Genomic DNA, 227,871 nt, shown 5'->3' on the forward strand with positions numbered 1-227,871 from the left:
TCACTACGCCGCTCGCGCGCTCAGACATTGCATGCTCGCGTGCGCGGTTGTTCTCAAATACTTCTTTCTGCGCGCCACTCAGCGTGGTTAGCATTTCGCCGACGTGAGTGCTGAGCGTCTCCAACGTCGCCTGCAATTTCTGGTCTGTCTCTGACTGAGACGTTGCAACCAACTGGCGCAGCTGCTCAACGAACGCAGCCGATTGCGCGTTCATTGCCTCCTGTCGCGACTCCATCTTTTCAATGGCCTCCGCCATGCGCTGCGCCATCGCATCCGTCGAACGCTGACTCGAAGCCTCGATGTTCGCGACCAGGGTGTGCAGCGCGCTCACAGCCTGCTGAATGCTCTGGGCCGTTTGTTGATTAAGCTCGGTGAGGCCTGAAATTTGGCCACCGAACAAGTCATTCAACCGTTGGCTGAAGCTCGTCATTACGTCCTGCAACATCCGCCCAGCACTTGCGCTTTGGTCACCGCTGGCGGTTTTAACGGTCGCTGCGATTTCATCGAGTGGGCCTTTGAGGCCCTGTTGGATGCTCTCGGCAATAACCTGTCCGAGAGCGACGTTATTCTGGCGCCCCGCCTCTGCGGCGAGTGCATGTTGTTCTTTGCTCGCTTCGATTTGCGCGCTAGTCAACTCGCGCAGCAGCTCACCCATCTCCTTGACGAGAGCGTCCTTCAAAATTTTGGATTGGCTTGCCGACTCCTCTGATGCTTTTACTAGACGTGCCAGGTATTCTTCTCCGGCACCCGCCTCAAAGGAAGCATCAATCGCATGTGCAATTTCTTCCGTACGTCGGTACAGCGAGGCAAGGAGAAATTTTTCGAAGAGCGTGGTTAGCATTGCCGCGGCGATTGCCGATGCAGACACAAGAAACGCCTCACCCACCGAATGCATAAGTGATTCAAGACTACCGCGAACAGTTGCAGCGTTCTCGCTTACCTGAAACGCGTGAAGGCCTTCTATGAGTCCGCTGAACGTCCCGATGATGCCAATACCAGTGAAAATGCCGGGGACGTGCTTAAAAAACTCGGTGCGCAAGCGGCTGTCGACAACAACCTGACTGTTGAAGTACACCTCGGCCGGCGCGGTGGCCCGTACGGCGCGCACGACCATTTGTCCGTCCCGCTCTTCCCGCTGAACGTGCAATGATTCGGCATACTCGTTCCAGAGATGGGCGAGCCGACGGTCGCTCGCGAATACCGCTTCAAACTGCGAAGAGAAGTCTCCGCTTTCGAAGCTTCCGATGCGACGCTGAATAGCGCGCAGCCGAAGCAGGTGACGTATCGCTGGGCCGAAGAAAAACACAACGACAATAACGACAAGGATGGCCAAAAACGCGCCCGTGATAAGTGCAGGCATCGGCACGCCAGCAAGTAATGACTGGATGTTCAACTTCGGTCTCCCCGGCAAAGGGTTTGTTTTCTTATGGCAGCCTAGGCGTGCCCCAAACGCACAGCTGACAACCAACTGACGGGCACCTCGTCAAGCACCGACTGGCCGTCGTGTCCATGCGGCTAATATTACGGCATATTCCCCGTGAGGATTAATGGGGAAGGACTCGAACCTGAAGGTTCGAGCGCGTTAATGACGGGATTACTACGATACGACCTTCGGCGCCAGTTCGACCCGCACAGGTACCGACGTCGCTCAGTCGGTCGTGGTCAGCGCGTGCGCGACAACAATTGGGTAGTGTCAAAGAATTCTGGCAGGCCAAGTGCTCTGCTCGAAGGCAATCGACTTACGCAAACAACGACAAAACATGAATCATGGCCTCCCCGCCGATGATGCCGCACCGGCTCACTGGCTTGAGCACCTGTCCGAAGGCCTGGCAGGCCTCACTGCCGATGCCCGCCGCATCGCCTATTCGCTCTTACATTCACCTTGGAAATGTTCGCATGATGACGTGCTCAAGCATGTGCCGTCGCCATTGGGCGATTCAATCGTTTTCTTGCAACAGAGCGTCTCGCGACATGTCTTTCGGCAGCGGTCCCGTTCGAGTCTAAGCACCGCCGTTCTTGATGTAGGGATTGGTGCATTCACACAAGGACCGAACGGCTCGCGTGAGGCAATGGGACTCAATACAGTCATCGCGGTCGACGCATACCTTGGGCTAGCCAAGGAAGACCTGGCAAAGGAGAACATTCGATGGAGTGAATTATCCGGACCGGCTCGAGCCTCGCTCCTAGCGCTCTATGCCAAATGCGAGGTTGCTGTGCACTTGATGACCGGTATGTTCGAGACCGCCAGGGACGCCGGCCGCACTATGCATTACGTCATCCCTACTCGGTTGCATGCCGCACGCAAGATGCGTTGGTTCTCGTTGTACTGGGCGCAACAGAGCAACATCGCGGACGCTCACAATGCTCGACTGGTGGCGCGCGGCCTTCACCAATCTGACGGACCGGCAAGAGGGACTGAGCTTTTTCAGGCTTGGGTCGATTACATCCTTGATAAGTTTGTGTGTTTGCACCGGCGCTACATCCCAAAGCTCCTGCAGACAACGAACGGGGCTGCGGTTTCGAAACTGTGGGCACGCGCTGAGCTTCTGTGCTTTATCGGGCTGCATTCTCTTGCGACTCGTCAGAGCGTTGATGACTTCTCGCAGGTAGTCTTGGAAGAACGGCCACTTGCCTCAATCTCTCGCGAGCGCTTGCGGCAAGCTGGGTTCGACAATGCGGAAATCGATTCGCTATTGATTGATTCTGTCGCGCAACCTCCCGGTGACCAGTTTATTACTCAATCGGACGACCCAGGGCACTTGCACGTCCACAATCTCAATCTGAAATTCGCGATGCAACGTTATGTGCGGTCGCAATTCAGAGAAATCGGCTCCCCCATTGGACACTGGTTCGAACGCGACTACATTCTCCAATATATCCAGGACCGACTAGATAGCTCGCGCTTCAAAGCCTGGCCTGAATTCAAGGACATGGATGCCAAATACGACGCAGACATCATCATTTATGACAAAGCGACGCATCTTTTTTACTTCTGCCAAATCAAACATCGGACGCAGGTACTTCAACCATACTTGCGCGACGAACTCAACGAGTTCGACCGCGGTGAAAACATCAATCACGGAATCGAGCAACTCAGCCGCCTCCGTGAGCTGATAGATACAGAGCAGGTCCGCAAACGTCTGGTGAGTAAGCTTGGAAAGAAGTTGGTCGGCGTAGCGCCCCTGAGCGAGAGAAGTCGCTTTCTTCTTGTTCACACCGTTGAAAATTTCGACATGTGCACACGACGCGGAATTGCCATGTATGAGTGGAATACATTTCGAAATCTCCTCCAGGGCCAGATGCTGTTCGCGCGGCAGGACGTCGACGGTGCTATGCAATACGAAACGGACGAGCTGGACTTCTCTAATCTCGTAGCGGTTCAACAACACCTGATGGGGGTTACGGCGCGCTTGTCCAAGGATATGGCGGACCATCCAACACCTGCGGACATATATGCAGTTCTGCAGCGCGCGGAACTCTCGCTTCAATATCGGAAGGCACTTTGGTTAAACGAAAAATCGATAGGCAGATTGAGAGCGAAAATGCTACGAGCTCCACTATTATAAATTAACTCGACCAATTGTTCGTTCGAGGTTGGCCGTGGCTATAACAGGATTCAATTACAGGGCCGTGCTGAGTTGCTGCTGGTCGAGAGAAATGGTTGCAATGATGGATTCGAACTCCACCATCAAGTCCGGATGGTGCTGGGCAACGTATTGCCGAGCAGACTCGTTTTCGAGGAGCTTGGCCAGATATCCCTTTGCGAGCACCAAATTCAACACGTCCTGGCCGTATGTCTGTTCCACGAGCTTGTACTGCGCCTGCAGATTACTCATCTCCCGCTCCATTCTGGCCATCTGCTCCGGGCTAACGCCGCTGAGTTTACGTGGCTTCTTTTCACCTACAAGACGCGCCGCAGGCGTTGCCACCAACAACGCCTCTGCGTAGGCGACTGACACATTGTTCGCAGCCACCATCAGTTCAACACATTCGACCTGCCGCGTCGGTTTCATTTTGCGAAGCGCGCGGACAAGCTCTGGTGAGAATTGCCGGTCTCCCAGGAGCTCAGCCGCTTCCGGACAAATGCCGTCGAGCAATGACATCTTCTTCACTATCTGCGACACATTGACGGAAAGAGCCTTCGCCAATCGTTCGGGTGATACGCCGCGGTCAATCACTCGCCGAATCATGTGATGCTCCTGCACTGTGGAGAGGCGGTTAACACGATTGTTATAGGTGTAGCTCTCGTCGTCGGTCGCGACAAGACAAGCAACCTGCTCGTGGCCCAACTCCTGGATAGCAAGCAAACGTAGATGCCCGTCTAGCAGGACGTGCTGCCCGGACGACTGGCTTACCGGCGTTACCGAGAGCGGTTCGATAAGGCCTACCTCCTCGATGGAGGCCTTTATCTGCTTGAATTTTCGCGATTCAACCACGGGTGTCGGTACTCTGCGCGAAGGCAAGATGCCGGTGACCGGCAGCGACAATGGCTCGGGGATGAACCCAAGAATTACGCCTGTCATGTGGCACTCCCGCTTGGCCAGACGCGTTCCGCAAGATACTTCGGCAGACTTGCCAGTCCCTCCGCGCGCAACAGGTTAACGAAGTTCTCGTCGGCAAACAGTTGCCGCAATGCGCCGACCACAAATAGCAACCGCTGCTGCGCGAACTCAGCTTTTCTCACCATCGACTTCTGACGCTCGACCTCGCGTTCATACGTCCGCACAAGGCTCGACGTCGTGACGGCGGCGGACTTGCTCGACATATTGTGCGCGGTACTCTTCCCGAGTGCTTTTCTGCGCTCGATGACGCGGCGAGCACTCATCAGTTGCTTGCCCCGCAATTTTCCCGACTCATAGGCCTCTTGGAGCGCTGCCTGTATTTCAGCGTCATCGTCGCCGGCACCAACAATCATGAGAGCCGCATTGAGGGGAACGAGGCCTTTCTCCACTGCAACGACAAGTCGCTCTTCTCCCTGGCGCAGTAGCGTGAGAATGCCGTGAACGTAGGTCGATGTAAGACCCGTTTTTTCGGCAATGACTTTCGGTGCATAACCCTGCTCCTGCAGTAGCCGAATGCCGGCAAGCCGCTCGATGGGCCGACATTGTCTGCGCGCGATGTTTTCCGTCAGACTCATTACGTACGCATCCTCATCGCTCACATGCACCACGAGTGCGGGAATAGTCGCTTCCCCAAGCGTGCGAAATGCCTTCAATCGCCCCTCGCCACATACAAGCAGGTATTTTTCTATACCCGCAGCCGTCACTCGCGGAGTGACCAGGATAGGTTTCTTCAGGCCGATGGTCTTGATATTGTCGACGATTTCGTTGAAGACCCGACCGTTGCGCTCTCTCGGATTAATGACTTCAATCTGAGAGACCGGAATCATCCGAATTTCTCCAGGCTGCTGTCGCGGGTTCACGCTACTCTCCTGAGACGAGCACGCTCGGCCATTCCATACAAGTAATCCAGCGTGTCAAAGCGATAGCTCTCGAACTCGATTGAATTTTGGTCGGCGAGATGAATACGCGGTTGCCCAAAATCGAGACGCGGCAAAAGGTAGTAGTCGAGCGTCGATGCGTTCGCATGGTCAAGCCGAACCGCAACAGTAATGTCCGGCAGAAGACTCGTATCGAAGCGCACCTTCCAATGATTTCGGCCATTGCCATGCGCCTGGCACCGTGCGAGCACAATACAGGCTGTGAACTCGTCGTTCACTGTCAGTAGGTCGGTTGCGGTGTCGCGTATCATCGTGCCGCCCAAATCGGCTATTTTCTTCTCCGTCTGCGCGACAATTTCTGGATGTAATTGTCGCAAGAAGCGATTGGTCTCAATGTAACGATAGTCTCGACCAGGAGTGAAACCGACAGTCTGATAGGCACGAATTAAACTGCCAAAGCGATAAACATAGACCGACGTGGAAGGCATGCCGTCTGTTTCGTCAATCACCACACCAGACAGGAAACCGCGGGCACGGTACAGGTTGCGCAATCGCTCAATTAACTCCTCATTTGAGTAGTGACGTGCTCTCGCTCTCATGATGCCCTGAGCGGTATAGAAGGTCTCGCTCGGAACAAGTGCCTGAAATGCTCCCTCCTTTCGAATCCACATGTCGGGGGTGTTCATCACACGCATCTTTTTAAGCTTGAATGACACCCGGTTGTATACGTTATTGCCAATGTATTTTTCGTTGGTCAATACCTCCCGTACCGTCGCCCGCGTCCACTCGCGGTCAAGGTCAGTGCGTACATTCATTCCGTTAAGGCGAGCTGCAATCTCGTATTCGTCGAGCGATTCGTCGATAAACCAGTTATAGATTAAATTGACAATTCGCACCTCGCTTTCCGGCCCCGGCATCAGGACAACCCTGTCCGTCTGCAGGCTTTTATGTTCGCCTCGATGCAGCTCCGCTTTCATGAGACCGTGCTCGTCGACCAATACTCGACGCAACCCATAGCCTGCTGGGCCTCCTTGCCGGAAACCCATTTCAATCAAACGACACTGGCCGGCAAACACCTTCGCAGACAGTTCTCGGCTGTACTCGCCGGCCATTGCGCGCTTCACCCCCTTCACAATGGTCGAGACTGGCGACCCGTCGTTCTCGAACTGCTCGGCGCAGTACGCAACCTGAATTCCTGCACGGCGGCAAATGTATTCGTAGTACGCACTCTCGTCGGCATCCTGAAATCTGCCCCAACGACTCACGTCATAGACGAGGATTATGCAGAAATCTGCCTTTCCATTCGTCACATCGGAAATGAGATTCTGAAGTGCTTGGCGACCGTCGATTCGAAGACCGCTTTTCCCTTCATCGGCATATGTGCGCACGATGTCGAATCCGCGACGGGTTGCGTAGTCTCGAATCCGGTCGCGCTGATTCTCAGTCGAATACTGTTGGTGTTCCGTGGACATGCGGACGTACTCAGCTGCCCGTCCTGCCAGGGAGCTGGCTACGCTCGGTGCACCTGCGCTGTTGAATGACATTCTCCGCTCCACAACTCAGACACAGACACGCAGCAGGCACCATGCGCAGGGAGAAGCCCGAATGCGAACGCCGCGTCCTCAAATCGGGGCGTGGCGCTCTATGTAGTGGTCAACCAACCCCGGACACTGCGTTAAGTTTTTCTTCCGCAACAGCCGGCGCCAGTCCGTCATTGAACTGATGCGGCCGTATCCAGTTGTACCGATGCATCAGGTAGTGGCTGATATCCCGGTGTGCTTCCTGCGCCGACATGTAACCCACTGACGGCAGCCATTCTGTCTTGAAGCTGCGGAACAGCCTCTCCATCGGAGAATTGTCCCAACAGTTTCCGCGACGGCTCATGCTCTGCTGTATCCGATAGCGCCACAGGCGCTGACGGAATTTCCGACTCGCATACTGACCGCCCTGATCCGAGTGGAATAGCAACCCTTGTGGCCGACCACGCTGCTCATAGGCCATGTCCAGCGCCTGCACGACCAGATCGGCATCCGGGCGTGTCGAGAACGCCCAGCCGACGACTCGGCGCGTGAACAAATCAAGTACGGCGGCCAGGTAATGCCAACGGCCTTGCGCCCAGACATACGTGATGTCGCCACACCAGACCTGATTCGGCGCATCAACCTCGAACTGACGGTTGAGATGGTTCGGAATATCGATCCGCTCGACCGTAGCTTGCTTGTACGCATGGCTGCCGGGCTGCTTGCAGATCAACCCCAGCTCTTCCATCAAGCGACTTACCTTGAAGCGGCCAATCGCCGTGCCTTCCTCGCGCATCATGCCCATGATGCTGCGGCTGCCAGCAGAGCTTCGACTCTCGACGAACAGTTCGTGCACCCGGTGGCGCAACGCCATACGCTCGGCATCTACGCGCTGGGCACGCTCCCGGTACGCATACAGACAGGACCGCGATACGTCGAATACCGCGCACATCAGTTCGACTGATTCGCCTGCGCAGATCTGATCAATTACTTCGTACGTTCTATGCCTTCCGACATCAAGAGCGCGGTAGCCTTTTTTAAAATGGCCTTCTCACGCTCGAGGCGTTCGATACGCGCCTCGAGTTCCTGAATGCGTTGCTGATCCGGCGTGATTGCCTTGCCCTGCGGCGTGACACCCTGACGCTCCATTTGAAGCTGGTGCACCCAGCGGCGCAGTACCGTCTCGCCGACGCCGACCGAGCGACTCGCCTCCATATGGCTATAGCCCTGGTCGAGCACCAGACACGCGGCTTGCTGTTTGAACTCCGGGGAAAACGTACGACGTCGCTTGGTCATTAGACACCTCTTCATGGCGAGCATTCTCGCCTAAATCAGTGTCCGGGTTCATTAGACCACTACACTAAAGCGAACGGTGACAAGGCAAAGGTAGCAGGCCGGACGCCTACGCGTAACACGTCATCTCTTTGCAATCAGACCGGCGGCGCCGGCGGCGCAGACAGCACGGTTATATGGACGGTCCACGCGTCCATCTTTGCAACGTTGGCGTCATCCGCGTGGCACAGGACGTAGAAGCCCGAGCCTAGGGACTGCGGACGCCCTGACACGTCCATCTTTGCAACCGCCCTGAAATTCCGCCGTTCGTTGCGCGTCTGCTGCATGCTGCTATTGCGCTCGCGATACGCCGAATGCGAGGCTCGATATTCGCGCCAGTAGCCTGAGTGCCCCGCGCACCATCTGGCCTGCGCCCGTGCCTGGTTGTCGCGATAGTCGCTGTCGATACGGAGCCGGTGGTTCTGCCAGTCACGTCGACGGGCTCGCTGACAGGATTCCGATGAGCAATAGCGCTGACGGGGAACGTGCGGCAGCGGCACGAACGCGGTGCCACAGGCGAGACAGAGGCGTGGGGATTTCATGAGTGCCCTCCAGGCCAGGTTGCGACGAGCCGACGCCGGCGCCTCGACCAGCCACCGACGGCACCGGCGCGGGCCGAGATAGAGAGGGGCTTATTCAGTAGCTGCTTCGTTAATCGGCCAGCGCGATTTGCTTGGCGTGTTTGTAGGCCGGTCTCCGAAACTTGGACATTTCTTGACTGCCGACGTGCAAGGAGAGGCTTCGTCCGCCAGCACAAATCGCTTAAATTGCCTTGCCGGACGCGCAGTTTTTTGCGGTAGCTTGTACAAAGCCGAGAGAGCGATGCTGGTGGGATAGGACCCGTCCTGTCACAAGCCCAGGCTCGAGTCCGAGGTGGTCTGGACGGTTCGTCTCGACTTATGCGTCCATTTTCTCGCCTTATGGGTCCACCCTCAGCTGGAAGCCCTTATCCCGTAAGGCGCATTTTCTCGGGTTATGAGTCTGTCTACACAGGCTCAAAGTGACCTCATAGCGCGAGAAAGTCGGACCCATAAGTCGAGAGATTTATGGGTCTTTTTATAAGAGCCGTCCCCCACACTCACCAGCTTAAGAAGTAATATTCTCGACGTCCGCGACATATTTGTCTCGGGATGCTCCACGAATCAGGGGTGCTTGTTTTCCGAACACGCATATAACGATGGCAAAAGAGAAGAAAGACATCGCTTCAATATTTCGCTACATGGGACCTGCATTAGATGCGCTAAGGGCGCTTGGCGGGTCCGGTACGCCGGACGAAGTTGTGGAGCGTATTGCTCAAGATCTCGATATTTCAGACGAGGCGCAGAACGAAATTCTGTCCTCAGGCGAAGGACGCTTCCGCAATCGGATACGATGGGCAAGGCTCTATCTTGTGAGGGAGGGTTTAGTTGATTCGTCGAGACGTGGGGTCTGGGCGCTCACCGAAACCGGTCGTCGCACGAGCCTTTCGATAGATCAGTCTCGCAACTTAGCTACAAAATGGAACCGCATTTTTGCCGAGGAGCGTCGAGCGCGGGCTGATAGCTCCGAGCCCATCGCAGAGGAAGGCTTGGAGCCCGCAAACGTAGTCACAAACGACTACCGCTACCAACTCATTCAAATACTTAAGAATTTGCCAGCATCCGGCTTTGAACGGTTATCTCAACGACTTCTTCGTGAGGCCGGCTTTGTGCAAGTCGTTGTAACAGGTAGCAGCGGTGATGGGGGTATCGATGGGCACGGTACGCTACAAATCAATCCACTCGTGTCGTTTAAAGTCCTCTTTCAATGCAAACGCTACGCGAAGTCGGTGTCGCCGTCGCAAGTTCGTGACTTCCGTGGAGCAATGTCTGGGCGAACCGACAAAGGCATAATCATCACAACCGGAACATTTACGGCGGAAGCACGTCGTGAAGCAAGCCGCGACGGCGTCCCGCCAATTGAACTTATCGATGGTGAGAAGCTTGTTGACATGCTCGAACATCTTGAGCTCGGACTGCGGCCTGTACAAACCTACGTTGTCGACACAACTTTCTTTGACGAGTTCAAGAACTAGCTCGGCCATTCATGTTGATGCACCAGCCTGCGGTGGCACTTTGGGTGGCAAAGCTACCTGATGATATGTCGAGTCGAAAACCATAACGGAACGCTTCGTCACTGTTCAAGAGTCAGCGCGCCATCATTCCTTGTGTAAGCGCCCGAGCAGTACCGTAGTGCAGGTTGTTGACTGCGGAGCTCTGCGACGCTATCGGATGGGGTCGACGCGAGCAGTAGGCGGCAGCGACGGCGCCACGTTCCACGGCAGCAGCTCGTCGACGCGGTTAGCCGGATAGTCGGCGATGCGCTCGAGCACGTAGGCGAGATACGCCTCGGGATCGAGGCCGTTTAAGCGCGCCGTGCCAATCAGGCTATACATCGCGGCGGCACGTTCGCCACCGGAGTCGGCGCCGGCGAACAGATAGTTCCGCCGTCCGAGAGCGACGGCTCGCAATGCTCGCTCGGCAATCAGGTTGTCGATCTCCGCACACCCATCGCTGCAGTAGTAGACGAGCGCTGGCCAGCGATTCAGCGCGTACCGAATCGCCTTGGTCGTGTCAGATTTTGCAGAGAGGTTGGCGAGCGTCGCTTCGAACCAACGCTTCATGTCGTCGAGCAGCGGCACCGCCCGCGCTTGGCGCACACTGCGCCGTTCGTCGGGCGGCTTGCCGCGGATCTGCTCTTCGATCTTGTAGAGCGCGCCGATCCGGCGCAGCGCCTCCTCCGTCACGGCGTTGGGGCGCACCGCATGCAGGTCGTGGATCTTCCGGCGCGCGTGAGCCATACATGCGGCTTCCTGGACGCGCCCGTCGAGATATAGCTCGGCATAGCCCGCGAACGCATCGGCCTGCAGCACACCAGTGAAGTCAGCGAGATGTCGCTGCGGATGCTCACCGCGGCGATCTGACGTGTAGGCGAACCAGGCCGCCGGCGGTTCGTCGGAGCCGCTCGGCCGATCATCGCGCACGTAGACCCAGAGACGTCCTGTCTTCGTTCGACCGTTGCCCGGCGCCAGCACCGGCAGCGGAGTGTCGTCCGCATGCACCTTACCGCAGGCCAGCGTGTAGCGGCGCACGGCGTCGACCAACGGTGCGAGCAGCGCCGTGATGCTGCCCATCCAGTAGCCCATCGCGCCGGGATCGATCTCGACGCCGTCACGCGCGTACATCACCGCCTGGCGGTGCAGCGGAAGGTGGTACGCGAACTTCGACACGGCGATGTGGGCGAGCAGCGCCGGACCCGGGATGCCCCGATCGATCGGGCGGCTCGGCGCCGCAGCCTGCACGATGCGATCGCAGCGCGCGCAGGCCAGCTTCGGGCGGCGATGACGGATCACACGGAAGTGCGCACGCACGTATTCGAGTTGCTCCGCGACGTCTTCGCCCAACGGCTTGAGCTGTCCACCGCAATCGGGGCAGTCATCATCGGCGGGCAGATGGACGCGCTCTTCGCGTTCAAGATGTTCGGGTAGCGGCTTGCGGCTCGGACCTTCGCGGCGCGGCCGCTTTGCCTCGGGAGCGGCTGCTACATCGGCGGCGCCTTCGTCGGCCTGCAGATCCTCCAGCCGCAATTCGAGCTGCTCGATCTGACGATCCAGCTTCTCCGATTTACGGCCGAACTGCATGCGGCGCAGTTTCGCGATCGTGAGCTTTAGGTGCTCGATCTCAAGTGAGCGCGACGAGAGTTGCTGCCGCAGCTCGGCGACCTGGGCGTCGCGCTCACGCAGCAACGCTTTCAAAGCGTCGATGTCGTCGGGCAGCGCGGTCGAGGTCGATTCCATGAGGACAGTTTACGACTGCCCATGATCACGCGAGCACCAGTTAACAATGGTTTACAGCGCGCTGCGTGGGCGCGCGGCTTCGACCGGCTGCCGCCAATCGAAACCCTCGAGCAAGAGCGACAGTTGGGCGGTTGTGAGCGCGACCACGCCGGCGTCAGCACGCGGCCACGCAAAACGCCCCTTCTCGAGCCGCTTCGCCAATAAACATAGCCCGCCGTCGCTCCAATACAAGCACTTCAGCAGGTCACCGCGCTTGCCCCGGAACACGAACACGTGTCCAGAGAACGGATCTTTCTCCAGCACCGTCTGTACCTTCGTACGCGGTCTTTTAACGACGCCCCTCAGTGGTTGAGGGCAGCAGGCATTCTCCAAGGCATGAGATCGGCGTAGTCGTCGGCAGTTGCAGCGAGCGGCAACCTGGTGAACAGCCAGACCAGATAGCGATACGGCTCGATGCCGTTCGCCTTGCACGTCTCGACGAGGGAGTACAGGTTGGCACTGGCCTGCGCGCCGGCGACAGTATCGGAGAACAGCCAGCCCTTGCGGCCGACGACGAACGGCCGGATCGCGTTCTCGCACAGGTTGTTCGAGATCGGCCAGTTGCCGTTACCGACGTAGCGGACCAGCTTGGGCCACTGTCCGCTCATGTACTGCAATGCCTTGCCGAGCAGACTCGACGGCACGACGCCTGGCAGATGCTCGACCAGCATGCGCTCGATGATGGTGAGCACGCGGGCGCTGTACCGGGCACGCAGTCGCTGCCGGCGTTCAGACTTCCACTTCGCGCTGCGCGCCTCGGCCGCGAACAGCTTGCCGATCAGCACGACGAAGCGCGTCGCCAGTAGGTCCGGCGAGCGTGCCGCCTTCGGCACCGACTCCTCGGCCTTGATGAAGCCGCGGCGCACGTGTGCCCAGCATCCGAGATGCACGAGCTGGTGATCGTGGGCGATGCCGTTGTAGAGCTCGTACCCGTCAGTCATCAGCACGGTGCCAGGCTGCACGCCGGCATAGAGCTTCTGCGCATGCTGGGCGCCGCGCCCCGGCGAGTACGAGAACATCCGCACAGGCGGCCCCGAGCTGTTGACCTGCGCCCACAGGTAACTCTTCGCCTGCGGCCTTCGTCCCGGCTCCTTCAGCACCTGGAACGTTGTCTCGTCGCCGTAGATCAGGTCCGATTCGAGCAGCGCGTCGCGCATCAGATTGATCACCGGCTGCGTGGCGAGCCCCACCCGCACTACGCTGGCGGCCAGCGTGTTCGACGAGATGGCGCCGCCGAAGCGACGCAGCAGCGTGGCCTGGCGATACAGCGGCATGCCGTACTGGTACTTGCCGGTGATGATCCACGCCAGCGCGGATTCCGTGAGCAGCCCGCGAGGGATGATACGCGCCGGTGCGGGCGTGACCTTGATACCGAGATCGCAGCATGGGCACGCGTATTTGACCCGTTGGTGCTGAACGACGCACACTTGCTCGGGAATCACGTCGAGCTGTTCGCTCGTTTCCACGCCGATCTCGACGAGAGCATGGCCATCATGCGCGCAGAACCGTTCGGACTCGGGCAACTCGTGTCGCACGACCTCGCGCGGCAGGTTCGGATCGAGTGGTTTGCGCCCACGCTTGCCGCGCGTGTGAGCGGCGACCGATGTGCCGGGCATATCCTCGCGCGCGGGCGCGTCGGTAGTCGTCGCCAGCGCCTCGGCTTCGTTGAACAGACCGAGCTGGTCAGCATGGCGCGCTTCGCTCGATGCGCCGAACAGTTCGTGCTTGTAGGCCCGCAGTTTCTCCTCGGCCAGATCGCGCTGAGCCGTCACGAGTCGAAGCTCACCGCGCAGCGCATCGCGTTCGGCGCTCGCGGCAATCAGCGCCTCGTACTCCTCGGCGCTCAACATGACGGGATTGTTCGGCATGGCCGGTTAGACCATGTCGCCCTCGTCGTGTTCAGCTCATCCGCGCGTAATATCGCTGGGGATGCTTCTGGATCACGGCCAGGTCGATTCCGTCGAGCAGCCAGTGCAACTGCTCAGCGCTGAGCGTGATCGTGTCGCCTCCGTTCGGCCAGACGAAGCGGTCGGCTTCGAGTCGCTTGAGCAGCAACCAGAAGCCGTTGCCGCCCCAGCCGAGAATCTTGATGCGATCGCGTCGTCGGTTGCCGAACACGAACAGCGCCGAGGTCATCAGATTCAGGCGCATCGCCTGTTCGACCAGAATCGACAACCCGTTGATGCCCATGCGGAAGTCGACTGGATCGCGATGCAGATAAACCTTCAGCTCTTCGTCGAACCGGAACACGGCAGCCTCCCGAGCATCTGGATCACCGTGGCCAGCTCATCGACACTCGCCTCGCCGAGATCAAATTCGACACCATTGGACAAGCGCACATGTAACGAGAGCGCCATCAACGACGGGGCTGGTGGCAGTACTGGGGAAACGGCAGGCACGGTCGACGCAGTCGTGACGACAGGAACGAATGCCCGCGCTTCACTCATCGGAACCCGACGGGCAGTGCCCGGAATGTCGATCGATACGCCGTCGATCACCAGCGGGTCCGGCCTCGTTGGGGTTTGCAGCGTATGCTGCTGATGGCGCGAGATCCAGCGGCGCAACTGATTCGGATTGACGTCATGGTCCATAGCCGCCCGGGCGATCGATACCCCCGGCTTCAGGCAAAACTCGACCAGCTCCCGCACGGCATCTTCATCAAATTCCCGCCGGCCATCCCGTCGTTGGCCAACTACCAGTCTGCTTCGAAGGTCCTGTTTCTCTGTCATCATGGTCTGAGTGCATGTGTCCACGCGGACACTTAGCATCTGACCTTATGCCTACCATTGGTAGGGCGTCGTTTATTGACGGCTTACGTACCTTCGCGGCCAACGAATTGAAGCCGCATCGCATATCGGTGACGCCCGCCGCGATCCAGATCCGCGTGTTTTGAGGCAGACCGATCATCGTAAAATGCGATCGAGAACAGAACGCAGCACGTCCGGGTCTGGCGCGCCTTCGATGCGAATCGACGTCTTGCCATGCTGGATCTGGATCGAGCCGGACGGTATGTTGTCGGTCGCAGTCGGCACCTCGAGCGCCATCGACGGCTGAGACGGTTCGTTGACGACAACCGGCAGCATTGCGTCTGGAATCGCATCGTCCGTTAGCAGGCCTTGCGCATGGAGGCGACGCCATGCCCACACCTGATTGGCATTGATGCCGTTCTCGCGAGCAACACGGGCGACCGATGCGCCGGGCTCGAATGTCAGCGCGACGATGGTCCGCTTCCATTCCGTGGGATGTCGGCGAGTTTGCCGTTTCGGCGGGATCTCGACTGTCTGAGTCACTCTGTCCACAACTCCTATCGTGGACACGACTGGTCATTCGTGTCCTTCACAGGACATCATGGCACTCGTCACCGAGCGTTCACAGACGGTACTGGTCTCGTGCTTACTTCCTTGTCTAGGGTCCTTCGTGCCATCAGAGAGCACCGGAGGCTCAACACGACGTATTTCCCGTGGATCAAAATAGCGGGAGTATGGCTTGAGGACGCGGGATTCGAGGCTGGAGAACGCGTCCGGATTACCGTCGAGGACAAGCGACTCATCATCACGCCGATGTGATCGGCGCATTGCCAATGGTGGGCGGCGCAAGTCACTATCCGTCTGGAAACTCGGCACCCGATGCTCCATACCGTTAGTAACTGTGACAAGCAACGATTGTTCTGAAACTGCGGCGGACCGGTCACTCAGGTCCGCTGCCGCATAGCCTTTCAGGATGTGCCGCAATCCATGCCGCGCACCGCACACATTTCCGCCGCCGAAATGCAAAAACCCCCGCCTTTCGGGCGGGGGTTCCTGGCTTAGGGAGCCTGACGATTACCTACTTTCACACGGGAATCCGCACTATCATCGGCGTAGAGTCGTTTCACGGTCCTGTTCGGGATGGGAAGGGGTGGGACCGACTCGCTATGGTCATCAGGCAAAGGGGGTTGTTGTGCTGGCTTCGCAGCGCAACCAATCTTGGAAGAAGCAGTAATTTAGGTTGTGTGTATCACACACGAGAATCCAACTTGTCTCGTCTTGCTACGCAGGTCACCGGTACTTCAACCGGCGCGCCGCATCGATCAGCTTCGCTGCTCGACGCTCTGCGTGGGATGCTCGTAAGTGCTGAAGCACTAACGATCATCGACACAAGGCAGACTTGTTATAGGATCAAGCCTTACGGGCAATTAGTATCAGTTAGCTGAACGCATTACTGCGCTTACACACCTGACCTATCAACGTCCTGGTCTCGAACGACCCTTCAAGGGGATCTAGTCCCCAGGGATATCTCATCTTAAGGCGAGTTTCCCGCTTAGATGCTTTCAGCGGTTATCTCTTCCGAACATAGCTACCCGGCGATGCCACTGGCGTGACAACCGGTACACCAGAGGTTCGTCCACTCCGGTCCTCTCGTACTAGGAGCAGCCCCCTTCAAATATCCAACGCCCACGGCAGATAGGGACCAAACTGTCTCACGACGTTTTAAACCCAGCTCACGTACCTCTTTAAATGGCGAACAGCCATACCCTTGGGACCGGCTACAGCCCCAGGATGAGATGAGCCGACATCGAGGTGCCAAACACCGCCGTCGATATGAACTCTTGGGCGGTATCAGCCTGTTATCCCCAGAGTACCTTTTATCCGTTGAGCGATGGCCCTTCCATACAGAACCACCGGATCACTATGACCTGCTTTCGCACCTGCTCGACTTGTCGGTCTCGCAGTTAAGCACGCTTATGCCATTGCACTATCAGCACGATTTCCGACCGTACCTAGCGTACCTTCGTACTCCTCCGTTACGCTTTGGGAGGAGACCGCCCCAGTCAAACTGCCTACCATGCACTGTCCCCGACCCGGATCACGGGCCAAGGTTAGAACCTCAAACAAACCAGGGTGGTATTTCAAGGACGGCTCCACCGAAACTAGCGTTCCGGTTTCATAGCCTCCCACCTATCCTACACAGATCGGTTCAAAGTCCAATGCAAAGCTACAGTAAAGGTTCATGGGGTCTTTCCGTCTAGCCGCGGGTAGATTGCATCATCACAAACACTTCAACTTCGCTGAGTCTCGGGAGGAGACAGTGTGGCCATCGTTACGCCATTCGTGCAGGTCGGAACTTACCCGACAAGGAATTTCGCTACCTTAGGACCGTTATAGTTACGGCCGCCGTTTACCGGGACTTCAATCAAGAGCTTGCACCCCATCATTTAATCTTCCGGCACCGGGCAGGCGTCACACCCTATACGTCCACTTTCGTGTTTGCAGAGTGCTGTGTTTTTATTAAACAGTCGCAGCCACCAGTTTATTGCAACCCCTTCACCCTCCTGGCGCAGGCCAGTCAAGCTACAAGGGCGTACCTTATCCCGAAGTTACGGTACCAATTTGCCGAGTTCCTTCTCCCGAGTTCTCTCAAGCGCCTTAGAATACTCATCTCGCCCACCTGTGTCGGTTTGCGGTACGGTCATCGTTAGACTGAAGCTTAGAGGCTTTTCTTGGAACCACTTCCAATTGCTTCGCTCCCTAAGGAGCTCGCGCCACACCCTTGAATTGCGCACCCGGATTTGCCTAAGTGCCTTCTCCAATGCAGCGACCGGGACTTCCAACACCCGGACAACCTTCCGCGATCCGTCCCCCCATCGCATCTAACAATGGTGCAGGAATATTGACCTGCTTCCCATCAGCTACGCATTTCTGCCTCGCCTTAGGGGCCGACTCACCCTACGCCGATGAACGTTGCGTAGGAAACCTTGGGCTTACGGCGAGGGGGCCTTTCACCCCCTTTATCGCTACTCATGTCAGCATTCGCACTTCCGATACCTCCAGCACGCTTTTCAACGCACCTTCGCAGGCTTACGGAACGCTCTCCTACCATGCGAGCAAAGCTCGCATCCGCAGCTTCGGTATATAGCTTAGCCCCGTTACATCTTCCGCGCAGGACGACTCGATCAGTGAGCTATTACGCTTTCTTTAAAGGGTGGCTGCTTCTAAGCCAACCTCCTGACTGTTTTAGCCTTCCCACTTCGTTTCCCACTTAGCTATATTTGGGGACCTTAGCTGGCGGTCTGGGTTGTTTCCCTCTTGACACCGGACGTTAGCACCCGATGTCTGTCTCCCGTGATTGCACTCTTCGGTATTCGGAGTTTGCTATGGCGGGGTAATCTGCAATAGACCCCCCAACCATGACAGTGCTCTACCCCCGAAGGTGAGACACGAGGCACTACCTAAATAGTTTTCGGAGAGAACCAGCTATTTCCAGGTTTGTTTAGCCTTTCACCCCTATCCACAGCTCATCCCCTAACTTTTCAACGTTAGTGGGTTCGGACCTCCAGTACGTGTTACCGCACCTTCATCCTGGCCATGGATAGATCACCTGGTTTCGGGTCTACGCCCAGCAACTGAACGCCCTATTCGGACTCGCTTTCGCTACGCCTGCCCTATACGGTTAAGCTTGCTACTGAACGTAAGTCGCTGACCCATTATACAAAAGGTACGCCGTCACCCCTTACGAGGCTCCGACTGTTTGTATGCATGCGGTTTCAGGATCTATTTCACTCCCCTCCCGGGGTTCTTTTCGCCTTTCCCTCACGGTACTGGTTCACTATCGGTCGATCACGAGTATTTAGCCTTGGAGGATGGTCCCCCCATCTTCAGACAGGATTTCACGTGTCCCGCCCTACTTGTCGCACACCTAGTTCTTTCATACTGTTTTCGCCTACAGGGCTATCACCTGCTATGGCCGCACTTTCCAGAGCGTTCGGCTAACAATACAAATAAAGAGTGCAAGGCTCATCCCATTTCGCTCGCCACTACTTTGGGAATCTCGGTTGATTTCTTTTCCTGCGGTTACTTAGATGTTTCAGTTCACCGCGTTCGCTTCACTGGACCTATGTATTCAGTCCAGGATGACCCAAAAGGGCCGGGTTTCCCCATTCGGACATCTACGGATCAAAGCTCGTTTGCCAGCTCCCCGTAGCTTTTCGCAGGCTACCGCGTCCTTCATCGCCTGTGATCGCCAAGGCATCCACCACATGCACTTGTTCGCTTGACCCTATAACGAGTCTGTCTCTCGACAGCCGCTACAGGTTGAGTTCTCGCGTTGTGCCGTATTCCAATTGAGTCAAACATAGAGTTCGAATCATCTTGAGATACATCGATACAATCACAACCCGGATAGTTTACACGTCCATCTCAAGACGCTTCCGCTATCCAAATTACTTACTTCTTCCAGATTGTTAAAGAACGACAGCCGATATCTGTTGATATCCTCTGACTGGCTCAATCGCCAATGAAAAAGACTCGAATCGAACTTCATTCGAATATTTTTCATTGAAGATTATCGAAAGCGGCCGGCATTATAACCGATAAAACCGCTAACAGACAGTCTTTCTGTCTTTATCAACAGCCGATAAGCGTGAGCGCTCAACTTGTGCGAGAAGCTCTGGAAAGGAGGTGATCCAGCCGCACCTTCCGATACGGCTACCTTGTTACGACTTCACCCCAGTCATGAATCCTACCGTGGTGACCGTCCTCCTTGCGGTTAGACTAGCCACTTCTGGTAAAACCCACTCCCATGGTGTGACGGGCGGTGTGTACAAGACCCGGGAACGTATTCACCGCGGCATGCTGATCCGCGATTACTAGCGATTCCAGCTTCATGCACTCGAGTTGCAGAGTGCAATCCGGACTACGATCGGTTTTCTGGGATTAGCTCCCCCTCGCGGGTTGGCAACCCTCTGTTCCGACCATTGTATGACGTGTGAAGCCCTACCCATAAGGGCCATGAGGACTTGACGTCATCCCCACCTTCCTCCGGTTTGTCACCGGCAGTCTCCTTAGAGTGCTCTTGCGTAGCAACTAAGGACAAGGGTTGCGCTCGTTGCGGGACTTAACCCAACATCTCACGACACGAGCTGACGACAGCCATGCAGCACCTGTGCGCCGGTTCTCTTTCGAGCACTCCCACCTCTCAGCAGGATTCCGACCATGTCAAGGGTAGGTAAGGTTTTTCGCGTTGCATCGAATTAATCCACATCATCCACCGCTTGTGCGGGTCCCCGTCAATTCCTTTGAGTTTTAATCTTGCGACCGTACTCCCCAGGCGGTCAACTTCACGCGTTAGCTACGTTACTAAGGAAATGAATCCCCAACAACTAGTTGACATCGTTTAGGGCGTGGACTACCAGGGTATCTAATCCTGTTTGCTCCCCACGCTTTCGTGCATGAGCGTCAGTATTGGCCCAGGGGGCTGCCTTCGCCATCGGTATTCCTCCACATCTCTACGCATTTCACTGCTACACGTGGAATTCTACCCCCCTCTGCCATACTCTAGCCTGCCAGTCACCAATGCAGTTCCCAGGTTGAGCCCGGGGATTTCACATCGGTCTTAGCAAACCGCCTGCGCACGCTTTACGCCCAGTAATTCCGATTAACGCTTGCACCCTACGTATTACCGCGGCTGCTGGCACGTAGTTAGCCGGTGCTTATTCTTCCGGTACCGTCATCCCCCGACTGTATTAGAGCCAAGGATTTCTTTCCGGACAAAAGTGCTTTACAACCCGAAGGCCTTCTTCACACACGCGGCATTGCTGGATCAGGCTTTCGCCCATTGTCCAAAATTCCCCACTGCTGCCTCCCGTAGGAGTCTGGGCCGTGTCTCAGTCCCAGTGTGGCTGGTCGTCCTCTCAGACCAGCTACTGATCGTCGCCTTGGTAGGCCTTTACCCCACCAACTAGCTAATCAGCCATCGGCCAACCCTATAGCGCGAGGCCCGAAGGTCCCCCGCTTTCATCCAAAGATCGTATGCGGTATTAATCCGGCTTTCGCCGGGCTATCCCCCACTACAGGACATGTTCCGATGTATTACTCACCCGTTCGCCACTCGCCACCAGGTGCAAGCACCCGTGCTGCCGTTCGACTTGCATGTGTAAGGCATGCCGCCAGCGTTCAATCTGAGCCAGGATCAAACTCTTCAGTTTAAACCTGTTACTGTTTTCGGTTCGGTTAAGAACCGGTCGCTCACTCAAAGCTGACAGGAATATGAATCACTTCATAAACCTGACTTACTTTAGTGTGAGACTCTTGATACTTTCGCTATCTGATCCGAGGATCAGCTCGCTGTCATCAAGCGCCCACACTTATCGGCTGTTAATTTTTAAAGAGCAATCTGCGAGGAACATCGTGTTTCCCGGCAGCGCTGCGTTTTCAGCAGCAGAGAAGCGAGATTATCAACCGTTTTTTGAGACTCGTCAACAACTTTTTTAACTACTTCGTTGCGACGACTGCGGTTTAATTTCGCGTGCACTGGAATCGATAAAACCGACTTCAACAGCACCGCTTCCCTCTTCTTCCCCCGCGCCGTGTTTCCGTTAGCGCGAAAGAGGCGTGATTCTATGCATCTGCCCCGGTCTCCGCAACCCCTTTTGTGAAATATTTTTGACATGCTAGGCCGGGGGCCGCTGAGCCTTCCCGGTGCCCGTATACACGCGACACGGCGGGCGCAGCCTCGGTCGCCCTTGAACAGCCCCGCCGCATCGAACGCAACTTCCGTCGATTACCGCCCCACCATCGCCCTCACCACGCCGTCCCGCCGAATCAGCCCGTGATACAGCGCCGCCGCAAAGTGCGCGAGGAACGTCAGGAAGAACAGATACGCGAGCACGCGATGCGCGACCCGGAGCCACGCGAATGTCACCGGATCAGCCGACACCAGCGCCGGCAGCTGCACGCCGCCGCCCAGCGTCACCGGATACCCGCCCGCCGACAGCATCGCCCAGCCGATCAGCGGCATCGCCACCATCAGCGCATACAGCACGAGATGCGACCCGTGCGCGGCCGCCTTCTGCCACCACGGCAGATCCTCGGGTAACGCCGGCGGCTTCGACAGCACCCGCACCACGATCCGTACGCACACGAGCACCAGCACGGCCACACCCAGCGGCTTGTGAATCGCCACCAGGATCTCGTGCCGTTCGGAAACGGACGCCACCATCCCCACCCCGATGAACAGCATCGCGAGGATCATCGCGGCCATCACCCAGTGCAGCACTCGCGCCGGCAAACCAAACGTCGTAGAAGCCTTCATCACCGTCCCTCCGAACTCAACCTGGCCACGCCGGCCACCCCGGCCTCTTCACTCGTGCGCCGCAGATACGAATCCGCATACGCGGCCGAGCGCGCCGCCAGCAGCGGATCGCCCGACACCTGGATCCCTTGCGGCAGCACCGTCGGGTCGTAATTCACGTCGCGGCACGGGCCGCTGTCCTGTGCCTCGACGCGGTCGAGCACGAGCGTGCCCGCGTCGATCGTCGTGCGCTGCGCGGGCCAGACCTTCGTCGCGTCGTCCACCGGATCGCCGGGCTCCGCCAGCGTGACCAGCAGCTTCCACTTCTGCGGGCCAGCCGCGATGCGCTGCGTCACGTCCTGCTGCAGCACGTTCGGATCCGCGGCCGTCGCGACGTCGCCGGCGCCGGCCGTCTGCTCCGGCACGACGCGCCACCGCACCGCCTGGCGCTTGCCGGCCGCGTCGACGAAGTAGAACGCGTTCAACCCGTAATAGCTTTCGGTGACGTAGCTCGCGCTCGGCTTCGCACTCTTCACCCATTGCAGGAACGCGCCCGCCTCCGGATGCGCGCCAAAGAACGCCTTCACTTTCGCCGGATCGGGCTTGCCAGTCTTCGGATCAGGGCGGGTCGCGAGCGTCTGCTCATAGAATGCCTGCGGCGTCGCGACCGGAAACACCGGCATCGCGTTCATCCCGGTCCGCCATTGCTCGCCGTCCGGCGCGGTGAGCTTCAGCGCGAGGCTGCGGATCGGCACGCTGCTGTCGGGCGCATACGGATTCCCGCCCGGCAGCGCGAAGCGCCCGACCACCGGCGTGCGCACCGCGTTGAAGAACGGCGCGACCGAATACGCGCTCGCGGCGCCGTTGCCCTCGAAGTAGCCGGTCACGCACACGCCCTTCGCGTGATTGCGCCGGAAGCCGGGATGGACGCCGCTGTTGGTCTGCAGCGCGTCGACGAGCCGCTGCGGGGTCAGACGGGCCGGCGCGAGCCAGCCGCCCGCATAACCGAACGCGACGGCCACGCCGGCCACCGCGCCGCCGATCACGGCCCAGCGCCACCACTCGCGCCCGGGCTCGCGCTGCGGCGAAGAAGAGGAAGATTGCTTCATGAATGCGCTCCCGATCGTCAGATCATTGTCGAACCCGCGTAGGACGCCGCCCGCGCCACTTTATTCCACGAAAAAATTTTTCCTATGCTGGAGGGAATAATCGATGCCGGCCGACGTCCTACGCGGCATCCACGACCCTTTCGGCAACCGGCCCGGCCATGCCCTCCACCGCCCTCGACGACGAAGCATTACGCGAACTCATCCCCAGGCTGCGACGCTTCGCGCTCTGGCTGGCGCGCGATGTCCATGCGGCCGACGATCTCGTCCAGTCGACGCTCGAGCGCGCGCTGTCGCGCTGGACGAGCCGTCGCGACGACGCATCGCTGCGCAGCTGGCTCTTCACGATCCTGTATCGGCAATTCCTCGACGGGAAACGCAGCGCGAAGCGCTACGCGTGGCTGCTCGGCCGTATCCAGGACGACGACGAAGCGCACTGGCCCTCCGCCGAACGCGAATTCACGGCACGCGCGACGCTCGAAGCGTTTGGCCGGCTCCCGGACGAGCAGCGCAGCCTGTTGCTGCTCGTCGCGGTCGAGGGCTTCACCTATCAGGAAGCCGCCGACCTGCTCGAGGTGCCGATCGGCACCGTGATGTCGCGGCTCTCCCGCGCGCGCCAGGCGCTGCGCCAGCTCAGCGACGGCGAGCTTCCCGCTCCTTCCTTGCGATTGATGAAGAAATGAACACGCCTCCGAACGAACACGACCTTCACGCCTATGTCGACGGCCAGCTCGACGACGATGCGCGCGCCGCGGTCGAGCGCTATCTCGCGCTGCATCCGGAGCGCGCGGAACAGGTGAAGCAATGGCAGCAGGATGCGCAGCGGTTGCGGGCCGCGCTGGAAAGCGTGCGGATGCCGCCCGACAACCCCGCGCTGGATCCGGCGGCGATTCGCGGCCGGCGCGCGGAACGCTCGCGGATGCGGTTCGCGATGGCGGCTTCGTTCGTGTTCTGCGTCGGGCTCGGGACGTTCGGCGGATGGCAGGCGCGCGGGTGGAACGCGGCGCCGCCCATCGCGCCGATGAGCGATGCGGTCAAGGCTTACCGGATGATGGTGGTCGATCGGACGGCCAAGGTCGACTACCGGCCGACCGGTGCGGGCGATTTGCAGGGATGGCTCACCAAAGGCGTGGGCGCGTCGGCGAAGCTGCCGGATTTGAGCGCGGCGGGGTTCCGGCCGGTCGGTGGGCGGTTGTTCACGACGGACAGCGGCGCCACGGCCGCGATGGTGCTCTATCAGAATGACGCCGGGCAGACGCTGAGCTTCTATCTCCGGCCGGCGGAATCGGAACATCGGCTGCTGCCGAATGGGCAACGCATGGATGGCGCGCTGCTCGCGCGGTATGGGTCGGTGAACGGGCTCAACTATGCGGTGGTCGGGCCGGCGGGGAGTCTCGGGGAAAAGGCGGTCGTGCAGGCGCTTGATCAGCAGACTTGAGGGTACGATGCGCGCCCGGCTGGAGATCGGTGGTTGGCGGCAGGGCCTTATGTGGTGTGGCTCGGCGGGCTTGGATGCGACAACGCTCACCGGTTGATTGCACAGCGTTCCAACTGACTTTGCTGGTTGGTTTTCCATATCGAAGGGGCGCGTTCGGTACTCTCGCCTTTGGAATCACAGGGTTTCAAGTTGCCGCGGAGCGGGATGTCCACATCGATCATAGTGGCGCTCCGTGCGGACATCGATCGGTCCACTCACTTTGGGTCTGCACAGCGTTTCGGGTTGTTTGGGTGCGCGATATCCACAACCCGTGAGATAACGCGAACATCCGCACCGAATTCGCTTACCCTCACCCATTGGCTGCACAGGATTTCGAGTGTCTTGGCTGCTCGATATCCACAAGGCGTTCAATCACCGCGAACACGCTCCACACCACCAGCTCCATTCCGGCAAATCCTTGTCAGAAAAGGCGTTCTGGCTGATTCGCGTAGCCGAATGCAAGGCGCTCACCTGTTCGATGCACAGCAATTCGACTGGTCGAGTGCGTGAGTTGTCCACATACGGGCCGCCGACAAGCGTACGAGACACGACGCACATTCCGCATGCGTCCAGGTAGTCGAGTCGGCCGTCTCCATCCAGTTGTGCGCTCGCGCATTCGGTTCGGCTCTTCACGGTCAGAATTCACCGAAATCCACGCCTGGCCTGCGATCCGGCTGCACGCTCACCTTCTGCTTTCACAGCGTTTCGCATCGTTTTGTGCCTTGGTTATCCACATGCGAAGGCCGATCACCTCCACCGTCTCCGAAGTCACTTGGTCAAATAAGTCCCGAGAATCCCGCCCGTCTCCGGCGAAATGACGTAATGGATCGACTTCCCGAGCCGGTTTGCGTCGCCAAGCCCCCGCATGCCGGGAATCAGTTTCGCCATGAACGTAATGCCGATGACGTGATCCTCCGGTTTGGGATCGACCCTCGCTGCACCTTCGTCCTCGAGGTAGATCTCGAAGTTGCGCAGGTCCTGCCCGGTCTTCGCAAAGTCCTCATAGGCGGCCTTCGGGCCGAGCAGCGTCGCGGTATTGAGCTGGACTGAGCATCGATCAACCACGCCGAAATTCAATTGGGTCATCGCCCCTCCCCGAAGTCGCCACACTTCTACCCTGCATCCTGCCCGGCCATCAATTCCCTCAGGCATTCAACACACGTTGCCGTCAACAATCCGATCGCTGTTTCCATCGACTCGTCGTCGTCGAACCGATAGACGCCTCCTCCTTCACGCGTCCCACCCAATTCAAGCAGTTTCGTCTCTTCGGATTCGAGCATGTAGCCAGGAAACTCGATCTCATCGCGCACCAGCGTTAGCGGCACGACCCTGCGGCCGCCCTTCCAGTTGCCACGATCGTTGACGAGATCGGACACGGCACGAGTCACGAGCTCGCCTCCGACATGTCCGTGATATGAACAATTCACCAGCGGCATCATTTCACCTTTGATTTCCAATCCGGTCGCCCGGATATCTCATTCCTTCTTTACCTTTGCCTTGAAACCCAGCTTTCCGAGATATCTCATCTGACCCAAGGGCCCCTTCGGAACATCCGCTCCCCCGGCTCGAAGCACATTCGCGACATGGTCGACACAACTGTTCGTGCGCTCGTCATACTCGCCAAGCGTCTTTCCGATCTGAGACTGCTGATAGGCCATGGCTGCCTTTGCGTCAGGCAACGGAACCTCGGCGGTATGCAGAATCGGGTCACCGGTCATATAGCGCTCACGCCTCTCGTTCACGATCTTGGTGGTTCCGGCCGCATTGTCCGTCACCTGATGCGTGTGAACCGACATATAGCCGCTCTCAACCTCTACGGTGTAATGCCCGGTCGCCGAATCGGTGTCGTAGTGCCGGATAATCGCCTTGCCGCCGCAGTTGCAACAAGGATCTTCGCTCAGCCCCAGCGGATCGACCCACCCGGTCGGCGCCAACACATAGCGATATTGATTGACGCCCCCCAACAAGCCAATGGGATCGGCACTGACATAGCGTGCCGTCGCGGCGTCGTAGTAGCGGTGACGGTTATAGGCGAGCCCGGTCTCGTCATCCAGTTGCTGCCCCTGAAAACGAATCGCGTTCCGCACCGCGTGCCCGGATGCGCGCGAGACGCGTGAAACAATTTCCTTCGCTTCACCCCACGCCTTGTAAGTCGCCTCCCACACAACCTCACCGAGTTCGTCGGTCAGCATCAATGGCGTGCCGACTTGATCGCAGTGGTAGTAATACAGGTGAGCGTCCGCCTCCGAGACCGGAATCCGCTGCAATGGATCGTCTTCGGACGCATAACGTGCCGAACCATCACGCGTCGGAGTCGGGATTCCACCGACAGGTACGCTGACGTATTGTGCAAGCGGCACAAAGGAATTCGCTTCGTACACATAGTGCGTACTGCGCTCGCGATCGCTCTCATAAGCGAGCCGGTTGCCGTCCCAACCGAATATCGTCGCGATCCCGTCGACCTCCTTCGCGATTCGTCTGCCCGCGGCATCGTAGAAATACCGCGCATCGGTCTGGCGCGCCGGCGATTCGATTCGTGCACGAACCAATCGATTGAACGCATCCCATTCAAAGCGTTGCACGCTTTCCGGCGTTCGTTTCTCGGTGACATTCCCTTGCGGGTCGTAACTGAAGCGCGAACCGGCATATTCCCTCAGCAGGTTGCCGAGCACTTTCGGCACCGCAGGAGGCAGCGTGCTGACCGATCGAACCGGGCTCGGCGGCGCTGACGTGCGCGCATGTTCCGGGCTGCCGGCATCGACAAGGTTGCCGGCAGGGTCGAAGGCAAAACGCTCGGCACTGCCGTGCCCTGTCGCTTCGATCAACCGCCCGACCGGATCGTATCGATAGTCGAACAACCCTCGCCGGCTGTCCTCAATATGGGTGATCTGGCTCGCGGCGTCGTAGCGATAATGCCGGGCCATCAACGGCGCGGGGGCCTTCTCGCGATGGAGCGTCCAGTTCAGCAAGCGGCCGGCCGGGTCATATTCGGTCCGCTGTTCGAGCTTGCTCGCGTAGGTTCGTTGAACTTCGCGATATAAATCATCGCGTTCAAAATTCACGCGCGCTTCGTTGTCGAGCAACATCCCGTGGACGTGCCCTGATCCATACGTGAGCCAGTCGATCCTGTGTCCATCCGGCCGCACCGTACCGATACGCGTGCCCAATTGGTCGTACGTGTGATGCCAGACGTAACTGCGCTGTTCGCCGAAAAGATCATATGCGTGATGCTCCCGCACCAGGTTTCCCGCGGGATCGAAGAAATGCTGGATGCGACTGCAGGCATTTTGCGCGTCGACGAGTCGACCGAGCGCATCGTAGGCGAACCGCTCTTCGTTACCATCGCACGTCCGTCGTACCAGCCGGCCTCCGCGATCGAATTCGACGTGGGTGATCTTCCCGGCTACATCGATGGCAGATACATAGCCGGTGTCTTCACTGTAGACATAGCGCGTTTCCGTACCGTCGAAGCCGACGGTCTCGAGCAGCCGGCCAACGGGATCGTACATGCACTGATAGGTCGCATGATTCGAGTCGGTCAATCTCACCAGACGCCCGAGCCTGTCGTAGCCGTAACTCAGCGTGTTCCCCAGCGCATCGGTGCGCACCGCGACGCGCCCCGCAACGTCATAGCTGTAGCGCGATGTACGCTCCATCGGGTCCGTGATCGCAAGCAGGCGTCCTTCGGCGTCGTATTGAACACGTCGAGTACCGGCTGCCGTGCGAATTGCTTCGAGCCGCCCATTGCTGCCATATCGATACGCGATTACCCCGCCTGACGCATCCGTCTCTTCGGTCAATCGACCCTGCACGTCATAGGCCCAGGTCGTCGTCTTGCCCGAGCAGTCCGTATGTGAGATCAACCGGCCCGCGTCGTCATACGCCATGACCTTGACGCCACCCTTGGCATCGGTCACCTCTACCGGCAAGCCTTGTGCGTTGTAGCTATATGTCGTCTTGTGTCCGAGCGGATCGGTTTCGACGGTGACGCGCCCCGCGTCGTCATATTCACGCAACCACACGGCACCCTGGGGATCGACGATTCGAACCATATGGTCCTTGTCGTCGTAGTCCATCTCGGTCACGCTTCCGTCTACACGAACATGCCGGACAAGGTTGTCGTGTTCGTTATAGGACATGCGTTCCACGCCACCGTCCGGATAGGTATGCTGTACGAGATTATGATAAGCATCCCGATACATCCATTCCTCTCGACCATCCGGATGGACGATGCGGAACGTGTAGCCATGCAGATCGTAATAATGCTTCGTTACGTTGCCGAGCGCGTCCGTCACGCTGACCATGCGGAAGTCGGGATGCCATGCAAGTCGCGTGTCGAAGCTGCCGTCATCCGCATACTCGCGAACACATTTCGATTTCGGCCCCGTACCGTCCCACTCTAGGTTCATCGCACGGTCGGTTCGATCCGTATAGCGTGTAATGAGGTGGTGACGGTACACGTATTCGCGACGACCTCCATTCCGGTCGATCGCCACGATGAGATCGCCGTCCGTGTCATACATATAACGTGCCAGCGTATCGATACGCTTGCCATCGGCATCATGATGGGTTGCCTCGACGATCCGCCCTTTTTCGTCGTAATGGAAGGCAACGATCGCAGTCGGCGTAATCAACCGCGTCAGTCGATGACGATCGTCGTAGTCGAGCGTGACCTGGTTGCCCGACTGGTCCTTGACGAAGGCGAGACGAAATGCGTCGCCGCGAAATTCATAGGCCTCAAGCAGTTCATGTCCCCGCGTCAACGTGATCCACGTGTCGTCGAGGCGCAACAACGTCACACCCTCGCTCCGGTCAACATGGGCGTCGCCAGGCACAAGCGGTGGATAGTCGATGCTGCGGCCTGTCGCGTCGTGGTACGTAAATCGATCCCGATGCGCATCGATACGCGTGGTGTATGCCGTAATCCAGCGTGCACCAAGCTCTCCGCCCGAATCATTCGCGTCGAAAAACGATCGATAAGTCCGTGTCCAGGTAATGGGAAGAACACCGGGCAACGTGAAATCGTGGTGCTCGAGTCGCTCGTCGCCCAGCGCAAATCCCACCGAACGCTTCGTCGCAACCGGCGGCGAAGGTCGCGGACAGATCAGCTTGCTATCGTTCGGCCCCGGATGTTGGGCCGGTTCCGTATGCCTGACCGTCTCCTTCTGCCCCTCACCTTCATGACGATGAACTTTCGTCGTGCCCTGTTCCTTGATGCCAGTCGAATGCACTTTCTGCTTACGCAACGCATCGCGCTTCTTGTCGATGGCAGTCTGGATAAGGTTGATCAACCAGCCGATCTTGCCGGCGTCTATACCGCCCAGCGCGAGGATTTTCTCCTTGACCACCGGGATCATGGTGCGCAACGCCTTCGCAACGTTCAGCAACGGCTCGCGATACTTGAGATCGAGCACTTTCGCCGCCTGCGTCCCGGTGTTGATGAGCTCCTTTGCTTCGATCTTCACAAAGTCGACGATCAAATGACCGAGCCCCGCAAACGTCTTGCGTGCATCATGCGCCGCGAAGCCAGATGCAACCTGGCCCGCATGCTGCCCAACCGCCCGCACATTGTGCGCGACACTCAATTGCTTCTCGCCCGCCACCTCCTCGAACAGGCGCGCGAAGCCGATCATGAATTTCTCGATGTAATCGGCGCAGGTCTTGAGCAGGTTGTCCAGCTCCTTCTTCACGCCATCGACGAAACTCTGAATACGGCCGGCGAACTGCTCGCTCAGACTATCGATCAGTGCCTGCAGCAGTGCGGTCTGCATGACCTGCAATGTCGCTTCACCGAGTGCCTTGCCGCTTTCGACGACCTTCTGCCGCACCAGCTTCATCACCGGACGCACACCCATCCGGAATTCGGCAGTACCGGGCGGAATCGGGATGATGCCGATCAGGTCCAGACCGAGGTTCAGATAATCGAACACATCGGGATGCTTGCCACTCTGTCCATGCTCGATCATGTCCTTGATATCGAGCACGAGATCGACGGCTGCCATGATATTCGCCACCACCGGCAGCGCGTTGGCAACCATCTCGAGCCGCTCGATGGTGATGAAGTCGTGGCTGATGGCACGCAACCATCGGTCACAAGCCTTGACGCCAGCCTTTACATCGATGGTCTCGATCTGCAGCAACGGCGCGACGTAGACCTCGGTCGGCTTGGGAAGAATGACGCCCGAAGAAGCGGTCATGATTGTTCTTTATTCGAAAGTGGTGGGTCGCGCCTTGCGCGAGCGGATACTCAGAGAACCTTCAGCGCAGGCACAGCACTGCGCGCGGCTTGGGCGAGCGCACCGACCTGCTGGGCTGCGGCGCCGAGTTGGCTGGCCTGCGAAAGGGCCGCACTGGCACCAGACGGCAACGCACTGCCAAGGGCACCTTTGGCGAGGCTCATCGCCTGACCCACACCTCCCTGGGCAACCTGCCCCGCCATGCCGGCCAGTTGGGTCGCCCCCGACACCGCACCCATCGCGCCCGACGGCAACACGTTTGCGAGCGCCCCCTGCGCGAGCCCCATCGCCTGTCCGCTCAACGCCTTCCCGATACCACCTTGCGCGGCCTGCCCCGCGATAGCCGCCAACTTCGTCGCAGCCGGTAGTGCCCCGGGCGGCAGCAGACCGCCGAGTTGAGACATCGCCGTCGCGGTCGGATCCGCTCCCTGCATCGGTTTTGCTGGCCATTGCGCCGTCTTGAATACGCTCGACGGATCGTACTGATTGCGCGGATCCTCGCCGAACTGGACCTGCACAGCGCCGGCCGGCAAGCCGCTCACGATCGTATGTCCCTTCGCATCAAGCGCGCCTTCCCGCAACACGCCGCCGCTGGCGTCCAGCACCGTGAACTTGCCGCCCTTGAAACCCTCGCCGTTGGCGTACTGATGCAGCAACTCCAGCTGCCCCGGCTGATCCGGCCGCGGGCTCGGCAACGGATACCCCATGCTCGCCGGACCCGCGAACGTATGAGACGCACCCTTCACGTCGATCTTTCCGGGCGCATGGACCTCGACATTGCCATCCTTGATCCGGATGTATGCCCCGCCGCTCGTCAGCAGAATCCCCTGATCGGCCGCGATCTCGATGCGATCCGTCGCCGACACGACCTTCACCGCCTTCTGCGCGGTCACCTCGATGTTGTCCGACTGCGCCTGGATCTCCACCTTGCCCTTGCCCGCGAACAGCTTCATCCCCGCGTTCTGCACGAACAGGCTCAGCTTCTGCCCGATGCTCCCGATCAGCGACTTGCCCGCCGCGACATGCACGCTCTGCCCGCTCGCCACGTTCACATGATCGTTCGCGACGACATGCACCGACTGCTGCGTCGACATCCCGATTCCCGACGGGCTGCCGAACAGCATCACCGGTTCCTTGAACGCGTTCGCGTTACCCGTGCCGCCGCCTGCCGTGCGCCCGCCGGATGCGCTGCCCGACTTGCTGTCCTGCGTCGCGTCGGTGAACGCGCGCATCGTGTCGTGCGCTTCCTTCAGGCTTTCCGCCTGATGCTGCTCGCTCACACCCGACATCGCTTCGACGAGGCTTTCACCCGTCACGAGCTGCTGCTGCGCTTCCTTCACGTCGAGCGGCTGGCTGTTCGGCGCCTTCGGGTGCGTCGTCACGTAAAGGCCCTGGCTCGCCCGCACCGCGCCGTACGCATCCGAGCGCAAGTCGAACCCGCTGCCGAGATACGAGCCGCGCGAATTGCCGTTCTGGTCGATGATGTAGCCGAGGTGCAGCAGGCTGTTCGCGCTGCTGCTCATCAACTGCACGCGGTTCTGCCCGGTCGCGTCGTCCATCACGAGCTGGTTGTAGCCGCCGCCCGAATACTCCTTCGACCGGTAGCCGGAGAGGATCCCGTCGCTGTGCCACTGCGGCTGGTTCGCGCCGTTGTACACGCGCCCGACGGCCAGCGGCCGGTCGCAGTCGCCGCCCACGTAATCGATCAGCACTTCCTCGCCGATACGCGGCACGTGCACGCCGCCGTAGCCGCCGCCCGTATCGGATTGCACCACGCGCACCCAGCAAGACGCATTCTCGTTACCCGGGTTCAGGCGGTCCCACACGAACTGCACGCGGATCCGGTTCAGCGAGTCGGTATAGACCTCCTCGCCCTGCGGCCCGACGACGATTGCCGTCTCGAGATGCATCTCCGGCTTCTTGTGCTCGAACGGGCTGCGATACGGCACGCTCACGCGCTGCGCCTCGACCTCGACCAGATAGAAACCGACCGATCCGTCGTCATGTGATACCTGAAGCCCAGGCGTGTTTTCGTAACGTGCTCGCGTCCGGTCGAGCGAGCGTTTCAAGCTGTGCGGGAAATCCGAATCGCTACCGGATACGGGCAGGTTGTTCTCGATCCACCACGCGACCTCGATTGCGGCAAACTCGCGCTGATCGGCGGAATCACGATCATGCTCGGGATGGTCTGCCAGCGTGAAGCGCCGACCGGCATCGATCGCGCGCACGCCGCCCGCGGCATGGAAGCGCTTTGCCTGCGACTCCCATCCCTCCATCTTGACCTTCGCAAGATGATCACCACGGGCCTGGTCCAGATACGTATAAGCGCCGGTGTACTCGTAGACTTCGAGTTGATCCGGCAACTCGCCCTGGCCGGCCATCGTCGGCAACGACGTGCCCTTCGGGTTCGACGGCTGTGCAGGATTCTTGTAATCGAATGTGCGCGTCGTGAGCGTCACACTCTGCAGCGTGCGTGTGCCTGACCATTGCGTGAACGCGTCCGCTTCGCCCGCCGTGCCGCCGCGGTAGAAGCGCACGATTTCCGGCGACAGCGGCGCGAACGCCTGCAGGTTGTCGGTGATCACGAGCGTATGCGACTTGCCGTCGTCGGCTTGCTGCCACGCGCAGTAAAGCCCCTCCTCTTCCATCAACCGATGTACGAAGTTCCAGTCCGTCTCGCTCTGTCGCGTGTACGAACGGTTCGCCAAAGGCTGTGACAAGGCAAAGCGGAACCGCCCGCGCGCTTCCGGATGCATGCCAAGTACGTCGGAAATGATTTCCTCGACGTTCTTGTCGATCCAGATCTTCTCGTCCCGGCGAAACCGGAGCACGTGCATCCAGGCGCGCAACTCGAGCTGATAGGTCGTCAACCCACCGTTCGCGCCAAGCCGGCGCGCGGTGTAGATGTAGCCGCTGACCGGCCGATATGCGCTGTTCCCGAGCCGAATCCAGAGCGTCGCAGGCTGAGCAATCAGCTTCTTGAGTTCAAGGCTGTCATTGCTCGATACGACGTCGAGCGTAAACGAATAGTCCCTGCCGATCTGCGATCGGCCGACTGCGCGCTGTACGGCAAGTGCGTTGCCCCCCAGCGGGGTGTCCAACTTGAGCAAACGATCCTGCTGAAGCAAGCCGCCGCGAAGCGCGGCGCCGATGTCCGGCATGTTCATGATGCAGCCCTTTTTTTATTTCAGCACCCTCGGATGGTGTCTGTGACTCTGTCGGGCGGGATTTTACCGTTTAAGCAGGACGTTATGGTTAATCGTCGGACCAAGAAAAGAAACATGACCAGAACACGCGCCACACGATCCATGATGCGGATCGCACCTGCCGTTGTCGCATCGTTCGGTTCACGCCAGCATGTCGTCGCTGCCCAGGCCGCTGTGCTTCAACGTCTCTCGCAGACAGCACCTGCCAATCAACTCGCCCGCTTCCCACTATTTCCGGAAACCCGCATCGTCATCGAGCCTGAGCGCCACGGCCCGGATCCTCGTACCGAGCCGGTGCGTGAGCATCTCCCGCATTGCTCGGCTTTTTCTTCGATTTCATCGCGCCGGTTTTCACCTTCGTCGATCAGGGTTCGAAGTCGACTGTCATCCGGCGTGACGAGAAATACGCGGTGATCGCTGAAATCACGGCCTGGCGTGTGACGGCATCGATCGTCTTTTCATCATGTCCTGGGTCCACGTGCTTCATCGAGTCGACGTAGACGACGAATGCAGGACTGTTGTCCGCAGTCGGCAGCAGCGCTTCGCCAAATACGCGGACGACGTGCACGCCATCGGATAAATCGATCGCTCCGCGCGAGACCATCAGTACTTTGTACGTCATCACTGTACCTCGTGCGGTTCAGTCATCAACGAACGGCTTCCCCTGGATGCCAGCGATTCTACAAATGTGACGGCTCACGTATCACCCAAGCGCTTCACAGCTTCCCGCTTCGTTCCTCTGCTCGCTGCACGCAGTGCATATCCCGAGCAGATCACAGTCGACGGACTGTGCTTATCCAAAGGTGTTAACAGGGTTCGTATATATACGTAGTGATAGTTAACAAGTCCTGTGGCCCACAGTGGATAACCTCCGTAACGCACTGAATTTTCAACATGAAGCGAAATGCATAACCCTGGGTGAGCGACGTGAACAGCGCCCGGTAGCACAGAACAACTTTTCGTCGATTCGCCGCTTCGCCGACCTATCCTCAATCGTTCCACTGTGAATCCAGAGGCTTGCCGGACGGTTATCCAGAGGGCAATGTGGATAACACCACAGCGCATCGACGCGTTTTGCTGTGACGCGAGCACGTGAAGCCAACGTTCCCGGCATCGCCAGGCACCATCGATCGTCAGCGTCCACACGCGCCGTTTCAAAAAATTTTCACGAAGGGGCTTGTGCTCCTCAAAAACCCTCTCTATAATTCGCGGCTTCTTAGGCTCGTAGCTCAGTTGGTTAGAGCACCACCTTGACATGGTGGGGGTCGTTGGTTCGAATCCAATCGAGCCTACCAACGAACAAAATGAAGGGGTCCGGCAGCACAACTTGCCTACAGGCAACGCGGCTCGCCAAACATACAAACGCCACGCGGCAACATCGCGTGGCGTTTTTCTTTTCCGGTCCGAAACAACGCATGAAGCCCCGATGCGTTGCGCGAATCGCGGCATCACATTCTCTCCGGCGTCCCGACCTGCCATGCAACGGTCGCTGTACGGCGCGTAGAATCGTCTGCGCATCGACGTGGCGGCTTCGCCCATCGCCCGATTTCCACCGCATCAGAACAACCACGCGCGCTCCGCGCGACTGAGAGCACACGACCATGTCCGAGGTCACGACCGCCGGATCGTCCGCAAGCAACGACGAAATCGCCGCTTACGTCGGCAAGAATGCCGCCTGGTTCGAGCGCAAATGGGCGATCGCCGAAGCGCGCAAGAGCCGGCAGTCATGGAACTGGGCCGCGTGCTTCCTCGGCCCGGTCTGGATGGCGTATCGATGCATGTACTGGCAGGCGGCCGCCGTGCTTGCCGCCACGCTCGGCATCACGCTGGTCGAGCTGCTGTACTTTCCGAACTACTTCGAATCGAGCATGCTCGACCCGGTCACGATTGCGATCGCGGTCTCGCTCGGCTGGTGCGGGAACAGCCTCTACAAGCGGCACGTCGAACGCAGGATCGAAAAACTGCGCCCCAGCGCGACATCCCGCGAATCGTTGCTCACGCTGCTCGAAGCGCAAGGTGGCACGAACTGGCTGGCGGCGGCCGGTTTCGCCGTCGCGACGCCGCTGCTCGGCGTACTGATGTTCACCACCGTAGGCGCGATGTACTGATTGCTGTAGCCGGCGATCGGTGAAGCAGAAAGAAGAGGGCGGCCGGCGCCGTCGCCATGCATCCGCATGGCGGACGGCGCCGGCTCGCGTCACCTTCAGTGCAGATGCTTCAATTTGTCAGGATTCCGCACGACATAGATCGCGACGATCTTGCCGTCGTCGATCTCCAGCGCGGTGGTCTGCAGCTCGCCATCCGCTTCCAGCGTGACGAATCCCGGCAGCCCGTTGATGAACCCGGCCCGCACGAGCTTCGACGCATGCGTCGCGAATAGCTCCGCCAGGTACGCGTGCACCTTCATCACGAGTTCGAAGCCGAACACCGGCTTGCCGGCTGCCGTGCGCTTGCCGCCGCCGTCGGAATGCAGGCTCACGTCCTCGGCGAGCATCGCGCCGAGCGCACGCATGTCGCCGCTGCGCGACGCCGCGAAGAACGCCTCGGCCAGCTCGATCCCGCGCTGCTTCTCGACATGAAACCGCGGCCGCGCCTCGCGCACGTGCGTTCGCGCCCGCGCGGCAAGTTGCCGGCACGCGGCCGCGTCGCGCTGGATCGTCGTCGCCACTTCGTCGAACTCGAGACCGAACACGTCGTGCAGCAGGAACGCCGCGCGTTCGAGCGGCGACAGCCGTTCGAGCGCGAGCAGCAGCGGCAGCGTGACGTCGTCCTGTTCGTCTTCCTCGATGACCGGCTCGGGCAGCCACGGGCCGATGTAAGTCTCGCGCTGATGCCGCGCGGACTTCAGCTGGTCGAGGCACATGCGCATCACCATGCGGCGCAGGAACGCCTCGGGCACGCGCACCTCCGTACGGTCGACGTCCATCCAGCGGATGAACGCGTCCTGCACCACGTCCTCGGCATCCGCGACGGAACCGAGCATCCGGTACGCAACGCGGATCAGCGTGCGGCGCAGCGGGTCGAAGCTCGCCGCCGCATCGGCCCGTGCTTCGGCGCTGCCCGTGGCCGGGGCGTGGTCCGTCATCAGGCCACCATTTTCGCGGCGGCGGCCTTTGCATCGGCCGGCTCGATCCACAGCCCGAAGCCGACGGCGAGCCGGTTCCAGCCGTTGATCACGTTGATCATCAGCGTGAGTTTCACCTGTTCCTCCTGGCTGAAATGATCGTTCAGCGCCGCATAGGCCGCTTCATGCGCGGCGTGGCCCTCCGACAGCCGCGTGAGCGCCTCGGTCCAGCCGAGCGCCGCGCGTTCGCGGTCGGTATAGCAGGGTGCTTCGCGCCACGCGGCAAGCAAGTAGATGCGTTGCTCGGTCTCGCCGTGCTCGCGCGCCTCGGCGGTGTGCATGTTAATGCAGTTCGCACACGCGTTGATCTGCGACGCGCGGATCTTGACGAGCTCGATCAGCGTCGGCTCGAGGCTCCCGGCAGCGGCGACCGATACGGCCATCCAGTTCTTCATCAGCGCGGGGGCGGCGGCAAACGGATTGAGTTTCGCAGTCATGGTTCCTTCTCCTTTCGTGTGGGTTCCGGTGACATGACGAGCGAGCCCCCGCGCGTGTGACATCGACTCAGAAAATTTTTCGAATCACGCACGGATGGAGATCGCAAGCGAAGGGCCGAGCGATTCAACACCGTGCCGATGACCGTACACGACGGCGTTCGTCAGACAAACTCGCACGCCACGCGGCTGTCATGGGCCGTCAGTAGCACGCCGCGCAGGCTGGCATCCGGCAAAGCCCGCCCGGGCGGGCATCCCCGCGTCGTCACGCATCCGGCACATGCGCACCCGATGCTTTCATTTGTCTTTCTTTCGCGTTTCATCGGCATCCCGATTCGCAGCATTCACATTTCTGGACCATACTGTTCTGCACGGGCAGATGAAGTGACGCCGCATCCGCGGCCCGGCGCGCGCGCCGGCTGCCCGACGACGCAGCAGGTCGCACGTCAGCCGCGCGCATCATGCGCAAGGCTTTCCTTTTTCCGGCAACGCAACGCAGCGCATCGCGCCGTGGACGGTAAACCGATGAGCCTTCTTGCCTCGCAGCTTCAGCGCCGTTACCAGGACGTGCGCTCCCATAGCGTCGCGCTGACCGCGACGCTGTCCGCCGAAGACCAGGCCGTGCAGTCGATGCCCGACGCGAGTCCGACGAAATGGCATCTCGCGCATACGACTTGGTTCTTCGAAACCGTCGTGCTGATGCGCCGTGTGCCCGGCTACGCGCCGTTCGACGACGCGTTCCAGTTCCTCTTCAATTCCTATTACGAAGCGCTTGGTCCGCGCCATCCGCGGCCGCAGCGCGGGTTGCTCACGCGCCCGTCGCTCGACGAGGTGCACGCGTACCGGCAATACGTCGACGACGCGATGCTGCGCGCGCTGGCCGGCGCCGATGCGGCGCTGCTCGACGCGATCGCGCCCGAGGTCGTGCTCGGCCTGCATCACGAGCAGCAGCACCAGGAACTGATCGTCACCGACATGCTGCATGCGTTCTCGTGCAACCCGCTGAAGCCGGCGTTCCGGCCGCGCAACGGGATGGACGGCGATGCGATGGCGACCGGCGACGCCGGCGCGCTGCGCTGGCTGCATCAGCCGGGCGGGCTCGTCGAGATCGGCCACGACGGCGACGCGTTCTCGTTCGACAACGAACGGCCGCGCCACACGGCGCTCGTGCGGCCGTACGAAATCGCGAACCGGCTCGTGACGAATGCGGAGTTCGCGGCGTTCGTCGCCGATGGCGGTTACACACGCCCCGAGTTCTGGCTGTCCGACGGCTGGGCCACGGTGCAGCGGGAAGGGTGGCAAGGGCCCGCGTACTGGATGCCCGACGACGACGATGCGGCCGCCACGCGCGTGCGGCGCACGTTCGGCCTGCACGGCGTCGAGCCGCTCGCGCCGGACGCGCCGGTGTGCCACGTGAGCTTCTACGAAGCGGCCGCGTATGCGGAATGGGCCGGCGCGCGGCTGCCGACCGAATTCGAATGGGAAACCGCGTTTGCCGCCGAAGGTATCCGGCAGATGCTCGGGCACGTATGGCAGTGGACGCGCTCGTCCTACGAGCCGTATCCGGGCTTTCGGCCGCTCGCGGGTGTCGCGGCCGAATACAACGGCAAGTTCATGGTCGGCCAGCAGGTCCTGCGCGGCAGCAGCATCGCGACGCCGCCCGGGCACGAACGGCCGACGTACCGCAATTTCTTTCCGCCGGCGGCACGCTGGCAATTCACGGGAGTGCGACTTGCGCGAGACGTCTGAGCAGACGGCCACGAGCGGTGGCCAGCAACCCGCCCGCGATGCGCGGCCGAGCGCGTTCGAGCGCGACCTGATCGACGGACTGTCGCGCACGCCGCGCAGCATTTCGCCGAAATACTTCTACGATGCGGCCGGCTCCGCGCTGTTCGACCGCATCTGCGAACTGCCGGAGTATTACCCAACGCGTACCGAGCTCGGCATCCTGCGCGATCGCGCGGCCGAGATCGTGCGGCGCGTCGGCCCGCATGCGGAACTCGTCGAATTCGGCGCCGGCTCGCTCGAGAAGATCCGCGTGCTGCTCGACGCATTCGCGGGCAACTATGCGAACGCGCCGGCACGCTATGTGCCGGTCGACATCTCGGCGGACTACCTGCACGGCGCGGCCGCGCGACTGCGGTCGGCCTATCCGTGGCTCGACGTCGCGCCGCTCGCGGCCGACTATACGAAGGCCGAGCAACTGGCCGCGCTGACCGCGACACCGGCGCGGCGCATCGGTTTCTTTCCCGGCTCGACGATCGGCAATTTCTCGCGGGAAGAAGCCGACGCGTTCCTGCGCGATGCCGCGCGGCTGCTGCGCGGTGGCGGCCTGCTGGTCGGCGTCGATCTCGTGAAGGACGAGCGCACGCTGCACGACGCGTACAACGATGCGCAGGGCGTGACCGCGCAGTTCAACCTGAACCTGCTGGTGCGCGCGAACGCGGAGCTCGGCGCGGACTTCGACATCGCTGCGTTCTCGCATTGCGCGTTCTACGACCGCGATCGGCAGCGCATCGAGATGCATCTCGTCAGCGACGTCGCGCAAACCGTGCACGTGCGCGGCCATGCGTTCCGCTTCGAAGCCGGCGAGCGCATCCATACGGAGAACTCGCACAAGTTCACGATCGACGGCTTCCAGGCGATCGCGCGCCGCGCCGGGTTCGAGCCCGATACCGTGTGGACCGACGCGGACAACCTGTTCAGCGTGCACTGGCTGCGCAGCGTCGACGACATCCGCGCTTGACCCGCGCGTTGGCGAACCGCTCGCGCCGCGCGGTGCGGGCGGTTCGCATCCCGCGCACGCCGGCCGGCCCGATCGAATCGCCCGGTTTCGTGCCGAAACGCCCTTTTTACCGGTGCGAGGCACCGTCGCAACGGTGTTTCGAGTGCGGCCTCCCCCTTGTCCCGCAAGGGTTTGCGGCTCTTCGTAAACGTCCGTTACCTGTCTCGCATGCCCGTTTCACCTGTGTCCGTGTCCGGTGCCTAGACTCCGAACCGTATTCACATGACGCACGACACGTGCAGGGAGTCGCGAGATGAGCAAGAAACTTATTCTCGGTGCAGTTCTCGGTGTAGCGGCGCTGGCAGCTTCGGGCGTCGCGTCGGCCCACGTCGACCTGTCGGTCGGCATCGGCGTGCCGGGCGTCTACGCGGCGCCGGCACCGGTCTACGTCGCGCCGCCGCCGCCCGTCGTGTACGCGCCGGTCGGCTACCGCGATGACGGCTGGCGTGGCGATGGCTGGCGCCAGCGCGAATGGCGCGAACACGAGTGGCGCCGCCGTGAATGGCGCGAGCACGAGTGGCGTGACCGCGGCGGCTGGCGCGGCGGCCGCTGGGACTGAGCGGCCCGGTTGATTGCCACGAGAGGAGAGTGACAACATGAAACCCATTCGACACATCAGCGTGTATGCTGCGGCCGCTGCCGTGGCGCTCGCAACGATCGGCAACGCGCACGCGGCGGGCTGCATGAAGGGGGCGGTGGTCGGCGGGGTCGCCGGCCACTACGCGGGCCACCACGCGGTCGTCGGTGCGGTCGGCGGCTGTGTCGTCGGCCACCACATGGCGAAGAAGCAGGCGCAGGAGCAGGCCGCTCAGCACCGGGCGGCCGCGCAGGGCACGCAGCCGGCGCAATAAGACTTCATCACCGGGGCGGCGCCGAGGCGCCGCCACCGCCTGTTTCGTTTCCCGTTCACGCAGGACCCGGATTGATCCGACGAATGCGCGCCACGCGCGCCGTTACGATCATTTACAACGTCGTGCGGCGCGAATTTTGCGCGTTCATAGAATGCAGTCACACGAACGCGCTCCAGGGAGTACCAGATGAAACAGCCACGATATCTGTCCGTATTGACGGCCGCGCTGCTCGCGCTCGGCTCGGTGTCCGCGTACGCGGCGGCCGGCGGCAATGGCGGTGGCAACGGCGGCGGTCATGGCGCAGGCGGCTCGGGCGGCAACGCGGGCGGCATGTCCGGCGGCCACATGAGCGGTCAGGCGCTGAGCAACTCGAACGGCATGCGCGCGGGCGACCGCGACAAGGGCCTGTCGCGCGCAGCCGACCGCTCCGACACGATCGCCGACCGCGCCGGCGTGCAGCCGGGCCGCGGTCATACGCACGGGCATGCGCCAGGCCATACCGCGCATGCGTCGACGTCCGCGCATCGTTCGCATCACAACGCATTCGGCCGCACGCTGTAAGTACGGCGCACGCATGCGGGAAAAGGGAGAAGGGCGCTTCGGCGCCCTTTTTTCATGGCGGAAACGCAACGCCCCTGTTGCGCCGGAAGCTCGAGCCGACCCGATTTGCAACCAGCCGTAACCGCATGGCGCGCAGGCGAGAATACGGATCGCCTTCAAGCGGTCGGCAAAAGCGGAATCGATACGCGGCGCGCGCGTCGCAACGGCACCCGGCACGATCGACCGACGCAGAAAAAAGGGCGGCTCGCCGCCGCCCTTCGTCTTACCGCCCGGCGCCCGCCGGCGGCACCGCAGGCTCGAACAACGCGTCGGCCTGCCGCACGCGCACGAAGCGCGCCGCGCCGTCGCCGTCCACCAGCGCGCGGAAATGCGCTTCGCCGCACGCGAGCTTCGCGCGTTCGTGCTCGCTCGGCACCTGGCCGTCCGCATTCGGCGTATCGACGACGAAGTACAGCCGCTCGCCGCCGTCCTGTTCCGCGAGCACGGCCCAGTCGGGGTGATAGCTGCCGAGCGGTGTCTGCACGCGGAACCACGCGGGCAGCTTCGCGTACAGCTTCACGCCGTCGTGCGCCTCGAGCGCGTCGGCGAACGCGCGCTCCGCGTCCGTCTCGCACACGACCGCTTCGTGAATCGACTTCCGCGCATCGGGCCGCAGGTTGCGCAGATAACCGGTCAGCGCCTCGCTCTCGAACGATTCGAGCGCATGCACGTGGCGCTCGCCGAGCTTGCGGTACGCGATGCCCGCGACGAGCGCGTGGCGCTTGCAGCGGTTGATCGCCTCGGCCGCGACCGCGATGAACTGCTGCGGATTCACGCGGAAATCCTCGAGCCGGCCGCTGTCGGCCAGGATCGTCGCGAGCGAACGGCGCGTGAGCTGCGTGCGGTCCTGCAGCTCGGTGAGCAGGTCGGGCAGCGGCAGCTCGCCTTCGTCGATCAGCACCGTGCCGGCGCCGGCCACCTCGATCGCCTCGATGCCGGCCTTGCCGATGTCGATCTCGGCCTTGCGCCACTGCAGCCGCGCACGCGCGATGTCCGGCGCATCGCGCAAGGCGGCCGCGCAGTCGCGCACGAGTTTCGCGTTGTCGAACTCGACGCGGTACACGGTGCGATGGCGAATCCGGTCCCACAGCGACCGGAAATCCTCGCCGAACACGACGGCCTTGCCCGACGCATCGCGCCGCAACGCGATCGCGCGGCGCTCGTCGGCGTTGCGCACCGTGAAGCGGCCCGACAGCTTGCGCAGCGTCGCGACGATCGGCGCACGCAGCCTCTCGAACGCCTCGGGCAGCACCAGCGCGCTCTGGCGCAGTGCATCCTTCAGCCGGTCGAGCACCTTGCCCTGCGCGTCGACGTAGCCCTGCTCATGCAGGTGGTTCCACAGCACGCGCGACAGCTCGATGCCGAGCGCGTGCGCGGGCCCGTCGGCTTCCTGCACGGGCAGCGCCGCGAACTGGTGTTCCTCGACGATCCCGAAACGGATGCCCGTATCGGCCTCGATTTCCTTCTGCAGGTTTTCCGCGAACGACTCGTAGCGCTCGGTCGCGATCACGGTGAGCGTGTTCACGCCCGCGTCGCGCACGCGTTCGCCGTCCTGGTCGACCGCGAGGCGCAGCCCGCGGCCGAGCGTCTGGCGGCGCTCGCGCTCGGTCTGAATGTCGCGCAGCGTGCAGATCTGGAACACGTTCGGGTTGTCCCAGCCTTCCTTCAGCGCCGAGTGCGAGAAGATGAACTTCAGCGGCGTGTCGAACGACAGCAGCGCTTCCTTCTCGCGCATGATCAGGCCGTACGCGCGCTCCGCGTTCTCGCGCGCCGCCGCGCTGCTTTCGCTCGTGTCGGTCCAGCCGCCCTTGCGGTCGATCGAGAAGTAGCCGTTGTGCGCGCGCCCGACTTCGAGCGCGACGTCGACGCCGTCGAACAGCGCACGGTAGGCCGGCACGCGTGCCGCGCGCGCATATTCCTCCTCGAAGATCAGCGCGTAGTCGCCCTTCACGGGCATCCCGTTCTCGTCGTAGCGGCGATAACGCTCGACCGAATCGACGAAGAACAGCGACAGCACCTTCACGCCGCGCTCCGCGAGGCGCAGCTCCTTGTCGAGATGCTCGCGGATCGTGCGGCGGATCATCTCGCGCTGCACGGCGAGCGTGTCGATGTCGCCGAACGCCTCGCCGAGCGACAGGAACGCCTCGCCTTCCGGATGGCGCAGCTCGACGTACTCGGCACCCTTCACCGCGTGCACTTCGCCGATCCGCAGCCCCGCATACAGCGCGCGCCGGGTCAGGCGTTCGAGATCGTCGCCGTCGGTGACCGTCACGATCTGGCGCTTCACGCCGGCCGCCGTCGCGACGTCGAGCTCGACGCGCGCGCTGATCGCGCCGCGCCGGTTCGACACGCCGACGAGCCGCACGTACGGCTTGTTGTGCGCATCCTCGACGATCGCCGACGCGATCTCGATCTGCTTGACGAGCTTGCGCTCGTACGCGTCGACCGCGTCGAGCCGGTACACCATGTGGTGACGGTCGACGTGCGTGGCCGAGTAGCGCAGCGTGCAGAGCGGCGCCATCGCGGCGAGCGCTTCGCGGCCGCGCCCTTCGAGCCCGCCGTCGACGCTCTGCGGCTCGTCGACGATCACGATCGGCCGCGTCGCGCGGATCAGGTCGATCGGCTTCTCGCCGCCGGTCTTCTCGCTGTCCTTGTAGAGGTTGTTGATTTCCTTCTTGTTGATCGCGGCAACCGTCATCACCATGATCTGGATCGCCGCGCTCGCCGCGAAGTGGCGCACCTGGCCGAGCTTCGCCGAGTCGTACAGGAAGTAGTCGTACGGCACGCCCGCGTACAGCGCGCGGAAGTGATCCTCGGTGATGGACAGCGTCTTGTGCACGCCTTCCTTGATCGCGATCGACGGCACGACGATCACGAACTTCGTGAAGCCGTAGCGGCGGTTCAGCTCGAAGATCGTGCGCAGGTACACGTAGGTCTTGCCGGTGCCGGTCTCCATCTCGACGGTGAAGTCGCGCGAGCCGGGCAGGCCGGACGGCGGCAGGCCGCCGCGCAGCTGCACGTCGGCGAGATTGCGCGCGAGCGCGTCGTCGGTCAGCGACAGCCGGTTGCCGACCCCTTGCTCCGACACCGCGAAGCCGAGCGAACCTTGCGCCGCGGCCGTCGTGCCGGGCGCGGCGTTCGCGAGCACGCTGAAGTCGCCGCGATACGATTCCTGGCCGCGAAACAGGTCGCAGACGGCGTCGATCGCCTCGCGCTGGTAGTCGAGATCCGCTTCGAAATGCAGCCGCATCACAGGCTCCGCACGCGCTTCACGCCGTGCTGTTCGAGCAGCGCGGCGAGATTGAGCTTCGCGACGTCGTCGACGAAGCCGCTGTCGCGGAACAGGCACGTGACGTCGCGCGTCGCGCCGGTTGCGTCGAGCAGGTCGACGATGCCGTCGGCGAGCGGGCCCGCGTCGTCGCGCGCGATGCGCGCATCGAAGCACGCGACGATCGCGCGGCCGATCAGGTGCACGGTCTTGCCCGCCACCTGGTGATGCTCGACCGGCGTGCACAGGTCGAGGCCGAGCTTCAGCGTCAGCTCCGCGAGCAGGTCGTCCTCGGTGCGGCCGGTCTTCACGTGCTCGACGGATGCGAAAAGGGCGTGGTCGAAATCGTCGCGGCGCGGATCCCACTCGATCACGTTGGTGGTGTCGAGCCGGTACACGCGAAAGCCCAGGTCGCCATAACTTTCCGGATAGTCGCGCGCGACCTGCTGCGCGGCGCGGCGCAGGCGCTCCTTGGTCACTTCGGCGAGCGTCAGCGGCTTTTTCAGCTTCGCGCAGAAATCGGCGGCCGCCTGCTGCGTCTTGTCGCGGCGGTCGAGCGCCTCGGGCAGCTGCACGAGGATGTAGCGGCGCGCGCCGCCGTCGGTGGCGTTCACCTGCATCACCGCGTGGCCGGTCGAGCCGGAGCCCGCGAAGCAGTCGAGCACGATGTCGTCGCCGCGCGTGCACCAGCCGATCACGGCCGCCGCGAAATCGACCGGCTTCGGCAGGTCGAACGGGATGCCGAGCGTCTTCAGGAGCGCGTCGTCGGAGCCGGCGAACGGCAGCACCGACGGCACGTTCTCGTACATGTTCTCGTCGAGGTAGTAGATCCGCTGCGGCTGCGTGGTCTCGTCCGCGCCGAATTCGATCTGGCCGCGCTCGATCAGCGCCTGCATCGTCGCGGGCGGGTTGCGCCAGCCGCGCGCGGGCATCGCGCACGGCTTGCCGGTGACCGGATGGATCAGCGGCGTGAAATACTCTTCCGGCGCCTTCTTCTTGTTCGGCCAGGCCATCGACACGAGGCGGTACACGCGGCCTTCCTCCGACAGCCGGTCGTACATCACTTCGCCGCCGGACAGGTTGGTCTGCGCCTTCATCCACGCGCGATACGCCTTCTGCGCGTCCTTCGCGTTGCCGCTGCGGTACATGGCGTCGTGCGCGGCATCGAGCATGCGCTGGGCGTTGCGCTTCGGGCGCTTGAGCGGCGCGCGTTCGAGCAGCGTCTCGGCGTTGCGCGCGAACAGCACCAGCGATTCGTGCTGGTATGCGACGCCGCGCGCGTCGCCCTTCGGATTGCGCTTGTCCCACACGGCCACGCCGAGCTCGTTCTCCTCGCCGAAGATCTCGCGCAGCATCAGCACGAGCGCATGCACTTCATGCTCGTCGATGTGCACCGCGATCAGCCCTTCGTCGGACAGCAGCGCGTGCGCGAGCTTCAGGCGCGGATACATCATGTTCAGCCAGTCGGTGTGGAACCGGCCGTTCGCCTCGGTGTTGGTGCTGCGCTTCACGCCGCCCTGGGTCTGCCCGGTCATCGCCAGGTAGTGGCGGATGCTGTCGCTGAAGTCGTCCGGATAGACGAAATCGCTGCCGGTGTTGTACGGCGGGTCGATGTAGACGAGCTTCACCTTGCCGGCATAACTCTTGTGCAGCAGCTTCATCACGTCGAGGTTGTCGCCCTCGATCACGAGGTGGCGCGTGTCGTCCCACGCGACGCTGTCGTCGGGGCAGGGCCGCAGCGTGCCGGTCGACGGCGTGAGCGCGGCCTGGCGCGCGCCGCGCTTGCCGTGCCAGTGGAAGCCGTAGCGCTCGTCGGCGTCGCCGACCGTGCGTTCGCCGACCAGCGCCTGGAGCACGTCGACGTCGACCGACGCGCCGTCCGGCCCTTCGGTCACGAGTTCGGGGAACAGCGCCTTCAGGCGCGCGACGTTGTCGGCGGTGAAATCCGTCGACATCGCCTGCGGGCTGGCCGCATCGAGTTTCTGCATCGTCTTTTCCATCGGAGCCCGGCCGCGCGCGCCAGGACGTCGGGCGCGCTCACGGCACCGGCGGCAATAGCCACCCGGGCAAACCCGAAACGCTAGCGAGTCGGTCGGCGCAGGTCAAGCGCCGATGTGGGCCGAGCGTGCGCGCATCGGCCGCGATCGCCCGCCGGACGGGCCGCCAGCGGATTCGGGCCGGTTGTCGCACGCAGCGGCCGGCGGCCGTGCCGCGGGCGTTCAGCGGCGCGCTGGAAAGCACGAAAAAAAGGGCACGGTTGGCGTCTGGCGCCGGCGTGCCCGCATGGAGAATCCCGGATGGAGGGTGCGGCGGGGCCCGGCAGGCCCCGCCCGGATGGCCGGCGCTCAGATCAGAAGCGCGTGCGGATGCCCGACGTCAGTTCGAGCTGGTTCTTCGCGCCGAACGTCGACGACACCGTGTAGCCGCCGTGCAGCTTCATGTAGTCGCCGGCCAGGTACACCTCGGTGCGCTTGCTCAGGTGATAGAACACCGACCCGTAGATCGTCTCCTTGAAGCCGTTGGCGACGCCGTTGGTCAGGCTGAACGCGCCGAGGTTCGCGTTCGGCGTGAAGCCGTCCGCGTTGTTCGCGGCATTCTTGACGCGCATCTGCTGGTAGCCGAGCTCGTAGTCGAGCGCGCCCGGCGGCGCCACCTTCACCGACACCGTCCACGAATCGTCGTGGCGCTGGCCGAGCGAGCCCTGGTCGCCGTTGTAGCGGAAGTAGCCGGCATTCAGGCGCACGATGCTGAACGTGTAGTTGCCGCCGACCGAGAACGTCTGGTTCCGGAAGCCGTTGTGGTTCACGTGGTTGTAGAAGCCCGACACGTTGAACGGCCCGCCGTTGTAGCCGAGCGCGGCCTGGTACGCGGAGCCGGTCGCGAACGAGGTCGAGTTGCTGAACTGGTAGCCGGCGCTCGCGAAGATGCCGTTGCTGAACAGCTTCTTCCACGCGATGCCGTTGTTGTAGCGCGTACCGGTCGGGCCGGCCGCGTAGAAGATCATCTGCTTGAAGTTGTTCGAGTTGGTCCAGCCGCCTTCCTCGGTCGACAGCTTCGCGGAACCGTACGGGTCGCCGTAGATCGCGGCCGAATCGCGCGCGATCGTGTTCTGGAAGCCGGCCGTCAGCTTGCCGAAGCGCTCGTCCTCGACACCCACCCATGCGTCGCGGTCGAAAATCTGGCCTTCGTCTTCCATCTGGCCGTTCGCGACCACGAATTCGCTTTCGAGGCGGAAGATGACCTTGGTGCCGCCGCCGATGTCTTCGGCGCCGCGCAGGCCCCAGCGGCTGCCGCTGAACCACGGCTCGCCTTCGTTGCCCATCCCGATCACGTGATTGCCGTTCGCGTCGGCGTGGGTCCGGTAGGTCGGAAAGCTCAGGTCCATCAGCCCGTAGAGCTGCACGCTCGACTGCGCATGCGCCTGGGTGCCGGCGCACAGGCCGGCCGCCGCGATGGAAAGGGCAAGGGTTTTTCGTTTCAAGATCGTCTCCTCCGAGCTGCCGCATTGAAATCTGGTCGTTGGCAGTACGTAATGTATGCCTATGCCGACTCTTGCCGGCCACAGCGAGAGGGCCGACGCGTAGCATCGTAGAGCGTGCAATCCTTCACGACGCTTTCCCGGACGCAACAATCGGATCGGTGAAAACACCGAACGCGCGACCATCACGGATCGGGCGGGCGCGCGCAAGCGGGCCTGCCGGGCATCCGGCTGGCCTGGTCAACCTTTCGTGCTACGAATCGACGTTTCGTGCGACGGGAGCGCGCCCGTCAGTCCTGCGTGCTCTTCATGCGCAGGATGTAACCGAGCCCGCGCAACGTGATGATTTCGGCCGTGCTGCCCGCGAGATGCTTGCGCAGCCGGTGGATGTAGATGTCGATCGCGTCGGCGCTCGGCTCGTCGTCGAGCGCGAACACGCTGTCCATCAGCCGCGCCTTCGACACCGTCTTGTTCTGCTGCAGCATCAGCGTTTCGAGGATCGCATGCTCGCGGCGGCGCAGCGCCAGCACCGTTTCGCCGCAGCGGAATTCGCGCGTGCCGAATGCGTAGACGAGGTCGCCGCACACGAGCTGCGTCGTGCCGACGCCGGCCTGCCGGCGGATCAGCGCGCGGATTCTCGCGACGAGTTCGCGCGACTCGAACGGCTTCACGACGTAATCGTCGGCGCCCGCGCCGAAGCAGTCGACCTTGTCGTCGACCGAACCGTGCGCGGTCAGCATCAGCACCGGCACGTTGTCGTTGCGGCGCCGCAGCCGCGCGAGCACCTCCTTGCCGCTGATGCCGGGCAGCCGCATGTCGAGCAGCACGGCGTCGTAGCGTTCGGTCTTCAGCACGGTGTCCGCGCGTTCGCCGTCGCCGACGCAGTCGACCGCGAAATCCTCGCCGCGCAGCAGGTTCACGATCCAGTGCGCGAGTTCGGCGTTGTCTTCGACCAGCAGGAGTTTCATGACGGCTTTCTCTTCAATCGTAGGCGGGCAGCCGTACGGTCACGACGATACCGCGATTGCCGGGCCCCGGCGCAAGCGACGCGCTGCCGCCGTGCGCCTGCGCGATCTCGCGCACGATCGCGAGCCCGAGGCCCGAGCCCTCGGTGTCGGCCGACACGCGGTAGAACCGCTTGAACACGTGCGGCCGCGCTTCGGCCGGGATGCCGGGGCCGTTGTCGACCACGTCGAGCACGACCGCGTCGCCGTCGCGCCGCGCGCAGACGGTCACGCAGCCGCCCGGCTGCGTGTAGCGCACCGCGTTGTCGACGAGGTTCATCACCAGCGCGGTCAGCAGGCTGTCGCTGCCGGCGACGTCGAGCCGCTCGCCGAGATCGGCGCCGAGGTCGATGTCGCGCCGCTGCGCAAGCACGATCGTCTCCTCCAGCACGCTCGACACCACGGCCGCGAGATCGACGCGATGGGTCAGGAGCGTCGACGGCGTCGCTTCCGCATGCGCGAGCAGCAGCAGCTTGTCGGTCACGTCGGCCATCTTGCGGCTGCTGCGCTGCATGCTGTCGAGCACCGTCGCCAGCTCAGGATCGTCGTGCCCGCGCTGCTGCGCATACTGGATCTGCGTATCGAGCACCGCGATCGGCGTGCGCAGCTGGTGCGCCGCATCCGCGATGAAGCGGCGCTGCGTGGCGGTGTGCATGTTCAGCCGCGCGATGCACTGGTTGATCGCGTCGACGATCGGCCGCAGTTCGTGCTGCAACCGCTCGGGGCGGATCGGCTCCAGCTCCATCGGCCCGCGGTCGGCCACGTCGTCCTTCAGCTTCATCAGCGGGCGCAGCTCGAACGTGAGGCCGAGAGTCACGAGCACCACCGCGAGCACCAGCATCAGCGACAGCCGCACGAGCTGCGGCCGCCAGATCGTCGCGACCATCGCGCCGTGCGAGCGCGTCGTCTTCGCGACGACCACCGTGACCGTCTCGACCTGTCCCTCGTCGTACAGCTGGCGATCGTAGGCCACCGCGCGCAGCGGCACGCCGTCGAGCGACGTGTCGTACAGCGTCGGCTCGACGCCGTGCCGCGCGGGCAGCTCGAGGGCCGGATTGCCGGCGAGCAGGCGCTCGTGGCCGTCGATCACCTTGTAGAACACCGAATCGCCCGACGGCGACTCGAAGATCTCCAGCGCGGCCGGCGGCACGTCGGCCATCGGCCGTCCATTGCGCCATTCAACGTCCTCGCCGATCGTGCGCGCCGATGCGACGAGCGCGCTGTCCTGCACGAGCCCGGCCGTGGTCCGCGCGGTGTCGTACGACATCGCGCCCGCGATCAGCACGAACACCGCGAGCGGCAGCAGCAGCCACCACAGCAGCCGCCCGCGCAGGCTGTGCGCCATCCCGTTGTGCTCCTTCTCCGCAATGCCGAACCGCGCCGGGGTCGCCGGCGCGGTCGGAAGTGTCATGTCAGGCGTGCACCGGCGGCGTTCAGAACGCCGCGGGCCGCCACTTCAACAGCCGCTTCTCGAGCCAGGTCAGCAGGTAGTCGGCGGCCAGCGCGACCACGGCCAGCACGATCATCGCCGCGAACACGCCGCTCGCGTTGAACGCGCCCTGGGCGGTGGAGATTAGCAGCCCGATGCCCTGCTTGGAACCCAGGAATTCGCCGACCACCGCGCCGACCAGCGCGAAACCGAAACTCACGTGCAGGCTCGCGAGAATCCAGCTCAGCGCGGACGGGATCACGACGGCCGTGGTGATCTGCCGGCGCGACGCACCGAGGATCTGCGCATTCGCGATCAGGTAGCGGTCGGCTTCGCGCACGCCCTGGAACGCGTTGCCGAACACGACGAAGAACACCATCACGACGGCCAGCGCGATCTTCGACGCCATCCCGAGGCCGAGCGCGATCACGAAGATCGAGCCGAGCACGACGCGCGGGATCGAGTTCGCGATCTGGATGTACAGGCCGAACACGTCGGCCATCAGCTTGTTGCGGCCGAGCACGATCCCGCAGATCACGCCGGCGACCGAGCCGATCACGAAGCCGATCCCGGTTTCCTCGAGGGTGACCCATACCTGCGTGAGCAGCGGGCCCTGCGACGTGCCGTTCACGAACCAGTCGCGGATCTGCTCGAAGATCAGCGACGGCATCGAGAAGAAGAACGGATCGATCCACTTGAGCCGTGCGGCGAGTTCCCACCCGCCCAGCACGACGACCAGCACGGCGATCCGCAGCGTGACGATCAGGTTGCGCCGGCGTCGCAGCCGGCGTTGCGCGGCGCGCTCGTCGTCCTCGAGCGTCGTCGCCGGAATGGCGGTGGGGGGAAGCGTCATGTCGGTCATGCTCCTGTCCTTGCTGTCCTTGCCGTGCGGCGTATGCGTCAGCCGATCTGCACTTCTTCGCGCAGGTCGTGCCAGATGTCCTTGGAAATTTCGATGAAGCGCGTGTCGTAGCGGATCTCCGACGTGACGCGCGGGCGCGGCAGGTCGATCTCGTATACGCGCTTGAGCGTCGCGGGGCGCGCGGTCAGCACGAACACGCGGTCGGCGAGCGCGATCGCCTCTTCGAGATCGTGCGTGACGAACACGACCGAGCCCTTGTTCGCGGACCAGAGCTGCAGCAGCTCGTCCTGCATCAGCGTGCGCGTCTGCATGTCGAGCGCGGAGAACGGCTCGTCCATCAGCAGGATTTCCGGCTGGTTGATGAAGGTCTGCGCGAGCGCGACGCGCTTCCTCATCCCGCCGGACAACTGGTGCGGGTAGTGCTTCGTGAACTTGTCGAGGCCGACCTTGCGGATCCATTCCTCGGCCTGCGCATACGCGACGTCCTTCGAGCGGCCGCGAAACAGCGGGCCCGCCGCGACGTTGTCGATCACGTTGCGCCACGGGAACACCGCGTCGGCCTGGAACACGAAGCCGATGCGCGGGTCGATCCCGTCGACCGGACGCCCCATCACGCGCACTTCGCCCGACACGGGCTCGAGCAGCCCGGTGATCAGGTTCAGCGTCGTGGACTTGCCGCAGCCGGTCGGCCCGACGATCGCGATGAACTCGCCGCGCGCGACGCTCATGCTGAAGTCGCGCAGCGCGACGGTGGCCTTGCCTTCCGGCGAAATGAAGCGGCACGACACGTTGCGAAACTCGATCGCCGGTGTGCTCGGGGAGACTGCCTGGTTCATCGCATTCGTCCTGCGGGTGAAGAGGGCGTCGCAGCGTGACGACGCCGGGCCGGCCAGCCGGACCGGAACGGGGAGCGCACGGCGGCGGGATCGCCGCCGCCGGCGCCGCGCGTTACTTCGCGTTCACGAAATCGTTCGTGAAGGTGCGCGCGAGGTCGATGTGCTTGCCCTTCACCGACGGGTTGAACGCGGACAGCACCTTCAGCACGGTCGCCGGGCCGTCGGCCGGCATCCTGCCGTCGGCCGTATACATCGGCAGCGACGCCTTCAGCGCGGACACGTACAGCGCCTTGTCCTTCTGGTAGTCGGCCGGCATCTTCGCGGCGATGTCCTCGGCGCTGTGCGTGTGGATGAACTGCATCGTCTTCGCGAACGCGTGCGCGAGCTTGGTCGCTTCCGCCTTGTGCGCATCGGCCCACGCGGACTGCACGTACAGGCTTGCGGCCGGGTAGGTGCCGCCGAGCGCGGCGCGCGTGCCTTCCAGCGTGCGCAGGTCGACCAGCACCTTCGCGTCGCCCATCTTCTCGAGCGCGGACACCGTCGGCTCGGTCGTCATGCCGGCATCGATGCGGCCCTGCTTGATCGCGGCGATGAAGCTCGCGTCGGCGCCGACCGGCAGCATCGTGTACTGCGTCGACGGCACGCCGTGCTGCAGTGCAAGGTATTGCGTGAGGAAGCTCGTCGACGAGCCGAGGCCCGTCACGCCGAGCGTCTTGCCCTTCGCGTCGGCCATCGACTTGAACGTCGGCGCGGCCTTGGTCGACACCATCTCGACTTCGCCCGGCACCTGGCCGAACACGGCGATCGCCTTCACGTCCTTGCCCTTGCTCTGCAGGTCGATCGTGTGGTCGTAGAAGCCGACGACGCCCTGTACGGCGCCCGCCAGCAGCTCGTTCTCGGCGTCGACGCCGGCCGGCTGCGACAGCAGCTCGACATCGAGCCCTTCGGCCTTGAAGTAGCCGAGCTCCTGCGTGAGCCGCGCGGGCAGGTAGATCAGCTTCGCGATCCCGCCGACCATGATCGTGATCTTGCCGCCGTCGTCGGCGAAAGCGGGGTGAGCGGCAAGCGCGCAGCTCAGGCTGGCTGCCACGGCGAGGGTGCGCAGGATGGGTCGCATCGGGTCGTCTCCGTTCGTTGTATTCGTCTGGCGCGATGCGTGCTGCATCGTCACGACGAGTATAGGGACGCGAAACCTTCCGCTACCTTTCGCGGGCCGGCGATTCCTTTAGGGGTTTTCCAGCAACGGGGGCCGGATGCGGCTAGCGCCAGCCGGTCAGAGTCCGCCCCATCGCATCGAGCCCCATGTCGAACAGGTGCGACACGAACGGCACGAGGTTCGGGATCATCAGTTGCACGAGCAACAGCCCGACGAGCATCGTGACGGGGAAGCCGACCTGGAATACGCCGATCTGCGGCGCCGCGCGGTTCAGGATGCCGAGCGCGAGGTTCGCGATCAGCAGCGCGGTGACGACCGGCAGCGCGAGCAGCAGCCCCATCTCGAACACGGTCGCGCCGAACGCGGCGAGCGTGCGCCAGCCGGGCGCGTGCAGCAGGTCGGCCGACACCGGCAGCGACTGGAACGATGCGGCGAGCGCCGCGAACACCTGCAGGTGGCCGTCCACCGCGAGGAACGCGAGCATCGCGATCGCGTTCAGGAAGCGGCCCAGCACCGGTGTCGCCCCGTTCGAATGCGGATCGAAGAAAGTCGCGAAACCGAGCCCCATCGACAGCCCGATGAAGTCGCCGGCCGCCTCGACGGCCGCGAACACGAGCTGCATCGTGAAGCCCATCGCGATGCCGATCAGGAACTGCGTGACGACGATCCAGATGCCCTGCGCGGAGAACACGGTGACGTCCGGCATCGCGCCGAGCGTCGGCGCGACGACCAGCGCCATGAATGCGGCAATGCCGATCTTCACGCGCACGGGCACCGACGCGTGGCCGACGACGGGCGCCGTCGCGACGAGCGCGAGCATCCGCACGAACGGCCACAGGAAGGCGGTGAGCCAGCCGTTGAGCTGCGCGTAGGTAACCGAGAACATGGCCGCCGGGCGGTGCGCGCGGCTCAGCCGGCGCCGAGCGTCGCGACGTGCAGCAGCGTCTGGCGCAGGTAGTCGAGCATCGTCGTCAGCATCCACGGGCCGGCGATCACGAGCGTCGCGGCGACCGCGAGCAGCTTCGGGATGAACGACAGCGTCGATTCGTTGATCTGCGTCGCGGCCTGGAACAGGCTCACGACGAGGCCGACCACGAGCGCGACCAGCAGCAGCGGGGCCGCGAGCAGCAGGCCGATCATCATCGCCTGGTGCGCGAGGGTCATCACTTGTTCGGGCGTCATCGCGCGAATCCTCCGTCGCTTACGTGAAGCTCTGCGCGAGCGAGCCGATCAGCAGCTGCCAGCCGTCGACCAGCACGAACAGCATTAGCTTGAACGGCAGCGACACGGTGGACGGCGACACCATCATCATCCCCATCGACATCAGCACGCTCGCGACGACCATGTCGATGATCAGGAACGGGATGAAGACCGTGAAGCCGATCTGGAAGCCGGTCTTCAGTTCGCTCGTGACGAACGCGGGCACCAGCAGCGACAGCGGCACGTCCTCGGGGCCCTGCATCGGCGCGGCCTTCGAGATCTTCGCGAACAGCGCGAGGTCGGTCTCGCGGGTCTGCTTCAGCATGAAGGTCTTGAACGGCGCGACGCCGCGCTGCACGGCCTGCTCCATCGGCATCGAGCCGTCGGAGAACGGCTTGTAGCCGTCGTTGTACGCACGGTCGAGCACCGGCGACATCACGAAGAAGGTGAGGAACATCGCGAGGCCGACGAGCACCTGGTTCGGCGGCGTCGTCGCGGTGCCGAGCGCCTGGCGCAGCAGCGACAGCACGATGATGATGCGCGTGAAGCTCGTCATCATCAGCAGCATCGCCGGCAGGAACGACAGCATCGTGAGCAGCAGCATCGTCTGCACGCTCAGCGAATAGGTGGTGCCGCCATGCGGGCCCGGGCTCGCGTTGAACGCGGGCAGGCCGTTCGCCTGCGCGCAGGCGAGCGCCGGGGCGAGGCAGAGGATCAGCACGGGCGCGACGCGCGCCGCGCGACGCAGGAATGCGTGTTTCATCGGAATGCGGAGACGGAAAGAGGGCGCGGCGCCATGTCAGCGGTCCTTGCCGCGACCGAGGCGCTTCACGGCTTCGCCCGCGAGCGCGTCGCGGAACCGCGAGCCGAACGTGCCGGGCAGGCCGCCGTCGGACGGGTTGCCGCCGGCGGGCGCGTCGGCCGAAGCCGGCGCCGTTGCAGTGGCCGAAGCCGAGCCGGCCGGCAGCGTATGCAGCAGGCGCACGCTGCCCGGTGCGACGCCGAGCACGAGCCAGGTGTCGCCGATCTCGACGATCGTCGCGTTTTCCTTCGCGCCGACCGCGACGCTCGACACGACCTTCAGCGGGCCGCCGCGCCGCGCGGGCTGGAAGCCGAAGCGGCGCGCGAGCCACGCGCAGGCGAACACGAGGCCGATCACGACCGCGAGCCCGACGAGCGTCTGCAGCACCGCGCCGATGCCGAGCGACGGCGCGGCCGAGCCGACCATCACGCTCGATGCGATCGAGCCGGCATGGTTCACCGCGTTCATGTCGGCGGCCCCGGCCGGCGTGCACGCGAGCGATGCGGCGACGGCAGGCGCCGCCGCTGCAATCGCGTTGCGCACGCGGCGGCCGGGCTTCACGACGGTCATCGATTCAGCTTCCGGATGCGTTCGGCCGGCGTGATGATGTCGGTCAGGCGGATGCCGAACTTGTCGTTGACGACCACGACCTCGCCCTGCGCGATCAGGCAGCCGTTCACGAGCACGTCCATCGGCTCGCCGGCGAGGCCGTCGAGCTCGACGACGGAACCCTGCGCGAGCTGCAGCAGGTTGCGGATCGCGATCTTCGTGCGGCCGAGCTCCACGGTCATCTTGACCGGGATGTCGAGGATCATCTCGATGTCGTTGTGCGTCGAGCTCGCGGCGGCCTTCGACAGCGGCTGGAACACGCCGGCGCCCGTCGCGCCCGCCTGCACCGGCTGCTGGTTCTGCTCGGCGAGTGCGGCCGCCCAGTCGTCCAGGCCGGGATCTTCCTCCGCCGCGGCCGGGGCCGCCTGCGCGTCGCCGGCCGAAGCCGCGAGGGCCGCGTCGGCCATCGCCTGGATGTCGTCGTCGGGCGTCTGGTTCAGCTCACTCATATCCACCTTCCTTCATCGTATCGCCCGCGCTGATCATCTTCTGCACGCGCAATGCGTATTGACCATTGAAAATTCCGTAGCCGCATTCCATCACCGGCACGCCGTCGACCTTCGCGGTGATCGTGTCCTCGATCTCCAGCGGCAGCACGTCGCCCGCGCGCAGGTTCAGGATCTTCTCGAAGGTCGACGAGATCTCGGCGAGATTCGCGGTCAGCTCGACCTCGGCGGCCTGCACCTGCTGCGACAGCACGCGCACCCAGCGGCGGTCGACTTCGAGCGCCTCGCCCTGGATCGGCGACGCGAGCACGTCGCGGATCGGCTCGACCATCGAATACGGCATGCAGATGTGCAGCGTGCCGCCCGTCGGCCCGAACTCGATCGAGAACTGCGTGACGATCACGATCTCGTTCGGCGTCGCGACGTTCGCGAACTGCGTGTGCATTTCCGAGCGCACGAATTCGAACTGCAGCGGCCGCACGCTCTTCCATGCGGTCGTGTAGTGCTCGAACACGAGGTTCAGCAGCTTGCCGATGATCCGCTGCTCGGTGGCCGTGAAGTCGCGGCCCTCGACGCGCGTGTGGAAGCGCCCGTCGCCGCCGAACAGGTTGTCGACGACGAAGAACACGAGGTTCGGGTCGAACACGAACAGCGACGTGCCGCGCAGCGGCTTCACGTGCACCAGGTTCAGGTTCGTCGGGATCGGCAGGTTGCGGGTGAACTCGCTGTACTTCTGCACCTTCACCTGGCTGACGGAGATTTCCGCCGTGCGCCGCATGAAGTTGAAGATGCCGATCCGCAGCAGGCGCGCGAAGCGGTCGTTGATGATCTCGAGGCCGGGCATCCGGCCGCGGACGATCCGCTCCTGCGTCGCGATGTTGTAGGGGCGGACGCCCGATGTGTCGCGCTGCTCGTCGACCGAATCGGCTTCGCCCGTGACGCCCTTGAGGAGGGCATCGACCTCCTCCTGGGACATGAACTCCTGGTGACCCATACGCGCTCCTTTGGCGGCCGCGTTACTGGACGACGAATTCGGTGAACAGCACGTCGTCGACCTTCGCGCGCTGGTTGCCCGGCTGCGTCGGCTGCTCGATCAGGTCCCGCAGTTCCTTCGCGAGCGAGCGTTTGCCGTCCGGCGTCGCGAGTTCCTCGGGATGCTTGTTCGACAGCGCGAGCAGGATCCGGCTGCGGATCTCCGGCATCCGCGCGGTCAGTTGCTCCTGCGCCTTCGGATCGGTGAGCTTCAGCGACAGGCCGACGCGCAGGTAGTGCTGCATGCCGTCGTCGGACTGCAGGTTCACGGTCAGCGGGTCGAGCGGGAAGAACACCGGCGCGGCCAGCGGCGGCGGCTCGGCCGGCGCGCTCGCATGGCCGACGCCCGCCTTGCTCAGGAACACGTACATGCCGCCGGCGGCGGCGGCAGCCGCGCCCAGCGCGATGACGGCGATGAGCGCGATGCGCTTGAACTTGCCGGACGAAGCCGGCTTGTCGGCGGTCGGGTTTGCAGTCGTGGAGGCCATGTGAATGCGTGCGTGATGTCTCGTAGCATGCATTGTTCGGCATCCGGGCCGAGCCCGATGGGCGGAAAAGAGGGGGGATTTGCGGCTATCTCAGCCGATTGTCGGCCGGGTGTCGGCCGGATGCTGGGCAGCGGGGCCGGCGGAGCGCGGCGGGACGGCGCGCCGGGCGGGCGTCGGCCGGCCGGCGCGGGGGTGTCAGATCGGCAGCAGCGTGAGCAGCGGCGCGATCAGCACCATCGCGACGCCCGCGATCATCATCGTCAGGCTCGACACGACGCCTTCCTCGCTGCCGATCTCGCGCGCCTTCGCGGTGCCCACGCCGTGGGCGGCCGCGCCGAACAGCGCGCCGCGCGCGAGCCGGGTGCGCATCGGCACGAGTGCGAGCACGAGCTCGCCGAGCAGCATCCCGCAGAGGCCGGTCGCGATCACGAAGAGGGCCGTGAGATCCTTCGGCGCGTGGATCTTGTCCGACACGGCGAGCGCGAACGGCGTCGACACCGAGCGCGTCATCAGCGAGCGCTGCAGCTCGGGCGACAGGTGCAGCAGCTTCGCGAGCAGCAGCGACCCGCATACGCCCGCGGTGATCCCGACCGCGACGCCGACCGACAGCGACAGCCAGTGGCGGCGGATCAGGTCGCGATATTCATAGATCGGCACCGCGAACGCGATCGTCGCCGGCCCGAGCAGCCACATCAGCCAGCGCGTATCGCGGAAGTAGACCGAATACGGGATGCCGGTCAGCAGCACCAGCAGCACCAGCACGCCCGGCACGAACACGAGCGGCGAGAACAGCAGTGTCTTCTTGTACGCATAGAGCCGCTTCGACACGAAGTACAGCACGACCGTCAGCACGAAGCAGCCGAGGGAGATCGCGGTGTTCACGCGGTCGGCGGGCAGGTTCGATAGCGCGGCGAGCATGGTCGGCTCCGGCTCAGTGCGCGGACACGGCGCTCAGGCGCGCGCGGCGGCGTTCGGCGAACACGCGCTGCGCGGCGAACCGGCGTTCGAGCTTTGCGGCGAGATCGACCGCGACGGCCACCGCCACCATCACGAACGCGGTGCCGGCGAGCATCACCAGCGCGATGCGCCAGCCGTCCTCGCGGAACAGCCCGCCGTACTGCACGGCCGCGACGGCGGCCGGCACGAAGAACAGCAGCATGTCGGACAGCAGCCAGTTCGCGCCGTCCTTCACCCACGCGGGCGCGACGCGGCCCGAGAACAGCAGCACGAGGAGCACCGCGAGGCCGATCACGCCGGACGGAATCGGCAGGCCGACCTTGCGCACGGCCCAGTCGACGGCCATCCACAGCGCGCCGAGCGCGGCGGCCTGCAGCGCGATCCGGCCCGTATGCGCAAGGCTGCCGGAAGCGGCAGGGCGGGCGGCGGCAGCGGCGGTCGGCTTGGTCATGGCGGGCTCCATACGGAATAGTGCGTCGATGGTGTGAGTATAGGGTTTCCCCTAACCATAAATAAAATGACTTGTCTCTATCCTTATCATTCCAATTCGGAATTCGGTTTGGGCTTTCCGCACCAATTTGGGGAGATGTCGATGGAATTGCGCGCGCTGCGGTACTTCGTCGAGGTGGTTCGCCAGCAGAGCTTCACGGCGGCGGCCGACAAGCTGTTCGTCACGCAGCCGACCATCAGCAAGATGGTGAAGGCGCTCGAGGACGAGATCGGTTCGCCGCTGCTGCTGCGCGACGGCCGCCAGATGGTGCTGACCGATGCGGGGCGGATCGTGTTCCAGCGCGGCCAGGACGTGCTCGCCGCGCAGGCGCAGCTGCAGTCGGAGCTGAACGATCTCGGCACGCTCGGCCGCGGCGAGCTGACGATCGGCATCCCGCCGCTCGGCGGCTCGCTGTTCACGCCGATCATCGCCGCATACAAGCAGCGCTATCCGAACATCGAGCTGAAGCTGTTCGAACAGGGCGCACGGATGATCGAGGCCGCGCTCACGTCGGGCGAGCTGGAGCTCGGTGGGTTGCTGGAACCGGTCGATCCCGGCACGTTCGAGCGGCTGCCGATGGTGCGCGCGCCGCTGTGGCTCGTCGCGCCGCGCGAGTCGCGCTGGGAGGACCACGCGGCCGTGCCGCTCGCCGACCTGGCGCGCGAGTCGTTCGTGTTCTATGCGGAGAGCCTCGCGCTGCACGACGCGGTGCTCGATGCGTGCCGGCAGGCGGGCTTCACGCCGTCGATCGTGAGCCGCAGCGGCCACTGGGATTTCATGGCCGCGCTCGTGCATGCGGGCGTCGGCATCGCGCTGCTGCCCGAGCCGTATTGCCGGCGGCTCGACGTGGGCCAGTTCACGTGCCGGCCGATCGTCGAGCCGGAAATCACGTGGGCGATCGCGCTCGGCTGGCTGAAGAAGGGCTACCTGTCGCACGCGGCGCGTGCGTGGCTCGACGTCGCTCGGGCGACGCTGCCGATCGCGCCCGGCGACGATCTGGCGTTCGGCGGGCTGCGGGCGCGGGATTGACGGCCGGCCCTGCGTGCGGCGCGATCGGACGTGTCGAATCGGGCCCGGATACCGGGCCACCGTGGGGTCGTGCGTGAGTCGCGTGATGCCTTCCGAAGCCGCCTGGGCAACCAGCAGCCGGTCGAACGGGTCGCGATGCCGCCGTCAGTGCCCCATCGCCGGCCCCGCGCCCTTCCTCGGTTTCGTGATCCACACGAGCGCCGCCAGCGCGATGAACATCACCGCCGACAGGTGGAAGAAGTCGTTGGTGGCCATCATGAAGCCCTGCTGCGTGACGAGCTGGTTGAGCTGCGCGTTGGCCGTCTGCCCGACGATGCCGAGCTGCGCGAGCGCGCCCTGGTAGTCGGTCGTGTTCTGCGCGTAGATGCTCACCGATTCCGACAGCCGCGCATGATGGTAGATCGCGTCGTTCTCCCAGAACGTCGAGCTGGCCGCGGTGCCGATCGCGCCGGACAGCGTGCGCAGGAAGTTCGACAGCCCCGACGCGCTCGCGAGCCGCTCGTCGGAGATGCTCGACAGCGTGATCGTCGTCATCGGCACGAAGAAGCACGCGACGCCGATCCCCTGCACGAGCCGCGGCAGGATCACGTGGTTGAACGGCACGTCGAGCGTGAACGTCGCGTTCCACAGCGACACGCCCGCGAACACGATGAACGCGAAGCTCGCGACCATCCGCAGGTCGAGCCGGTGCATGTTGCGCCCGATCAGCGGCGACAGCACGAGCGCGAGCAGCCCGACGGGCGCGGTCGCGAGGCCGGCCTTGCCGGCCGTGTAGCCCATCACGGTCTGCAGCCACAGCGGGAAGATCACGACCGAGCCGAAGAACGCCATGAAGCCGAACGAGATGATCAGCGCACCGAGCGCGAAGTTGCGGTCCTTGAAGAGCGACAGGTCGACCACCGGCTCCTTCTCGGTCGCCTCCCACACGAGCATGAACGCGAGCGACACGACGGCGATCAGCGCGAGCGCGACGATGAACGACGAGTTGAACCAGTCTCGGTCCTTGCCGAGGTCGAGCATCATCTGCAGGCACGACACGCCGATCACGAGCAGCGCGAGGCCGATCGCGTCGATCCGCTGCTTCGACGTCTTCGTCTCGCGGCCGCGCAGCAGGAAATACGCGCAGGCCGCGGAGAAGACGCCGATCGGCAGGTTGATGTAGAAGATCCACGGCCACGTGTAGTTGTCGCTGATCCAGCCGCCCAGCAACGGGCCGAAGATCGGCGCGACGATCACCGTCATCGCCCATAGCCCGAGCGCGAGCCCGCGCTTCGCGGGCGGGTAGCTGCGCATCAGGATCGTCTGCGACAGCGGCACCATCGGCCCCGACACGAGGCCCTGCAGCAGCCGGAACGCGATCAGCGTCTCGAAGTTGGTCGCGAAGCCGCACAGCGCCGACGCGATCGTGAACGCGAGCACCGACAGCGTGAACAGCCGCACCTCGCCGACCCGCCGCGCGAGCCAGCCGGTGAGCGGCACCGCGATCGCGGACGCGACCGAATACGACGAGATCACCCACGTGCCTTCGCTGGTCGCGACGCCGAGGCTGCCCGAGATGGTCGGCACCGCGACGTTCGCGATCGACGTGTCGAGCACTTCCATGAAGGTGCCGAGCGCGAGCCCGATGGTGAGCAGCGCGAGCGTCCCGCCGGACAGCGGCGCGGGTTCGGCGGCGGGGGAGGCGGCGGATGCCGTGGTGGCGGACATCGGAATCTCCTAGAGGCGGCGCGCACGACGCGCCGGCACAACGCACGGGCGTGCGACGCAGCGCAACCCGGCCGGGTGGAACGAAAAAGGGGAAAAGCGCAGCGCGTGTCCTGTCATCTTCTGCCCAGACAGAGAAATAAGCGAATGCTTAACCTAGACATGGGGCCTCCGCGCGCGTCAGGCGTCTTCGTCGGGTTTCGGGCAGCCGGTTGAGCTGGGCCCGTTGGCGATGAAGCGCTGCAGCAGGCCGGTGAGCGTCGCGAGTTCGTCGGCCGAGAAGCCGTCGAGCTGCGCGTTGAGCACGGTCGCGACCAGCGACGGCAGCGCGCGGGCCGCGTCGGCGCCGCGCTCGGTCAGCGTCAGCTCGATCATCCGGCGATCCTGCTCGCTGCGCGAGCGGGCGATCAGCCCCTTGCGTTCGAGCCGGTCGAGCATGCGCGTCATCGAGCCGCTGTCGTACGACATCTTGCGCGACAGCTCGAACGGCGTGCGCGCATAACCGCGCGACAGCAGCAGGATCACGCCGATCTGCTGCGCGGTGAGGTCGAGCGGCTCGAGCGCGCGATCCATCCGCTCGACGAGCGCCTGCTTCGCCTTCGACAGGTAATAGCCGAGGCTCGTTTCCAGCGCGATGTTCTCGGGATCGTAGAGGCCGCCGGTCATACGATTGCGCGCGCAGCAATAGTGCGTTTCAGGTTAAAACGCGCCCAGTATCTTGAAAAATGATTGCTTAGTCAATATTATTTGAGGCAACCAGTTACGACGTGCATGTTGCACTGCCGGAGACTATGTTCTGACCGATGCGCCCGCGCTGCCGGGCACCCGAGGATGTTCGCGATGCTGTTCCTGAAAAATGCCGCCGGCGCGCTGCGCCGCAACCTGACCGATACCGCTCATCATGTGTTTTCCGGGCCGCACCGCGGCTGGAAGATCGCGCTGTACGTGACGATGCTGGTCGTGCCGGGCGGCTCGCTCGCGGCGCTCGGGTTCGCCTGGTTCGATCATCGCCGGCAGCGCAACGCGAAGGGCGGCGCCCGCCGCACGAGCCAGCCGGCCGCCACGGAGCCGTCGACATGGCGCGCCGCCGCCGAGCCCATCCCGGTGCCGGCGCGCTGCCACTGACGTCGCCCCGCCCCCGTTTTCCCGTCTGATCCGGCCGGGCGCCCGCCGCGCCACGCGTGGCCGGCGCCGCACGCCCGTCTTCCCGCAAGCGATCCGTAATGGCCGGTAAACCGGCCGGCCGCGCCGGTAACACAATCCGGCCCGCGCGCACCGTACCCTTAGGGCTGCGCGGCTTCCCCGCCGTCAGTTACCATTTGTCCGCCAGCGGCATGACGACCGCATCGCGCGACGCCGCTCGCCGGCCGTCACGCCCAGACAGGAAAACCACCATGCCGTACGCCTCCCTCCCGCGCGCCCTTCGCCCGCTGAGCGCCGCCGTCGCCGTCGCGACGGCCGTGCTGCTCGCCGGCTGCGCCGTCGGGCCCGACTACCACCGGCCCGACACGTCGATTCCCGCAGCCTTCAAGGAAGCGCCGGCCGGCTGGAAGGTCGCGCAACCGGCCGACCGCACCGACCGCGGCCCGTGGTGGACGGTCTACAACGATCCGCAGCTCGACGCGCTGATCGGCAAGCTCAACGCCTCGAACCAGACCATCGCGCAATCGGCGGCCGCCTACCGGCAGGCACGCGCGCTCGTCACCGAAGCCCGCGCCGCGTATTTCCCGACGGTCGGGCTGACCGCGTCGGGCTCGCGCGCCCGCACGCCGCGCACGTCGGTGTCCTCGGGCTCGTCGAGTTTCGGCAGCGGGTCGTCCGGGTCGATCAACAACAGCTACAGCGTCGGCCTCGATGCGAGCTGGGAGCCCGACCTGTGGGGCAAGGTGAGCCGCACCGTCAGCGCGCAGCGCGCCGGCGAAGCGGCGGCGGCGGCCGATCTCGCGAACGCGCGGCTGTCGCAGCAGGCGCTGCTCGCGCAGACCTATTTCCAGCTGCGCACGTCCGACGCGCTGCAAAAGCTGCTCGACGACACCGTGAAGTCGTACGAACAGTCGCTGAAGCTCACGCAGAACCAGTACGCGCAGGGCGTCGCCGCGCGCGCGGACGTGATCCAGGCGCAGACGCAGCTGCAGAGCGCGCAGGCCGCGCAGATCGACAATGGCGTCGCACGCGCGCAGTACGAGCACGCGATCGCGACGCTGATCGGCGAACCGGCGTCGACCTTCTCGCTGCCGCCGAACCCGCTCGCGGCCGAGCCGCCGATCACGCCGGTCGACGTGCCGTCCACGATCCTCGAACGCCGGCCCGACATCGCGGCGGCCGAACGCCGCGCGGCGGCCGCGAACGAGCAGATCGGCGTCGCGATCGCGGCGTTCTTCCCCACCCTCACGCTGTCGGCCACCGGCGGCTTCCAGAGCACGGTGTGGTCGCAGCTGTTCACGCTGCCGGCGCGTTTCTGGACGGTCGGCCCGCAGCTCGCGGCCACGCTGTTCGATGCCGGTCTGCGCGCCGCGCAGACCGATGCCGCGCGCGCGACCTACGACCAGGATGTCGCCGCGTATCGCCTCGCGGTGCTCACCGCCTTCCAGGACGTCGAGGACAACCTCGCGTCGCAGCGCATCCTCGCGCAGGAAATCGACGTGCAGCGGCAGGCCGTCGACAGCGCCGAACACTCGCTCGCGATCGTCACGAACCAGTACAAGGCCGGCACGGTCGCGTACCTGAACGTGCTGACCGCGCAGACCACCGCGTTCACCGCGCAGCAGAAGCTCGCGACGATCGCCGGCCAGCGGATGGTGTCGTCGGTCGGGCTCGTGAAGGCGCTCGGCGGCGGCTGGGACGTGTCGGACCTCGCGCGCGAGAACGGCGGCATGGCGGCGCCGGCCCCCCTGCCGGCATCCGGCGCGGCCGCGACGCCGCTCGCGCAGAAGTAAGGGCAGCGGGCGACGCGCGCGTCAGCGCTGCGCGTCGCCGAAGATCAGCGACACCGCGTTGTTGCCGATCGGGTGGCCGAGCAGGTTCAGCAGCCCGGCGAGGTTCGCCTGCTGCTCGGGCGCCGCATGCGCGGTGCCGCGGAACGATCCCTGGCCGGGGCCGAAGCTGCCGTGGCCGTCGAGAAACAGCGGGCCCTGCGTCGTCGACAGGTCGAGATCGGCGCCCGCGCCCTTCGCCTGCAGCACCGCGCGGTACGAACCGAGCGGCTTCACGCGCGACACGCGCGAACTCATCGAGTCGATCGTCACCGTCAGCTGGCCGAACGCGTTGCTGCCGAACAGGCGCCAGTCGCTCCAGCCGATCCGCACGTCGCCCTGCAGGTCGAGCGTGTTGAACGGCGTGCCGAGCCCCGCGAGCAGCGATGCGGGCACGGCCATCGTGCCCGCCGACAGCACCGCGCCGCGCCATGTCGCATCGAGCGTCACGGCATCGGGCATCGCCTCGGTCTGCCGCATGCGCATCTGCACGCGCCCCGTCAGCAGCGGCCAGAAGCGCGTGGTCCATTCGACCCGGCCCGGCAGCAGCGTCGCCGCGCTCTGGTCGGCGCCCGGCGCGAGCATCAGCGTGCCCGAGCCGTGCCACAGCGACCCGTCCGGGTCGACGAGATTCACGTGTCCGCCGGTCGCGCGCGCGAACTGCGGCGCGATCCATGCCGCCGGCGCGAGCGCGACGAGCGTCACCGCCGTCGCCAACCCGCCCGCCAGTGCCCACGGCAATACGGCGGCGAGCCGTCTGATCCCCGGCCTCATCGGCCGACCGCCGCTTGCGTCATCCACTGCGTCATTTATTTCTGTACGGAAGGTTGCATCACGGCCGTCAGGTCGACCTGGCCGTCGTCCTTCAGCGCGGTCGCGTGCGCCTCGCCGACCTGCACCTTGAACTGCCGGCGCGCATCGTCGAGCCACTGCGTCCACGCCGGGAACGACACGTTCTTCATCTGCACCTGCACGCCGTTACCGACGATCTGCACCTGCGCCCCCTGCAGCCCGTGATCGGACAACGACGCGGTCAGCGCGTCCTTCAGCGCGAGGCCGGTCGGCGCGACGCCCTGCGCGGCGGCCGCCAGCGACTTCGCCTCGTTCGCCTGCGCGGTCATCTGCGCGAGTTCGTGACGCATCGCCGGCAGCTCCCGCTGGATTCGTGCGCGGCCTTCCTGCGCGGGCGACCACAGCACCGAATACGCGATCGCAACGGCCAGCACGGCGCCGCCCCAGCCGAGCAGCATCTTCTCGCGCGGCGAGCGCTCACCCCAGAACTGGGCCAGCGTCTGGTTCAGTTGTTCGGTTTTCATGAGCGGCTCCGGATCGTCCATTTGCCCGTGTTGCTGTCGACTTCGCCGGACAGTCCGTTGCGCGCGAGGCGCTGCGTGAAATCGGGATCGACCTTGACCTCAGGCTTGAAGCCGACGTCGAGCCGCCGGTCGTGATAGTCGAGCGACGCGATGCCGTTCAGCGGCAGCGCGCCCATCGAACGCGACAGCCCGCTCGCCAGCGCGAGGAAATCGTTCGGCGACAGCTCGCCGGCCGCCAGGCGAAGCTGGTCGAGCTGGCGCTGCATCTGCGCGGGCGGATCGAGCACCGTCGTCGTCTTCGGGAACGCGGACAGCAGCGTTTCGGTGATCTGCGCGGACAGCGCATCGCGCTCGCGCGACAGCTTCCACCAGTGCAGGTTCATGCCGATCACCGCGACGCCGAGCGTCGCCGCGAGGAGCGCGAGCGGCACGCGCAGCCGCTTCACCGTCGCGCGGTCGAAGCGCCACGGCTGCGACTCGAATTCGAACTGGCACAGATCGAACTTCTCGGTGAGCGCGCGGCGCGCGAACGTGTCGAACGGCAGCGGGGCGGCGCCCGGCAGCAGCGCCGCGTCGGACCGGCCGACCGACGCGAGCCGCGGCTCCGCACCCGGTTCGCCGAGTTCGTACAGTTCGACGTCGCCGCCGCGGGCGAGCGCGGCCAGCGTGCCGGCCGCGCGCGCCGCGGGCGCCGCGAAGCCTTCACCGAGTGCGCCGCGCGCCACCGCGAGTTCCAGGCGCGGCGCACCGGCCGCGGCCGGCTGCGCGCCGGCTTCGACGAGCACCGGTTCGACCGACGTCGCGAGTCCGAGCACCGCGGCGACCGTCGCCGGGCGGGCGGCCGGCTCGAGCGCCTCCGTGGCGAGCGCGGCGGCATCGGCCGGCGCGACCGGTGCCGGTTCGGCCGACGCGCGCGGCGCCGGCAGGCAGCGCGTCGCGGGCACCGCGCTCAGGTGCCGGTGGCCGGCCGCCGTGAACGCTTCGCAGATCGTGCGGAACCACGCGCGATCGACAACGGCCAGCACGCGGCGCCCGTCGGGCAGCGCGACCGGATCGAGCGCGATGTGGCAGCCGAGCGGATCCTGGATCAGCTGGTCCTCGACGATGTTGGGCAGCGCCTGGCGCAGCTTCGGCCCCTTCAGCGGCGGCACGGCCGTGGCCAGCAGCAGCACGTCGCGCGCGGCGACGATCAGCACCGTCGCATTCGCGCGCGGCAGCAGCGCGAGCGCGGCGCGTCCGGCGCGCTGCACCTGGCCGGCCTTGTCGACGAGCGTGAACGGCAGTTCGGGCCACTGCCATTCCTGCAACGGCACGGCAGGCTCGCGCGGCGGCAAAGAAACAATCAACGTGCTCACAAGAGCTCCTCTCCCGATTGGCGTCGTTATAGCTGGTCGCGGATACGCACGACCCGCGTCGAGTGCGTGGTCGGATCACGATACACGAGCGAGGTGCGGTCGACCTCCGCCCGGTCGTGCTGGATCCGGCCATGCACGATGAAATAACTCGAATTGACGTCGACGAGGCTCGAGTCGATCGTCACGTTCGGCGCGCCGGCGCCGCGCAGCGCAAGCTGCACGTCGCCGACGTTCCGGAAAAACACGGTCTCGCGGCGCGACACGAGCGCCTGCGCGGACGACACGCTCATCCCCGGCACCAGCGACGCGATCACTTCGGCCGGCGCGGTGTTCATGTTCACCGGTGTCGTGGTCGGCAGCACGGTGACGAACGGGCGCAGCCGCGCGACCATCTCGGGCGTCACGCCGTCGACGTCGAGCAGACTGTCGACGCTCGTCATCATCAGCGGCGCCGGCCCGCGGTCGCCGCCGGCCATACCGGGATCGTCGGTGAAGCCGCCGCCGCCCTGGTCGGTCGTGACCGGCGCGGTCACGGCGTTCGCCGCGGTACCGCCGCCACCGGGCAGGTTCGGCATCTGGAAACGCGTCGCCGAATGCAGCAGGCCCGCGCGCACCTGCAGCGCGATGCGCTTCGCGAATGCGCCGTCGTAGCCGAGCGTCGTCAGGAGGCGCTGGAAGGCCTGGAGCTGCGTGACGTTCAGTTGCAGCACGCCGGGCGCCGGCGACGACACGAGGTTGCGCAGGTTGAACTTCGCCTGCGCGTCCTCGATCGAGCCGGAGATATAGGTGTCTTCGCCGCCGCTGTCGTTGGGCGCGCCGATCCTGCCGAGGAAATCCGACAGCTTCGTCTTCGCGATCGGCACGCCCCAGATCCCGCCGAGATAGGTGATGCCGGGCGCCGTGTCGCCTTCGGAGCGCAGGATCATCCGCGTCCAGTCGAGCGCGCCGCGCGCGACCCACTGCGCCTGCGCGATCACCCGCTGGTTCTCGATGCGGCGGATCTGCACCTGCTGGCGCCACAGCATTCCCGAGACGAGGATCGCGGACAGCGCGACGACGAGCAGCGCCGTGATGATCGCCGCGCCGCGCTCGCGGCGGGCACGCGTGCGACCGGCGGCGGGGTTGCCGCGGTTGCGGAAGGGCGGACGTGAGCGGCGCGCGCGCATCGTCATTCCCCGACGAGGAAGATGCGCGTGACGGGCACGCGCAGCGACGTCGCGCCGATGCTGACCTGCAGCCCCGTCACCGCGCGCGTCGGCGGCGCGTTGCCGATCTGCGGCACCTTGAGCGCGTCGTTGTTCTGCGCGAGCGCGTCGTCGGCCGTCTGCAGGTTGGTGGTCCAGCCCACGCGCGGCACGTACAGTTTCGCGTCGATCGCGCCGACGCCGCCCATCAGCGCGACCCAGCTCCAGCCTTCGACGCTGCTGTCCTTCAGCATCGTGCGCAGCCGGTTCGCGTCGTCGATCGGCGGCGACACATAGCGCACGACGCGCCCGCCGGCGATCCGGTAGCGGACCACCTGCAGCCGCGGCGCGGCGCCCGGCACCTCGAGTTCGCGCACGATCTGCAGCGTGTTGCCGGCGACGCCGATCGCCGGCTGGCCGGCTTCGTCGTCGGTCGCGGCGAGCCGCGCGTCGATGCGCATCTGGTCGAACATCTGCGCGAACACGCGCTCGTCTTCCATCGCGGCCGCGACCTTGTCGCGGCCGCGCATGATCTGGTCGAGCCCGCGCCACGCGAGGATCGCGACCACCGCGAGGATCGCGATCGCGATCATCAGCTCGATCAGCGTGAAGCCGCGGACGCGGCGGGCGGACGGGCGGCGCATCGGCGCGTCAGAGCGGACGGCTGGTTTCATTCGCGACCACCGTCACCATCTGCGCGAGCACGCCGGATTGGCCGGGCATGCTCACCGAAATCCGGACGCGCCGGAACACCGGGTTCGGCGTCGTGCTCACACGCTGCGTGCAGACGAGCTGCACGTTGCCTTGCGAGCAGTCGAAGCTCTGCTCGCCGACCTCCGGCCATGCGTGCGTGAGCCGCAACTGCGCGAGCGCGTTGTCGGCGCTCCAGCCGGCCAGCAGCCGGCGATGCAGGTCGGACGCGTTGGTCGCCATCGTGCCGACCGCACGGATCGACGCGGCGAGCGCGACCGCGATGATCGCGAGGGCGACGAGCACCTCGATCATCGTGAAACCGCGCGATGAAGAAACGGAACAGGGCAGGCGACGACGCATCGTCATTGCACCTCGTAGCGGCCGTTGCCGGTGCCGACGATCGTCGCGCTGCCGGCGGCCGAATGCAGCGTCACGCGCACCGGCGTGTCGATGCTCTCGGTGCCGAACACGACGCGGCTCGCCTGCGTGTCGGAGCCCGGATAGTCGATCTCGGCGCCGGTGACGCCGCCGTCCCAGTCGCGCGGGCGCAGCAGGTCGTCGCGCAGCGTGCGCCAGCCGTCGGGCGAACTCACGTCGAAACGGAAACCGTGCTCGGTCGGCTGCCACGCGATCGGCCGCGCGCGCACCTGCGCTTCGTCGCCGGCCGTCTCGAACAGCAGCGCGACGCGCTGCGCTTCTTCACGCAGGTCGGTGCGCGGATTGCGCGTCAGCGACAGCGACGCGAGCGACACCAGCAGCCCCGCGATCACCAGCACGACCAGCATTTCGAGCAGCGTGAAGCCGCGCGTGCGACGACGCGGCGCGCGGCGGTTCACCGGCCCGCCGCCGGCACGTGCCGGTACGGCCGACACCGCGCCGCGACGCGCACGGCGATCGCGACCGCAGCGGGAGGTCGTGCGAATGGCGGGCATGAAGAACGGGAGTGAAACGCCGGGCCGATCAGTGCCGGCTTATTGCCACGAACCGATGTCGGTATCGTTGCCTTCGCCGCCTTCCTTGCCGTCGGCGCCGTAGCTGAACACGTCGACCTCGCCGTGCACGCCCGGGTTCAGGTACTTGTAGCCGTTGCCCCACGGGTCGTTCGGCAGGCGCTCCAGGTAGCCGCCGTCCTTCCAGTTGTTCGGGATCGGATCGGTGGTCGGCTTCTGGATCAGCGAATTCAGGCCCTGCTCCTGGGTCGGATAACGGCCGTTGTCGAGCCGGTACAGCTTGAGCGCCTGCATGATCGTGCCGATGTCCTGCTTCGCGGCGATGCGGCGGGCCTCGTCCGGGCGGCTCATGATCTTCGGCACGATCAGCGCCGCCAGGATCCCGAGGATCGCGACCACCACCATGATCTCGATCAGCGTGAAACCGCGCTGACGACGCACGGCCGCGTTGCGGCGAGTGATCCACGTTTGCATGACTGACTACCTCTTCCAAAAAATGTCGTCGATTGAGTGACGCACCCCGCGCACCGGACGATTGCCTGACAGCAAGCTTCCGGTCCCGCGGGCGCGGAGCACGCATTGTAAGGCGCGCATCGTCGAGGGCTTTCACCCAACGCAAATTTCATATACATCCGTACAATAGCGCGCATGAACGCGCTCTCGATCCGGATCCTTTCCCTCGCCCTCTTCGCGGGTTTGTGCGCGACGGCCACCTACTGGGTCGTCACGCTGTCGGCCCGCGAAGCGCCGCTGCCCGCCGCCGCCGCGCGGCTGCCGATCCGCACCGAGGACGCCGCGGCGCTCTTCGGCGGCCAGCTCGACAAGAATCCCGTCCAGGACATCCACCTGTTCGGCATTCTCGCGCTCGACCATGGCGGTGCCGCGATCGTCGGCGTCGGCGGCGAACCGCCGCGCGCCGTATCGCTCGGCGCGGACGTCACGCCGGGCGCGAAGCTCGCCGAGGTCCGCCCGCGCTCGATCATCGTCGACCGCAACGGCGCCCGCGCCGAAATCCAGCTCCCGGCGAACACGCCGTCCCCCGCGATCTACATGCGCTGAACGGCGACGGCCTGACCGTCAGGCCGCCACGTCACTGCACCATGTTGTTCAGCTCGATGATCGGCAGCATCACCGCCAGCACGATCACGAGCACGATGCCGCCCATCGCCAGGATCAGGAGCGGCTCCAGCAGGCTCGTCAGGAACATCGTGCGGCGTTCGAGCTCGCGCGCCTCGCCTTCGGCCGCGCGATCCAGCATCGTCGTCACGTCGCCCGTCGCTTCGCCGGAGCGGATCAGGTGCACGAGCACCGGCGGAAACGTCTTCACGTTGTTCAGCGCCCGCGACAGCGCGGAGCCCTCGCGCACGCGCACGATCGCATCGTCGATGTTCGCGCGCATCGCGCGGTTCGACAGCGTCTCGCCGGCCGCCTGCAGCGCGCGCAGGATCGGCACGCCGGCCGCGGTGAGAATGCCGAGCGTGCTCGCGAAGCGCACCGTGTTGTAGCCGCGCACGAGCTTGCCCGCGAGCGGTGCGGTCAGCACCCAGCGGTCGAACGCGAGCCTCGGCCCGTCGCGCGACAGCGTCGCCTTCACGAACCACACGACCAGCACGACAGCGATCAGGATTGCCCACCACCAGTGCCGCACGAAATCCGACAGCGCCATCATCACGACCGTGAGGATCGGCAGTTGCTGTTTCGTGCTCGCGAACACGTTGACGACCTGCGGGACGACGTAACTCAGCAGGAACGTGACGATGCCGAACGCGATCAGCGTGACGATCCCCGGATAGGTGAAGGCCAGCAGGATCTTCTGCTTCAGCGCGTTGCTCTGCTCGATGTAGTCGGCCAGACGCGACAGCACGATGCCGAGCTTGCCGGTGTGTTCGCCGGCCGCGACGAGCGCGCGATAGATTTCCGGAAAATCGCGCGGGTGCTGGCCCAGCGCATTGGCGAGCGAATGGCCGCCGAGCACCTCGGCGCGGATCGCGGCCATCAGTTCGCGGATGTAGTCGCGCTCGGCCTGCTCGGTCAGCACGCCGAGCGCCTCGTCGAGCGGCAGCCCGGCGATCAGCAGGCTCGCGAGCTGGCGCGTGAGGATCGCCTGTTCGCGCTGCGACAGCTTGCGGCCGAACGCGAGCCGCTGCGAACGCGCCCCGCGCGTCGCGCTGGCGGCCGGCTCGACGACGAGCGGGGTGAGCCCCTGCGTGCGCAGCTGGCCGCGCGCGGCACGTGCGCTGTCGGCGTCGATGACGCCTTTCTGCGCACGTCCCGCCGCATCGATTGCTTCGAAACGGAATGCCGGCATCGCGCTATGCGCCTCCCGTCACGCGCAGCACTTCCTCGAGCGACGTCGCGCCTGACGCGAGCCAGCGCTCGGCGTCGTCGCGCAGCGTGCGCATTCCTTCCGCGCGGCCGGCGGCGAGAATCTCGGCATCGGCCGCGTTGCGATGGATCAGCGAGCGGATCGATTCGTCGACCAGCAGCAGTTCGTATACGCCGCGCCGGCCCGCGTAACCCGAATGCCCGCACTTGTCGCAGCCGACCGGATGCCACACGGTGCGGCCGTCCTCGTGCCGCTCTTCCTTGCAGACGGGGCAGAGCTGGCGCACGAGACGCTGCGCGAGCACGCCGAGCAGCGACGACGCGAGCAGGTAGGGCTCGACGCCCATGTCGGTCAGGCGCGTGACGGCGGACGCCGCATCGTTCGTGTGCAGCGTCGCGAGCACCAGGTGGCCCGTCAGCGATGCCTGCACCGCGATCTGCGCGGTTTCGAGGTCGCGGATTTCGCCGATCATGATCACGTCCGGGTCCTGGCGCAGGATCGAGCGCAGCGCACGGGCAAAGGTCATCCCGATCCGCTCGTTCACCTGCGTCTGGCCGATGCCGCCGAGGTCGTATTCGATCGGGTCCTCGACGGTCATGATGTTGGTCGTCGCGGTTTCGAGCCGCGACATCGACGCATACAGCGTGGTCGTCTTGCCCGAGCCGGTCGGCCCCGTGACGAGCACGATGCCGTGCGGGCGGGCGATCAGCTTGTCGAACTGCACGAGCGTGTCGCGGCCCATCCCGAGTGCCTCGAGGTTCAGGCGCTGCGCATCCTTTTCCAGCAGACGCAGCACCGCGCGCTCGCCGTGCCCGGTCGGCAGCGTCGACACGCGCACGTCGACCGGCCGGCCGCCGACGCGCAGCGTGATGCGGCCGTCCTGCGGCAGGCGTTTCTCCGCGATGTCGAGCTGCGCCATGATCTTGATCCGCGAGATCAGCGCGCCGTGCAGCGCCTTCTTCGGGCGGACGACGTCGCGCAGCGTGCCGTCGACGCGAAAGCGCACGACCGACGCGTTCTCGAACGGCTCGATGTGGATGTCCGACGCCTGTTCGCGCGCCGCTTGCGTGAGCAGCGCGTTGATCATCCGGATGATCGGCGCGTCGTCTTCCGACTCGAGCAGATCCTCGACTTCGGGGATGTCCTGCATCAGCCGCGACAGGTCGACTTCGCCTTCGACCTCGCCGACCACCTGCGCGGCGCTGCCGTCCTGGCGCGCATAGGCCTGGTTGATCGCCTGCGCGAGCTCGTCGGCCGGCACGTGGTGCACGGCAATCGAGCCGAAGTTGCGCGCGATCTCCGCGAGCGCGGCATCGCTCGTGCGTTCGCTGATCCACACCTCGAGCGTGTCGTCGAGCTGGTGCGCGATCAGCACCTGGCCGCTTTTCGCGAAGCCGTACGGCAACAGCCGCGCGGCGAGCGGCGACGGCGGCTGGCGTTCGCCCGGCGCGCCGTCGTGGGCGGAAGACGCGAGCACGTCGCTCACTGCGAGGCTCCCGGCGTGGCGGTCAGCGGCTGTTGCGGCACCGCCTGCTGCGGCACGCTCTGCGGCTGCGCGGGCGTCGCCTCGGGCAACGGCTGGGCCGGCACCGGCACCACCTGGCGCTGTACCTGCTGGCGACGCATCTTGTCGAGATCGAACAGGTTGCCCGCGGCCGTGCCGCCCTGGCTCGGGCCGATCGGCATCGGCGGGACGACCGGATCGTCCTTGTCGCGGATCACGTTGTTGTCCGACTTGTACGCGCCCGTCACGCCCTGGATATAGTCGTAACGATTGGCCGTGACTTCCTGCGCGGTGCTGCGATCGGAAATGATGACCGGGCGCAGGAACACCATCAGGTTGGTTTTCGCGCGCACCTTCGATTCGGAACGGAACAGCTGGCCGATCCACGGGATGTCGCCGAGCAGCGGCACCTTGCTGTTCGACACCTGGTAGTTGTCCTGCATCAAGCCGCCGAGCACAATGATCTCGCCGTTGTCGGCCAGGATCGTCGACTGGATCGAGCGTTTCGTGAAGGTCGGGCCGGTCTGCGCGTTGGTGGTGCCGCTGACGACCGCCGAATCCTCGGTATAGAGCTGCAGCTTCAGGATCCCGCCGTCGGTGATCTGCGGCTTCACGTGCAGCGTCAGGCCGACGTCGCGGCGGTCGTACGTATTGAACGCATTGCTCGTCGTGCCGCTCGTCAGGTTCGAATACGAACCCGTCGCGATCGGCACGTTCTGTCCGACGACGATCTTCGCTTCCTCGTTGTCGAGCGTGATCAGGTTCGGCGTCGACAGCACGTTCGCGTCGCTCACGCCCGCGAAATACTGCAGCAGCGCGCCGAGCCCCTGCACGCCGAACATGTTGTGCAGCCAGCCGATGTTGAGCCCTTGGGACAACTGCCCGAGATTGGAGGCCAGGCCGCCGCCGGTGATCCCGCCGGCGGCGTTGGTCAAACCGCCGGCCGTCAGGTTGACGATGCTGTTGCCCAGGCCCAGCCCGGGGTTCAGGTTCGTGCCGCCGAGAAACTGGCCGCTCGCCACCTGCCACTGGATGCCGAGGTTGCCCTGCGTCGTCGAGTTCAGCTCGACGATCAGCGCTTCGATGTAGACCTGCGCACGCCGCGCGTCGAGCTGGTCGATCACCGAGCGCAGGTTGCGGTAAACCGGATCGGACGCGGTGATGATCAGCGAGTTGGTCGCCGCGTCGGCCTGGATCATCCCGCCCGGCTGGTTGTCGTCGCCCTTGTCCTTGTCGCCGCCGAGCAGGCCGCCCGTGCCGAGACCGCCGCCGCCGGACGAGCCGCCGTACGACGAGGACGAAGACGAACCGCCGAGGCCGCCCGACGGCAGCGGCGGGGTACCGGACGTGCCGGTCGAGAAGTTGCCGCTCGACGACGAGCCGCCGTTCTGGTTGAAGCTGTTCGCGTCGTTGGACGAAGCGGACGAGCCGCTGTCGTTGCCGCCCTTGCCGAGCATCCCGCGCAGCGTCTTCGCGAGCTTCACCGCATCCGCGTTGCGCAGCGGCACGACGTGCATGTTGCCGGGCACCGCGCTCGGCGCGTCGAGCTGCTGCACGAGGCGCTTCGCGGCCGCGAGGCGCGAGGCGTTCGACGCACGCAGCAGCAATGCATTGGTCCGCGGGTCGGCCGTGACCGACACCTTCAGCGTGGCGTCGCTGTTGCCGATCGCGCCCGGATCGAGCATTTTCTGCAGCTGCGCGGCAAGGTCGATCGCGTTCGCGTTGCGCAGCGGCACGACCTGCACCTGCGCGCCCGCGGCGCTGTCGATGCCGGAGATGATCTGCGCGATGCGGCGCACGTTGTCCGCATAGTCGGTCACGACGATCGTGTTGTTCGCCGGGTAGGCCGTCACCGTGTTGTTCGGCGAGATCAGCGGGCGCAGCACGGGCAGCAGGTTGTTCGCCGATTCGTTGTGCAGCTCGAACACCTGCGTGATCACCTGGTCGCCGCGGGCCTGCGGCACATTGCCGACATAGGTCGGCACGCCCTGCAGCTTCGCGTCGGCTTCCGGCACGACCTTCAGCACGCCGTGATCCTGCACGAGCGCGAAGCCCTGCATGCGCAGCGCCGACTGCAGCGTCTTCAGCGCCTGGTCTTCCGGTACCGGCCGTTCGGCCACGAGGTTGAGCTGCCCCTTCACGCGGGGGTCGACGATGATGGTCTTGCCGGTCGCGGCGCCGATCGCTTTCGCGACCTGGTCGATATCCGCATTCACGAAATTGAGCGTGACCTGAGCGTAGGCGGCCTGCGAGACGATGATGCCGGCGACGAGGAGGGTCGTGGCAATGCGCCGCATAACGAAGCGATTTCTTGTCATGGATGAATGGGTCGATGCCGGCTCAGGCCACTTCCGGCGGTAGTGCTGGGATCCAAGTCCGAAAGAGGCGACATTAGCAGTTTTTCATGTCCGAAATATCACATTGATCCGAGGACTGTCTCACATACGACAGGGATCCGGCGAATCGTATGCAATATGTAAGGATGGGGCGGCCCGCCGCATGTCGGCCATCGCCCCCGATTCGCGACGAACCGACATGAAAATGCGGTATAACCGGGCTGCCGTATTCCTGCATGTCGCAATCTGACGGTCTGCCGGTATGATACGGTCGGCGCGTTTCTCGTCGCACTAATAACAGGCACGGGTTTTCCCCGACCTTCGCGCAATTCCTTTTCGTTTTCGCACGATGAACAGACGACGGTTCGCTTCGATCGCGTTGATCGCCGCTGGCGCGTGGTTCGCCAGCGCAAACGCTCGTGCGGATTGTTTCGACGAAGCGGCCAGATACCAGCAGGTCAATCCGCTGATCCTGCGCGCGATCGCGTGGCAGGAATCGCGCAACCGCCCCGGCGCGCTGAACAAGAATACGAACGGCTCGGTCGACTACGGCCTGATGCAGATCAATTCGATTCACCTGCCCGCGCTGTCGCGCTACGGCATCGGCCGCGACACGCTGATGGAACCGTGCAAGAACGTCTACATCGCCGCGTGGCATCTGAAGCAGAAGATGAACCGTTACGGCAACACGTGGCAGGCCGTCGGCGCCTATCATTCGGAAACCCCGTCGCTGCGCGACAAGTATGCGCGGCAGATCGCCGGCATCCTGTCGCAGTGGAAGCTGCTGCCGCCCGTGCAATGACGTGGCGCCGCGTCGCGGCCCGACCCGGTGCCGGCCGGCCGGCGCCCGTTTGATGCACAATGCGGATCTCGCGCCGCAACTTCGCCCGTCCGCGGGCCGATCGCGCCCCGGAAGGGCGCCGCGGCCGCTTTTTCATCTTTTCCGTTGGTGCATATCATCATGAATCCGGCAATGAACCAGCCGTTGCCCGTCACCGTGCTGTCCGGCTTCCTCGGCGCCGGCAAGACCACGTTGCTCAATCACGTCCTCGCGAACCGCGCGGGCCTGAAAGTCGCGGTGATCGTCAACGATCTCGCGGCGGTCAACATCGATGCGTCGCTCGTGCGCGATGCGCAGGCGCTGTCGCACGTCGAGGAACGCCTCGTCGAAATGTCGAACGGCTGCATCTGCTGCACGCTGCGCGACGACCTGCTCGTCGAAATCCGCAACCTTGCATCCGAAGGCCGCTTCGACGCGATCATGATCGAATCGACCGGTATCGCGGAGCCGATGCCGATCGCCGAAACGTTCACGTTCGTCGACGACGACGGGACGTCGCTGTCGTCGATCGCGCGGCTCGACACGCTCGTCACCGTGGTCGACGCCTACAACTTCCTGCGCGACTACGGCTCCGACGACGCGCTCGCGACGCGCGGCATCGCCGCGTCGGAAGACGACGACCGCACGCTCGTCGAGCTGCTGATCGAGCAGATCGAATTCTGCGACGTGCTGGTGATCAACAAGGCGGACCTCGTCGGCGCCGACGATCTCGCCCGCCTGCAGCACATTCTCGCGCGGCTCAATCCGCGCGCGCACCAGGTCGTGTCGACGTTCGGCAACGTGCCGCTCGACGAAGTGCTGAACACGGGCCGCTTCGATTTCGACGAAGCGGCGAACGCACCGGGCTGGCTCGCATCGCTCGATCACGATCACACGCAGTGCGACGACCCCGACTGCCATGACGCACATCATGCGCACGTGCACGGCGAAGCCGACGAATTCGGCATCGGTAATTTTGTTTACCGCGCGCGCCGGCCGTTTCACCCGGCCCGCCTCTGGGCGCTGCTGCATCAGGAGTGGCCGGGCGTGCTGCGCAGCAAGGGCTTCTTCTGGCTCGCGACGCGCAACGACATCGCCGGTTCGCTGTCGCAGGCTGGCGGCGTCTGCCGACATGGGCCGGCCGGGCTGTGGTGGGCCGCGCAGGATCGCGCGGAATGGCCGGACGATGACGAACTGCTCGGCGAAATCCGCGCCGAATGGCTGGGCGATCTCGACGATCGCGCGGTCGGCGATCGCCGGCAGGAACTGGTGCTGATCGGCATCGCGCTCGACGCCGATGCGTGGCGCGCGAAACTCGACGCGTGCCTGCTGACCGATGCGGAGTTCGCGGTCGGCGCGGCGGGTTGGGTCGCGTTCGACGATCCGTTCCCGGCATGGGACGTCGATTCGCACGACGACGACGATCACGGCAACACGCAGATCGTGCACGACTGACCGCGTCGTAACGGCTTGTAAAAGTAACCGTTAACTTTTGCAAGAGCGGCGCGGACTGTGGCGAAAATGCCGCGCGCGCCCAACAAAAAACCCGCCGAAAGGCGGGTTTTTCTTGGAACAGGCGCTGGTTTAACGCTTGTTGACGGCGTCCTTGAACGCCTTGCCAGCCGTGAACTTGACCGTCTTGGCTGCCGGGATCTTGATGGTTTCGCCCGTCTTCGGGTTGCGGCCCGTACGTGCTGCGCGCTTGCCCGAACCGAAGCTGCCGAAGCCGATCAGCTGAACCGCATCACCCTTCGACACGGCCTTCTTGATGACTTCGAGCAGCGTGTCCAGCGTTTCGCCGGTTTGAGCCTTGCTGGCGCCCGTTTGGGCGGCGACGGCGTCGATCAGTTCCTGTTTGTTCATTAAGGTTCCTTTATCAGGTTAGGTTGACACGAACAGCGCGAACGCGCCGATTATACGTGCGCGAACCGTGCCGTCGAGAGTCAGACTCCGACGGCACAGCGCCGAATCCTGGCCCGCGCGACGCGCCCTCCGGCTTGCCGGCGGCCACCCCGCGGTACGGCGTTGCTATGATAGCGCAGCGCAAACCCAATAACGACAAGGGTTTCAAAGATTTTCATCGGTATTTCGCCGAATGAATCGTCGATTGCCCGTTTTTTGACCTGCGCCAACCGGACAGGATACGCAGCGCGGTCCGCCCGTGCGCCGCCCCGTTGCCCTTTTCCAACGGCCGGTCGGACGGCTCCGCGCAATCCCTTGCCAGGCTTGGCTGCCACGTTTTTTGTTTCGCATGCCCGACCGACTTGTACCCGCCACGCTCGCGCCTCGCGACGACGGCACGCTCGTCTCGCCCGAGTTCGGCGAGCTCCATCGCAGTGCGTCAGGCGCGCTCGCGCATCACGCGTTCATCGCGGAAAACGGGCTGCCGGCACGCTGGCGACAGCGTCGCACCTTCACGATCGTCGCGACGGAATTCGGCACGGGCGCCGGCTTCCTCGCGACCTGGGCCGCGTGGCGCGACGATCCGTCGCGCTGCGAGCGGCTCCATTTCGTCGCGGTCGAACCGCATCCGTTTTCGCGCGAAGACCTGCGTCGCGCGGTTTCCCATATCGTTGCGAACACAACCATATCAGCGGATGCCGATGCATTGATCGACGCATGGCCGATGCTCGTGCCCGGCCTGCACCGGCTCGAATTCGACGAAGGGCGCGTGGTGCTCACGCTCGCCTTCGGCGATACGGCCGACATGCTGAAGAAGCTGGTCGTGCGGGCCGACGCGTTCTATCTCGACGGCGCCGCGTCATCGACCGACGTGATCCGCGCGCTCGCGAAGATGGCTGGCGACGCCGCGACGTTTGCAACGCGTGCACGTTCCGACGAGATGAAGCACGCACTCGGCGAAACAGGTTTCATTTTTCGCGAAGTCGACGATCGGCTCGTCGGCGAATATGCGCCGCGCTGGCGCGCGCGCCGGCATGAACCGCCGCGCGCGCTGGCGGTTGCCACGCGTCGCGCGCTGGTGATCGGCGCGGGCCTGGCCGGTTGCGCGGTCGTCGAACGCCTGGCCGCGCGCGGCTGGGACGTCACGCTGATCGAGCGGCACGAACGGATCGCGAGCGAAGCATCGGGCAATCCGGCCGGCGTATTCCATCCGCTGATGACGCGCGACGACAACGTCGCGAGCCGCCTCACGCGCAGCGGCTTCCTGCACGCGATCGCACGCTGGCGCGCACTCGAACGCGCGGGTCATGCGTTCGCGCGCAGCACGCACGGCATGATTCATCTCGCCGAATCGGCCGACGACTTCGCGCGGATGCGCGACGCATTCGACGCGTTCGGCGCGCCGTCCGACTATGTGACGCTGCTCGATGCCGACGCCGCGCGTGCGCATCTGAACCTGCCGGTCGCACATGGCGGCCTGCTGTTTCCGCACGGCGGCGCCGTCTGGCCGGCCGCGCTGTGCGCGGCGCAGTACGCGGCGGCTGGCGAGCGCGTACGCCTGCTTGCCTCCACCGGCGTCGCGCGGCTCGAGCGGCACGGCGATGCATGGCACGCGCTCGACGATACGGGTGCGACGCTCGCCGAAGCGCCCGTCGTCGTGCTCGCGAACGCGGGTGACGCCGCGCGTCTTGCCGGGCTGCAGCATGTCGCGCTGCAGCCGGTACGCGGCCAGCTCACGCTGCTGCCGCCGGGCACCGCGGCGCCGCTGCCGTGCCCGACGATCGGCGACGGATATGCGGTGCCGCTCGACGACGGCACGCTGCTGATCGGCGCCACGTTCGAGCCCGACGACGTCGATCCGGCGCTGCGCGCGGCCGGTCACGTTGAAAACCTCGATCGTGTGCGGCACCTGCTGCCCGGCCTGATCGGCGAGCTGCCGGATCCCGCCACGCTGCGCGGCCGCGTCGCATTCCGCTGGGTCGTCGGGGACCGCCTGCCGCTCTTCGGCCCGCTGGCCGACGAAACGCGAGCGCTCGCGAACGCCCGCGCGCTGGGCGGTGCGCAGGCACGCGATTTGCCGCGTACGCCCGGCCTCTACGGCGCATTCGGCTTCGGCTCGCGCGGCCTCGTGTGGGCCGCGCTCGGCGCCGAACTGATCGCATCGCAACTCGAAGGCGAACCCTGGCCGCTCGAGCGCGAACTCGCCGACGCCGTCGACCCCGCACGCTTCCTGATCCGCGCACTGCGCGCACGCCGCGTCGGCTCCGCCGGCTGACCGGCACGCGAATCGCGCACAGTCTCCCGATTTTTTCGCGCAAGGTTATCCACGCCACGCTGTGGATAACCGCGCGGAATCCGCACGCACTTCGTGTGTAATCACAGTGGACGTAAACTGGGCAACTCCGCACAGCTGTGCAACGGCCCGAAAGTTGCTCAACTCAAACGACTGTGCACGAACAGCCTGTGCAACCGGTTATGGTTTCGCCAACGCCTTGATCCGTCAGCGTAAACCGAAGTTATCCACAGAACTGTGCGTCCTTTGTTAACTTCTACTACGTATATATACAAGTAAACCTTTGAAACCAAAGACCTGTGGTGCCGCACAGCGCCGCGAGTCGATTCAATCGGTTCCGGAACGAAAAAGCTGTGGCACAATCGGTTTCCTTCGCGTTCGTCCGGCCAGGCGCCGGACATGCTTCAATGGAACGGTCCGCACGATTTCGAATCTGAATCTTCGAGACTGCGCAGTCCGTTCACACATCAGGCCGACAATCCAGATCGGCAACCTGAACGACGTTCCGCCCTGTGGCGGAACAGGCGGATCCCATGTCCCGCCGCCGTCGACCACAACAATCACATTCGGGGCGATACCCAGCCGGCGCGCATCCATTTCTGACGCTTGACCCCGCGTCGCTGGCGGTTGCTTCCAAAGGAGAAGTCACCACGATGAAGTCGGCGTTCTCATTCCTGCCCAACTGGCCGCTCGCGCCGGATGCCGTGTTCTGGGCCGGGCTCGCGTTGTTCGCGGCCGGCCTGTGCGGCGAGCTGTGCTACCGCGCGTGGCGTCTGCCGCGCATCACCGGTTATGCGGTGATCGGTCTCATTGCCGGTTCGTTCGGATTCGGCGTGATCGATACCAGCACCGACGAAACGTCGCGGCTGCTGATGGATGTCGCGCTCGGCCTGCTGCTGTTCGAACTCGGCAGCCGCCTCGACCTGCGCTGGATCCGGCGCAATCCGTGGCTCGTCGCGTCGAGCCTCGCCGAAGCCACGCTGACGTTCGTGCTCGTGCTGTTCGTGATGCTCGCGCTCGGCGTGTCGGGGATGGTCGCGCTCGTGCTGTCGGCGATCGCGATCGCGACGTCGCCGTCGATGGTGATCCAGCTCAAGACCGAACTGCGCGCGGAAGGGCAGGTGTCGCAACGACTCATCACGCTCACCGCGCTCAACAGCGTGTACGCGATCGTGCTGACCAAGCTCGTGACGAGCTGGCTTCACCAGGAAGCGTACGGCAACGTGTTCGCGACGATCCTGCAACCCGTGTACCTGATCGCCGGCTCGTTCATCGTCGCGTATCTCGTCGCGCGTTCGTGCAACTACCTGTTCCGCCACATGACCGCGACGATGCGCGACGAGCATTCGTTCGTCGCGCTGTTCGGGCTCGTGATGCTCGCGATCGCGGTCGCACAGGCGTTGAAGCTGTCGACGCTGCTCACGCTGCTGCTCGCCGGCATCATCGTGAAGAACCTCGAGGCGCGGCCGCAGCTGTGGCCCGAGCATTTCGGCACGGCCGGCTGGCTGCTGACGGTGGTCCTGTTCGTGCTGACGCTCACGTCGTTCACGTGGGGCGACATCGCGCTCGGCGGGCTGCTCGCGATCGTGCTGATCGTCACGCGGCTCGTCGCGAAGCTGGCCGGCGTCGTTGCGTTCGCGAAACCGAGCGGCCTCGGGATGAAGCAGGGCATTGCGCTCGGCATCGCGCTGACGCCGATGTCCGCGCTGTCGTACCTGCTCGTCGACGACACGTACCAGCTCTACCCGAATTTCGACCCGCACCTGCGCGCGATCGTGATGTGCTCGATCGTGATCCTGCAGCTCGTGAGCCCGTTCGTTGTCTACCGCTGCCTGTCGGCGGTCGGCGAACGCAGCGACAGCAACTGATTCCGGAACCTGCCATGGCACTCGAAACCTTCGTCAATTCCGAACCGTTCACGTTCGGCGTCGAACTGGAGATCCAGGTCGTCAACACGCACAACTACGACCTGACCAAGGCGGCATCCGACCTGATGCGCCTGATCCAGGGCGAGACCTTTCCGGGCAACATCACGCCGGAAATCACCGAGAGCATGATCGAGCTGTCGACCGGCATCTGCCATTCGCACGAGCAGGCCGTCAGCGAGCTGCATGCGATCCGCGACGTGCTCGTGAAGGCGGCCGACCAGCTCAACGTCGGGTTGGCCGGCGGCGGCACGCATGCGTTCCAGCAATGGAGCGACCGGCAGATCTACGACGCGCCGCGCTTCCAGTACATCTCCGAGCTGTACGGCTATCTGGCGAAGCAGTTCACGGTGTTCGGCCAGCACGTGCACATCGGCTGTCCCGATGCGGACAGCGCGCTGTTCCTGCTGCACTCGATGTCGCGCTTCATTCCGCACTTCATCGCACTGTCCGCGTCGTCGCCGTTCGTGCAGAACGTCGACACGGGCTTCCATTCGGCACGCCTGAATTCGGTGTTCGCGTTCCCGCTGTCGGGCCGCGCGCCGTTCGTGCTGACCTGGGACAGCTTCGAGGAGTACTTCACGAAGATGGTGAACACGGGCGTCGTCAACTCGATGAAGGATTTCTACTGGGACATCCGCCCGAAGCCCGGCTTCGGCACGATCGAGGTGCGCGTGATGGACACGCCGCTGTCGGTCGACCGCGCCGCGGCGATCGCCTGCTACATCCAGACGCTCGCGCGCTACCTGCTGACCGACCGGCCGCTGAAGCTGTCGGAGGACGACTACCTCGTCTACACGTTCAACCGTTTCGAAGCGTGCCGCTTCGGGCTCGAGGGCACGTGCGTGAATCCTCAGACGGGTGAACGCCGCACGATCGCGGAAGACATTCTCGACACGCTCGACCGGATCGCGCCGCATGCGGCCGCGCTCGGCTCGCGCGCGGCGCTCGACGAGATCGGCGCGCTCGCGAAAGCCCGCGTGAACGACGCATCGTGGTTGAGAACCGTTTTCAAACAGGAAAAATCGCTGAACGAGACGGTCCGGCAGCAGTGCTTACGTTGGCGTGAGTGAAAAAATGTTTTGCAGATTGCAGGCTCGACCGCGTCGCGATTCGCTGAATGACGGTTGGCGCCATGTCCGGCCGAAATCGGTGCCGGTCGTCCTGAAAATCTGTGGATAACCTAATATTCCGCTGCAAAGTCAATGATCTGTGCGCGGGATAACCCGGTGGATCAATGCCATTCGACCGATGGCCGATCCGAACAGGAAAATGCTGGCGCGCCCCGTTGCGCGGGCGCGCGGCATTGCGGGCACAACGAAAAATTTCAGTTATCCAGTGATTTTCCACAGAATGCAGGGGATAACTTAGCTGTGCGATTTTCCGCTCTCGCTTAGAATGTCGGCTTTGCGGACACCGGAACGGCGTGTGTCATTCCGGTCGCCGCGAACGCGACCGCCGCGTGTGCCTCGTGACGGCCGTGATGACGCACTCGAGAGAGCGCGTTTGTTTTGAGATAGACATTCGATCTCCACACTACGGCCGCTCGGCAATCCGGGCGGCGGCAAAGCGAAAAGACTATGAGCGAAGGCGTTTACGGGAACCAGGCTTCGGGACGTGTGACCCACAGCCTGCTGCGGTTGAGCACGGCCATGCGGAGCCAGGCATGGGATTGGGCGGAAGGCGCTGGCCTCACGCCGACGCAGGGCGAGATTCTCGTGCTGCTGCTGCAGCGCAAGGGCCCGATGCGGCTCGGCGAGATCGCGCGCGAGACGCAGCTCACCGCGGCGACCACGAGCGATGCGGTCAGCACGCTCGAGACGAAGGGGCTCGTCGAGAAGCGCCGTGCGCTGGACGACGGCCGTGCACTGGCCGTGCGCCTGTCGGCGCGTGGCCGTACGGCCGCGAAGAAGGCGCTGCAATGGCCTGAATTCCTGACGAAAGCCGTCGGCAAGCTCGGCGCGGACGAGCAGGGCACGCTGTACCGCGCGCTGCTGAAGACGCTGCGCGAGCTGCAGGTGGCCGGTGCGACGCCGCCGCAGCGCATGTGCCTGACGTGCGCGCATTTCCAGCCGGGCAAGTTGTCGAAGAAGACCGTGCATCACTGCGCGGCGCTCGACATCTCGATGTCGGACAGCGATCTGCGTCTCGACTGCTCGGTGCAGGAAGAAGCCGACGCGGCGACGCAGAAGAAGACCTGGAAGATTTTCGCAGGCTGACGTCCGTCGATCGACCGGGAGGCCGATGATGAACGCTGAAGTCGTGGCGATCCGCCATGTGCATTTCGAGGATCTCGGGAGCTTCGAGCAGGTGCTCGGCGAACGGGGGAGGCGGGTGCGTTATGTCGACGTCGGATCGTCGCGGGTCGAGGTGCTCAACGTGCTGGAGCCGTCGCTGTTGGTCGTGCTCGGCGGGCCGATCAGCGTGTACGACGATGCGCAGTATCCGTCGATCGCGCCGCTCCTGGCGCTCGTCCGGCAGCGCATCGACGCGGGGCTGCCGATCCTCGGCATCTGCCTCGGCGCGCAGTTCATCGCGCGGGCGCTCGGCGCACGTGTCTATCCGGCCGCGCAGCACGAACTCGGCTGGGCGCCGCTGGCGCTCACCGATGCCGGCCGCGCGTCGCCGCTGCGTCACCTCGATGGCGCGGCGACGTCGATGCTCCATTGGCACGGCGATACGTTCGACCTGCCGGGCGGGGCAATCCATCTCGCGTCGACACCGGCGTGCCGCCACCAGGCATTCGCGTGGGGGCAGCACGTGCTGGCGCTGCAATGCCACCCGGAAATCCGTACCGACCGCTTCGAACCCTGGCTGATCGCGAACGCCGGTGAAATCGCGGCGACGCCCGGCATCGACGCGCGCCGGTTGCGTGCCGATACGGTGCAGCACGGCCCCGTGCTCGAAACGGCCGCGCGGCGCATGTTCGCGGAGTGGCTCGACAGCGTCGGGCTATAGCGCCGCGGGCGGCTCCGCCCGCCGCGAAGGTCTGGCCCGGCCCGCATCCGTCGCAGGCCGGCGCATTGCCGTATGCCCTGCATTTTCCGCATCGCCGGCACGCTGTTGCCGGCCGTACCTGACCATCCGCTTACTGCCGGTTGCGCCGTCTGCACGCTTCCAGCCTGCGTGCTACGCTCGTCCGCTCTTTCCCTTTCCTGGCGAGCGGCTTCCATGACTGCGCTGTTTTCTCCGTTCACGCTGCGCGGCGTGACCCTTCCGAACCGGATCGTGATCTCCCCGATGTGCCAGTACTCGGCCGAACGCGGCGAAGCGACCGACTGGCACATGATTCACCTCGGCCATCTCGCGCTGTCGGGCGCCGGGCTGCTCTGCATCGAGGCGACCGCGGTCGAACCCGACGGGCGCATCACGCACGCCGACCTCGGCCTCTGGGACGACGTGACCGAAGCCGCGCTGAAACCGGTACTGGCCGCGATCCGCAAGCATTCGCCGGTGCGCATCGCGATGCAGTTGTCGCATGCGGGACGCAAGGCGTCGAGCGCGGTGCCGTGGGAGGGCGGGCAACTGGTATCGGTCGCCGACGGCGGCTGGTTGCCGCACGGCCCGTCGGCCGTGCCGCACAAGGACAGCGAGACGCCGCCGCTCGCGCTCGATGCCGCGGGCCTGAACCGCATCCGCGAGGCCTTCGCCGCGTCGGCGAAGCGTGCGGCGCGGCTCGGCATCGACGCGATCGAAGTGCATGCGGCGCATGGCTACCTGCTGCACCAGTTTCTGTCGCCGCTCGCGAACCGGCGTACCGACGAATACGGCGGCTCGCTCGAAAACCGGATGCGTTTTCCGCTCGAGATCTTCGAGATCGTGCGTGCCGCGTTTCCGGAGGACCGGCCGGTCGGCGTACGCGTGTCCGCGACCGACTGGGTCGAAGGCGGCTGGGAGCTCGACGATACGATCGCGTTCGCCCACGCGCTGAAACAGCGCGGCTGCGACTGGATCGACGTGTCGTCCGGCGGCGTGTCGCCGCTGCAGAAGATCCCGCTGTCGCCCGGTTATCAGGTGCCGTTCGCGCAGGCGGTGAAGCGCGCGGTCGGCATGCCGACGATAGCGGTGGGCCTGATCAACGAGCCCGAGCATGCGAACCGGTTGATCGAGGCCGGCGATGCCGACCTCGTCGCGATGGCGCGCGCGATGCTGTACGACCCGCGCTGGCCGTGGCACGCGGCGGCCGAGCTCGGCGCGCAGGTGACGGCGCCGCCGCAATACTGGCGTTCGCAGCCGCGCGAGCACAAGGCGTTGTTCGGCGACATCGCATTCGGCCAGCGTTGAGCATCCCGCATGCAATATTGCGTGCGATGTTGAACGAAGCAATCGTGAACGTGTAGGATGCGGGTGATCCGCCGCATGCCCCGACGCGGCACCACCCGGTGCCGCGTTTTCGTTTGGCGCGACGCCGGGCCGCGATCGCGGCCGCTTCCATTCAAGTCGTCTTCACAAGGATTCGTTCGATGAGTTCACGCAGGATCGCGGTGCGCCGCTCGGGAGTACACGGCAAGGGCGTGTTCGCCGTGGCGCCGATCAAGGCCGGCGAGCGCGTAGTGGAATACAAGGGCGAGCGAATCTCGTGGAAGGAAGCGCTGCGCCGCCACCCGCACGACCCGAGCGAGCCGAACCATACGTTCTACTTCGCACTCGACGAAGGCGGCGTGATCGACGGCAAGATCGACGGCAACAGCGCGCGCTGGATCAACCATTCGTGCGCGCCGAACTGCGAGGCCGAGGAAGTCAAAGGGCGCGTGTTCATTCACGCGCTGCGCGACATCGGGCCGGAAGAGGAGCTGTTCTACGACTACGGCCTCGTGATCGATGCGAAGCTGACGAAGAAGCTCAAGCGCGAATACGCGTGCCACTGCGGCGCGGTGTCATGTCGCGGCACGCTGCTCGCGACGTCGGACGAAGGCGGGAAGAAGAAAAAGAAGAAGGACAGGAAGGACGGCAAGTCCGAGTCGAAGCCGAAGGACAAGAAGAGCAAGAAGTAAGACAGGCGGCGGCGCACCTAGCGCCGCCGCTGTCGTTCGGGCCTCGGGGCGGCGAGTCGCTCGCCGCGAATCGCTCAGTGCGTCGAGGCCGCCGCCGGCGTTTCGCTGGCCGGCTTCTCCGGATGCGCGGCGAGCGGCACCCTCACCACGAAGCGCGAACCGCCGTCGGGCGCATCCTCGTACGACACGGTGCCGCCATGCATCGCGATGATGTCGTGCACGATCGCGAGCCCGAGCCCGGCACCCGTCTCGACGCCGTTGCCGCTTTGCGCGTCGCCGCGGAAGAAGCGCTTGAACAGGTCGGCCTGCTGGTTCGCGGGCACGCCGGGGCCGTTGTCTTCCACGACGATCTCGGCGGCCGGCTGGCCGTCCTCGAGCGCGCTGCGCGCGACGTTCACCGTGATCCGCGCACCGTCCGGCCGGGCAAGCGGCACGTATTTCAGCGCATTGTCGAGCAGGTTCGCGATCACCTCGCGCAGCAGCACGGGGTTGCCGCGCACGATCAGCTTCTCGTCGTCGTCCGCGCCGTCGGCGCGCTGGAAACCGAGATCGACGTGCGACGCGAGGGCACGCGGCACCCATTCGGCACCCGTCTCGAACGCCATCGCCGCGAGGTCGACATCGACGAAGCGTGCGGCCTGCTCACCCGGTTCCGCGCGGGCAAGCGACAGCAACTGGTTGGACAGTCGCACCGCACGGTCGGCGGCCGCACGCAGTTCGCGTACCGCCGCATAGGTCTGGTGCGGATCGCGCGCGACGGCGGCCTGTTCCGCATGCAGCTTCACGGCCGTGAGCGGCGTGCGCAACTGGTGCGCGGCGTCGGCGATGAACTTGCGCTGCGCGTCCAGCGCGGTCTTCAGGCGGCCGAGCAGCGCGTTCATCGCGCTCGTCAGCGGCCGGATCTCCAGCGGCACCTCGGTTTCGTCGACCGGTTCCAGCGACGTGTGGGTCTGCCGGTTCAGCGAATCGGCGAGATGCGTGAGCGGGCCCAGCTGCTGGTTCACGACGCGCCACACGATGCCCCAGCCCGCGAGCAGCAGCAGCAACAGGGGCATCATGATCGCGACGAGGAATTCGGCCGCGATCCGGTAGCGGTGCCGCACCGGCTGCGCGACTTCGACGACCATCGGCTTGCCGCCCTCGACGTTGTCGACACGCACCTGTGCGACGCGCACCGCGCGGTTGTCGTACTCCGCCTCGAACACGTACGCGTGGTGCATGCGGCGCACGTTGATGCCCTGCAGCGGCAGTTTCGGATCGCCGGCGAGTTCCTGCTCGCCGTCGCTGATCCGGTAGATCAGCGCTTCGGCGGGATCGGAGAACATCGCCTGCGCGAGCGGCGGCACCGTGAACGGCGCGTCGGGGCCGGCGATCTGGATCTGTTTGGAGATGGCGGTGGCGAGATCGGCGAGCGAGCGGTCGATCACATGCTGCGTGTACTGCCACGCGAGCCAGTAGGCGATCAGGCCGCTCATCAGCGCGAGCATCGACAGCGGGGCGGCGAGGCGCCGGAGCAGCGAACGGCGCAGGCTGGTGGTCACAGCCGGATCAGGAGACATTTCGACGGGCAAATGGATAAGCGCCGCTCACGGGGAGCGGCGCGGTCGTACGCCGGGCGGCGCAACGGAGCGGGCGGCGCACACGCCGGCGGCACCTGGCCGGCCGGCATGCGGCGCCGCTCAGACGCTCGCCGTCTGGCGGATTTCCTGCAGCAGGTAGCCGAAGCCGCGCACCGTGACGATTTCGACACGGCACTGCTCGAGTTTCTTGCGCACCCGGTGCACGTAGACTTCGATCGCGGTGTCGCCGAGATCGCCGCCGAAGTGCGTGAGGTGATCTTGCAGCTGGGCCTTGCTGACGACGCGGCCGTGACGCAGCAGCAGCATCTCGAGCACCGCGAATTCGCGCGGCGACAGCTCGAGCGGCTTGTCGTCGTTGAAGATGCGGCGGTCGACGCCCGACAGGCGGACGCCGCCGAGCGACACTTCCGGCCGCGGCATGTCGCTGTGCGGGCCGCTGCGGCGCATCACCGCGCGGATGCGCGCCTCGAGCTCGGCCGGCTCGAACGGCTTGAGCATGTAATCGTCGGCACCGGAGTTCAGGCCCTGGATCCGGTCGTTCAGCTCGTCGCGTGCGGTCAGCACGATCACGGGCGTGTGGCGGTTGGTCTGGCGGAAACGCGTGAGCAGCGTCATCCCGTCGATGCCCGGCAGGCCGAGGTCGAGGATCACGAGTTCGTGGCGGTTCTGTGCCAGCGCCTGCTCGGCAAAGATGCCGTCATGCACCATGTCGACGGTGAAGCCAGCCTGCTCGAGGCTGCTCTGGATGCCGCGTGCGATGGGGCGGTCGTCTTCGATCAGAAGGAGTCGCATGAAGTTCGCTCAAGTACAATGGGTTGGCGGTTCAGGCACGCGGACAGCACGACGCCGTTTCCACAGGGGCGCCGCCTTACCTGACAATCAAGCATGGCGGCCAGCGAACGATTAAATCCAATCATGTCCGATATTTCGATCCACGACCTAGAAGCCGCGATCAATTTCTGGCGCGCCCGCTCGCCGTCGAGCGGCGACGAACTCAAACTCTGCGAAGAGGCCAGCGCGCTCTCCAAGCCGTATGCGCTGCTGATTGTACAGCGCGAAAGCGCGTTGCAACTGGAAGGTTTGGACCCCAAGGCACGGAAAGCGTATGAGACTTACGTGCGCCTTAAGGATGGCTTGGAAAGCTGAAGGCTTTCGCTGAGTACATCCTAGAAAACGTTCATCGAAATGAAAAGTTGACGCGCCGCGCACCAAAAGACGCGCGGCGGTAGAGGAAAGCGTCAGGCGGACGGTTGCGCGTGCGCGCCGGCGCGGTCGATGAACAGCGCGAGTTCGATGTCGCGTTCGGTCAGGCCGTCGGCGTCGTGGGTCGACAGCGTGACGTCGACGCGGTTGTACACGTTGAACCATTCCGGATGGTGGTTCATCTCCTGCGCCTTGATCGCGACGCGCGTCATGAAGCCGAACGCTTCGTTGAAATCGGCGAAGCGCAGGCTGCGCTGGATGGCGTCGCGGCCCGGCACGGCCGTCCAGAGCGGCAGGCCTGCGAGCCGGATCTTGCGTTCTTCTGATGTGAGCTTGTGGATCATCTTGCACCTCTCGTTCGGTAACGGCGCCCGCGCGCGGCTGCGCCGCGCGGCACGGCCGGCGCCGTTCATTGTTTCATAGTTGCGGGCAGGGTGACGGGCACCGGCCTCGGCGCCCCGGCGTGTCACGCGTCGGCGTCGTCGGGCCAGCCTTCGCCCGTGCCGCGGTGCAGCACGCGATCGCTATCGAGCACCGCGCCGGCCGCGAATTCGGGCAGCGCCGCGAGCCGGTCGGCCAGCGCACGGCCGTCGACGCCGGCGAGCGCGAACAGCTGCGCGAAATCGTCGATCACGAAGTAGGTCTTCTGGAACGTGTCGATCCGGTACTTCGTGCGCATCACGCGTTCGAGGTCGAAACCGAGCCGGTTCGGCGCCGCGCTTTCGAGGCTGTACAGGCTTTCGCCCTTGCTCGACACGATCCCGGCGCCGTAGATCGACAGCCCGTTCGGGCCGCGCGGATCGCGGATCAGCCCGAATTCCACCGTATACCAGTAGAGCCGTGCGAGCCGCGCCAGCGCGGCCTCGTCGTCGGCGACCGCGAGCGCGGTGCGGCCGTACGCCTGCATGTAGTCGGCGAACACCGGGTCGATCAGCAGCGGCACGTGGCCGAACAGGTCGTGGAAGCAGTCGGGTTCCTGCAGGTAGTCGAGCTGGTCGGGCCGGCGCATCCACCAGGTGACCGGGAAACGGCGGTTCGCGAGATGCTCGAAGAACACGCGGTCGGGCACGAGGCCCGGCACCGCGACGATCTCCCAGCCGGTCGCGGGCTTCAGCTGGCGGTTCACGTCGGCGAACGACGGCACGCGGTCGGCCGGCAGGTCGATCTTGCCGAGCCCGGCGACGAACGCGTCGCACGCGCGCCCGCGCAGCAGCGCCGACTGGCGCGCATAGAGCTGCTTCCACACCGCGTGGTCGACCTGGCCGTAGCGCCGCAGCGGCTGGTCGATGGTGAAATCGGCGCGGGTTTCGAGGCCCGCGTCGAACTGCTCCTGCAGTTTCGCGGTGACGACGGTGGACATGATCAGGCTCTGCACGCTGGGGTGGGTAACCATGCAAGTGTAGAGCGGGCCGCGCGCGGAAAGGGCGCATCGTTGGCGCTGATTTGATGGTTGATGCGATAATCGTGCATCAAATCACGAATCAATGCGGAGAATGCTCATGCTGGAACTCGATCACTTCGATCTCGCGCTGCTGGACGTGCTGCAGCGCTTCGGTCGCGCGACGCATCAGCAGCTCGGCGAGGAGGTGCCGCTGTCGCCGTCGCAGATCGGCCGGCGGCTGCAGCGGCTCGAGGCGGCCGGCGTGATCGAAGGCTATCGCGTGATGCTCCGCCCGGAAAGGCTCGGGCTCGGCGTCACCGCGTTCACGAGCCTGAAGCTCAAGCACCACGGCGATTCGATCATCGAGCAGTTCCAGCAGCAGATCGACGTGCTGCCCGAAGTGCTCGAATGCCACGCGGTGGTGGGCGATGCCGACTACCTGCTGCGGATCGTCGCGCCCGACCTGAACGCGCTGTCGCAGTTCGTGATGAAGAAGCTGATGCGCGTGCCGGGCGTCGACAGCGTGCGCTCGAACATCGTGCTGACGACCTTCAAGCGCAACGGCGCGCTGCCGCTCGCGCACCTGGCGCCCGGCGCCGCATGACGCAATGACGGGGCGGCGGCAGGGCTGAAGGCGGGCCGCGCTGCGCGGCCGCCGAAGGGCCGGATCAGGCCGTTTCGTACTGCGTATCGGCGTTCAGCAGGTCGACGTACGCGACCGCGACGAGATCGTCCTGCGCCACGCCGAGCTTCGCGAACACGTCGTGCGCTTCGGCTTCGCCGCCGGCCTCGTCGTCGTCCGGGCCGAGCACGACTTCCAGTTCGATGAAATCGCCGAGGCCGTCGACGCGGTCGAGATGGATGCGCGTGCGACCCGCAAGGTACACGTGCCGTTCCTTCGTCACGATCCCGCGGGTGGTCAGCGCGGTCGCGAGCAGCGCGTGCATCGCGTCGGGGTTCGTCACCGGGCTGCGCGTGTAGTACGACGCCTTCGGGCCGTCGCGGTCGTCGCGCTGGTAGAAGATCAGTTCGGCCGGCGTGCCGTCCTCGAAACGGCGCAGCTTGAGCCGGCCGCGCGGCACGTCGTAGAAGAAATCCTGCTGGCGGTAGAACAGCGGCGCTTCGGTCGCGAGCTTGGCAGCCTGTTCGCGCAGCCGGTCGAATTCGCGGGCGCGGGCTTTGATCTCGATGTTGCGGGCCATGCGGGTCTCCTTCAATCGGGGTCTCGCGGTGTGCGAACGCACAATCTAGCAAAAACGCGAAGACGATGGCGTGACCTCCGGTGTAGCGGGATGACGCGTGCGGGCCGTCACGCCACCTTCATCAGCACGGCTCATATCGCCCACTGGGCCTCGATCAGCCGCAGCGCGGCCGCGATCGCCGGTTCGTCGCGCCGCTCGGCGAGCGTCACGAACGTCAGCTCGGTCGGCACCGTCACGCGTTCGACGATCGTCAGCGCGTGGGCGTGCGCTTCGGCCAGCGCGGTCGAGTCGCGCGCGAGCGTCAGTCCGATCCCCGATTTGACGAGGTCGAGCATCGACTGCTCCTGGTCGACCTCGGCGACCTTCACCGGCTGCGCGCCGGCGTTGGCGAAGCGCCGCGACAGCAGCCGGTGGTGCGCGGACGCCGGCGGCGTCCAGATCCACGGCAGCGCGGCGAGCGCACGCCAGTCGTGCGCGCGCTGCACGCGTTCCTTCCAGCCGGCCGGCGCGAGCACGCGGTACTGGAAATGCGTGAGCGTGACGGTGTGGAACAGTGTGCCGTCGAGCGAATCGTCCTCGCCCGGCCGGCCGATGTAGTAGCCGACATCGAGCGCCCGCGTGCGCACCTGTTCGATCACCCAGCCCGACATCCCGTGCCGCAGCGCCGTCTCGATCTGCGGATGGGTCTCGACCAGCGCGCGCAGGAAGCCGCCGAGCCGCAGGAAACCCGGATCGAGGATCGTGCCGATCCGCAGCCGGCCGCGCACTTCGTGCCGCAGCGCGGCAGCGGCGCGCTGCACGTCGGCGGCCGCGGCGAGCGCGCGTTCCGCATGCGGCAGCAGTGTCTGGCCGTCGCGCGTGAGCGCGAGCCCGCGCGACGTGCGCGTGAACAGCGTGACGCCGAGCGTCTCCTGCAGATGCTTGATCTGCAGGCTGACGGCCGGCTGTGTCACGTGCAGCTGCGCGGCGGCGCGCGTCAGGTTGCCTTCGCGCGCGACCGTCGCGAACGCGCGGAGCAGGGTGAGATCCATCGTCGTGATATGAGCGTGGCTTATAACGCGGTTCAGCATAACTCATTGGATCGGCTGCCGGCCGCGGGAGTACGCTTGCTCGGGTCATGGTGTGCGCGGCCGCCTGCATGGCCCGCGACGCACTATGCTGAAAATGCGCGCGGCATCGCGCCGCGCGGCGCACAACAAGGAAGAAGGGGACACGCCGTGAGTACTCCACGTACGCTCGAAGGCGAATTCGATTACGTGATCGTCGGCGCGGGCACCGCGGGCTGCGTGCTCGCGAACCGCCTGACCGAGGATCCCGACATCCGCGTCCTGCTGCTGGAAGCCGGCGGCAAGGACGACTATCACTGGATCCATATTCCGGTCGGCTATCTGTACTGCATCGGCAACCCGCGCACCGACTGGCTGTACAAGACGCAACCCGAGGCGGCGCTCAACGGGCGCGCGCTGTCGTATCCGCGCGGCCGCGTGCTCGGCGGCTGCTCGTCGATCAACGGGATGATCTACATGCGCGGCCAGCGCGAGGATTACGACAGCTGGGCCGAGGCCACCGGCGACGCAGGCTGGTCGTGGGACAGCGTGCTGCCGATCTTCAAGCGCAGCGAGGATCACCATGCGGGCGCGAGCGACGCGCACGGCGCGGGCGGCTACTGGCGCGTCGAGAAGCAGCGTCTGCGCTGGGAGATCCTCGAATCGTTCGCGCAGGCCGCACAGCAGTCCGGCATTCCCGCGACCGACGATTTCAACCGCGGCGACAATACCGGGGTCGGCTATTTCGAGGTGAACCAGAAGCGCGGCGTGCGCTGGAATACGTCGAAGGCATTCCTGCGGCCCGCGATGGCGCGGCCGAACCTGACCGTGATCACCGGCGCGCAGGCGCAGCGCGTGATCTTCGACGGGCGGCGCGCCGTCGGCGTCGAGTATCGCGGCGGCGGCACCGACTACGTCGCGCGGGCCCGCGCGGAAGTGCTGCTGACGTCCGGCGCGGTGAATTCGCCGCAGCTGCTCGAGCTGTCGGGAATCGGCGACGGCCGGCGATTGCAGGCGCTCGGCATCGACGTCGTGCAGGATCTGCCGGGCGTCGGCGAAAACCTGCAGGATCATCTGCAGTTGCGGATGGCGTTTCGCGTCGAAGGCGTGCGCACGCTCAACACGCTGTCCGCGCACTGGTGGGGCAAGCTGATGATCGGCGCCGAATATGCGTTGCTGCAGCGCGGGCCGATGTCGATGGCGCCGTCGCAGCTCGGCGCATTCGCGAAATCGGATCCGGACGATCCCGCGCTCACGCGCCCCGATCTCGAATACCACGTGCAGCCGTTGTCGCTCGAACGCTTCGGCGAACCGCTGCACAGCTTCAACGCATTCACGGCGTCGGTGTGTCATCTGCGGCCGACCTCGCGTGGCAGCGTGCACGTCACGAGCGCCGATCCGGGCATCGCGCCGGCGATCGCGCCGAACTATCTGTCGACCGATCACGATCGCCATGTCGCCGCGAACGCGCTGCGCCTGACGCGCCGGATCGCGTCCGCGCCGGCGCTCGCGCGCTATCGTCCCGCGGAAATCCTGCCGGGCACGCAATACCGGAGCGAAGCCGAGCTGATCGAGGCGGCCGGCGCCGTCGGCACGACGATCTTCCATCCGGTCGGCACCTGCCGGATGGGACGGGCCGACGACGAACGCGCGGTGGTCGACAGCCGGTTGCGCGTACGCGGCATCGCCGGGCTGCGGATCGTCGACGCGTCGGTGATGCCGTTCATCACGTCGGGCAACACCAATTCGCCGACGCTGATGATCGCCGAGCGCGCGAGCGACATGATCCGCGCCGATCGCCGCGCGGCGCGCGAGGCGACGCCGGTGCGAACCGACGCTGCGGCGTCGGTTGCGTGACGGCCCGCTGACGCGCGCGACAGCGGGCCGTCATGCACGCGGCCGCTGATTCGCTATGCGAAACAAGCCGTCGCCGCGGCCGCGCGAGCGGCACGATCCATGCTCGATGCAGGCCGCGCAGTCGCGCGGCTTGTTTCATCGCGCGTGCCGGGTGTGGCGGAAGGTCAACGCGCGATGATGCACGTGTCAAAAAAGCATGGCGAAAAATCGCGTTCGGCCGCGTGCGACAGGGCGGTCAGCCCTATAAGTGCAAATCCCGATGATTGCACTGCACCAACGGCGCGACAATGTTGCGCAATGTGCATACGCGTCGGCGCGGGAGACCAACCCTCGAGGCGTACCACGGCGCCCGGGGGCAGCCCGCTGATCCGCTGACCTGTTCGCGGCCGCTTGCGCCAGGCATCCCGGTGCTTCGCCTGACTTCGTACGGAAGGGAACATGATTCTCGGCGACACGATTCTGGAAACACGCGGACTGACGAAGGAATTCAGGGGCTTCACCGCCGTGAACGGCGTCAACCTGCGTGTGCGCCGCGGTGCGATCCACGCATTGATCGGGCCCAACGGCGCGGGCAAGACCACCTGCTTCAACCTTCTCACCAAGTTCCTGACACCGACGGCCGGCCAGATCGTCTTCAACGGCATCGACATCACCGACGAGCGGCCCGCGCAGGTCGCGCGGCGCGGCATCATCCGTTCGTTCCAGATCTCGGCCGTGTTCCCGCACCTGACCGCGCTGCAGAACGTGCGCATCGGCCTGCAGCGCGCGCTCGGCACCGAATTCCATTTTTGGCGCAGCGAACGCACGCTGAAGCGGCTCGACGACCGCGCGATGGATCTCCTCACGCAGGTCGGCCTCACCGATTTCGCGCACGTGCCGACCGTCGAGCTCGCGTACGGCCGCAAGCGCGCGCTCGAGATCGCGACGACGCTCGCGATGGAGCCCGAACTGATGCTGCTCGACGAGCCCACGCAGGGGATGGGCCACGAGGACGTCGATCGCGTGACCGCGCTGATCAAGAAGGTCGCGAGCGGCCGCACGATCCTGATGGTGGAACACAACATGAACGTGATCGCGGGCATCTCCGACACGATTACCGTCCTGCAACGCGGTGAGGTGCTGGCCGAAGGCTCGTATGCGGAGGTCTCGAAGAATCCGCTCGTCATCGAAGCCTACATGGGCAGCGCCGACGCGGCGCTCGCGGGGGCGCACGCATGAAGCACAGCGAACGGGAGGAACGCGAATTGAGCGGCGTCGAGAGCGGTACGCCCGCGCTGGAGATCACGGGCCTGGAGGCCTGGTACGGGGAGTCCCACATATTGCACGGTGTCGACCTGACCGTGCATCGCGGCGAGGTCGTCACGCTGCTCGGCCGCAACGGCGCGGGCCGCACGACGACGCTGCGCGCGATCATGGGCCTCACGGGCCGCCGCAGCGGGTCGATCAAGGTCGCGGGCCACGAGACGATCGGCCTCGCGACGCACCGCATCGCGCATTTCGGCATCGGCTACTGCCCGGAGGAGCGCGGGATCTTCTCGAGCCTGTCGTGCGAGGAGAACCTGATGCTGCCGCCGCTGATCGGGCCGCGCGAGCACGCGATGTCGCTCGACGAGATCTACGCGATGTTCCCGAACCTCGCGTCGCGCCGGCAGAGCCAGGGCACGCGGCTGTCCGGCGGCGAGCAGCAGATGCTCGCGGTCGCGCGGATCCTGCGCACCGGCGCGAACCTGCTGCTGCTCGACGAGATTTCCGAAGGCCTCGCACCGGTGATCGTGCAGGCGCTCGCGCGGATGATCGTCGCGCTGAAGGCGCGCGGCTACACGATCGTGATGGTCGAACAGAATTTCCGCTTTGCCGCGCCGCTCGCCGACCGCTTCTACGTGATGGAGCACGGCACCATCGTCGAGCATTTCCAGGCGGCCGAACTGGAAAGCAAGATGCCGACCCTGCACGACCTGCTTGGGGTGTGACGCCGCCCCGTTGCCCTTGCCGCTAGCCGTGGCGGCCCTCGAACAACCACAACGCATCAGAACAACAGGAGACGTCAATGAAAATGAAGACCCTCGCACAGGCCTGTCTCGCACTCGCGGCCGCCGCGTTCACCGCCGGCGCCGCACACGCGGCGGATACCGTGAAGATCGGCTTCATCACCGACATGTCGGGGCTTTACGCGGATATCGACGGGCAGGGCGGCCTCGAGGCGATCCGCATGGCGGTCGCCGATTTCGGCGGCAAGGTGCTCGGCAAGCCGATCGAGGTCGTCTACGCCGATCACCAGAACAAGGCCGACATTGCCGCATCGAAGGCGCGCGAATGGATGGACCGCGGCGGGCTCGACCTGCTGGTCGGCGGCACGAACTCGGCCACCGCGCTGTCGATGAACCAGGTCGCGGCCGAGAAGAAGAAGGTCTACATCAACATCGGCGCGGGCGCCGACACGCTGACCAACGAGCAGTGCACGCCGTACACGGTCCACTATGCATACGACACGATGGCGCTCGCGAAAGGCACCGGTTCGGCGGTGGTGAAGCAGGGCGGCAAGTCGTGGTTCTTCCTGACGGCCGACTACGCGTTCGGCAAGGCGCTCGAGAAGAACACGTCGGACGTCGTGAAGGCGAACGGCGGGCAGGTGCTCGGCGCGGTGCGCCACCCGCTGTCGGCATCGGATTTCTCGTCGTTCCTGCTGCAGGCGCAGGCGTCGAAGGCGCAGATTCTCGGCCTCGCGAACGCCGGCGGCGACACGATCAACTCGATCAAGGCCGCGAAGGAATTCGGCATCATGAAGACGATGAAGCTCGCCGCGCTGCTGATGTTCATCGACGACGTGCACAGCCTCGGCCTCGAGACGACGCAGGGCCTCGTGCTGACCGACAGCTGGTACTGGAACCGCGACGCCGCGTCGCGCCAGTGGGCGCAGCGCTACTTCGGCAAGATGAAGAAGATGCCGTCGAGCCTGCAGGCGGCCGACTACTCGTCGGTGACGACCTACCTGAAGGCCGTGCAAGCCGCCGGGACGACCGACTCCGACAAGGTGATGGCCGAGCTGAAGAAGATCAAGATCAACGACTTCTACGCGAAGGGCTACATCCGCACGGACGGCAGCATGATCCACGACATGTACCTGATGGAAGTGAAGAAGCCGTCGGAATCGAAGGAGCCGTGGGATTACTACAAGGTGCTCGCGACGATTCCGGGCGAACAGGCGTTCGGGACCAAGCAGGAGACGCGCTGCGCGTTGTGGAAGTAAGCAGGGCGTAGCGGCGCGCACGGGCGCGCCGCTCGGTGGCGGCTGCCGCGATGTGCCCGCTGCGCCGCCCGCGTGCGTGGCGCCTGAAAGTTGCGCACGCAACGAAACTCATTCTGACGGCTAAGTCGATGGAAATCTTTGGCATTCCGTTGCCGGCGATGCTGAGCCAGTTGCTGCTCGGGCTCGTCAACGGCTCGTTCTACGCGATCCTGAGCCTCGGGCTCGCGGTGATCTTCGGGCTGCTCAACGTGATCAACTTCGCGCACGGCGCGCTGTTCATGCTGGGCGCGATGCTCGCGTGGATGGGCCTGTCGTACTTCGGGCTGCCGTACTGGGCGATGCTCGTGCTGGCGCCGCTGGTGGTCGGCGCGTTCGGGATCGCGATCGAACGCTCGATGCTGCGCTGGCTGTACAAGCTCGATCACCTGTACGGGCTGCTGCTCACGTTCGGCCTCACGCTGGTCGTCGAAGGCGTGTTCCGGTCGATCTACGGATCGTCGGGCCAGCCGTACGACGTGCCGTCGCAGCTGTCGGGCGCGACCAACCTCGGCTTCATGTTCCTGCCGAACTATCGCGCGTGGGTCGTCGTCGCGTCGCTCGCGGTGTGTCTCGCGACGTGGTTCGTGATCGAGAAGACACGTCTGGGTGCCTACCTGCGCGCGGGCACCGAGAACCCGAAGCTCGTCGAGGCGTTCGGCGTGAACGTGCCGATGATGATCACGCTCACCTACGGCTTCGGCGTCGCGCTCGCCGCGTTCGCCGGCGTGCTGGCCGCGCCGGTGATCCAGGTGTCGCCGCTGATGGGCCAGCCGATGATCATCACCGTGTTCGCGGTGGTCGTGATCGGCGGGATGGGCTCGATCCTCGGCTCGATCGTCACGGGCCTGCTGCTCGGCGTGATCGAAGGCTTCACGCGCGTGTTCTATCCGGAAGCGTCGGCCACCGTCGTGTTCGTGATCATGGCGATCGTGCTGCTGTTCCGCCCGGCGGGCCTCTTCGGCAAGGAAAAATGATGCAGAGAAAAGTGCTCTACGGCGTGCTGCTCGCCGCACTGCTCGCCGCGCCGTTCATCGGCGCGTATCCGGTGTTCGTGATGAAGGTGCTGACGTTCGCGCTGTTCGCGGCCGCGTTCAACCTGCTGATCGGCTATACGGGACTGCTGTCGTTCGGCCATGCGATGTTCCTCGCGACGGCCGGCTACGCGACCGGCTATTCGATGCAGACGCTCGGCTTCACGCCGGAGCTCGGCGTGCTGGTCGGCACCGTCGCCGCGACGCTGCTCGGGCTCGTCGTCGGGCTGTTCGCGATCCGCCGGCAGGGCATCTACTTCGCGATGATCACGCTCGCGTTCGCGCAGATGGTCTACTTCATCTACCTGCAGGCGCCGTTCACGCACGGCGAGGACGGCCTGCAGGGCGTGCCGCGCGGCCGCCTGTTCGGGCTGCTCGACCTGTCGAACGACGTCGCGCTGTACTACGTCGTGCTGGCAGTGGTCGTCGCCGCATGCGCGTTCATCGTGCGGGTCGTCCATTCGCCGTTCGGCCAGGTGCTCGTCGCCATCAAGGAAAACGAAGCGCGCGCCATCTCGCTCGGCTACGACACCGACCGCTTCAAGCTGCTCGCGTTCATCCTGTCGGCCGGGCTCGCGGGGCTGGCCGGCTCGCTGAAGGTGCTCGTGCTCGGTTTCGAGACGCTGTCCGACGCACACTGGACGATGTCGGGCCTGGTCGTGCTGATGACGCTCGTCGGCGGGATGGGCACCCTGTTCGGGCCGCTTCTCGGCGCCGCGCTGATCGTCGCGCTGGAAGACCGGCTCGGCGACATCGGAGAATGGCTCGCGTCGGCCACGGGCGTCGCGTGGTTCCATTCGCTCGGCGAATCGGCGACGATCGTCACCGGGCTGATCTTCATCGCATGCGTGCTGGCATTCCGGCGCGGCATCGTCGGCGAGATGGTTGCGCGGATCAAGCCGCTCAGGGCATCGCCCTGAGCGCAGGCCGTACGCATCGCCGCCCGCTGATGCGCAGCACCATCCCGCATGCGCCGAAAAGGGTATTGCGGCCGGCTCGGGCCGGCGCCGCGCGACAGGCTGGTGCCCCATTTTCGTGCGGCAATGCACCATAGGGGTAAATGCTAAGTTGTCGTGGTGCTTAAGCCTCTTTAAGATTCACTCTAGTTCTGATGCACCGCGAAACGAATTTGCAGGTGGAGAACGAGGAGACAATCGAGGCACAAAGTGCCCGGACCCCAAAGCGCTGTTGGACGGAATCCAACAGCGCTTTTTCATTTGCGTGCACGGATTTCCCCCGATGGTGCATCGGCCTGCGCGATAGTCGTGCCCCGCGCCTGCATGCGCACCGCATCGCTTCCGCGCTTCGCCGCGTTCTCCGTTTTTCCCGTTCCCGACATTCGTTTGCAGACAGCGCGCCGTTGCGCACATGCTGTCCGGGCTTACCCGGTTGGCGTGCGCGAATCGCGTCCGTTACACTCAGCTTTCGCCGACCGAGCGGTCGGGAAAACGGTCGGCAGTTCTCCTACAAGCAGAATGCAGAAGAGGGAGTACGGTTGGATGAGCAGCGCGGGACGATGGTTCGGGGCAGGAAAGGCGGCTGGCGCCGCCCGTTCGTCGCGGGGTGTGGCAACGGTCAGCGCGGCCTTCCCGGGCCGTTCTGCGGCCTGTACGCGCGCTGCGACGCCATCGCGGGTCGTTGCGTTCGCATCCGTATCCGCATTCTCATGAGCCGCCGTTTTTTCGACGTTTCACCGCGCGCATACCTGGCCGTATCCGGCCGGCGCGGCGTGCGTTCCCGCCATCGTTGCGCATGCATCGATCGTTCGCACGATCCCGTATTTCTTCGCCACCTTCATCCTGACGACACTGCTGCTGCGCATCGTGACGGGCGAACGGCCGTGTCAGGCGGCAGGCGGCGGGTGTGCGGGGTTTCACGGGAAAACGAGCGTAGGCGCGGCCAGGCGAGATAGTTAAATTATTAACTTGTTTTGGGGGACCGGGAGCCGCCCGAGCGACCCGTGGCTTTTTCGAGCAGCGTTTGGAGACAACGTAAATGAAGATGAATCGATGGATGGAGGCCGTGCTTGCCGCGGGCCTCGTGTGCGCGGCGGCAACGGCGTCGGCGCAGGTGAAGATCGGCGTGACGCTGTCGGCCACCGGGCCGGCCGCGTCGCTCGGGATCCCGGAAAAGAACACGATCGCGCTGCTGCCCAAGCAAATCGCGGGCAAGAGCGTGCAGTACATCGTGCTGGATGACGCCTCCGACACGAGCCGTGCGGTGCAGAACGTGCGCAAGCTGGTCGACGAGGACCACGTCGACGCGATCATCGGCTCGTCCGTCACGCCGAACTCGCTCGCGATGCTCGACCCGGTATCGCAGGGCAAGACGCCGACGATCTCGCTCGCCGCGAGCGCGCAGATCATCTCGCCGATGGACGCGAAGCGCGCGTGGATGTTCAAGGTGCCGCAGAATGACCAGCTGATGGCCGATGCGATCGCCGGCTACATGGCGAAGCACGGCGTGAAGACGGTCGGCTTCGTCGGCTTTGCCGATGCGTACGGCGACAGCTGGTACAACACGTTCAACGCGGCGGCCGCGAAGAACGGCCTGAAGGTCGTATCGAACGAGCGCTACAACCGCACCGACGCGTCGGTGATGGGGCAGGTGCTGAAGCTGCTGGGCTCGAACCCGGATGCGGTGCTGATCGCGGGCTCCGGCACGCCGGCGGCGCTGCCGGCCAAGACGCTGAAGGAGCGTGGCTACAAGGGCAAGGTGTACCAGACGCACGGCGTCGCGAACAACGACTTCCTGCGCGTGTGCGGCAAGGATTGCGAAGGCGAGATCCTGCCGGCCGGCCCGGTGCTCGTGACCGACCAGCTGCCTGATTCGAACCCGGTGAAGAAGCCGGCGCTCGGTTACAAGGCCGCGTACGAGAAGGCCTACGGCGCGGGCTCGCTGTCGACGTTCGGCGGCCATGCGTGGGATGCGGGGCTGTTGCTGCAGCGTGCGATTCCGGAGGCGCTGAAGAAGGGCCAGCCGGGCACCGAGGCGTTCCGCGAGGCGCTGCGTGCGTCGCTCGAAAGCGTGAAGGACCTTCCCGTGTCGCACGGCGTGATCAACATGACGGCAACCGATCACAACGGCTTCGACACGCGTGCGCGCGTGATGGTGCAGATCGTCGACGGCAAGTGGAAGCTGCAGGCCGAGTAAGCATCACGTGAAACCGGCATGCGCGGCGCGAACGGCGCCGCGCATGCCGTCGGCAGGGCGCCGGGCCTGACGGGCCGCGCCCCGGGCTGCCTGGAACGTCCGGGGGCCGACACATGGCGCGTGACGCGCCTGCCGTGTCGCCCATGCCCCGCGGCGTTTCCGCCTTTCGTTTCTCCGCAGCATTCTCGATACACGAAACGTATGGATCTCTCGATTGCGGCGATCCTCGCGCAAGACGGCATCACGACGGGCGCCATTTATGCATTGCTGTCCTTGGCGCTCGTGCTGGTGTTTTCCGTCACGCGGGTGATCTTCATTCCCCAGGGCGAATTCGTCGCCTACGGTGCGCTGACGCTTGCCGCGTTGCAGGCGCAGAAATTTCCCGCCACCTGCTGGCTGCTGTTCGTGATGGGCATCGCGTGCTTCCTGCTCGAAGTCGGCGGCCTGATCCGGCATCGCGAGCGCCGCCATCAGCTCGGCCGCACGCTCGCGACGCTCGGCAGCCGCTACATCCTGCTGCCGCTCGCGGTGTTCGCGATCACGCGCAGCTTTGCCGCGCAGCCGATGCCGATGCTCGCGCAGATCGCGCTGACGCTTGCGATCGTCGTGCCGATGGGGCCGTTCGTCTACCGGCTCGTGTACCAGCCGATCGCCGAAGGCACGACGCTGCTGCTGTTGATCGTGTCGGTCGCCGTCCACTTCGCGATGGTCGGCCTCGGGCTCGTGATGTTCGGCGCGGAAGGCTCGCGTACCAACGGATTCTCGGACGCGTCGCTGGCGATCGGCAGCATGACGATCTCGGTGCAGAGCATCCTGGTCGTCGCCACGGCGCTCGTGCTGATCGGTGCGCTCTACGTGTACTTCGGCCGCACGATCGCCGGCAAGGCGCTGCGTGCGACGTCGGTGAACCGGCTCGGCGCTCGGCTCGTCGGCATCGGCACGACGGAAGCGGGGCGGCTCGCGTTTACGTTTGCGGCGGGGCTCGGCGTGCTGTCCGGGATCCTCGTCGGCCCGCTGACGACGATCTACTACGACTCGGGCTTCCTGATCGGTCTGAAGGGTTTCGTCGGCGCGATCATCGGCGGGCTCGTCAGCTATCCGCTCGCGGCCGCCGGCTCGCTGCTGGTTGGCGTGCTCGAATCGTATTCGTCGTTCTGGGCGAGCGCGTACAAGGAGGTGATCGTGTTCACGCTGATCATTCCGGTGCTGCTGTGGCGGAGCTTCGTGACGCCGCATGCGGAAGAGGAAGAGGAGTGACGCGATGAAGACGATGGTACGCAACAAGACCTTCTGGGTGTTTCTCGTGGTGTTGTTCGCGCTGCCGGTGCTGCCCGGCGCGCTGCACGTGCCCGAGTACTGGATCACGCTGCTGAACTACATCGGCCTCTATGCGATCGTCGCGATCGGGCTCGTGCTGCTGACGGGCGTTGGCGGGATGACGAGCTTCGGACAGGCCGCGTTCGTCGGCATCGGCGCGTATGCGACCGCGTTCCTGACGACGCGCTACGGCGTTTCGCCGTGGCTCGCGCTGATCGTCGGCGTCGTGCTGACGGCGCTCGTCGCGCTCGTGCTGGGTGCGGTCACGATGCGGCTGTCCGGGCACTTCCTGCCGCTCGGCACGATCGCGTGGGGCCTCGCGCTGTTCTACCTGTTCGGCAACCTCGAGCTGCTCGGCAAGTACGACGGGATCAACGGCATTCCGGCGCTGAACCTGTTCGGCCTCGCGCTCGAAAGCGGCCGCAGCCTGTACTTCCTGATCTGGGCCGTCGTGCTGGCCGCAATCGTGTCGGTGCAGAACCTGCTGAACAGCCGCCCGGGCCGCGCGATCCGCGCACTGCGCGGCGGCGGCGTGATGGCCGAGGCGATGGGCGTGAACACGGCATGGATGCGCGTGGTGATCTTCGTCTACGCAGCCGTGCTGGCGGCCGTGTCGGGCTTCCTGTACGCGCATCTGCAGCGTGCGGTGAACCCGACCCCGTTCGGGTTGAATCACGGGATCGAGTTCCTGTTCATGGCCGTGGTCGGCGGCGTGTCGCACGTGTGGGGCGCGGTGCTCGGTGCAGCGATCCTTACGGTGCTGCAGGACTACCTGCAGACGCTGCTGCCGAAGCTGCTCGGCTCGGAAGGCAACTTCGAGATCATCGTGTTCGGCGTGCTGATGGTGCTGCTGCTGCAGTACGCCCGCCAGGGCGTGTGGCCGTTCGTTGCCCGGCTGTTCCCGCGCGGGCCGAGCGCGCACGTGCCCGAGCAGGCCGATCCGCTGCCGCAGCGTGCGAAGCCGGCGGCCGGTGAGCCGCTGCTCGTCGTCGACAATGCACGCAAGCAGTTCGGCGGGCTCGTGGCCGTCAACGACGTCAGCTTCGACGTGAAAGCGGGGCAGATCATCGGGCTGATCGGTCCGAACGGCGCCGGCAAGTCGACCACGTTCAACCTCGTGACGGGCGTGCTGAAGCCGACGGGCGGCACGATCACGTTCCGTGGCGAGCGGATCGACGGGCTCACGTCGCGCCAGATCGTCCGCCGCGGCATCGGCCGTACCTTCCAGCACGTGAAGCTGCTGCCCGCGATGACGGTGCTCGAGAACGTCGCGATCGGTGCGCATCTGCGCGGCCATACGGGCGTCTGGCGCAGCATCGCGCGGCTCAATGCACACGAGGAGGCGCAACTGCTGGCCGAAGCCGCACGCCAGATCCGCCGCGTGGGGCTCGAGAAGCACATGTACGACGAAGCGGGCAGCCTCGCGCTCGGCCAGCAGCGGATTCTCGAAATCGCCCGCGCGCTGTGCTGCGATCCGACGCTGCTGCTGCTCGACGAGCCGGCTGCGGGGCTGCGTTACCAGGAGAAGCAACAGCTCGCCGACCTGCTGCGACGGCTAAAGGCGGAAGGCATGAGCGTGTTGCTCGTGGAACATGACATGGATTTCGTGATGAATCTCACCGACCGGCTGGTGGTGATGGAGTTCGGCACGCGGATCGCGGAAGGGTTGCCGCAGGATGTGCAGCAGGACCCGGCCGTGCTTGAAGCGTATCTGGGCGGGGTGGAGTGATGACGGACACGACGATGCCGATTCTCGAAGTGCGCGGGCTGGCAGTCCGGTACGGGAAGGTGGAGGCACTGCACGGTGCGGCGATCAAGGTCGGTGCGGGGCAGATCGTCAGCGTGATCGGCCCGAACGGTGCCGGCAAGTCGACGCTGCTGAACGCGATCATGGGCGCGTTGCCGGTTACGGGGCATGCGTCGGGCGCGGTCGTGTACCGCGGCAGCGACGTCGGTGCGTTGCCGGTCGAGCAGCGTGTCGCGCGCGGGATGTGCCTCGTACCGGAAAAGCGCGAGCTGTTCAGCACGATGACGGTCGAGGACAACCTTGTGCTGGGTGCATATCGCCGCAAGCAGGCTGGCGAATCGAACTTCCTCGACCAGCTCGACCACGTGTTCGTGCTGTTCCCGCGGCTGAAGGAGCGCCGCAAGCAGGCGGCCGGCACGCTGTCGGGCGGCGAGCGGCAGATGCTTGCGGTCGGCCGCGCGCTGATGGGCAAGCCCGACCTGTTGATGCTCGACGAGCCGAGCCTCGGGCTCGCGCCGCTGATCGTGAAGGAGATCTTTCATATCATCAGCGCGTTGCGCGGTACGGGGGTGGCGACGTTGCTGATCGAACAGAACGCGCGGGCCGCGTTGCAGATCTCGGATTACGGCTATGTGCTGGAGACCGGTGAGGTTGCGCTGGAAGGGCCGGCCGCCGAGCTTGCGCAGAATCCGCGCGTGATCGAAACGTACCTGGGGCTGGCGAAGAAGACGGCTTGATGGCCCGAGCGGTTGGCGGGAAACGAACGGCGTGTTTCACGTGAAACACGCCGTTTTTATTTGCCGGTGAGGCCTTGTTGGCTCGAGGTCTGGGGATAAGCGCCGGAGGAATCGTCTTAAGTCCTGTGCGGTGGTGGCTCGTTCCACAGGCCGATGATGTGTGGAACCTCGGTGGACAAGGGTGAGAGCAACCGGCAGAAATGCTGTGAAGAGAAGGGGGCACAGCATGTCGTGTTCGCGCGGCCTCGCGGGCCACAGATATCGATCGGGTCATATTCCGCCTGCGGCGTTCTCGCCAGTCAGGTTTTTTGCACAGGTGCAGCGATGTACGGCAAACCGTGCTCGGGCTTTGCCTGAACAGGCTCGGCACCCTGGATTCTCCCGTCCACGGCCCAAAAATCGACGAAATGCACAGACCCTACCATTCGGACGGCATTCGGGTGAAAAGCGAACCCGCTATAATTCGGCCCATACATTTCTCTGATAGGTTCGTGCGCAGCTCGGCGTGCGGAATCCACCATGCTTTTTCCCACAGAATTTGACGTCATCGTCGTCGGTGGCGGTCATGCCGGCACGGAAGCCGCGCTGGCGTCCGCCCGTATGGGCGCGAAGACGCTGCTGCTGACCCACAATATCGAAACGCTCGGGCAGATGAGCTGCAATCCGTCGATCGGCGGCATCGGCAAGGGCCATCTGGTCAAGGAAGTCGACGCGCTGGGCGGCGCAATGGCCGCCGCGACGGACGAGAGCGGTATTCAGTTCCGGATCCTCAATTCGTCGAAGGGCCCGGCCGTGCGCGCGACGCGTGCGCAGGCCGACCGCATCCTGTACAAGGCCGCGATCCGCCACCGGCTCGAGAACCAGCCGAACCTGTGGCTGTTCCAGCAGGCCGTCGACGACCTGATGGTCGAAGGCGACCGCGTGGTGGGCGCCGTCACGCAGATCGGTATCCGCTTCCGTTCGCGTGCGGTCGTGCTGACGGCCGGCACGTTCCTCGACGGCAAGATCCACGTCGGCCTGAACAACTACACGGGCGGCCGCGCCGGCGATCCGGCAGCCGTGTCGCTGTCGTCGCGCCTGAAGGAGCTGAGGCTGCCGCAGGGCCGGTTGAAGACCGGTACGCCCCCGCGTATCGACGGCCGGACGATCGACTTCTCGAAGCTCGACGAGCAGCCGGGCGACCTCGATCCGATTCCCGTGTTTTCGTTCCTGGGCCGCGCGGAGCAGCATCCGCAGCAGCTGCCGTGCTGGGTCACGCATACGAACGAACGCACGCACGACATCATTCGCGGCGGCCTCGACCGTTCGCCTATGTATACAGGCGTGATCGAAGGCGTCGGGCCGCGTTATTGCCCGTCGATCGAGGACAAGATCCACCGGTTCGCGTCGAAGGAATCGCACCAGATCTTTCTCGAGCCGGAAGGGCTGACGACCAACGAGTTCTACCCGAACGGGATCTCGACGAGCCTGCCGTTCGATGTCCAGCTCGAGCTCGTGCATTCGATGCGCGGCCTCGAGAACGCGCACATCCTGCGCCCGGGTTATGCGATCGAGTACGACTATTTCGACCCGCGCGCGCTGAAGGCGTCGCTCGAGACCAAGGCGATCAACGGGTTGTTCTTTGCGGGCCAGATCAACGGCACGACCGGCTATGAAGAGGCGGCCGCGCAGGGCTTGCTGGCCGGCCTCAATGCGGGGCGCTATGTGCAGGAGAAGGACGCGTGGTGCCCGCGTCGTGACCAGGCCTATCTGGGCGTGCTGGTCGACGATCTCGTGACGCGTGGCGTGGCCGAGCCGTACCGGATGTTCACGAGCCGTGCCGAGTATCGCCTGAGCCTGCGTGAAGACAATGCCGACATGCGCCTGACCGAGATCGGCCGCGAGCTGGGGCTCGTCGACGACGCGCGCTGGGACGCATTCAGCCGGAAGCGCGACGCTGTTTCACGTGAAACCGAACGCCTGAAGTCGACGTGGGTCACGCCGAAGACGCTGCCGCCGGAAGAGGCGACCGCGCTGCTCGGCAAGGCGATCGATCACGAATACAGCCTCGCCGAACTGCTGCGTCGTCCGGGCATCAGCTACGACGGCGTATGCGGGCTAAAGGGTGGTGAATGCGGTCCCGCGGAGCCGCTGACCGACGATCCGGTGCTGCTCGAGCAGATCAAGGAGCAGGTCGAGATTGGTATCAAGTATCAGGGCTATATCGAGCGCCAGGCATCCGAGATCGAACGCAACGACGCGAACGAGAACACGCGCTTGCCCGACGGTATCGATTACCGTGAAGTGCGCGGGCTGTCGTTCGAAGTGAGCCAGAAGCTCAACGAGTTCCGGCCGGAAACGATCGGGCAGGCATCGCGCATCTCGGGCGTCACGCCGGCGGCAATCTCGCTGCTGATGGTGCACCTGAAGCGTCGCGGGCTGGGCCGTCGGAATGGCACGGCCGCCGAGGCAACGGAGCAGGGGGACGGCGCCGTCCCGACGCAACAATGACGGCGCGTCGCGCGCCGGCGGTTAATCGGGACGTACTGGAACAGATGCTCGTCGAAGGCACGGCGGCGCTCGACCTCACGCTGACGGATGCTCAGCGCAACCAGTTGCTCGACTATGTCGCGCTGCTCGGCAAGTGGAACGCGGTCTACAACCTGACCGCGATCCGCGACCCGAAGCAGATGCTGATCCAGCACATCCTCGATTCGCTTTCGATCGTCCCGCATCTGCGCGGCCGTGCGTCGGCGCGTGTGCTCGACGTCGGTTCGGGCGGCGGGTTGCCCGGCATCGTGCTCGCGATCGTCGAGCCGGACTGGCAGGTCACGCTGAACGATATCGTGCAGAAGAAGTCTGCATTCCAGACGCAGATGCGCGCGGAACTGAAGCTCGCGAACCTGTCGGTCGTCACCGGGCGGGTCGAATCGCTGCAGCCGGGCGTCGAAGTGCCGGAAAAATTCGACATGATCGTATCCCGCGCTTTCGCGGATCTGTCCGACTTCGTTAAACTTGCTCGACATCTGGTTGCGCCGGGTGGATCGATCTGGGCAATGAAGGGCGTTCACCCGGATGATGAAATTGCGCGTTTGCCGGAAGGCAGCCGCGTGAAGCAGACGATCCGGCTGGCGGTGCCGATGCTCGATGCCGAGCGGCATCTGTTCGAAGTGGCCGTCGACGACGCGAATTGAAGGCGCGCGGTAGCGCGCCGTTTGTTTGAAGGTAAAGGGAACACACCAACGATGGCAAAGATCTTCTGCGTTGCGAACCAGAAGGGGGGCGTCGGCAAGACGACGACATCGGTCAATCTCGCCGCAAGCCTTGCAGCGCAGGAGCAACGAGTCCTGCTGATCGATCTCGACCCGCAGGGCAACGCGACGATGGGCAGCGGGATCGACAAGGCCGCCTGTGAGGCGACCGTGTACGAAGTGCTGGTCGATGGCGTGTCGGTCGCCGATGCGCGCATCCGCCCGGACGGCGTCACCTACGACGTGCTGCCCGCGAACCGCGAGCTGTCCGGTGCCGAGATCGAACTGATCAGCATCGACAACCGCGAGCGCCGGCTGAAAGCAGCGCTCGAACGCGTGGCCGACGACTACGATTTCGTGCTGATCGATTGCCCGCCGACGCTGTCGCTGCTGACGCTGAACGGGTTGTGCGCGGCACATGGCGTCGTGATCCCGATGCAGTGCGAGTACTTCGCGCTGGAAGGGTTGTCGGACCTCGTCAACACGATCAAGCAGGTTCACGCGAACATGAACCGCGACCTGAAGATCATCGGCTTGCTGCGTGTGATGTTCGATCCGCGCATCACGCTGCAGCAGCAAGTCTCCGATCAACTGAAAGCGCACTTTGGCGACAAGGTGTTCGACGCGGTGATTCCGCGCAACGTGCGCCTGGCGGAAGCGCCGAGTTACGGGTTGCCGGGCGTCGTGTTCGACCGCAGCTCGCGCGGTGCGCAGGCGTATCTCCAGTTCGGTGCCGAGATGATCGAACGCGTCCGCGCGTTCGAGGTGTCGTGATCCGGACATGAGCGAAGCGAGGAAGAAAGACATGAACGCGGTACCAAAGAAGAAGGGCTTGGGACGTGGCCTCGAAGCGCTGCTCGGCGGCAGCGCCGATATCACCGAAGCGGTGAAGATCGAAGGGGCGCCGAACACGCTCGCGCTCGGCAAGCTGCAGGCCGGCAAGTACCAGCCGCGGACGCGGATGGACGAGGGCAGCCTGCAGGAGCTCGCGGCCAGCATTCGCGCTCAGGGCGTGATGCAGCCGATCCTGGTACGGCCCATTTCATCAGACAAATACGAGATCATTGCAGGCGAGCGGCGGTTCCGCGCGGCGCGCCTGGCCGGTCTCGATGAAGTGCCGGTGCTCGTAAAGGACGTGTCCGATCAGGCTGCCGCCGCGATGGCGCTGATCGAGAACATCCAGCGCGAGGACCTGAACCCGCTTGAAGAAGCGCACGGTATCCAGCGCCTGCTCGACGAGTTCGGTTTCACGCACGAGCAGGCGGCCGAATCGGTCGGCCGTTCGCGCAGCGCGGTGTCGAACCTGCTGCGCCTGCTGAACCTCGCGTCGCCGGTGCAGACGATGCTGCTGGCCGGCGATCTCGACATGGGGCACGCGCGCGCGCTGCTCGCCGTCGATGCGGCCACGCAGATCACGCTCGCGCATCAGGTCGTCAACAAGCGCATGTCGGTGCGCGAAACCGAGAAGCTCGTCGCACATACGACGAAGGAAGCGCCGGCCGTGAAGGCGCGCGCGAAGGACGACGGCGGCCGCGATACGCGCCGTCTCGAAGAGGAGTTGTCCGACCTGCTCGCGTCGACGGTGAAGATCAAGCTCGGCCGCCGCGGGCGCGGGCAGGTGACGATCGACTTCGGCAACCTCGATGCGCTCGAGGGCATTCTCGCGCGGCTGCGCGGCAACGTCGCAACCGAAGAGTAAGGACAGTCAATGGAGAAGACGGGCGCACCGGCGCCGCGCCGGTGGCTCGGATGGCTTGCGCAGGAACCGGTACTGTCGGTGCTTGCACTCGGCCTGATCGTGCTGCAATGGGTGCGTCCGCAACCATTTTCGGTGCTTGCAGGTCGCGTCGACTGGCAGACGGTCGCGACGCTCGCGGGCCTGCTGATGCTGACCAAGGCACTCGAGCTGTCCGGTTGCCTGATGTGGCTCGCGCACCGCATTGTGCATCACGTGCATTCCGAACGCGGGCTCGCGATGCTGCTGGTCGGATTCGCCGCGGTACTGTCGATGTGGCTCACCAACGACGTCGCGCTGTTCGTCGTCGTGCCGTTGATGGTGTCGCTGCGTGCACTGACGCCGCTACCGTTCCGGCGGCTCGTGATCGTCGTCGCGCTGGCCGTCAACGCGGGGTCCGTCGCGACACCGCTCGGCAATCCCCAGAATCTTTTCCTGTGGCAATTGAGCGGCGTGTCGTTCGGCCGCTTCGTGGTTACGCTCGGGCCGCTGGCGCTTGCGTTGATGGCGTTGCTGCTCGTGCTGACCGCGTTCATGTTTCGCGCGAAGCCGCTCGATCTGTCCGGCGACGCCATCGCGTTACCGGTACAGCGCATGCACGCGCTGATCGCGGCAGTGCTGTTCGCTGCATTCGTACTGCTCGCCGATGCCCACCATCCGCTGCCGGGCCTCGTCGGCGTCGCCATCGTCCTGCTCGCAGTCAAACGCAACGCAGTCCTGAAGATCGACTGGCTGCTGCTGCTGATCTTCGTGCTGATGTTCGTCGTGCTGCGCAGCGCGGCCGCGCTGCCCGTCGTGCACGACACGATCGCGAATGCGCGGCTCGATTCGCCGCTGCGCGTCTATGCCGCGGGCGCCGTGCTGTCACAGGTGATCAGCAATGTGCCGGCGGCGATCCTGCTGTCGGAATTCACGCACGACTGGCGTGCGCTGGCGTTCGGCGTATCGGTCGGCGGTTTCGGTTTTGCCATCGGTTCGCTTGCGAACCTGATCGCGGTGCGTCTCGCGAAGGAGCCGCGCATGTGGCTGCCGTTTCATCTGGTGTCGATTCCGTTCGCGCTCGTGAGCGCGGCACTTGGCGCGTGGTTGCTCGTTCACGGTTGAGCAAGGCGGGTGCGCGGCACAGGTGTGCGATTCGAGGGGCGGGGAGGGGTGCAGTGTTCGCGGTGGTTATAGGCTGTTGATAAGTGCCGCAACCCACAGTCGAACACCTGTGGTGGCGCGACAACTGATTGGACGTATCGATGCGCGAGCGTCCGGTCGAATTTCACCCGTCGCGCACGACCGATCGGCCAGGGCGCTTCGCGTGTTCCGGGCCGTCGTGCCAAGTCATTCCGGGCGAGTGTTTCACCGCGCATTTCCCGCGGCGATCGTGCCGCTCCGCCCGGACCCGTACCGGGCATCGTTTCCCCGTCATTCCCCCCTGCCGCCGGCGTTTTACGCGCAAGAAATACCGGTGCAAGAAATCGACCTTACAACTGTCATCGTACGTCGTCGAATCGGGTGTTTTTTCACATGATGAGGCGTCGTTTTATGCAGGTTTTTGTCGCGTCTAAAGCCTTGAATCACTTGCAACTATCGCTTACAATCGCCCGGATTTGTTAGCTAGGCACCCCTGAAAGCTTTCAGAAAGCTTGGGGTCGGGTTCAAGGACTTTGCGGAAGATTGCGATGGCGGGTCAGGCGCCGGACGACAGGCACGATGATCAGCGCACGCAACGCCCCGCTTCGGCGGCCGGTGAGTGGCGCGAATCCGACGACTGGGATGTCGAGCAGCAAGATAACAACATCGTTCCGCTTACACGGACGGAAGCCGAGAGGCTGTTCGGTCCGAACGTGAGCAAGCCCTCGCGCGTGACCCCCTACAAGGTGGTGTTCGCGCAAGTGGTCCTGTCCCTGGTTGCAACGCTGGCGTGGTGGCTGTTTTCGAAGTCGCCGGGCGCCGCTGCGCAATCCGCGTTTCTGGGCGGAGCGATTGGCTGGGTGCCAAGTGCGGTATTCGTGGCACGACTGAAGGCAGGTGGCTCGGCCACCGTGATGAGCTGGGTGATGGGCGAAGCCCTGAAGCTCGCTCTGACGATCGGGATGTTCACCGCAGTGGCGTTCGGCTGGGCCGGCGTGCACTGGGTGCCGTTCCTCGTCACGTACCTCGTCGTGCTGAAGACCTACTGGATCGCGCTGGCCTGGCGGTAAGGAACAAGCAGCGTGCGGTTTCGACAGCGAACCGCACCGGCCCGTTCCCGCAATAGCGTGTTGCGGAACAGGCAAAACGATTTTCGACAATTTGGGTGGCATTAACGATATGGCAGCTAGCGAAGGCACGCGCGGTCCGGATCCGTCCGAGTACATTGCGCACCACTTGCAGAATTTCTCCACCTCGCATCAGACGTCGATTTTCGACATCCACGTCTGGAATCTCGACACGCTGTTCTGGTCGATCGTGTGCGGCATCGTGACGATCGTCCTGCTGCGTCTGGCCGCCCGCAAGGCGACGTCGGGCGTGCCGGGCCGCTTCCAGTGCGCGATCGAGATGCTCGTCGAAATGGTCGAAGACCAGTCGAAGGCCATCGTCCACGGCAATCGTACCTTCATCGCTCCGCTCGCCCTCACGGTGTTCGTGTGGGTCGCGCTGATGAACTCCCTCGACTTCCTCCCGGTCGACCTGCCGGGCCGCGTGATCGGCCTGCTCGGTCTGTCGGACGTGATTTCCCACCATCGCATCGTCCCGACGGCCGACCTGAACGGCACGCTCGGCATCGCGCTCGGCGTGTTCGTCCTGATGATCTACTACAGCATCAAGATCAAGGGCGCGGGCGGCTTCGTGCACGAGCTGCTGTCGGCACCGTTCGGCGCACACCCGCTGCTGTGGATCCCGAACCTCGCGCTCAACATTGTCGAATATCTCGCGAAGACCGTTTCTCTCGGTATGCGGCTGTTCGGCAACATGTACGCGGGTGAGCTGTTGTTCCTGTTGATCGCCCTGCTCGGCAGCATGTGGAGCTTCGGTGGCGACGCAACGTTCCTCGGCTTCGTTGGTCATGTGATCGCGGGTAGCGTCTGGGCAATCTTCCACATCCTGATTGTTCTGTTGCAGGCATTCATTTTCATGATGCTGACGCTGGTGTATCTCGGCCAGGCGCACGACAAGCACTAAGCGCGGCGTGCAAGAAAGAGTCTTCGTTTTAGTTTTTTAAATCTCAGTTCCAAGTCTTTTCACAAAGGAGTGATCATGCAAGCTTACATCGCCAACATCCAGGGTCTGACCGCCATCGGTATCGGCATCATCATCGGCCTGGGTGCAATCGGCGCCTGTATCGGTATCGCGCTGATGGGTGGCAAGTACATCGAAGCCTGCGCGCGTCAGCCGGAACTCATCAACCCGCTGCAAACGAAGATGTTCCTGCTGGCTGGCCTGATCGACGCTGCATTCCTGATCGGCGTTGGTGTCGCAATGCTGTTCGCGTTCGCGAACCCGCTCCTGTCGAAGCTCGCAGGCTAAGGTTCCTCGGAAATATGCGTCCGGCGTGAGCCGGCGCAGGGCGGAACGGAGACTTGGGGCGCTGATCGAATGCAACTCGATGAGCGCCTTACCGTTTCATTTTTCCGGAATAGCAGATAAGGAAACACCGTGAATCTCAACGCAACTCTGTTTGCGCAAATGGTCGTGTTCCTGGTCCTCGCGTGGTTCACGATGAAATTCGTGTGGCCGCCGTTGATCAACGCCCTCGACGAACGTTCGAAGAAGATCGCCGACGGCCTCGCCGCCGCGGAGAAGGGCAAGGCGGAACTCGACGCAGCGCACAAGCGCGTGGACCAGGAACTCGCGCAGGCCCGCAACGACGGCCAGCAGCGCATCGCCGACGCCGAAAAGCGTGCCCAGGCGGTCGCCGAGGAAATCAAGGCCAACGCCCAGGCTGAAGCCGCCCGCATCGTCGCTCAGGCGAAGGCGGAAGCAGAACAGCAAATCGTGAAGGCGCGCGAAGCGCTGCGTGGCGAAGTCGCCGCGCTGGCCGTGAAGGGCGCCGAGCAGATCCTGAAGCGCGAAGTCGATCAAACGGCCCACGCCCAACTGCTGAATCAACTGAAAGCCGAGCTCTGATCATGGCCGAACTTGCAACCATCGCCCGCCCTTACGCAGAAGCGCTGTTCCGCGTGGCCGAGGGCGGTGACATCGCCGCCTGGTCCACGCTCGTGCAAGAGCTGGCCCAGGTTGCGCGTCTGCCGGAAGTGCTGTCGGTCGCGTCGAGCCCGAAGGTGACGCGCACGCAAGTAGCCGAGTTGCTGCTTGCTGCGGTGAAGTCGCCGCTCGCGGCCGGCGCCGAAGCGAAGAACTTCGTGCAGATGCTGGTCGACAATCATCGCATCGCGCTGCTGCCGGAAATTGCCGAGCAGTTCGAGGCGCTCAAGAACGAACGTGAAGGCGCAGCCGACGCCGAGATCGTGAGCGCGTTCCCGCTGAACGGCGCGGATCTCGACAGTCTCGTCTCGGGCCTCGAACGCAAGTTCAAGCGCAAGCTGAAACCGACGGTCGAAGTCGATTCGTCGCTGATCGGCGGCGTGCGCGTGACGGTCGGCGACGAAGTGCTCGACACCTCGGTTCGCGCGCGCCTCGCATCGATGCAGGCTGCCTTGACCGCCTGAGCGCCACGCCGGCACGCAACAGAATTGACTATCAGGAGCGAATAATGCAACTCAATCCCTCTGAGATCAGCGAGCTGATCAAGAGCCGGATCCAGGGCCTTGAAGCGAGCGCAGACGTTCGCAACCAGGGCACCGTGATCTCCGTGACCGACGGTATCGTGCGTATCCACGGCCTGTCGGACGTGATGCAGGGCGAAATGCTCGAGTTTCCGGGCAACACGTTCGGTCTCGCGCTGAACCTCGAGCGCGACTCGGTCGGCGCGGTGATTCTCGGCGAATACGAACACATCTCGGAAGGCGACGTCGTCAAGACGACGGGCCGCATTCTCGAAGTGCCGGTGGGTCCGGAACTCGTCGGCCGCGTGGTCGATGCGCTCGGCAACCCGATCGACGGCAAGGGCCCGGTCAACGCGAAGCTGACCGACGCGATCGAAAAGATCGCCCCGGGCGTGATCTGGCGCAAGTCGGTGTCGCAGCCGGTGCAGACGGGCATCAAGTCGATCGACGCGATGGTGCCGATCGGCCGTGGCCAGCGTGAGCTGATCATCGGCGACCGTCAGTGCGGCAAGACCGCGGTGGCGCTCGACGCGATCATCAACCAGAAGGGCAAGGACCTGATCTGTATCTACGTCGCGATCGGCCAGAAGGCTTCGTCGATCATGAACGTGGTTCGCAAGCTCGAAGAAACGGGCGCGATGGAATACACGATCGTCGTCGCCGCTTCGGCGTCGGATTCGGCTGCGATGCAGTACCTCGCACCGTACGCCGGCTGCACGATGGGCGAATACTTCCGCGACCGCGGCCAGGACGCGCTGATCATCTATGACGACTTGACCAAGCAAGCCTGGGCATACCGTCAGATCTCGCTGCTGCTGCGCCGCCCGCCGGGCCGTGAAGCGTACCCGGGCGACGTGTTCTATCTGCACTCGCGCCTGCTGGAGCGTGCCGCTCGCGTGTCGGAAGAGTACGTCGAGAAGTTCACGAACGGCGAAGTGAAGGGCAAGAGCGGTTCGCTGACGGCACTGCCGGTCATCGAAACGCAGGCGGGCGACGTGACCGCGTTCGTTCCGACGAACGTGATCTCGATCACCGACGGCCAGATCTTCCTGGAAACCGACCTGTTCAACGCAGGCATCCGCCCGGCAATCAACGCCGGCGTGTCGGTGTCGCGAGTCGGTGGCGCCGCTCAGACGAAGGTCGTGAAGAAGCTGTCGGGCGGTATCCGTACCGACCTCGCGCAGTACCGTGAACTGGCTGCATTCGCGCAGTTCGCATCGGACCTCGACGAAGCGACCCGCAAGCAGCTCGAGCGCGGCCGCCGCGTGACGGAACTGCTGAAGCAGCCGCAGTACCAGCCGCTGCAGGTCTGGGAACTGGCCGTGTCGCTGTACGCCGCGAACAACGGCTACCTCGACGATCTCGACGTCAAGCAAGTGCTGTCGTTCGAGAAGGGCCTGCGCGAAAACCTGAAGACCAGCCACGCTGACCTCATCAAGCGCATCGAAGACACCAAGGATCTCTCGAAGGACGACGAAGGCGCGCTGCGCTCGGCGATCGAATCCTTCAAGAAGTCCGGTGCCTATTGATCCGCGAGTGACACATTGAGGCCGCGCGGGTGCTGATGCGCCCGCGCCGCTTCGGTGAGCGATGCATGAGCCCCGAGTAAAGCGCTAAAGCGCTAACCCGGGGCGCAAAGGAGCAAGCTATGGCTGGAATGAAGGAAATTCGCGGCAAGATCAAGAGCGTGCAGAACACGCGCAAGATCACGAAGGCGATGGAGATGGTGGCCGCATCGAAGATGCGCCGCGCGCAGGAACGCATGCGCGCCGCTCGTCCGTATGCGGACAAGGTCCGTGCCATCGCCGCGCACATGAGCCGTGCGAACCCGGAGTACCGCCACCCGTTCATGGTGGCAAACGACGGCGCGAAGACGGCCGGCATCATCCTCGTCACGACGGACAAGGGGTTGTGCGGCGGTTTGAACACCAACGTGCTGCGTGCGACGGTGCAGAAGTTCAAGGAGCTGGAAGAGAAGGGCCAGAAGGTCGAAGCCACCGCGATCGGCGGCAAGGGCCTCGGGTTCCTGAACCGCTTCGGCGCGAAGGTGATGTCGCAGGTCGTGCACCTCGGCGACACCCCGCATCTGGACAAGCTGATCGGCGCCGTGAAGACGCAGCTCGATCTGTATTCGGAAGGCAAGCTGTCGGCGGTTTATATCGCTTACACGCGCTTCGTCAACACGATGAAGCAGGAAGCCGTGATCGAGCAGCTGCTGCCGCTGTCGTCGGAACACTTCGAAGCCGATGACGGTACGCCGGCCACGTCGTGGGACTACATCTACGAGCCGGACGCGCAGGCAGTCGTCGACGAACTGCTCGTGCGTTACGTCGAGGCGCTGGTGTACCAGGCCGTCGCGGAAAACATGGCGTCCGAGCAATCGGCGCGCATGGTCGCGATGAAGGCCGCGTCCGACAACGCGAAGACGGTGATCAGCGAACTGCAGCTCGTATACAACAAGAGCCGTCAGGCCGCGATTACGAAAGAACTGTCGGAGATCGTCGGCGGCGCAGCCGCTGTTTAAGCGCGCGCCCGGGACGACAACTGCGCCTTTGCGCGAGTAAAGAATCAGGTATTTAAAGGAAAAGCGATGAGTACTGCTGCTTTGGTAGAAGGCAAGATCGTACAGTGCATCGGCGCCGTTATCGACGTGGAATTCCCGCGCGACAGCATGCCGAAGATCTACGACGCGCTTATTCTCGATGGCTCGGAACTGACGCTCGAAGTCCAGCAGCAGCTGGGCGACGGCGTGGTCCGTACCATCTGTCTGGGTGCTTCCGACGGCCTGCGCCGCGGCCTGACCGTGAAGAACACGGCAAAGCCGATCTCGGTGCCGGTCGGCAAGCCGACCCTCGGCCGGATCATGGACGTCCTCGGCCGTCCGATCGACGAAGCCGGCCCGATCGAAAGCGAACATACGCGTTCGATCCACCAGAAGGCTCCGGCGTTCGACGAACTGTCGCCGTCGACCGAACTGCTCGAAACGGGTATCAAGGTCATCGACCTGATCTGCCCGTTCGCCAAGGGCGGCAAGGTTGGCCTGTTCGGCGGTGCCGGCGTGGGCAAGACCGTCAACATGATGGAGCTCATCAACAACATCGCGAAGGAACACGGCGGTTACTCCGTGTTCGCGGGCGTGGGCGAGCGTACCCGTGAAGGGAACGACTTCTACCACGAAATGAAGGACTCGAACGTTCTCGACAAGGTCGCGCTGGTGTACGGCCAGATGAACGAGCCGCCGGGCAACCGTCTGCGCGTCGCGCTGACCGGCCTGACGATGGCCGAGCACTTCCGTGACGAAGGCCTCGACGTGCTGTTCTTCGTCGACAACATCTACCGTTTCACGCTGGCCGGTACCGAAGTGTCGGCACTGCTCGGCCGTATGCCGTCGGCAGTGGGCTATCAGCCGACGCTGGCTGAAGAAATGGGCAAGCTGCAAGAGCGCATCACGTCGACCAAGAAGGGCTCGATTACGTCGGTCCAGGCCGTGTACGTCCCTGCGGACGACTTGACCGACCCGTCGCCGGCGACGACCTTCGGCCACCTGGACGCAACCGTCGTTCTGTCGCGTGACATCGCTTCGCTGGGTATCTACCCGGCGGTCGACCCGCTCGACTCGACGTCGCGCCAGATCGACCCGAACGTGATCGGTGAAGAGCACTACTCGATCACCCGTCGCGTTCAGCAGACGCTGCAGCGCTACAAGGAACTGCGCGACATCATCGCGATTCTGGGCATGGACGAACTGTCGCCGGAAGACAAGCTGTCGGTCGCACGTGCACGTAAGATCCAGCGTTTCCTGTCGCAGCCGTTCCACGTTGCTGAAGTGTTCACGGGCTCGCCGGGCAAGTACGTGCCGCTGAAGGAAACGATCCGCGGCTTCAAGATGATCGTCGACGGCGAGTGCGACCACCTGCCGGAACAGGCGTTCTACATGGTCGGCACGATCGACGAAGCCTTCGAAAAGGCCAAGAAGATCCAGTAAGGGTCGGGTGTAACGCAGCGGGCGCCGTTGAGGTCGTTGATTCTCCTGTACCCCCGGGGACAGGAGACACGGCGCCCACGTAATACGCTCAACCAGGAGTCGATATGGCAACCATCAAAGTAGACGTCGTCAGCGCGGAAGAGCAGATCTTCTCGGGCGAGGCGAAATTCGTCGCGCTGCCGGGCGAAACGGGTGAGCTGGGCATTCTGCCGGGTCACACGCCGCTGATCACGCGGATTCGTCCGGGTGCGGTGCGCATCGAAGTCGAGGGCGGCAACGACGAATTCGTGTTCGTCGCGGGCGGCATTCTCGAAGTGCAGCCGGGCGCCGTGACGGTGCTCGCCGATACCGCGATCCGCGGCAAGGACCTCGACGCGGCGAAAGCCGAGGAAGCGCGCAAGCGTGCCGAGGAAACGCTGCAGAACGCGAAGTCGGATCTCGACCTCGCGAAGGCGCAATCCGAGCTCGCGACCGCGATGGCGCAGCTCGAAGCGATCCAGCGTCTGGCGAAGATCCGCAGCCGGCACTAAGCCGCGCCGCGTATCCCGCGAAAGAAAGCAGCCTTCGGGCTGCTTTTTTTCGTCTGCGGATTGCGGGCCAGATCATTCCGTCCGGTCGTGCTATTTCATCCGTCCGCCGCGAATTGATGTCAGAGTGTCGTCAGCGGAGCGCGGCATCATCCGCAGTGAGGCTGTCCGTCGCGATCGAGGCGATGGAGGCGGGCGCGGCAGGCGCGCGCGGGCCGATCAGACCAAAAAGACGGAGACATTCATGGCAGCAGACCTTGGCGTGGGCGCGCTGATCGCGCCCGAGAACGGCTTGTCGTACGTGCGTGGCGCGACCGACGTGCCGCTGTCCGAAGCGACGATCGGTCGGTTCCTGCGCGACACCGCCGGCCGCTTTCCCGACCGTCCGGCCGTCGTGTTCCGCGAGCAGCAGGTGCGCTGGACCTGGCGCGAGTTCGCGAACGAGGTCGACGTGCTCGCGGCGGGGCTGGCCGCGCTCGGTATAGTGAAGGGCGACCGCGTCGGCATCTGGTCGCCGAACCGCAGCGAATGGCTGCTCACGCAGTTCGCGACCGCGCGCATCGGTGCGGTGCTCGTCAACCTGAATCCGGCCTACCGGCTCGCCGAGCTCGAATACGCGCTGAACAAGGTCGGCTGCAAGGCCGTGATCACGGCCGAGCGCTTCAAGTCGTCGGCCTACGTCGAGATGCTGCAGGCCATCGCGCCGGAGCTCGCGACCACGACGCCGGGCGACCTGCACGCGGCACGCGTGCCGAGCCTGCGCACGGTCGTGTCGATGGGCGACGTCGCGCCGGCCGGCATGTTCCGCTTCGCGGACGTGATGACACGCGGCCGCCAGGCCGTCGATCCGGGATTGCTCGATGCAATCGGCGCGACGCTCACGGCCAACGAACCGATCAACATCCAGTTCACGAGCGGCACGACCGGCAGCCCGAAGGGCGCGACGCTCACGCACCGCAACGTCGTCAACAACGGGCGCTCGATCGCGACCGCGATGCGCTTCACCGAGCACGACACGCTGTGCATCCCGGTGCCGCTCTATCACTGCTTCGGGATGGTGCTGGCCGTGCTTGCGTGCGTGTCGAAGGGCGCGGCGATGGTGTTCCCCGGCGAGGCGTTCGATCCGGTTGCGACGCTCGCGGCCGTGGCCGGCGAGCGCTGCACCGCGCTGCACGGCGTGCCGACGATGTTCATCGCCGAGCTCGATCATCCGGCGTTCTCGACCTTCGATCTTTCGACGCTGCGCACCGGGATCATGGCCGGCTCGCCGTGCCCGATCGAGACGATGAAGCGCGTCGTGTCGCAGATGCACCTGTCGGAGATCACGATCGCGTACGGGATGACGGAGACGAGCCCCGTATCGTTCCAGAGTTCGACCGACGATCCGCTCGAGAAGCGCACGACGACGGTCGGCCGCATCCAGCCGCACCTGGAAGTGAAGATCGTCGATGCGAGCGGCGACATCGTGCCGGTCGGCGCGACGGGCGAGCTCTGCACGAAGGGCTATTCGGTGATGCTCGGCTACTGGGACGACGACGCGAAGACGCGCGAGGTGCTGGTCGACGGCTGGATGCACACGGGCGACCTCGCGACGCTCGATGCGGACGGCTACTGCAATATCGTCGGCCGCCTGAAGGACATGGTGATCCGCGGCGGCGAGAACGTCTATCCGCGCGAGATCGAGGAGTTCCTGTTTCGGCATCCGAAGATCCAGAGCGCACAGGTGTTCGGCGTGCCGGATGCGAAGTACGGCGAGGAGCTGTGCGCGTGGATCGTGCTGCGCGCGGACGAGCAGATGACGGAGGACGACGTGCGTGCGTTCTGCAGCGGGCAGATCGCGCACTACAAGATTCCGCGCTACATCCGCTTCGTCGACGAGCTGCCGATGACGGTGACGGGCAAGGTGCAGAAGTTCGTGATGCGCGACCGGATGATCGAGGAGCTGAAGCTCGACGTGCAGAAGACCGCTTGATGCGGGACGGCGCGGGAAAAATGCGGGAAAAAACGTGGCGGCCGGCGGGCCGTTACGTTTTCGATGGACGAAAAAAAGCGGGCTTATTAGCCCGCTAAAAACCACACGCTACGGGGTTAGCGCGAGGAGACCAAAGATGAAACCGAATCCGGCGGGGGGCCGGAAACGACTCCAACAGGGATGCCCCTCGGAAGGGCTTCGGTACGTGACCGACTGGCTCGCAGCGCTTCGCGTCCGCTCACACTTGGCACACGAGACCGCATCCGTGTTGAAACCGTTGAGGCCATTGTGGGCGAATTAATGACCCGTCGCGGTAACAAAGTGTTTCAGGTTGTAACGCCCGCCAGATAAGGCTTCCCGGGATTTTTTGCTGTTTTCGGGGTCCTGAAAAAGGTCATTTTTACCCATATTTTCCGCTGCGTTTTCAGCCGATGCGCACGATGCGTTTTTCATGCGTATCGGGCGCGATGAATGGCCGATTTTCACGTCAGAAAGTGCGCGGCATGATCGATACCGCGGATGACGATTCATTCGTCAGAAAGATTTTGAAACGTGATCGGAATGCGCGGAAGTCGGCCGATCGGCCGATTCGGGTGGTTTCGCGCCGATTGTCGGGTCGGGCGGCGCGAGGGCAATGTGTAACGGCGGCAGGTTCGCCGCCGCCATGCCGCGCATTCGGCAGGCGGCGGCCACGGGGTCGATGCCCGTTATCGGCCGCCGCGGACGGGCTTCTTACTTCAGCCACTTGTCCGAAATCGCCTGGTATTCGCCGGTCGACAGCGCGAGATGCAGCCACTGGTCGACGTATTGCTGGAACACGACGTCGCCGCGCGGCACCATGTACGCCTTCTCGCCGAACTGGAACGGCTTGTCCGGATGCACCGAGCACAGCCCCGGATTCAGCTTTTGCTGCAACTGCGTCTCGGACGCATCCGTCACCATCACGTCGGCCTTGCCCGCGAGGATCTGCTTGAAGATCGTCACGTTGTCCGGATAGACGGTCAGGTTCGCATGTGTGAAGAACTGTTTCGCGAACCGCTCGTTGGTACCGCCCGGATTCACGATCACACGCGTCTCCGGCCGGTCGATCTGCGCGACGGTCTGGTACTTGTCGGCGTCCGCGCAGCGCACGATCGGCGTCTTGCCGTCGACGACGTACGGCTGCGTGAAGAACACGCGCTTCTGGCGCTCGAGCGTCGTCGACACACCGCCCACCGCGATGTCGCATTTCGCGACGAAATCGGCGGTCAGGTTCGGCCAGCTCGTCTTCACGAAGTCGGTCTTCACGCCGAGCGATTTCGCGAGCGATTCGGCCATGTCGATGTCGATGCCCTCGAAACGGCCGTCCGTGCGGTAGTACGAATACGGCTTGTAGTCGCCCGTCGTGCATACGCGCAGCGTGCCGCGCGCGAGCACGTCGTCGAGCCGCGAACCGGCCCCCGGCGCGGCGGTGGTGCCGGTGGTGGTCTGCGCGTGCGCGGCGGCGCAGCAGAGCAGCGCGGCCGCGGCGAGCGTGGCGAATGTCTTCATCGGTCTCCTCCTTCATTCGATATGAGCGTCCGATCATAACGGAGCCATCGCGCGCGTCATATGGCCGCCATCGCGTCGGCATGCGCAGCGTGAGGGCGGCTGTCCGGTAAAATGCCGCTTTGCCTTCGCATCGTCGCTCCTACCGTGGCCCATAACCTGCTCAACGACACCTTCCTGCGTGCGCTTCTGCGCGAGCCGACCGACTACACGCCGATCTGGCTGATGCGCCAGGCCGGCCGCTACCTGCCCGAATACAATGCGACGCGTGCGCGCGCCGGCAGCTTCCTCGGCCTCGCGAAGAATCCCGACTACGCGACCGAGGTGACGCTGCAGCCGCTCGAGCGTTTCCCGCTCGACGCCGCGATCCTGTTCTCGGACATCCTGACGATTCCCGACGCGATGGGGCTCGGTCTCGACTTCCAGGTCGGCGAAGGGCCGAAGTTCGCGCATCCGGTGCGCACCGAGGCCGACGTCGCGAAGCTCGCGGTGCCGGACATCGAGGAGACGCTCGGTTATGTGACGGGCGCCGTGCGCGAGATCCGCCGCGCGCTCACCGACGGCCAGGGCCGCCAGCGCGTGCCGCTGATCGGCTTCTCGGGCAGCCCGTGGACGCTCGCGTGCTACATGGTCGAAGGCGGCGGGTCGGACGATTTCCGCACGGTGAAGTCGATGGCGTATTCGCGCCCCGACCTGATGCACCGGATCCTCGACGTGAATGCGCAGGCGGTGGCCGCGTACCTGAACGCGCAGATCGAAGCGGGCGCGCAGGCCGTGATGATCTTCGATACGTGGGGCGGCGCGCTGGCCGACGGCGCATACCAGCGCTTCTCGCTCGACTACATCCGCCGCGTGGTGAGCCAGCTCAAGCGCGAGCACGACGGCGAGCGCGTGCCGGTGATCACGTTCACGAAGGGCGGCGGGCTGTGGCTCGAGGAGATCGCGGCGACCGGCGTCGATGCGGTCGGGCTCGACTGGACGGTCAACCTCGGCGCCGCGCGCGAGCGCGTCGCGGGGCGTGTCGCGCTGCAGGGCAACCTCGATCCGACGATCCTGTTTGCGCCGCCGGCCGCGGTGCGCGAACAGGCGCGCGCGGTGCTCGACAGCTACGGCAACCATCCGGGCCATGTGTTCAACCTCGGCCACGGCATCTCGCAATTCACGTCGCCCGATCACGTCGCCGAACTCGTCGACGAAGTACACAACCACAGCCGCGCGATCCGTAGCCGAGCCGCTGGCTGAACGCAAGCGTTGTCATGCTGCACTGCGGGATGACAGCGTTTCGCTGTCGGGACTAAACAGGGCGCAACCCCGCTCCCGCTGCCGATCCGGTGCTTGTCAAGACTTGACTTATACACATTTTCCACGTTGCAGCGCGGTAGAGCCCTGTATCGGTCAATTTGTCTCGCTATTGTTCGGTAATTTGAATAGCAGCCTTATGGAATAAGGCTCCGCGGGGCGGCGCCCCGCGCGGCGAAAAACAGCGGAAAGCACGGCCCCGCGCGCGTTGCGGCCATTCGGGGGCGAGTTCTCAACAAAGTTATCCACAGGACTGGGCAGGGTATACGGCGATTCCTAATGCGAATCCAAAACTTAGCGCGGAATCTGAAGTTTTACTTTAAGTTCGCTGCCGCGATGCGGACGCGGATGCAAGCCGCCTGTCCTTCGCGTGCCGCTGCCGGTGGGGCGCCGCAATGAGCGGCACCTACCTGCGCGTCGCGCTCGACCATCCGCTCGCGACCCTGTTCGACTACCGCTGCGACGCGCAGCCGGCACCCGTGCCCGGCACGCTCGTGCAGGTGCCGTTCGGCAAGCGGCAGGCCGTCGGGCTCGTTTGCGAAGTGACGACTCACACCGATGTGCCGCCGTCACGGCTGCGCGCGGTCGACGCGATCTGCGCCGACCTGCCCCCGCTGTCGGCGGACTGGCTCGCCCTGGTGTCGTTCGCCGCCGACTACTATCAGCGCGGGCGCGGCGAGGTTGCGCTGCCGGCGCTGCCGCAGGCGCTGCGCGACGCCGGGCGCTGGGGGCGGCTGCTCGCGCCCGAAGTGCGCTACCAGCCGACCGAAGCCGGCCGCGCGGCGTTGCCCGATGCATTGCCCGCGCGCGGCGCCGCGCTGCGGCGGCTTGCACAGGCGCTCGTCGATACCGGTTCGTTGACGCTGCCCGACGCGCGGGCGCTGCATCCGAAGGCGGCCGCGACGCTCGACGACTGGGCCGCGCGCGGCTGGGTCGACGTGGAGGAGATCGGCTGGGCCGATGCGCCTGTGCCCAAAGCTGTGGATAACCTGTCGACAACCGGTGGACGAACCGTGCCGCCGGCACTGACCGACCAGCAGGCCGAGGCGCTCGACGCGATCCGCGCGGCAGCGGGCTTCGCGCCGTTCCTGCTGCACGGCGTGACGGGCAGCGGCAAGACCGAGGTCTATCTGCATGCGCTCGCGTCGCTGCTCGATGCACGGCCGGACGCGCAGGCGCTCGTGCTCGTGCCCGAAATCAACCTGACGCCGCAGTTCGAGGCCGCATTTCGCGCGCGCTTCGCGGGGGCGCTCGCCGACGACGCGATCGTCACGCTGCACAGCGGGCTCGCCGAGGGCGAGCGGGCGCGCAACTGGCTGGCCGCCCACACGGGCCGCGCGCGGATCGTGCTCGGCACGCGCCTGGCGGTGCTGGCGTCGATGCCGACGCTCGCGCTGATCGTCGTCGACGAGGAGCACGAGCCGGCGTACAAGCAGCAGGAAGGGCTGCGCTATTCGGCGCGCGATCTCGCCGTGTGGCGCGCCAAGCAGCTCGGCATCACGGTCGTGCTCGGCTCGGCCACGCCGTCGCTCGAAAGCTGGTGGCAGGCCGAGCAGGGGCGCTATACGAAGCTCACGCTGTCGCGCCGCGCGGTGGCCGACGCGACGCTGCCGACCGTGCGGCTGATCGATCTCGAAGAGGAGCGGCGGCGCGGCCGCGCGTCGATGGGCGGGCTGTCGGGGCCGCTCGTCGCGGCGCTGAAGGCGCGGCTCGAACGCGGCGAGCAGAGCCTCGTGTTCCTGAACCGGCGCGGTTACGCGCCGCAGCTCGCGTGCGACGCATGCGGCTGGGTCGCCGGTTGTCCGCGCTGCAGCGCGTACGTCGTCCTGCACAAGCCCGAGCATGCGCTGCGCTGCCATCACTGCGGCTGGGAGGCGCGCATTCCGCGGTCGTGTCCCGAGTGCGGGAACGTCGACATCGCGCCGCTCGGGCGCGGCACGCAGCGTATCGAGGAGGCGCTCGCCGAGGCCGTGCCGGGCGCGCGGGTGCTGCGGATCGACGCGGACAGCACGCGCCGCAAGGGCAGCGCGCAGGCGCTGTTCTCCGACGTGCATGCGGGCGAGGTCGACATCCTGGTCGGCACGCAGATGATTGCGAAGGGGCACGACTTTCAGCGCGTGTCGCTCGTCGGCGTGCTCAATGCCGACACCGCGCTGTTTTCGCACGATTTCCGGGCGAGCGAACGGCTGTTCGCGCAGTTGATGCAGGTGAGCGGCCGCGCGGGGCGGGCCGGGCTGCCGGGCGAGGTGATGGTGCAGACGCGTTACCCGCGTCATGCGCTGTATCACGCGCTCGGGCGGCAGGATTACGTCGGCTTCGCGAATTCGACGCTCGGCGAGCGCCGCGACGCGCACCTGCCGCCGTTCGTCTACCAGGCGCTGCTGCGCGCCGAAGGGCGCACGCTCGACGCGGCGCTCGCGTTCCTGCTTCAGGCCGCGGCCGCATTGCCGGGGCTGCCGGGCGCCGATCGCGTGACCGTGTACGACGCGGTGCCGATGACGATCGTCAAGGTCGCGAACGTCCATCGCGCGCAGTTGCTGCTCGAAAGCGCATCGCGGGCGGCGCTGCAGCATGCGCTGCGTGCATGGCAGCCGGCACTGCGGGCGCTGAAGGGCGTGCTGCGGTGGAGCGTCGAAGTCGACCCGCTGGATATCTGAGCGGCGCGCTGCCGTATGAAGAAGCCCGGCCCGCCGGGCGTCACCCGCCTGCCTCTCGTCGCGCGTCCGAACCGGGCGTCGCATCGTTTCTCCCACCCAGTGCAACCCGTTTTCGGCCGCTTCCACGCGCGTCGACGGTTGCACACGCGCGATCAGCCGGCCCGATCAGGGAAAACACCGATCCGCCGACCACGGGCAACCCCTAGGTTGCAACCACATAAGTGGCTGATTATATTGACTAACTTGTGGGTGCAACCTGTTCGGTAATTTGGTTGCACCTTTTTATTGCGTGCCGTAGGATTTCGCGCATCCTCTTACACCACATCGCCGGGCTCGCACCGGCGCACGAACCCACCATGGCAAGCACGACTCTCGGCGTCAAAGTCGACGACCTTCTCCGCTCGCGCCTCAAGGACGCCGCCGCGCGCCTCGAGCGCACTCCCCACTGGCTGATCAAGCAGGCGATCTTCGCGTATCTCGAGCGGATCGAGCACGGCCAGTTGCCGCCCGAACTGTCGGGCCACAGCGGCGTGACGGAGCTCGCCGACGGTCAGGCGGCGGACGGCGACGACGACAACTCGCCGCATCCGTTCCTCGAGTTCGCGCAGAACGTTCAGCCGCAATCGGTGCTGCGCGCGGCGATCACGGCCGCGTACCGCCGCCCGGAGCCGGAATGCGTGCCGTTCCTGCTCGGTCAGGCGCGCCTGCCGGCGAACCTGCAGGCGGACGTGCAGGCGCTCGCGACGAAGCTCGTCGAGGCGCTGCGCGAGAAAAGCTCGGGCGGCGGCGTCGAAGGGCTGATCCACGAGTTCTCGCTGTCGAGCCAGGAAGGCGTCGCGCTGATGTGCCTCGCCGAGGCGCTGCTGCGCATTCCCGATCGCGCGACGCGCGATGCGCTGATTCGCGACAAGATCAGCAAGGGCGACTGGCGCTCGCACGTCGGCCACGCGCCGTCGCTGTTCGTGAACGCGGCGACCTGGGGGCTGATGATCACCGGCAAGCTCGTGACGACCAACAGCGAAGCGGGCCTGTCGTCGGCGCTCACGCGCCTGATCGGCCGCGGCGGCGAGCCGCTGATCCGCAAGGGCGTCGACATGGCGATGCGCCTGATGGGCGAACAGTTCGTCACCGGCGAGACGATTTCCGAAGCGCTCGCGAACAGCCGCAAGTACGAAGCGCGCGGCTTCCGCTACTCGTACGACATGCTCGGCGAAGCGGCGACGACCGAAGAGGACGCGCAGCGCTACTACGCGTCGTACGAACAGGCGATCCACGCGATCGGCAAGGCGGCCGGCGGCCGCGGCATCTACGAAGGCCCGGGCATCTCGATCAAGCTGTCGGCGCTGCACGCGCGCTACTCGCGCTCGCAGCAGGACCGCACGATGAGCGAGCTGCTGCCGCGCGTGCGCGCACTCGCGCTGCTCGCGCGCCGCTACGACATCGGCCTGAACATCGACGCTGAAGAGGCCGACCGCCTCGAGCTGTCGCTCGACCTGCTCGAGGCGCTGTGCTTCGATCCGGATCTCGCGGGCTGGAACGGCATCGGCTTCGTGGTGCAGGGCTACCAGAAGCGCTGCCCGTTCGTGATCGACTACCTGATCGATCTCGCGCGCCGCAGCCGTCACCGCCTGATGATCCGCCTCGTGAAGGGCGCGTACTGGGATACCGAGATCAAGCGTGCGCAGGTCGACGGCCTCGAAGGCTATCCGGTCTATACGCGCAAGATCTACACCGACGTGTCGTACCTCGCGTGCGCGAAGAAGCTGCTCGCGGCGCCCGACGCCGTCTACCCGCAGTTCGCGACGCACAACGCGTACACGCTGGCCGCGATCTACCAGCTCGCGGGCCAGAACTACTACCCGGGCCAGTACGAATTCCAGTGCCTGCACGGGATGGGCGAGCCGCTGTACGAGGAGGTCACGGGCCGCGACAAGCTGAACCGTCCGTGCCGCGTGTACGCACCGGTCGGCACGCACGAGACGCTGCTCGCGTACCTCGTGCGCCGCCTGCTCGAGAACGGCGCGAACACGTCGTTCGTGAACCGTATCGCGGACAAGACCGTGTCGGTGAAGGAACTGGTCGCCGATCCGGTCGACGAAGCGTCGAAAGTCGTGCCGCTCGGCGCGCCGCACGCGAAGATCCCGCTGCCGCGCAACCTGTACGGCGACGAGCGTCCCAATTCGATGGGCCTCGATTTGTCGAACGAACACCGGCTCGCCTCGCTGTCGTCCGCGCTGCTCGCGAGCGCGCATCATCCGTGGCGCGCGGCGCCGATGCTCGCCGACGACGCGCTCGCCGACGCACCGGCACGCGACGTGCGCAACCCGGCCGACCAGCGCGACCTGGTCGGCACGGTCAGCGAGGCGACGGCCGAACACGTGAGCGCGGCGCTCGCGCACGCGGTGGCCGCCGCGCCGATCTGGCAGGCGACGCCGGTCGACGCCCGCGCCGACTGCCTGGCGCGCGCAGCCGACCTGCTCGAAGCGCAGATGCACACGCTGATGGGCCTGATCGTGCGCGAAGCCGGCAAGTCGCTGCCGAACGCGATCGCCGAGATTCGCGAAGCGGTCGACTTCCTGCGCTACTACGCGGCGCAGATCCGCGACGAGTTCTCGAACGACACGCATCGCCCGCTCGGCCCCGTGGTCTGCATCAGCCCGTGGAACTTCCCGCTCGCGATCTTCATGGGCCAGGTCGCCGCGGCGCTCGCCGCCGGCAACACGGTGCTCGCGAAGCCGGCCGAACAGACGCCGCTGATCGCCGCGCAGGCCGTGCGCCTGCTGCGCGAGGCCGGCGTGCCGGCCGGCGCGGTACAGCTGCTGCCGGGTACCGGCGAGACCGTCGGCGCGGCGCTGGTCGCCGATCCGCGTACGCGTGCGGTGATGTTCACGGGCTCGACCGAAGTCGCGCGCCTGATCAATAAGACGCTGTCCGCGCGCCTCGACCCGGAGGGCAAGCCGATCCCGCTGATCGCGGAAACGGGCGGCCAGAATGCGATGATCGTCGACTCGTCGGCGCTCGCGGAGCAGGTCGTCGCGGACGTGATGCAGTCGTCGTTCGACTCGGCCGGTCAACGGTGCTCGGCGCTGCGCGTTCTGTGTCTGCAGGACGACGTCGCGGACCGCACGCTGACGATGCTCAAGGGCGCGATGCACGAGCTGGCGCTCGGCAACCCCGACCGGCTGTCGACGGACGTCGGCCCGGTGATCGACGGCGAAGCGAAGCAGACGATCGACGCGCACGTTGCGACGATGAAGGACAAGGGCCATGCGGTCACGCAACTGCCGACGCCCGAGGCCTGCGCGCACGGCACGTTCGTGCCGCCGACGCTGATCGAGATCGGCAGCATCGACGAGCTCAAGCGCGAAGTGTTCGGCCCCGTGCTGCACGTGGTGCGCTACCGCCGCAGCCAGCTCGACAAGCTGCTCGAGCAGATCCGCGCGACCGGTTACGGGCTGACGCTCGGGATCCACACGCGGATCGACGAGACAATCGCGCACGTGATCTCGAATGCGCACGTGGGCAACATCTACGTGAACCGCAACGTGATCGGTGCGGTGGTCGGCGTGCAGCCGTTCGGCGGCGAAGGGCTGTCGGGCACGGGCCCGAAGGCCGGCGGCGCGCTGTACCTGCAGCGCCTGCTCGCGACGCGTCCGTCGGGCCTGCCGCGCTCGCTCGCGCAGACGCTGATCGCGGACGGCGCGGTCGAAGGCGATGCGCGCGGCAACCCGGCGGCGGCGCTCACGACGCTGCGCGACTGGCTGATCGAGCAACGCGAGCCGGCACTGGCCGCGCGTTGCGACGGCTATCTGGCACAGGTGCCGGCCGGCGCGACCGCCGTGCTGACCGGGCCGACGGGCGAGCGAAACACGTATACACTCGGCCCGCGCGGCACGGTGCTGTGTGTCGCGGCCACCCCGAGCGGCGCGCGCGCGCAGTTCGCGGCGGTGCTGGCCACCGGCAACCGCGCGTTGTTCGCGGGCGCGGCCGGCGAGGCGCTGGTCGCCGCGCTGCCGGCATCGCTGAAGGCGCATGCGAGCGTGCGCAAGCAGGCCGACGCGCCGTTCGATGCGGTGCTGTTCGAAGGCGACAGCGACGAACTGCAGACGCTCGTGAAGGACGTCGCGCAGCGCCCGGGCCCGATCGTATCGGTGCAGGGCGTGTCGGTGGGCGCGTTCGAGAACGGCGATGCGGAAGACTACGCGCTCGAGCGGCTCCTGACGGAACGCTCGGTGAGCGTGAATACGGCCGCGGCGGGCGGCAATGCGAATTTGATGACGATCGGCTGATCATCCTTGCCGTTCGGATCAAACAAAGAAGCGGCAAGGCGATCCCGAAGCCGCTTCATTTACCCTGGTACCAAGGAGATGCTATGCAACACACGATGAAAAAGGTGGCAGGCGCGACGTTCGTCGCCGTCATGTCGCTGGCGGGGACGGCCCATGCGGATGACGTGAAGATCGGTTACGCAGGGCCGATGACGGGCGCGCAGGCGCACTACGGCAAGGACATGCAGAACGGGATCGTGCTCGCGCTGGAAGACTTCAACGCGACGAACCCGAAGATCGGCGGCAAGCCGGTGAAGTTCGTGCTGAGCACGCAGGACGACCAGGCTGACCCGCGCACGGGCACGACGGTTGCACAGAAGCTCGTCGACGACGGCATCAAGGGCATGCTCGGCCACTTCAACTCGGGCACGACGATTCCCGCCTCGCGCATCTACGCGAATGCAGGCATTCCGGAAATCGCGATGGCGACGGCGCCGGAATACACGCAGCAGGGCTACAAGACGACCTTCCGCATGATGACGTCCGACACGCAGCAGGGCTCGGTGGCCGGCACGTTCGCGGCGAAGGATCTCGGCATGAAGAAGATCGCGATCGTCGACGACCGCACGGCCTACGGCCAGGGTCTCGCCGACCAGTTCGAGAAGGCGGCGAAGGCCGGCGGCGCGACGATCGTCGACCGTGAATTCACGAACGACAAGGCGGTCGACTTCAAGGCGATCCTGACCAAGCTGAAGGCTGCGAAGCCGGACATGGTCTACTACGGCGGCGCGGATTCGCAGGCAGCGCCGATGGTCAAGCAGATGAAGGCGCTGGGCTTCACCGCACCGCTGATGAGCGGCGAAATGGTGAAGACGCCGACGTTCCTGAAGATCGCGGGCAACGCGGCCGACGGCACGATCGCTTCGCTGGCCGGCCTCCCGCTGGAAGAGATGCCGGGCGGCAAGACCTACGCGGACAAGTACAAGAAGCGTTTCGGCGAAGAAGTGCAGACGTACTCGCCGTACGCGTACGACGGCGCGATGGCGATGCTGAACGCGATGAAGAAGGCCGATTCGACCGATCCGGCGAAATACCTGCCGGTGCTCGCGAAGACCGACATGGCCGGCGTGACGTCGACGCACGTCGCGTATGACGCGAAGGGCGACCTGAAGAACGGCGGCATCACGATGTACAAGGTCGAGAAGGGCGAGTGGAAGCCGCTGAAGAGCATCGGCGGCAAGTAAGCAGCCTGTGAGTTGCGGGCGGCGACGTCGTCGCCCCGTTGAACATGCGAAAGCCATCGGATCGTTTGGGGCCGGTGGCTTTTTCTTTGTCGGTGCACGGCCGGGTAGTGCATATGAATCCTGCCGACGATGGTGTGGCGATGCGTTGCAGGATCATGCGCGGTCGATAGGTTCCGCCAGGCGTGCCACCAGTGCAGGTCAACGACTCGTCGAAGTGACTGACGGCAGTATTAGGTTACTTGCCGTCGCAGCACTTGTTAGGGCAATCAGGCAGGAAGGAGATTTCCACACGCCTTCCATTGTCCACGTCGCCGTGCGAATAGACGTGGACGCTCGTCTTGATGATGCCGCGTAGAAAACCTAGCTGCTCCAGCAGCGCATACGCGGTTTGCATTCCGGACTGTGCAAGGGATAGTGCTCTTTGCTCACCTTCTTCAGCATGGCCGCTAATCAGTGTTGTTTCTTTGGTGAAGTGATTGGCGTAATCGATTTTTTTATCGATTGCCCATTTTGTAATGCGGATGATTTCTGAATTGGATATATGTGAGCTATTTGGCGAGAAGTAGATGTCGAAATTTTCGCTGGCGGTGCACGCAAATGATGGGCTGGAAATGAAGAGGTATAGGCCGAGAATAAATTTAGGCATTATATATAATATATCCTGCAATACTGTCGGCATTCTTGATTGCTTGATTCGGATTTTCGGCTCCGAATGTCAAGCACTCTTCCATAAAGTATCTGTGATCTCTGGTTCCCATTGTATCGTCAAAATGACTTGCCTCATGAATCAGGGTGGAGATCATCGAATCCTTTTCCCATGAGAAGTCACGCATCGTGCAAAAATCGATGTGTATTGCGATTGTATGGGTTGCGGTATCCGGTGAGCACACTGATGCGGCGACGCCTGACTGATTTGGATTTGGAGCGCATCCGATATGCTTGAATCGCTCGCTATCCCATCGCGTAAAGTTGTGGCCCGTAAGCGATTTGAGTACTTCGGTGATTGCAGTCAGCCCTGTTAGTAGTATCCTGCGCGTGCCTTCGTCTGTTCTGCCAAACCATTGTAGTACGCGTGCCTTGTCGGTGCTGGACCAGCGATGCAAATCCGTGATTCTTTTGTCGACGAGAGAAACGGCTCGATCCCGTATGCTCAAGACCATTTCTCGAAATTCCTTGTTGGTCAAGTTCGGGCATATTTTCTCGGTGTTGATTGTTACTTCCACCATCGATCCGGGGTTGGTATTGGTGGCGGTGCCCGAGTGTACGAGGAACCATTCCTCATCGTCATGTGCAGCAAAATTTTTCATTGTCTCAATGGCCCGCTGTATAGATTTTCAGGAACGCCGCAGCGTCGGTAACGATTCGACGTGTTTGCCCGTCCGAATCGGTGGTACCCGTGAAGATCTGCCCGGTGTCGGTCACCACTCGATAGCGGACGTTTGCGAGCGGCCGACGGCTGCCATCGACCAAGATGAATTGCTCGTCGTGCATGACGCTCGATCGAGCAAATGACCGATCGGCTGCACCAGGTTTAGGCCTATCCAGCGTCGCTATCTCGTCCGCAGTGAAAATCATCCGCATGCCGCGCTCAGCGTAAAAGACCGGCGGCGGATGGCATTCGCAGACATTGATGTCTCCGCTCAACGCCCATTGTTTGCCGTTCGGGCCGGTACCAGGCCAGCGCGGCCCTTGCGGTGCGATGTGCCCTTCACGCTTGCAGGCCGAACAGTAGGTCTTCATATCGAGTGTGGCGATATGAACGCGCGGTGGTGGATCGGAACAGGTCACGGTGTCGAGACCTTCGATAATGACCGCATCACCGGCGTGGTCGCCTTTGGCAAGAAAGTAGCGGATCACAGGAGCCGCCTCAGTGGGACAGGGGCGTTTGGGTAACGACGCTAAATACAATGGACGACGCGACGCCTCGCCGCTCTGGGCTGTCAGTGATCGTGTCGCCGTTATCGAGTTCACTGCCGACGAAGGCGAGTGGTGCGAAGTCGGACCTGTCGGCCAAACCCAGACCGCTGATCACGCACGCGGTTGAGCCGTCCGGATAGTGGACCAGGTCGCCCACCACGGCCGCGTTGCCTAAGTGCGGTGCTACTTCCCATGTACCGGACGGCTCGCGCAACGCACCGCCGTGCGCCGTCGTCGCACCACGTACGGCCAGTCTGTAGGCGGGCGCTGCGGGCGGCGGCACGTAGGTCGGATCGAACAGTCCAGCAACGCTTTGCCGCTCGCGTACGTGAATGCCCAATGAGGTGCGCAGCGTTTCGGTAATGCGATCGCCGTTGCTCAATCGGCTGCCGACCAACGCGAAGGGCTTGCCCTCGCTATGGTTGTTTCCCGCCCCATCGATGATCACGGCCTCGCTACCGTCGTCGTAGGTCACCACGTCTCCGACGCGGGCTACCTCCAGCCCAGCCAGGGTCAGGCCGCTGGTTGCAGTCGTGACGCGTCCGCCACGTTCGGTGAGTGAGCCAACGGTGGCAAAAAGATGGGTCGGTGCTTTGTGTTCGTTTTTCATCGTGCGTCCCTGTCTCGGTAAATGGAATGACCGGCTTAGAGACGCTATTTCAGACAAGAACCATTGATCAATCGGACGAGTATGATTTGTTATCCTAAAGTTTTATTACTCGTTTCATATCATCCTTTGGATCGACCACGCATGCTGAAATGAGCCGGTGCGATGGCGCGGTTGGGTGCTTTCTTGCAGCGCGTGAAGCACGCTTCGATCACCGGATGCCGGAGGGATGCGGAAAACGCAGACCGTAACCAACGGATGCCGTGGACGGGGGAATGGCGCCGCTTCCGACCTGGATGAAAGCTGTCGGCAAGTGGAATAGGAGTGCACGAGTTGCGAGTGCCTTGACCAAACCTCAGGTACTTAATCCCCGCGCACGCGCAGCAGGAACTTCTGCAGCTTGCCGGTCGGCGTGCGCGGCAGCGCCTGCGCGAACGTGAATTCGCGCGGAATCTTGTACGCGGCCAGCCGCTCGCCGCAGAACGCGCGCAGCGCCTCCGCGTCGGGCGCCGCATTCGCGCGCAGCACGACGTGCGCGACGACCGTCTCGCCCCAGTCGGGATGCGGGGCCCCGACGACGGCCGCCTCGGCGATATCAGGGTGCGCGCCGAGCACGTCCTCCACTTCCTTCGAATAGACGTTCTCTCCACCGGTCACGATCATGTCCTTCAGCCGGTCGACGATGAACAGGTAGCCATCCTGATCGATCCGCGCGATGTCGCCGGTGCGATACCAGCCGTCCGGCGCGAACGCCGCGTCCGTCGCGGCCGCGTCGTCGAGATAGCCGAGCATCATGCAGTCGGCCTTCAGCCAGATCTCGCCGGTCTCGCCCGGCCGCGCGTCGATGCCGTCCAGCCGCACGACGCGCAGGTCGACGCCCGGGCCGCCCTGGCGGCCGATCGAGCCGGCCTTCGCGATCTGCTCGTCCGGATACAGCGTCGTGCCGGCCGGGCCCGTTTCGGTCATCCCGTACACCTGGAAGAACGCATGGCTGCGATACGCCTGCGCGAGCCGTTCGGCCTGCGTGGCGCCGATCGGGCCGCCGCCGTACAGCCACGCGCGCACGCTCGACAGGTCGAACGCGCCGAAGCCGTCGACCGTGTCGAGCGCCAGCGTGTACGACACCGGCGCGCCGAAATACAGCGTCACGCGTTCGCGCTCGATGGTTTGCAGGAAGCGCAGCGGATGGTATTCGCGCATCAGCACGACGGTGCCGCCCGCGAACAGCGTGCCGCCGAACCAGTTGTTCAGCGGCGACGAGTGCCAGATCGGCATTGCCATCAGCGTGCGCTCGTTGCGGCCGATGCCGGTCGCGAGCGCCGCCTGCATCGCCGCGAGCGTCACGGTGCGATGGCTGTGCACGCAGCCTTTCGGGCGGCCGGTCGTGCCGGACGTGTAGAGAATCTGCGCGATGTCGCCGTCGGCCGGTTCGATCCCCGCGAGGGCGTCACGCGTCATGCACATCGTGTCGAAGTTCGGCACGCCGTCGAGTTCGCCCTCGGTCACGAGCCGCCGCGCGGGATGCGCGAGGCGCTCGACCACCGGCGCGAGCGCCACGTCGAACAGCAGCGCCTTGCAGCGGCTGTGCTCGAGCACGTAGTCGACTTCCGGTGCCTGCAGCTTGTGGTTGATCGGCACGAACGCCGCGCCGAGCCGCCATGCGCCGAACATCAAGTCGACGAAGGCCGGCGTGTTGAAGCACATCGCGGCGACGCGGTCGCCGGCCGCGACGCCGAGCGCGCTCAGCACGGCCGCCGCGCGGTGCGAGCGCTCGCGTGCGGCGGCATAGGTGATCGTTGCGGATTCGTTGACGAGGAACGGCTTGTCGGGCGTCGCACGAGCGGCGCGGTCGAGGGCGGCGACGAGGTTCATCGGGGCTCCGGGCGGGCGAACGAAGGCGAACGCGGGTGAACAAGGGTGAACGGACCGGCGTCAGGCCGGGTAGGCGCGCTGCAGCAGCGCGGCGACGTCGATCGCATGCGGATCGAAGCCGCCCGCGATGCGGCCCCAGTCGGGCGCGGCGAGCCGGGTCGCGACGAACGCGTCGGCGACGGCCGCCGGCGCATCGCGGCGCAGCAGGCACGCCTGCGCGACAAGCGCGAGCCGCTGCGCGAACACGCGGGCCGATGCTTCGAGCGTGTCGGCCGGCGCGGCGAGCATCGCGCGCAGCGCGTCGAGCGCCGCGCGGATGCGCGGTTCGCCCGCGCCTAGGTCGGCGAGTTCGTCGAACAGCGCGGCGGCCGCGTCGGGCTCGCGCGACACCGCGCGCAGCACGTCGAGGCACATCACGTTGCCCGAGCCCTCCCAGATCGAGTTGACGGGCGCCTCGCGGAACAGCCGCGCGATCGGGCCGTCGTCGACGTAGCCGTTGCCGCCGAACACTTCCATCACCTCGCCGGTCAACTCGACCGCGCGCTTGCAGACCCAGAATTTCGCGGCGGGCGTGACGATCCGCTTCCATGCGCGCTCGCGCGGCGAGTCGTCGCGTTCGAACGCGTCGGCCAGACGCATCGCGAGCGACAGCACGGCTTCGCTTGCGAGCGCGAGATCGGCGAGCACGGTGCGCATCAGCGGCTGCTCGGCGAGCGCGCGGCCGAACGCGTGGCGCTGGCGCGTGTACGCGATCGCCTGCACGACGCCCTGACGCAGCATCGCCGCGCTGCCGAGCACGCAGTTCAGCCGCGTGTAGGTGGCCATCTCGATGATGGTCGGAATGCCGCGGCCTTCGTCGCCGAGCATGATGCCCCACGCGTCGTTCAGCTCGATCTCGCTGCTGGCGTTGCTGCGGTTGCCGACCTTGTTCTTCAGCCGCTGGATCTCGACCGCGTTCTTCGTGCCGTCCGGCCGCCAGCGCGGCACGTAGAAGCACGACGGGCTGCCGGCCTCGGTGCGTGCGACGACGAGGTGCGCGTCGCACATCGGCGCGGAGAAGAACCACTTGTGGCCGCGCAACCGGTATTCGGCGCCACGCCCGCCCGCGCCGACCGGCGTGGCGAGCGTCGTGTTCGCGCGCACGTCGGAGCCGCCCTGTTTCTCGGTCATGCCCATGCCGAACCAGATCGAGCGCTTGTCGGCGACCGGCACGTCGCGCGGATCGTAATCGTCGCTATAGAGCTTGTCGCGCAGCAGGCCCCACAGCGCCGGTTCCTTCTGCAGCACGGGAATCGCGGCCTGCGTCATCGTGGCCGGGCACAGCGTGCCGGCCTCGATCTGGCCGTGCAGGTAGAAGCCGGCGGCGGTCGCGGCCCAGCGGCCGCGGCGCGACTCGCGGAACGCGAGCGACACGAAGCCTTCGTGGCGGTACTGGCCGAGCAGCGCGTGCCAGGCCGGGTGGAAATCGACGCGGTCGATGCGGCGGCCGCGCCGGTCGAACGTGTTCAGTTCCGGCGCGTGGCGGTTCGCTTCGTCGGCGAGCCGCGCGGTGTCGGCGCGGCCGAGCCACGCGCCGTACGCGTCGAGCTGCGGCATGGCCCAGTCGGCGCCTGCCCGGGCGAGCGCGTCGCGTAGCGCGAGATCCGTCGCGAAGAGGTTATAGTCGACCAGTTCGTCGACCTGGTTCGTGACGGCGTGAGTCGATTCGGTCATCGCGTGTGTCTCCGGTCTCATGCTTCGCGGGCAGCCGGCGCCATGCCGCTCGGCGCGCGCTTCGGCACGGCTTCGGGCGCCCGGTAAAACGTATTCCCTGCCGATTTCAGAGTAGCAAATATGCCGCCGCGACATGTTCAGGTTCCGGCGCCGCCCGGCCAGCCGGCGGCGCAACCCGCGCCCGCATTGCGCCGCCGGCCGCGCCAGTCGCGCGCGCAGGCGAGCTCCGATGCGCTGCAGCAGGCGTTCGTTCAGCTTTTGCTCGAACGCGGCTATGCAAAGGCGACGATCCGCGAGATCGCGGCCGTCGCGGGCGTGAGCATCGGCACCTTCTACGAGTATTTCGGCGACAAGCAGAGCCTTGCGGCGCTCTGCATCCACCGTCGCGTGCAGGCGCTGGCCGACCGGCTGCGCGATGCGGTCGAGCGGCTGCGCGGCGCACCGCGGGCCGAACTCGCCGCCGCGCTGGTCGACCTGCAGGTCGACGCGATCGCCGCCGATGCGGCGCTGTGGGGCGCGCTGTTCGTGCTGGAGCGGCAGGTGTCGCCGCTGGCCGCGTACCGCCGGCATTACGACGCGTATGTCGCGCTGTGGCGCGACGCGCTGGCCCAGGCGGCCGATCCGCCGCCGGCCGCGCGGCTCGACGGGCTCGCGCGGATGGCCCAGACGATCTGCTACGGCGGGCTGTCGCAGGCGTTGCTGACGCTCGGGCCCGCGCTCGATTTCGCCGCGCAGCGCCGCGAACTGCGGGCCGTGCTGCTCGCGTACCTGGCGGCGGCGGATGCGTAGCGCCACGGGAAATGCCTGATTCGCATGTCGGGCCCGCCCCCAGCCTTGCCGTTGCGTGCTTCTCCCGGTGAGTCATGAGGAAAATGCATGGACGCCATGACGAACTTTCGATTGTCCGCCGATATTGGCTCGGGCTAAATCATGCGGCAGACGGAGGGCCGCGCGTGACGCGGGCCCGCCCGAAGGACATCAGAAGGAGGAGTCATGCGAAGCGCCACCGCGCCCCGTTCGAAACTGCCCGACGTCGGGACGACGATCTTCACGGTGATCGGCCAACTGGCTGCCCAACACGACGCGTTGAACCTGTCGCAGGGCGCGCCGAATTTCGCGCCCGATCCGGCGCTCGTCGAAGGCGTCGCGCGCGCGATGCGCGACGGGCACAACCAGTACGCGCCGATGGCCGGCGTGATGGCGCTGCGCGAGCGGCTCGCCGAGAAGACGGAAGCGCTGTACGGCGCGCGCTACGACCCGGCGACCGAGATCACGGTGATCGCGAGCGCGAGCGAGGGGCTCTACGCGGCGATCAGCGCGCTCGTGCATCCGGGCGACGAGGTGATCTATTTCGAGCCGTCGTTCGACAGTTATGCGCCGATCGTGCGGCTGCAGGGCGCGACGCCGGTCGCGATCAAGCTGTCGCCCGAGCATTTCCGCGTGAACTGGGATGAAGTGGCTGCCGCGATCACGCCGCGCACGCGGATGATCATCGTCAACACGCCGCACAACCCGACCGCGACCGTGTTCTCGGCCGACGATCTCGACCGGCTCGCGCAGCTCACGCGCGATACGGGCATCGTCGTGCTGTCCGACGAGGTCTACGAGCACGTCGTGTTCGACGGCGCGCAGCACCAGAGCGTCGCGCGCCACCGCGAGCTGGCCGAGCGCAGCGTGATCGTGTCGTCGTTCGGCAAGTCGTTCCACGTGACCGGCTGGCGGGTCGGCCATTGCCTCGCACCGGCCGAACTGATGGACGAGATCCGCAAGGTCCACCAGTTCATGGTGTTCTCGGCCGACACGCCGATGCAGGTCGCGTTCGCGGAGATCCTCGCGCGGCCGGACAGCTATCTCGGCCTGTCGGCGTTCTACCAGGCCAAGCGCGACCTGCTCGCGCGCGAGCTGGCTGGTTCGCGTTTCGAACTGCTGCCGAGCGAAGGCTCGTTCTTCATGCTCGCGCGCTTCCGTCACTTCTCGGACGAAAGCGACAGCGATTTCGTGCTGCGCATGATCCGCGACGCGCGTGTCGCGACGATTCCGCTGTCGGCGTTCTACACCGACGGCACCGATGCCGGCGTGATCCGGCTCAGTTTTTCGAAGGACGACGCGACGCTGGTCGAAGGCGCGCGGCGGCTGCGTTCGCTGTAGGAAAACCGGCGACGGGCACCCGGCGACGGGCCCGTCGCATCGACCAGACACTGGAGATCACGATGAAGCACACGGCCACCCTGAAACTCGCGTTCGCACTTGCTTGCGCAATCGGCTCCGGCGCGGCGCTCGCCGACGCGCAGACGCTGCGTTTCGGCCTTGAAGCGCAATACCCGCCGTTCGAATCGAAAGCGCCGAACGGCGACCTGCAGGGCTTCGACATCGACGTCGGCAATGCCGTCTGCCAGACGGCGAAGCTGTCGTGCAAATGGGTCGAGACGTCGTTCGACGGGCTGATTCCCGCACTGAAGGGCCGCAAGTTCGACGCGATCAATTCGGCGATGAACGCGACCGAGCAGCGGCGCCAGGCGATCGACTTCACGACGATCATCTATCGCGTGCCGACCCAGCTGATCGCGCGCACCGGCAGCGGCCTGCTGCCGACGCCCGAATCGCTGAAGGGCAAGCGCGTCGGCGTGCTGCAGGCATCGATCCAGGAAACCTTCGCGAAGGCGCACTGGGAACCGGCGGGCGTCGCGATCGTCGCGTACCAGGACCAGAACCAGGCGTACGCGGATCTCGTGGCGGGCCGCCTCGACGCGACGCTCGTGCTCGCACCGTCCGGCCAGCGCGGCTTCCTGTCGCGCCCGGACGGCAAGGGCTTCTCGTTCGTCGGCCAGCCGGTGCACGACGACAGGATCCTCGGCAGCGGGATCGCATTCGGCCTGCGCAAGGGCGACGACGCACTGAAGGCGAAGCTCGACGCGGCGATCGACAAGCTGAAGGCGGACGGCACGGTGAAGTCGCTCGGCCTGAAGTATTTCGGCGATATCGATATTTCGACCAAGTAAGCGGGCCGCACGATGCAGAACCGGGAGACGGCGGCCGCGGGCGGCGAACCGCGCGGCGGCGCGCAGCCGGGCGAGGCGCCCGACGCCGTGCTCGTCGCGGAACTGGGCGATGCGCTGGTTACGCGTTCCGCCGAGATCGATCCGCGTTACTTCACCGCGTACAACGAGCCGGCCGGCGTGCGGCCGCGCGCGCTGGTGCGCCCGCGCAGCGTCGACGACGTGTCGCGCACGCTCGCGCTGTGCACGCGGCTCGGGCTGCCGGTCGTGCCGCAGGGCGGACTGACCGGGCTCGCGCGTGGCGCGGTCGCGCTCGGCGGCGAGGTCGTGCTGTCGATGGAACGTTTTGCCGGTATCGAAGCGATCGACGCGGCGTCCGGCACGATGACCGTGCGCGCCGGGACGCCGCTGCAGACGGTGCAGGAAGCCGCGGAAGCAGCGGGCTTCACGTTCGGCGTCGATCTCGGCGCGCGGGGTTCATGCCAGATCGGCGGCATGCTCGCGACCAATGCGGGCGGCACGCGCGCGATCCGCTACGGGATGATGCGCGAGCAGGTGCTCGGGCTCGAAGCCGTGCTCGCGGACGGCACGATCGTCTCGTCGATGAACCGCATGCTGAAGAACAACGCGGGTTATGACCTGAAGCAGCTGTTCATCGGCAGCGAGGGGACGCTCGGCGTCGTCACGCGCGCGGTGTTGCGGCTGCACCCGCTGCTCGCGGCGCCGGCCACCGCGCTGTGCCGCGTGCGCGACTACGACGCGGTGGTCGAGCTGTGGAACCGCGTGCGCACGCTGCCGGAAGTCGTCAGCTTCGAGGCGATGTGGCCGGCGTTCTACGACTACGTCGCGCGTCACACGCCGGACGTCATGGCGCCGTTCGCGGGCGAAGGCGGCTTCGCGGTGCTGATCGAATGCGCGACGAGCGCGCCGGGCGGCGATGCGCGCCAGGCGCTGGAATCGGGCCTCGCGGCGGGGTTCGACGCGGGGCTGGTGGACGACGCGGTGCTCGCGACGTCGGAGCGGCAGGCGCGCGACCTGTGGACGTTGCGCGAAGGCCTGGCGATCGATGCGCTGCCGCATCTCGTCAATTTCGACGTGAGCTTGCCGACGGGCGAGCTCGGCACGTTCGCCGGGCGCTGCGAGGCGGCGCTGCGGGCGCGCTGGCCGGACGTCACGTGCCTGTTCTTCGGTCATGTCGGCGACGGCAACGTGCATATCGGCGTATCGCTGGCCGGGATGACCGCGGCGGACGTCGAGGCGCTCGACCACTGCGTGTACGCGGTGGTGCGCGACATGGGCGGCTCGGTATCGGCCGAGCACGGGATCGGCGTGCTCAAGCGCGCTTATCTCGCGCATACGCGCAGCGACGCGGAAATCGGGCTGATGCGGCGCCTGAAGGCCGCGCTGGACCCGCACGGCCTCCTCAATCCCGGCAAGGTGCTTTGACGCGGTCGATTCCCGTGACCGACGGGAAGCGACCGGCGAGATAGGTACGTCAGCCGTCCACCCAGCGCAGCGCGCCGATCTTCAGGTGTTCGACGACGCTGCGCGTCCAGTCGAGCTCCGCATTGAGCAACACCAGCGCATGTTCGTTCTGCAGCAGGAACAGGCGCGGCACCTGGTCGGCCTGCGCGGTGGCCCGCAGCCCTTCCAGCCGTTCGCGCTCGGCGTCAAGCCGCGCGATCCGCAGCTCGAGCTGGTGGCGCGCGTCGTCGGCGTCGAGCAGCGGCAGGAACGCGAGACCGGCGCCGAACACCGGGAATTCGCGCGCGGGCTCCGCGAGCAGCGCATGCAGCCACGCCTGCCCCGCCGTGTGCCCGGCTTCGGTCAGCGCATACAGCGTGCGTTCCGGAAATGCCCCGTCGCGCTCGGTGTCGTGCACGGCGATCAGCCCGTCGCGCAGCAGCCGGTCGATCGTCTGGTAGAGGCTCGTGCGCTGCCGCACGTTGACGACTTCGTCGTATCCGCGGGCCTTCAGTTGCTGCAGCATCCCGTACGGATGCATCGGCGTTTCGGTGAGCGTCGCAAGGACGGCCAGCGCGAGCGGGGACGGACGACTCGTAGACATGAATAGTTAATTTATATCTAGTTAGGATATAACTATTCTCAACCAGGCTATCTTATTTCACAAGGGTTTCAGCCGAGGTGCGATCGCTTCGCGGCCGGCGCGACGGTTTCCATCGTCGCGAGACCATGCACGATGCCGCAATCCTCGACCGAATGTTCGCCGACGCACTGGCGGCGCAATTCGGTGAGCTGGTCGCGCAGATGCGTGAGTTCCGCGAGGCGCGCGTCGACGTGTCCGATGTGATCGTCGAGCAGCGAATTGATCGAATCGCAGCGGTCGGCCGGCGTGTCGGTGAGCCGCAGCAGCGCGCGGATTTCGTCGTGCGCCATGTCGAGCGCGCGGCAGTTGCGGATGAAGCGCAGCCGTTCGACGTGCACGTCGGTGTAGTTGCGGTAGTTCGAGTCGGTGCGCTCCGCATCCGGCATCAGCCCCTCTTTTTCGTAGAAACGGATCGTCTCGGGGGTGCAGCGGGCCGCCTTGGCCAGTTCGCCAATCTTCATGCCTTTCTCCCGTGTAAGGGTTGACCTTGTAGTGGCTTCAGGGTGTTAACTGTACTCCGTCAAGCCATTGAAAGCCATTGAGGAGGTTGTCATGACCGACGCCCAGCGTACCCGCGACCCGCGACACCGTCATGCCGGCGGCGCCGATGCATGCTGCGCCGACCCGCGCGACACGCAGACGGCGAACGTTGCCGATGCGGCGCCGGCGGCCGGCGAGCGCGCGCATGGCGAGGTTGCCTCGCGCGGCCGCGACCATGATCACGATCATTCGCACGACGACGCGCATCAGCACGGCGCGACGTGTTCGCACGACCACGCCGCGCATGACCAGGCCGGTCACGACCACGACCACGACCACGACCACGACCACGCGGCCGGCGACTGCTGCGCGCCTGCCGCGCTGACGCTCGCGCCGCTGCCGGTCGCGCAGGCGACCGCGTCGGGTCATGTGCGCTCCGCGTTCCGGATCATGCAGATGGACTGCCCGACCGAGGAAACGCTGATCCGCAAGAAGCTCGGCGGGATGGACGAGGTGTCGGCGCTCGAATTCAACCTGATGCAGCGGATGCTGACCGTCGAGCACGTGCCCGGCGCGCAGCCGGCGATCGAAAGCGCGATCCGCACGCTCGGGATGACGCCCGAGGCCGCGACGGCCGGCGCACCGGCGCCGCGCGTCGCCGACGCGCCCGCGAAGCCGTGGTGGCCGCTGGCGCTGGCCGGCGTCGCCGCGATCGCATCCGAAGGCGCGACGTGGGCCGGGCTGCCGGTATGGCTCGCGGCGGCGCTCGCGCTCGCCGCGGTGCTCGCGTGCGGGCTCACCACGTACAAGAAGGGCTGGATCGCGATCCGCAACGGCAACCTGAACATCAACGCGCTGATGAGCATCGCGGTGACGGGCGCGATGGCGATCGGCCAGTGGCCGGAAGCCGCGATGGTGATGGTGCTGTTCACGATCGCCGAATTGATCGAGGCGAAGTCGCTCGACCGCGCGCGCAACGCGATCCAGGGCCTGATGCAGCTCGCGCCGGACACCGCGACCGTGCGGCAGGCCGACGGCGCGTGGCGCACGATCGAGGCCGCGCAGGTTGCGCTCGGCGCGGTCGTCCGCGTGAAACCGGGCGAGCGGATCGGGCTGGACGGCGAGGTCGTCGCGGGCCGCTCGACGGTCAACCAGGCGCCGATCACCGGCGAGAGCCTGCCCGTCGAAAAGGCGACCGGCGACGCCGTGTACGCGGGCACGATCAACGAATCGGGCTCGTTCGAATACCGCGTGACGGCCGTCGCGGCGAACTCGACGCTCGCGCGGATCATCCACGCGGTCGAGGAAGCGCAGGGCGCGAAGGCGCCGACGCAGCGCTTCGTCGACCAGTTCGCGCGCGTCTACACGCCGATCGTGTTCGCGGTTGCATTGCTGGTCGCGGTGGTGCCGCCGATCGTCATGGGCGGTGCGTGGCAGGACTGGATCTACCGCGCGCTGGTGCTGCTCGTGATCGCGTGCCCGTGCGCGCTGGTGATCTCGACGCCGGTGACGATCGTGTCGGGGCTCGCGGCGGCCGCGCGGCGCGGGATTCTCGTGAAGGGCGGCGTCTACCTGGAAGAAGGGCGCAAGCTCGCGTGGCTCGCGCTCGACAAGACCGGCACGATCACGCACGGCAAGCCGGTGCAGACCGACTTCGACCTGCATGCGGACGACGCCGATGCGGCGCGCGTGCGGCATCTCGGCGCGAGCCTCGCGGCGCGCTCCGATCACCCGGTGTCGCAGGCGATCGCGGCCGCGGCGCGCGATGCCGGCACGACGGCCTTCGCCGATGTACAGGACTTCGAAGCGATCGTCGGGCGCGGCGTGCGCGGCACGATCGACGGCACGCGCTACTGGCTCGGCAACCATCGGCTCGTCGAGGAGCTGGAGCGTTGCTCGACGGCCCTCGAAGCGAAGCTCGACGCGCTGGAGCGCCAGGGCAAGAGCGTCGTGGTGCTGGTCGACGACGTGCGCGTGCTCGGCATCTTCGCGGTGGCCGACACGATCAAGGACACGAGCCGCGAAGCGATCGCCGATCTGCACGCGCTCGGCATCCGCACCGCGATGCTGACGGGCGACAACCCGCACACCGCGCAGGCGATCGCGCAGGAGGCCGGCATCGACGACGCGCGCGGCAACCAGTTGCCGGAAGACAAGCTCGCGGCGGTCGAGGCGCTGTCGGCCGGCGGCGCGGGCGCGGTCGGGATGGTCGGCGACGGGATCAACGATGCGCCGGCGCTCGCGCGTGCCGACATAGGCTTCGCGATGGGCGCGATGGGCACGGACACCGCGATCGAGACGGCCGACGTCGCGCTGATGGACGACGACCTGCGCAAGATTCCCGCATTCGTGCGGCTGTCGCGTGCGACGCACCGCGTGCTGGTGCAGAACATCGGCTTCGCGCTCGGCGTGAAGGTCGTGTTCCTCGGCCTCACGGTCGCGGGGCTCGGCACGATGTGGATGGCGGTCTTTGCCGACGCGGGCGCGAGCCTGATCGTCGTGGCCAACGGCTTGCGGCTGCTGTCGTCCTCCGGGGCGTTCGGCGGCGCACCGGCCAAGCGTTGAGGAGCGGGCGATGAGCTTTCTGAAACGGATCCTGGGCGGCCACGGCAGCGGTGGCCACGGCGGCGGGCATCACGGCGGCCAGCGTCGTGACGGGCACGGCGGCCACGATGCACGCGGCCGGGATCGCCACGGCTGGGGCTGGCAGGAGGCCGATGCGACCAACGGCGGCCAGGGCGGCAACCTGCCGCTGAGCCAGCTCGCGTGCGCGGGCTGCGGCGCGCTGAATGCGGCCGATGCGCGCTTCTGCGCGCAGTGCGGCGCGGCCCAACGCAGCCGGGCCTGCAGCCGTTGCCACACGGCGCTGGCGGCCGACGCGCGTTTCTGTTCCGGGTGCGGGACGCAGGCGACTTAACACGCCTGCGCGCATGATCATCGGCCGGCGCGCGTCGTTTCACGGCGGGCCCGGCGGCCTGTCGATCAGCGCAACGGCAGGTAGATCTCGGTGCGCAGGTCGGCCGGCGCCGCATCCATCGGCGTGTTGAGGTACAGCTCGAACGGCGGCGCGTCGGCGGCTTCGCGGCCCGAGTGACGCAGCCAGTCGCCGTAGAGCCACTGGTAGGCCGTCTTCAGGTCCGCATACGGCCCCGTATGCAGCAGCACCGCGTACTCGCCGCCGGCCACCGTCGCGCGTTCGACCGGCGGCGCGGGCTCGACGTCCGGCGCGCCGTCGGCCGGCATGAAGCACGCCTTCGCGCGCAACTGCGCTTCGGGCGTCGTGTCCGGATCGTCGTAGAAAATGCCGATCATCTTCGCGCCCGGGCCGATCAGCCCGTGCTGTCCGACCCACGCGCCGATCCGCCCGAACGCATCGCCGACCTTCAGGTAAGCGCCGGCATGCGCCACCGCGTAGCCACGCAGTTCCGGCAGGCGCCGGATCTCGACCTCTTGCTTGAACATGTCTTCCTCTCCTCTCTGTAGCGGGTAGATCGGCCGGTGCACGCCCGTGCGCCGGTGCTGCGCGGGCGCCACGCCGTAGGCGTCGCGGAATGCCCGCGCGAACGCGCGCGCCGAACCGTAGCCCGCGCGCCGCGCGATCTCGTCGATCGGCCGCGCGGTGCACACGAGATCCTCGGGCGCGCGCACGATGCGCATCCGCCGTACCGTCAGCACGATCGACTCGCCGTACAGCGCGCGGTACACGCGTTGCCAGTGATACGGCGACAGGCACGCGACTTCGGCGAGCCGGTTCAGGTCGAGCGGGCCATCGAGGTGCGCGAGGATGGTTTCGTGAACGCGCGTCACGCTTGCCGCATAGCGGCGCCACGCGGGGCGGTCGGTTTTCGTTTCGGCTGTCATCGACGGGTCCGGGGCGAGAACGGAAAACGGTAGCACGGGCGCGATGGACAAATCTTGCGGAAATGCGTAGCCGCCCTGAATCCGCCCCTTTTTATTTTTGCCGAAATGGGGTCTTGCCCCTCCGCAATCAATGACTAAAGTTAAAGACGGTGAAATCGGGTGATCGCGTCATTTTTCTCGGGTAAGTTGCTCGGACAGGGCCGCACGCTTTTCGAAGTACGCAGGTAGTTCGTCGATGTTCAATCGCAACACCACGTTTTCGGGAGAAGAAGAAATGGATGCTTCCAGCTTCATCACGTCGCTGCAGAGCACGCTAGGCGGATACCTGCCCAAGATCGCCGGCGCGATCGGCATCCTGGTGATCGGCTGGCTGATCGCGGTGGTGGTGCGGGCCGGCGCGCTGCGCCTGCTCAGCGCGCTGAAGGTCGACAAGCGGATCAGCGACAGCACCGGCCAGGGCGCGTGCGTCGAGCGCATCATCGCCGGCGGGCTGTTCTGGCTCGTGCTGCTCGTCACCGCGGTGGGCATCTTCAACGTGCTCAACCTGTATGCGGTTTCCAATCCGTTCTCGCTGCTCGTCACGCACATCGTCAACTACCTGCCGAACCTGATCGGCGGCGCGGCGCTGACGCTGATCGCGTGGCTCATCGCGTCGCTGCTGCGCAGCCTCGCGAACCGCGCGCTGAAGGCCAGCCGGATCGACGACAAGCTGTCCGAAGGCGCCGGCATGCAGCCGATGAGCGGCTATCTCGGCGATGTGCTGTTCTGGCTCGTGATCCTGATGTTCCTGCCGGCGATCCTCGCGTCGTTCGCGCTGTCGGGGCTGCTGTCGCCGGTGCAGGGGATGGTCGACAAGCTGCTCGCGATCGTGCCGAACCTGTTCGCGGCCGCGGTGATCGGCTTCGTCGGCTGGGTCGTCGCGCGCGTGCTGCGCGGCCTCGTGACGAACCTGCTGGTCGCCGCCGGCGCCGATCGCCTCACGCAGCGCCTCGACAGCCCGACGCCCGTGCGCGTGTCGAGCCTGATCGGCACGATCGTCTACGTGTTCGTGTTCGTGCCGACGTTGATCTCCGCGCTCGACGCGCTGAAGATCGAGGCGATCTCGATTCCCGCGACCAACATGCTGAACCAGTTCCTCGGCGCGGTGCCGGACATCGTCGCGGCGATCGTGATCGTGGTCGTCACGTTCTACTTCGCGCGCTTCGTCGCGTCGCTCGCGCAGAAGCTGCTCGAAGCCGCGGGCGCCGACGGGCTGCCGGCGGTGCTCGGCGTCGAGCGCGTGTTCTCGGGCATCCTGCAGCCGTCGGTGCTGGTCGCACGGCTGATCGTGTTCTTCGCGATGCTGTTCGCGTCGGTCGAAGCCGCGAACCGGCTCGGTTTCTCGCAGGTGCGCGACGTCGTCACGCTGTTCATCGAATTCGGCGGCCACGTGCTGATGGGCGGCGTGATCCTCGTGATCGGCGTGTGGCTCGCGGGCCTCGCGCGCCGCGTGCTCGAGCAGGCCGACCGCGAACACAGCGTGCTGTTCGCGCGCATCGCGCAATTCGCGATCCTCGGCCTCGTGTTCGCGATGGGGCTGCGCGCGATGGGCATCGCGAACGAGATCGTCCAGCTCGCGTTCGGCCTCGTGCTCGGCGCGATCGCGGTGGCCGTGGCGCTGTCGTTCGGCCTCGGCGGCCGCGAGGCGGCCGGCAAGCTGCTCGACCGCTGGTTCAACCAGCGCGGCGGCGGCCAGTAAGCACGGGCGATCCGGCCCGCGTCGTGCGGCCGGATCGCCGTTGCAACCCGCGCGGCCGGCGTTTCCGTCAGCGAAATGTCAGCCGCGATCTTTGCCGAATTTCGATAACACGTCGTTTAATGACTCTCTAGCATCGATTCTCAGTCGCGCGGGCCGGCAAGGCCCGGCGCCCTTGAGGAGAATGTCCGATGAAAGCAGAGTCGAATGGCCGGCCCGCCGCCGGCGCCAAGTCCGGCCAGCCCGCGCTGCAGCAGACGCTCGGGACCTGGCAACTGTGGGGCATCGCGGTCGGCCTCGTGATTTCCGGCGAATACTTCGGCTGGAGCTATGGCTGGGCGAGCGCCGGCACGCTGGGCTTCGTCATCACCGCACTGTTCGTCGCGGCGATGTACACGACCTTCATCTTCAGTTTCACCGAGCTGACGACGTCGATCCCCCATGCCGGCGGCCCGTTCGCCTATGCGCGCCGCGCGTTCGGCCCGACCGGCGGTTATCTCGCCGGCGCCGCGACGCTCGTCGAGTTCGTCTTCGCGCCGCCCGCGATCGCGCTCGCGATCGGCGCGTACCTGCACGTGCAGTTCCCCGGCCTCGAGCCGAAGCACGCGGCGATGGGTGCGTATCTCGTGTTCATGGCGCTGAACATCGTCGGCGTGCAGATCGCGGCGACCTTCGAGCTCGTCGTCACGCTGCTCGCGATCTTCGAGCTGCTGGTGTTCATGGGCGTCGTGTCGCCGGGCTTCGCGTGGAGCAACTTCGCGAAGGGCGGCTGGTCGGGAGCCGATCATTTCAGCGTGGGTGCGTTCCACGGGATGTTCGCGGCGATCCCGTTCGCGATCTGGTTCTTCCTCGCGATCGAAGGCGTCGCGATGGCCGCCGAGGAAGCGAAGAACCCGAAGCGCTCGATTCCGATCGCGTACGTCGCCGGGATCTTGACGCTCGTTGCGCTCGCGATCGGCGTGATGGTGTTCGCCGGCGGCGCGGGCGACTGGACCAAGCTCGCGAACATCAACGATCCGCTGCCGCAGGCGATGAAGTACATCGTCGGCGCGAACAGCGGCTGGATGCACATGCTCGTGTGGCTCGGGCTGTTCGGGCTCGTCGCGTCGTTCCACGGGATCATCCTCGGTTATTCGCGCCAGATCTTCGCGCTGGCCCGCGAGGGCTACCTGCCCGAATGGCTCGGCAAGGTCCATCCGCGCTTCAAGACCCCGCATCGCGCGATCCTCGCGGGCGGCGTGGTCGGCATCGCGGCGATCTACAGCGACGAGCTGATCCAGTTCGGCGGGCAGACGCTGACCGCGAACATCGTGACGATGTCGGTATTCGGCGCGATCGTGATGTATATCGTGAGCATGGCGTCGCTGTTCAAGCTGCGCCGCACGCAGCCGAACATGGCGCGGCCGTTCCGCGCGCCGATGTACCCGATCTTCCCGGCGTTCGCGATCCTGGCCGCGCTCGTCTGTCTCGGCACGATGGTGTATTTCAACGGGCTGGTCGCGCTGGTATTCGTCGGCTTCCTCGCGGTCGGCTACGCGTACTTCCTCGCGACGCGTTCGCAGCGGGCGAGTGCGCCGGGCGACGCGCTGCTGGAGGAGTGAGCAGCGTGAAGATGGCAGGCCGTTTCTGACGGCATCCGGCGCGCCCCGTCGAACGGGCGCGCCGTCGGCTTTTGGCAAGGATGGGCAAGGAGGCTCGCAGATGTCCTATACGGAGACGATCGGTCCGCGCACGTACCGCTTCGCGGACCTGAAGACGCTGCTCGCGAAGGCGAGCCCGCTGCGTTCCGGCGACCAGCTCGCCGGCGTCGCGGCGGCGAGCGAGGAGGAGCGCGTGGCCGCGAAGATCGCGCTCGCGGGCGTGCCGCTGAAGGCGTTCCTGAACGAGGCGGTGATTCCGTACGAAGACGACGAGGTCACGCGCCTGATCATCGACGATCACGACGCGCAGGCGTTCGCGGAAATCTCGCACCTCACCGTCGGCGATTTCCGCAACTGGCTGCTGTCGCCCGCGGCCGACGGCGCGGCGCTCGAACGGATCGCGCCGGGCCTCACGCCCGAGATGGTCGCGGCCGTGTCGAAGCTGATGCGCAACCAGGACCTGATCGCGGCCGCGCGCAAGCGCCGCGTCGTCACGCGCTTTCGCAACACGGTCGGGCTGGCCGGCCGGATGTCGGTGCGGCTGCAGCCGAACCACCCGACCGACGACGTGAAGGGCATCGCCGCGTCGATGCTCGACGGGCTGATGTACGGCTGCGGCGACGCGATGATCGGCATCAACCCGGCCACCGACAGCCTCGCGGCGATCGTCAAGCTGCTCGCGATGATCGACGCGTTCCGCGAACGCTACGGCGTGCCGACCCAGTCGTGCGTGCTCACGCACGTGACCAACACGATCGCGGCGATCGAGAAGGGCGCGCCGGTCGATCTCGTGTTCCAGTCGATCGCGGGCACGGAGAAAGCGAACGCGAGCTTCGGCATCTCGCTGGCCCTGCTCGGCGAGGCGCGCGAGGCCGCGTTGGCGCTGAAGCGCGGCACCGTCGGCAACAATCTGATGTATTTCGAGACGGGCCAGGGCAGCGCGCTGTCGGCGAACGCGCACTTCGGCGTCGACCAGCAGACCTGCGAAGTGCGCGCGTATGCGGTCGCGCGCAAGTTCGAGCCGTTCCTCGTGAACACGGTGGTCGGCTTCATCGGCCCCGAATACCTGTACGACGGCAAGCAGATCATCCGCGCGGGGCTCGAGGATCACTTCTGCGGGAAGCTGCTCGGCGTGCCGATGGGTTGCGACATCTGCTACACGAACCACGCGGAAGCCGACCAGGACGACATGGACACGCTGCTGACGCTGCTCGGGGCGGCCGGCATCAACTTCATCATGGGGATCCCGGGCGCGGACGACGTGATGCTGAACTACCAGAGCACGTCGTTTCACGACCAGCTCTACGTGCGCGAGGTGCTCGGGCTGCGCCGCGCGCCGGAATTCGAGGAATGGCTGGAGACGATGGAGATCGCCGACGCGCACGGCGTGCTGCGCACGGCGACGGCACGCGTGCCGCTGCTCGCGGGGGCGAACGACTGGATGGGGGTGTCCGCATGAGCGACGCCGTCGAGAAGAATCCGTGGGCGCAGCTGAAGTCGTTCACGAACGCGCGGATCGCGCTCGGCCGCGCGGGCAACAGCCTGCCGACCGCGCCGCTGCTGGCCTTCAACCTGTCGCATGCGCAGGCGCGCGACGCGGTGCACCAGCCGCTCGATGCGGACGCGCTGCGGCGCGAGATCGAGGCGGCCGGCCTGCTGCCGACGCTCGGCGTGCAGAGCGCCGCGCCGGATCGCGACCATTACCTGCGCCGGCCCGATCTTGGCCGCAAGCTGTCGGACGACAGCCGCGGGTTGCTGGCCGGCTACGGCGCGGCGCTTGACGAGGCGCCGGACGTCGTGTTCGTGGTCGGCGACGGGCTGTCGGCGTTCGCGGCCGCGAAGCAGGCGCTGCCGCTGCTGCAGGCCGTGCGGCCGCGGCTCGACGCGGACGGCTGGCGCGTCGGGCCGGTGGTGGTCGCGAAGCAGGCGCGCGTCGCGCTCGGCGACGAGATCGGCGAGCTGCTGCGCGCGAAGGTCGTCGCGATGCTGATCGGTGAACGGCCGGGGCTCAGCTCGCCGGACAGCCTCGGCGTGTACCTGACGTGGGCGCCGAAAGTCGGCTGCCACGATGCGCTGCGCAACTGCATCTCGAACGTACGGCCCGAAGGGCTGCCGCATGCGGCAGCCGCGCACAAGCTGCATTACCTGATGACGCATGCGCGCCGCCTCGGGCTCACCGGCGTGGGGCTGAAGGACGACAGCGATGCGCTGCCGCCGCCGGCGGAAGCCGGGCGGATCGGCGCGGCGTGACTACCTGAACAGCCGCTCGCACAGGAAATCGACGAACACGCGCAGCTTCGGCGATAGTTGCCGGCTCGACGGCCACACGATCGAGAACTGCCCCGGCGCGATCCGGTAGTCGTCGAGCACGGTGACGAGCGCGCCGTGTTCGAGTGCGTCGCGCGCGAGGAAGTCGGGCATGTAGCCGATGCCGAGCCCCGCGAGCACGGTGCCGCGCAACGCCTCCATGTTGTTGCAGGTCATCGCGGTGCGCAGCTTCAGCGGCGTGCCGTCGTCGGCCGCGAGCGCCCAGTCCTGCAGCTTGCCGGTGGTCGGGAAGCAGTAGCGTATGCAGTCGTGCGCCTCGAGGTCGCGCGGCGTGCGCGGCGTGCCGGCCTGCGCGAGATACGCGGGCGTCGCGCACAGCACGAACGCGAACGGGCCGAGCCGCCGCGACATCAGGCTCGAATCGGACAGCGGGCCGCTGCGGATCACCGCGTCGAACCCGCCCTCGACGACGTCGACCATCCGGTCGTTGAAATCGAGATCGAGCTCGACGTCCGGATAGCGCTGCCGGAATTCCGGCAGTACGGGCAGCAGGAAGCGGTAGCCGATCACCGGCAGGCTCACGCGCAGCCTGCCGCGCGGGCGCTGCGCGGACGCCGTCACGGCCGCTTCCGCATCGCGGAAATCCTCGAGGATCCGCTGGCAGCGTTCGTAGAAGTGTCGTCCCTCGTCGGTGAGCGTGACGCGTCGCGTCGTGCGGTTGAACAGGCGCACGCCGAGCGACTGTTCGAGTTTCGCGATCGTCTTGCCGACCGCCGACGCCGAAATGCCGAGCGCACGGCCGGCCGCGACGAAGCTCAACGCTTCGGCGGTGCGGACGAACGCGACGATGCCGGAGAGGTTTTCCATTGTTCCATCGAATCGAAGGGCGCAAGACGACGCTCGCGCCACGGGAATTGCGGAATTTTAGTCCGTTATATGCGGAGCTTTGCGTAGTTTTTCGCGGATTGAATCGGATTTATCTTCTGTCGCTCTGACGGCGCAGCCGCGCCGGCTTTTCGAGGAGCGATGATGGATCACCCTGTATCAGCCGTTTCGGCCCAGTCGGCGCGCCGGCGCGCATGGGTGCTGGCCGCCGTCTGCATGGCCGCCGTCGCGCTGCCGCTGTCGTTTTCGGGCGGTGCGGTCGCGACGCCGGCCATCGGCCGCGACCTGCACGGCAGCCCGGTCGCGATGAACTGGATCACCAACGCGTTCATGCTCGCGTTCGGCAGCTTCCTGATGGCGTCGGGCGCGCTCGCCGACCAGTTCGGGCGCAAGCGCCTGTTCGCGATCGGCGTCGGCGGCTTCACGCTGATGTCGGTCGCGCTCGCGTTCGCGCCGTCGATGCTCGCGGTCGACCTGCTGCGCGCCGCGCAAGGGCTCGCGGCCGCCGCGGCGCTCGCCGGCGGTACCGCCGCGCTCGCGCAGGAGTTCGACGGCGCGGCGCGCACGCGTGCGTTCAGCCTGCTCGGCACGACCTTCGGCATCGGGCTCGCGTTCGGGCCCGTGCTCGCCGGCGGCCTGATCGGGCACTACGGCTGGCGCGCGATCTTCATGACGAGCGCGGTGGCCGGCGTGTTGTCGCTCGTGTTCGGGCTGCCGCGCATGCACGAGTCGCGCGACCCGCACGCGACGGGGCTCGACTGGCCGGGCACGGCCGCGTTCACGGCCGCGCTGACGCTGTTCACGTTCGGCGTGATCGAGGCGCCCGCGCGCGGCGGGTCGAGCGCGCTCGTGATCGCGCTGCTGGCCGGGGCGGCGCTTGGCGCGGCTGCGTTCGTGACGATCGAGACGCGTGTCGCGCGGCCGATGCTCGACCTGTCGCTGTTTCGCATCGCGCGCTTCGTCGGCGTGCAGGTGCTGCCGGTGTCGACCTGCTGCTGCTACATCGTGCTGCTCGTCGTGCTGCCGCTGCGCTTCATCGGCATCGACGGCTTCAGCGAGATCGACGCCGGCTGGCTGATGCTCGCGATCTCCGCGCCGATGCTGGTCGTGCCGTTCGTCGCGGCGACGCTCACGCGCTGGCTGTCGGCCGGCGTGATCTCGGGGCTCGGGCTCCTCGTCGCGGCGGCCGGGCTCGTGTGGCTGGGCATCGCGTTGCGCGGCGGCGCGGGGCCCGCGGCGATCGCGCCGATGCTCGCGATCGGCGTCGGCGCCGGCATGCCGTGGGGGCTGATGGACGGGCTGTCGGTGAGCGTCGTGCCGAAGGAGCGCGCGGGGATGGCGACGGGCATTTTCAGCACGACGCGGGTGGCCGGCGAGGGGATCGCGCTGGCGATCGTCGGCGCGGTGCTGGCCGCGCTCGCGCGGACCGGGCTGACGCAGGCGGCGGGCGCGGCCGGCACGCCGGACGCGACGCTGCGGGCGGCCGCACGGCTCGCGACCGGCGATCTCGCAGGCGCGGCCGCCGCGTTGCCGGGCGTCGGGCACGCGGCGTTGATCGCGAGCTACGCGCATGCGTTCGACCGGCTGCTGACCGGGCTGGCCGTCGTTACCGTGTTGTGTGCCGCCGTGGTGTTCGCGTTTCTCGGCGGGCGGGCTGCCGTGGCTGAAACGCCTGAAGCGGATGACGGCGCCGGCGCGCCAGTGCGCGGCCGGATCGAACCGGCCTGCGCGGAAACGCACGGACGTTGAGCGTTGCGTCGTCGTCGCGCGTGGCGGTGCGGATGACGGCAAGCCGCGCGCCGGCCTATTCCGTCGCGCGTGGATCACACGCGACGCGTCATGCGAGCACGAGCGGCGGCAGCGCCGCATCGGCCCGCGCCTGTGCCCGTTCCACGTCGACCACCACATAGCGCAACGCATCGGGCCACAGGTGCGCGCGGCTTGCCGCATCCTCGTCGATCGTCGCGCGTCCCTGCACGAGCCAGGTCGTCTGGCGCACGAAATCGACGAACAGTAGCGCGATCGCGGGATTCACGAGCAGGTTGCCGATCGTGTTGAACAGGTTGTTGCCCGCGAAGTCGGGCAGCACGAGCGTGCGGCGGTCGGGCAGGTGGACGAGCGGCTCGAACGAGCCGTCGCCGCGCGGCTGGCGGCCGCGGTACGAGCAGTCGCCGTTGCCGGCCGCGTCGGCGGTCGCGACGATCAGGAAGGCCTGCTCGCGGATGAACGCGATGGCGTCGTCGGTCAGCGGGCACGGGTCGTTCATGGTGTCGGGCGGCGCGAATGCCGTTGCGTGTCGATCGTCGGGTCGCACGCAAGCGACATGCCACGCGGCGCGGCCCGCATCCGCGTGCAGCGCAGTGCCGCGCACTGTGGAAATTTCGAACACCGGCCGCGCCGCTGCGCAATCGCGGTGTTCAGAATCGGCGCACCCATCGTGCTTCACGCGTGAACACCGTACGGTGCGCACACGGGCCGGCGGTGATCGACGTGGTCATGTCCTGTTTGGCACGCATGTTGCGTAAACGGATGCAGCGCATTCCAACCGGCGCTGCATCCACACAAAGCACGATGAACAGGAGACATGTATGAACCCGTTTGACCTGAAGCAACTGGGCCTCGACGTCGAATACCCGTACCGTCAGCAGTACGACAACTACATCGGCGGCAAGTGGGTCGCGCCGGTGAAGGGCGAGTATTTCGAGAACGTGTCGCCGATCAACGGCCAGCCGTTCTGCCGCGTGCCGCGCTCGGGCGCCGACGACATCGAGCTGGCGCTCGACGCCGCGCACGCCGCGCGCCGCAAGTGGGGCAAGACGTCCGTGGCCGAGCGCGCGAACCTGCTGCTCGCCGCCGCCGACCGGATGGAAAAGAACCTGAAGCTGCTGGCCGTGGCCGAGACGATCGACAACGGCAAGCCGCTGCGCGAGACGATGGCCGCCGACCTGCCGCTCGCGATCGACCACTTCCGCTACTTCGCGGGCTGCATCCGCGCGCAAGAGGGCGGCATCTCCGAGATCGACGACAACACCGTCGCGTACCACTTCCACGAACCGCTTGGCGTGGTCGGCCAGATCATCCCGTGGAACTTCCCGCTGCTGATGGCCGCGTGGAAGCTCGCGCCGGCGCTCGCGGCCGGCTGCTGCGTCGTGATGAAGCCGGCCGAGCAGACGCCCGCGTCGGTGCTGGTGCTGATGGAGCTGATCGGCGACCTGTTCCCGGCCGGCACGATCAACATCGTGAACGGCTTCGGCAAGGAAGCGGGCGAAGCGCTCGCGACCAGCAAGCGGATCGCGAAGATCGCGTTCACGGGCTCGACGCCGGTCGGCAAGCACATCCTGCGCGCCGCGGCCGAGAGCTTGATCCCGTCGACGGTCGAACTGGGCGGCAAGAGCCCGAACATCTTCTTCGCCGACGTGCTTGACCAGGACGACGCGTTCCTCGACAAGGCGCTCGAAGGGCTCGCGATGTTCGCGCTGAACCAGGGCGAAGTGTGCACGTGCCCGTCGCGGATCCTGATCCAGGAATCGATCTACGAACGCTTCATCGAGAAGGCCGTCGCGCGCGTCGAACGCATCAAGGCCGGCCACCCGCTCGACCTGCAGACGATGATCGGCGCGCAGGCGTCGCAGCAGCAGCTCGACAAGATCCTGTCGTACATCGACATCGGCCGCGGCGAAGGCGCGCAATGCCTGACGGGCGGCGAGCGCACGGCGCCGGCCGCGGAACTCGGCACGGGCTACTACGTGAAGCCGACGATGCTGCTCGGCAACAACAAGATGCGCGTGTTCCAGGAAGAGATCTTCGGGCCGGTCGCGTCGGTGATGACGTTCAAGGACGAGCAGGAAGCGATCGAACTCGCGAACGACACGTTCTACGGGCTCGGCGCCGGTGTGTGGACGCGCAACGGCACGCGTGCGTACCGGATGGGCCGCGAGGTCGAGGCCGGCCGCGTGTGGACCAACTGCTATCACCTGTACCCCGCGCATGCGGCGTTCGGCGGCTACAAGCAGTCGGGGATCGGCCGCGAGACGCACAAGATGGCGCTGTCGAACTATCAGCAGACGAAGTGCCTGCTGGTGAGCTATCAGGCCGAGGCGCTCGGGTTCTTCTGATCGCCGACACGGGGCAAGCGCCGGGACGCACCGGCCGGCAGCGCAACGCCGGCCGGTGCGGTTGCCGGTCTTTCACGGCGACGCGGGCAGTGCATACGGCGCCGGGCGCGCTCGCGCGGCGCCTGGCCCGTTTCGATTTCGACATTCGGCGCCGACGCTGCATCGTCGCATCCGGCACCGGAGACGACACCGGCGGCCGCCCGTTCGCGGCGGCACGGTGCGCTCACGCGCTTAACAAGAACCAGCATGGCAGAACCGCCCCGATCCTTTCCGCGTCACCCGGTATTTCATGCGGGTGAACTCGACGCGCAGCACCGCTTCGGCGTCGCCGACGAAGCCGAGCGGATGAGCGACGTCGTGACGACGCGCCTGAGCATCGGCGTGCGGCAGTTCGTCGAATCGCAGCCGTTCATGTTCGTCGGCGCAGCGGGCGGCACCGGCGCTGTCGTGACCTGCGACATCGTGCAGAGCCTGCGCGATGCGAACGGCGATCTGCTGCCCGTCGTTCGCGTGATCGACACGAAGACGCTGCGGTTCGCGTTGCCCGCACATGACGGCGGCGGCCGGATCGCGTCGGCCGTGTACGACGGCAGCGGCGTCGGGTTGCTGTTCGTCGATTTCGTGCGCGGGATCCGGTACCGGATCAACGGCCGCGCCACGTTGCGGGCCGATCAGCCCGAAGCGGACGCGGCGCCGTGGGCGGCGGGCAGCACGATCGTCGAGCTGGCGGTCGCGCAGGCGTACGGCAACTGCGGCACGCGGGTCGTGCGGCTGAAGCCGGCCGGCTAGCCGGTGTGCGGGAGCCGGTCGCGGCACGGATGCGCGGTCGCGGCGCATGTTGCACCGCGTATCGCACCGGCGGCGTGCGCGCGCCGCCGCCTTCGGGTGCGCCCGCATGGCGCGTATCGGCCGGACAGCGTGCAATGGCGGGCGATTCGCTGGGCCATGCGGTTCGGCACGGGACTTGCGTGACAGGCGCGGTTCCGCGCAGGTGAGGGAGGACACGATGGATCAATACGTGGCGTGCAGGGAAGAACCGACCGCCGAAGACACGCGGCGCAATGCGCAGGGCGACGATGCGCTGGCCGGGCAGGCGGTCGTCAGCGTCGCGCACGATGCGGACGAGCAGGCGCGCAACCTGATCGGCTGGCGGCAGACTTACGACCAGCTTGCGGCCGGCCGCTTCGTCGGCACGCTGACCGAGCTGCCGCTCGACACGATGAAGCTGTTTCGCGAATCGACGAGCCACCTGCTGCGTCAGGCGTGCGAAGTGCGCGGCGACGCGTACTGGTTCGGCATTCCGCTCGTGTCCGACGGCACGGCGCGCGTCGATGCGTGCCGCATCGGGCCCGGTGCGCTCGCGTTCCGGCCCGGCAACGTCGAATTCGAACTGGTGACGCCCGCGCAGTTCTCGATCTACGGCGTCGTCGTGCGCGGCGACGTGCTGCGCCGCTACGCGCAGGAGGTCGAACGCCGTGCGCTCGACGAGCGGCTGTTCACGCAGTGCGTGATGCAGGTCGGCGATGCGCGGCTCGCGCGCCTGTGCGCGCTGCTCGGCCGCCGCCTCGACGGCGCGGTGGCGATGGCCGGCCCGCTGCCCGATGCGCAGCGCGACGACCTGCAGGCCGACGTGCTGGCCGCGCTGTTCGACGTGTGCGCGCACCCGGCCGACGACGGCAGCGGCGCCGCGCCGTCGACGCGTCGCTGGATCGTCGATCAGGCGCGCGACTACGTGCTCGCGCACCGTACGCGCCCGGTCGGCGTGCCGGAATTGTGCGAGCAGTTGCACGTGAGCCGGCGCACGCTGCAGTACTGCTTCCAGGACGTGCTCGGGATGGCGCCCGCGACCTACCTGCGCACGCTGCGGCTGAACGGCGCGCGGCGCGACCTGTGCGGCCGCGCGGCCGGCTCGGTGCAGGATGTCGCGGAGGCATGGGGCTTCTGGCACCTGAGCCAGTTCGCGACCGATTACCGGCGCCTGTTCGGCAAGCGGCCGTCGGAGACGCTGCGCGATCGCGTGGTGCGAGTCGGCGCGGGGTGACGAAGGCGGCGGGGGCGACGTTCCGACTCGCTGCCGCACCCGGGTTCCTTATCCGGTGGCCGCCGCCGCATCGCGCGGTGCGGGCCACGGCAGCCCATCCCAGTCGACGTTCCGGTAAGCGGCTTCGACCGCCGCGAGATCGTCCGGCCGCTCGCTGCGGTGCAGCCCGCGCAATTCGGCCGGCAATTCGAGTTCGACCGGTACGCAATGCGGATAGTCGCGCACGCGCAGCGCCGGCCCGATCGTCGTGAAGCACGCGAGCGTCGGCACGTCGAAACCGTCGGCGAGATGCAAGGCGGCCGTGTCGGGCGCGAACAGCAGGCGGGCGCCCTTGACCCACGAGATGAAGCGCGCGGTGTCGGTGGCGTCGCCGCTCACGTCGACGTAGTGGGGATGCGCGACCGGGCCGAAACCGGCCACCGGCAGCCCGTAGCGCTGCACGAGCCGATCCACGAATGCCGCGCGCAGCGCGGGCGGCACGCTGCGCACGGCGGTGCTCGCGTTCGGGCAGAACAGGACGTACGGCCGCTGCCACGCGGCCGGCAGCGCGGGCAGCGGCAGCCGGGCGAGCCAGCGGTTGCGCTTCGCGGCGGCCGGTACGGCGGCCGGGTCGACGCCGAGCGCATCCAGGAAGAAATCGATCATCGGCAGCCGCGCGAATGCGGGCCAGTACAGGTGATTGCCGACGTCGATGCATGGCGCATCGGCGGGCAGCGCGTCGACCGGGCACGGCAGCGTGCGCGACGGCGCGACGACGTCGGCCGCGAGCGCATACAGCGTGTCGACATAGCGCGGCGCGCGGGCCGGCCGGTACAGCGTGAAACGCAGGCCCGGGTGGGCCGCACGCAGCGCGGCGACGGCCGTCAGCCCGATCACCGAATCGCCGAGCGTGACGCCCATTCCGTTGATCACGTGCACGTGTCGCGCGTCGTCGTAATCGAGCCGGAACGGCCGATGCGCGGCGTGCAGCAGGCCGAGCGCGGGCGCGGCCGGCACGTGGCCGTCGGCACGCAGGTTGCCGGACTCGAGGTCGTACGGCGCGACGAGCGCGCCGTCGGGCGCGAGCAGCGTGCCGGGGCAGGCCAGCGCGTCCTCATGCGACAGCCCGGCGCCGGGCGGCGCGGTGTGCGTGTCCACCGTCACCCGCCGCGCGCCCGGCGGCCTTGCTCGCGGATCTGTTCGAGCGTCGCGGCCGGCGTGCTGGCGTCCTGCGGGATGCGGATCTCGATCACCGCGGGCAACCCGCAGGTCAGCGCGCGCTCGAGCGCGGGCGCGAATTCGGCGGTGCGCTCGACCGTCTCGCCATGCGCGCCGAATGCACGCGCATAGGCGGCGAAATCGGGATTCGTGAGCCCCGTGCCGTGCACGCGGCCCGGATAGTTGCGCTCCTGATGCATGCGGATCGTGCCGAAATGCCCGTTGTTGACGACGATCGCGACGATGTTCAGCCCGTACTGCATCGCGGTCGCGAGTTCGTTGCCGGCCATCATGAAGCAGCCGTCGCCCGCCAGCGCGACGACCGCGCGCGACGGGTACAGCGACTTCGCGGCGAGCGCGGCCGGCAGCCCGTAGCCCATCGCGCCGCTGGTCGGCGCGAGCTGCGAACGGAAGTGCCGGTACGCGAAGTGGCGATGCAGCCAGATCGCATAGTTGCCGGCGCCGTTGGTCAGGATCGCGTCGTGCGGCAGGCGCTCGCGCAACTGCACCATCACGTCGCCGAGCTGGACGTCGCCGGGCATCGGCAGCGGCGCATGCCATTCGCGGTACGCGCGATGGGCGTCGGCGGCCGCGCCGGCCCATGCCGGACGGTCGGGCGGCTCGAGCGCGGCAAGCGGCGCGGCGATCTCGGGCATTCCCGACACGATCGGCAGGTCGGCCGCATACACGCGGCCGAGTTCGTCGGCGCCCTGGTGCACGTGGATCAGCGTCTGGCGCGTTTTCGGGATGTCGAGCAGCGTATAGCCGCCGGTCGTGGCTTCGCCGAGGCGCGGCCCGATCACGAGCAGCAGGTCGGCGTCGCGGATGCGTTTCGCGAGCGCGGGGTTGATCCCGAGGCCGACGTCGCCCGCGTAGTTCGGGTGCGCGTTGTCGATCGTGTCCTGGAAGCGGAACGCGCACGCGACCGGCAGTTGCCAGCGTTCGACGAAGGTGCGCAGGTTCGCGCACGCGTCGGGCGTCCAGCCGCTGCCGCCGACGATCGCGAACGGCCGCTCCGCGCGCGCGAGCCGCTCGCGCAGCTCGTCGATCTGCGCGGCCGACGGCGCGGCCGCGACGCGTTTCGCGGCCGGCACGACGGGTTGGGACGCGCACGCTTCGGACAGCACGTCCTCCGGCAGCGCGAGCACGACCGGGCCGGGCCGGCCCGACGTCGCGACGTGAAACGCATGGCTCAGGTATTCGGGGAGGCGGCGCGGGTCGTCGATCTGCGCGACCCATTTCGCCATCTGGCCGAACATCCGGCGGTAGTCGATTTCCTGGAAGGCTTCGCGGTCGAGGTGCTCGCGTGCGCACTGGCCGACGAACAGGATCATCGGCGTCGAATCCTGGAACGCGGTGTGCACGCCGATCGACGCATGGGTCGCGCCGGGCCCGCGCGTGACGAATGCGATGCCGGGACGGCCGGTCAGCTTGCCGACCGCTTCGGCCATGTTCGCGGCGGCCGCCTCGTGACGGCAGACGACCGTCTGGATGCGCGCGGTGTCGTCCGCCAGCGCATCGAGTACGGCGAGGAAGCTTTCGCCCGGCACGCAGAAGACGCGTTCGACGTGATTGGCGAGCAACGCATCGACGAGCAGTCGCGCACCGGTGGTGGCGCGCGGCTCGAGATCCTTGGCATGCGACATGGGCTGCCGTCTCCCTGGGTAGCGGGACGTACAGCTTACGCCCGTTGGCCGGGCGCTGAAAAGTGCCGCGGGCAAGCGGGGTGGCGCTGCTTGACCCTCGCGCTGTACTGGAATCCCAAGGCGCGCGAGGATCGCGCCGCGATCATGGACCATATCGGCCAGGACGATCCGCTGGCCGCGCTCGAACTGGACGAACTGCTGGAGGAGAAGGCACCGGCGTTGCCGGCGCGCGCGGAACTGTATCGGCGAGGGCGGGTGGCAGGTACGCGCGAGCTGGTGATTGCGCCGAACCATGTGCTCGTCTATCGCATTCGACCCACCGAGCACATCGTGGCAATTCTTCGCGTGTTGCATGCGCGACGGCAGTGGCCGTGATGGCGTCATGCGGATACCTGGCTTGCATCGAGCCTGTCGCGGTGTGCATGAACCCCGCCCGCGAGCGGAAGAAGATCATCCCGACAAACCGATCGCCGCTCACGCTGTGCCGCTCGACGTCGTGCTCGTGACCCACAACGAGCGGGACTTCGCCGGTTATCCGGGCTTGCGGCTCGAGAACGGGTTGAACGACTGATGCACGCCCGTTAGCGCCCGGCGGCCATGCGGGACATCGTGACCCGCGTGGCCGCCGGAACCCGCATCAGCACTCGACGATGTTCACCGCCAGCCCGCCGCGCGACGTTTCCTTGTACTTCGTCTTCATGTCGGCGCCGGTCTCGCGCATCGTCTTGATCACGGAGTCGAGCGACACGTAGTGCGAGCCGTCGCCGCGCAGCGCCATGCGCGCCGCATTGACGGCCTTCACCGACGCCATCGCGTTGCGCTCGATGCACGGGATCTGCACCATCCCGCCGACCGGGTCGCAGGTGAGGCCGAGGTTGTGTTCCATGCCGATCTCGGCCGCGTTCTCGACCTGCTGCGGCGTGCCGCCGAGCACGGCCGCGAGCGCGCCGGCCGCCATCGAGCACGCGACACCCACTTCGCCCTGGCAGCCGACTTCCGCGCCCGAGATCGACGCGTTGAGCTTGTACAGAATGCCGATCGCGGCGGCCGTCAGCAGGAAGTCGATCACGCCTTGCTCGTTCGCGCCGGGCGTGAAGCGCGTGTAGTAGTGCAGCACGGCCGGGATGATGCCGGCCGCACCGTTGGTCGGCGCGGTGACCACGCGGCCGCCGGCCGCGTTTTCCTCGTTGACCGCGATCGCATACAGGTTGATCCAGTCGATCATCGACAGCGGATCCTGCAGCGCGCGCTCCGGGCTGCCGGTCAGCGTGCGGTACAGTTGCGGCGCGCGGCGCTTGACCTGGAACGGGCCGGGCAGGTTGCCGTCGGCGTCGGGGTTGCCGATCCCGCAGCCGCGCGACACGCACGATTGCATCACGGCCCAGATCTTCAGCAGCCCGTCGCGCGTTTCTTCCTCGGTGTGCCACGCGCGCTCGTTTTCCCACATCAGCTGCGCGATCGACTTGCCGGTCGACGCGGTCAGCGCGAGCAGCTCGGCGCCGGTGCGGAACGGGTGCGTCATCTGCTCGGCCGCGCTTAGCACCTTCGTGTTCGGCGCGCCGGCCGTCACGACGAAGCCGCCGCCGACCGACAGGTAGGTGCGCTCGACCAGTACCGCGCCGTTCGCGTCGCTCGCGCGCAGCTTCATCCCGTTCGGATGCTCGGGCAGCGCCTGGCGGTAGAACGCGATGTTCTCCTTCAGCACGAACGGCACCGGATGCGTGCCGAGCAGCGCGAGTTTCTTCGACTGGCGGACGTCTTCCAGCCGCGCGTCGATCGTGTCGGGATCGACGGTGTCGGGCGCGTCGCCGAGCAGGCCGAGCATCACGCCGCGGTCGGTGCCGTGGCCCTTGCCGGTCGCGCCGAGCGAGCCGTACAGCTCGACCTTCACGTGGGCCGTCGCGTCGAGCAGCCCGTCGCGCTCGAGGCCCTGGACGAACATCAGCGCCGCGCGCATCGGCCCGACCGTGTGCGAACTGGACGGACCGATGCCGATCTTGAAGAGGTCAAACACGCTGACTGCCATTTCGATACCTGCCTTGCTTTAAGAGTAGTGCTAGCGCGCCTGCAATGGCAGGCACGCGGCGAGCCATGCGGGCGGCGTTGGGGAAAGCTGCTGCGCGACGCGGGCATAGCGCCCGTCGAGCCGCGCGGCCAGATGGAAGAGTTCGGTGGCGTTTTTCGGGTCCCACTGCCCCGTGTAGCCCGGCAAGCCGGCCTCGCGGCGCTTCGCGTCGAACGGCACCGGCGAATTCACGAATTCCTCGTGGGTCTTCTCGCCGAGCGCGTACGGCACGAGCCAGTCGAGCGCCGCCGCGAGCGTCGCGCCGTTCGCGCCGCGTTCGCGCAGCCAGTTGCGGTTGAAGCGGCGCGCGGCGAGCGCGGCCGTCACCAGCGGCTGCAGGTCGTAGACCGCGTAATGCAGCGCATCGCGTTCCTCGAAGTCCCACGTCTTGCCGTCCGGGCCGATGTTGTCGGCGAGATGCTCGACGAACAGCCGCTGCGCGGCGTTCATCATCTTGCGGTCGCCGAGCGTGAACGCGGACAGCGCGATCAGCTTGATCCGGTGGCTCTGCCAGTTGTTGCGCCAGGTGCCGGTGAGCGGGCGCTTCTGCGCGTCGATCTGCGCGACGTAGCCGGCGCCGAGCTTCGCGATGAACGCGGCCGTCGCGTTGCGCGTTTTTACCGGCAGCGCGCTCGCGGTCATGTCGTACGCGACGATCAGGCTCTCGAAGCGCGTTTCGTCGATCGGATTGAAGCTCGGCTGGTAGGTCGAGACCCACGCGGACAGGAAGCGGTCGACGAGCTGCAGGTAGCGCGGCGCGTTCGTCACGCGCCACGCGAGCGCCGCGTCGCGCATCAGGTCCATGTCCTTCAGCGCGGCCGCACTCTGGTCGTAGATGCCTTCGTGCGGCAGCGTGCCCTCGGTGTGCACGCGCGCCATCGCCTTCGGCTGCTCGCCGATGCGCGCGTCGACGCTGCGGATCAGCGCCTGCACGCCCGGCTCGGCCTGCGTCGTCTCGCTCGCCTGCAGCGCCGGCGCCGCGCAGAAATTCATCGCCGCGCGCGCGCCGCCGGACGCGCCGAGGCCGGCGGCGGCAAGCGACAGCGAGGCGACGAGCATCGGCACGAAACGACCGGCACGCGCGTGCGGCCGCGTCCTGTTTGCACCATGGCCCGGAAACATCGGACGCACCATGCGGAACTCCTTCATTGGCTGGATCGCGTGTGATGTTAGCCGGATTGGCGGGGGAACGTGAACCGGTTCGCCCGGCGAACGCAAAAACCGCACGCAACCCCGGGTTGCGTGCGGTGCGGTCATGGTCGGGCGGCGCCGGGGCTGGCGTGCGTTACGCGTATTCCGACATCGGCACGCACGAGCAGAACAGGTTGCGGTCGCCGTACGCGTTGTCCGCGCGGCCGACCGGCGGCCAGTACTTGTTCGTGCCGAGCGACGCGACCGGGTACGCAGCCTGCTCGCGCGAGTACGCGTGCGGCCATTCGTTCGCGGTGACGACGGCCGCCGTATGCGGCGCGTGACGCAGCGGGTTGTCCTCGCGATCGGCGCGGCCTTCCTCGACCGCGCGGATTTCCTCGCGGATCGCGATCATCGCGGCGATGAAGCGGTCGAGTTCTTCCTGCGATTCCGATTCGGTCGGCTCGACCATCAGCGTGCCCGGCACCGGGAAGCTCATCGTCGGCGCGTGGAAGCCGTAGTCCATCAGGCGCTTCGCGACGTCGTCGACGCTGATGCCGCTCGACTCCTTGATCGGGCGCAGGTCGAGAATGCACTCGTGCGCGACCAGCCCGCCCGGGCCCGAATACAGCACCGGGTAGTGGGGCGCGAGGCGCTTCGCGATGTAGTTCGCGTTGAGGATCGCGGTTTCCGTCGCGGCGGTCAGGTTCTTCGCGCCCATCATCGCGATGTACATCCACGAGATCGGCAGGATCGACGCCGAGCCGTACGGGGTGGCCGACACCGCGCCGATGCCTTCCTCGCCGCGCGCATAGCCGGTCGAACGCTGGTTCGGCAGGAACTTCGCGAGGTGCGCGCCGACCGCGACCGGGCCGACGCCCGGGCCGCCGCCGCCGTGCGGGATGCAGAAGGTCTTGTGCAGGTTCAGGTGCGACACGTCGCCGCCGAACTGGCCCGGCGCGGTCAGGCCGACCATCGCGTTCATGTTCGCGCCGTCGACGTACACCTGGCCGCCGTGCGCGTGCACGATCTCGCAGATCTCGCGGACGTTCTGCTCGAACACGCCGTGCGTCGACGGATACGTGATCATGATCGCCGCGAGGTCCTTCGAATGTGCTTCGGCCTTCGCCTTCAGGTCGGCGATGTCGACGTTGCCCTGCGCGTCGCAGGCGACGACCACGACCTTCATGCCGGCCATGTGCGCCGACGCCGGGTTCGTGCCGTGCGCGGATGCCGGGATCAGGCACACGTCGCGATGCGCTTCGCCGCGCGATGCGTGGTACGCGTGGATGATCAGCAGGCCCGCGTACTCGCCCTGCGAGCCGGCGTTCGGTTGCAGCGACACGGCCGCGTAGCCGGTGGCCGCGACGAGCATCTGCTCGAGCTGGTCGATCATCTCGCGGTAGCCGACGGTCTGCTCGGCCGGTGCGAACGGATGGATGCCGCCGAACTCGGGCCACGTGACGGGCAGCATTTCCGACGTCGCGTTCAGCTTCATCGTGCACGAGCCGAGCGGGATCATCGAGCGGTCGAGCGCGAGATCCTTGTCCGACAGGCTGCGCAGGTAGCGCAGCATTTCGGTTTCGGAATGGTGGCGGTTGAACACGGGGTGCGTCAGGTACGCGCTCGTGCGCTCGAGGCCGGCCGGCAGCGCGGCGACGCCGGCGAGGCCCGCGTCCAGCGCGTCGACGGCCGGTGCGGTGCCGCCCGCGGCCTGCGCGAACACGTCGAGCAGGTCGGCGAGGTCGTCGCGCGTCGTGGTTTCGTCGACCGACACGCCGACTTGCGTGTCGCTCACGCGGCGCAGGTTGATGCGCTTGGCCTTCGCGAATTCATGGACTTGCGCGGTGCGCGCGCCGGTGTCGACCGTCAGCGTGTCGAAGAACGTGTCGTTGACGGTCGCGAAGCCGAGCTGCTTCACGCCGGCGGCGAAGAGCGCCGCGATGCGGTTCACGCGCAGCGCGATCGTCTTCAGGCCGTGCGGGCCGTGGTAGACCGCGTACATGCTGGCCATGATCGCGAGCAGCGCCTGCGCGGTACACACGTTCGACGTCGCCTTCTCGCGGCGGATGTGCTGTTCGCGCGTCTGCAGCGCGAGGCGCAGCGCGGGCTTGCCCTGTGCGTCGACCGTCACGCCGACGAGGCGGCCCGGCATCTGGCGCTTGAATTCGTCGCGCACCGCGAGATAGGCGGCGTGCGGGCCGCCGAAGCCCATCGGCACGCCGAAGCGCTGCGTGTTGCCGATCGCGACGTCCGCGCCCCATTCGCCGGGCGGCGTCAGCACGGTCAGCGCGAGCAGGTCGGCCGCGACGACCACGTGGCCGCCGGCCGCATGGATCGCTTCGGTGAGCGCGCGGTAGTCGCGCACGTCGCCGTTCACGCCCGGGTATTGCAGCAGCACGCCGAATGCGTTCGCCTGCGCCGCGTCGGCGGCCGGGCCCGTCCTGACCTCGATGCCGACCGGCAGCGCGCGCGTGCGGATCACTTCGAGCGTTTGCGGCAGCACGTCGTCGGCGACGTAGAACACGTTCGACGCCGGCTTGCCGGTGCGCTGCAGCAGCGTCATCGCTTCGGCCGCGGCGGTCGCTTCATCGAGCAGCGACGCGTTCGAGATCGCGAGGCCCGTCAGGTCGGCGACCATCTGCTGGAAGTTCAGGAGCGCCTCGAGGCGGCCCTGGGAAATTTCAGGCTGGTACGGCGTGTAGGCCGTGTACCACGCCGGGTTTTCGAGCACGTTGCGCAGGATCACGGCCGGCGTGTGCGTGTCGTGGTAACCCTGACCGATATACGAGCGGAACACCTGGTTCTTGTCCGCGAGAACCCGCAGCGCGGCGAGCGCTTCGGCCTCGCTCTTCGGCTGCGCGAACGGGCCGAGCGGCAGCGTTTCGGCGCGGCGGATCGAGGCCGGGATCACGGCGTCGATCAGGGCGGCGCGCGACGCGAAGCCGAGCGTGTCGAGCATGGCCTGCTGGCTGGCGGCGTCGGGGCCGATGTGGCGTTCGGCGAACGCGTCGTGCGTTTCGAGCGCGGCGAGCGAGAGGGGCGTGCGGTTCATCAGGCGGTCCGGGTGTTCGAGCTTCATGGCGTGACTCTGGTCCCGCGCGGGCCGAGGCCGGCGCCGCGCGGTTCGGGTAGGGAAATTAGTCGATCAGCTTGCCGTAGGCGGCTGCGTCGATCAGCTTGTCGGTCGATGCGCCGGCCGCGAGCTTGATCTTGAAGAGCCACACGCCGTACGCGTCGCTGTTCACTGCTTCCGGTGCGTCGGTGGCTTCTTCGTTGATGGCGATGATTTCGCCGGACACCGGCGAGTAGATGTCGGATGCCGCCTTCACCGACTCGACGACGCCGACGGCATCGCCTTCCTTCACTTGCTTGCCGACTGCCGGCAGTTCGAGGAACACGATGTCGCCAAGCGTGTTCTGCGCGTGATCGGTGATGCCGACCGTCAGCGTGCCGTCTGCCTCGGTGCGGATCCACTCGTGTTCGTCGGTGTATTTCAGCTCGGCCGGGACGTTGCTCATCGGTTGCTCCTGGATAAAAGGGTGTGATTCGTTCTTCTGGCGCGCCGCCATGGCACGCCGGGTAGGGTTGCGCCGGGCGCCATCTCCCGGCTTACCGGGAGGCACGCCTCCCGGCCGTTACGCAGCGAGGACCTTGCCGTTGCGTACGAACGGCAGTTTTACCACGCGCGCGGGAAGATTCTTGTCTCGAATTTGCACCTGGATCAGGTCGCCGATCTGGACGGCGGCCGGCACGCGCGCGAACGCGATCGATTCCTGCATCGACGGCGAGAACGTGCCGCTCGTGATCTCGCCTTCGCCGTGCGGCGTGACGACCTTCTGGTGCGCGCGCAGCACGCCGCCCGCCTTGCCGTTTTCCTTCTGCAGGATCAGGCCGACGAACGCGGCGCGCGTGCCGTTGGCTTCCAGTGCGGCGCGGCCGACGAAGTCGCGCGGCGCGCTGAGGTCGACCGTCCACGCGAGGCCCGCGTCGAGCGGGGAGACGGTGTCGTCCATGTCCTGGCCGTACAGGTTCATGCCGGCCTCTAGGCGCAGCGTGTCGCGCGCGCCGAGCCCGCACGGACGCACGCCGTTTTGCTGCAGCGCGGCCCACAGCGCTTCGACGTGCACGGCCGGGACGATCACTTCGAAACCGTCTTCACCGGTATAGCCGGTGCGGGCGATGGTGAGGTCGCCGAACGGCGTGCCGGCGACCTGCGCGGCGTTGAACGGCTTCAGCTCGCTGGTCGCGGCGCGTGCGGAAGGCACCGTCGTCCACACCTTTTCGCGCGCGTTCGGGCCCTGTACGGCGACGATCGCGAAGTCGCGGCGCGGCGCGATCGTGAGACCGAAGCCGCCTTGCTCGTTCAGCTGGTTGAACCACGCGATGTCTTTCTCGGCCGTGCCGGCATTGACGACGACGCGGAAGAATTCCTCGGTGAAGTAATAGACGATCAGGTCGTCGATGACGCCGCCCTGCGGGTTGAGCAGGCACGAGTAAAGCGCCTTGCCGGGCGTCTTGAGCTTGCCGACGTTGTTTGCGATCGCGTGCTCGAAGAACGCGCGCACGCGGCTGCCGGTGAAATCGATCACGCACATGTGCGACACGTCGAACATGCCGGCGTCGGTGCGCACGGCTGCGTGTTCTTCGATCTGCGAGCCGTAGTTGACGGGCATGTCCCAGCCGCCGAAGTCGACCATGCGGGCATTGAGCGCGCGGTGCGCGGCGTTGAGCGGGGTGTGATTCAGTGCAGTCATCGAGGCCTCAGGCAAGGCGCTTGCGCGCGGATCAGAACGGCCATGTGCCGACCGCCGCGGCCGATGGCCCGAGCGATCCGGTACATGCCCCTCTGTCCTCGATACCTGAGAGATTGCGCGGCGGGCAAAGCCCGGCCGGCGCGCGCCCCTTCGGTGGGCAGCCTGCCCGCGCAACCAGTGCGCTGCGGGCTACTGCCGCTCTCCAGAGTGCGGGGAGCGTATGGCCCGCGCAGTGCGCGGACGCGATTCCCCGACGCGGTCGGTCCTTTTGCCTGAGAGTTTGCGGGTGTGCCCCTTCGGCGGCGCAACCGGTGTCGAAACCACCCGGTTACACGCTCTCCCGACGCGTGCGGGCGACTGTACGCGAGCAGATGGGCATTGTCAATTTGGGCAAAATAATGTCGCTTCGCGACAAGCGGCGGCGTGAGGGGCCGCCGCTTTCGCCGACACCGGGAAGGGGCGGCGCTGCCGGGATTACTCGCCGATCGCGCGTGCGGCGGTGTCGAGTTCCTGGTTCAGCACGCGCTGCTCGTCGCCGGACAGGCCGCCGTTGTGCTGGGCCGACATGTCGTTCGCTTCCTGGCGGATCACGTCGAGGCGGTGGTGCAGTTGCGCGCCGTACGGCGGCGGGTAGTAGCCGTTGTTGACGCGCGCGTCGATCCGGCGGTGCAGGTTGTCGATCCGGCCCTGGACCTCCTGCATGCGGTCGTTCGCGACGACCTGCGGATTCGGTCGCGGCGGAGGCGGCGGTGCCTGCCGGACCGGTCGCTGCGGCTGCACGATACAGGCCGCGAGCGTGGAAACCAGGACGCAGCATGCCGCTGCGCGAATCAACCGTTGAATCACATTCTCCTGACGGTTTGGTGTCGGATCGACTTTTTGAGAAACGCGTCAGACCGGATGACCGCTGACTTTCGTTCCCGCACCATTTGTAACGGAATGTTCCGGACCGTGCCGGCGGGGCGGCCCGCGCAGGGCCGCTGCCCGCGAACGACGCGGGAGGGCGGCTGCGGCCGGGCAGGCGCCGGCCCGGCCGGTGGCCCGTCAGATGGCGCGGCGCACGAATGGTACCCGGCGGCCGTCGTGCTCGCTTTGCGCGGCAAGCTCGATGACGGTCATCACGTCGACGGCGTCCTGCGCGGTGACGGGCAACGGCGCGCCGTCGCGGATCGACGCCGCGAGCGCGCGGTAGAACTCCGCGTACTGGCCGTCGAGCGTCGGGATCGGGCGCTCGACCTCGACGTCGCCGTCGAGCACGCGCAGCAGGCCGGGCGGGTTGCCGCCGCCGAATTCGACGTCGTCCGCGGTGAGACCGGCCTTGAGCTGGTCTTCCTGCGTGTCGAGCCCGAACTTCTGGTAGCTGCCGCGCGTGCCGTGCAGCGTGAAGCGCGCGGGCTCGATCGCCGACAGCGCGCTCGCATGCAGCGCGACCTCCTTGTCCGGATAACCGAGCAGCAGGTGGACGAAATCGGGCGCGGTGCCGTCGTCGCGGCGCGTCTTGACGGTCGCGCTCACCGTTTCCGGCAGGCCGAACAGCGCGAGCGCCTGATCGATCAGGTGCGGGCCGAGGTCGAGCAGCAGGCCGCCGCCGCGGGCCGGTTCCTCGCGCCAGCGCGTGCGCGGCGTCGGCCGGAAACGGTCGAAGTGCGACGCGAAATAGGTGAGGCGGCCGAGCTCGCCCGATTTGACGATGTCGCGCACGGTGAGGAAATCGCCGTCCCAGCGGCGGTTGTGAAACGGCGCGAACAGCCGGCTGCGCGCGTTCGCGAGCCGCGCGAGCGCGAGCGCCTCGTCGGCGGTGAGCGTGACGGGCTTGTCGACGACCACGTGGCGGCCGGCCTCGAGCACCTGGCGTGCGAGCGTGAAGTGCGTGTCGTTCGGCGTGGCGATCACCACGCACTCGATGTCGTCGAGGCCGAGCAGCGCGTCGAGATCGGGGACCACGCGCGCGCCCGGATACGCGGCCTGCGCGCGATCGGGCTGCCCCGTCGCGATCGCGGCGACTTCAGTGCGGCCGCTCGTGGCGATCACCGGCGCGTGAAACGTCGCGCCGGCGAAACCGAAACCCATCAAACCAATCCTGAGCAATGACGACATGGCAATTCCTGGCTGCGAAGGAAACTAAAGGATGGCGCGCCGAAACGGCGCGAAGACGACCGGCTATTTTGGCATGGCGCCGCCGCTTGCACAGGCACGTTGGGCGAAATGCGCGACGCGACGCAGCACATGCGCAAGGAAGGCCGGCATTTGCGCGAGGCCGTGCGCCGCGCGCGGCATCGCGGGCTGCCCGGCTGAGCGGTGAACGGGCGGCGTGCGGCCCACACACCGCGTCATGCGGCTGCCCGTTGCCGCACGGCCGTTGCGACCTGAGAAGCCCACGCCGCGCACGCGGCTTCACCGGGATGGAAGCCGTCGGCGGCCATCAGGTGGCGCTCGAGCGGCAGGTCGACCCGCAGGAACGTGCAGTGCGGCTGCGTGCCGGCCCAGCCGGCGAGCGCCGCATTGAGCCGCTTCGCGCGCAGCCCGAGATACCACGCGAGCGGCTGCGGCAGCGCCGGGAAGCGCTCCATCGGCGGCACCGCCGACAGGATCGCGTGCCCGACCCGGAAGCGGGCGGCGAGCAGCCGCACCAGCTCGGCCTGCTGCGCCAGCCAGCGCGCGGGCGCCACGCCGCCCGTCACGTCGTTGACGCCGAGCGACGTGACGGCCACGTCGAACGGCTCGGCCGGCTCGGCGGCGAGCCACTCGACGAGCTCCCGGGTGGTGAGGCCCGTGCGCGCGAGCAGCTTCCAGCTCACGCGGTGCGTGGCCGCCAGCGCGTGCGCCAGTTGCCCGGCGAGCGCGTCGCGCTGCGTGGCGACGCCGACGCCCGCGGCGGCCGAATCGCCGACCACCAGCACGCGCAGCGGCGGGCCGTCGCCGGCCACGCCGTCGCGCGGGCCGGCCGCTTCGGGCAGCCGCGGCGTGACGCGCCGCACGTAGCGCCCCTGCGCGAGCAGCAGCGGGCCGAGGGCGGCGGTGGCGAACGGGTAGCCCATGAGGTCGATCCGGTGGTTGGTTCAGACGAATGAAATCGGACCGGCGCGGGTGGCGCCGGGGAGTAGGTATTGTGTCCGATCGCCGCGCGAACGGGGCCGGATTGGCCGAACGGGCAGGGACGACCGCGCCGGACGGACAGGGGGTGCCCGCCCGGCAAGCCCGCGCGGCCCCGTCCGGCGGCCCGCCCGAAATGCGCGCCGCCGACGTGTTAACATGCGCGTCCTGCCCGCGTGTCCGCCTGCTTCGCCAGCCTGTCGCGCACGGCATCCTCCCGGCGTTCCGCCGTCAACCGCAACACCATCCGTCATCATGTCCGCAGGCCTCAATCCCGCCCAGAACGAAGCGGTGCGCTACCTCGACGGTCCCTGTCTCGTGCTCGCCGGCGCGGGCAGCGGCAAGACCCGCGTGATCACGCAGAAGATCGCGCACCTGATCGAAGCGAAAGGCTTCGAGCCGCGCCATATTGCCGCCGTCACGTTCACGAACAAGGCGGCCGCCGAAATGCGCGAGCGCGTGTCGAAGCTGCTCGAGGGCAAGACGCTCACCACGCCCGGCAAGGAAGGCCGCAAGGTGCCCGTCAACCAGCTCACCGTCTGCACGTTCCATTCGCTGGGCGTGCAGATCCTGCGCCAGGAGGCCGAGCACGTCGGGCTGAAGCCGCAGTTCTCGATCATGGATTCGGACGACTGCTTCGGGATGATCCAGGAGCAGCTCGGCACGACCGACAAGGGGCTGATCCGCAAGATCCAGAGCATCATCTCGCTGTGGAAGAACGGCCTGATCATGCCCGACGAGGCGATGGCGATCGCGGCGAACGAGGACGAGCACCAGGCCGCGCTGGTCTACCGCAACTACGTCGCGACGCTGCACGCGTACCAGGCGGTCGACTTCGACGACCTGATCCGCCTGCCGGCCGAGCTGTTCGCGAAGAACGAGCAGGTGCGCGACCGCTGGCAGAACAAGCTGCGCTACCTGCTGATCGACGAGTACCAGGACACCAACGCGTGCCAGTACGAGCTGCTGAAGCTGCTCGCCGGCCCGCGCGCCGCGTTCACGGCGGTCGGCGACGACGACCAGGCGATCTACGGCTGGCGCGGCGCGACGCTCGAGAACCTCGCGCAGCTCGGCAAGGATTTCCCGAAGCTGCACGTGATCAAGCTCGAGCAGAACTACCGGTCGACGGTGCGGATCCTGACCGCCGCGAACAACGTGATCGCGAACAACCCGAAGCTGTTCGAGAAGAAGCTGTGGTCCGAGCACGGGATGGGCGATTCGATCACCGTCACGCCGTGCAACGACGAGGAGCACGAGGCCGAATCGGTCGTGTTCCGGCTGTCGGCGCACAAGTTCGAGCGGCGCGCGCAGTTCCGCGACTACGCGATCCTGTACCGCGGCAACTTCCAGGCGCGCATCTTCGAGCAGGTACTGCGGCGCGAGCGGATCCCGTACGTGCTGTCGGGCGGCCAGTCGTTCTTCGACAAGGCCGAGATCAAGGATCTGTGCGCGTACCTGCGGCTGATCGCGAACGCCGACGACGATCCCGCGTTCATCCGCGCGGTCACGACGCCGCGCCGCGGAATCGGCAACACGACGCTCGAGGCGCTCGGCTCGTTCGCGGGGCAGGCGAAGGTATCGCTGTTCGAGGCCGTGTACATGGGCGGGATCGAGGCGCGGCTGTCGGCGCGCCAGGTCGAGCCGTTGCGGATGTTCTGCGACTTCATCCAGCGCCTGACCGAGCGCGCGGACAAGGAGCCCGCGACCGTCGTGCTCGACGACATGATGGAGGCGATCCACTACGAGGCGTACCTGTACGACGCGTTCGACGAGCGGCAGGCGCAGTCGAAGTGGCAGAACGTGCTTGAATTCCTCGAATGGCTGAAGCGCAAGGGCACCAAGCCCGAGAAGGAAGCCGTCGACGGCGAGGCCGAAGGCTTCCACAACGCGGACGGGCTCGCCGATACGGGCAAGAACCTGCTCGGCCTGATCCAGACCGTCGCGCTGATGTCGATGCTCGAGGGCAAGGACGAGGATCCGGACGCGGTGCGGCTGTCGACCGTCCATGCATCGAAGGGGCTCGAGTATCCGCACGTGTTCCTGGTCGGCGTCGAGGAAGGCATCATGCCGCACCGCGGCGGCAGCGAGGACGACGGCCCGATCGACAGCGAGCGGATCGAGGAGGAGCGCCGGCTGATGTACGTCGCGATCACGCGCGCGCAGCGCAGCCTGCACCTGAACTGGTGCAAGAAGCGCAAGCGGGCCCGCGAGACGGTCGTGTGCGAGCCGTCGCGTTTCATCCCGGAGATGGGGCTCGACGAAGCGCCGCCGCCGACGCCGGAAGAAGCGCCGATGTCGCCGAAGGACCGGCTCGCGAGCCTGAAGGCGCTGCTGCAGAAGTAATGCGGTAGTCCGGCGGACCGGAAAGACAAAACCCCCGCGATGCGTGTGCGTCGCGGGGGTTTTTACGGATGGCCCGGCGCGATTACTTCGACGCGTTGACCATGTAGTCGACGGCCGCCTTCACGTCGGCGTCCGACGCGGTCGACCCGCCCTTCGGCGGCATCGCGCCCTTGCCGTGCAGCGCGTAGTTGTAGACCGTGTCCATCGAGTCCTTCAGGCGCGGCGCCCAGTCCTCCTTGCTGCCGAACTTCGGTGCGCCGAGCACGCCGGCCGCGTGACAGGCTTGGCAGGTCGACGTGTACAGCGCCTTGCCGGCCGTTGCCGCGTCGGCGCTGGCCGGCGCGGCCGCGGGTTTTTCGCCGGCCTTCGGAATCGCGGCGATCGCGGCCATGGCGGCGGCCTGCGCGTTCGACGCGTCGGCGCCCGATGCGGCGGCGCCGGCGGCGGGCGCGGCATTGGCAGCCGGGGCGGCCGGTTCGGGGAAGTTCGCGCCGTCGTTGTTCGCCATGTAGACGATCGCGCGGGCGATTTCATAGTCGCTGACGTCGTCGGGGCTCGTGCCGCCGCGCGGCGGCATCGCGCCCTTGCCGGCGAGGGCCGTCTTCAGCAGCGTGTCGAAGCCTTGCGAGATGCGCGGCGCCCAGTCGTCCTTGTTGCCGAACTTCGGTGCGCCGGCGGCGCCGGTGCCGTGACAGGTCACGCAGACGGCCTTGTAGACCGCCTCGCCGGTCTTGTACGTGCGGGGCGCGTTGGCGTTCTTCACGTCGACCTTCGCGAGTGGCGCGATGCGCGCGGCGACCTGCTCGTCGGACAGCGCATCCGTGCCGGCGCCGGAACGGAACGCATGGTTCGCATAGTTGGCGAACAGGACGATCAGGATGATCGGAATCGCGAACGACGCGATGATGACGGCAATCAGCTGCCCGGGGGTTTTGACGGGAGATTCGTGGGGTGCTTCGCTCATGCTTGCCTCGTCTCCATGAATAGGAATTGTGAGCGCGGTGCAACGGCAAAATGGCAGTCCAATGAAGCACGGACGATTATAGACGGAACGTTTACATCACGGCGAGCGATGCGATGGCGCGTGTTTACCCGCACGCAGCAAGGCCCGGCGGCCATTCGGCGGGTAAGGTGGACGCGTCATGGGAAACCGGGTATCCTTGCCGTCTTGCCAAACGTGGGCGGCCTGTATATGGGGTCGCTTCACTGTCTCACGCGCCCGTAGCTCAATGGATAGAGTACTGCCCTCCGAAGGCAGGGGTTGCTGGTTCGATCCCAGCCGGGCGCGCCAAGCCTATCAAGGCTCTCAGCGGTTTCCTTCCTTCGTCGGACAGACTCATTGCAGCTAAATTGCAGCTAGCGCGGCTCGGCCGTCAGCGGCGCGACCCAATGCGCCAGGTGATCGGCGGAGAGGTGCGCGTACCGCTGCACCATTTCCAGCGTCTCCCAGCCGCCCAGCTCCTTCAGCACCTGCAGCGGCGTGCCGCGTTGCACGTGCCAGCTCGCCCAGGTGTGGCGCAGGTCGTGCCAGCGGAAATCACTGATACGTGCACGCTTCAACGCCTTTCGCCAGGCTTCGGTCACGGTCTGATACACCGGCCGGCCGTGATAGACGAACACGCTGTCGACGAACTCGGGCGCTCGCCTCTTCCCGCGCTGGCGCAGAAGCACGGCGATCGCTGTATCGGACAACGGCACCGTGATGGCCTTCTTCGCTTTCGCCTGGTCCGGGTGGATCCAGGCGACGCGTCGCACGATGTCGACCTGCGACCACTGCAATCCGGTCACGTTCGAGCGACGCAGCCCTGTCTCGAGCGCGAAACGCGCCATGTCGGCCAGATGCTCGGGCAGCTCGGCAAGCAGACGTTCGGCTTCAGCCTGGGTCAGCCAGCGGATCCGCTTTTGCACGACTTTCGCGCGTTTCGTGACCGGCACCCGGTCCAACCATTCCCACTCGACGGCCGCGTTCAGCACCGCCTTCAACACGCCGATCACGCGCGTCACGGTGCCGGCGCTGACGCGCTGGTCGGTCGTGACGACGCCGCGCGTCGTGCGGATGACTTTCGGTTCCCTCCTCTTCGCCTGGGCGATTGCGTCGATTTTGTCGCGGTCGATGTCGATCAGCGCGACGCCGGACAGGTGTTGATCGAGCCACCGCAGGTGTGTTTTCGACGTTTCCAGGCTCGGCAGCCCTTCCCGGTCGCTGATGTATCGCACGACGGCGTCGTTCCAGGTGTAGCGCGGTTTGGTGCCGAGCCGCGCCTGGTTCCACAGGTCGACCTTCAGCCGATCGTGGAACTCCTGGGCCTGCGCTTTGTTGCTGGTTCCAGTGCTGCCTTGTAGCGGCGTTCCGCCGCCAGGGGGGTACAACTTGTATTGCCAGTTGGGACTGGTCTTCCGTTTGTAGAGCGACATTTTTCAACTTCTCCAGGACGATCGCCCTGCACAACTCGCGGGATCCATTCTCCGGCGAGGTAACGCTGCAGGGCAACCGTCGAAAACATCCAGCGCTTCCCTACCTTACGGCCTGGTACGTCGCCGGCCTTTGCCTTCAGGCGCACGGTTTCCGGATGCGCGCCGAGCAACGCGGCAGCTTGCTCAAGGTTGACGGTATGCACTGGGCTATCTCCCGAGCGCGACGCGGCGGGGGGAGGGGCAAAGCAACTCGTGGATTCGTGGCATGCCCTGTTATTCATACGTAACCATCTGATTTTTAAGGTTTTCGTTTGCCATCATTTGCCATGAAAAACACATGGCACCCCCTTCCGACTCGTGGCCTAAAAAATAGGCAGCGCCCGCGACTCGTGGCAAAACGCGCTCGACTCGTGGCATCGCGTTTCGGTCAATTTCCGCCCCTTCTACGTATTCTTTCTTCTTCTTTTTCAATGAATTAGAGAGGAGAGAAAAAGGGACGGCGGCGGCCGGCGCAAAAACCGGATTAGTGGCAAAACCGCATCGACTAGTGGCAATTCGAATGCGATTCATGGCGGCACTCTTCTCAACAATCAAAGACTTACGAGCGGACAGCCCCGAAAACCACGATTCGCGTGCGCTGCCTGCCCGTTCCCTGTGGAAAAACCGGTCCGGGCGCCCCCTCTCCCTCAAGGCTTGCGTAGTTGCCCGGCCGTTTCGACTTGCGGGGGGACGGGGGAAGCGGACAGCACGGCGGCCGCGTGACGGCGTGCGCCGATTGCTGCGCGCATCGACGCACGCATCCGAAACTCGAATACAGGGCCGCTACGCGGCCAGAAAGAAGGAGGAAAGGGGTACGGCCGCGCTGCGGCCGCATCGGCTGAGAGGGCGTCACGCTGCGGCCCCTTGTCGTGCGTCGGTCGCCAGGTCTTCACGGATGGACACGTGCAGGCCGAACGTGGCCAGGCGGTCCAGCGAGATCGGCGTGAGGTACGGCACGCGTCGGGTGTAGATGCGCCGCTCGACTTCCTTCTCGCCGACCACGACGCCGGCGTGCTTGAGTTGCGCCTTGAACACGCGATCGGATTTCACCGGCAGGCCATTCCATTTGTCGCGCAGTGCGCTCGTGTGGGCGATGTGGTCCATCACGTGGCCGGTGCGCAGCAGCAGGCAGAACTCGGCGTCGACGGTATCGAACGTGAACGGGTGCTTGTAGTTGCCGCCGTCGATCTCTGACAGCACGGTTTCCATGATCCAGACCCACGGCTCGCGATCGGCGCTCGTCTCGGCGATGTGGCCGTTCATTTCGGCGAGCAGGTCGCGCGGGAAGTCGCCTTCGCTCGGGTCCATGCCGGCGAACTCGCACAGGTAGAGCCAGGCCAAGGCGACTGCCGCATAGTTGCCGGCCATCCGCTTGGCGCCGTCGTCCTCGCCGCTCGCGCGGCAGTTGGCCAGCGCCTTGTCGCGCAGCGTCGCGTACTGGTCCGACACGGCGCGCTTGTCCAGGCCGGCGAGGAATTCGAGCCACTGCCGAACCGGGAAGCGCGGCAGGTCGTCAGGCATCAGCGGGCCGCGCTTGCCGGTCAGCGTCGTGCGCACGAGCTTGCCGAGCAGACTGCGCACGGGCACGTCTTCGCCGGCCAGCATCACGGGCGCGCACAACAGGTATTCGGTCATGTCGGTGCCGCGACGTGTCACGGTGTACTGGTAGTTCTCCTGCAGGAGGCCGACCGCCTTGTCGATCACGTCCTGCCGGCGCGCGGACAGCTCTTCCCATCCGACCGGGTGGCTCGTGTGGCTGATGCTGGTGAGCAGGCGGAACTCGGTCTGCAGCGACTGCCCGGAAAACATCGTGAACGCGAGCGAGCGCTCGAGGCGCTTGATGAGCGTCGACTTGCCGGCGCCTTTGTTCGCCTGGATCGTGATGTGCGGCCAGAAACCGAGCAACGCCTTCAGGTGGCCACCGAGCGCCCACACGAGCGGAATCGTTGCGGCGTTCTGCTTGAACGTCGCCTGGTACGCGGCGATCACGCGGCGCGCATCGCTGGCCGGGCCGGTCGGGAAGGTCAGGTTGTGATACGGGCACTGCTTGTCGGCTTCGGTGAAATAGCAGTCCGGCCCCTCGTTGACGATCAGCCGGCCGTCGCGCCAGGCGAGCCCGACGAAGTTTGCCGCTTGGCGCGCGCCCAGGTCGGCGCCGCGCTCGAGGATGTTGACCATCCGCTTGAACGGCGCCGGCGCCCAGATCGGGCCGAACTTGCCCCACTGGTCGACGTTGTGGAGCTGGTCGTCGAGCATGACGCGGCGCACGAGCTGCGCGCCGTGGCGCGGCGCCTGCACTGACACGGCGAAATAGACGGTCGGCGCCTGGTCAGCGTCGCCCGTCATCGTCGACGTCGCGCTCGCCACGGACACGCGGCTGATGCCGGCGATGCGGAACCCGCACAGGTCCGTCATGACGGGCGTCTCGATGCCGCTTTCCTCGTTCTTGTCCATCTTCGTGATGTAGCTGGTGAAGTCCGGCCGCACGCGGAAACGCCAGTACTGTGGGAAGTCGTGCGACGGCAGGAAGATGCGCGGCCGACCGCGACGCGTGGCGTCGCCGGCGAGGCCGGCGATGAGCCACGGCTCGAGCTGGTCGAGTGCGCGCTGCAGATCGGCCGGGCCGCGCAACTGCAGGTAGTCGTTCACGTCGTTGATCGGCTTGACGGCCTTCTCGCCGTCCGCGAGGTCGGCGAACCAATTCGCCTGGTCGACGAGCACGGCGCTGATGTTCAGTGCCGTGAGCCGTTCGTAGAGCGCCCAGGCAGCTTCCGGTCCAGGGCGGCGGCCGGCGCGCGGGTGGCCGTCCGCGAACGGCTCGTCGTTGTCCAGGCAGATAACGACCTGTTTGCCGCGCAGGAACGCGAAGTCGATACCGTCGACGTTCGCCAGGCCGCGCAGCGCGAGCGCAGCGGCGCCAGGCATCGCGCAGGTGTCGATTGACAGCGCGTTGATCGCGCTTTCGACGATGAACACGCGCTTCGCCTTGTCGAGCCGGCGAGGATCGGCCGTCCAGCCGTAACCGGCCTTGTCGCCCTGGGTTTGCGTCTTGACGCCGCCGTTGAGCGCCGGATCGACATAGCGCATGTCGACGGCAACGACGCGGCCATCGCCAGTCGCGCGCACGATGAACGCGGCGGCCGGGCCGGCGTGACCCACTTCGCCGGCCGCGACCTTCGAGCTGGTCCACGTATTGAAGCCGAGCGAGCGCGCGGCGATCGCCGCGTCGATCGCGGCTGCGGAAATGCCACGGCCGACGAGGTAATCGCGCCCCTGGTCGCGCTCGGCGAAGCACCGATCGGCGATGTATTCGACGGTCGTTTTCTCGCGGCGCTCGGACGGCGCCTGGCGGTCGAGCGGGATGCCGTACGCGTCGTGCAGGTAGCGCACCGCGTCGGCGACCGTGCCGCCGCGCGCGTGAATGACCAGGTCGATACACGAGCCGCCGGCGTCGGCGCTATGGTCGCGCCAGCCGGTGCCGTGCTTCGGGTGGTTCACGTAGATCGAAAGGGACGGGCTCTTGTCGTCGTGCTGCGGCGAGTGGTAGAGCGCGCGGTCGCCGCCGCGACCGCGCTTCAAGCCGAGGCGATCGGCGAGGTCGTGCAGGTCGATGCGTTGTTTCAGTTCGTCGATCGAGGCCATCGTTAGTGCTGTTGATGCAGGGAGAGGGCGGCAGGGTTGCCGGGTGTCGCGGGGCTGTCGACGAGCGCGCGGAGCGCGCCGGCCGACGCGGGGAAGGCAAGCGCCAGCCGATCGCCAAGGACGCTGACGAACAGCGCGAGCGCTGCGATGCGCTGCAGGCTGCCGGCCTCGTGGTCGAAGCGAAGGACGTCGGCGGCCGCTGCGATGGAAGCCGCGAGCGCGGCGTCGTGAGGGGTGGTTGAGTGCGTCATGCTGCTGTGCCTCCGAGGATGTCGTGATGGTTCTGTTGCAGGCGTTGCACTGCGTGCTGCAGCTCGTAGCGCGAGGTCGTCGCCTGGTCGAGCGTGGCGCGCAGGCGGTCGCGGTTGCGATCGACATTCGCCGACGCGTTCGCACGCGCTGCGTCGTGCGTCGCGCCGTGGCCGATGCGGATGCCCGACGCGAGGTGGGTGACGATCCACTTTTCGGGGTGACCGTCGCGCAGGTGCGGCTCGACGTGGATGCCGAACGCGGCACCGGCGTCGTTCGGGATGACGACGTGATCGCCGGCGACGGTGCGCAGCCCGGCCGGCGTCAGCAGCTCGTAGCGGATGGTGGGCTCGTGCTTCATGCGTCACCCACGCGGCGGAACGGACCAGACAATGGCCGCGACCAGCGCGGCATACGCGACGACCCCGATCACGAAAGCGATCGCGCGGGCGTTTCGAACGTCGAACAGGCGCAGCACGTCGGCGGCCAGGCAGTAGACGCCGTAGAGGGAGAAGGAAAGCATCAGCAGCACGCCGATGCCGAAAACGTAGGGCTTCATGTGGTGTGGTTCCAGGTGAGTGCGCCGGCGGCCGGCGCGGATGGTTCAGTCGAAGTCGTTCGCGGCGCGGCGTTTCCCGTCGACGGCCGGCAACTCGGGCGCGGGTTCTCGATCGCGCCATACGTTCGCCGTGCATTCGAAGGCGTGGCGGGCGGCCGGACACAGGGCGTCGAAATTCCCGACCATGCGCAGGCGGCGCCACATCGCGCGCAGGTCGAGGTCGGTGAGGGGCGCGCGCATCGCGTCAGTGCATCCACTCAAGCACCGGCGTGCCGTGCGCAAGGTCCCACGACACTACGAAGCCCAAGGCACGGGCGGACGCGACGAACACGTCGGCGCGGACGTCGGCAGCGGAGATCTTCGTGAGGTAGGCGACGCGCTCGTCGTAGGACAGCGACCGGGCGAGTGCGGCGATCGGTGTGGTGATCAGCGTTTGCATACGGCCTCCAAGAAATTTCAGGCAAAAGGAGTCCCTCACGCCCGCAGAGCGGGCGCGATGGGTGTTCAGCGAAACAGCGGGTTAGGGCTTAGGCGTCGAGCAGCGGGAGCTGTCGCGAATCGGTCGGAAGCCGATCAACCTTGCCGATCGGCACGTACACGTGCGGATTCGGGTTGAGGCTCGGCGCGATCGTATGGACGGTCGCGACGTGGATCTTGTAGGTCGTCGCGCATTCGATGTTGGTGCACTGGCAGTACGCCTCGCGAACGAGAGCGGACAGCGTGCGGCTGGTTCGAATGACGGCGCGGCTGCCGCAGTGGTGACACTTCAATTTCATCGTGACTTCCTGTCGGAGACTGCCGCGTTAGTTACGGCTGTTGGTTACGGCATAAAGCGCCCGGTTTCGTCCGGTGAGGCGACGCGCACCGTTGCGCAGTCGTCGCTTCACGAGCCATTCGGCCGCTTGCTGGATCGTCGCAAGACCTTCCTGCTGTCGGACGCGTTCGAGTAGTTCGGCTTCTTGCTCGGTGAATGTGAGTTCGATTTCGGGCATTGGATCGGCTGCTCTAGGGCTGCTGTTTTCAGCCGTGCTCGTGGGCTACATTGCACGCTGGTATCAGAGCCTCAGCGGCTTCGCGCAAAACCATCTGGCGAATCAGCGTTGCAGCGGCCTCGCCTTGGTAGTTGGCGAGCGCGGTGATGAGGGCGTATTCGTAGTCGTCGAACCGCACCATCAGGCGGTTGTCGCGGACGCGTTTGGGATCCGGATACATGGTGGTCACCTCGGGTTCAGCTTGCGGAAACGTTGCCCGTGGTGTCCTCAAACGAGGACATCTTGGCGAGGTAGAGGGGGAGCCCTTCGAGATAGATGAGACGCGCGAGGCTCGACAGCGAGCGCCGTTCTTGGCACCCGAGCTGCTCGAGCTGGGCACGCTCTGCGGGAAGGAGGCGCAGCGAAACGGTCTTGCTGGACATGACGCCCGGCGGCGCACGCCGCGGGCCTTTGTGGGTAGTCATGGCGGGTATACTCAATTTCGATAGTGCTTCACTAGGGATAGGTGAAGTGTAAGGTAATCAAAACGAAACCGCAAGATGTCACAGATTTCAATCGGAAACCGACTGAAGGAGGAGCGGATGCGTATCGGTCTGAGCCAGGCAGAGTTCGCCGCACTGGGCGGCCTCGGTAAGCAGGCGCAGCTCAATTACGAATCCGACGCGCGATCGCCCGATGCGAACTACCTGGCGGCGCTTTCGAAGGTCGGGGTCGACGTGCTGTACGTCATCACCGGCGAGCGCACACAGGGGGCGCCGGTCCCGGACGACGAGGCCGAGCTGCTCGACGGCTTTCGCCAGTTGAACGACATCGGCCGCACGGCCGTTCAGGCGTCGATCAACGGCTTCCTGCTTGCGGGCACGATGACGATCTCGGGCGCGCCGGCGAAGCGGCTTCCGCGTCTTGCTGAAAATCGAGCAGCGAAATTGGATGCTGCGGCGCTGCAGGCGCTCAAAGATGCACAGGCAGACGCAGTGCGCACGAAGGGCGCGCGTTCGCCGCGTAATAGTGGTATGAAAGATCAGGACTGACGGAGTGTCTCTGCGGCGCGCTCAAGCGCCGCCATCGCTGTTTCGACTTCGCCCAGCACGTCGATCGTCGTCATGCCGATCGATTCCTCACGGGACAGTTCGCACAACGCACCGAGTTCAAGATCAAACCGGGCTACGACGGCGCGGAGCTGCGCGCCGAATTCCGTCAGCCGAAACCCATCACTTCCGGAACGACGCTCCATCAGCGACCGGCCTAGTACGCGCTCGAGTTCAGACACTTTCTCGCTGACGGTCGGTCGCTGCACCCCCATAGCCTGCGCCGCTTCCGAAATGCTGCGATAGCGCGTGATCTCACTGTATGCGCGCAGCAGATTCCAGTTGAGCCGAGGGGAAGTCGTCCGGGAAACCATGATTCGAGCGGTAGTTGTTGTTGCCGTAATGCGCGCTTCGCAGTGGCGGGGACGAGTGGTCGGGAGAAAGGCCGCGAAAGTTAGGCGTTTTCCTAACTTTCATCGGGCTTTCTCCTTCATTCCATTTGTCTGAAAAAAACATGAAAATGGGGCCGCGTTACAGCACGCGTGAATGCCGTTTCACGTCGTAGCGCCTCTCAAAATATCCGAAGAGGAAGCCGTTGTGAGTAACAAGCCGCAAGAGCCGCAATTCCGAAATGAAACAGCCGAGGACGGGGTAATCCGACGCTGTACCGAAGCCACGATAGCCGCCCAATGTGGGCGCGCCAGCTCAACTGTATCCGGGAACCGCGAGGCGCGCGCAGTGCGCGACTTGTCGGCCGGTGAGCGAGCGGCGCTGCTCGCGCAGGTGACAAGTGCGATGTTGAGCCTATCGAACATCCGCGACCTGCTACTGACGTAACGTCAGCCCGCCTCCGGGGTGTCGATCTCTGGCACCTCGCTCGCCTTGACCTCTAGGTCGAGGTCCGATGTAAATCCGCCGTTACCGTCGATCGAATGTGTAACGCGCGCAATGATCCAGTTGCAATCATCAATGACACGTTTGTAACCGCGCACGGTTACAGGTAATTCGGTCATCAGCTCGGGGCGGCCGAGCGCCAGCACAATGCTGAATTCAGCAACGCCGCGCTGCAACTTCTCCCACTCCGCCTTCGCCGCGCGCGTCGCGTTCGCCTTGTTCGCGTACGTGTGCCGCAACGTCTTCACGTTCTCGGCCGTGCCGAACAACACGTCGCCGCTCTTGTCGATCGGCTTCTTCTTCGCCGTCGTGCGCCACCGACGCCGCTTCACGGTGGTCGACTGCTTCTTCGCGGTGCGCGTGTTCAGGTAGAACGCCTGCACGCCGGAATACGTGTCCCGATCGGCGACGCCGAAGTCGTGACGGTCGCCGACGTCGCGCGTGATCGTGACGGCCGGCAGTGGCTTACCGCTCGCCGTGGTTGCCTCGCCGGCCTTGATGAAGAGCAGCAGCCCGTTCTTCACGGTGGCGATCGCGTCAAACATCTTTGCGAGGCGCGACAGCAGATTGGCATCCGACTCGGCCGTCTGGTCGATGTGGTCGACGAGCTGCCCGTCGAGCGCCTTGCTGATACGCGCCTCGACCTTGTTCTGACTGGCGATCGTGCGCACGATTGCGCCGACCGTCTGCCGATGCCACGAGCGCTCCTTCTTGATCGACAGGCCCGCGCGCAGATCGACGCTGCGCGCGCGGATCGTCAACACGTCCGGCGTGCCGGTGTGCCGTACCTCATCGACCATGAATTCGCCCTTGTCGACCAGGCCGTTCGCCGCGCCGGCCCAGCCGATCGCCAGCTTCAGCGTGACGCCGCGATTCGGGATCTCGAGGGCACCGTCAGAATCGTCGAGGCTGATGTCGAGCTGGTCCGCTTCGAAGCCGCGGTTGTCCTGCAGCGTCAGCGAGATCAGCCGGCCGTCGAACTTCTTCGTGATGTTCTTGCCGTTGAGCGTGATCGAGTAGATCGCACGCGGTACGCGATCGTCGGCGATCACGACCTTCTGCACCAGGTCGGCGCCAGGGATGTCCGACAGGTTCATAGCGAGATCGCCCCCTTGATGGCGTCGGTCACGATGCCGAGCATGTCGAGATCGTCGTTGCGCGTCAGGGCAATGGTGAACTCGATGCGCCGCGCGGTGCCGTCGTCGAAAAACAGCGTGCGTGTCGTGTCGATGTTGTCGATCGTGAACATGCCGTAGATGTGTCCGGTGCCCTCGATCAGCGGCCAGGCGGTGTGCTGGTCGGCCATCGCTTCAACGACGGCGAGTGACATGTCGCCGCCCGTCAGCTCCGGCAGCAGCACGCCGGACAGGCTGATGGTTTCGTCGTCCTCGCCGACGTACTGCCGCGCGGGCTTTTTGCCGACGCGGTTGTTGCTGGCGAAGCGCCAGCCGCGCCGGCGCTTCAGCTCCTGGTAGGGCAGGGTCGACAGGCTGAACACGAACAGCCCGAGCGCCATCATCATGCGAACCTCTCCTTCAATCCCGATCGCGCAGTCGCGAGCGCTCGCGCGCGCCCTGCGCGGCCTGTTCCTGGCGCAGCACCTGGCGAACTTCCTGCGCGATTGCATGCGCGTCCATGCCAGGTGCCGCGTACACGTTGATCGTGATCGGCGCTGGCGCGGCCGGCGCGCGGGCAGCGACCGACGCAACCGTGAGCGGCGGGCGGTTGTCGACCGTGAGCGGGGCGCCGCCGGCGATCGCCGCGCCCGTGATGCCGATGCCAGCGCCGGCGGCAACGATCCGCTTGCCGACTTCCAGCACGGTCGACAGCGGCCCGTCCTGGCCCTGGCGCAGGCCCTGCTCAAGGCCGGCCATCGTGAAGCCACCGAGCGCGGCGAACACGCGGCTCGGCGAATGGATGCCGAGCTTTTCCTTGAACCAGCCAATCACGCTGCCGCCGGCCGACTCGATCGCATCCTTCACCGCGCCCAGGCCGTTCTTGATGCCGTTGACTAGACCGGACATCAGGTTTGCGCCGAAGTCGACGAAGCGCGCAGCAGCCTGCGCCGCGACAACGACGACATCCGCGAGCCACGCGCCGAACCCCCTGCCGGCGCTGGCCGCCGCGTCGAGGCTTTTCTTGCTCGCGTCGACCGGTCCCAACAGACGCGTGATCCAGTCCCATGCGCTCTTCACGGCACCGTCCAGCCAGTCGAACACAGGCTTCAGAGGCGAGAAGGCCGCGCCGAGCGTCGCGAGCACGCCGCTGAAGATCGGCGCGAGAGCGCGCAGGCCCTCGGTCAGCCCCTGCCAGAAGCCCGAGAAAAACGCCTTGATCGGCTCCCAATACTTGATGACCAGGAGCGCGGCGAGCGCGATGCCGGCGATCACCAGTCCGATCGGATTCATCAGCGCGGCGCGGCCGACGAACAGCAGCGTCTGCGCGAGCCCGCCGAGCGCCGCGCGCACGCCGTTGATCGCGCCCATCGTGCCGCCCTTGAACAGATTGAAGCTGCCGCGCGCGGCGTCGCCGGCAATGCCGGCCGCACCGCGCCGGCCGACATACTGCCGGGCTGAGGTCCAGCGCGACGCCGCAGCCGCGCGTGTCGCGGCCGCCTGCGCGGCGACGGCGCGCCATACCTGGACGGTGTACTGTCGCGCGGCGCCGGCGCCATCCTTCATCGCGGTCGCCGCCGACACGCCCCATTGCTGGATCGACGCCTTCGCGGCCTGGCAAGCGGCGGGCACGCGCTGCGCGAACGACGCGAGATAGGTGCGGAGGGACGACGCGGCCGCTCGAGGCGCCGACGCTTGCCATGCGATCGACAGCGCCGTGCGGATGCGCCCGGCTGCAGACTGCGTGCCCTTGCCGGCAGCCGTGACGCCGGCGGCTGCGCCGGACGCCGCGCGGGAAATGCCGCGCAGCGCGCCAGCGCTGGCACCGAGGGCGCGCACAAGGGCGCCGCCCTGAATGCCGAGCATCGACATGCTGAAGCGCACGATCGCCATCGGCCCGAGAACGGCAGCCAGCGCGATCGTCAGCGTGCCGAGGACGGCGAGCAGCACGCCCAGGCCGGCGGCGCCGATCGCGACGGCCCGCGTGAAATTCGGGTACTCCTTCGCGAAGCCGAGCAGCCGCTCGAGCACGCTCGTCGTTAGCTCGAGCGCGCGGTTATACACGGGCAGCACCTGCTCGCCGATGACGGTGCGCAGATTGCCAACCTTCTCAAGGGCGATCAGCTCTTTACCTTCGGTCTGCTTCAGCGCCAGCTCGTGCAGCTTGTCGATGCCGTACGCGCCACGGTTCAGTTTCTCGTTCTTGTGAATCTGCTCGCGCTGCATGAACATCGTGGCGAACAGGTTGGCGCCGTTGCCGTTCGTCATGATCGTGGAGAATTCCTCCAGGATCTTCGCGTCCGACGTGATGCCCTTGGCCTTGAGCTTCGGCAGCAGCACCTTCTCCATCCACTCGAACGGCGACGCGTTGAAAAGGTCGCCCTGGATCAACGCGCCGGGCTTGATGCGCTTCACGTTGCCGATCGTGTTGTATTCGACCGACTTCTTGTCGACCAGGCCCAGCTCGACCAGGCGCTTCGCGGCACGCACGGTCGTTTTGCCCTGCATCAGGTTGCTGTACGCGGCTTGCACGCCAGTGCCGGCCGCATGCCCGCCCATTTCCTGAATCAGCGGTTCCATCTGGTAGTAGAACGCGTCCTGGCGCATCTGCTTCGCCGCGACCTTGCCGGTCTGGATGAAGTTGCGCCACTCGTCGCCGCCGACGCGGCCGCCCGTCGCGGTCAGCACCTGCTGGACCATGTTCGCTTCGCCCTTGAACGCTGCCTCGCTTTTCGTGCCGCCACGCAGCTCGATCACTTTCAGCATGTTCATGAACTTTTCTTCGTTCTCGTGCCCCTGGCCGGCACCGAACATTGCCTCGTTCGCGAACTTCATCTTCGCGAGCGTCGGCATGACCATCTGCGCGTGATGCTCGTCCGCGAAGATGGACATCGCGTCGCGCATCAGCGTCATGTTCTCGGCAATCGCCACGCCCGGCGATTTCATCGCGCGCACGTAGCGCTCGGCATCCTGAGTCGCATGGTCGCCCAGTCCGAGCCCTTGGATGCGGCCGCGCTCGTTCTGCACCTTCTTCGCCTCGGCGAGCGGCTCGCGCAGATCATTGAGGATGTGCGAGCCCGTCGCACGCGCGGCATATCCGCCGATCGCCATTTCTGCCGCTGCGCCGCGCATGGCGCCCATCTTGGCGCGCGTGTCCGCGATGCGTTTCTGCCGGGTGTTCAGCGCGTCGAGCCGGCGCGATTGGGCGTCGATCGCGCCTGTCGTTGCGGCGATGTCGGTGCGTAGCGTGCGCTCGTGCTGCGAGAGCCTGCCCGTGTCGACGCCGGCGCGGGTCAGCCGCGTGCGCAACTCGTCGACACTGGCGGATTGCTTCTTGAACGCGGCGCCGAGCTTCGACGAGGCTTGCCGCGCCTTCGCCAGCTCGGCAACCATCTGTTGCGACGGCGGCCCGTACGCGCGCAGTGACGCCGCGAGTTCCTTGACCTTCTTCTGCGCATCGGCGAGCTTCGTCGCGGTGTTGGCGAGTCCCGTGCGCATCTCGCGGAACTCGCCGATGCGCCGTTGCGTGTCGTTGAGTTCCTTGAGCCGCGCGCGCGTGTCCCGCAGGTCCTTCGCGAGCGTGCGATTTCGGCCGGCGATCTCGCGGATCGGACGGCTTGCCTGGTCAAGCGCCTTGAGAACAACCTCGAGGCGCAGGGAACGGTCGCTCATGCGTCACCTTGATCGTGGCGTTCACGCGCGCGCTCGCGCCAGGCCATCAGGTCAGGCAGGGGCATGGCGTCCATTACATCGGGCGACCAATGGAACACGAGCGCGATGTCTGCCATTACGTCGTCGACGCCTCGAGGGAGACGTCCACCTTCGACGAGCTCGGCAGCAAAAAACCAGCCACCTCGGTGCCGAGCTGCAGCAGGTCGGCCGGGTCCATGCGCTGCACATCCTGGTCGGTCAGCGTCGGATTGCTGATGCGCGGCAGCACCTTCGACAGCGCGATGACGTCGAGCTGCAACAGGTCAGTCAGGGCGACGCCGCGCAGCGCGCCGGAATGCGGCTTGGTCAGCGTGATGGTGGTGAGTTCTTGCTCGCCGCGCCGGATCGGCGTGTCGAGCGTGATGACGGCGGATTGCTTCGATTGCATGGTGTGTTTCCTGGAGGGATAGAGGGGTGCGGGTTACAGGCCGAGCGCGCGGCGCTGCTGGGCGAGGCGATCGACGCCGCCGACGATCTCGACGAAGTTGGGAATGTCGATTTCGATCAGGGTTTCGCCGTTGACGACGAGGCGGTAATACGACAGCGACATGGTGCCGGTCTGGTCGGCGTTGTCGCCGGCCTTGGCCTTGCCGGGGTCGATTTCCTTGTAGCGGCCGCGCACGTACACTTCGACCGCATCGACCTCTTCGGTGTCGTCGCGTTGATACGAGCCGGCAAAACGCACCGTCACGCCGTCGATCTTCGACGTGCCCCACGTCTTGAACATCTCCTTCATGAAGCCGCCCATCGTGAGGCCCAGCTCGAGCTTCTCCATGCCGAGGTCGATGTCGACCTCGGCGTTCATGCCGCCCCCGCGATACGCCTCCATCTTGCGCGACAGCTTCGGCAACTGGACTTCGGGCACCTCGCCGACGAACGAGACGCCGTCCTCGAACACGTTGAAATTCTTGAGTTTGGATGGCAGAGCCATTGCGTTTTCCTATGGTGAGTGGCGGGCCGTCAAACGGCGATGCTTTCCGCGAACTTGAGCAGGTAGCGATCCGTGATGCGCTGGCGGAACGTCAGGTTCTCGAGCGGCGGGGTCGGGCAGAAGTCGTAATCGAGGAAGCCCTGCCCGGCCTTGAGCGAATCCTTCTCGTTGGCGGCCGGATCGAACCAGCACTCGCCGTCGATCAGGTAGCCGGCGGTTTTCCACGCGCGGAACTTCGCATTCACGCCGTCGACAATGTCGCGGATAAGCGTGCGGCTCATCGGCTGGTCGACCGCCCACAGGTGCGCTTCGGCCATCGTGTCGGCGATCACCTGGGCGCTGCGTACGTAGTTCTCGAACGCCCACAGCTTGTCCTCGGAACAGGTGCGCGATCCCCACAGACGGTAACCATTCGCGTTCACGATCGTGGTGACGTCGTGGCTGTTCAGGTAGCCGGCGTCGGTGTTCGGGTCTTGCAGGTCCCAGAACACGTCGCGGCTGATGCCGGTGACGCCGTTGACGACGACGTTCGAGATCGTCTTGTGCCAGCCCGTCTCCTCGTCGATCTTTGCGCGCATGCCGAGCGCCCGCGCCGTCGCCCAGGTGATGTCCTCGGCGTTGGTCGTGGTGTTCCAGTTCACGAAGTCCGGCCAGATCGTCATCAGCTCGCGCTGACCGAAATTCGCGCGGTAGGCGACGGCCTCTTCTTTCGTTTTCGCACCGAAGGCGTTGACGTATGCGAAGCCGCGCAACTGTTGAGCGACCGTCGCCAGCTCGGTCGCGACCGGCAGAGTGTCGAGGCCCGGACAGCCGAGCACGCGCGGTTTAACGCCCAGCCGGGTATGCGCAGCGAGCAGCGCCTTGATGCCGGTGTATTGGCCGTCCGCAGTCGTCGTGCCGATCACGTTGCTGGTCGTTGCATCCGCGTCTTTGCCGGTCGGCACGCGCACGGCGACGATCAGCGGCGAGGTCTGCGCAGCGATCGCGTCGAGCGAGCGCGCGAGCGTGCCCTTCGTGCCAGCGCGGCCGATCGCGGCTCGCACGTCCGTGATGAGGACGGCGCGATTTTCGGGGAACATGGCAGCGTCGGCATCGTCGCCGGTACTGACCAGGCCGATCACGGCTGTGCTGACCGTGCGGATGGGGCGCGTACCGTCATTGATTTCAATGACGCGTACGCCGTGGTGGTAATCAGAAGGCAAGCTTTTCTCCCGGAAGTGAGCCTTCCGAAAGATTGCCTTCCGCGCGCGCGGAGATCACGCGCGGGAGGTTGTACAGCGGCAGCGCACAACCGAAGCCGCTGCAGGGTGTCGCTACGCGGCGACGGGCAGCACGTCCAGCTCGGCGAGGCGCGCGGTCGCGACCTGGTGATAGGTCGGCTCGAGCTCGCAACCGACCCAGTTCAAGCCGGCCTCCTTCGCTGCGGCGAGGAACGTGCCGGACCCGGCGAACGGGTCCAGGACGACGCCCCCGGCCGGCGCCAGACGCACGACGTCGCGCGCGAGCTGCGCGGGCTTCTCGGTCATATGGCGCTTCGGATGCGTGAGGCGCTCGGAGAACACGCCCGGCAGATACACGTCGGCGCGGCGGACGGCACCCTTGGTCGCCCAGACCAGGAACTCTGTCTGCTGCGCGAAGCCGCCCATGCGCGGCCGCGTGCGGCCGCTGGTCTTGTCCCATACGGCGACGCCGCGCCAGGTGAAGCCGGCGGCCTGGATCGCGTCGGTCAGGCTCGGCAACTGGCGCCAGTCGACGAAGCAGGCGAGGTGCGCTTCGTTGCGGCAGACGCGGTATGCCTCCGCAAGCCAGGTCATGCACCAGAACGTCCAGGAGCGCTGGTCCTTGCTGTCGTGCTGGAACTCGGGGTAGACAGTCTTCACATCGCCGCCGATGTACTTGCTCGACGGCGCCTGGCTCCGAGAAGCGCTCGTGGTGCCGCCGGACGAGTAGGGCGGATCGGTGAAGACCAGGTCGACGCACGCGTCGGGCAGCGCACGCATGACGCTCAGGGCGTCGGCCTGGTGCACGCGGTTGATCAGTTCAGCGGAGAGAGTGTGTTGCATGGGGCGATTCCCTTGTATCGGAGGCTCGGTGGCCTGCGGGTAAGGGGCTCTCGGCCCTCAGAATATTCATTGCGCCGCAACGCGGGCATTTGATGGTGAGCCGGACGTATTCGCCGGCGCCGAGCTTGCGGTTACAGCTACCGCATCGGATGTCCTGCATGGGGTGATTCCTGCCTGTGCTAGGATGCCGGCGCCTCTCGAGAGGTGTCGCGGCCCTGGCCAATCCTGCAGGTCTGCTCTGCTGGTGCGGGGCGTGCGCGATGTTCCTGCATCGCGCACGTCGCCGCGTCCTTTCCTTCCTATGTCGCCTTACGCGACGATCTCGCCACCAGCCAGCATGTAGCGGTCGAGCGCGTTGTACATCGTTGTCGGTCGATCGCCGGCCGGCTGTTCGTCATCCGGTTTCGCTTCGACGAGGCGTCGGTGAATGTACGGCACCGCCCCTTCGTTCTCTTCCGGTACGCCTTCGACGGCAATGGTCGACGACAGCTGCAGCGGCTGCTTGCCCGCCTTATACGTTTCTTCCGACACATAGCTGTTGATCGACGCAACCGTGGTACCGCCCAATACGTCGAGCGTGACGTTACCGATTACGTGGTAGCCGGCCGTTGCGCCGGTCGATGCGAGAACAACACTTTTCTTGATTGCCATTTCAATTTCCTTGGAGAAGGGGTTGGTAACGTCGTTTAAGCGGGGGACAGCGGCCAGTCGATATCGAACGGGAATCCCGGCTGCTCGGGGAGTGCGCGCAGGGCTTCGCGATATGCGATCCAGGCTTCCGCCTTCGCCCGGACCGCGTCGGGCGCATCCGGGGGCGCATGCGCGAACTGGTCCGTATTCCGCAAAATGTCGTCGCGCAAGGAACGAGCATCCGCTTCTCGAATCGACCGCTCCTGTGCTTTGAAGGCGCCATACACGTCGGCGTACTTCGGCTCGGGGTCCGCGCCCTTCCATTGCATGATCAGCGGGTTGCCCACTTGCTTTCCATTCGGGCCGACCGGCACGCCGACGATGAAGTCGGGTCCGTGTTTCTTGCCTGGATACATCGTTTCAAGCGTGCGGACCATCAAATCGTGAGTCCATTCAAAGCGATTCATTTTCAGATCCTCAAACGTGAGCAGCGGACATAGATACGCCGCGTGCCGCCTTGTGAAACCAATCCCGTGATAACAGCGTTGTCGGGGGCGGTAACTTCGATGTTTGCGGTGTTGACGTCGATGTACCCGATCTCGAAGAAATCAGTGCGCACGACGCCGGTGCCGGCGTTGGCTTTACTGCCGAGTGCGTTGTCGATGGCGGCCAGTTGATCGGACAGCCACACGCCACGCCACGAGAGGTACAGGTTCCCATCAGTATTGAGAATCTGCTGGCCGCGCATGAACATCGTTCCCCAGTCGTCGACGGCCCACGTGACTGCGTTGTACGCACTGTTGATGATTTCCATCCCGCCGTCATCGCGTGCGCGCAGGTACGTCCACGAGTCGAAGCCGGGCCGGTTGTTGCGCAGGCCGATGTCCGCCTGCCAACCGTCACGGTTCAGGGTGGGGCGGTTGTAGAAGCGAGAAAGCGCCGTGACATGGATATTCGAGTTGAAATGGACGCGGTTGTCGTCGTTGTAGACAACGATGACGTTCGACTGCCAGTTGCCGTCCGCTTTCATGGTCGCCCATGCCGAATAGTTGCCGTTCATCGTGGCGTGAATCCATGCCTGAGCGGTACCGTCGGCGCGCGCAGCGACAAAACCTCGCGCGTCCGTGTTGTTCGGCTGCTTGACGCGCAGGTCGCCGGTCATGGTGTCGCCGGCCTTGTTCACCTTCGAATTCGGATCGAAATTCCCGGTGTCATACGGTACGGCCCCGCCCGCCCATGTCGGGCGCTTCGCGAACGAAACAACCTGCGTGCCCCGGGCAATGTCCAGCACCTTAGATTGCGAGGCGCCGTCGTCGGCCCATGCCGTCATTGCGAAATCGTCGGTGTCGGTTTTGCCGATCGCGAATCGCGTCTTGGCGCCGTTCTTGAAATAGATCGTCGCCCACGATGCCCCGCCATCGACGGCGTATCCGCGTCCGCGCACGAGACCTTCCGCGTTGAGAATCGAGCCGTCGTCAGTCGCCCCGCCGACCAGCACGCGCCCACCGTTCGGCATCAGATACATGTTGCCGGCGGCGTAGCCCGCACCGCGCGAAACGGTCAGAACGTTCTGCGAAGCAGAGTACGCATCGTTTACCGTGCGGATGCCAAAGCCGCCGCCGCCGTCGTGCAATAGCTCCCATTGCTTCTGGTCAGTCGCACCACCTTCACGGCGCAGGATGATCGACGTTTGGCCCGCCCCGGAACCGTTCGATGCAACCAGAGCGCCGACGCTGTTCGTGCCCCTTACCGTGCCCGCGACTTGCAGGAGATCGCCGCCGTTGTCGTTGGCGGTGCCAATCAGGACGCGACCGGACGGCATCACGCGAAGGCGTGCGGCATTGCCCGCAAACAGATCGCAATAACCGTTCGCGTTCTCCGAGCCGACGGTTGCGTTGCCTGCCGTGCGGAAATAGCCGTAGTTCGCGTCAGCCGACACCCATGCTGTAACCGAGCCTGCGCCACCAGAAAATGACGTGCCATAGGTGCGGCTGTTACCGCCAACTTGCAGCCGATTCGATCCGTCGTCATCGAGCCCGCCCAGCGTCATCCGACCGCCCGGAAAGAAGCGGGCCGCTTCAGCCTTGCCCGCAATCAGTTGCAGGACACCGGCAGCGCCTTCACTGCCGATCGAGACGTGGCCGTTCGAGCGGAAGTAAGCCCAATCGCTACCGCAGTTGGCCCAAGCAGTCGTCTTGCCCTCGCCGAACCGATGCAAACCGTGCGTGGTCGCGTTGCCCGCTACTTGCAACATGCTGCCGTCGTCGGCCGGCTGGCCGATCAAGACGCGATTATTTTGGTAGCTGCCGTCGACGGCAAGGAACCGCATCGTTTCTCGCCCGTTGTTCGTGACAGCAAACACGCCATCCGCGATATGGAAAAAGCCCGTGTCCGGTGCGCCGTCGTTCACGAACGAATAGCCGGGTCGCGTCACAGTGCCTTCGGCGGCCAGAATCTGCCCGGACATTGTGATGCCGCTCGTTTGCGCCGGGTTTGGCAGATTGCCCGCATTCCACACTTCGTTGCCGACGACGGTCAGATTCTTCTTCGCGAAATCGAATGCGAACATCGCGCCCGTAGACGGGAGATAGAACCCGGCAGCGTTGCTAGTCCCGAAGAAGTAGCCGCCGCTCGGTCCGATCAGCATGCGCGCCTCGTTTGCGCCATTACTGACGTTCAGCATGCCCCGGACGTTCACTTGCCCGCCGAAGTACGCCCCAGCGCCCGTGTCATCCAGCGACAAGACGCCCGTAGCCATGTTGATGGTGAACGGCCTATACGCGTTCCACGATGCCCCCGGATCGCTGTTGTTGGTCAGCAGCAGGTAGAAGTTCGATCCGTCGTTGCGCAGCAGCACATCGCGGCCGTTGCGCAGCCGGATATTGGCGCCGCCGGCGTCGAGCCCTGACGACGAAATGCCGCCCGTGAACGCGCCGTCGCCACCGACCTGAAACGCGGTCTTTCCGTCATCTTCGCGATTGCCGACGACGACCCGGCCGCCGTACGTGATTCGCAACGCGCGCACCTGATTGGTGTCGCTGTTCGCATCGTTCGCGGCGCGGTTAATCCAGAAGTCCAGGTACTCACGGCCCCATGTGCCGCCGTCGTAGCCTGCGCGGATCGATGCCACGTAGCGTGCATTGGTGTCCGCCGTGCCGGCCGCGAACGTGCCGAGGAAGCGGAGCTTCGCCCCGCGATTCAGGGCGCCCGAGGCCGCCGCGACGGTGAGCTGCGCGTCCAGATCCGTCGACGCCGAGGTGATACTGACGGGGCCGGTGAGCTGCGGGCGCACGAGCGGGGCATATCGTGCGGCGGCGGCCCTCGGCGTCACGGCGCGGACGCTATCTGCACCGGCGTCGACTTCGGCTTGCGTCGCCAGCTCGACAACGCCCTGGCGCGCGGTGGTCGCCGGCGGATTGAGGAATGATGTCGAGCCGAACACGAGCTTCGTCACGTCGATCGAGGCGAACACGGTATCCGCGGCCAACAGCAGCATCGAGGCCGGCGCCTTTTCGAGGATCGGGTCGTTCTGCACGTAGACGCCGAACAGCACGCCGTTGTCCAGGTACAGCCCGAAACCGAACAGCTTGTACTGGTCCGCGCTGTCGTCCTGGATCACGATGTGAATCGTGTCCTTCGCAACGGTATCGCCGCCGAAGGTGGTGATGCGCTTCAATTCGCTCGGCATCGCGGTCATGTCCGGCTTGAACGCGAAGGATGCCGTGGCGAGGCCGATTTGCGTGACCTGGCGTGCGGTGGTTCCGGTGTTGCCGGGCGCTACCAGTGCGGCGCGGCCGGCGTCCGTGATGTAGATGAGGTTTCCAGCCATGTTCGTTAGTCCGTAAGAGAGAGGCGGCGATAGACGGCTGCGCGCACGCCGCATGCAATGCCGATCGCGCCGTGCATGCTGAAGCCCTGCGTGAAGATGTAGTGGGCGGTGCCGCGCTTCGCGCGATCGACCTCGGCGCGGATGTCGTTGACGTACTGCGCGGTGGCCGGCACGCCGTCACGCCCGCCGACCGTCATCACGATCTCGAACGTGCCGGGCATGCCTCGCGGAGTTTTCTCGAACCACTCACGCATCACCACGTTCGCACCGAACGACGCGCACACGTCGCGCACTGCGTCGGCCGTGCCCTTTTTGCGGGCGATCCGAATCGCGGATTTCACGCGTGCGCGCTTTACCTGCTCGGGCCACTCATCGCGCCAGGTGTCGACGCCCATGTGCCAGGCGAGCCAGGGCAGGAAGCGCAACGGGATTCGATCTGGATCCATCAACGTGTCGATCTCGACCGGGATGTCCAGCACGTCGGCGTTGGCTTCGGCCAGGCGCCGCTCGAGCACGGTCGCGTTCGGCGGCAGCAGGGAGACGGCTGGCTTAGTCATCGGCCACCCCACCGTCCGTCAGCTCGATACCCGTGCAGTACGGCGCCTGGTCGATCGCGATCGGCACGCCTTCGGCCGGCGTGTCGAGCAGCACCTTCTGGACGCCGGCAACGCGCATCGACGCGTACAAGCCGTCCTTCGTGACCTCGGAACCCGGCCGGTGCATCGAGTCGGCGAACAGTTGCGTTTTCTTCCGCGCTTCCGCGAGCGCGACCGCGCGATCCGGGCCGTTGAAGAAGCGCAGCGTCGCGCGGATCGCGTACGGCACGATCTTGGCGCTTTGCACGATGACCTCATCGGCCTGCGGCCGCTTCTTCTCGAGCGCCTTCTTGACGATGTCGATCAGTTCCTGGCTCGCGGTGCCGTCGCCTTCGCGCGACAGAACCGTGACGATCATCACGCAAGGCGACGGGCTATACGCGGTCGCCGCCTTCACGCGCCCGTCAGCGGCGCGCGCATGGAACACGTACGCGTCGTCGGGGCCAGCGACTGAGAAGCCACGCGGTGCGAGCTGGATGCGCTCGCGCAGGCTGTCGTCGTCCTCGTAGACAGGATCGATGCCCTGGTCGGGATCGCCCGGCGAGATCAGCAGACGCTCCACGTCGAAGAGGGCGCCGATGTGCTCGAGCGTGCTCCGCTTCGCGTACGCGAGCAGGATGCCGCGCGCTTTCTCGTTCATGAGCGCGAGCAGCAGCATCTTTTCGTACGCGCCCTCCTGCAGCAGCTTCACCATCGGCTCCGATTCGAGCTCGAGCGTGGCCGCGATCTCGTCCTGCTGTTCCTTCGGGTACAGGGAGACCAAGCGGGCTTTCTTCTCGGCCAGGATCGTTTCGTAGTCGAGTTCGTCGACGATGTCCGGTGCGGGGAGCTGTGACAGATCGATCGGCGTCGTTCTCATGCAGCACCTCGCCCGTTCGTCGCCTGCAGGCGCATGGAGAAGGCAGCGCCCGCGCGCGGGCCGTCCGTGCGCTCGCCTTGCAGCTCGAGCACGGTGCCACCGTCGATGCCGGTGCTGCCGAAATCCACCTGGTTGACCTGGATACGCGGTTCCCACCGGGCCAGCGCCATCACGGACGCCGCCATGACGCGCATGCGCATCAGGGGATTGACCGGGCCGTCGATCAGCTCAGGAAGGAGCGAACCGTATTCACGGCGCATCACGCGCGTGCCGGGCGGCGTGAACAGGATGTCGGCGACGGACTGCTCGATGTGGGCCTGGCCGGCGATCGCGCGGCCGGTGCGCGCGTTCATGCCGATCATGCGCCACCCGCGATCGGCTTCGTGGTCTTGGCGAATTCGCCCTGCGCCTGGTGCGGATGCTCTACAAGGCTGACGCCTCGCGACTTCACGTCGACGTCAGCAGTCACGGTGCCAGTGAAGTGCGCGCTGCCCTGAATCTCGATTACAGGGCCGCCACCGCCGGCTCCGCCCCCGCCCTTGCCGGTCGCCCCCGATTCGAACGTGAGCGGTCCCTTCACGAGCAGCGAGCCCGTCACGGTCGTATCGTCGGCGTCGAGCGTGACGGATTTCGCCTTGACGGTTGCGGTTTTGGTTTCGACCGTGACGCTGCCAGGCGCGATGACCTGGACGGTGGCGCCGGCCGGAAGCGTGGCGGTGAGCGCGTGCGCGGCGAAGTCGTACTGGACGCGTGCGCCGTCGCGGTAGACGCGCACGTGTTGCGTCGGGCTCGAGCTGGGCGAGTCGTGGCCGTCGCAATACACGCCCGGGAGAAAGAGACCCGTCGTCGGTTCGCCGGACGGACAGAACAGCAGCCCAGGCTCGCCCTCGGACGGCGGATCCCACGTGATGCTGTCGCCGGTGCGATGCGCGAGCCAGCGAATCCAGTCGGTTTGCAGGCCACCGGATTCCACGCGTATGCGGCGGGCATCGTGATCGACTTCGATCACGGTGCCTTCGCGAAGCAGGCTCTCGATGCGGCGGTTCAGGTCAGCAAAATCATCCATGCGGCAAGGATGCCGCGCGCGCGGGAGAGGGTCACGTGCTCGGAGTTGTGCCGTGTTGGGCCACAACACAAACCCGGCCGCTCGTAGCACTGTGCCCGGTGACGGTCGTTATGTTCGCGGTGAGCTACGGCTCGGCAAGGGCGTCGCGAACTCACAACGAACTACCTCCGTTCCTATGTCCAATGGACCTTGTGGGCAAATACCACTTGATTTCTAACCCAATCGCCGTAAAACGACAAAAGCAGTCCAAGAATGACGAAGTCAACAAAGAGAGCTACGGTGGCGGAACAAAAATCATCTGATGATATAGCGGTGCCGGAGCCGTTCCAGGAATGGCGCGAATGTAGCGCGGCCGCTCTTTTCATTGCATTCGCAATCCTGACCCTGTTTATTTGTAATTTTGCTGAAAGCATGCGCCCTTGGGTCGAGCTTCTTGATGGGGCGACGTGGCCGGCCGACTGGAAAGATCTCTACAAAAACCATTCTGTCTGGTTCAGCATAACGTTGACGACTCGGATGATGCTCAACTTGAGCCTTGTCCCAGCCGTCTTATTGGTAGGCTATGAATACTTTGTGTCGAGCCGGAGACGAGTCATGAAACTGCATCAATTACTTGAGCTGCGCGAGCGGGCGGTTCTACGCGCCGTTACGCTTTCGCTTGACGTCAACGAACAACAACAGGCCGAAATCAATAGAGTGGCGCTCGCTGCGGCGAAAAATTGGGACGAGAACAATCTCGCGTCGATAGTCGGATCTCAAATGGCTCGGCGGTTAATGGAGCAAGAGCTGGTAACCATGGGTGCTAAAGGTCCAGGCGGCGCAACAATGAAAGGGCATCAATCGTGAGTACTGCCCAATCAATTCAGCAATTAATAAGCCCAAGGATAGTGCAGGCACTCCTTGATTCGTTAAGCGACGCACAATCCGTATTGAATTGCTATACGGAACAAAGAACGTATGTTCATGACGAGGTGAATGCCTGGCCCTTTCAAAAGCCGAAAATGGCAATTGTCGAGATATTCCTTATCAGTCAGCAAGGTCGGCCAACCTGTTGCGTCAGCCCGGCCTGCCCACCAAAAAAATACCACACCTATTAGGTCGAGGCATGGCATGCGGTTTTTCCAATGTTTCTATCTCGCCAAGTGATCGAGGATGAGGGCGGAAATGGCGGCAACGTCGGCGTCAGCCAAGCCGAGCAGCTCGCGTGCAGGATACTGGACGACCGGCCCGGTGCGCTCGACGCGATCGCGTAGGCCCTCCTGATGGACGCGCGCGATGCGTTCGACCTGGCGTGTGAAATGCAGCACCGATGCGTCGGCGGTCGACGCGGTTTTGAGGAAGCGCGCGGTGCGCAGCTTCGCGAACATCGCGCGCCGGATGCGACCTTTCTTGCGCCGGGCCTGTGGCTTGCGTGGCGCGTACCGGCTGCCGTCCGGGTTGCGGGCTTCGGCGATGCGCCGTGAATGGCGTCGGCGCAGCTCGGCGGCCAGCCCTTTCGCCAGAACCGCGCGCTGCGCGGCCGTGAGTTGGCCGAGCAGGCCGGACGCCCAATCCTCGGCGCGGGACAGTCGATCGACCATCAGGTCCCCGCGATCGGCGGCTCGCCGAAGTGGCGAATCTCGTAGCCGTCCGTCCGCTCCACCACGCCGACACGCTCGGTCAGCTTCAGCAGGATCTCGACGTCTGATTTGCCGTTGTCGAGCAGCTCGGCCTGGAACTTGAACCCGTCGCGGCACAGGTCGCGGTTGAGCAGCAGCTCGGACTGGTGGACCTTCAGCCAGGCGATGATCGGCACCATGAGGTGATCCGCGTCGCCGGCGTAATCCGTTACGACGATGTCGAGCGTGTACGCATATTCGAACGACAGCGACTTCGCAGCGGTGACGGCGATCGACCCGTGTTCGATGAAGACGTGCAGCCGATCGGGATCGCGCGCGAACTCGGGCAGGGCGGCAGTGAGCGCAGCGCGCAGGCTGTCGGGCTTCTTCATGGCGCCGGTTCCCCCGTGTCGCGTACTCGGGCCTGCAGCGCGATCAGTTGCTCTGCGTTTTCGTGACAGGTGGTGTAGTTGCCGGCGACGGTTGCGGCGACTGCAGAGAGTGCAATGCCCGAGGGGGCCGCATCAGCGCTTCCGGGATCGCCCACCGGCACGTTGGCGGCGGCGCCGTCGTGCACGCGCAGAAACCCAACAGGAACAACGCAGGCGCGATCCGCTTCGCGATCCACATAGACGGGAACCTCCTTGATGATGGTGTCGCCCTTCTCGCGGACGACCTGGACACGGTCGACGTACTGCGTGACGACCTTCACGTCGCGGCGTGCCGCGTCGCGCTCGGCGGTCCGATCGCGCACTTCGCGCGCGAGACCGTCGACGCGCTGGCCGGCGTCGACCAGGCGCGCATGCTGGATCGCGATGACGACGGTAGCTACGGCGAGCGCGATCGCGCCGACAACGAAGACACGGGCGCCGGTCGTCACGCGGCCGCCCGGCTGTAGCGATCGAAGGCCCGTTCGAGCTTCACGTCGTACAGGTTCTCTGCGTAAGCCTTGCCGTTGTACAGCTCGGCGAACTTTGCCCACTTCTTACCGCGCAACGCGGCGAGCATTACCTTGTCGGCCAGGACGAAGCGGACGAATGCCTCGAGCTGCTCGGCCTCGCTGACCTTCATCGCGTCGACGAATGCGAACACGTCCGGATAGCCGAGCGCCTTCCAGTGGAAGCCCATGATTTGAAACGCGCCCCAGCTCGTCGCTTCGAGCGCGCATGCGGCCGAAATTTGCGACGCGCTCGCCAAACGCGCATATTCTGCCGCGTCGCCGGCGTAGCCGCCGCGCTTCGGGTTGACCAGGGCCGGATATTTCGCCGCCAGCGCGTCCGCGTCCAGGCCGGCCGCCGCGAGCTGGCGATACATGATGTGCCGCTCGTACAGGATCACGGGCCGGCCGTCAGGCAGGAACCCGGCGCCTTTCGATTCCACCTCATTGACGGCACGCACGGCCGCGATATCGACCTGCAGCCGATCAGCCGCGTGCTGCAGGTCGGCGTCGGTGAGATGGCGCGGATCGCGCCGGCCGGCCGAGAGCGTCGACCAGGTCTTCGGGCCGGCGATGCCGTCTGCGACCAGACCGTGCGTGGCCTGGAACGCCATCACGGCGTTACGGGTTGCGCTGCCGTAAATCGCGTCGGGGTCGAGGCGCGCGCCGGCTGCGATGAGCTGGCGCTGCAGGTAGCTGACGTCGGCGCCGCGGTCGCCGAGGCGCAGGGTCTTATACATGGCGCCCCCATACCTTAAATTGCAGCACGCGCGCGATCACGGAGTCGCGCGGGTTGCCACGGTGGAACAGCTCGACGACGTTGCCGCGAACCCCGTACACGGCGAGGCACAGGACGCCGACCAGCACTGTGTCGGCAAGATTCGCCGGCGGCAGCATGCCGAACGCGGCGCGGATCGGAGCGGCGCCGGCGGCGACCGCGATCGTGTACGCCAGGCATGCCGCGAGCGGCCGGTGGGCGCTCGTGCCACGGCGGAAGGTCACGAGGCGCAGCGCGAGCGCCGCGCACAGCAGCACGTAGAAGGTCGTGAGCATCACTTTTCCCTCCCCTTGAACACGTTCAGCAGCCGATCGGGCGCGTCGGCCTGGGCGATCAGCCACAGCAGCAGTTTCACGACGAGGGCGGATGCGATCAGCGCACCGATGCCGGCGTGCACCTCAACGCGGGCCGGCAGCACCGCGTCGAGCGCGGCGGCGAACAGCTCGGCCGTGAGGCACCCGGCGACGAACGAGATCACGAAGAACGCGATGCGCTTCGGAATCGACGGATCGGCGGCCGTCATCACAAACAGCAGCGAGCCGGCGAACGCGCCCATGACGACGTTGGCGTCGACGCCGGGAAACAGCGACAGCGTGGCGACGCCGAGCGCCGCGACCGTCGCGGACGACGTGGAAATAGGTTCAGCCATTCTCAGTCCCATAACTGGAGCCGCTCGGCGCCGGAATGCGCCGCTTGCGGTACTTCGTCGGGCAGCTCGACGAGCAGCCCGTGAGGCAGGATCGGGCCGTACTGCGCCAGGTCCCGGTTGAGGTCGAGCACCGCTTCGACGACGCCGCGCGTGCGGCCGAGGACGCGCCAGCACAGCGCGTCGATGGTTTCGCCCTGGAGCGCCCGCACTTCCATCAGATCAGCTCCACCGTCACGCGAGGGCGGCCGATGATGTCGCTGATCGCCCAGCGGGCATCACGGCGTAGCTCGTCGCCCTGGGGCTCCAGCTCGTCTGCTCGGCGCGCGCCATCGCCCGTCGTGTCGTAGTCGCGGTACCGCTCGATGAGCGTCGCCTTCGCCAGGCAGTAAACCGCGCGGCGATAGTGCTGCAGCCGTACGCTTTCGCCGTCGAGCTGGTCGGCGGGCACGTCGGCCAGGCACGTGATGCCGGCATCGCGCCACGCCGCGCGTGCGCTGCGCAGCTCGTCGTTGACCTCGGCGATCGCGGCGAGCAGCTCGTGCCGTAGACGGGCATCGGTGATCGACCCGTCGAGGCGCATCGTGTCGCGCGCGTGCTCGAGCGACACATCCGGATAGAACGGGTCGTTCTTGATCGGCTTGGCGGGTTCCGCATCCGCCGGCGCACGCGGCAGCGGCGGGGTCGAGACAAAGGACATGGTCGGGTTCGTCACGTTGAGAGGGTGAGGCGGTGGACGGGGCTTTCGCGCGGACAGTGCCGGCTACGGCCCCGTGCCGCCTGGTGCGCGGGGTACGCTCGGTGTCAGCCACCGGGGCCGGACTGGCCCCCGTTGGCGGAATTCTTCAGCTCGCGCTCGAGCCGCTCGATGTCCTTCTTCACGCCCACGTTCGCGAAGAGCTGCAGCGCGCGGCGTAGATGGTCGAGGGCGTGCGCGGGATCGGAAGCGGAGAGGCCGTAGCCGATAGCCTTGTGCAGCTTTGCGCGAACTTCGTCGGGCATGTCGGCCGCTGCCGTGAGCTGTTCGATCTCGACGAGCGGTTCGACCTGGATCGCATCGCCGGCGCGATGGGCGCGCAGCGCGGCCTCGGCGAACTCCTCGACGAGCAGACACGGAGTGCTGCGCTTGTACTGGTCGGGCAGCGGCAGAGCGTGCCGCAGCGCGTACGCGCCGATCTCGAGCGCACCCTGGTAGTCGCCGACGTCGACGCGCCAGACCATGATCGTCATCAGCACGTCGTCCTGCGCGCCAGCAGCGCCGTCGAGCACACCCGCGACCCACGCGTCGTATGCGGGCAGAAACTGACGCTTCAGATCGGCCTTGCGCTCGAGCGACTCGACAGCCTTCAGCGCGCGGCGGTGTTCGTCGAGCTGCGCGAGCATCAGCGTATATGCCGAGTCGTCGCGCAGCCCGCCGACACTCGCCGGCGTACCGCGCGCGGCCGTGGCCGCGACGGTGCGCTGGAAGTGTTGGCGGAACGGGTTCGTCATGCGCCACCCTGCGGAGCGGCCGGGGCAGCGTCGGCGAACTGGATGCCCTCGACCACGCAGCCGGCGCCGTACTGCTCGATCACGTACGCATCGTTCGAGCTTTCATAGTTCTCGATGCGATCGCGCTCGGGCACTTCCTTCAGCGAGCGCCGGCGCGCGCTCGTTTGCCAGTAGATCGACAGGTTGTCCAGGCGAGTGACCATCAGCGCATGCGGCGGGAAGTACGGCACGCTGACGGCCGGCAGGTTGCCGACGCGCTTCTGCGATACGACGATGTCGGTTGCAAGAGTTTCGGTCGACGGCTGCGCCTGGTTGACGAGCGGGAAATACTTGTCCTGGAGCAGCTCGCGGCCGCAGATCACGACGAGGTTCGGGTCTTCGGCGTACCACGGGTCGAGGAACTCGTTGCGCGCGAGCGAAACGACAGCGTCGAGATTCTTGAATTCTTCGCCCTTGCCGATCTTCACGCCCGAGAACACGCGTTGCTTCGCGTTGTTGCGGTACTGCTGCAGCCAACCGATGTTCACGTCCTGCAGCAGCGGATTCGTGGCGAGATCGGTATCGTCCGCAACCTTCACGCCGTTCCAGCCGATCATGATGCGATCGAGTGCCTGACGCACGATGATGGAATCGCGCAGACGCGCCTGGAAGTCCGGGAACTTCGCCCACGCGTCGAGCTGCTGATAGCGGATGTGCGTGTCGTAGTTCGTCTTCTCACAACGGTATTTCTGGTTGTCGAGTGCCGAAACGTCGCGCGTTTCACGCGCTCGCTTGGTCGTATCGGTGCGGCTCGCGATCGGGCCGGATACGCCGAGGCCGATCTTTTCGCCCTCCATTTCTTCGACGCCGTGGATGTTGATCCGGCCGAGGAATGCGCTCGATTCTTGGATCTTGGTTTCGAGCGTTTGCTGCACGCTCGGCACGACCGAAAACTTCTTCGTGGCATCGCTGATGCCGTTCAGTTCCTGGATGCGAGCCAGATACCGGTTGTACTGCTCGCGGGTAGTGTTCCGCATGGGTTCTCCGTCTAGGGGAAATGGGATGAGGGCGGGTTAGCAGTCGGTCTGCGCCCCGTTGTCGCTGCCCGTCGACGTCGGCCGCTGTTGCGGGCTACTGTCGGTGCGCGAAAGCTTCTGGACCAGCTCGCTGTGGCGCTTGTCGCTGTCCTGCTGCGCGCGCTTCAGCTCGTCGACGTTCGTGTTGAACTTCTCGAGTTGCTCGAGCACCTGGCTCTGGTTTTCCGCGAGCGCGACGATCGATTGCGAGAGGTCGGAAAAGCGCTGGTCGTCGGTTGCTTCCTTGCGGTTCAGCAGGCCGCGCACCTTCGAGAACAGCGACTTGCCGGCATCGCCGGTACGCGGCGGTGCGTCCTCGTCTTCGATCTCGATGTCGGCTTCGATGGCGGCGCTGAAAAGGTTTTCCGGGCGCTGCTTCCGTGCGTCGTACGCTTTGTGCTTCGCACTGAACTGCAACATTTCCGTGCCGAGGCTTGCCGGGTTGTCGGTGACGGCGAGGCCGACCAGGTACGCCTCTCCCGTGCCGGCAAAATCGGGATCGACTTCCATCGACGTGTAGACCTTCTGCCGCTGCTCGTTGGTCAGCGCGACCAGGTCTTTGGTCGGCGACAGTTGCGCGAGCAGGCGCACCTTTCCGTCCTGCTCTTCTGCCTTGAGCGCGATCACGTCGCCATACGCGCGGAACGTGCTGTCCGGGGTGTAGCCTCGAATGTGTTCCATGTTGATGCGTGCGCCGTACGTTTTCGGGTCGTAGCTGCTCGCCATCTGTTCGAGCATCCCGCGATCGATCGTGCGGCCGTCCGTCGTCGCGCCTTCGGTCGCGATCCGGAAAAACTTCGTCTTCTTTGCGTCCTGTGCCATGTGCGAATCCGCTGAGAGGGGTGCTGTGTTCAGGGATTCCAGTTTCGGCAGTTCGAACTGGAGTCGCAACGCATGTTGGTTGTGCGCGCAACCGATACAACCGTACGCAGTAGGGCCTACGCGCGCGCGTCGGTAGCCTTGCTGCATGACTGCACTTCCCATTGATTCATCCGACGTTGATCCACGCCGACGCGCACGCGACCTGTACTGGCAGGGGTATCGCATCGCGCGTATCGCCGAGCTGCTCGGCGTGAAGCCGGCCACGCTCTATAGCTGGAAAAAGCGCGATAGATGGGACCAGACGGAGCCGGTCGATCGCGTCAACATGACGATCGAGGCGCAGCTGATAAAGCTCGTCACGAAGGAGGCGAAGGAAGGGCGCGACTTCAAGGAGATCGACCTGCTGACGCGTCAGCTCGACCGATTGCGCGCGCGACCGGCGAACGATCCAAAGGTGAGCGAATCCGGGGGCAGTGGCGGCACGCGCCGATCGCGCAGCTCGGACGACCGCAACGCGTTCAGCGAAGAGCAGATCGAGAAGTTGAACGATGCGTTCCTCGAATCGATCTTCGATTATCAGCGCACCTGGTATCGGGCAGGCTTCAAAGAGCGGATTCGCAACATCCTGAAGAGCCGGCAGATCGGGGCAACTTGGTACTTCGCGCGCGAAGCGCTGCTCGACGCGCTGAACACGGGGCGCAACCAGATCTTCCTGTCGGCCAGTAAGGCGCAGGCGCACGTGTTCCGCCAGTACATCGTCCAGTTCGCGAAGGACGCGGTCGGCGTCGAGCTGAAGGGCGATCCGATGGTGTTGCCGAACGGAGCGACGCTGTACTTCCTCGGCACGAACGCGCGCACCGCGCAGAGCTATCACGGCAACCTCTATTTCGACGAGTACTTCTGGGTTCCGCGCTTCCAGGACCTGCGCAAGGTTGCGTCCGGCATGGCGATTCATTCGCAGTGGCGCCAGACGTATTTCTCGACGCCGTCGAGCCTCGCGCATGACGCGTACCCGTTCTGGTCCGGTGCGCTGTTCAACCGCGGTCGCCCGAAGGATCAGCGTGTTTCGATCGATATCTCGAACGCGGCGCTCGCGGCCGGGCGCACGTGTGCGGACGGCCAGTATCGGCAGATCGTGACCGTCGAGGACGCCGTGCGCGGCGGCTGCAACCTGTTCGACCTCGAACGCCTGAGGCTCGAATACAGCGCGGACGAATACGCGAACCTGCTGCTGTGCCAGTTCATTGACGATTCGTTGTCGGTCTTTCCTCTCGCGACGTTGCAGACGTGCATGGTCGACACGTGGGAGGTGTGGGACGACTTCAAGCCGCTGTACATGCGCCCGTTCGGCGACGAAGAGGTGTGGATCGGTTACGACCCGTCGCACACGGGCGACAGTGCGGGCTGCGTGGTCTTGGCGCCGCCGAAGTATCCCGGCGGCAAGTTCCGCGTGCTCGAGCGGTTCCAGTGGCACGGCCTCGACTTCGAAGCGCAGGCGGCGCAGATCGAAGCGCTGACCCTGCGCTACCGAGTGACCTACATCGGCATCGATACGACGGGGATCGGCCAGGGCGTCTATCAGCTCGTTGCGAAGTTTTTCCCGGCCGCGACGCCGTTCCACTACTCAGTCGAGATCAAGACCGCGCTCGTGATGAAGGCGCAGAACGTGATCCGCAAAGGCCGGCTCGAGTTCGACACGGGCTGGAAGGATCTCGCCGCCGCGTTCATGGCGATCAAGAAGACGATCACGCCCAGCGGGCTGCAGGTCACGTACAAGGCGAGCCGATCGGAAGAGGCGAGCCACGGCGACTTGGCCTGGGCGTGCATGCACGCGCTCGCGAACGAGCCGCTCGAGGGCGCGACGGGCACCAATACCGGATTCATGGAGATTTTTGATGGCAGGTAAGTATCGACGCGGCGCCGGGCGCCGCACGCATGGCCGTGCCGAGCAGGCCGCTGAGTCCACGCCGGCGCCGCGTGCGGAGGTGTTTTCGTTTGGCGATCCGATCGAAGTGATGGATCGGCGCGAGCTGCTCGAGTACGTTGAGTGCATGCGGATGGGGAACTGGTACGAGCCGCCGCTGCCCCTGGACGGCCTAGCGCGTTCGTTTCGGGCCGCGCCACACCACAGCTCGGCCATCTACGTGAAGCGCAACATCCTCGTGCAGTCGTACATCGAGCATCCGCTGCTGTCGCGTGCCGACTTCAGCCGGTACGTGCTCGAGTACCTGGTCTTCGCGAACAGCTACCTCGAGCTGCGCACGAACCAGCTCGGCGCGCCGATGGCGCTGAAGTCGTCGCTCGCGAAGTACACACGGGTCGGTGTCGAGCCGGGTCAATATTGGTTCGTGACGAATGTGCGCGAGCCGTATGCGTTCCCGAAGGGCGCGGTCTATCACCTGTACGAGCCGGACCTGAACCAGGAGATCTACGGGCTACCCGAATACCTGTCGGCGTTGAACTCGACCTGGCTGAACGAAAGCGCGACGCTGTTCCGCCGGCGCTACTACAAGAACGGCAGCCACGCCGGCTTCATCATGTACATGACCGATGCGGCCGAGCGTCAGGAGGACGTCGACAATCTGCGTACGGCGCTGAAGAACGCGAAGGGGCCGGGCAACTTCCGGAACCTGTTCATGTACGCGCCTAAAGGGAAGAAGGACGGCATCCAGCTCCTGCCGATCGGTGAGGTCGCGGCGAAGGACGAGTTCTGGAACATCAAAAAGGTGACTGTCGAGGATCAGCTCGCGGCGCACCGCGTGCCGCCGCAACTGATGGGGATCATCCCGTCGAACGCGGGCGGCTTCGGTGATGTGGAGAAGGCGGCCGGGGTATTCAATGGCCTCGAGATCGAGCCGCTGAAGGCGCGGCTCCGGGAGCTGAACGACTGGATCGGGACCGAGGTCGTGCGGTTCAGAGATTTCGAGATGCCGAAGGGCTGACGCCCGAGCGCACGCCAGGCAAAGCAAAGCCGCCGGGCACTTCGGTGCCGGCGGCTTTTTTTGCGTCTGTCGATCGTGCGAGGTCGGGGCGGATTAGGGCGCCTCAGAGCGGCTGCCGCCTGGATGCACCCCAAGGGTCTGGCGAGCCCGCCGCAGGGCCGTGGCGGGCCGCGTGACGCGTCGGAGGCGCCGATCCAAGGGCCGGACCCTGCCCCTGGGATGACGATCAAGACCCGGCGCGCGCAGTTGTGACCCCGCCCCACCTGCCCGCAAAAACGAACGGTTTTTATGCACTCGTGCGCCCGGCGCTCGGGGCCGCCTGGTGCGGGCGAAACGGGGGTAGGTGGGCCGATTCTTCTATGCACTTTTATGCGCCTTGGTTATGCAGTCTCGCCTTTATCTTGGTCTAACGAGGATGCCGCCGTGGACAGAGACGTAAGGCGGACGAGCGCCTCGAGGCGTTGCGCGTCCGACATATAGCTTTCGTCAACCTCCGCAACGCCAGCTTCGACCATGAGGCATCGCCACAGATCGAACGCGCCGATGGCCGCTCCAAGGTGTATGTCGGCAGCATGACTGCCGCGCGGCCGCGACGCGGTTTCGTTGAGGTGATACTGGATTTCGCGTTCGGCGCACGCGGTGATTTGCACGTAGCTAAGGGGCTTTTCCATCATGAAGCATTCCTGGTCGGCAGAACGATCCAACTTGACAACCTACCCTGATGTTACGCCAACCCCTTGTTGCGGCTGTGAGAAATGGTAATGCGCGGATTCTTGAGCTTCGCAGGGTGTGCTGCGGGTACGACGCGGTCCCTCCCCGCCTGCGGGCTCCGCTTGATAGGGTGGTTTTGATGCACCGGGCTACAAAACCCGGTGGCCCTTGTATTGTGGGGTTCCGGACGCTTTCGAGCGCGAGTAAATCGTGCATTTTGATGCGCGACGATGCGAACTAGTGCGCTGATACGTGCAGTTGGGATCGCGCCCCAGTTGCACGCAGAAATGGCTGGCTTTCGCGCTCACATGCGCCGCCGCGCCTTGCGGGCTACCCTGATCGGCGCGCGGCGAGGCACACGGGATACTGATATGAGAGGTGCAGCACGGGCCTGTACCGGCTGCGGCGGTCCTCTCCCCGCCTGCGGCGGTCGCTTGGCAGGCTAATTCCGGTACACCTCGCTGCTTGACCCTCATCCTGTCAGATCGACATCCGGGCTTTCAATACGTCTTCCAGCGCTGTTAAGGAAGCCGCGCGTGCCTCCTCGAGCTCTCGGAATGACGATGCAAGCGCACGTTGGCGTTTAAGACAAAATTCCCCTGTTCGTTTGTCGACTGGCAGAGAAACCGTAACGTCAGCCTTCATGTTATCGAGATTGGCTCGATAGACTCGATCGAATCCGTACCTGCCGCGGGTCGCCCGGAGGAATGCGTAAATATAAACGGGATCGATCCTGTCATCGAGAATTTGCAGCCGTCCACAATGGTCGGTTGTTGCGAACTGCACGCCGGAAGGTATTAAATTCCAGTCGAAGATTCCATCAATGCCCCAAAGTAGAGATGGCTTCTCAAAATCAACAAGGTTGGACGTTGCAATAAATCCAAACGGCGTACGTGCATTTGCGCTATAGACAGGTATTCCGCTTTGTGCGTGCTCGGAACGGAGAACTCTAGTGCCAATAGAGAGAGAAAAAAATTCGTCGCTTCCCAAGCTAACCGTTACAGAGGGGTCGCCGATATCTAGTGCGAAGGCCGCGCGAAGTAAGGAATCTTGTGCTCGCCTAACGTCGGCTTGAGCCCGTTCAATTCGCCGAAGTCTTTCACCCATCGCGGTCATTTGCGCGTAGTCGAGTTGCCCGCGGCCATTCACGGGTAGCCGGATCATCACATCCTCAGCAGTTCGCGGATATATCTTCGTATATTCATTGAGCCGGCCATCTACCCGACGACCAACTGCAGTCGCAACCAACTGAGGCTCCATGGCAAAACGAAGATACGTGAGATCGGGAATCTCAACGCCATCGCGAGGTACGAATACACCACGATCTCGATTGGCGGAAAAGCGGCCCCGAATCTCTTGCACCCTCCCGCCATATCCGTTCATAACCCAAGTCAGGTAATGCCCTTCATATTCGAATTCATCGACATACCCAAACGGTTTGGTAAGGGATGCCGAGTAGACCGGATGGCAACCCGGATGGGAGTCAATAAAATCCTTAATGAATTTCGGTCGACCATTTACAGCGCCGAAGAGGTCTCCGATAGAAATTTCAATGTATTCAGCCACTCAACTCTCCGAACAAGCGGTCAAGCGCATCTTTTGCATCACCAACCAGTTGCCTGAAACTGTCCGCGTCTACTTCGAAAACGTCCTCAACGACACCGAGAGCGACCTTTTCTTCGTGCGACCAATTGCGGTCTACTAGCCAATTCCGAAATTCGTCGAATTCGGTCCATTGCATGATTCTGCATCGTGGGTCGGCAGTCTTATACTTTTTCGGAGACGAGCGGAAGTACCTAAATTCCTGCTCCATTGTTGTGAGATCATTTTCTTCAATTGCGACGCGGCGAGCATCGCGCGATTCACCTATCTCTGACACAAGATAAGTAAAAACTGGTTCAGTTTGATCGTCGTCCTTTGTTTTTCTGCGAAGTGCAAGAATGTATGTTTTCTTCGGTGTCGAATAAAACGTCCGACTCGGCAGGGCAATCACTGCGAGCACGTTACATTTCGCCTTGATGTACTGCAACATCGAACTTTGATTGAGCAACCCGTCGGGCACAATTACGAATGCCTCGCCACCTGGCTTGAGATGGCTGAGAATCCATTGTATTGCCAACGACTCCGTCCCACGCCCCCCAGCGGAATAGTGCTGATCGAGGCCGGCGGCGTCGATCGCATTCTTAATGCTTGCAGAACCACTCGTTACATATGGCGGATTCGTCAGAATCAAGTCGTACATCTCGTCGGGGGATACGCGCTCGTACGTTCCCAGGTTCGACCGAATAAGATGGAAAACTGAATTAAAGGCGTTGGTTGCGAATTCCTTAAGATACGGTTCCGAGTGATACTCGGATAGTAGGTCCGAAAGATAGACGAGCATATTTGCTTTGGCGAGAATAATTGTGCGCTCGTCGTCTTTCTCGTCCGTACCTTTGTCGTACCCTCGAATTTCTACCTTGGGGCGTATCTTCCCCGAAACAGGGCGAAATTGCTCGAGTAGATTTTCATTTTCGGCGATGGCCTCCAAAATGAATCCGCCTACACCACAAAATGGATCGCATAGGCTGTCACCCGCGCGAAGTTTTCCCGCATTGGACATTCGTACAATCGGCTGGACTACATTCCGCGGCGTGAAGTATTGCCCCAGCGATCGTATGCCTGCCTGTTGGCGCAGGAATGATTCATATAGGCGGGTCTTAAACTGGCGGTCGATGTATTTGAGTGAGCCGTTCTCGTCATCATAATCTTGAAATGCTCGGATGACTTCGCCAAATAGGCCCGCTTGAGCTAAATTTGGTTGGCCGGCTTCGTTGACGAAAATTGTACCGTTGATAACGGTTGTTAAATCTTCGCCTTTTGGAAAGAGTGTGCGAATTCGATCTCGCGTCACTTTCCCATAATGGTTAAGTGCTTCGCGATCGCCCTCATCGGCTAATAGTTCAATGATGCGGCGGAAGGAATAATTGCCGGTAAGTACGCCAATGTCGCTGAGAAATTTGAAAACCAGAATTTCAACGACGTTATAAAGGCATTTCTCGGGTTCCTTTCCGGTGTTTATCCAAATCTTCTGCCACACCGATTTTGCCAAACCACTTGGGTCGATGACTCGCAATTCATGAAAACGATCGTTGTCATCGGTCAGACTGTATTCAGCCTTCTCAATCAGGGTGACAAGAGCGCTCTCTTCTTCAGAACTAAGTGCCTGGCTATCGATCTTCCCAAGATCAACATGAAACCGAACTGGTTTTCCGTCTTCGTCCAGGACAGGACGCTCTGTCAGTGCGTTGTACCAGAGGGTCTTCTGACCGTCGGTGACGATCAGGAGCTTGCATACAGCACGCGCGATTGGGCTGTAGTCGGCGACCACGCCGCGAACTTTCCGTTCGGTGAGTTCCTTGGGCTGCTTAACCTCAATAACAGCCTTGATGCCGCCTAAGGGGAGGAAGACGATGCCGTCTGGCTTACGCCGCTCCTCGTCGATCGTAAGCTTCGTCCGAATAAATTTGCTGCGCCTAAGTTGGGCGAGCGTCGTGCTGCCGAGCGACAAGTAACCAAACCTGCCAAGCCGACGCGCTTGTCGGGATACGAGATCTTCACTCACTTCTCAGTGCTTCCTGTCGATATCAGTTGCGCGATTCTCCCACACTAGCGGGAAGCGCCACAAGTCGCTCGGGGACAAGAAGAGTGTTCAGTACGAGCAGCGTTCCCGCTTACGTTGTTATGCGTTTGCCTCGCGGAGTTTCGGCGTTTTGTGCAGCTCGATCCAGTAATTGTTGAGCTGGTCATCCGACACATTGAAGCGGCGTAGCCATCCTTCGGTCGCGACGACCGTATTGAGCAGCGGCGCAGTGCTATCGAGCGTCCCGTCCTGCAGGGTATCGACCGAATCCGCAATGATCGGCTTCAGCGCGCGATTCAGAATGACGTACGCGGCCGGCGGCGAGACAGGAGTTCCCGGTCCGTTGGACACGCCGGACTCCGGCGCGACGCCGGCCTTGATCAGTAGTCCGCCGTCACCGAATGGCTGGCGGGAGAACCAGTCGGGCGGAAGCATGAGCGACGATGCGCCGCCAGCCGCGCGAACGAGATCCCCATCGAGTGCGTTCAGCCAGTCGACGGTCTTGATCTTCGTGTAGAGCTTGCGGACAGTCGATCGCATCGGATCGCCGACGTCGATGCCAGGCCCGAAACGGCGCGCGTAGAAATACTCGCTGGCTTCGTTCGGCCGCCGCCCCATCGGTGGCACGTTCACGGCCAGGCCGCCGTGCCCGTGGACGGTAGGTAGATCCTTGGCGAACGCATTGAACAGCGTTTCGAATACGCCCGGCCGCTGGACGAGAAACGCGCGCGGCACCGTGAAGGCCAGGCCGTCGAGACCGCGCTTGCGCGCTGCTTTCCCTTCGCTCAGCGCGAACACGGTAAATTCGTAGAACCCGGTGGCGAGCTTGTGCTCGGCGCTCGTCATCGCGACCGCGAGCGTTTCGTCGGCGGGCACGCGCGCCGCGATGCTCTCGAATCCCGGCGCCTTGTCGTACTGGGCTGGCTCTTCGCCCTCGGCGTACAGCCAGCGCAGCGGCCCGGATTTCGATGGCTGCTCGCCGGCTGCCACCTCGAGCGCGTGGTGATATTCCTCGATCGCCGCGTTGTATTGCGTGAAGCAGCGCACCAGGGCTTGGCGGACGGCGGGTGTGAAGCCGTCGCGGAAGTAGAGCACGCCCCGCACAACCAAGGCGGCACCAGTGATGCCCTTCTGGTGCGCGGGCTCGTACAGGCCGAAGGGCATCGTGTCCGCTCGGCGCGGATCCTTGGCCCAGGCAGCGATTTCGTCGTTTGTCATGGCGTCAGCTTACAAAGCAGGGAGCGGCTGGAGTTGCGGCGGCGGGAGCGGCGGGGCTCCGGGCGCGCTGGGGCTGGTCCCGTACAGTTCGTCCAGGTCAGATTGTGAGGCGGTTTGCCTCGAGCGCGAAGTCTTCTTCTGCCCGTCATCGTCGCCGCATCCGCAGTCAGCCGCGCCGAGGTGGACGAACTTGGACGGGCCGCCGGCGATCTCGATATAGTCGTCTTCCTGGTCGGGGCCATACGTGTCCCCGGGGAACTTCATCTCGACGACGGTCTTGATGTTCGACTGTACGGGCGGCTGTGCCGGGTCGTTCACGATGACGACGTCGGGGCGGCGCACGTCGCCCTTCTCGTACTTCTTGCCCTTGCTCGGCCACCTGTCCTTGATCCACTGCCGAATCCCGATATTGGGCTCGAGAGGGTCGTCATAGTCCATGATCGGCTCAGGCGGATCCGTTGTCATATCGTACGGCTGTTCCGGGCGATATTCGGTCGGAACGCCCGTCTGCATCTTCGACACTTCGTTCGGTAGCCCGAGTCGCATCTCAACGCACCGCTGCCGCTGGATGGTCCCGGTTTTCGTCGCGACGCCGATGCGCCGGCACTCGCAGAACGTGTGACACAGAACCTTGCGGTCTTTCGGTGAGAGCTTCGCCGCGCTTATCCCAACCTGCGTTGTTTGACCGCCCGGGCTCATGCCCCCAGGTGACGAACCCGGGGAATAGCCGCCGCTCATTCACTGCTCCCGGGCTGCTGGAACGACAGCGACGACGCCTGGTGGCTGCTGAGCCAATCAGTGTGGCCGCTCGCGTCGGTCGTGCCTTGGACCGTCTTGCCGTCCGCCGACGTCACCGTGTACGGGTGGTTCGCGATCGGTTCGCGCGTCCTGTCGTCGACGAGCTGAAAGCGTCCGCGATACGCGCCATCGTCTTGCGCGACGTTCTGTGCCAGAACGCTTCTACCCGCGCCGATCGAGCCGCCCGCGCCGGACGTCGGTTCTACCGTCGCCTGGCCTTGCGATGCGATCAGCGTTGCGCCGCAAGCCGTCTTGTCCCCATCGGTCGCCACGGCCCGCCCACCGAACGTCATGCTGCGCACCCGGACGCCAATGATCGGATAGACACCGCCGCACTTCGGGCACGACACCATGTCACCTTCGAGCGCCAACGGCTTCCCGAATACGATGTTGGTCGACGTACACGCAAGCACGCGGCCTCCGTGGCTGGTGGTGTCGCCTTCGCGGATGAATGCTGAACTCATGCCCTGTCCTCACAGGAAATCTGCGGGGGAAATGTAGCACGCAAGGGAAGGTGGAAACCCTGTAGGAATTACCGGGCGCCTATATGTGCGCGGGATCCGTTTCGAAGAGAACCGTGCAGCTAAATTGCAGCTTGAATGGCCTGGATTGGCCTTGGATGACCTTGTGCAGCCTTGGTTTTGCAGTTTGCGAGTTGCGTAAGGCTTTGATTTAAAAGGATGTGTTGCGCGCCGGTAAAGCTCCGAAGGCAGGGGTTGCTGGTTCGATCCCAGCCGCCGCCGCTGTCGCTACCTGACGGCTCCGGGCGGCTGTGCCGCGCCGCCTCACCGCCGTGCGAGAATCTCCCGCAACGACAACTCAAGCGTCGATCGCGGCGGCCGTCCGCGCATCACGCCGACTCCCGATGGCAGCCCTTCCGTCTACCCCGACCGCGGTCGATGCGCGCGCGCTGACCGATGCGCAACAGGCGCTGCTCGCGCGTCTGCACGCCTATTCCCCCGACGATCCATGCGCGCCGCTGCCGTACAGCCGGCGCCTCGCCGAAGCCGAAGGCTGGTCGCATGCCCACGCGCTGGCCGTGATCGACGAATACAAGCGCTTCGCGTTTCTCGCGCAGGCGGCCGGGCATCCGGTCACACCGTCGGTCGCGGTCGATGCCGCATGGCATTTCCACCTGCAGTACACGCTCGAATACTGGGACGTCTTCTGCGCCGGCGTGCTGCGCGCGCGGCTGCATCACATGCCCGGTACGGGCGCGCCGGACGAGGGCGCCGTGTATGCGCGGCGCTATCGCGACACGCTCGACAGCTATCGCCGGATGTTCGGCCACGAGCCGCCGGAGTCGATCTGGCCGCGCCCGGTCGATCGGCCGGCCGAAGCGGCGGCGCCGCAGGCAGACGAGCCGGCCGCCGCGGCGCCGCGCCGCGCGTTGGGCATCCGGTTGCCGAAACTCGCGTGGCCGGCGGCCGCCGCAAGCGTCGCCGCGACCTGCGCATCGGCGCAGGACTTCAACGTGCTGGATTACACGGGGCCGCGGTTTCTCGCGTTCTACATTCCGGTCTGCATCGCCGCGCTGCTGCTGATCGGGCTCCTGCAACAGATCGAATACCGATGCCGGCGCAGGCGTGCATTCCCATCGGACCTGACCGCCGAGGAGGCCGCGTACCTCGCCGGCGACGCGTCGCGGGTCGTGCAGGTCGCGACGCTTTCGCTCGTCCACGCGGGCGCGATCGATCTGACGATGGCCGGACGGCTGGGTGGGCGCGTGCGGCTCATCGACGCGACTCGGGCGGGTGCGTACGCGGACGCATGCGAATGGCTGGCCGGGCAGCCTGACGGGGAGGCCAGCTTCAGCGCATTCCGCCAGTTGCTGGCACGTCACGCTGCCGAGCACGCGAAATCGTTGCGCGCGCGTGGCTGCTTCTGGGCGCCGGGCGACCTGCGGACGGCGCGCATGGCCGCACGCGCGATTGCGCTGCTGGTGCTCGGCACGGGCGCGGCGAAACTGGCGGTCGGGCTGAGCCGGGGGCGGCCGGTCCTGTTGCTCGTCATTGGCATGGCGGCATTCGCGATTGCGTACCGCATCGTCGTGGGGCGGCTGACCGGATTCGGGCGGTCTGGCCTGACGGTGGGCGGGCAGGCGTCGCTCGTCGCGCGGCGGACCGTGCGCAGCGACGATCACGACGGGCCGGACGCATTGCTGTGGACCGCCGCGCTGTTCGGCGCGGGCGCGCTGGCCGGCACCGCATGGGCTGCGCATTCGATGGTGCTGATGGAGCCGCCGCCGTTGGCGCCGGCCGCCGCACGGGCGGGCGGATCGACCGGTTCCTCCTACGGTTCGAGCGACTCGTCGTCGAGCTGCAGTTCGTCGAGTTCGTGCAACTCCAGCTCCTGCAGTTCGAGCAGTTGCGGCGGATGCTCGTCGAGCAACTGAGCGCGCCCGGTCACGAAGGCACGATGGGGACCGGGCGCCTTCGTCAATCGATCGCCGCATCCGCGGCGGTCGTCTCCTGAATATCGTCTCCGGCTTCGGTGTCCGCGGCGTCGATGATCGTGAACCAGTCGAACGCCGGCATCGCGGCGAGCTGGTCGGCCGTGGCCGCATACTCGTGCGGCGTGGCCCGCAGGTAACGCAGCCGGTCCGTCCACTCGGGCAGCGGGTCGGGCGACGTCGTCAGCACCACGTTCAGCAGATCCTGTTCGGCGCGTGCCGCGACGATCCGCAGCGCGGCCTGCACAAGCTCGACGTCGCCGGCGGCGTCGAGGATCAGCACGCCCGGAATCGGCGCTTCGCGCGGCGGCAACTGCACGGCCGTGCCCTGACGTTCGACGCACAACCGGTAAAGTTCGCGATGCAGCGGCAGTTGCGCCTGCAGCGCGTCGCGCTTGCGCACGCGTGCCTGCGCGGTGCGGGCCAGCCGCCGGCGCAGTGCGGGTTGCGTGACCAGGCGGTCGATCGCGTCGTCCCACGCGTGCGGGTCGTCGCCGGCAAGCAGTACGTCGTCGCCGTCGTTCAGGCCGATGCGAAGCGCCGGCAGGTCGCTCGCCACCACGGCGATGCCGGCGGCCGCGAATTCCTGCCGCCGGATGGCGCTGGCCGCGTTGTCATCGGCATCGGCGAGCGGCATCAACGCGATGTCCCAGTCCAGCACGCGCAACTGCTGCGCATACGCGCGATACGCATCGGGCGCGGGCAGGAAGGAGGCTGCCGGATGGTCCGCCCAGCCGGTGGGCGCGTGCGTGCCGAAGAACTGCACGGCGACGCGGCCGGCGTGGCGCGCGCAGACCGCGCGCAGCGCGGCGTCCACGCGTGCGAAGTTGGCCGGCCGCAGCGCGTCGCCCGCGACGCCGATGGTCACGCGATCCGCCGCACGGGCCGGCACCGGCCGCAGGAACAGGTCGAGATCGACGCCGTCGGGCAGCACGAACACGCGCGGGTTCCACGGCCGGTAGCGGTGCGCGAGATCCGGCGTCGGGACGACGACAGCGCAGGCGTTGCCGAGCGTATACGCGATGCCCGTCCACGCCGGATCGTCCGGCGCCGCCGGCGGCGGGCAGTCGGTTGCATAAATCACCGGCTTGTCGAATTTGAAGATCGCGCGCAGGCCGTCGAGCGACAGCCGGCCCGGCGTGTGGCGATCGAGCAGCACGGCGTCCGCCGTGGCGATCGCGGTGCCGTCGGCCATGCCCCAGACGAATTCCCAGTCGTTGCCGAGCCGCGCGAACGGCAGCGCGACGCGGCGCTGCACGGACGCACCGTCGACCGGATCGAGCGCATAGGCGACGAGGCGCTTCTTCTGCCAGGCACGCGGCACGTGCGTGGCGCCCGGCGCGGGTGCCGATGCGCGAACGGGCCGCCGGCCCTGTTCGGCGAGCCACGCGTAAAGCGTGCCGTGGCGGGTGCGATCGGCATCGCTGGGGAGCACGTGTACCGCCGCATTGACGTGACGGTACGTGCGCGCGATCGCGTCCGACGGCACGACCAGCGCATCGGCACGCCGGAGCGCGTCGTGCATCGCGGCCAGCCGGCGCGCGCTGCCGGCGACTTCCGGGCCATCGAGCGTGAGCGCGTCGAGCGGCCGGTCGAGATCGCAGACGACCGGCTTGCCGAGCGCGAACATCTGCTCGAGCGCGGGGCCCGACAGCAGGCTTGCGACCGCGCCGTGCAGGACGACGATGTCCGCCCGCTGGAGCGCGTCGAGGTCGATGCCGTTGCTGCCGACGGGAAAGTCCACCGCCCATTCGCGATCGAGCTGGCCGAACGGGGTGCCGAACCGCGCCGCGACCTGCGGGTGCGTGACCGGTTCGGCGCAGACGACGGCCATGCGCCGCACTGCGCGCGCCGCTGCCGCCCGCGCGCCTGCCGGGCCACGCGAATCGGGCCGCGCATCGAGCGCGCTGGCATGGGCCTGGGTCTTGTCGACGAAGTGCCGCAATTGCCGCCAGAACGTTGCCTCTTCTTCCCGGTAGACGTCGCGCGCTTCATGCACGGTCGCTTTCGCGTGCGCGATTTCGCGCGGATCGAGTCCCCATGCGATGCCCTTGCCGCCCATCACCCAGCGCTCCGCGTCCGGCATCGACGCGTCGTTGAGGATGCACACGACCGGGCAGCCGCACAGCAGCGCTTCGAAGGCGATGGTGGACCACTCGTACAGATACACGCATTCGACCCGGCGCAACAGTTCGGCGAGCTCGTGCGCGGAGCGCTCGGGCACGCGGCCGGAGATCTCGATGGATTCGGCCGTCGCCGGATGCAGGCTGCCGCCGCGGCGAAGGTGGCGGTTCAGGAAGACGGCCGTGCCGCTGCGGGTCGCGTCGTCGACGCCGTCGCAGTGGAAGATGCGCGTATCGACGAGCGGGATTCTCAGCAGGTCGGCCTGCCATCCGTCGGGCACGATCGTCGGCCCGAACGCGAACACGAGATCGGTCGGCGCCAGGTCGAGCGGATTGCCGTTGATGCGGCCGGGTTCCGCGAGCAGATAGCGCGCGACACAGCGTGAACCGAACGGATTGCCCTCGACGATCTCGGGATACACGGCCACCGGGCTGCGGCCCGCTTCGAAGTGGGCCTGCGCGATCTCCTGCGTCAGCAACGGCGTGCGCAGCGCGGGATGCACTTCCGTGGTCTTGAGGTAGGCCTCGCAGCCGAGCAGGTTCAGCGCATGGCACAGGTAGTGCATCGCGCGCACGCCGCCCGACGTCTGCTTGTAGCCGGGCGCGGTGAGGTAGTACGGATGGTCGAGCGGCGCGAAGATGCGGGGCGAGTCGTTCATGGGACGAATGGCGAAAGGCGCGATGAAGGGCGACGGGCGGCCGGTTACGCGCCGGCCCGGTAGAAATCGGATACCACGTCGATGACGCGATCCTGTTCCGCCTCGCTCATCGCGTGGTACAGCGGCAGGCGCACGAGCCGGTCGGCGACGTCGTCGGTAACCTGCATGCCGGAGCCGCACCGGCCGTAGCGCAGGCCCGCCGGCGAACTGTGCAGCGGCACGTAATGGAACACGGCGAATACGCCCGCGTCGCGGATCCGTTCGAGCAGCGCCGTGCGTTCGGCGAGGTTGCGCGTGAGGAGATAGAACAGGTGGCCGTTGCCCTGCTCGCTCAGCGGCGTGGCGGGCAGCGTGATGTGCCCGGCTTCGTGCAGCGGCCGCAGCGCGTCTTCGTAGCGTTTCACGGTCGCGCGCCGCTGCGCGGTGATCACGTCCGCGTGTTCGAACTGCGCGTACAGGAACGCGGCGATCAGCTCGCCCGGCAGGTACGACGAACCGACGTCGACCCACGTGTACTTGTCCACGTGGCCGCGGAAGAACTGGCTGCGGTTGGTGCCCTTCTCGCGGACGATTTCCGCACGCTCGACGAGGCGTTCGTCGTTGACGAGCAGCGCGCCGCCTTCGCCGGCGATCACGTTCTTGGTCTCGTGGAAGCTGAGGCACGCGAGGTGGCCGATGCTGCCGAGCGGCCTGCCCTTCCAGGTCGACTGGATCGCCTGCGCGGCGTCCTCGACGACCCACAGCCGGTAATCGGCCGCGAGGTGCGAGATCGTGTCCATGTCGCACGCCACGCCCGCGTAGTGAACCGGGACGATCGCGCGCGTGCGCTCGGTGATCGCGGCCGCGACCAGCTTCTCGTCGAGGTTCAGCGTGTCGGGCC

At 65.5% G+C, this 227,871-nt stretch carries 207 protein-coding genes, 2 tRNA genes, 3 rRNA genes, 2 pseudogenes and 2 riboswitches (2 of these 216 only partly in view); of the genes and pseudogenes, 79 read left to right on the forward strand and 135 right to left on the reverse strand.

Features of this window, described 5'->3' with window-relative positions; all coding sequences use genetic code 11:
* Nucleotides 1-1,393 carry the 5' portion of an anti-phage ZorAB system protein ZorA gene (gene zorA, locus VXM69_RS19125; protein ID WP_367190033.1) on the reverse strand. The gene continues 632 nt to the left of window position 1, outside the view, so only the first 1,393 of its 2,025 coding nucleotides appear in the window; the start codon lies at nt 1,391-1,393; its stop codon lies off the left edge, out of view.
* A gap of 367 nt (nt 1,394-1,760) precedes the next feature.
* Between zorA and VXM69_RS19130 the strand changes: the two genes are divergently transcribed.
* A complete protein-coding gene (locus VXM69_RS19130; protein WP_367190034.1) occupies nt 1,761-3,566 on the forward strand; it encodes a hypothetical protein in 1,806 nt (601 codons plus the stop codon).
* Nucleotides 3,567-3,620: 54 nt separating this feature from the next.
* On the opposite strand, the gene VXM69_RS19135 is transcribed toward VXM69_RS19130, so the two are convergent.
* From VXM69_RS19135 to VXM69_RS19155, 5 genes are all read right to left on the reverse strand, one after another.
* A complete protein-coding gene (locus VXM69_RS19135; protein ID WP_017919066.1) occupies nt 3,621-4,523 on the reverse strand; it encodes a plasmid partitioning protein RepB C-terminal domain-containing protein in 903 nt (300 codons plus the stop codon).
* Nucleotides 4,520-5,422, reverse strand: coding sequence for a plasmid partitioning protein RepB C-terminal domain-containing protein (locus VXM69_RS19140; RefSeq protein ID WP_043216691.1), 903 nt, complete (start codon nt 5,420-5,422; stop codon nt 4,520-4,522). The genes VXM69_RS19135 and VXM69_RS19140 overlap by 4 nt, the downstream gene beginning before the upstream one ends.
* A complete protein-coding gene (locus VXM69_RS19145) occupies nt 5,419-6,984 on the reverse strand; it encodes a recombinase family protein (RefSeq protein ID WP_119337621.1) in 1,566 nt (521 codons plus the stop codon). Before VXM69_RS19145 ends, VXM69_RS19140 begins: the two co-directional genes overlap by 4 nt.
* A gap of 109 nt (nt 6,985-7,093) precedes the next feature.
* A protein-coding gene (locus tag VXM69_RS19150) for an IS3 family transposase (RefSeq protein WP_175907396.1) occupies nt 7,094-8,256 on the reverse strand; the annotation gives its coding sequence in 2 pieces (ribosomal slippage) (nt 7,094-8,001 and nt 8,001-8,256; 1,164 coding nt in all).
* A 134-nt stretch (nt 8,257-8,390) separates the two neighbouring features.
* Nucleotides 8,391-8,834, reverse strand: a complete 444-nt coding sequence (locus VXM69_RS19155) for a hypothetical protein (RefSeq protein WP_171463113.1) — start codon at nt 8,832-8,834, stop codon at nt 8,391-8,393.
* Nucleotides 8,835-9,469: 635 nt separating this feature from the next.
* Between VXM69_RS19155 and VXM69_RS19160 the strand changes: the two genes are divergently transcribed.
* Nucleotides 9,470-10,345, forward strand: coding sequence for a restriction endonuclease (locus tag VXM69_RS19160; protein ID WP_124503854.1), 876 nt, complete (start codon nt 9,470-9,472; stop codon nt 10,343-10,345).
* Between the two features lie 189 nt (nt 10,346-10,534).
* Here the strand turns inward: VXM69_RS19160 and VXM69_RS19165 are convergent, their stop codons facing one another.
* The 6 genes from VXM69_RS19165 to VXM69_RS19190 form a co-directional block, all read right to left on the reverse strand.
* Nucleotides 10,535-12,106: an IS66 family transposase gene (locus VXM69_RS19165; RefSeq protein ID WP_367188812.1), complete on the reverse strand. Its 1,572-nt coding sequence runs from the start codon at nt 12,104-12,106 to the stop codon at nt 10,535-10,537.
* A 51-nt stretch (nt 12,107-12,157) separates the two neighbouring features.
* The gene (tnpB, locus tag VXM69_RS19170) at nt 12,158-12,409 is read right to left on the reverse strand and encodes an IS66 family insertion sequence element accessory protein TnpB (RefSeq protein ID WP_367190035.1); all 252 of its coding nucleotides are present in this window, start codon (nt 12,407-12,409) and stop codon (nt 12,158-12,160) included.
* Between the two features lie 38 nt (nt 12,410-12,447).
* Nucleotides 12,448-14,013 carry an IS66 family transposase gene (locus tag VXM69_RS19175; RefSeq protein WP_175907236.1) on the reverse strand — a complete coding sequence of 522 codons (1,566 nt, stop codon included), beginning with the start codon at nt 14,011-14,013 and terminating at the stop codon, nt 12,448-12,450.
* A 31-nt stretch (nt 14,014-14,044) separates the two neighbouring features.
* On the reverse strand, nt 14,045-14,395 hold the full coding sequence (tnpB, locus tag VXM69_RS19180; protein WP_121863073.1) for an IS66 family insertion sequence element accessory protein TnpB: 351 nt from the start codon (nt 14,393-14,395) through the stop codon (nt 14,045-14,047).
* Entirely contained in the window at nt 14,371-14,913 is a 543-nt protein-coding gene (locus VXM69_RS19185; RefSeq protein WP_175907237.1) for a transposase, read from the reverse strand. The genes tnpB (VXM69_RS19180) and VXM69_RS19185 overlap by 25 nt, the downstream gene beginning before the upstream one ends.
* A gap of 135 nt (nt 14,914-15,048) precedes the next feature.
* Nucleotides 15,049-15,462: a transposase gene (locus VXM69_RS19190; protein WP_080298168.1), complete on the reverse strand. Its 414-nt coding sequence runs from the start codon at nt 15,460-15,462 to the stop codon at nt 15,049-15,051.
* Between VXM69_RS19190 and VXM69_RS19195 the strand changes: the two genes are divergently transcribed.
* Entirely contained in the window at nt 15,388-15,711 is a 324-nt protein-coding gene (locus VXM69_RS19195) for a SymE family type I addiction module toxin (protein WP_367190036.1), read from the forward strand. The genes VXM69_RS19190 and VXM69_RS19195 overlap by 75 nt on opposite strands.
* Before the next feature lie 246 nt (nt 15,712-15,957).
* Here the strand turns inward: VXM69_RS19195 and rrf are convergent.
* The 5 genes from rrf to VXM69_RS19220 form a co-directional block, all read right to left on the reverse strand.
* Nucleotides 15,958-16,070: ribosomal RNA gene (rrf, locus tag VXM69_RS19200) — 5S ribosomal RNA — on the reverse strand.
* Nucleotides 16,071-16,298: 228 nt separating this feature from the next.
* Nucleotides 16,299-19,180, reverse strand: a 23S ribosomal RNA gene (locus VXM69_RS19205).
* A 394-nt stretch (nt 19,181-19,574) separates the two neighbouring features.
* Nucleotides 19,575-21,107, reverse strand: a 16S ribosomal RNA gene (locus VXM69_RS19210).
* The 16S, 23S and 5S rRNA genes sit together here, the layout of an rRNA operon.
* A gap of 575 nt (nt 21,108-21,682) precedes the next feature.
* Complete coding sequence (locus VXM69_RS19215) at nt 21,683-22,213, reverse strand: cytochrome b (RefSeq protein ID WP_176730057.1); 531 nt, start codon at nt 22,211-22,213, stop codon at nt 21,683-21,685.
* On the reverse strand, nt 22,213-23,301 hold the full coding sequence (locus tag VXM69_RS19220) for a catalase family peroxidase (protein WP_367190037.1): 1,089 nt from the start codon (nt 23,299-23,301) through the stop codon (nt 22,213-22,215). The genes VXM69_RS19215 and VXM69_RS19220 overlap by 1 nt, the downstream gene beginning before the upstream one ends.
* A gap of 158 nt (nt 23,302-23,459) precedes the next feature.
* Between VXM69_RS19220 and VXM69_RS19225 the strand changes: the two genes are divergently transcribed.
* A complete protein-coding gene (locus VXM69_RS19225; protein WP_034188234.1) occupies nt 23,460-23,981 on the forward strand; it encodes a sigma-70 family RNA polymerase sigma factor in 522 nt (173 codons plus the stop codon).
* Entirely contained in the window at nt 23,978-24,736 is a 759-nt protein-coding gene (locus VXM69_RS19230; RefSeq protein ID WP_367190038.1) for an anti-sigma factor, read from the forward strand. Before VXM69_RS19225 ends, VXM69_RS19230 begins: the two co-directional genes overlap by 4 nt.
* A gap of 807 nt (nt 24,737-25,543) precedes the next feature.
* Here the strand turns inward: VXM69_RS19230 and VXM69_RS19235 are convergent.
* The 5 genes from VXM69_RS19235 to VXM69_RS19255 form a co-directional block, all read right to left on the reverse strand.
* A complete protein-coding gene (locus tag VXM69_RS19235; RefSeq protein ID WP_367190039.1) occupies nt 25,544-25,861 on the reverse strand; it encodes a hypothetical protein in 318 nt (105 codons plus the stop codon).
* A gap of 26 nt (nt 25,862-25,887) precedes the next feature.
* Nucleotides 25,888-26,232 carry a hypothetical protein gene (locus VXM69_RS19240; protein WP_367190040.1) on the reverse strand — a complete coding sequence of 115 codons (345 nt, stop codon included), beginning with the start codon at nt 26,230-26,232 and terminating at the stop codon, nt 25,888-25,890.
* 18 nt (nt 26,233-26,250) lie between these two features.
* Nucleotides 26,251-30,972, reverse strand: coding sequence for an RHS repeat-associated core domain-containing protein (locus VXM69_RS19245; RefSeq protein ID WP_367190041.1), 4,722 nt, complete (start codon nt 30,970-30,972; stop codon nt 26,251-26,253).
* Between the two features lie 50 nt (nt 30,973-31,022).
* Entirely contained in the window at nt 31,023-34,178 is a 3,156-nt protein-coding gene (gene tssI / locus VXM69_RS19250) for a type VI secretion system tip protein TssI/VgrG (RefSeq protein WP_367190042.1), read from the reverse strand.
* A gap of 403 nt (nt 34,179-34,581) precedes the next feature.
* Nucleotides 34,582-34,839, reverse strand: coding sequence for an Imm74 family immunity protein (locus VXM69_RS19255; protein ID WP_049034549.1), 258 nt, complete (start codon nt 34,837-34,839; stop codon nt 34,582-34,584).
* 596 nt (nt 34,840-35,435) lie between these two features.
* On the opposite strand from VXM69_RS19255, the gene VXM69_RS19260 reads away from it, so the two are divergent.
* Both VXM69_RS19260 and VXM69_RS19265 read left to right on the forward strand, forming a co-directional pair.
* Nucleotides 35,436-35,512 (forward strand) — tRNA-Val (locus tag VXM69_RS19260).
* A 306-nt stretch (nt 35,513-35,818) separates the two neighbouring features.
* Complete coding sequence (locus VXM69_RS19265) at nt 35,819-36,325, forward strand: DUF2628 domain-containing protein (RefSeq protein WP_034188228.1); 507 nt, start codon at nt 35,819-35,821, stop codon at nt 36,323-36,325.
* Between the two features lie 95 nt (nt 36,326-36,420).
* Here VXM69_RS19265 and VXM69_RS19270 read toward each other — a convergent pair whose 3' ends face one another.
* Together VXM69_RS19270 and VXM69_RS19275 are read right to left on the reverse strand one after the other, a co-directional pair.
* Nucleotides 36,421-37,302, reverse strand: coding sequence for a sigma-70 family RNA polymerase sigma factor (locus tag VXM69_RS19270; RefSeq protein WP_069705831.1), 882 nt, complete (start codon nt 37,300-37,302; stop codon nt 36,421-36,423).
* Complete coding sequence (locus VXM69_RS19275; protein ID WP_034188227.1) at nt 37,302-37,778, reverse strand: carboxymuconolactone decarboxylase family protein; 477 nt, start codon at nt 37,776-37,778, stop codon at nt 37,302-37,304. Before VXM69_RS19275 ends, VXM69_RS19270 begins: the two co-directional genes overlap by 1 nt.
* 522 nt (nt 37,779-38,300) lie before the next feature.
* Between VXM69_RS19275 and egtB the strand changes: the two genes are divergently transcribed.
* From egtB to VXM69_RS19300, 5 genes are all read left to right on the forward strand, one after another.
* Nucleotides 38,301-39,524: an ergothioneine biosynthesis protein EgtB gene (gene egtB, locus VXM69_RS19280; protein ID WP_034188226.1), complete on the forward strand. Its 1,224-nt coding sequence runs from the start codon at nt 38,301-38,303 to the stop codon at nt 39,522-39,524.
* Nucleotides 39,508-40,521 carry an L-histidine N(alpha)-methyltransferase gene (gene egtD, locus VXM69_RS19285; RefSeq protein ID WP_059559519.1) on the forward strand — a complete coding sequence of 338 codons (1,014 nt, stop codon included), beginning with the start codon at nt 39,508-39,510 and terminating at the stop codon, nt 40,519-40,521. The genes egtB and egtD overlap by 17 nt, the downstream gene beginning before the upstream one ends.
* Nucleotides 40,522-40,813: 292 nt before the next feature.
* A complete protein-coding gene (locus tag VXM69_RS19290) occupies nt 40,814-41,119 on the forward strand; it encodes a hypothetical protein (protein WP_059559518.1) in 306 nt (101 codons plus the stop codon).
* A gap of 37 nt (nt 41,120-41,156) precedes the next feature.
* Nucleotides 41,157-41,411: a glycine zipper 2TM domain protein gene (locus VXM69_RS19295; RefSeq protein ID WP_034188223.1), complete on the forward strand. Its 255-nt coding sequence runs from the start codon at nt 41,157-41,159 to the stop codon at nt 41,409-41,411.
* Nucleotides 41,412-41,597: 186 nt separating this feature from the next.
* On the forward strand, nt 41,598-41,972 hold the full coding sequence (locus VXM69_RS19300; RefSeq protein ID WP_200089457.1) for a hypothetical protein: 375 nt from the start codon (nt 41,598-41,600) through the stop codon (nt 41,970-41,972).
* Between the two features lie 262 nt (nt 41,973-42,234).
* Here VXM69_RS19300 and VXM69_RS19305 read toward each other — a convergent pair whose 3' ends face one another.
* The 17 genes from VXM69_RS19305 to VXM69_RS19385 form a co-directional block, all read right to left on the reverse strand.
* Nucleotides 42,235-45,261: a type III restriction-modification system endonuclease gene (locus VXM69_RS19305; protein WP_367190043.1), complete on the reverse strand. Its 3,027-nt coding sequence runs from the start codon at nt 45,259-45,261 to the stop codon at nt 42,235-42,237.
* Nucleotides 45,261-47,279 (reverse strand): site-specific DNA-methyltransferase, encoded by a 2,019-nt coding sequence (locus VXM69_RS19310; protein ID WP_367190044.1) that lies wholly within the window; start codon nt 47,277-47,279, stop codon nt 45,261-45,263. Before VXM69_RS19310 ends, VXM69_RS19305 begins: the two co-directional genes overlap by 1 nt.
* A 350-nt stretch (nt 47,280-47,629) precedes the next feature.
* The gene (locus tag VXM69_RS19315; protein WP_034188219.1) at nt 47,630-48,760 is read right to left on the reverse strand and encodes a porin; all 1,131 of its coding nucleotides are present in this window, start codon (nt 48,758-48,760) and stop codon (nt 47,630-47,632) included.
* Nucleotides 48,761-49,047: 287 nt separating this feature from the next.
* Nucleotides 49,048-49,725: a response regulator gene (locus VXM69_RS19320; protein ID WP_034188218.1), complete on the reverse strand. Its 678-nt coding sequence runs from the start codon at nt 49,723-49,725 to the stop codon at nt 49,048-49,050.
* Between the two features lie 13 nt (nt 49,726-49,738).
* The gene (locus tag VXM69_RS19325; protein ID WP_367190195.1) at nt 49,739-51,106 is read right to left on the reverse strand and encodes a sensor histidine kinase; all 1,368 of its coding nucleotides are present in this window, start codon (nt 51,104-51,106) and stop codon (nt 49,739-49,741) included.
* A gap of 88 nt (nt 51,107-51,194) precedes the next feature.
* On the reverse strand, nt 51,195-52,052 hold the full coding sequence (locus tag VXM69_RS19330; protein ID WP_124608637.1) for an ABC transporter permease: 858 nt from the start codon (nt 52,050-52,052) through the stop codon (nt 51,195-51,197).
* Nucleotides 52,053-52,090: 38 nt separating this feature from the next.
* Entirely contained in the window at nt 52,091-52,888 is a 798-nt protein-coding gene (locus tag VXM69_RS19335; protein ID WP_367190045.1) for an ABC transporter ATP-binding protein, read from the reverse strand.
* Nucleotides 52,889-53,000: 112 nt separating this feature from the next.
* Nucleotides 53,001-54,005, reverse strand: a complete 1,005-nt coding sequence (locus VXM69_RS19340) for an ABC transporter substrate-binding protein (protein ID WP_034188260.1) — start codon at nt 54,003-54,005, stop codon at nt 53,001-53,003.
* Nucleotides 54,006-54,147: 142 nt separating this feature from the next.
* Nucleotides 54,148-54,930, reverse strand: coding sequence for a flagellar biosynthetic protein FliR (fliR, locus tag VXM69_RS19345; protein WP_034188217.1), 783 nt, complete (start codon nt 54,928-54,930; stop codon nt 54,148-54,150).
* 23 nt (nt 54,931-54,953) lie between these two features.
* The gene (fliQ, locus tag VXM69_RS19350; RefSeq protein WP_034188216.1) at nt 54,954-55,226 is read right to left on the reverse strand and encodes a flagellar biosynthesis protein FliQ; all 273 of its coding nucleotides are present in this window, start codon (nt 55,224-55,226) and stop codon (nt 54,954-54,956) included.
* 19 nt (nt 55,227-55,245) lie between these two features.
* Nucleotides 55,246-56,007: a flagellar type III secretion system pore protein FliP gene (gene fliP / locus VXM69_RS19355; protein WP_034188215.1), complete on the reverse strand. Its 762-nt coding sequence runs from the start codon at nt 56,005-56,007 to the stop codon at nt 55,246-55,248.
* Between the two features lie 36 nt (nt 56,008-56,043).
* A complete protein-coding gene (fliO, locus tag VXM69_RS19360) occupies nt 56,044-56,616 on the reverse strand; it encodes a flagellar biosynthetic protein FliO (protein ID WP_226229777.1) in 573 nt (190 codons plus the stop codon).
* Entirely contained in the window at nt 56,613-57,104 is a 492-nt protein-coding gene (gene fliN, locus VXM69_RS19365; RefSeq protein ID WP_034188213.1) for a flagellar motor switch protein FliN, read from the reverse strand. Before fliN ends, fliO begins: the two co-directional genes overlap by 4 nt.
* Nucleotides 57,097-58,095 carry a flagellar motor switch protein FliM gene (fliM, locus tag VXM69_RS19370; RefSeq protein ID WP_034188212.1) on the reverse strand — a complete coding sequence of 333 codons (999 nt, stop codon included), beginning with the start codon at nt 58,093-58,095 and terminating at the stop codon, nt 57,097-57,099. Before fliM ends, fliN begins: the two co-directional genes overlap by 8 nt.
* Nucleotides 58,096-58,117: 22 nt before the next feature.
* Nucleotides 58,118-58,654, reverse strand: a complete 537-nt coding sequence (fliL, locus tag VXM69_RS19375) for a flagellar basal body-associated protein FliL (RefSeq protein ID WP_049033962.1) — start codon at nt 58,652-58,654, stop codon at nt 58,118-58,120.
* Between the two features lie 162 nt (nt 58,655-58,816).
* A complete protein-coding gene (locus VXM69_RS19380) occupies nt 58,817-59,539 on the reverse strand; it encodes an LrgB family protein (RefSeq protein ID WP_034188210.1) in 723 nt (240 codons plus the stop codon).
* Nucleotides 59,540-59,552: 13 nt separating this feature from the next.
* Entirely contained in the window at nt 59,553-60,029 is a 477-nt protein-coding gene (locus VXM69_RS19385; RefSeq protein ID WP_034188259.1) for a CidA/LrgA family protein, read from the reverse strand.
* Between the two features lie 141 nt (nt 60,030-60,170).
* Between VXM69_RS19385 and VXM69_RS19390 the strand changes: the two genes are divergently transcribed.
* Nucleotides 60,171-61,097, forward strand: coding sequence for a LysR substrate-binding domain-containing protein (locus tag VXM69_RS19390; protein ID WP_367190046.1), 927 nt, complete (start codon nt 60,171-60,173; stop codon nt 61,095-61,097).
* Nucleotides 61,098-61,124: 27 nt separating this feature from the next.
* Here the strand turns inward: VXM69_RS19390 and VXM69_RS19395 are convergent.
* From VXM69_RS19395 to VXM69_RS19405, 3 genes and pseudogenes are all read right to left on the reverse strand, one after another.
* Nucleotides 61,125-61,235, reverse strand: a pseudogene (locus tag VXM69_RS19395) (PIN domain nuclease); the annotation flags it as partial.
* 6 nt (nt 61,236-61,241) lie between these two features.
* Nucleotides 61,242-62,804 carry a DHA2 family efflux MFS transporter permease subunit gene (locus VXM69_RS19400; protein WP_034188208.1) on the reverse strand — a complete coding sequence of 521 codons (1,563 nt, stop codon included), beginning with the start codon at nt 62,802-62,804 and terminating at the stop codon, nt 61,242-61,244.
* Between the two features lie 177 nt (nt 62,805-62,981).
* Nucleotides 62,982-63,467, reverse strand: a complete 486-nt coding sequence (locus tag VXM69_RS19405; RefSeq protein WP_343727534.1) for a MarR family transcriptional regulator — start codon at nt 63,465-63,467, stop codon at nt 62,982-62,984.
* Nucleotides 63,468-63,641: 174 nt separating this feature from the next.
* Between VXM69_RS19405 and VXM69_RS19410 the strand changes: the two genes are divergently transcribed.
* Nucleotides 63,642-63,926: a multidrug ABC transporter ATPase gene (locus VXM69_RS19410; protein ID WP_080287836.1), complete on the forward strand. Its 285-nt coding sequence runs from the start codon at nt 63,642-63,644 to the stop codon at nt 63,924-63,926.
* Between the two features lie 269 nt (nt 63,927-64,195).
* Nucleotides 64,196-65,737, forward strand: coding sequence for an efflux transporter outer membrane subunit (locus VXM69_RS19415; RefSeq protein WP_367190047.1), 1,542 nt, complete (start codon nt 64,196-64,198; stop codon nt 65,735-65,737).
* Nucleotides 65,738-65,758: 21 nt separating this feature from the next.
* On the opposite strand, the gene VXM69_RS19420 is transcribed toward VXM69_RS19415, so the two are convergent.
* The 8 genes from VXM69_RS19420 to gspG are packed head-to-tail and all read right to left on the reverse strand — an operon-like array spanning nt 65,759 to nt 71,745.
* The gene (locus tag VXM69_RS19420; RefSeq protein WP_034188204.1) at nt 65,759-66,547 is read right to left on the reverse strand and encodes a type II secretion system protein N; all 789 of its coding nucleotides are present in this window, start codon (nt 66,545-66,547) and stop codon (nt 65,759-65,761) included.
* Between the two features lie 35 nt (nt 66,548-66,582).
* A complete protein-coding gene (gspM, locus tag VXM69_RS19425; protein ID WP_034188258.1) occupies nt 66,583-67,089 on the reverse strand; it encodes a type II secretion system protein GspM in 507 nt (168 codons plus the stop codon).
* Nucleotides 67,086-68,444: a type II secretion system protein GspL gene (gene gspL, locus VXM69_RS19430; RefSeq protein WP_124608635.1), complete on the reverse strand. Its 1,359-nt coding sequence runs from the start codon at nt 68,442-68,444 to the stop codon at nt 67,086-67,088. The genes gspM and gspL overlap by 4 nt, the downstream gene beginning before the upstream one ends.
* Nucleotides 68,445-68,470: 26 nt before the next feature.
* Nucleotides 68,471-69,616, reverse strand: coding sequence for a type II secretion system minor pseudopilin GspK (gene gspK, locus VXM69_RS19435; protein ID WP_226104012.1), 1,146 nt, complete (start codon nt 69,614-69,616; stop codon nt 68,471-68,473).
* A complete protein-coding gene (locus VXM69_RS19440) occupies nt 69,613-70,302 on the reverse strand; it encodes a type II secretion system protein J (protein ID WP_080287835.1) in 690 nt (229 codons plus the stop codon). The genes gspK and VXM69_RS19440 overlap by 4 nt, the downstream gene beginning before the upstream one ends.
* Nucleotides 70,280-70,681 carry a type II secretion system minor pseudopilin GspI gene (gspI, locus tag VXM69_RS19445; protein WP_034188256.1) on the reverse strand — a complete coding sequence of 134 codons (402 nt, stop codon included), beginning with the start codon at nt 70,679-70,681 and terminating at the stop codon, nt 70,280-70,282. The genes VXM69_RS19440 and gspI overlap by 23 nt, the downstream gene beginning before the upstream one ends.
* Nucleotides 70,682-70,683: 2 nt before the next feature.
* On the reverse strand, nt 70,684-71,253 hold the full coding sequence (locus VXM69_RS19450; protein WP_367190048.1) for a GspH/FimT family pseudopilin: 570 nt from the start codon (nt 71,251-71,253) through the stop codon (nt 70,684-70,686).
* Between the two features lie 39 nt (nt 71,254-71,292).
* Nucleotides 71,293-71,745 (reverse strand): type II secretion system major pseudopilin GspG, encoded by a 453-nt coding sequence (gspG, locus tag VXM69_RS19455; RefSeq protein WP_049029109.1) that lies wholly within the window; start codon nt 71,743-71,745, stop codon nt 71,293-71,295.
* Between the two features lie 174 nt (nt 71,746-71,919).
* Here gspG and VXM69_RS19460 point away from each other — a divergent pair, with 174 nt between their 5' ends.
* Nucleotides 71,920-72,330 (forward strand): type II secretion system protein N, encoded by a 411-nt coding sequence (locus VXM69_RS19460; RefSeq protein ID WP_034188199.1) that lies wholly within the window; start codon nt 71,920-71,922, stop codon nt 72,328-72,330.
* Nucleotides 72,331-72,361: 31 nt separating this feature from the next.
* Here the strand turns inward: VXM69_RS19460 and gspF are convergent, their stop codons facing one another.
* From gspF to gspD, 3 genes are read right to left on the reverse strand one after another with little or no spacing between them, the layout of a single operon-like run.
* The gene (gene gspF, locus VXM69_RS19465; RefSeq protein WP_034188198.1) at nt 72,362-73,579 is read right to left on the reverse strand and encodes a type II secretion system inner membrane protein GspF; all 1,218 of its coding nucleotides are present in this window, start codon (nt 73,577-73,579) and stop codon (nt 72,362-72,364) included.
* Nucleotides 73,580-73,583: 4 nt separating this feature from the next.
* The gene (gspE, locus tag VXM69_RS19470) at nt 73,584-75,083 is read right to left on the reverse strand and encodes a type II secretion system ATPase GspE (RefSeq protein WP_034188197.1); all 1,500 of its coding nucleotides are present in this window, start codon (nt 75,081-75,083) and stop codon (nt 73,584-73,586) included.
* Nucleotides 75,080-77,419 carry a type II secretion system secretin GspD gene (gene gspD, locus VXM69_RS19475; RefSeq protein ID WP_367190049.1) on the reverse strand — a complete coding sequence of 780 codons (2,340 nt, stop codon included), beginning with the start codon at nt 77,417-77,419 and terminating at the stop codon, nt 75,080-75,082. The genes gspE and gspD overlap by 4 nt, the downstream gene beginning before the upstream one ends.
* Nucleotides 77,420-77,786: 367 nt before the next feature.
* Here gspD and VXM69_RS19480 point away from each other — a divergent pair, with 367 nt between their 5' ends.
* Nucleotides 77,787-78,239 carry a lytic transglycosylase domain-containing protein gene (locus tag VXM69_RS19480; protein WP_034188195.1) on the forward strand — a complete coding sequence of 151 codons (453 nt, stop codon included), beginning with the start codon at nt 77,787-77,789 and terminating at the stop codon, nt 78,237-78,239.
* A 159-nt stretch (nt 78,240-78,398) separates the two neighbouring features.
* On the forward strand, nt 78,399-79,712 hold the full coding sequence (locus tag VXM69_RS19485; RefSeq protein WP_069705889.1) for a GTP-binding protein: 1,314 nt from the start codon (nt 78,399-78,401) through the stop codon (nt 79,710-79,712).
* Between the two features lie 129 nt (nt 79,713-79,841).
* Here the strand turns inward: VXM69_RS19485 and VXM69_RS19490 are convergent, their stop codons facing one another.
* Nucleotides 79,842-80,120 carry an HU family DNA-binding protein gene (locus tag VXM69_RS19490; RefSeq protein WP_006401505.1) on the reverse strand — a complete coding sequence of 93 codons (279 nt, stop codon included), beginning with the start codon at nt 80,118-80,120 and terminating at the stop codon, nt 79,842-79,844.
* Between the two features lie 388 nt (nt 80,121-80,508).
* Here VXM69_RS19490 and mnmC point away from each other — a divergent pair, with 388 nt between their 5' ends.
* From mnmC to VXM69_RS19525, 7 genes are all read left to right on the forward strand, one after another.
* Nucleotides 80,509-82,434, forward strand: a complete 1,926-nt coding sequence (gene mnmC, locus VXM69_RS19495; protein WP_367190050.1) for a bifunctional tRNA (5-methylaminomethyl-2-thiouridine)(34)-methyltransferase MnmD/FAD-dependent 5-carboxymethylaminomethyl-2-thiouridine(34) oxidoreductase MnmC — start codon at nt 80,509-80,511, stop codon at nt 82,432-82,434.
* A 671-nt stretch (nt 82,435-83,105) separates the two neighbouring features.
* A complete protein-coding gene (locus VXM69_RS19500) occupies nt 83,106-84,320 on the forward strand; it encodes a cation:proton antiporter (RefSeq protein ID WP_034188193.1) in 1,215 nt (404 codons plus the stop codon).
* Nucleotides 84,321-84,334: 14 nt separating this feature from the next.
* Nucleotides 84,335-85,450 (forward strand): YbdK family carboxylate-amine ligase, encoded by a 1,116-nt coding sequence (locus tag VXM69_RS19505; RefSeq protein WP_034188192.1) that lies wholly within the window; start codon nt 84,335-84,337, stop codon nt 85,448-85,450.
* Nucleotides 85,451-85,957: 507 nt separating this feature from the next.
* Nucleotides 85,958-86,596, forward strand: coding sequence for a MarR family winged helix-turn-helix transcriptional regulator (locus VXM69_RS19510; protein ID WP_034188191.1), 639 nt, complete (start codon nt 85,958-85,960; stop codon nt 86,594-86,596).
* Between the two features lie 28 nt (nt 86,597-86,624).
* Nucleotides 86,625-87,335: a glutamine amidotransferase gene (locus tag VXM69_RS19515; RefSeq protein ID WP_059559551.1), complete on the forward strand. Its 711-nt coding sequence runs from the start codon at nt 86,625-86,627 to the stop codon at nt 87,333-87,335.
* 213 nt (nt 87,336-87,548) lie between these two features.
* The gene (locus VXM69_RS19520) at nt 87,549-88,661 is read left to right on the forward strand and encodes an NADH:flavin oxidoreductase/NADH oxidase (RefSeq protein ID WP_367190051.1); all 1,113 of its coding nucleotides are present in this window, start codon (nt 87,549-87,551) and stop codon (nt 88,659-88,661) included.
* A gap of 179 nt (nt 88,662-88,840) precedes the next feature.
* Nucleotides 88,841-89,371, forward strand: coding sequence for an SET domain-containing protein-lysine N-methyltransferase (locus VXM69_RS19525; RefSeq protein WP_034188189.1), 531 nt, complete (start codon nt 88,841-88,843; stop codon nt 89,369-89,371).
* 74 nt (nt 89,372-89,445) lie between these two features.
* On the opposite strand, the gene VXM69_RS19530 is transcribed toward VXM69_RS19525, so the two are convergent.
* The gene (locus VXM69_RS19530) at nt 89,446-90,930 is read right to left on the reverse strand and encodes a sensor histidine kinase (RefSeq protein WP_367190052.1); all 1,485 of its coding nucleotides are present in this window, start codon (nt 90,928-90,930) and stop codon (nt 89,446-89,448) included.
* A gap of 120 nt (nt 90,931-91,050) precedes the next feature.
* Nucleotides 91,051-91,743: a response regulator transcription factor gene (locus tag VXM69_RS19535; protein ID WP_006401494.1), complete on the reverse strand. Its 693-nt coding sequence runs from the start codon at nt 91,741-91,743 to the stop codon at nt 91,051-91,053.
* A 123-nt stretch (nt 91,744-91,866) separates the two neighbouring features.
* On the opposite strand from VXM69_RS19535, the gene VXM69_RS19540 reads away from it, so the two are divergent.
* Complete coding sequence (locus tag VXM69_RS19540; protein ID WP_006401493.1) at nt 91,867-92,097, forward strand: DUF3717 domain-containing protein; 231 nt, start codon at nt 91,867-91,869, stop codon at nt 92,095-92,097.
* Between the two features lie 92 nt (nt 92,098-92,189).
* On the opposite strand, the gene VXM69_RS19545 is transcribed toward VXM69_RS19540, so the two are convergent.
* Together VXM69_RS19545 and phhA are read right to left on the reverse strand one after the other, a co-directional pair.
* Entirely contained in the window at nt 92,190-92,567 is a 378-nt protein-coding gene (locus VXM69_RS19545; protein WP_367190053.1) for a 4a-hydroxytetrahydrobiopterin dehydratase, read from the reverse strand.
* A 53-nt stretch (nt 92,568-92,620) separates the two neighbouring features.
* A complete protein-coding gene (gene phhA / locus VXM69_RS19550) occupies nt 92,621-93,547 on the reverse strand; it encodes a phenylalanine 4-monooxygenase (RefSeq protein WP_083286554.1) in 927 nt (308 codons plus the stop codon).
* A 106-nt stretch (nt 93,548-93,653) separates the two neighbouring features.
* On the opposite strand from phhA, the gene VXM69_RS19555 reads away from it, so the two are divergent.
* Entirely contained in the window at nt 93,654-94,139 is a 486-nt protein-coding gene (locus VXM69_RS19555; protein WP_034188251.1) for an Lrp/AsnC family transcriptional regulator, read from the forward strand.
* 64 nt (nt 94,140-94,203) lie between these two features.
* On the opposite strand, the gene VXM69_RS19560 is transcribed toward VXM69_RS19555, so the two are convergent.
* Both VXM69_RS19560 and VXM69_RS19565 read right to left on the reverse strand, forming a co-directional pair.
* A complete protein-coding gene (locus tag VXM69_RS19560; RefSeq protein ID WP_367190054.1) occupies nt 94,204-94,737 on the reverse strand; it encodes a class IV adenylate cyclase in 534 nt (177 codons plus the stop codon).
* 131 nt (nt 94,738-94,868) lie between these two features.
* Nucleotides 94,869-95,768, reverse strand: a complete 900-nt coding sequence (locus VXM69_RS19565; RefSeq protein ID WP_367190055.1) for a LysR family transcriptional regulator — start codon at nt 95,766-95,768, stop codon at nt 94,869-94,871.
* Between the two features lie 186 nt (nt 95,769-95,954).
* On the opposite strand from VXM69_RS19565, the gene VXM69_RS19570 reads away from it, so the two are divergent.
* The 25 genes from VXM69_RS19570 to VXM69_RS19690 all read left to right on the forward strand — a co-directional run bounded on the left by VXM69_RS19570 (nt 95,955) and on the right by VXM69_RS19690 (nt 125,057).
* Nucleotides 95,955-97,640 (forward strand): GMC family oxidoreductase, encoded by a 1,686-nt coding sequence (locus VXM69_RS19570; RefSeq protein ID WP_069705841.1) that lies wholly within the window; start codon nt 95,955-95,957, stop codon nt 97,638-97,640.
* Between the two features lie 438 nt (nt 97,641-98,078).
* Nucleotides 98,079-98,858, forward strand: coding sequence for an ABC transporter ATP-binding protein (locus VXM69_RS19575; protein ID WP_006477266.1), 780 nt, complete (start codon nt 98,079-98,081; stop codon nt 98,856-98,858).
* Nucleotides 98,855-99,610: an ABC transporter ATP-binding protein gene (locus tag VXM69_RS19580; protein WP_049034865.1), complete on the forward strand. Its 756-nt coding sequence runs from the start codon at nt 98,855-98,857 to the stop codon at nt 99,608-99,610. The genes VXM69_RS19575 and VXM69_RS19580 overlap by 4 nt, the downstream gene beginning before the upstream one ends.
* 77 nt (nt 99,611-99,687) lie before the next feature.
* Nucleotides 99,688-100,887, forward strand: coding sequence for an ABC transporter substrate-binding protein (locus VXM69_RS19585; protein WP_034188183.1), 1,200 nt, complete (start codon nt 99,688-99,690; stop codon nt 100,885-100,887).
* 128 nt (nt 100,888-101,015) lie between these two features.
* On the forward strand, nt 101,016-101,900 hold the full coding sequence (locus VXM69_RS19590) for a branched-chain amino acid ABC transporter permease (RefSeq protein WP_034188182.1): 885 nt from the start codon (nt 101,016-101,018) through the stop codon (nt 101,898-101,900).
* Nucleotides 101,900-102,877, forward strand: a complete 978-nt coding sequence (locus VXM69_RS19595; protein WP_034188181.1) for a branched-chain amino acid ABC transporter permease — start codon at nt 101,900-101,902, stop codon at nt 102,875-102,877. The genes VXM69_RS19590 and VXM69_RS19595 overlap by 1 nt, the downstream gene beginning before the upstream one ends.
* 1,075 nt (nt 102,878-103,952) lie before the next feature.
* The gene (locus VXM69_RS19600; RefSeq protein WP_367190056.1) at nt 103,953-105,110 is read left to right on the forward strand and encodes an ABC transporter substrate-binding protein; all 1,158 of its coding nucleotides are present in this window, start codon (nt 103,953-103,955) and stop codon (nt 105,108-105,110) included.
* A 201-nt stretch (nt 105,111-105,311) separates the two neighbouring features.
* A complete protein-coding gene (locus VXM69_RS19605; RefSeq protein ID WP_034188179.1) occupies nt 105,312-106,367 on the forward strand; it encodes a branched-chain amino acid ABC transporter permease in 1,056 nt (351 codons plus the stop codon).
* 4 nt (nt 106,368-106,371) lie between these two features.
* A complete protein-coding gene (locus VXM69_RS19610; protein ID WP_049032698.1) occupies nt 106,372-108,156 on the forward strand; it encodes an ATP-binding cassette domain-containing protein in 1,785 nt (594 codons plus the stop codon).
* Nucleotides 108,156-108,911 carry an ABC transporter ATP-binding protein gene (locus VXM69_RS19615; RefSeq protein ID WP_069705844.1) on the forward strand — a complete coding sequence of 252 codons (756 nt, stop codon included), beginning with the start codon at nt 108,156-108,158 and terminating at the stop codon, nt 108,909-108,911. Before VXM69_RS19610 ends, VXM69_RS19615 begins: the two co-directional genes overlap by 1 nt.
* A gap of 519 nt (nt 108,912-109,430) precedes the next feature.
* The gene (mnmG, locus tag VXM69_RS19620; RefSeq protein WP_367190057.1) at nt 109,431-111,401 is read left to right on the forward strand and encodes a tRNA uridine-5-carboxymethylaminomethyl(34) synthesis enzyme MnmG; all 1,971 of its coding nucleotides are present in this window, start codon (nt 109,431-109,433) and stop codon (nt 111,399-111,401) included.
* Entirely contained in the window at nt 111,398-112,084 is a 687-nt protein-coding gene (gene rsmG / locus VXM69_RS19625) for a 16S rRNA (guanine(527)-N(7))-methyltransferase RsmG (protein ID WP_034188176.1), read from the forward strand. Before mnmG ends, rsmG begins: the two co-directional genes overlap by 4 nt.
* Before the next feature lie 51 nt (nt 112,085-112,135).
* Nucleotides 112,136-112,915, forward strand: coding sequence for a ParA family protein (locus VXM69_RS19630; protein ID WP_059559486.1), 780 nt, complete (start codon nt 112,136-112,138; stop codon nt 112,913-112,915).
* Nucleotides 112,916-112,946: 31 nt separating this feature from the next.
* Nucleotides 112,947-113,840, forward strand: coding sequence for a ParB/RepB/Spo0J family partition protein (locus VXM69_RS19635; RefSeq protein WP_034188249.1), 894 nt, complete (start codon nt 112,947-112,949; stop codon nt 113,838-113,840).
* Nucleotides 113,841-113,849: 9 nt separating this feature from the next.
* Entirely contained in the window at nt 113,850-114,980 is a 1,131-nt protein-coding gene (locus VXM69_RS19640) for an SLC13 family permease (RefSeq protein ID WP_049030887.1), read from the forward strand.
* Between the two features lie 566 nt (nt 114,981-115,546).
* Nucleotides 115,547-116,068: an ATP synthase subunit I gene (locus VXM69_RS19645; RefSeq protein ID WP_034188173.1), complete on the forward strand. Its 522-nt coding sequence runs from the start codon at nt 115,547-115,549 to the stop codon at nt 116,066-116,068.
* 109 nt (nt 116,069-116,177) lie between these two features.
* On the forward strand, nt 116,178-117,029 hold the full coding sequence (gene atpB, locus VXM69_RS19650) for a F0F1 ATP synthase subunit A (protein ID WP_012492242.1): 852 nt from the start codon (nt 116,178-116,180) through the stop codon (nt 117,027-117,029).
* 75 nt (nt 117,030-117,104) lie between these two features.
* On the forward strand, nt 117,105-117,374 hold the full coding sequence (gene atpE, locus VXM69_RS19655; protein WP_006482730.1) for a F0F1 ATP synthase subunit C: 270 nt from the start codon (nt 117,105-117,107) through the stop codon (nt 117,372-117,374).
* Between the two features lie 129 nt (nt 117,375-117,503).
* Nucleotides 117,504-117,974 carry a F0F1 ATP synthase subunit B gene (locus tag VXM69_RS19660; protein ID WP_006477283.1) on the forward strand — a complete coding sequence of 157 codons (471 nt, stop codon included), beginning with the start codon at nt 117,504-117,506 and terminating at the stop codon, nt 117,972-117,974.
* Nucleotides 117,975-117,976: 2 nt separating this feature from the next.
* Nucleotides 117,977-118,516, forward strand: a complete 540-nt coding sequence (locus VXM69_RS19665; RefSeq protein WP_034188172.1) for a F0F1 ATP synthase subunit delta — start codon at nt 117,977-117,979, stop codon at nt 118,514-118,516.
* 44 nt (nt 118,517-118,560) lie between these two features.
* Nucleotides 118,561-120,102, forward strand: a complete 1,542-nt coding sequence (gene atpA, locus VXM69_RS19670) for a F0F1 ATP synthase subunit alpha (RefSeq protein WP_034188171.1) — start codon at nt 118,561-118,563, stop codon at nt 120,100-120,102.
* A gap of 119 nt (nt 120,103-120,221) precedes the next feature.
* Nucleotides 120,222-121,097: a F0F1 ATP synthase subunit gamma gene (atpG, locus tag VXM69_RS19675; protein WP_034188170.1), complete on the forward strand. Its 876-nt coding sequence runs from the start codon at nt 120,222-120,224 to the stop codon at nt 121,095-121,097.
* A gap of 66 nt (nt 121,098-121,163) precedes the next feature.
* On the forward strand, nt 121,164-122,558 hold the full coding sequence (gene atpD / locus VXM69_RS19680; protein ID WP_034188169.1) for a F0F1 ATP synthase subunit beta: 1,395 nt from the start codon (nt 121,164-121,166) through the stop codon (nt 122,556-122,558).
* 104 nt (nt 122,559-122,662) lie between these two features.
* Complete coding sequence (locus VXM69_RS19685; RefSeq protein WP_006477288.1) at nt 122,663-123,088, forward strand: F0F1 ATP synthase subunit epsilon; 426 nt, start codon at nt 122,663-122,665, stop codon at nt 123,086-123,088.
* 241 nt (nt 123,089-123,329) lie between these two features.
* A complete protein-coding gene (locus VXM69_RS19690; RefSeq protein ID WP_175027856.1) occupies nt 123,330-125,057 on the forward strand; it encodes an AMP-binding protein in 1,728 nt (575 codons plus the stop codon).
* Between the two features lie 297 nt (nt 125,058-125,354).
* Here VXM69_RS19690 and VXM69_RS19695 read toward each other — a convergent pair whose 3' ends face one another.
* Both VXM69_RS19695 and VXM69_RS19700 read right to left on the reverse strand, forming a co-directional pair.
* On the reverse strand, nt 125,355-125,510 hold the full coding sequence (locus VXM69_RS19695) for a hypothetical protein (RefSeq protein WP_167361860.1): 156 nt from the start codon (nt 125,508-125,510) through the stop codon (nt 125,355-125,357).
* A 279-nt stretch (nt 125,511-125,789) separates the two neighbouring features.
* Nucleotides 125,790-126,587, reverse strand: a complete 798-nt coding sequence (locus VXM69_RS19700; RefSeq protein WP_049030889.1) for a transporter substrate-binding domain-containing protein — start codon at nt 126,585-126,587, stop codon at nt 125,790-125,792.
* Between the two features lie 144 nt (nt 126,588-126,731).
* Between VXM69_RS19700 and hemE the strand changes: the two genes are divergently transcribed.
* The 4 genes from hemE to VXM69_RS19720 all read left to right on the forward strand — a co-directional run bounded on the left by hemE (nt 126,732) and on the right by VXM69_RS19720 (nt 136,052).
* The gene (gene hemE / locus VXM69_RS19705) at nt 126,732-127,826 is read left to right on the forward strand and encodes a uroporphyrinogen decarboxylase (RefSeq protein ID WP_034188166.1); all 1,095 of its coding nucleotides are present in this window, start codon (nt 126,732-126,734) and stop codon (nt 127,824-127,826) included.
* A gap of 452 nt (nt 127,827-128,278) precedes the next feature.
* Nucleotides 128,279-130,540, forward strand: a complete 2,262-nt coding sequence (locus VXM69_RS19710; RefSeq protein WP_124608620.1) for a primosomal protein N' — start codon at nt 128,279-128,281, stop codon at nt 130,538-130,540.
* 356 nt (nt 130,541-130,896) lie between these two features.
* A complete protein-coding gene (gene putA, locus VXM69_RS19715) occupies nt 130,897-134,829 on the forward strand; it encodes a trifunctional transcriptional regulator/proline dehydrogenase/L-glutamate gamma-semialdehyde dehydrogenase (protein ID WP_034188164.1) in 3,933 nt (1,310 codons plus the stop codon).
* An 83-nt stretch (nt 134,830-134,912) separates the two neighbouring features.
* Entirely contained in the window at nt 134,913-136,052 is a 1,140-nt protein-coding gene (locus VXM69_RS19720) for a branched-chain amino acid ABC transporter substrate-binding protein (protein WP_034188163.1), read from the forward strand.
* Between the two features lie 235 nt (nt 136,053-136,287).
* On the opposite strand, the gene VXM69_RS19725 is transcribed toward VXM69_RS19720, so the two are convergent.
* The 6 genes from VXM69_RS19725 to VXM69_RS19750 form a co-directional block, all read right to left on the reverse strand.
* A complete protein-coding gene (locus VXM69_RS19725) occupies nt 136,288-136,698 on the reverse strand; it encodes a hypothetical protein (protein WP_367190058.1) in 411 nt (136 codons plus the stop codon).
* Complete coding sequence (locus tag VXM69_RS19730) at nt 136,691-137,359, reverse strand: M35 family metallo-endopeptidase (RefSeq protein ID WP_367190059.1); 669 nt, start codon at nt 137,357-137,359, stop codon at nt 136,691-136,693. Before VXM69_RS19730 ends, VXM69_RS19725 begins: the two co-directional genes overlap by 8 nt.
* A 4-nt stretch (nt 137,360-137,363) precedes the next feature.
* Complete coding sequence (locus VXM69_RS19735; protein WP_083286558.1) at nt 137,364-137,909, reverse strand: hypothetical protein; 546 nt, start codon at nt 137,907-137,909, stop codon at nt 137,364-137,366.
* Nucleotides 137,910-137,919: 10 nt separating this feature from the next.
* Nucleotides 137,920-138,579, reverse strand: coding sequence for a PAAR domain-containing protein (locus VXM69_RS19740; protein WP_124608617.1), 660 nt, complete (start codon nt 138,577-138,579; stop codon nt 137,920-137,922).
* A 360-nt stretch (nt 138,580-138,939) separates the two neighbouring features.
* On the reverse strand, nt 138,940-140,448 hold the full coding sequence (locus tag VXM69_RS19745; protein ID WP_124670651.1) for a class I adenylate-forming enzyme family protein: 1,509 nt from the start codon (nt 140,446-140,448) through the stop codon (nt 138,940-138,942).
* Nucleotides 140,449-140,508: 60 nt separating this feature from the next.
* A complete protein-coding gene (locus tag VXM69_RS19750) occupies nt 140,509-142,161 on the reverse strand; it encodes an acyl-CoA dehydrogenase family protein (protein ID WP_367190060.1) in 1,653 nt (550 codons plus the stop codon).
* Nucleotides 142,162-142,281: 120 nt separating this feature from the next.
* Between VXM69_RS19750 and VXM69_RS19755 the strand changes: the two genes are divergently transcribed.
* The 4 genes from VXM69_RS19755 (at nt 142,282) to VXM69_RS19770 (ending at nt 146,603) form a co-directional block, all read left to right on the forward strand.
* Complete coding sequence (locus VXM69_RS19755) at nt 142,282-142,950, forward strand: TetR/AcrR family transcriptional regulator (protein WP_175027850.1); 669 nt, start codon at nt 142,282-142,284, stop codon at nt 142,948-142,950.
* A gap of 204 nt (nt 142,951-143,154) precedes the next feature.
* Nucleotides 143,155-144,309, forward strand: coding sequence for a pyridoxal phosphate-dependent aminotransferase (locus VXM69_RS19760; RefSeq protein ID WP_367190061.1), 1,155 nt, complete (start codon nt 143,155-143,157; stop codon nt 144,307-144,309).
* 62 nt (nt 144,310-144,371) lie between these two features.
* Nucleotides 144,372-145,160 carry an ABC transporter substrate-binding protein gene (locus VXM69_RS19765; protein ID WP_059559462.1) on the forward strand — a complete coding sequence of 263 codons (789 nt, stop codon included), beginning with the start codon at nt 144,372-144,374 and terminating at the stop codon, nt 145,158-145,160.
* 12 nt (nt 145,161-145,172) lie between these two features.
* Nucleotides 145,173-146,603 (forward strand): FAD-binding oxidoreductase, encoded by a 1,431-nt coding sequence (locus tag VXM69_RS19770; protein ID WP_367190062.1) that lies wholly within the window; start codon nt 145,173-145,175, stop codon nt 146,601-146,603.
* A 49-nt stretch (nt 146,604-146,652) separates the two neighbouring features.
* On the opposite strand, the gene VXM69_RS19775 is transcribed toward VXM69_RS19770, so the two are convergent.
* Together VXM69_RS19775 and cadR are read right to left on the reverse strand one after the other, a co-directional pair.
* Nucleotides 146,653-147,225, reverse strand: a complete 573-nt coding sequence (locus VXM69_RS19775; protein ID WP_059559456.1) for a PadR family transcriptional regulator — start codon at nt 147,223-147,225, stop codon at nt 146,653-146,655.
* A 68-nt stretch (nt 147,226-147,293) separates the two neighbouring features.
* Entirely contained in the window at nt 147,294-147,725 is a 432-nt protein-coding gene (cadR, locus tag VXM69_RS19780; protein WP_006477300.1) for a Cd(II)/Pb(II)-responsive transcriptional regulator, read from the reverse strand.
* Nucleotides 147,726-147,816: 91 nt separating this feature from the next.
* On the opposite strand from cadR, the gene VXM69_RS19785 reads away from it, so the two are divergent.
* Nucleotides 147,817-150,309: a heavy metal translocating P-type ATPase gene (locus tag VXM69_RS19785; RefSeq protein WP_367190063.1), complete on the forward strand. Its 2,493-nt coding sequence runs from the start codon at nt 147,817-147,819 to the stop codon at nt 150,307-150,309.
* A 10-nt stretch (nt 150,310-150,319) separates the two neighbouring features.
* Entirely contained in the window at nt 150,320-150,661 is a 342-nt protein-coding gene (locus VXM69_RS19790; RefSeq protein WP_367190064.1) for a zinc ribbon domain-containing protein, read from the forward strand.
* A gap of 65 nt (nt 150,662-150,726) precedes the next feature.
* Here the strand turns inward: VXM69_RS19790 and VXM69_RS19795 are convergent, their stop codons facing one another.
* Nucleotides 150,727-151,605, reverse strand: a complete 879-nt coding sequence (locus tag VXM69_RS19795; RefSeq protein WP_367190065.1) for a GyrI-like domain-containing protein — start codon at nt 151,603-151,605, stop codon at nt 150,727-150,729.
* A 274-nt stretch (nt 151,606-151,879) separates the two neighbouring features.
* Between VXM69_RS19795 and VXM69_RS19800 the strand changes: the two genes are divergently transcribed.
* The 4 genes from VXM69_RS19800 (at nt 151,880) to eutC (ending at nt 157,230) form a co-directional block, all read left to right on the forward strand.
* A complete protein-coding gene (locus VXM69_RS19800; RefSeq protein ID WP_069705858.1) occupies nt 151,880-153,343 on the forward strand; it encodes a mechanosensitive ion channel in 1,464 nt (487 codons plus the stop codon).
* A 188-nt stretch (nt 153,344-153,531) separates the two neighbouring features.
* The gene (gene eat, locus VXM69_RS19805) at nt 153,532-154,941 is read left to right on the forward strand and encodes an ethanolamine permease (RefSeq protein ID WP_034188150.1); all 1,410 of its coding nucleotides are present in this window, start codon (nt 153,532-153,534) and stop codon (nt 154,939-154,941) included.
* A gap of 100 nt (nt 154,942-155,041) precedes the next feature.
* Nucleotides 155,042-156,439 carry an ethanolamine ammonia-lyase subunit EutB gene (locus VXM69_RS19810; protein WP_367190066.1) on the forward strand — a complete coding sequence of 466 codons (1,398 nt, stop codon included), beginning with the start codon at nt 155,042-155,044 and terminating at the stop codon, nt 156,437-156,439.
* Complete coding sequence (gene eutC / locus VXM69_RS19815; RefSeq protein WP_034188148.1) at nt 156,436-157,230, forward strand: ethanolamine ammonia-lyase subunit EutC; 795 nt, start codon at nt 156,436-156,438, stop codon at nt 157,228-157,230. The genes VXM69_RS19810 and eutC overlap by 4 nt, the downstream gene beginning before the upstream one ends.
* On the opposite strand, the gene VXM69_RS19820 is transcribed toward eutC, so the two are convergent.
* Entirely contained in the window at nt 157,231-158,115 is an 885-nt protein-coding gene (locus VXM69_RS19820; protein WP_059559446.1) for a LysR family transcriptional regulator, read from the reverse strand.
* Between the two features lie 162 nt (nt 158,116-158,277).
* Here VXM69_RS19820 and VXM69_RS19825 point away from each other — a divergent pair, with 162 nt between their 5' ends.
* The gene (locus VXM69_RS19825) at nt 158,278-159,882 is read left to right on the forward strand and encodes an MFS transporter (RefSeq protein WP_034188146.1); all 1,605 of its coding nucleotides are present in this window, start codon (nt 158,278-158,280) and stop codon (nt 159,880-159,882) included.
* 88 nt (nt 159,883-159,970) lie between these two features.
* Here the strand turns inward: VXM69_RS19825 and VXM69_RS19830 are convergent, their stop codons facing one another.
* A complete protein-coding gene (locus VXM69_RS19830; protein ID WP_367190196.1) occupies nt 159,971-160,504 on the reverse strand; it encodes a pyridoxamine 5'-phosphate oxidase family protein in 534 nt (177 codons plus the stop codon).
* 217 nt (nt 160,505-160,721) lie between these two features.
* Between VXM69_RS19830 and VXM69_RS19835 the strand changes: the two genes are divergently transcribed.
* The 3 genes from VXM69_RS19835 to VXM69_RS19845 all read left to right on the forward strand — a co-directional run bounded on the left by VXM69_RS19835 (nt 160,722) and on the right by VXM69_RS19845 (nt 164,289).
* Nucleotides 160,722-162,248 carry an aldehyde dehydrogenase family protein gene (locus VXM69_RS19835; RefSeq protein WP_034188145.1) on the forward strand — a complete coding sequence of 509 codons (1,527 nt, stop codon included), beginning with the start codon at nt 160,722-160,724 and terminating at the stop codon, nt 162,246-162,248.
* 246 nt (nt 162,249-162,494) lie between these two features.
* A complete protein-coding gene (locus VXM69_RS19840) occupies nt 162,495-163,037 on the forward strand; it encodes a hypothetical protein (protein WP_049029862.1) in 543 nt (180 codons plus the stop codon).
* A gap of 217 nt (nt 163,038-163,254) precedes the next feature.
* Nucleotides 163,255-164,289 carry a helix-turn-helix domain-containing protein gene (locus tag VXM69_RS19845; protein WP_367190067.1) on the forward strand — a complete coding sequence of 345 codons (1,035 nt, stop codon included), beginning with the start codon at nt 163,255-163,257 and terminating at the stop codon, nt 164,287-164,289.
* A 48-nt stretch (nt 164,290-164,337) separates the two neighbouring features.
* Here the strand turns inward: VXM69_RS19845 and VXM69_RS19850 are convergent, their stop codons facing one another.
* Together VXM69_RS19850 and VXM69_RS19855 are read right to left on the reverse strand one after the other, a co-directional pair.
* Nucleotides 164,338-165,432, reverse strand: a complete 1,095-nt coding sequence (locus tag VXM69_RS19850; protein WP_059559438.1) for a glycosyltransferase family 9 protein — start codon at nt 165,430-165,432, stop codon at nt 164,338-164,340.
* On the reverse strand, nt 165,429-167,132 hold the full coding sequence (locus VXM69_RS19855) for a thiamine pyrophosphate-binding protein (RefSeq protein WP_367190068.1): 1,704 nt from the start codon (nt 167,130-167,132) through the stop codon (nt 165,429-165,431). The genes VXM69_RS19850 and VXM69_RS19855 overlap by 4 nt, the downstream gene beginning before the upstream one ends.
* 90 nt (nt 167,133-167,222) lie before the next feature.
* On the opposite strand from VXM69_RS19855, the gene VXM69_RS19860 reads away from it, so the two are divergent.
* Nucleotides 167,223-167,507, forward strand: coding sequence for a type II toxin-antitoxin system RelE/ParE family toxin (locus VXM69_RS19860; RefSeq protein ID WP_124670640.1), 285 nt, complete (start codon nt 167,223-167,225; stop codon nt 167,505-167,507).
* Between the two features lie 67 nt (nt 167,508-167,574).
* Nucleotides 167,575-167,703 (forward strand): annotated as a pseudogene (locus VXM69_RS19865) (VapC toxin family PIN domain ribonuclease); the annotation flags it as partial.
* Nucleotides 167,704-167,769: 66 nt separating this feature from the next.
* Here VXM69_RS19865 and VXM69_RS19870 read toward each other — a convergent pair.
* The 8 genes from VXM69_RS19870 to VXM69_RS19905 all read right to left on the reverse strand — a co-directional run bounded on the left by VXM69_RS19870 (nt 167,770) and on the right by VXM69_RS19905 (nt 178,123).
* Nucleotides 167,770-169,158: an L-serine ammonia-lyase gene (locus tag VXM69_RS19870; protein ID WP_034188139.1), complete on the reverse strand. Its 1,389-nt coding sequence runs from the start codon at nt 169,156-169,158 to the stop codon at nt 167,770-167,772.
* Nucleotides 169,159-169,188: 30 nt separating this feature from the next.
* On the reverse strand, nt 169,189-170,331 hold the full coding sequence (locus VXM69_RS19875) for an alginate lyase family protein (RefSeq protein ID WP_034188244.1): 1,143 nt from the start codon (nt 170,329-170,331) through the stop codon (nt 169,189-169,191).
* A gap of 151 nt (nt 170,332-170,482) precedes the next feature.
* A complete protein-coding gene (gene gcvP / locus VXM69_RS19880; RefSeq protein ID WP_367190069.1) occupies nt 170,483-173,410 on the reverse strand; it encodes an aminomethyl-transferring glycine dehydrogenase in 2,928 nt (975 codons plus the stop codon).
* 58 nt (nt 173,411-173,468) lie between these two features.
* Nucleotides 173,469-173,849 (reverse strand): glycine cleavage system protein GcvH, encoded by a 381-nt coding sequence (gcvH, locus tag VXM69_RS19885; RefSeq protein WP_034188137.1) that lies wholly within the window; start codon nt 173,847-173,849, stop codon nt 173,469-173,471.
* Between the two features lie 117 nt (nt 173,850-173,966).
* Nucleotides 173,967-175,085, reverse strand: a complete 1,119-nt coding sequence (gene gcvT / locus VXM69_RS19890) for a glycine cleavage system aminomethyltransferase GcvT (RefSeq protein ID WP_049028970.1) — start codon at nt 175,083-175,085, stop codon at nt 173,967-173,969.
* Nucleotides 175,086-175,167: 82 nt separating this feature from the next.
* Nucleotides 175,168-175,301: riboswitch (glycine riboswitch) on the reverse strand.
* Nucleotides 175,302-175,334: 33 nt separating this feature from the next.
* A riboswitch (glycine riboswitch) is annotated at nt 175,335-175,438 on the reverse strand.
* A gap of 121 nt (nt 175,439-175,559) precedes the next feature.
* Nucleotides 175,560-175,928, reverse strand: coding sequence for a hypothetical protein (locus VXM69_RS19895; protein WP_034188135.1), 369 nt, complete (start codon nt 175,926-175,928; stop codon nt 175,560-175,562).
* Between the two features lie 201 nt (nt 175,929-176,129).
* A complete protein-coding gene (locus VXM69_RS19900) occupies nt 176,130-177,182 on the reverse strand; it encodes an oxidoreductase (protein ID WP_367190070.1) in 1,053 nt (350 codons plus the stop codon).
* A gap of 233 nt (nt 177,183-177,415) precedes the next feature.
* A complete protein-coding gene (locus VXM69_RS19905; protein ID WP_367190071.1) occupies nt 177,416-178,123 on the reverse strand; it encodes an SGNH/GDSL hydrolase family protein in 708 nt (235 codons plus the stop codon).
* A gap of 310 nt (nt 178,124-178,433) precedes the next feature.
* Here VXM69_RS19905 and VXM69_RS19910 point away from each other — a divergent pair, with 310 nt between their 5' ends.
* Nucleotides 178,434-180,521 (forward strand): UvrD-helicase domain-containing protein, encoded by a 2,088-nt coding sequence (locus tag VXM69_RS19910; protein WP_367190072.1) that lies wholly within the window; start codon nt 178,434-178,436, stop codon nt 180,519-180,521.
* A gap of 82 nt (nt 180,522-180,603) precedes the next feature.
* Here the strand turns inward: VXM69_RS19910 and VXM69_RS19915 are convergent, their stop codons facing one another.
* Nucleotides 180,604-181,485, reverse strand: a complete 882-nt coding sequence (locus VXM69_RS19915) for a cytochrome c5 family protein (protein WP_367190073.1) — start codon at nt 181,483-181,485, stop codon at nt 180,604-180,606.
* A 251-nt stretch (nt 181,486-181,736) separates the two neighbouring features.
* Here VXM69_RS19915 and VXM69_RS19920 point away from each other — a divergent pair.
* Nucleotides 181,737-181,812 (forward strand) — tRNA-Arg (locus VXM69_RS19920).
* A 65-nt stretch (nt 181,813-181,877) separates the two neighbouring features.
* Here VXM69_RS19920 and VXM69_RS19925 read toward each other — a convergent pair.
* From VXM69_RS19925 to VXM69_RS19985, 13 genes are all read right to left on the reverse strand, one after another.
* Complete coding sequence (locus VXM69_RS19925) at nt 181,878-182,891, reverse strand: tyrosine-type recombinase/integrase (RefSeq protein WP_367190197.1); 1,014 nt, start codon at nt 182,889-182,891, stop codon at nt 181,878-181,880.
* The gene (locus VXM69_RS19930) at nt 182,804-183,217 is read right to left on the reverse strand and encodes a helix-turn-helix domain-containing protein (protein WP_232252219.1); all 414 of its coding nucleotides are present in this window, start codon (nt 183,215-183,217) and stop codon (nt 182,804-182,806) included. Before VXM69_RS19930 ends, VXM69_RS19925 begins: the two co-directional genes overlap by 88 nt.
* Nucleotides 183,210-183,506 (reverse strand): hypothetical protein, encoded by a 297-nt coding sequence (locus tag VXM69_RS19935; protein ID WP_367190074.1) that lies wholly within the window; start codon nt 183,504-183,506, stop codon nt 183,210-183,212. The genes VXM69_RS19930 and VXM69_RS19935 overlap by 8 nt, the downstream gene beginning before the upstream one ends.
* Before the next feature lie 318 nt (nt 183,507-183,824).
* Nucleotides 183,825-186,617 carry a toprim domain-containing protein gene (locus tag VXM69_RS19940; protein WP_367190075.1) on the reverse strand — a complete coding sequence of 931 codons (2,793 nt, stop codon included), beginning with the start codon at nt 186,615-186,617 and terminating at the stop codon, nt 183,825-183,827.
* Nucleotides 186,618-186,619: 2 nt separating this feature from the next.
* Nucleotides 186,620-186,868 (reverse strand): hypothetical protein, encoded by a 249-nt coding sequence (locus VXM69_RS19945; RefSeq protein WP_012734464.1) that lies wholly within the window; start codon nt 186,866-186,868, stop codon nt 186,620-186,622.
* Entirely contained in the window at nt 186,865-187,227 is a 363-nt protein-coding gene (locus VXM69_RS19950; RefSeq protein ID WP_012734465.1) for a hypothetical protein, read from the reverse strand. The genes VXM69_RS19945 and VXM69_RS19950 overlap by 4 nt, the downstream gene beginning before the upstream one ends.
* A gap of 3 nt (nt 187,228-187,230) precedes the next feature.
* On the reverse strand, nt 187,231-187,425 hold the full coding sequence (locus VXM69_RS19955; RefSeq protein ID WP_012734466.1) for a hypothetical protein: 195 nt from the start codon (nt 187,423-187,425) through the stop codon (nt 187,231-187,233).
* Between the two features lie 45 nt (nt 187,426-187,470).
* Nucleotides 187,471-187,665, reverse strand: coding sequence for a hypothetical protein (locus VXM69_RS19960; protein ID WP_012734467.1), 195 nt, complete (start codon nt 187,663-187,665; stop codon nt 187,471-187,473).
* A gap of 4 nt (nt 187,666-187,669) precedes the next feature.
* Nucleotides 187,670-187,864 carry a hypothetical protein gene (locus VXM69_RS19965; RefSeq protein ID WP_367190076.1) on the reverse strand — a complete coding sequence of 65 codons (195 nt, stop codon included), beginning with the start codon at nt 187,862-187,864 and terminating at the stop codon, nt 187,670-187,672.
* 88 nt (nt 187,865-187,952) lie between these two features.
* Nucleotides 187,953-188,201, reverse strand: a complete 249-nt coding sequence (locus VXM69_RS19970; RefSeq protein ID WP_006757081.1) for an ogr/Delta-like zinc finger family protein — start codon at nt 188,199-188,201, stop codon at nt 187,953-187,955.
* Between the two features lie 27 nt (nt 188,202-188,228).
* Nucleotides 188,229-188,417, reverse strand: coding sequence for a hypothetical protein (locus tag VXM69_RS19975; RefSeq protein WP_017923636.1), 189 nt, complete (start codon nt 188,415-188,417; stop codon nt 188,229-188,231).
* A gap of 28 nt (nt 188,418-188,445) precedes the next feature.
* Nucleotides 188,446-188,637, reverse strand: coding sequence for a hypothetical protein (locus VXM69_RS19980; RefSeq protein ID WP_012327650.1), 192 nt, complete (start codon nt 188,635-188,637; stop codon nt 188,446-188,448).
* A 16-nt stretch (nt 188,638-188,653) separates the two neighbouring features.
* Entirely contained in the window at nt 188,654-188,881 is a 228-nt protein-coding gene (locus tag VXM69_RS19985) for a hypothetical protein (RefSeq protein ID WP_017923637.1), read from the reverse strand.
* Between the two features lie 75 nt (nt 188,882-188,956).
* On the opposite strand from VXM69_RS19985, the gene VXM69_RS19990 reads away from it, so the two are divergent.
* Nucleotides 188,957-189,448: a helix-turn-helix domain-containing protein gene (locus tag VXM69_RS19990; protein ID WP_367190077.1), complete on the forward strand. Its 492-nt coding sequence runs from the start codon at nt 188,957-188,959 to the stop codon at nt 189,446-189,448.
* Here the strand turns inward: VXM69_RS19990 and VXM69_RS19995 are convergent.
* The 17 genes from VXM69_RS19995 to VXM69_RS20075 form a co-directional block, all read right to left on the reverse strand.
* On the reverse strand, nt 189,439-189,819 hold the full coding sequence (locus VXM69_RS19995) for a LysR family transcriptional regulator (protein ID WP_017923639.1): 381 nt from the start codon (nt 189,817-189,819) through the stop codon (nt 189,439-189,441). The two genes, VXM69_RS19990 and VXM69_RS19995, sit on opposite strands and share 10 nt — an antisense overlap.
* A 465-nt stretch (nt 189,820-190,284) precedes the next feature.
* On the reverse strand, nt 190,285-191,436 hold the full coding sequence (locus tag VXM69_RS20000) for a phage late control D family protein (protein ID WP_367190078.1): 1,152 nt from the start codon (nt 191,434-191,436) through the stop codon (nt 190,285-190,287).
* Nucleotides 191,433-191,861 (reverse strand): phage tail protein, encoded by a 429-nt coding sequence (locus tag VXM69_RS20005; protein ID WP_367190079.1) that lies wholly within the window; start codon nt 191,859-191,861, stop codon nt 191,433-191,435. Before VXM69_RS20005 ends, VXM69_RS20000 begins: the two co-directional genes overlap by 4 nt.
* 13 nt (nt 191,862-191,874) lie before the next feature.
* On the reverse strand, nt 191,875-195,126 hold the full coding sequence (locus tag VXM69_RS20010) for a hypothetical protein (RefSeq protein ID WP_367190080.1): 3,252 nt from the start codon (nt 195,124-195,126) through the stop codon (nt 191,875-191,877).
* Nucleotides 195,123-195,242, reverse strand: a complete 120-nt coding sequence (locus tag VXM69_RS20015) for a GpE family phage tail protein (RefSeq protein ID WP_017922482.1) — start codon at nt 195,240-195,242, stop codon at nt 195,123-195,125. Before VXM69_RS20015 ends, VXM69_RS20010 begins: the two co-directional genes overlap by 4 nt.
* Complete coding sequence (locus tag VXM69_RS20020; RefSeq protein ID WP_367190081.1) at nt 195,242-195,553, reverse strand: phage tail assembly protein; 312 nt, start codon at nt 195,551-195,553, stop codon at nt 195,242-195,244. Before VXM69_RS20020 ends, VXM69_RS20015 begins: the two co-directional genes overlap by 1 nt.
* A 33-nt stretch (nt 195,554-195,586) precedes the next feature.
* Entirely contained in the window at nt 195,587-196,096 is a 510-nt protein-coding gene (locus VXM69_RS20025) for a phage major tail tube protein (RefSeq protein ID WP_017922484.1), read from the reverse strand.
* A gap of 29 nt (nt 196,097-196,125) precedes the next feature.
* Nucleotides 196,126-197,298 (reverse strand): phage tail sheath protein, encoded by a 1,173-nt coding sequence (locus tag VXM69_RS20030; RefSeq protein ID WP_069245889.1) that lies wholly within the window; start codon nt 197,296-197,298, stop codon nt 196,126-196,128.
* A gap of 111 nt (nt 197,299-197,409) precedes the next feature.
* The gene (locus VXM69_RS20035) at nt 197,410-198,159 is read right to left on the reverse strand and encodes a site-specific DNA-methyltransferase (protein ID WP_367190082.1); all 750 of its coding nucleotides are present in this window, start codon (nt 198,157-198,159) and stop codon (nt 197,410-197,412) included.
* A complete protein-coding gene (locus tag VXM69_RS20040; RefSeq protein WP_082160890.1) occupies nt 198,137-198,319 on the reverse strand; it encodes a Com family DNA-binding transcriptional regulator in 183 nt (60 codons plus the stop codon). The genes VXM69_RS20035 and VXM69_RS20040 overlap by 23 nt, the downstream gene beginning before the upstream one ends.
* A gap of 149 nt (nt 198,320-198,468) precedes the next feature.
* Nucleotides 198,469-198,810, reverse strand: a complete 342-nt coding sequence (locus VXM69_RS20045; RefSeq protein ID WP_069245891.1) for a hypothetical protein — start codon at nt 198,808-198,810, stop codon at nt 198,469-198,471.
* 35 nt (nt 198,811-198,845) lie between these two features.
* A complete protein-coding gene (locus VXM69_RS20050) occupies nt 198,846-199,256 on the reverse strand; it encodes a phage tail assembly chaperone (RefSeq protein WP_367190083.1) in 411 nt (136 codons plus the stop codon).
* Nucleotides 199,257-199,258: 2 nt separating this feature from the next.
* Nucleotides 199,259-202,618: a phage tail protein gene (locus VXM69_RS20055; RefSeq protein WP_367190084.1), complete on the reverse strand. Its 3,360-nt coding sequence runs from the start codon at nt 202,616-202,618 to the stop codon at nt 199,259-199,261.
* A 5-nt stretch (nt 202,619-202,623) separates the two neighbouring features.
* Nucleotides 202,624-203,175: a phage tail protein I gene (locus VXM69_RS20060; protein WP_367190085.1), complete on the reverse strand. Its 552-nt coding sequence runs from the start codon at nt 203,173-203,175 to the stop codon at nt 202,624-202,626.
* Nucleotides 203,168-204,073, reverse strand: coding sequence for a baseplate J/gp47 family protein (locus tag VXM69_RS20065; protein WP_367190086.1), 906 nt, complete (start codon nt 204,071-204,073; stop codon nt 203,168-203,170). The genes VXM69_RS20060 and VXM69_RS20065 overlap by 8 nt, the downstream gene beginning before the upstream one ends.
* A complete protein-coding gene (locus tag VXM69_RS20070; protein ID WP_367190087.1) occupies nt 204,070-204,435 on the reverse strand; it encodes a GPW/gp25 family protein in 366 nt (121 codons plus the stop codon). Before VXM69_RS20070 ends, VXM69_RS20065 begins: the two co-directional genes overlap by 4 nt.
* On the reverse strand, nt 204,432-205,139 hold the full coding sequence (locus VXM69_RS20075; RefSeq protein WP_367190088.1) for a phage baseplate assembly protein V: 708 nt from the start codon (nt 205,137-205,139) through the stop codon (nt 204,432-204,434). Before VXM69_RS20075 ends, VXM69_RS20070 begins: the two co-directional genes overlap by 4 nt.
* Nucleotides 205,140-205,391: 252 nt before the next feature.
* Between VXM69_RS20075 and VXM69_RS20080 the strand changes: the two genes are divergently transcribed.
* Nucleotides 205,392-205,985 (forward strand): hypothetical protein, encoded by a 594-nt coding sequence (locus VXM69_RS20080; protein ID WP_367190089.1) that lies wholly within the window; start codon nt 205,392-205,394, stop codon nt 205,983-205,985.
* Between the two features lie 284 nt (nt 205,986-206,269).
* Here VXM69_RS20080 and VXM69_RS20085 read toward each other — a convergent pair whose 3' ends face one another.
* The 11 genes from VXM69_RS20085 to VXM69_RS20135 form a co-directional block, all read right to left on the reverse strand.
* Nucleotides 206,270-206,719 carry a phage virion morphogenesis protein gene (locus VXM69_RS20085; RefSeq protein WP_367190090.1) on the reverse strand — a complete coding sequence of 150 codons (450 nt, stop codon included), beginning with the start codon at nt 206,717-206,719 and terminating at the stop codon, nt 206,270-206,272.
* The gene (locus VXM69_RS20090) at nt 206,719-207,129 is read right to left on the reverse strand and encodes a phage tail protein (protein ID WP_367190091.1); all 411 of its coding nucleotides are present in this window, start codon (nt 207,127-207,129) and stop codon (nt 206,719-206,721) included. Before VXM69_RS20090 ends, VXM69_RS20085 begins: the two co-directional genes overlap by 1 nt.
* Entirely contained in the window at nt 207,126-207,617 is a 492-nt protein-coding gene (locus tag VXM69_RS20095) for a hypothetical protein (protein ID WP_367190092.1), read from the reverse strand. Before VXM69_RS20095 ends, VXM69_RS20090 begins: the two co-directional genes overlap by 4 nt.
* Nucleotides 207,614-208,414, reverse strand: coding sequence for an N-acetylmuramidase domain-containing protein (locus tag VXM69_RS20100; protein WP_367190093.1), 801 nt, complete (start codon nt 208,412-208,414; stop codon nt 207,614-207,616). Before VXM69_RS20100 ends, VXM69_RS20095 begins: the two co-directional genes overlap by 4 nt.
* On the reverse strand, nt 208,407-208,727 hold the full coding sequence (locus VXM69_RS20105) for a phage holin family protein (RefSeq protein WP_367190094.1): 321 nt from the start codon (nt 208,725-208,727) through the stop codon (nt 208,407-208,409). Before VXM69_RS20105 ends, VXM69_RS20100 begins: the two co-directional genes overlap by 8 nt.
* On the reverse strand, nt 208,727-209,101 hold the full coding sequence (locus tag VXM69_RS20110; protein WP_012327676.1) for a putative holin: 375 nt from the start codon (nt 209,099-209,101) through the stop codon (nt 208,727-208,729). The genes VXM69_RS20105 and VXM69_RS20110 overlap by 1 nt, the downstream gene beginning before the upstream one ends.
* Before the next feature lie 2 nt (nt 209,102-209,103).
* Nucleotides 209,104-209,316 carry a tail protein X gene (locus tag VXM69_RS20115; protein WP_039201626.1) on the reverse strand — a complete coding sequence of 71 codons (213 nt, stop codon included), beginning with the start codon at nt 209,314-209,316 and terminating at the stop codon, nt 209,104-209,106.
* Nucleotides 209,316-209,798, reverse strand: coding sequence for a head completion/stabilization protein (locus VXM69_RS20120; RefSeq protein WP_367190095.1), 483 nt, complete (start codon nt 209,796-209,798; stop codon nt 209,316-209,318). The genes VXM69_RS20115 and VXM69_RS20120 overlap by 1 nt, the downstream gene beginning before the upstream one ends.
* A 104-nt stretch (nt 209,799-209,902) precedes the next feature.
* Nucleotides 209,903-210,589, reverse strand: a complete 687-nt coding sequence (locus VXM69_RS20125) for a terminase endonuclease subunit (protein WP_367190096.1) — start codon at nt 210,587-210,589, stop codon at nt 209,903-209,905.
* Nucleotides 210,586-211,605, reverse strand: coding sequence for a phage major capsid protein, P2 family (locus VXM69_RS20130; RefSeq protein WP_367190097.1), 1,020 nt, complete (start codon nt 211,603-211,605; stop codon nt 210,586-210,588). Before VXM69_RS20130 ends, VXM69_RS20125 begins: the two co-directional genes overlap by 4 nt.
* Nucleotides 211,606-211,641: 36 nt before the next feature.
* Entirely contained in the window at nt 211,642-212,466 is an 825-nt protein-coding gene (locus VXM69_RS20135) for a GPO family capsid scaffolding protein (protein WP_367190098.1), read from the reverse strand.
* A 145-nt stretch (nt 212,467-212,611) separates the two neighbouring features.
* Between VXM69_RS20135 and VXM69_RS20140 the strand changes: the two genes are divergently transcribed.
* Nucleotides 212,612-214,372 carry a terminase ATPase subunit family protein gene (locus VXM69_RS20140; protein ID WP_367190099.1) on the forward strand — a complete coding sequence of 587 codons (1,761 nt, stop codon included), beginning with the start codon at nt 212,612-212,614 and terminating at the stop codon, nt 214,370-214,372.
* Nucleotides 214,362-215,408 (forward strand): phage portal protein, encoded by a 1,047-nt coding sequence (locus VXM69_RS20145; RefSeq protein ID WP_367190100.1) that lies wholly within the window; start codon nt 214,362-214,364, stop codon nt 215,406-215,408. Before VXM69_RS20140 ends, VXM69_RS20145 begins: the two co-directional genes overlap by 11 nt.
* A gap of 380 nt (nt 215,409-215,788) precedes the next feature.
* Here VXM69_RS20145 and VXM69_RS20150 read toward each other — a convergent pair whose 3' ends face one another.
* From VXM69_RS20150 to VXM69_RS20175, 6 genes are all read right to left on the reverse strand, one after another.
* Nucleotides 215,789-216,082, reverse strand: coding sequence for a hypothetical protein (locus VXM69_RS20150; RefSeq protein ID WP_367190101.1), 294 nt, complete (start codon nt 216,080-216,082; stop codon nt 215,789-215,791).
* Between the two features lie 517 nt (nt 216,083-216,599).
* Nucleotides 216,600-217,685 (reverse strand): hypothetical protein, encoded by a 1,086-nt coding sequence (locus VXM69_RS20155; protein WP_367190102.1) that lies wholly within the window; start codon nt 217,683-217,685, stop codon nt 216,600-216,602.
* Entirely contained in the window at nt 217,678-219,723 is a 2,046-nt protein-coding gene (locus tag VXM69_RS20160) for a class I SAM-dependent DNA methyltransferase (RefSeq protein WP_367190103.1), read from the reverse strand. The genes VXM69_RS20155 and VXM69_RS20160 overlap by 8 nt, the downstream gene beginning before the upstream one ends.
* A 117-nt stretch (nt 219,724-219,840) precedes the next feature.
* Nucleotides 219,841-220,959: a DUF3396 domain-containing protein gene (locus VXM69_RS20165; protein WP_367190104.1), complete on the reverse strand. Its 1,119-nt coding sequence runs from the start codon at nt 220,957-220,959 to the stop codon at nt 219,841-219,843.
* 9 nt (nt 220,960-220,968) lie between these two features.
* On the reverse strand, nt 220,969-221,697 hold the full coding sequence (locus VXM69_RS20170; protein WP_367190105.1) for a VRR-NUC domain-containing protein: 729 nt from the start codon (nt 221,695-221,697) through the stop codon (nt 220,969-220,971).
* Nucleotides 221,694-222,221, reverse strand: coding sequence for a PAAR domain-containing protein (locus VXM69_RS20175; RefSeq protein WP_077188944.1), 528 nt, complete (start codon nt 222,219-222,221; stop codon nt 221,694-221,696). The genes VXM69_RS20170 and VXM69_RS20175 overlap by 4 nt, the downstream gene beginning before the upstream one ends.
* Nucleotides 222,222-222,622: 401 nt before the next feature.
* Between VXM69_RS20175 and VXM69_RS20180 the strand changes: the two genes are divergently transcribed.
* Nucleotides 222,623-224,152, forward strand: a complete 1,530-nt coding sequence (locus VXM69_RS20180; RefSeq protein WP_367190106.1) for a TIGR04222 domain-containing membrane protein — start codon at nt 222,623-222,625, stop codon at nt 224,150-224,152.
* A 43-nt stretch (nt 224,153-224,195) separates the two neighbouring features.
* Here the strand turns inward: VXM69_RS20180 and VXM69_RS20185 are convergent, their stop codons facing one another.
* On the reverse strand, nt 224,196-226,991 hold the full coding sequence (locus tag VXM69_RS20185; protein WP_367190107.1) for a glycosyltransferase: 2,796 nt from the start codon (nt 226,989-226,991) through the stop codon (nt 224,196-224,198).
* 44 nt (nt 226,992-227,035) lie between these two features.
* A protein-coding gene (gene rffA, locus VXM69_RS20190; protein WP_034188106.1) for a dTDP-4-amino-4,6-dideoxygalactose transaminase crosses the window boundary here: on the reverse strand, nt 227,036-227,871 show its 3' portion. The gene runs 325 nt beyond the window's last position; only the last 836 of its 1,161 coding nucleotides appear in the window; its start codon lies off the right edge, out of view; the stop codon is at nt 227,036-227,038.

The sequence above is a fragment of the Burkholderia sp. Ed8 genome (assembly GCF_040761425.1).
Classification (GTDB): domain Bacteria; phylum Pseudomonadota; class Gammaproteobacteria; order Burkholderiales; family Burkholderiaceae; genus Burkholderia; species Burkholderia seminalis.

Excerpts from the sequence above, each read along its gene's own strand:
- VXM69_RS19505 (WP_034188192.1), top strand. The coding sequence starts at position 84,335 with ATGGCACTCGAAACCTTCGTCAATTCCGAACCGTTCACGTTCGGCGTC.
- VXM69_RS19915 (WP_367190073.1), bottom strand. The coding sequence starts at position 181,485 with ATGAGCGAAGCACCCCACGAATCTCCCGTCAAAACCCCCGGGCAGCTG.
- VXM69_RS19450 (WP_367190048.1), bottom strand. The coding sequence starts at position 71,253 with ATGCCCGCCATTCGCACGACCTCCCGCTGCGGTCGCGATCGCCGTGCG.
- VXM69_RS19720 (WP_034188163.1), top strand. The coding sequence starts at position 134,913 with ATGCAACACACGATGAAAAAGGTGGCAGGCGCGACGTTCGTCGCCGTC.
- VXM69_RS19695 (WP_167361860.1), bottom strand. The coding sequence starts at position 125,510 with ATGAAAAACGCATCGTGCGCATCGGCTGAAAACGCAGCGGAAAATATG.
- VXM69_RS19535 (WP_006401494.1), bottom strand. The coding sequence starts at position 91,743 with ATGCGACTCCTTCTGATCGAAGACGACCGCCCCATCGCACGCGGCATC.
- VXM69_RS19385 (WP_034188259.1), bottom strand. The coding sequence starts at position 60,029 with ATGACCAAGCCGACCGCCGCTGCCGCCGCCCGCCCTGCCGCTTCCGGC.
- VXM69_RS19820 (WP_059559446.1), bottom strand. The coding sequence starts at position 158,115 with ATGGAAAACCTCTCCGGCATCGTCGCGTTCGTCCGCACCGCCGAAGCG.
- eutC (WP_034188148.1), top strand. The coding sequence starts at position 156,436 with ATGAGCGACGCCGTCGAGAAGAATCCGTGGGCGCAGCTGAAGTCGTTC.
- VXM69_RS19545 (WP_367190053.1), bottom strand. The coding sequence starts at position 92,567 with ATGAACGGCGCCGGCCGTGCCGCGCGGCGCAGCCGCGCGCGGGCGCCG.
- VXM69_RS19775 (WP_059559456.1), bottom strand. The coding sequence starts at position 147,225 with ATGTCTACGAGTCGTCCGTCCCCGCTCGCGCTGGCCGTCCTTGCGACG.
- VXM69_RS19420 (WP_034188204.1), bottom strand. The coding sequence starts at position 66,547 with ATGAGGCCGGGGATCAGACGGCTCGCCGCCGTATTGCCGTGGGCACTG.
- VXM69_RS19160 (WP_124503854.1), top strand. The coding sequence starts at position 9,470 with ATGGCAAAAGAGAAGAAAGACATCGCTTCAATATTTCGCTACATGGGA.
- VXM69_RS19135 (WP_017919066.1), bottom strand. The coding sequence starts at position 4,523 with ATGACAGGCGTAATTCTTGGGTTCATCCCCGAGCCATTGTCGCTGCCG.
- VXM69_RS19500 (WP_034188193.1), top strand. The coding sequence starts at position 83,106 with ATGAAGTCGGCGTTCTCATTCCTGCCCAACTGGCCGCTCGCGCCGGAT.
- VXM69_RS20045 (WP_069245891.1), bottom strand. The coding sequence starts at position 198,810 with ATGGCAATCAAGAAAAGTGTTGTTCTCGCATCGACCGGCGCAACGGCC.
- atpG (WP_034188170.1), top strand. The coding sequence starts at position 120,222 with ATGGCTGGAATGAAGGAAATTCGCGGCAAGATCAAGAGCGTGCAGAAC.
- VXM69_RS19685 (WP_006477288.1), top strand. The coding sequence starts at position 122,663 with ATGGCAACCATCAAAGTAGACGTCGTCAGCGCGGAAGAGCAGATCTTC.
- VXM69_RS19870 (WP_034188139.1), bottom strand. The coding sequence starts at position 169,158 with ATGGCAGTCAGCGTGTTTGACCTCTTCAAGATCGGCATCGGTCCGTCC.
- VXM69_RS19740 (WP_124608617.1), bottom strand. The coding sequence starts at position 138,579 with ATGAAAAACGAACACAAAGCACCGACCCATCTTTTTGCCACCGTTGGC.
- gspI (WP_034188256.1), bottom strand. The coding sequence starts at position 70,681 with ATGCGTCGTCGCCTGCCCTGTTCCGTTTCTTCATCGCGCGGTTTCACG.
- VXM69_RS19220 (WP_367190037.1), bottom strand. The coding sequence starts at position 23,301 with ATGAAGCAATCTTCCTCTTCTTCGCCGCAGCGCGAGCCCGGGCGCGAG.
- VXM69_RS19575 (WP_006477266.1), top strand. The coding sequence starts at position 98,079 with ATGATTCTCGGCGACACGATTCTGGAAACACGCGGACTGACGAAGGAA.
- VXM69_RS20010 (WP_367190080.1), bottom strand. The coding sequence starts at position 195,126 with ATGAGCGACCGTTCCCTGCGCCTCGAGGTTGTTCTCAAGGCGCTTGAC.
- VXM69_RS19195 (WP_367190036.1), top strand. The coding sequence starts at position 15,388 with ATGTCGGCGAGTTTGCCGTTTCGGCGGGATCTCGACTGTCTGAGTCAC.
- atpA (WP_034188171.1), top strand. The coding sequence starts at position 118,561 with ATGCAACTCAATCCCTCTGAGATCAGCGAGCTGATCAAGAGCCGGATC.
- VXM69_RS19605 (WP_034188179.1), top strand. The coding sequence starts at position 105,312 with ATGGATCTCTCGATTGCGGCGATCCTCGCGCAAGACGGCATCACGACG.
- VXM69_RS19665 (WP_034188172.1), top strand. The coding sequence starts at position 117,977 with ATGGCCGAACTTGCAACCATCGCCCGCCCTTACGCAGAAGCGCTGTTC.
- gspK (WP_226104012.1), bottom strand. The coding sequence starts at position 69,616 with ATGACGATGCGCGCGCGCCGCTCACGTCCGCCCTTCCGCAACCGCGGC.
- VXM69_RS20145 (WP_367190100.1), top strand. The coding sequence starts at position 214,362 with ATGGCAGGTAAGTATCGACGCGGCGCCGGGCGCCGCACGCATGGCCGT.
- putA (WP_034188164.1), top strand. The coding sequence starts at position 130,897 with ATGGCAAGCACGACTCTCGGCGTCAAAGTCGACGACCTTCTCCGCTCG.
- VXM69_RS20090 (WP_367190091.1), bottom strand. The coding sequence starts at position 207,129 with ATGAAGAAGCCCGACAGCCTGCGCGCTGCGCTCACTGCCGCCCTGCCC.
- VXM69_RS19185 (WP_175907237.1), bottom strand. The coding sequence starts at position 14,913 with ATGCTAAGTGTCCGCGTGGACACATGCACTCAGACCATGATGACAGAG.
- gcvH (WP_034188137.1), bottom strand. The coding sequence starts at position 173,849 with ATGAGCAACGTCCCGGCCGAGCTGAAATACACCGACGAACACGAGTGG.
- VXM69_RS19390 (WP_367190046.1), top strand. The coding sequence starts at position 60,171 with ATGGAATTGCGCGCGCTGCGGTACTTCGTCGAGGTGGTTCGCCAGCAG.
- VXM69_RS20035 (WP_367190082.1), bottom strand. The coding sequence starts at position 198,159 with ATGCAACACACTCTCTCCGCTGAACTGATCAACCGCGTGCACCAGGCC.
- VXM69_RS19630 (WP_059559486.1), top strand. The coding sequence starts at position 112,136 with ATGGCAAAGATCTTCTGCGTTGCGAACCAGAAGGGGGGCGTCGGCAAG.
- VXM69_RS19290 (WP_059559518.1), top strand. The coding sequence starts at position 40,814 with ATGAGCAAGAAACTTATTCTCGGTGCAGTTCTCGGTGTAGCGGCGCTG.
- VXM69_RS19410 (WP_080287836.1), top strand. The coding sequence starts at position 63,642 with ATGCTGTTCCTGAAAAATGCCGCCGGCGCGCTGCGCCGCAACCTGACC.
- VXM69_RS20175 (WP_077188944.1), bottom strand. The coding sequence starts at position 222,221 with ATGAGTTCAGCATTCATCCGCGAAGGCGACACCACCAGCCACGGAGGC.
- VXM69_RS19595 (WP_034188181.1), top strand. The coding sequence starts at position 101,900 with ATGCAGAGAAAAGTGCTCTACGGCGTGCTGCTCGCCGCACTGCTCGCC.
- VXM69_RS19340 (WP_034188260.1), bottom strand. The coding sequence starts at position 54,005 with ATGCGACCCATCCTGCGCACCCTCGCCGTGGCAGCCAGCCTGAGCTGC.
- VXM69_RS19770 (WP_367190062.1), top strand. The coding sequence starts at position 145,173 with ATGCAGAACCGGGAGACGGCGGCCGCGGGCGGCGAACCGCGCGGCGGC.
- VXM69_RS19310 (WP_367190044.1), bottom strand. The coding sequence starts at position 47,279 with ATGGAAAAGACGATGCAGAAACTCGATGCGGCCAGCCCGCAGGCGATG.
- VXM69_RS19640 (WP_049030887.1), top strand. The coding sequence starts at position 113,850 with ATGGAGAAGACGGGCGCACCGGCGCCGCGCCGGTGGCTCGGATGGCTT.
- VXM69_RS19130 (WP_367190034.1), top strand. The coding sequence starts at position 1,761 with ATGAATCATGGCCTCCCCGCCGATGATGCCGCACCGGCTCACTGGCTT.
- eat (WP_034188150.1), top strand. The coding sequence starts at position 153,532 with ATGAAAGCAGAGTCGAATGGCCGGCCCGCCGCCGGCGCCAAGTCCGGC.
- VXM69_RS19520 (WP_367190051.1), top strand. The coding sequence starts at position 87,549 with ATGACTGCGCTGTTTTCTCCGTTCACGCTGCGCGGCGTGACCCTTCCG.
- VXM69_RS19760 (WP_367190061.1), top strand. The coding sequence starts at position 143,155 with ATGCGAAGCGCCACCGCGCCCCGTTCGAAACTGCCCGACGTCGGGACG.
- mnmC (WP_367190050.1), top strand. The coding sequence starts at position 80,509 with ATGCCCGACCGACTTGTACCCGCCACGCTCGCGCCTCGCGACGACGGC.
- VXM69_RS19275 (WP_034188227.1), bottom strand. The coding sequence starts at position 37,778 with ATGACTGCGAAACTCAATCCGTTTGCCGCCGCCCCCGCGCTGATGAAG.
- VXM69_RS19165 (WP_367188812.1), bottom strand. The coding sequence starts at position 12,106 with ATGGAATCGACCTCGACCGCGCTGCCCGACGACATCGACGCTTTGAAA.
- VXM69_RS19610 (WP_049032698.1), top strand. The coding sequence starts at position 106,372 with ATGAAGACGATGGTACGCAACAAGACCTTCTGGGTGTTTCTCGTGGTG.
- VXM69_RS19750 (WP_367190060.1), bottom strand. The coding sequence starts at position 142,161 with ATGACCGAATCGACTCACGCCGTCACGAACCAGGTCGACGAACTGGTC.
- VXM69_RS19910 (WP_367190072.1), top strand. The coding sequence starts at position 178,434 with ATGTCCGCAGGCCTCAATCCCGCCCAGAACGAAGCGGTGCGCTACCTC.
- mnmG (WP_367190057.1), top strand. The coding sequence starts at position 109,431 with ATGCTTTTTCCCACAGAATTTGACGTCATCGTCGTCGGTGGCGGTCAT.
- VXM69_RS19510 (WP_034188191.1), top strand. The coding sequence starts at position 85,958 with ATGAGCGAAGGCGTTTACGGGAACCAGGCTTCGGGACGTGTGACCCAC.
- VXM69_RS20115 (WP_039201626.1), bottom strand. The coding sequence starts at position 209,316 with ATGGAAGTGCGGGCGCTCCAGGGCGAAACCATCGACGCGCTGTGCTGG.
- VXM69_RS20070 (WP_367190087.1), bottom strand. The coding sequence starts at position 204,435 with ATGATCGGCATGAACGCGCGCACCGGCCGCGCGATCGCCGGCCAGGCC.
- VXM69_RS19990 (WP_367190077.1), top strand. The coding sequence starts at position 188,957 with ATGTCACAGATTTCAATCGGAAACCGACTGAAGGAGGAGCGGATGCGT.
- VXM69_RS19795 (WP_367190065.1), bottom strand. The coding sequence starts at position 151,605 with ATGACAGCCGAAACGAAAACCGACCGCCCCGCGTGGCGCCGCTATGCG.
- gspF (WP_034188198.1), bottom strand. The coding sequence starts at position 73,579 with ATGCCGGCATTCCGTTTCGAAGCAATCGATGCGGCGGGACGTGCGCAG.
- VXM69_RS19255 (WP_049034549.1), bottom strand. The coding sequence starts at position 34,839 with ATGACGTACAAAGTACTGATGGTCTCGCGCGGAGCGATCGATTTATCC.
- VXM69_RS19175 (WP_175907236.1), bottom strand. The coding sequence starts at position 14,013 with ATGCCGAACAATCCCGTCATGTTGAGCGCCGAGGAGTACGAGGCGCTG.
- VXM69_RS20150 (WP_367190101.1), bottom strand. The coding sequence starts at position 216,082 with ATGATGGAAAAGCCCCTTAGCTACGTGCAAATCACCGCGTGCGCCGAA.
- gspD (WP_367190049.1), bottom strand. The coding sequence starts at position 77,419 with ATGACAAGAAATCGCTTCGTTATGCGGCGCATTGCCACGACCCTCCTC.
- fliR (WP_034188217.1), bottom strand. The coding sequence starts at position 54,930 with ATGTTCTCGGTTACCTACGCGCAGCTCAACGGCTGGCTCACCGCCTTC.
- VXM69_RS20060 (WP_367190085.1), bottom strand. The coding sequence starts at position 203,175 with ATGACTAAGCCAGCCGTCTCCCTGCTGCCGCCGAACGCGACCGTGCTC.
- VXM69_RS20040 (WP_082160890.1), bottom strand. The coding sequence starts at position 198,319 with ATGCAGGACATCCGATGCGGTAGCTGTAACCGCAAGCTCGGCGCCGGC.
- VXM69_RS19480 (WP_034188195.1), top strand. The coding sequence starts at position 77,787 with ATGAACAGACGACGGTTCGCTTCGATCGCGTTGATCGCCGCTGGCGCG.
- VXM69_RS19515 (WP_059559551.1), top strand. The coding sequence starts at position 86,625 with ATGAACGCTGAAGTCGTGGCGATCCGCCATGTGCATTTCGAGGATCTC.
- VXM69_RS19725 (WP_367190058.1), bottom strand. The coding sequence starts at position 136,698 with ATGCCTAAATTTATTCTCGGCCTATACCTCTTCATTTCCAGCCCATCA.
- VXM69_RS20075 (WP_367190088.1), bottom strand. The coding sequence starts at position 205,139 with ATGGATGATTTTGCTGACCTGAACCGCCGCATCGAGAGCCTGCTTCGC.
- atpE (WP_006482730.1), top strand. The coding sequence starts at position 117,105 with ATGCAAGCTTACATCGCCAACATCCAGGGTCTGACCGCCATCGGTATC.
- VXM69_RS19930 (WP_232252219.1), bottom strand. The coding sequence starts at position 183,217 with ATGAATAACAGGGCATGCCACGAATCCACGAGTTGCTTTGCCCCTCCC.
- fliM (WP_034188212.1), bottom strand. The coding sequence starts at position 58,095 with ATGGGTCACCAGGAGTTCATGTCCCAGGAGGAGGTCGATGCCCTCCTC.
- VXM69_RS20025 (WP_017922484.1), bottom strand. The coding sequence starts at position 196,096 with ATGGCTCTGCCATCCAAACTCAAGAATTTCAACGTGTTCGAGGACGGC.
- VXM69_RS19615 (WP_069705844.1), top strand. The coding sequence starts at position 108,156 with ATGACGGACACGACGATGCCGATTCTCGAAGTGCGCGGGCTGGCAGTC.
- VXM69_RS19265 (WP_034188228.1), top strand. The coding sequence starts at position 35,819 with ATGTCCGAGGTCACGACCGCCGGATCGTCCGCAAGCAACGACGAAATC.
- VXM69_RS19905 (WP_367190071.1), bottom strand. The coding sequence starts at position 178,123 with ATGGGCTACCCGTTCGCCACCGCCGCCCTCGGCCCGCTGCTGCTCGCG.
- VXM69_RS19460 (WP_034188199.1), top strand. The coding sequence starts at position 71,920 with ATGAACGCGCTCTCGATCCGGATCCTTTCCCTCGCCCTCTTCGCGGGT.
- VXM69_RS19745 (WP_124670651.1), bottom strand. The coding sequence starts at position 140,448 with ATGAACCTCGTCGCCGCCCTCGACCGCGCCGCTCGTGCGACGCCCGAC.
- VXM69_RS19995 (WP_017923639.1), bottom strand. The coding sequence starts at position 189,819 with ATGGTTTCCCGGACGACTTCCCCTCGGCTCAACTGGAATCTGCTGCGC.
- gspM (WP_034188258.1), bottom strand. The coding sequence starts at position 67,089 with ATGAAAACCGAACAACTGAACCAGACGCTGGCCCAGTTCTGGGGTGAG.
- VXM69_RS19875 (WP_034188244.1), bottom strand. The coding sequence starts at position 170,331 with ATGGTGCGTCCGATGTTTCCGGGCCATGGTGCAAACAGGACGCGGCCG.
- VXM69_RS19935 (WP_367190074.1), bottom strand. The coding sequence starts at position 183,506 with ATGAATCGCATTCGAATTGCCACTAGTCGATGCGGTTTTGCCACTAAT.
- VXM69_RS19730 (WP_367190059.1), bottom strand. The coding sequence starts at position 137,359 with ATGAAAAATTTTGCTGCACATGACGATGAGGAATGGTTCCTCGTACAC.
- VXM69_RS19810 (WP_367190066.1), top strand. The coding sequence starts at position 155,042 with ATGTCCTATACGGAGACGATCGGTCCGCGCACGTACCGCTTCGCGGAC.
- VXM69_RS19565 (WP_367190055.1), bottom strand. The coding sequence starts at position 95,768 with ATGGATCTCACCCTGCTCCGCGCGTTCGCGACGGTCGCGCGCGAAGGC.
- VXM69_RS19790 (WP_367190064.1), top strand. The coding sequence starts at position 150,320 with ATGAGCTTTCTGAAACGGATCCTGGGCGGCCACGGCAGCGGTGGCCAC.
- VXM69_RS20110 (WP_012327676.1), bottom strand. The coding sequence starts at position 209,101 with ATGGCTGAACCTATTTCCACGTCGTCCGCGACGGTCGCGGCGCTCGGC.
- VXM69_RS19530 (WP_367190052.1), bottom strand. The coding sequence starts at position 90,930 with ATGTCTCCTGATCCGGCTGTGACCACCAGCCTGCGCCGTTCGCTGCTC.
- VXM69_RS19985 (WP_017923637.1), bottom strand. The coding sequence starts at position 188,881 with ATGACTACCCACAAAGGCCCGCGGCGTGCGCCGCCGGGCGTCATGTCC.
- VXM69_RS20000 (WP_367190078.1), bottom strand. The coding sequence starts at position 191,436 with ATGAACCTGTCGGACATCCCTGGCGCCGACCTGGTGCAGAAGGTCGTG.
- VXM69_RS19645 (WP_034188173.1), top strand. The coding sequence starts at position 115,547 with ATGGCGGGTCAGGCGCCGGACGACAGGCACGATGATCAGCGCACGCAA.
- VXM69_RS19400 (WP_034188208.1), bottom strand. The coding sequence starts at position 62,804 with ATGTCCGCCACCACGGCATCCGCCGCCTCCCCCGCCGCCGAACCCGCG.
- VXM69_RS19325 (WP_367190195.1), bottom strand. The coding sequence starts at position 51,106 with ATGGCGCACAGCCTGCGCGGGCGGCTGCTGTGGTGGCTGCTGCTGCCG.
- VXM69_RS19145 (WP_119337621.1), bottom strand. The coding sequence starts at position 6,984 with ATGTCATTCAACAGCGCAGGTGCACCGAGCGTAGCCAGCTCCCTGGCA.
- VXM69_RS20130 (WP_367190097.1), bottom strand. The coding sequence starts at position 211,605 with ATGCGGAACACTACCCGCGAGCAGTACAACCGGTATCTGGCTCGCATC.
- VXM69_RS19800 (WP_069705858.1), top strand. The coding sequence starts at position 151,880 with ATGGATGCTTCCAGCTTCATCACGTCGCTGCAGAGCACGCTAGGCGGA.
- VXM69_RS19580 (WP_049034865.1), top strand. The coding sequence starts at position 98,855 with ATGAAGCACAGCGAACGGGAGGAACGCGAATTGAGCGGCGTCGAGAGC.
- fliP (WP_034188215.1), bottom strand. The coding sequence starts at position 56,007 with ATGAAACACGCATTCCTGCGTCGCGCGGCGCGCGTCGCGCCCGTGCTG.
- VXM69_RS19785 (WP_367190063.1), top strand. The coding sequence starts at position 147,817 with ATGACCGACGCCCAGCGTACCCGCGACCCGCGACACCGTCATGCCGGC.
- tssI (WP_367190042.1), bottom strand. The coding sequence starts at position 34,178 with ATGAACATGCCGGACATCGGCGCCGCGCTTCGCGGCGGCTTGCTTCAG.
- VXM69_RS20015 (WP_017922482.1), bottom strand. The coding sequence starts at position 195,242 with ATGGCAGACATCGCGCTCGTGTTCCATTGGTCGCCCGATGTAATGGAC.
- VXM69_RS20185 (WP_367190107.1), bottom strand. The coding sequence starts at position 226,991 with ATGAACGACTCGCCCCGCATCTTCGCGCCGCTCGACCATCCGTACTAC.
- VXM69_RS19540 (WP_006401493.1), top strand. The coding sequence starts at position 91,867 with ATGTCCGATATTTCGATCCACGACCTAGAAGCCGCGATCAATTTCTGG.
- VXM69_RS19560 (WP_367190054.1), bottom strand. The coding sequence starts at position 94,737 with ATGGCCCGCAACATCGAGATCAAAGCCCGCGCCCGCGAATTCGACCGG.
- VXM69_RS19155 (WP_171463113.1), bottom strand. The coding sequence starts at position 8,834 with ATGAAATCCCCACGCCTCTGTCTCGCCTGTGGCACCGCGTTCGTGCCG.
- VXM69_RS19590 (WP_034188182.1), top strand. The coding sequence starts at position 101,016 with ATGGAAATCTTTGGCATTCCGTTGCCGGCGATGCTGAGCCAGTTGCTG.
- gcvT (WP_049028970.1), bottom strand. The coding sequence starts at position 175,085 with ATGACTGCACTGAATCACACCCCGCTCAACGCCGCGCACCGCGCGCTC.
- VXM69_RS19840 (WP_049029862.1), top strand. The coding sequence starts at position 162,495 with ATGGCAGAACCGCCCCGATCCTTTCCGCGTCACCCGGTATTTCATGCG.
- VXM69_RS19305 (WP_367190043.1), bottom strand. The coding sequence starts at position 45,261 with ATGCGGCTGCATTTCGAAGCGGATCTCGACTACCAGCGCGAGGCGATC.
- gspG (WP_049029109.1), bottom strand. The coding sequence starts at position 71,745 with ATGCAAACGTGGATCACTCGCCGCAACGCGGCCGTGCGTCGTCAGCGC.
- VXM69_RS19245 (WP_367190041.1), bottom strand. The coding sequence starts at position 30,972 with ATGACCGCTTCTTCGGGCGTCATTCTTCCCAAGCCGACCGAGGTCTAC.
- VXM69_RS20170 (WP_367190105.1), bottom strand. The coding sequence starts at position 221,697 with ATGAGCGGCGGCTATTCCCCGGGTTCGTCACCTGGGGGCATGAGCCCG.
- VXM69_RS19525 (WP_034188189.1), top strand. The coding sequence starts at position 88,841 with ATGAGTTCACGCAGGATCGCGGTGCGCCGCTCGGGAGTACACGGCAAG.
- VXM69_RS19940 (WP_367190075.1), bottom strand. The coding sequence starts at position 186,617 with ATGGCCTCGATCGACGAACTGAAACAACGCATCGACCTGCACGACCTC.
- VXM69_RS20135 (WP_367190098.1), bottom strand. The coding sequence starts at position 212,466 with ATGGCACAGGACGCAAAGAAGACGAAGTTTTTCCGGATCGCGACCGAA.
- VXM69_RS19225 (WP_034188234.1), top strand. The coding sequence starts at position 23,460 with ATGCCCTCCACCGCCCTCGACGACGAAGCATTACGCGAACTCATCCCC.
- VXM69_RS19970 (WP_006757081.1), bottom strand. The coding sequence starts at position 188,201 with ATGAAATTGAAGTGTCACCACTGCGGCAGCCGCGCCGTCATTCGAACC.
- VXM69_RS20065 (WP_367190086.1), bottom strand. The coding sequence starts at position 204,073 with ATGAGAACGACGCCGATCGATCTGTCACAGCTCCCCGCACCGGACATC.
- VXM69_RS19600 (WP_367190056.1), top strand. The coding sequence starts at position 103,953 with ATGAAGATGAATCGATGGATGGAGGCCGTGCTTGCCGCGGGCCTCGTG.
- fliL (WP_049033962.1), bottom strand. The coding sequence starts at position 58,654 with ATGCATGCTACGAGACATCACGCACGCATTCACATGGCCTCCACGACT.
- VXM69_RS19295 (WP_034188223.1), top strand. The coding sequence starts at position 41,157 with ATGAAACCCATTCGACACATCAGCGTGTATGCTGCGGCCGCTGCCGTG.
- VXM69_RS19965 (WP_367190076.1), bottom strand. The coding sequence starts at position 187,864 with ATGCAAACGCTGATCACCACACCGATCGCCGCACTCGCCCGGTCGCTG.
- VXM69_RS19230 (WP_367190038.1), top strand. The coding sequence starts at position 23,978 with ATGAACACGCCTCCGAACGAACACGACCTTCACGCCTATGTCGACGGC.
- VXM69_RS19950 (WP_012734465.1), bottom strand. The coding sequence starts at position 187,227 with ATGAAGCACGAGCCCACCATCCGCTACGAGCTGCTGACGCCGGCCGGG.
- VXM69_RS19975 (WP_017923636.1), bottom strand. The coding sequence starts at position 188,417 with ATGCCCGAAATCGAACTCACATTCACCGAGCAAGAAGCCGAACTACTC.
- VXM69_RS19955 (WP_012734466.1), bottom strand. The coding sequence starts at position 187,425 with ATGAAGCCCTACGTTTTCGGCATCGGCGTGCTGCTGATGCTTTCCTTC.
- VXM69_RS19825 (WP_034188146.1), top strand. The coding sequence starts at position 158,278 with ATGGATCACCCTGTATCAGCCGTTTCGGCCCAGTCGGCGCGCCGGCGC.
- gcvP (WP_367190069.1), bottom strand. The coding sequence starts at position 173,410 with ATGAAGCTCGAACACCCGGACCGCCTGATGAACCGCACGCCCCTCTCG.
- VXM69_RS19415 (WP_367190047.1), top strand. The coding sequence starts at position 64,196 with ATGCCGTACGCCTCCCTCCCGCGCGCCCTTCGCCCGCTGAGCGCCGCC.
- VXM69_RS19845 (WP_367190067.1), top strand. The coding sequence starts at position 163,255 with ATGGATCAATACGTGGCGTGCAGGGAAGAACCGACCGCCGAAGACACG.
- VXM69_RS19960 (WP_012734467.1), bottom strand. The coding sequence starts at position 187,665 with ATGCGCGCGCCCCTCACCGACCTCGACCTGCGCGCGATGTGGCGCCGC.
- cadR (WP_006477300.1), bottom strand. The coding sequence starts at position 147,725 with ATGAAGATTGGCGAACTGGCCAAGGCGGCCCGCTGCACCCCCGAGACG.
- VXM69_RS20120 (WP_367190095.1), bottom strand. The coding sequence starts at position 209,798 with ATGTCCTTTGTCTCGACCCCGCCGCTGCCGCGTGCGCCGGCGGATGCG.
- rsmG (WP_034188176.1), top strand. The coding sequence starts at position 111,398 with ATGACGGCGCGTCGCGCGCCGGCGGTTAATCGGGACGTACTGGAACAG.
- VXM69_RS19235 (WP_367190039.1), bottom strand. The coding sequence starts at position 25,861 with ATGACCCAATTGAATTTCGGCGTGGTTGATCGATGCTCAGTCCAGCTC.
- VXM69_RS19300 (WP_200089457.1), top strand. The coding sequence starts at position 41,598 with ATGAAACAGCCACGATATCTGTCCGTATTGACGGCCGCGCTGCTCGCG.
- VXM69_RS19900 (WP_367190070.1), bottom strand. The coding sequence starts at position 177,182 with ATGTCGTCATTGCTCAGGATTGGTTTGATGGGTTTCGGTTTCGCCGGC.
- VXM69_RS19700 (WP_049030889.1), bottom strand. The coding sequence starts at position 126,587 with ATGAAGACATTCGCCACGCTCGCCGCGGCCGCGCTGCTCTGCTGCGCC.
- VXM69_RS19855 (WP_367190068.1), bottom strand. The coding sequence starts at position 167,132 with ATGTCGCATGCCAAGGATCTCGAGCCGCGCGCCACCACCGGTGCGCGA.
- fliO (WP_226229777.1), bottom strand. The coding sequence starts at position 56,616 with ATGACCGTCGTGAAGCCCGGCCGCCGCGTGCGCAACGCGATTGCAGCG.
- fliQ (WP_034188216.1), bottom strand. The coding sequence starts at position 55,226 with ATGACGCCCGAACAAGTGATGACCCTCGCGCACCAGGCGATGATGATC.
- VXM69_RS20080 (WP_367190089.1), top strand. The coding sequence starts at position 205,392 with ATGACGAAGTCAACAAAGAGAGCTACGGTGGCGGAACAAAAATCATCT.
- VXM69_RS20050 (WP_367190083.1), bottom strand. The coding sequence starts at position 199,256 with ATGAATCGCTTTGAATGGACTCACGATTTGATGGTCCGCACGCTTGAA.
- VXM69_RS19440 (WP_080287835.1), bottom strand. The coding sequence starts at position 70,302 with ATGAAACCAGCCGTCCGCTCTGACGCGCCGATGCGCCGCCCGTCCGCC.
- VXM69_RS19690 (WP_175027856.1), top strand. The coding sequence starts at position 123,330 with ATGGCAGCAGACCTTGGCGTGGGCGCGCTGATCGCGCCCGAGAACGGC.
- VXM69_RS19380 (WP_034188210.1), bottom strand. The coding sequence starts at position 59,539 with ATGCTCGCCGCGCTATCGAACCTGCCCGCCGACCGCGTGAACACCGCG.
- VXM69_RS20055 (WP_367190084.1), bottom strand. The coding sequence starts at position 202,618 with ATGGCTGGAAACCTCATCTACATCACGGACGCCGGCCGCGCCGCACTG.
- fliN (WP_034188213.1), bottom strand. The coding sequence starts at position 57,104 with ATGAGTGAGCTGAACCAGACGCCCGACGACGACATCCAGGCGATGGCC.
- VXM69_RS20125 (WP_367190096.1), bottom strand. The coding sequence starts at position 210,589 with ATGACGAACCCGTTCCGCCAACACTTCCAGCGCACCGTCGCGGCCACG.
- VXM69_RS19585 (WP_034188183.1), top strand. The coding sequence starts at position 99,688 with ATGAAAATGAAGACCCTCGCACAGGCCTGTCTCGCACTCGCGGCCGCC.
- VXM69_RS19330 (WP_124608637.1), bottom strand. The coding sequence starts at position 52,052 with ATGACCGACATGACGCTTCCCCCCACCGCCATTCCGGCGACGACGCTC.
- VXM69_RS19765 (WP_059559462.1), top strand. The coding sequence starts at position 144,372 with ATGAAGCACACGGCCACCCTGAAACTCGCGTTCGCACTTGCTTGCGCA.
- phhA (WP_083286554.1), bottom strand. The coding sequence starts at position 93,547 with ATGGTTACCCACCCCAGCGTGCAGAGCCTGATCATGTCCACCGTCGTC.
- VXM69_RS19710 (WP_124608620.1), top strand. The coding sequence starts at position 128,279 with ATGAGCGGCACCTACCTGCGCGTCGCGCTCGACCATCCGCTCGCGACC.
- VXM69_RS20005 (WP_367190079.1), bottom strand. The coding sequence starts at position 191,861 with ATGATGATGGCGCTCGGGCTGTTCGTGTTCAGCCTGTCGACCCTGCCC.
- VXM69_RS19490 (WP_006401505.1), bottom strand. The coding sequence starts at position 80,120 with ATGAACAAACAGGAACTGATCGACGCCGTCGCCGCCCAAACGGGCGCC.
- VXM69_RS19980 (WP_012327650.1), bottom strand. The coding sequence starts at position 188,637 with ATGTATCCGGATCCCAAACGCGTCCGCGACAACCGCCTGATGGTGCGG.
- egtB (WP_034188226.1), top strand. The coding sequence starts at position 38,301 with ATGAGCCTTCTTGCCTCGCAGCTTCAGCGCCGTTACCAGGACGTGCGC.
- VXM69_RS20085 (WP_367190090.1), bottom strand. The coding sequence starts at position 206,719 with ATGGTCGATCGACTGTCCCGCGCCGAGGATTGGGCGTCCGGCCTGCTC.
- VXM69_RS19945 (WP_012734464.1), bottom strand. The coding sequence starts at position 186,868 with ATGACGCACTCAACCACCCCTCACGACGCCGCGCTCGCGGCTTCCATC.
- VXM69_RS19405 (WP_343727534.1), bottom strand. The coding sequence starts at position 63,467 with ATGACCGGCGGCCTCTACGATCCCGAGAACATCGCGCTGGAAACGAGC.
- VXM69_RS20105 (WP_367190094.1), bottom strand. The coding sequence starts at position 208,727 with ATGCTCACGACCTTCTACGTGCTGCTGTGCGCGGCGCTCGCGCTGCGC.
- atpD (WP_034188169.1), top strand. The coding sequence starts at position 121,164 with ATGAGTACTGCTGCTTTGGTAGAAGGCAAGATCGTACAGTGCATCGGC.
- VXM69_RS20180 (WP_367190106.1), top strand. The coding sequence starts at position 222,623 with ATGGCAGCCCTTCCGTCTACCCCGACCGCGGTCGATGCGCGCGCGCTG.
- VXM69_RS19555 (WP_034188251.1), top strand. The coding sequence starts at position 93,654 with ATGCTGGAACTCGATCACTTCGATCTCGCGCTGCTGGACGTGCTGCAG.
- VXM69_RS20020 (WP_367190081.1), bottom strand. The coding sequence starts at position 195,553 with ATGCAATCGAAGCAATCCGCCGTCATCACGCTCGACACGCCGATCCGG.
- VXM69_RS19755 (WP_175027850.1), top strand. The coding sequence starts at position 142,282 with ATGCCGCCGCGACATGTTCAGGTTCCGGCGCCGCCCGGCCAGCCGGCG.
- VXM69_RS20100 (WP_367190093.1), bottom strand. The coding sequence starts at position 208,414 with ATGTATAAGACCCTGCGCCTCGGCGACCGCGGCGCCGACGTCAGCTAC.
- VXM69_RS19335 (WP_367190045.1), bottom strand. The coding sequence starts at position 52,888 with ATGAACCAGGCAGTCTCCCCGAGCACACCGGCGATCGAGTTTCGCAAC.
- atpB (WP_012492242.1), top strand. The coding sequence starts at position 116,178 with ATGGCAGCTAGCGAAGGCACGCGCGGTCCGGATCCGTCCGAGTACATT.
- VXM69_RS19270 (WP_069705831.1), bottom strand. The coding sequence starts at position 37,302 with ATGACGGACCACGCCCCGGCCACGGGCAGCGCCGAAGCACGGGCCGAT.
- VXM69_RS19835 (WP_034188145.1), top strand. The coding sequence starts at position 160,722 with ATGAACCCGTTTGACCTGAAGCAACTGGGCCTCGACGTCGAATACCCG.
- VXM69_RS19320 (WP_034188218.1), bottom strand. The coding sequence starts at position 49,725 with ATGAAACTCCTGCTGGTCGAAGACAACGCCGAACTCGCGCACTGGATC.
- VXM69_RS19215 (WP_176730057.1), bottom strand. The coding sequence starts at position 22,213 with ATGAAGGCTTCTACGACGTTTGGTTTGCCGGCGCGAGTGCTGCACTGG.
- VXM69_RS19635 (WP_034188249.1), top strand. The coding sequence starts at position 112,947 with ATGAACGCGGTACCAAAGAAGAAGGGCTTGGGACGTGGCCTCGAAGCG.
- VXM69_RS19485 (WP_069705889.1), top strand. The coding sequence starts at position 78,399 with ATGAATCCGGCAATGAACCAGCCGTTGCCCGTCACCGTGCTGTCCGGC.
- VXM69_RS20140 (WP_367190099.1), top strand. The coding sequence starts at position 212,612 with ATGACTGCACTTCCCATTGATTCATCCGACGTTGATCCACGCCGACGC.
- VXM69_RS20165 (WP_367190104.1), bottom strand. The coding sequence starts at position 220,959 with ATGACAAACGACGAAATCGCTGCCTGGGCCAAGGATCCGCGCCGAGCG.